The following is a 215279-nucleotide window of genomic DNA, read 5'->3' as shown; positions in this document are numbered from 1 at the left end:
CGGTAAATCGCTGCTGGACACCCGGCCGATTTTCCACAAAAGAGATGCAACGATCCTGACACAGGGGGATCCGGGGCCACGTGTTTTGCAGCTTCTTGGCGTTGGTGCTTCGAAAGGAACTGGACCGCCGGTTGACGGAGGCCGGCCACCACTTCGAGTGGGCCGAGATCAAGCAGGACCTTAAAGCCTTGCAACGGGTGACCATCGTTGAAAATGGACGGCGTCTATGTGTCAGGAGCCAAAGCAAAGGCGTCTGCGGCAAGATTTTCCAGGCCGTCGGGGTTGCCATGCCGCCGACCATACAGGAAGTCTGAACCGCGCCGGAAAGCTCAAAAGGTAGTGCCATGAGCATTTTTGCGTCTTTTATCCACTTGAAATAACACGAAATCGAAAAATCAACTGTCGAACTTCAGTAAAACAAACCGATACGTTGCCTCTTGGGGTATTGTCTATGCAAATTCAACCTTTCTAAAATGGGGTGTCATTTGAACCGGCATGCATGTGACCTTTCCCTTTCGGTTGTCCGTAGCGCCTGCGGTGAAGCTTGGTTCGTTCAGATGAGCGTCAACAGGTCCCGCAAATGGAACAGTATTTCTCCATCGACGTAGATGGCGCCTTCTTTAATTTCGAAATGGCTTTCGACGGTCTCTTCGGTCACCGCGAAGAAGGGGATGAAGTGGAATGCGATCATCATTTGGGAGAAGGTGTCCTCCGTGGATTGTTCGATTTCGATGGCGGACATGGGGATGCCATGTTCTATTTCCTGGCGACTGGACAGGCGGCGCGCATGGAACGTGGTGATTTTACGTAGGGCGGGATGGGTGGCCGAGAGAGTGCCCATGAGTTGGCTCTCTTGCAGCAGGGTTTCGGGGGACGACAGCTCGAAGTTGGGGGATGGGGGATAGTTTAGAAAGAGCCCCCCGGTCATTCGGCTTGCGATACCACATCAAAGCGCAAGGGGTCGATGGTGAGGGTGAGGCCCGCGGCGAAAAGCTGTTGGATGGATTCGATGGCCGCCGCAGAGAGCGCTTCGTCGCCCGGGGTTGCGTGATCCACCCATTGTTTTACCTGAAGCAGGCGCAGAAGGGTTTCGTAGGCACCTACATCCACATCCGCAATGGTCAGGCCGCACTGAAATCCGCCCAATTCCAGGTCCTTGGTGGTGATCGGGCCGGTGCTGATGGTCAACGTGTTGTCGAAACGAGTTTCATTGAAGGTGTGGTCGGTGGCGACCGCCAGCGCCTTGATGCTTTCCTGCGCCTTTTGGTCGCGGAAAAAGAGCTCCTCCATGGTGCATCGGCCGTCGCCGGTCCAGAAGCGGTCGTGGCGTTTGGTGTTGAGCGCTTCGAGGTGCAGACCCGACAGGCCGAGGGTCGCCGGTGCGCCGTTTTCGGTCAGGGTCAGGGCGAGGTGGCCGATTTGAACGTTGATGCCCAGCCGATCGCGACGGGCATTGATGGTGATGGCGCCGCTCCAGTCTTGCAGTTCCAGGTTGAGTTGCGGGTCGGTGGCTTCGCCTTGGGGGATGTGGATGGGGCCGGCATAGGGCATGCCTTTGAAAGTGGTACGGGTGGTGCCGTTGAAACCGACGGTCGTGGTGCTTTCGAGGACCGGCTGATGGGAGGGCAGGGCCGGCAGGGGGGCGCTGAGTTGCTCCGGCAGCGGCAGGTCGGCGGTGATGCGGCCCATTGCGATGGCGGTGCCGCCCGGTAAGGGTCCGTGCCGGACATCGGCCGTGCCGGCAAGGTGGATCCAGGCAGTCGGGGTTTCGGCATCGCCGGCGGCGGTCGCTTCAAGAAGCGGGGCGGGGTCTTGCAGCAGGGGCGCCAGCCACTCCGCGGCGGCGGGCCGGAAGGCGATTTCATAGTGCAGCTTCCCGCCGAAAAACCCGCGGTCATAGGTCAGGCGCTGGATTTGAATATTCTCTTCCGTCGCCAATCGGTGGGTGAGCGCTTCGATGTGCCGGCCGAAAGAGAGGCCGGTCAGGCCGGTGGCCGCAAGGTAGGCCGCTGCAAGGATCAGTACCACAACAATCGATTTTTTCATGGTGTCCTTTTTTGGCAAGGCGCCCGGAAAGGCGCCAAGGAACGCCGGACAACCGGAAATCCTGAATGAAATGAATAATGCGATGAACGATAAGTAGAAGCCCGTATCTTTTTCGGCGCGGAGTATGACCAATGGGGGGATGGCTTGTCAAGGACGGAGGTGTGCCGGTATGGGGATGGCGCTTCGGGAAGGTTCAGTGGATCGGGCTGCGTCCGACCGCAAAAGGTAGGGTGGAAAAGGGCGAGGATCGGTTTCGGTCAAGGCTGCGTTACGGATTTAAGGCACCCTGGGGTAGTTGAAACATCCTGATATCAATTGACAATTCTTGGGAAAGCGATTAGAAGTGACGAAAAACCGCAAAGGGGGCACCTATGCACGAGGACGCGATTTTCGAGAAGGCGCAGACCATTCGGCAGGATCTGGCGGCGTTGTTGCAGCAAGCCGTCAGCGACAGCATGACGGCATTGAAGATGCCGCTGGATGCGGAGGTCGAGCAGGAGATCCGCGAGCGGATCGCGGTGCTCATTTTCGACGAGATGGTCAACGACATGCCCATGGTGCCTTACCTGGCCGTATGGGAAGAGGGCAGCAACGCCATCGTCCACGCCTACATGAGCCCGAAAATCGAGGCGCTGGCCGGATACACCCCGGCCGAGCTTTTGCAAGTCGGTTTCATCAACATCGTGCGAGGGAACATCATCAGCTTCTTTCGCGAGTCGAGCACGGTGGAGGAACAGGTCAGCGGCATATCCGAAGCGCAGGAGAAGCGCGCCGCGGGGCTGTTGGAAAATCGTAATTGGGAAGGGTGCTACAAGATCGCCAAGAAGGATGGCGATATTGTCTGGGTGATTGATCGATCCACCATCACCCGCTTTCGCAACAGCGTCAGCGAAAATGTGATCTGCCTGTCCAACGGCATTCTGCTCGAGAGCACGGAGTTGCTCGAGCGCCGGGAAAGCGGGCGGCAGCCGCGCTGACCTTCGCTGCGCGCCCTTTCGCCACAACGGAACCCTCCATGAACCATCGTCTCTTCAAGTGGTTGCTCAACTTTTACCCGCCTTATTGGGCCACCGGCATCACCATCACGTCGGTGGCCCCCGATTTTCACCGGCTGTCCGTGCGAATGAAGATGCACTGGTACAACCGCAACATTGTGGGCACCCATTTCGGCGGGTCGCTCTATGCCATGGTCGATCCGTTCTACATGCTGATGCTGATCCGGATCCTGGGCGAGGACTATGTGGTTTGGGACAAGGCGGCCCACATCAAGTTCGTCAAGCCGGGCAAGGGGACGGTGACGGCCGACTTTCAAGTGGAACGGTCGACCATCGACACCATCAAGGCCCGCACGGCGGACGGGGAGAAGTATTTGCCCGATCTGCTGGTGTTGGTGCGGGACGAGGCCGGGGAAGTGGTGGCCAGGATCGCCAAGACGCTCTATGTGCGTCGCAAAGCACCCGTCGAGGTGGACGGGTGAACTGAGAAAGTTCATTTTCACACCTACACCATCTGCTCGATTTCCCGCAGCTGTTTCTCCAGCCGTTTGGCCGAAACGGGCTGGGCGGTTTTAATTTCCGGAGCGAAGACGGCGATGCGGAACTCTTCCAACAGCCAGACGAAATCCTCCACCGCTTGGCGTTTGGCGTTGCTGCTGTGGGGGCTGAGATCGGCGATCAGGGTCTGCAGGCGGTCTGCGAAGGGCGCCACCTGCCGCGCCTTGGTTTGGTCTTTTTCCAGGTCCAGGACCCCCCGGTCGGCCCGGATGGCAAGGGCCCGGATGTAGCGCGGCAGTTGGGCGAGGCGTTCGTCGTCGTAGAGCGTCAGCAGGTTCTCGGGCACCAGGGTGGTCAACCGTTGTCGCAGGTCATCGAGGAAGGCGTGCACGGCGGCGTTGCGCAGGTGGGTCTTGTCCAAATCGGCCAGGCGCATGCGCAGCTCGTGGTAGGCTTGCAGAATGGCCAGCAGGTGGTCCCGCTTGGTCCGGCCCCAGGCCGCCATACCGGTCTCGGCCAAGGCGGCCGCCATCTTGTCGAAGTCGGCGGCCTTGCGGATGTCGCGGGCCAATTGTTCATCGAGCACCTTGTGCAGCAGTTGCTCTTCCAGCACCGCCCGGCCGCCCAGGTAACGGCACAGGACGTGGCTTTCGTAGGGCAGGGCCAGGTTTTTGCGTAGAAATTTAAGTTCTCCTTTGAAGCGGTCCGCCAGCAGTGCCTTGACACCCTGTCGGTGAATGTGCCGGGCCTGCCGGCGGTCGGCATGGACGGTCAAATAGATCTCCTTGCCTCGGGCTTCCAGACAGGGATGGCCGATGTGCTGCCCCCTCCGGCCGGCGGGCAGGGGCACCGTTTCCGGCAGGTCACCGAAGTCCCAGGCTGTTATGGGCCCGCGTTCCCAGGCCCGCCGGGCCGCCGCGAAATTTTCGCTCGGGGCCGCATCGGTGCCGGCGCTCTTGAGCACGCCGGTGTCCCGTCCGGCACGTAAGACGCGGCCCCGGGGATCGGTGACGGCGATGCGCATGCGCAAGTGATCGGGCAGTTGCGCCTCGTTCCAGGTCGTTTCGGGAATCGTCACGCCCCACCGGCCGCGGATGAAGCGGCTCAGGGCCGCGGGCAGGCGGGTGCGCGGGTCGGCTGGCATATGTTCGACGATGGTTTGTACCGTTTCGTTGATGGGCACCAGTTTGCGCCGATGTTCCTTGGGCAAGGCTTTGATCAGGGCGGCGATCTTCTCGCCCAACAGGCCGGGCACCAGCCACTGGACCGTTTCATCGGCCACGGCGCCGGCGGCGGTCTCAGGCACCTGCAGGGTGACGCCGTCGTTTTCCTCGCCCGGCGCGAAACGGTATTGCAAAGCCAGGGCCAGGTCGCCGGCTGCCACCTGTTCGGGGAAGCGGGCCAACTGGTCGGCTTCCGGGGCGGTGTAGAGCAGCTCTTCGCGGCGAAAGCGCAAAAATTGGTCTTCGCCGGCCTGGTCGATCCTTTTCTTCAAACCGCGCAGATCGTACACCTGTCCCAGCCGCTCCCGGTATAGGTGCAGCAGCACCTGCTCGTCCACCAGCAGGTCCTTGCGCCGCAAACGATCCTGCATGGCCTCGATGTCGGAGATCAGTTGCTGGTTGTGTTGCATGAAGGGCAGGGGCTTGCGCAGGTCGCCCAGGACCAGGGCCTGGCGGATGAAAATTTCGGTTGCTTCTTCCGGGTCCACCGGCCCGTAAGGCTTGGGTCGCCGATCCACGATCAGACCGTAGAGACTGACCTGCTCGGTGGCCATCACCGCTTCCCGGCGCCGCTCCCAGCGGGGGTCAAGGTAGGTGTACTTGCACTGTTCGCGGCCCACGGGCTCGATCCAGGCCGGGTCGATGTTGCCCACGCAGCGGGCGAAAAGTCGGGAAGTCTCCACCATCTCGGCGGCCACAATCCACTGGCCGGGATTCTTGAACACGCCGGATCCGGGGAACACCATGGCCTGCCGTCCGTGCGCTGCCTGAAAAATCTGCTTCTCCTTCTTCAGGCCGATGTTGGAGAGAAACCCGCTCAGGACAGACTGGTGAATGGCGGCGTAGGCGCTGTGGCCCATGTCTCCCGGTTCGGGCGGCGGTGCGGCGGGGCGATCATCCGCGATGCCGTGCTCGGCCAGTTCGGCGACGATCTGCTGATGCACGTCGCGCCACTCGCGCATGCGGCGGAAGGAGATAAAATGTTCCCGGCAGTACTGCTTGACCGTCTGCCAGCTGGTGCGCCGGGCAACGATGGCGCCGTATTGGTGCCACAGGTTGAGCAGGGTGATGAAGTCCGAGGCGGGGTCGGCGAAGCGGGCGTGGGCTTGGTCGGCCTGGGCCTGCTTTTCCGCCGGCCGCTCACGGGGATCCTGGATGCTCAGGGCGGCGGCGATCACCGCCACCTCGGGCAGACAGCTCCTTTGGTGGGCTTCCAACAGCATGCAGGCCAGGCGGGGGTCCAGGGGCAGCCGCGCCATCACGCGCCCCTTGGCCGTCAGCGTGTAGCGCCGGCACCCTTCGCCGCCCTTGGCCGATTGGGCGATGGCGCCCAGCTCCAGCAGCAGGCTGTAGCCGTCCTGGATGCTTCTGGGGGCCGGTGGATCGATGAAGGGGAAAGCGGCCACATCGCCCAGCTTGAGGGCGGTCATGCGCAGGATCACCTCGGCCAGGTTGGCGCGCAGGATTTCCGGCGGAGTGAAGCGCGTGCGCTGCAGGTAGTCCGCTTCGCTGTAGAGCCGGATGCAGATGCCGTCGGCCACGCGGCCGCAGCGGCCCTGGCGCTGGTCGGCGCTGCTTTGGGAGATGGGCACCACCGGCAAGGTGTTGGTGCGCGAGCGCGGGGTGTACTGGCTGATGCGGGCCAGGCCGGTGTCGATCACGTAGTGGATGCCGGGTATGGTGATGGAGGTTTCGGCCACGTTGGTGGCCACCACGATCTTGCGGCCGCGGGCCGGTTGAAACACCCGCTGTTGGTCGGCGGCGGAGAGCCGGGCGAACAGCGGGATCACTTCGGTGCCGGGATAGTCCCGGCCCCGCAGCATTTCGCAGGTGTCGCGGATATCGGCCTCGGTGGGCATGAAGATCAGCACGTCCCCCCGGCGCCGCTCCTGCTGCAAACGATCCAGGGCGGCCACGGCCGCCTCCACGTATCCCGCCTCCTCGCCGTTGCCTTCCAAGGGATCGACGAAGCGGGTCTCCACGGGGTACATGCGGCCCGATACCTGGATCACCGGCGCGCCGTCAAAGGCTTGGGAGAACTTCTCCGTGTCGATGGTGGCCGAGGTGATGATCAGCTTCAAATCGCGCCGTTTGGCCGACAACTGCTTGAGCAGCCCAAGGATGAAGTCGATGTTCAGGCTGCGTTCGTGGGCCTCGTCCACGATGAGGGTGTCGTACTGGTTGAGGAAACGGTCCGACTGGGCCTCGGCCAGCAGGATGCCGTCGGTCATCACCTTGATGCGCGTCTGGTCGCCGGCGGTTTCCTGGAAGCGGATCTTGACCCCCACCGTCTGCCCCACCGGTTGGCCCAACTCCTCGGCCATGCGCCGGCCCACGGTCAGGGCGGCGATGCGCCGCGGCTGGGTCACGCCCACCAGGCCGTCCACGCCGCGGCCCGCCGCCAGGCACAGCTTGGGCAGCTGGGTGGTCTTGCCCGATCCGGTTTCACCGGCCACGATCACCACCGGGTGGGCCTGGATCGCCTCGATCAAGGCTGTCTGCATGGCGCTGATGGGCAGTTGGGGGTCCACGGTCAGCCGCAGGCGTTGGTCGCGCCGCTGACGACGCACGGCTGCCGAGCGCTTCAGGCGGTCCGCCAAACCTTGCAGCCGGGCGATGCTGCGCTGGGGGGGCTCCTTGGCCCGGCGCAGGCGCCCTAGTGCATGGCGGGCCGCTATGCGGTCCGCCGGCAAAGCCTCGGGCAGCAGGCGTTGGACCGCGGCCATCTGTTGCGATACCGCCGCGGCGGTGGATTCTGTCGTCGTTCGTTTTTCCATCGGTGTTCTGTTCAGTGCGCCGGCCCGCTGCGCTGCCGGTCGTCTCATGGCGACTTCATCGAACCAACATCCATATCATATCCCCTGTTCGATTTGAATCGCACGGCGGCAATGTGTTGACGTGCTCCCTTTCCCACGATACCTATGAATAGTTCATAGACGCGTGTTGGTGTCGCGGGATTTTCTTTCATTCACATATGTTGCGCAAAAGGGAGGCCCAGATGCGATTTGTCGTTATTGGCGGTGATGCCGCCGGGATGAGCGCCGCCAGCCGGGCGCGGCGCAGCGCGCCGGAGATGGAGATCACGGTGTTGGAACAGGGCGAGGATGTTTCCTACAGCGCCTGAGGCATGCCGTACAATATTTCCGATCCCCGGCGGGCGATCGACGATTTGGTGGTACGGCAAGCGGATGTGTTTCGCAAGAAGATGGATATCGCGCTGCTCACCCGGCACCGGGCGACGGGCATCGACCGTCAAGGGCGCAAGGTGGTCGGCGAGGGACCGCGGGGAAGTTTTGAAATCTCCTACGATGCATTGCTCATCGCCACCGGGGCGACGCCGGTCTCCCCTGAGCAGCCGGGCTTCGATCTGCCGGGGGTGTTGACGCTCAAGCGCTTGGAGGACGGCCGGCGCATCAAATCCTGGCTGGCGTCCCGTTCGGTGCGGGCCGCGGTGATCGTTGGCATGGGGTACATCGGCATGGAGATGGCCGAAGCGTTGCGGGCTTTGGATATCGAGGTGACCATGGTCAAACCGCGACCCGGTCTGCTGCCCTGGCTGGCGCCGGACTTGGCCGCGGCGGTGCAGGAGTGCTTGACCCACAATGCGGTCGCCGTCCGTACCCAATTTCAACTGGAAGGCATCAACGCGCAAAATGATCGGCTCCGGGTCACGGCGCAGGGCGGGGAGACCTTGGCGGCCGACCTGGTGCTGGTGGCCACGGGCGTCAGACCCAACAGCGACCTGGCGGCAAAAGCCGGTCTGGTCCTCGGCCCCTCCCGTTCCATTGCCATAGACGGTCGCACCCGCACTTCGGATCCCGCCATACGGGCAGCGGGCGACTGCGCCGACGCATTCCACGTTGTCACCGGCCAACGGGCATGGATTCCGCTGGCCCTGCGGGCCAATCGGGCCGGCTGGGCCGCGGCCGACGATGTGTGCGGCAAACCGGTGGATCTTCAGGGCGTGGTGGGCAGTGCGGTTTTCAAGGTGTTCGACCTGGCCGTCGCCCGCACGGGCCTGACCGCCGCCGAGGCGGCCGATGCCGGTTTCGAGCCGGCCGAGGTCACCATCCACACCAGCTCCCGGGCCCATGGCCATCCGGGGGCTTCGACGATCCATGTGCACCTCGTGGGTGACAAAAAGAGTGGTCGTTTATTAGGCGCCCAGATGGTGGGCCGGGAAGGGGTGGCCCAGCGGATCAATGCGGCCGCCGTGGCCCTGCATGCGCGGATGACCGTGGAACATTTCGGCCAGACCGATCTGGCTTACGCCCCGCCCTTCGGGCCCACATGGGATCCGTTGCTGGTGGCGGCCAATCAATTGATTAAGGCCCTATAGACAGCGCGCCCCCAAAAGCGCACACGATAAGGCAGCATGCAACCGGTGCTGTAGACAAACCAGAGGAAGTTTTACGAGGAGTTGCAGATGAAGAGCTTTCGCAAGGAGCTGTGGTTCGAAGTGCCCACCCGCCGGGCTTTTATCAACATAACGCCCCAGGTGGAGGAGTTTTTGGCCGAAAGCGGTGTTCAGGAAGGATTGATGCTGGTCAACGCCATGCACATCACCGCCAGCGTGTTCATCAACGACGACGAGAGCGGTTTGCATCACGACTATGAGCAATGGCTGGAAAAGCTGGCCCCCCACGCCCCGGTTGCCCAATATCGCCACAATGTGGGCGAAGACAATGCCGACGCCCACCTCAAACGGCAAATCATGGGCCGTGAGGTGGTGGTGGCGATAACAAAAGGCAAATTGGATTTTGGTACTTGGGAGCAGATATTTTACGGCGAGTTCGACGGCCGGCGCCGCAAACGGGTGTTGGTCAAAATCATCGGAGAATAATACAGCATGGCGCCGGCGGCTGTTTAGGGTTCGCGAAAAAATAACTTCCCATTTTAGGCGCCTGGATTTGGGTCGGATTGGTTTGATCAGCGGATGCAAAACCGGAGGCATCGCGAGCTATTCCGAGGATTATGAATCCGCTGATCGGGCCAAGACGACCTGAAGCAGGGATGCATAAAATGGGAAGTTATTTTTTCGCGAGCCCTTAATCCCTGGTTGCGAAGGTTGCCATGTATCGGTTTGTGTTTGGGGCTACGGTCCGGATGGCAAGCGGCAGTTTTTGATGGATTTTCCCTTAGTAAATTGGTATTACTATTTTTTTAGGGGCTTGGCCAACTTCTGAAGTGACCTTGGCCACTGCTTCAAACAGATCCGTTGTACTTGCTCATACCGTGCTGTTACTCGCGTTGCGACGGGAAAATGACTGAAGACACACCTCTTTACAGCAGCCGGATTTTTGAGATTTATTTTGACTATCTGCGGGTGGCCCACCCCAATGTCAATCTGCAGGAGATCCTTGAGCACGCCGGTATGACCACCGCGGAGGTGGCCGATACGGCCCACTGGTTCACCCAACACCAGGCGGACCGCTTTTACGAGATTGTCGCCGAGAAGACCGGCGACGAAGCCATCGCCCGCAATGCCGGCCGATTCAGTGCCTCCTCGGCGGGTTTGGCCCAGATCAATCAATATGTGATTGGGCTGCTCAACACCGAAACCGCCATGCTGGCCATCGCCAAGTACTTTCCGATGTTTACCCGGGGCGCCACGGTGGAGTCCCGGCGACTCGGGCCGGGCAAGGTGGAGATCATCTCCACACCCAAGCCCGATGTGGCCGAAAAGCCGTACCAGTGCGAAAATCGCCTGGGGACCATCGAGGCACTGCCCAAGCTTTTCACCAACCAACACGGCCGTATCGAGCACCCGGAATGCTACCACAAAGGGGATGGGGCCTGCCGCTACATCGTATCCTGGGAGACACCGCCGTCCCAAGCCGTTCGCCTGGTGCGCAACTACACCTTGCTAGGCTCTTTGCTGGTTGCGCCGCTGACCTATTTCCTGACCGGTACCGGTTTTTTTCTGCCGTTGTTGGTTGCCCTGATCGTTATCAACGGCGGCTTGGGTATCGCCTATGCGCACCTGAAGATGCGGGAGATGGAAAAGATCATCGAGGTCGGCAGCGTATCCGCCGAAGCCCGTATTCGCTCCGCCCACGTCAGTTATGACAACTCCCTGTTGGTGCAGGAGATCGGCCGGGCCACCGCCGCCATCTTCGATACCGAAGCCTTGATGCGCCAGTTGGCGGCCTTGATGGAACAACGGCTCGCCTTCGATCGAGGGTTGATCATGCTGGCCAACGATAAGGGCACAGAGTTGGTTTATGCCGCCGGGTACGGCTATTCCGAGATCGAGCGCAACTATTTGCGGCAGGCGGCTTTCCAGTTGGACAAACCGGATTCAAAGGGGTTTTTCGTCAGAAGCTTTTTGGACCGTCGCCACCTGACCATCACCGATGCCAACAAGATGGCCGACGCCCTTTCGCCACGCAGTCGCGAAATGGTCAAAAAGTTCAATGTACGCTCGTTGTTGTGCATCCCCATTCTCTACAAGGAGCGTCCCCTGGGTATCTTGGCGGTGGACAACGTGGCCACCAAGACACCATTGAAAAAGAGCGATATCAACTTGCTCGAGGGTATCGCATCCCAGATCGCCATCAGTATCAGCAATGCCCGCTCCTTCCAGAAGCTGCAGGAAAGCGAAAGCCGCTATCGCCAAACCCTGGAAAGCATTCAGGAGGGCTTTTTCGAGATCGATCCGGATTTCAAAATCATCTTGAGCAACCACGCTTTCGGCGAGTTGGCGGGACGATCCCAGGAGACGTTGATCGGCAGCGATTTCCGCGAACTGTTCGGTGCAACCGTGTCTCGGCAGTTGGAGGGGCTTATTGCGCAAATGCGCGATACCGGCGAGCCGGTTCGCTTCGCCCACCTGGAGCTCCGGGGCGACCGCAAAGTTCCGCTGCCCGTGGACCTGTCGGCCTCTCTGATGGTCGATACCAATGGGCATCCCCTGGGGTACCGCGGGTTCCTGCGGGATGCCACCGATCGGCTGAAGATGGAGTCGGAGCGCAAGGAGTTGGAAAACCGGTTGCTGCACGCCCAGAAAATGGAATCCATCGGCACCCTGGCCGGCGGCATCGCGCACAACTTCAACAACTGGCTGGCCGGGATACTAGGCAATATCACCTTAGTCCGCATGGAGGCGCAGCATCCGGACAAATTGGTCGAAAGGGCGATGAAAATCGAACAGATCGTCGCCAATGCGGCCAAAATGAACCGGCAATTGCTCAGTTACGCCCGCGGTGGCAACTACGAGGTGAAACCGACCAGCCTGAATGCGTTGATCCAGGAATCTTCCGAGCTGTTCGGCGCCACCCGCAAGGAGATCGAGGTCCATCTGGACCTGGCGCCCGATGTGGGCGCGGTGCGGGTGGATCGCAATCAGATCGAACAGGTGTTCTGGAACATGTACGTCAATGCCATCGATGCCATGCCCGATGGCGGTGGCCTGACCATCCGCACCCGCAAGGCGACACCGGCCCAGCTGCGGGGCCGCCCTTTCATGGTGACGCCGGGCGACCACGCGGTGGTGGCCTTCAGCGACAGCGGCAGCGGCATCGCTCCCGAGCACCTGGACAACATCTTCGAGCCTTTTTTCACCACCAAGAAAGGCAAAGGCACCGGCCTGGGCTTGGCCTCTTGCTACGGTATCGTCAAGGCCCACAAAGGGTTCATCGATGTGCGGTCCAGTAAGGGGGTGGGCACCACCTTCGAAATCTATTTGCCGTGCTTTGATGAAGCGGCGGAATCGCAACCCCTCCAAGAGGATCCCGTGTGCAAGGGCAAGGGGACCATTTTACTGGTCGACGATGAGCCCATGGTGCTGGAAACGAGCACGCAGTTGCTGCAAGGGTTGGGCTATGACGTGGTCAATGCCGCCAGCGGCGATGAGGCCCTGGCGCGGTTTGCCGATCGAGCGGCGACCATCGATCTGGCCATTATCGACATGATCATGCCGGGTATGAGTGGCGGCGAGCTGTTCGTGCGCCTCAAGTCCCTCAACCCTGCCATGAAAACTTTGCTCTGCAGCGGCTACAGCATGAACGACACCGCCCGCGAGATTATGGATAAAGGGTGTGACGGCTTTCTGCAGAAACCCTTTGCGCTGAGCAAGCTTTCCGAAACGATCCAGGAGATCCTCCACGCCGGGTGACCTACGCCGTGAAAACAATTTTGTACATCGAAGAAAAGCCCCATGTGCGGGAAAACGTGATTCGGCTGCTCAACGGCCCGGGGGATTTTTTCAAGGTGCTGACCGCGGCTTCGGTGGTGGAGGCCATTGACCTGATGGAACGCATCAAGGTCGACTTGGTGCTTGCCGGACGGCAGGTGACACCCAAAGAGGTCGATCTGTTGGACGTTCGCTTGCGCCAATGCGCGGATACCCGTCTGCTGGCCATGGCCGACCGCAAGTCCCATGTCGCCGGCTTGCTCAAAGCCTTCGAGTACAAGATGCAATTCGAGGTGCCGGTGGATATCGGGTTGCTACTGGAACGGCTGCTGTCGGAGTTCGGGTACGACACCGGCGGCCAGGTGCGGGGCATCAGCATTGAAGCCTTTCTGCAAATGATCGAACTGGACGGTAAAACTTGCACCGTCAAGGTGTTGTCCGGCGGACGCTGCGGCCATCTCTATTTTGTGTCGGGCGAGATGATCGATGCGCAACTGGACACACTGAATGGCAAAGAGGCTGCCTTTGCCGTTTTCGCCATGGATAACCCCCTGCTGACCATTGATTACCAGACCCCGTGCCGGGAAAAGGCCATCCATTCACCTTTGATGAGCCTTTTGCTGGAAAGCGGCCGGATCAAGGACGAGCAGGTGCCCAAGCTCGACGAGCGGCGGCGCTACAAGCGTTTTGCCTGCGCATTACCGGTGGAGTTTGTTTACAGCGATTGGTCTCACCAGGGTGTGATCACCAATATCAGTCTCAGCGGTGTCTTTTTGGAGACCAAGGGCCCTTTTACCGTGGGACATGAAGTGCACATCGCTTTTTTCAGTCAAAGCCTGAACAAGGGGTGTCGCATCGGAGGCTTCATCGTCCGCAGGGATCCCGCAGGGATCGGGGTCAAGTTCCAAGCCACCAGCATCAACCAGATGGCCGTCTTGCGCACTGTTATTCACGAGGTGGCCGGCACCTGATGCTGCGCGAGGCCGTAATTCCATCTAAAGTTTTCACCCTCTGAAGCCAATAATGTATTCGGCAGCGTACCGGGCATCACCGTGCCCGTTGTGCGGGATGCCGATCTGTTGGTTGAGGGGGCCATGGCATGGGATGTGTTGCCGTAGACGATTTGCGCCAGGGAATGGTGCTCAGTGAGGATGTGCGGGACATTCACAGCCGTCTGCTGCTTTCCCGGGGGCAGACGATCAACGAGAAGCATCTGCGCATCTTGAAGATCTGGGGCGTGTGCACGGTGAATGTGGTGGGTGCGTCGAAGGAGGCCATCGACGCGCCGGATTGGAACGATCCCGGCCGCCTAGCCGATGCGCGTCAAACGGTCGACGCACTGTTCAAGTTCGTGAATGCCGACCACAAGGCCCTCCGCATCGTGTATGAGGCGTCCGTGGCCCAGCGATGTAAAGATGGCGCTGCGCGTCCGGCTGCTGGCGGGTTCGCGGTCGGGGAAGGGATTGAGACGGACATCGACGTTGCGGCAATTCGCCGGCGCATCGCCGACCGCCGGTTGAAACTGCCCGATGCCCCGACCATCATCAGCGAGTTGAACGGTGTGATCGCGGATCCTTTCGCCACATCCAACGATGTTGCCAGGGTGGTGCACAAGAGTCCCACCCTGGCGGCGCTGTTGCTGCGGATCGTCAATTCAGCCTACTACGGTTTTCCTTCCCGTATCGACCGCATCACCCGGGCGGTCACCATCATCGGCACCAAGGAGATCAGCAACCTGGCATTGGGCATTTGCGTGATGCGCGCGTTCAAAGACATCCCTGCCGACATCATCGACATGCACGCCTTCATCCGTCACAGCTTGGCGTGTGGTCTCATCGCCCGCATGATCGCCGCGCAAATAAACCTGGCCGAAACGGAACAGGTCTCGGTGGCGGGCCTGTTGCACGATATCGGCAAGCTGGTGTTGTACAAATATTACCCCGCGGCCATGGCCGTTGCCCGGGGCCACGCCACCGCCACGGACGGTTCGGTTTACCAGAGCGAAAAGGCGCTCCTGGGGATGAATCACACCCAGCTGGCCCAACAACTACTGCAACATTGGCAGATTCCGGCGGTTTTGACCAATACCATCACCTGCCACCACAAGCCGTCGACGGCCCGGGACGTCACCAAGGCGGCCATCGTGCAGATGGCCGATTTGATCGCCAACGGGTTGGGGTTCGGTACCAGCGGCGAGCGCGCCATTCCCGTCTTCGACGAAACGGCCTGGGGCAAGCTAAACGTACCGGCACCCAACGTGAATCTGGTGATCCGGCAAGCCCTGCATCAAATGCGGGCGCTGGACATCGCCATTGTGTGAGGGGAACCGAAACCATGCCGGACCGGATTGCTTTCAGTGAACAAGAGTCCGCCCATGTGGGCGAAGGGCATGAGGTGAGTCGGCGCTTCATCCGCAATGCCATTGAAATGGCGCTCTCCTGCGGCGATTACCAAAAGGAGATCGACACCCGCTGCACACCGGCCAATGTGCTGGGCAAAACCATCAAGCGCGTTCGGTCCCTGGTGCGCTTCGAAGCCGCCGCCATCTATCTGGTGGACGAGCATACTTCCGACCTGCAATATGTTGCAGGTTGGCCCAAGCACCACAAGGCGGTGGTGGCCGACGAAATGGAATTCCTCATCGATAACGGGTTTGTCGCCTGGGCGCTGCGGGAGCGGCGGGGCATCACCATCTACTCCCGGGACGGCAGCCGTCAGATCCTGCTGCATGTGCTGGCCACCTACAACCGAATTCGCGGCCTGCTGGTGGGCATCTTTCCTGTCGATTTGCGCCACCTGCCCGAGGCGTCCCTGGAAATTCTTTCCATTGTGTTACGCAATGCGGCCAACGCGCTTGAGAGCCTGGAACTTTACGGCATGCTGGGGGACGAGAAACTGCGATTGGAAAGAATGGTCGAAGAGAAAACCGCCACCGTCATCGGCTATGAAAAGCAGTTGATGCAGCGTCAGAAAGCGGAAGCCATCGCCGTACTGGCCGGCGGCATCGCCCATCAATACAACAATGCCTTGACCGGATTGATAGGAAACCTGGATCTGCTGGAGATGGTCGGTGGCCAGGTGCCGGAATTGATGAAGCACATCGAGCGACTGCGGCCCATCGCCCAGCGCATGAGCGGGCTGACCAACCAGATGCTGGCCTATGCCCAGGGCGGCATGGCCCAGCCGTCGGTGGTGCCGGTGCGCAAGCTGATTCAGGACGTTGCTTCCGCCATTCGCCGCATCCTCAAGCCGACCACTCGCTTGCGGATCGAGCTGCCGGAGGATGAAAAACTGCTGGTGCGTGTTGATGTCACCCAGATGCAGATGGTGCTGCTGGCCGTGGTCGGCAATGCCGATGAAGCGCTGGAAGGCAGCGGTGAAATTGAAGTCATTGGGTGGCGGGCGACATCGAAGGAGAAGGTGCAGCGGCGCAACACCGATGGCTGCGAGATGGTTTGCATCCAGGTCAAGGACAACGGTGTCGGTATGGATGCGGAGACCTTGCAGCGCGTTTGCGAGCCTTTTTTCAGTACCAAGGCGGTGGGGCGCGGATTGGGAATGGCGGCCGCCCAGGGGGTGGTCAAGCACCATGGGGGATGGATGGAGATGGATTCGGCGTGCGGCCAGGGCACCCGTGTATGCATCTGCCTGCCGATCGCCCGAGGGGCGGTCTCGACGCAAATCATTTCATAGCCGCCTTGCCCCTCGTAATGCTATCCGGAATCTACGCTGGGCGGCGGTGCGATGTGCACGCCCGTTCGCTGGATGGCGTTGCCCGGGCGGCCCATCCCGGCTTGGGGCCGCGGCTTGAAGGTGCCGGGTGGACGGCGGGAAAAGGCATCCGGCCGCTGTGGGTCGTGATGCCCCTGTGCGCGCCCTATCCGCGACGGACGTTCTTGGCTTCGGGACCCCGGTCGCTTTCTTCCACTTCAAAATCCACCGGTTCTCCTTCGTTCAAGGTTTTGTATCCATCCATCTGGATGGATGAGAAATGGACAAAGATGTCGCGACCGTTCTCTTCGTTGATGAAGCCGTACCCCTTCTTGTTATTGAACCATTTTACGGTACCATTTGCCAAAGCGCTGTCCTCCTGTCCTGATACGTTCGTTTTCGCGTTGACGATGCTTCCACCCGATGGCATGCAAAATGTAACAGCTGTGTTTTTTTCTAAACAAAACAAAACGATCCCCGTAATTTTGGACTACAAAACAGCATAAGCGAAGGTGCGCGAACAGGTCAAGTAAAAATAATGGCTTGTTGACACGGCGTAACAGGTTTCGATTTCGATCCCGATCCCGATTTTTATTTCGATTTCCATAAGAGGTGTGAGCAGGAAGTACTTGCTATTGGAGCACCTCGGCTTGTTGTTTGATGCGCGTAAGGTAGGCTTGTACGGCGTCGTGCTCTTTTTTTATCCGCAGCGTCCGCTCTATTTTGGCCCGCACCTGATGGTAAGGGATGGGCCTGGCGACGCGGCGGTCGATCAACTCGATGAGGTGGTATCCCTCGTCGGTGCGCAGCGGTGCGCTGATCTGTCCCGGCGGCAAATCGGCAATGGCGCGGGCAAAGGCGGTGGGCATTTGATCGGCTGTCAGATACCCCAGATCACCGCCTCGCCCACGGCTGGGGCAGTCGGAATGGTCGAGCGCCAGGACGGCCAGCGGTGTGCCGCTGTCGATCCGCGCCGCCAACTGTTCGATATGCTGCAACGCGGCCGCATCGCGCGCATCATCCGCCGTACCGGAAAGGGCCACCATCAGATGCCGCAGACGGTAGGTGTCGGCACCGCCGAACCGCTCCTGGTGGTCGTCATAGTAGGCGCGTATTTCGGTTTCACTCACCCGGACCCCCTTCAGGGGTTCCTGTTGCAGCAGTAGTCGCACGGCCACCGCTTGTTGCAGCCGTTCCGTCATTTGGCGGCGGGTGATATCGGCCGCCGCCAGTGCACTCGCAAAGGATTGCTGCCCGCCCATGCGTTGCTGCAGTTCCATCAATGCGTCTTGTACCCACTGTTGTCGAACTACGATGTTGCGGGCTTGTGCTTCTTGTCGGAGCAACTCCCGGTCGATTAAGTCTTGGAGCACGGTGCGTCGCAGTTCACGGAGGGCGCCGGTGCCCAATGATGCTTGGCGCTGAGCCATTTCCAGTTGCAGCAGATGGAGTTCCTGCGTCAACATTTGCTCCGTGACGACCGCTTCATTGACCTTTGCCAGGGGTGCGGCGCTATCGGATTGGGCCAACGCCGCGGTGGCCGGAAAGAAGCCGTGCAACAACAGGAGCAGGGCAAAGAGGGCAGCGGGAGCGTACAATTTGGGATGAGAAGGCATGGGTTGGCAAACTCCTGGTGATTGGCCGTGGCACCGGGATCAATACCCCAGTGCTTGGTTGATCAACACGACGGTGGTTGGGGTGAGCATCGGTTGCCGGTGCAATATGGTGGTGATCCGACAGATGCGTTGGGGAACGTGGCAGTCGGTGCAGATGCCGGTTTCCGCGCAGGGTGTGGGCATGTTGAGGCTCTTGGCGCGCATGGGGCCGGCCTCTTCGCGCACCCTGCGCAGGGCGCTGTCCAGGTCGGCGGTCACCTTGTTCATGCCGGCGACGATGACAACCTTGCCGGGGCCGAATCCCATGGCACTGGTGCGGTTGCCCACGCCGTCCACGTTGACGATTTCCCCGCTGAGGGAGATGGCGTTGGCGCTGCAGAAAAAGCAGTCGCAATGCAGCTGGGATCGGCGAATGGCCAGGCTTTGTTCGGCTGCAAGGTCCTGTTGCCAGTGGTCGAAAACGGTTTTGCCTTCGGCCTTGAGCTGTTCCACCAGGCCGAGGCGGCGCACGGTTTCCGAACCGCCGAAACCGAAACTGGCGCAATCGGCGATCAAGGGCAGGATCAGGGTCCGCGCGGCTTCCAGATCGGGCACCCAGTGGGCATCAAAACCGTTTTTCTGCAATTTGTCCACGCAGCGGTGTCCCTTTTGGGACCAGAGCCACTCTTGAAAGGAAGGTTCCATGGTCATCTCCTTGGCATGGGGTCAGCCGTTGGCGAACCGGCAGGGCAGGCAGTCGCCGAGCAGTGTGTCCAGCTTGCCGCGCAGTACTTTGTAAGAAAAATAACGTTTGCCTAAAGCATAGTTACGCATTGTCATCTCTTCGCGGAAGGCTTCTTCGCGCAGTACTTTCTTGGCCAGCAGGAGCGCCGGCCGGTTGACATAGCCGTCGATTTCGATGACGGAAAAACCCTTGGGGCGGATATCGGTGGCGTAGATGGAGTAGTTGTTCACCAGAATGGGCTTGTTGTAATAGACGGCCTCCAGGAAGGCATTGCCGAAACCTTCGAAGTTGGAAGGGTAGGTGACCAGATCGGCATGGGGATAGATGTCGTCCAGGGTGTAAATCTTGCGCCCATCCGGCGTGCGGCCACGTTTGTCGCTGATGATATCGGAGACAAAGAGGGTGTCCACCCCCATGATGCGTGAATACTCCCAGACACGGCGTTCGTAGTCGAAACCTTCATCCCCGGAAGCGTGGGAGATGACCAGCTTGGCACTCGTTCCCATGCGGCGCACGAACTCGATGGCGTGTTCGATGCCTTTGCGTTTGACAACCCGTGTCGGCTGCAGGATCAACAGTTCATGTCGATTGAGTCCCAGGGCTTGCGGCACATCGGCGGCATAATCGTCCGGGGGGGCCGGTGGATGTTCGAAATCCATCACATTGGGGATGGTGACCGATGAAATGCCGGTCCGTAGGCTCAATTGGGTGGCCGCCACCGAGTTGATCACCACATGTTGAATGGACGGCAGGTTGGGGGGGAAGGCCATGGTGAGGTACTCCCCCACCGCATTGCGCATGAAATGTTGCCGTTCCCAATGAAAGTCGTGGTGATGGGCGATGGTTTTGATGCCCGTTTCGGCGATCAGTTCGGCAAGGGCAATCCCCAGGGGAAGGTTCAAGGGGATCGTCAAGCAGTTTTGCGTCACCAGCACGTCGATGGCGAAATGGTCGATGAAGCGATAGAGCTGGTCCTTCAGATGGCGTTTGATGCTGTGGATGCGGCGAGTGATCTCCCGTGACCGTTGATTGGTGCCGAAGCATGCGCCGTGGATGGCCTTGATGTCCGGGTGCTGGAAGTGGGCTTCATCGACTTGCCAACTGCGGCCGGGGTCGCGATCCAGTTCACCTGCAAAATAGAAGCAGGGCAATTGGTGCGATTCAAAGTGGCGTACCCATTTTTCGGCCTCCAGCGATACGCCGTCTGTGCCGGCCAACCGGGTGGAAATCACCCCCACATGGTGATCGCGTTCGCATTGTTTGCAGAAGGTCATTCTCAATTGTCCGGTGGGCGGCCGGTTCAGGACATCAGGTAGAACCCCAGGCTTGGATCCTCCGCCTCACCGGGGGCGAAGGCGGTGCCGACCAGGTTCTGCTTGACATTGCGCACGATGACCTTTTTCTCGAGGAAGGTACGCCGTTTGTCGTCCAGGTGAAATTCGACCCGCAATCGGTCCCCGATGTCGAACGGCCGTGCCACGTTGAGCTTGAGTTTGAGACCCGTGCTGGAAATGTCCACCACCCGCATGATGCCTTTGTCTTCGTCGCCGTTGCCGCGCAGATGGTAGTAGTTACCGGGCAGGTCGGTGGATTTGCGATATTGACGCCGTTTCTCCAGGGAGACGGTGAAATGGTGACCGCAACTGCAACGGGCCTTGACTGTGATCCGTTTGTCGGTGGCGGCGAACTTGGCCACGTTGGCCGTAGTGACGTTGCCGCATTGGGGGCACACAAACGTGGCTGTGTTGTTGCTGGTGATGAAAACTTTTTCGATCATGCCATCATTTCCCATGTGATGGACCGGCATTGCCGATCTGGCAATGAACGGTCGGTGAGGCGTCATGGGCATCGAGGGGTGCACGGCCGAGAATGCGAACAATATGGGGCCGGTAGGCCGATTCGTTGCCAAGGCGTTGGCCGCGTATACGCACGTACGCGAGCGCTGCGACCAATCCCGCCAAAGCGCCGATGGCCGCGGCCACCGACGAATTGCACAACCGCAATCCATCGGTGATCGTTTGGGCGACTACCGCGCCGCCCAGCATGCCCAAGATGGGGAAAATATACAGCAGAAAGGTGGCTTTAAGCAAGGACCCTGTTCGGATCATCAGCTGGATGCGGTCACCGACGCGTGCGCCGGCGGTGTTGAACACTTCGACCTCCTGGTTTTCGCCGGTTTCGGCGGTGCGACAACTGTCCCGTGAGGCACACGATTCACAGGCGCTGGAGCGCACGGTTTGCACCCAGACGGTGGTGGGGCGGTCCCCCTGTCGGATGACGATGCCTTGTTCGATGGCCATGGGGCATTCCTCGGCGGCGCTGTTGGTATCCGCCGACGCTCAGGCCGCGGCACCTGGCGTGAAGGGCGGCAACCTCACTGGCCGGCGGCGATTTGTTGGGGAGCCGGCGACTTCTCCCGCAGGTAACAGATCAGGCCGCATTGCAGGCAACGATCCGCCTCCGCCTTGGCCATTTCCGGTGTGTATCCCTGTTCCAGTTCGGCGCCTCGTGCCATCTGGTCCGCGTCCGCCAGGGGCATGATCCGGCGCAGGCGGACCGGCACATGTTCCACGGAGTGGACATTCTGCACCGGGGTGTCCGGGGCCACTACGTGCTCGGGCAGGTCCAGGGGCATGTCATAGAGGCGTCGGTGAATCGATGCCGCCGCCCTTCTTCCGGCGGCGATGGCCTTGATTGCGGCCGAGAAGTCGGTGAGGGCATCGCCCGGCGCCATCACACCGATCTCATGGTGAAAGGCCGGCTGTTTGTAGGGCGGAAAGGCTTCCCAGGCAATCGCGCCGCCACCGTCCACCGGCTCCGTTGAAGCGGTTGCGTCGGCCGTGTCGGGGACCGGCGTGTAGATCAGTTCGGGGATCCGTCCGGCGGCGAACACCACGTGGCGCGCATCGATGGTTTCGCGCGTGCCGCTGTCCAGGTCCGTCAGTTCCACCGCCTCCAGGTTGTCGCCCCTTCCCGTGAGCTTGCTGAGACCCACATTGATACGAATGTCGACTTGTTCCGGGTCGATGGCAGACAGATCAGCCTCGCGGCTGATCAAGGTGATGCGGGAGGCCCCCAGGGCCTTGCAGCGCTCAATCAACGCCGGTTGCAAGTGGGCGTTGCCGACGATGACGATGTGGCCGTCCAATTGGATCGGGGGATAGCCGGCGCCGTCACCGGCCTTGGCCACATCGATGAGCAGCCGGCATCCCGGCGCGGGGCTGGCCTCGCCCCGGCCTTGGGTGCGGGTCAGGCGACTGTCCCAACCGCCCACGGCAAGCAGGACCGCCTGGTATCCCTCGGCCAAAAGATCGGGGATGGTCGGATCGTCGCCGAGCTGCCGACCGGTGTGGGTCTTGACCCCCATGTCCAGAATGCCCTCGATATCCCAATCCAGAACGGACATGGGCAGGCGTTGCCGAGCGATGGCGCTGCGAAGCAGGCCGCCCAGTTGTTCGCCGGCTTCATAGACCGTGGTGTCGTGTCCCAAACGGGCGGCGAAAAAAGCGGCCGACATACCTTGCACGCCGCCGCCGATGACGGCCACCCGGCGGCCTGTGTCCGGCGCCTTGTAGGGTTGGATGTGGCGCCCGCCTTCCATTTCATGGTCGGCGGCGCAGCGCTTGAGGAAATTGATGGCCACCGGTTCGTCCACGTATTGCCGGCGGCACTCGTTTTCACAGGGACGCGGGCAGATGCGGCCGATGACGGTGGGAAACGGGTTGCGCTCTTTGATGATCTGCACGGCGCGGTCATGGTCGCCTTCGGCCACGGCGCCGATGTAACCACAGATGTTGATGCCGGCAGGGCAGGCCCGCTGGCAGGGGGTGGTGCACTCTTCCGTGGTGTACTCCTTGAGAATCCGGCGGGTGACCGACGAGAGGGTGATGATGTTTTTCGGGCAGACCCGTTCGCAGGTGCCGCATCCGGTGCAGCGCACTTCATCGACCACCGGCAACCCTTCGGGGCCCATGGTGATGGCGTCGAAGGGACAGGCGCGGGCGCAAGTGCCCAGTCCCAGGCAACCGATGGTGCACACCTTCATCCCGCCATTGAGCAGGGCGGCGGCCCGGCAGTCGTTCAGGCCGTCATAGAGAAACTTGGTATCGGCGTCGGCCACGCCGTAGGTACAGCCGGGCCGGGCGATGTCCGGTTCCTTGGCTTCGACGCTCACCCCCAGGATGGCGGCGATGGCTTCCGCCACTTCGGGGCCGGCCGCCACGCATGAGTTGGGCGCCGCTTTGCCGGCCACCACGGCCTCGGCGTTTGAGGAGCATCCCGGATAGCCGCAGCCGCCGCAGTTGGCGCCGGGCAGCGCCGCCTCGACGGCCAGGATCTTGGGATCCACATAAACATAGAAAATCTTGGAGGCAATGGCCAGACCGATGCCGACCGCCAGCCCCAATCCACCCATCAGCAGGATCGCAATACCCATATTGAATTCTCCCGGTTCAGCGGCGCCGCTTACATGATGGCGCCGAACTTACACTTATCGTAACAGGTCAGGCATTTAATGCATTTGTCTTTTTCGATGCGGGCCACCTCTTTTTTCTGCCAGACGATGGCATCCACCGGACATGCTTTGGCGCAAAGCCCGCACTTGGTGCACAGTTCGGGATCGATTTCGAACTCCAGCAGATCCACACACCGTTTGGCGGGGCAGCGTTTTTCGTAGATGTGGGCCTCGAACTCGTCGCGGAAATAGCGCAAGGTGGAGAGCACCGGGTTGGGACCGGTCTGCCCCAGGCCGCACAGGGCCGTTTCGCGAATGGTGTGCGAGAGGGCTTCCATGGTTTCGATGTCGCCCGGCTCACCGCGTCCCTGGCTGATCTTCTCCAGCAACTGCAGCAGGCGTCGCGTGCCCTCGCGGCAGGGTGTGCACTTGCCGCAGGATTCCTCCTGGATGAAGTCCATGAAAAACCGCGCCATGTCCACCATGCAGGTGTTCTCGTCCATGACGATGACGCCGCCCGAGCCCATGATGGCGCCCACCTTGCTGATCTCCTCGTAATCCACCGGCGTGTCGAGGTGCTGTTCGGGAATGCAGCCGCCCGAGGGCCCGCCCAGTTGCACCGCCTTGAACTTGCGTTTCTTGGGAATGCCGCCGCCGATATCGTAGATCAAGGTGCGCAACGGCGTGCCCATGGGGACTTCCACCAGGCCGATGTTGTTGACATCCCCGGACATGGCGAACACCTTGGTGCCCTTGCTGGTGGCGGTGCCCACCGAGGCGTACCAGTCGCCGCCGTGGAGCATGATCTGGGGCACATTGCACAAGGTTTCCACATTGTTCAGGATGGTCGGCTTTTCCCAAAGCCCCTTGTGGGCCGGAAAGGGCGGCCGGGGGCGCGGCATGCCGCGGCGGCCTTCGATGGAGCGCATCAAGGCGGTCTCTTCACCGCAGACGAAGGCGCCTGCGCCTTGGTAGATTTCGATGTCGAAGTCGAATCCCGAGCCCAGAATGTCTTGGCCCAGCAGGCCGTTCTCCTTGGCGCGGGCGATGGCGATCTGCAGTCGGGTGATGGCCAGCGGGTATTCGGTGCGGGCGTAGATGTAGCCTTTGCGGGCATCGATGGCCTTGGCCGCGATGATCATGCCTTCCAGCACGGCGTGGGGGTCCGCTTCCAGAATGCTGCGGTCCATGAACGCACCGGGGTCGCCTTCGTCGGCGTTGCACAGCACGTACTTGATGTCGCCTTCGCTTTTACGGGCGAAATCCCACTTGACCCCCGTGGGAAAACCGGCGCCGCCCCGGCCGCGCATTCCCGATTTGATCATCTCCTGCACGATCTGTTCGGCGTTCATTTCCAGTAGGGCCCGCGCAGCACCCAGATAGCCGTCGCGGGCGATGTAGTCTTCGATGGATTCGGGGTCGATGAGCCCCTTGTTGCGCAAGGCCCGCGGCATCTGGTGGGCAAAGAAAGGAATGTCGGTTTGCACCGCGATGGGCTTTTTGGTGGATGGATCCTTGTAAAGCAGTTTTTCGACGATCTTGCCGTCGATCAGGTGCTCCTGCACGATGCGCGGAATGTCGTCAAGGGCGATCTTCTGATAGAACACATCCCCGGGGTGCACCACCATCAGGGGGCCCATGGCGCAAAAACCGTTGCAACCGGTCTCCACCACCGTCACCTTGTCTTGAAGCTGCTTGGCGGCCAGTTCGCTGAGCAGCGCATCCTTGACCTTCAAGCTGCCGGTGGCGTGGCAGCCCGTTCCGCCGCAGATCAGCAGGTAGATTTTGTCCTTGAAGGCCAGCCGGTCCGCATGCCCGGCTTTGATGGATTTCAGATCCTCAACCGTAAATTTGGGCATCTTGTTAGCTCCTACACCATTACCAGGACCCGTCCAATCCCCTCATGCCGTTCATGTAGAGGCGGCCGCAGGCCACGAACAGGGAATATTCCGTTGACAGCAAAGCGATGTTGAAATCGCGGGCCAGCTTGATCACCTCTTCGGTCGGCTGTTTACCACGCACGATCACCACGGCCCCCACTTGCATCACGCGGGCCGTTTGCATGACGCGGGCCGTGGTTGCGCCGGTGAGCAAGGCGCACCCCTTGGCGGCCGCGGACAACACGTCCTCCATCAGTTCCGCCGCGCCACCTCCGGTGATCACGGTGTCGAGCTGGTCTTCGCCCACCACGACCGTCGCTTTGAGAATGGTTTTGAGTTCTTCGATTTTCATGGTTGTGTCCGGCAAGCCCGATATCGGGTTCGTTGTACTGCCAAAGGGGCTGCCATTTATGAGGTTGTTCGGTTGTCGCGCCGTGGTAGGAAGCGGGGCGCCGGCCTATTCATATCTCTCGACAATATCGATGATTTTATCGGAGGTTACATCCCCGTGGGTGTCCTGGCCGATCACCACCACCGGTGCCAAGCCGCAGGCACCGAGACAGCGTACGCCTTGCACGGAAAAGCGCCGGTCCTCGGTCGTGCCGCCGTCTTTGACATGGTACTTGTTTTCAATGCGGCTCATGACCTCCTTGATGCCTTTCACATAGCAGGCCGTGCCCAGGCACAATTTGATGGTGTGGCGCCCTTTGGGGGTCATGGAAAACAGGGCGTAGAAAGAGGCGACGCCGTAGACTTCGCTGCGGGGCAGGTTCATCCCCCGGCCGATGTAGTCGAGCAACGGCACGGGCAGGTAGCCCACCACGTCCTGGCACTCGCGCAACACGGTGATGATGGCGCCTGAAACGGATCGGTTGGTATCGATCACCTGGTTGATGCGCGACCACATGGCCTCGTCGATATCGGGGTGCTCCGGGTGTTCAAAGGTGCTCATACGGGTGCTCCTTGCGGTCTTGACCCGAGGTGTCGGGCGCCATTACCGTTCGCGTCGTGAAAGTATTCGCTGCGCCGCCGCGGGGGCGCAATTTGCCAAGGAGGGAACTTGTCATAATAGGGTGAAAATGTCAATTGACATCGTATCCATTCGAAAGGTGAAATGGTGCGCTTGCATCCGTCGGATCGTCGTCTTGACGCTGTCCGCCGGCTGGATTATAACCCTTGACACTTAAGTGGCGGCCCGCGGCGCCGCTGCCTGCTACGGCGGAGATCTTGCGGCAGGTGGCGCGCCGCTTGCGTTCACCGCTCAAACGATCAACGGAAAGTGTTGCACTATGACCGACAACCATGCGGACCACAACCGGCAGCAGGCCCTGGCCGCCGCCGACTTCATCGCAAAGCAAATCGGTAGCGCGCCTCGGGTGGCCATCCTCGCGGGTACCGGTTTGGGGGATATGATCGACCAATTGGAGGTGCAGGCGCAGATCGACTATCGGCAGATTCCCCATTTCCCCGCCGCCACCGTTCAATCCCATGCCGGGCGCTGGGTCGCCGGTAATCTGAACGGTCTGCCGGTGGCCGTGCTCCAGGGCCGCTTTCACATCTACGAAGGGCACACACCCAAGGCGGTCGCCTTCCCCGTGCGCGTGCTGCAGGCCCTGGGGGTGTCGACCTTGATCGTCACCAATGCGTCCGGAGGACTCAATCCTTATTATGCCACCGGCGACATCATGCTCATTCGGGACCACATCAATTTGACCGGCGCCAATCCCCTGGTGGGGGCGAACGAAGATCTTTGGGGACCACGTTTTCCCGACATGACCGCCGCCTATGCCCCGGATTTGCGGACCATGGCCATGGCCGAGGCGCGTGCGGCCGATATCGCCCTGCAACAGGGCGTTTACGTCGGTCTCAAGGGACCCTCCTTGGAAACCCCGGCCGAAATGCGCTTTTTGCGGGCCATCGGCGCCGATGCGGTGGGGTTGTCCACAGTGACCGAGGTCATCGCCGCAGTGCACGGCGGCATGCAGGTGATGGGCCTCTCCGCCATCACCAATATGTGCACCCCCGATCAGCCGGCACCCTCCGATGTGGACAGCATCATCGACGCGGCACGCGCCACGGCGCCGGTTCTGGGCCGCCTGATCGGCGCGGTTTTGACGCGCCTTGCCGATGGTGCCCTTGCGAGCGGGGCCGAAGATGTGCAGGGGGCCCCATGAGCCCAGCCGACCTGATTGTGCGCAACGGCACGGTCATCACCATGGATGACCGGGGAACGCGTATTGCCGACGGATACGTTGCGGTGAACGGCGGCCGCATCACCGCCTTGGGCCCCGTTGCCGAACTGGCCGACCGGCGCGCCGCCCGCGAAATCGACGCCCGCGGCGGATTGATCCTGCCGGGGTTGATCAACACCCACACCCACGCCGCCATGTCCCTGTTCCGGGGGTTGGCCGACGATCTGCCCCTGATGACCTGGCTCAATGACCACATCTTTCCGGCCGAAGCCAAGCTCGACGGCGCGATGGTGGGGCTCGGCACGCGCCTGGCCTGTGCCGAAATGATTCTTGCGGGCACCACCTGTTTCTGCGACATGTACCTGTTTGAATCGGCCGTGGCCGAAGCCGCCGGTGCCTGCGGCATGCGCGCGGTGGTCGGTGAGGTGCTCTACGATTTCGATTCACCCAACTACGGCCCCCTCGAACGGGGGTTCGCCTATGTGGCGGAGATGCTGGCGCGTTGGAAAGACGATCCTTTGATTCGCGTGGCCGTCGAGCCCCACTCGCCCTACCTGTGCGCGCCGGATCTGTTGCAGCGGGCCGCGCGACTGGCCGCCGACCACGATGCTCCGCTGGTGATTCATGTATCCGAGACCCGGGCGGAGGTGGAAACCATCCAGGGGCGGTACAACGCCACGCCGGTGGGGCACTTGGCCGCCCTGGGCGTTTTGGGTCCCAATGTGGTGGCCTGTCACGCCGTGGTGCTCACAGAAGATGACATCGACCTGCTGCGGCGGCACGACGTCAAGGTGGCCCACAACCCCGAAAGCAATATGAAATTGGCTTCGGGCGTGGCCCCCGTGCCGGACCTGCTGCGGGCGGGCATCTGCGTGGGCCTGGGCACCGACGGCTGTGCCAGCAACAACGATTTGGACCTGTTCAGCGAGATGGACACGGCCGCCAAGCTGCACAAGGTGCACCGCCTGGACCCGACGGTCATGGATGCCGCCACCGTGCTGCGCATGGCCACCTGCGATGCCGCCCGGACTCTGGGTCTGGAACGGCATATCGGCTCCCTTGAACCGGGCAAGGCGGCCGATCTGATTGTCATTGACACCGCAAAACCCCATTTGACCCCCATGTACGACCCGGTTTCCCACTTGGTTTACGCGGTCAACGGCGGCGATGTGCATCACAGTGTGATCAACGGTCAAGTGGTCATGGAAAACCGCACGCTGCAGACCATCGATCTGCAGGCGGTCTTGGAACAAGTGGCCGCTTTCAAACAGAATGCCTGATGTTGCCTGTTTATGCTCGAAACCCTGATTCATAACGGCGTGATTGTCACCGTCGACGACGCTTTCTCGGTATTGCCGCGCGGGGCGCTGGCCATCCGCGACGGCGGCATTGTCAATGTGTGGATGCCCGCTGCCGGAGAAACCCTGCCCCAGGCCAGGGAGACCATCGATGCCGGCGGCGCACTGGTGATGCCGGGACTGGTCAATGCCCACACTCATCTGCCCATGTCCCTGTTCCGGGGAATGGCCGATGACCTGGCCTTGCACCAGTGGCTGCAGGAACGCATTCTGCCGGCCGAGCAGGCCCATATCACGCCGAAATCGGTGGCCCTGGGGGCTGAACTCTCCTGCGCCGAAATGGTGTTGGGGGGTGTCACCACCTGCTGTGACGGCTATTTTCTGGTGGATCACTTCGCCGGAGCGGTGGCCCGTGTCGGCATGCGGGCCATTCTCGGCCAGGGGGTTATCGATTTCCCGGCACCGGGTGTGCCCGATCCGACTTTGAACGTAACGGCGGCCCGGGAGGTGGTGGGCCGCTGGCAATCGGGAACGCCCCTTGTGCAGCCCGCCATATTCTGCCACGCGCCTTACACCTGCTCCGCCGCAACTTTGCAGGCCGGCAAGGCGGCCGCGGACGAATTGGGCCTGCTGTTTCAGATTCACGTGGCCGAGACGCGGCAGGAGCGGGAGGATTGGATGGGGCGGCATGGGCAAAGCCCCATCGCCTATCTGGATGGGCTCGGAGTGCTCGACGGGCGCACCCTTCTGGTGCATGCGGTGTGGGCCGATGCGGCCGATGTGGCCATTGTCGCCCGCACCGGTGCCCGGGTGGTGCATTGCCCGCAAAGCAACATGAAGCTGGCCGGCGGCGTGGCGCCGGTGCCCGACTACCTGGCGGCGGGTGTCACCGTGGCCTTGGGCACCGACGGTTGCGCCAGCAACAATGACCTTTCCATGTGGGGCGAGATGGACAGCGCCGCCAAGCTGCACAAGGTGCACCGGGGCGATCCCACCGTGATGGATGCCGCCACGGTGGTGGGCATGGCCACCGTGCAGGGCGCCCGCGCCCTGGGACTGGACCACCTGATCGGCTCTTTGACCCCCGGCAAGCGAGCCGACCTGATCGTGCTGAAAACGGCGCAGCCCCATTTGACGCCCCTCTATCATCCGGCGTCCCATCTCGTGTACGCCGCACGGGCCGCGGATGTGAACCATGTCATGGTGGACGGCCGTTGGATCGTGCGCGATCAGCGGCTGCTGACCATTGACCTGGACGACCTGATGGATCGCGCGAACCGGTTCGCCCGCAAGATTGCGGTGTCGGCGCCGACATAAGCGCGACCGGCGGCTCTTTGGGAGGAAGCGATGCACACGCTGGACAAGCCATTACCGAAACTGCTCGAAGCGGCCCGCGGGGACCGGCCGGTGGATTTGCTGTTGCGCAATGCCCGGTTGATCAATGTCTTCAGCGGCAAGGTGGCGCCCATGGATATCGCCGTCGCCGATGGGTTCGTGGTGGGGTTCGGCCCCTACGTCGCCCGCACCGAGGTGGATCTGCAGGGGCGTTTCGTGGCGCCCGGTTTCATCGACGCCCATGTGCATATCGAGAGCGCCATGGTGGGGCCGACCCAGTTCGCCCGCGCCGTGCTGCCCCACGGCACCACCACCGTGGTGGCCGATCCCCACGAGATCGCCAATGTGCTGGGTGCCAAGGGGATTGCTTACATGCTGGCGGCCAGCGCCAGCCAGCCCCTCAACTTTCTGTTCACCCTGCCTTCCTGCGTGCCGGCAACGGCCATGGAGACCGCCGGTGCCCGTTTGGGGGTGGAGGCCCTCAAGCCTTTCATGGACCACCGACGGGTCGTCGCCCTGGCCGAGATGATGAATTTTCCGGGGGTGATCCATGCCGATCCCGAGGTGCTGGCCAAGATCGAGGCCATGCAAGCCTTCGGCAAGCCGCTGGACGGCCACGCGCCGGGGCTGAGCGGCCACGCGCTGCATGCCTATTTGGCTGCGGGCATCGCCAGCGACCACGAATGCACCACGGCCGATGAGGCGCGGGAAAAGTTGGCGGCCGGCATGCACATCATGATCCGCGAGGGCACCGGGGCGCGCAACCTGGACGACCTGCTGCCGGTGATCGACGCCGGCAACGCGCGGCGCATGATGTGGTGCACCGACGACCGCCACGCCCACGACCTGACCCGCCAGGGCGGCATCGACAGCATGGTGCGCCGGGCGGTGCGCGCCGGCCTGGACCCCGTCATCGCCATCCGGATGGCCACCCTCAACCCGGCCGAGTATTTCGGGCTCGGCAGCGTCGGCGCCGTGGGACCGGGCCGGCGGGCCGACCTTGTGATTATGAACGATCTGGACGATCCGGAGGTGCATCAGGTCTATTGCGGCGGCGTTTTGACGGCCCAGGAGGGGCGCATGGTCAATGCGGAAACCGGCGGCACCATGACTGCGCCGCCCTCACCCATGCGCGTGGCGGTGGAACGGCTCGATTTCAGTGTGGCGGCCCACGGCAAGCGCATCCGCGTCATCGAGGCCCTGCCCGATCAGATTGTGACGGGTGCCACCGAAGCCGCGGCGCTGATCCGCGATGGCCGCGTGGTGGCCGACACCGGGCGCGATGTGTTGAAAATCGCCGTGGTCGAGCGCCACCGGGGCACCGGCCGCACGGGGGTCGGTTTTATCAGCGGCTTCGGCCTCAAACGGGGGGCCTTGGCCTCCACCGTGGCTCACGACGCCCACAACATCGTGGTGGTCGGCGCCGACGACAAGTCCATGCTTGCGGCCGTGGGCGTCTTGGCCGACATGGGTGGCGGCCTGGTGGTGGTCGACGAAGAACGATGCCTGGCGCGCCTGGCGTTGCCCATCGCCGGGCTGATGTCCGACCAACCCATCGACCATGTCTGCTACGGTCTGGAGGAATTGCTGGCCGCCGCCCGCCGGTTGGGCGCCCGACTGCCCGATCCCTTCATGACCCTCAGTTTCATGGCCTTGCCGGTGATACCGGCGCTGAAAATCACCGATCACGGGCTGGTGGATGTGACAGCCTTCAAACGCGTACCGCTTTTTCCGGAGTAGGTGCACACAAATTATAAAAGGATTCCTTCTTCATGGCACCCATGGAAACCAAACCGATGCGGCCCATCCGGCTTGCGCAGGATGGTCGCACCGTCGAGGTCATCGACCAGCGGCAGTTGCCCCACCGGCTGGAAATGTTGTCCCTGGACACGGTCGCACAGGTCATCGAAGCGATTCAGCAGATGGTGGTGCGCGGTGCGCCGTTGATCGGCGTTACCGGTGCATACGGCGTGCTGGTGGCCCTGCGGACCACCGACGACGAAGCGGCCTTTCTGGAGGCCTGTGCGCAAATCAAGGCGGCCCGCCCCACGGCGGTCAATCTGGCCTGGGCGGTGGACCGGGTGGTGGCCTGCGCCATGGCCGCGCCGGCCGGCACGGCCCGGCAGGCTGCCGTGCTGCAGGAAGCAGGCCGGATCGCCGAGGAGGAGGTGGACAATTGTCGACGCATCGGTGAGCACGGCGCACGGATCATCGCCGATATCAGCCGCGCCAAGGGAGGGCAAACGGTGCACCTGCTGACCCACTGCAACGCCGGCTGGCTCGCTTGTGTGGAGTGGGGTACCGCCACGGCGCCGGTCTATGTGGCCCGGGAGATGGGAATCGATGTGCATGTCTGGGTCGACGAAACCCGCCCCCTCAATCAGGGGGCCCGCCTGACCGCCTGGGAACTGGGTCGGGCCGGCGTGCCCCATACCGTGATCACCGACAATGCCGGTGGTCATCTGATGCAGCGCGGCATGGTGGATCTGGTGGTGGTGGGCACCGACCGCACCACTTTTACCGGAGATGTGGCCAACAAAATCGGGACCTACCTCAAGGCACTGGCCGCCCGGGACAACGGCGTGCCCTTTTACGTGGCCCTGCCGTCTTCCACCTTCGATTGGCAGTTGCAGGACGGGCTTGCGGATATCCCCATCGAGGCGCGCCATGCCGATGAAGTACACTGGGTGCAGGGAGCGACACGGGATGGACCGGCACGGGTGCGGATCACGCCGGCCGACAGCCCGGCCGCCAATCCGGCCTTCGACGTGACGCCGGCCCGGCTGGTCACCGCCTTCATTACCGAACGGGGGGTGTGCAAGCCCGACCGGGCGGATATCGCGGCCCTTTTTCCCGAGAAGGTGCAAAACGATTGACAGCGGCAGAGGAAAGGGAAGGGCAGGGCATGACAATCTCATTGAGCGATTTCGAAAAACAGGTGATTGCGGCGATCCAAGGGGACATGGCGGTGACGGCCAGGCCCTATGAAGTGATCGCCCAAGGCCTCGGAGTGGACGAAGAGCGTTTGCTGGCGGTCTTGCGGGATCTGGTGCGCCGCGGCGTGATTCGACGCTTCGGCGCCACCTTGCGCCATCAGAAGTCCGGCTTTCGGGCCAACGCCATGGTGGCCTGGCGCGTGGACGAGGCCCACATCGACGAAGTGGGCCGCATCATGGCCGGCTTCCGGGCCGTCTCTCACTGTTATCGTCGGGACCCCACCGATCAATGGCCCTACAACCTCTACACCATGGTACACGGTAAAGACGAGGCCGCCTGTCGTCAGACCGCCCGAAAAATGGCCGCCAAGGCTGATGTCCACGACTTCGAACTTCTGTTCAGCCGGCGGGAACTGAAGAAGACCTCCATGCAGTACTTCAAATAAGGTGCTCGGTCGCAGTGAACAACGCCCCCCACGTGTTGTTGGTCAATCCGTGGATTCACGATTTCGCCGCCTATGACTTCTGGGCCAGGCCCTACGGGTTGCTGAGCCTGGGAGCCGTGCTGCGGGATCACGGGGTGCGAGTCTTCTTCGTGGATTGCCTGGACCGCCGGCATCCCGCCGCCAAGGGGGGCGATCCGCGCTCCCGGCACGGCCGCGGTCCCTATCTCAAGACCCCCATTGCCAAACCAGCGTTGCTGGCCCACATTCCGCGCACCTACAGCCGTTACGGCATTCGGCCCGAGTGGTTGCAGGCCGACCTGGCCGCCTTGGAGCCGCCGCCCGACCTGATTCTGGTCACCTCCATGATGACCTATTGGTATCCCGGTGTGTTCGAAACCATTGCCATGCTGCGCCGCTGCTTGCCCGGCGTGCCCCTGGTGCTCGGCGGCATCTACGCCCGCTTGTGCGCAGACCATGCCCGGGCCTTCAGCGGTGCCGATGCGGTGGTGACCGATACGGGCCGCACGCTGTGGACGCTTGTGCGGGAATACACCGGCTGGGATGTCACGCCCCGGTACGCCCCCGACGATTGGCTGGCGGCACCGCCGCCGGCCTTCGATCTGCAACGCCGGGTGACCTACATCCCTTTGCTGACCACACGGGGCTGCCCGTTTCGCTGCGCCTATTGTGCCTCCGGCTTTCTCGAACCGCGGATGCAACGACAACCCTACCGCAAGGTGGTCGCACAGATAGAGCAGTGGCACCGGCAGTACGGTGTGGTCGATTTCGCCTTTTACGACGATGCCCTGCTGGTGGATGCCGCGCACCACGCCTTACCGTTGCTGGAAGCCATCGTTCGCTCGGCCCTTTCCCTTCGCTTCCATACGCCCAACGCATTGCACATCCGGGCCATCGACGCCGAGACGGCGGCCTTGATGTTCCGGGCCGGTTTCCATTCCATTCGCCTGGGATTGGAAACGACGGCCTTCCATGATCGCGCGGACCTGGATGCGAAAGTGACGGAACAGGAGTTCCTGCAAGCGGTGGCCCACCTGAAACGAGCCGGTTTCCGGCCGGGCCATATCGGCGCTTATCTGCTGGTGGGACTGCCCGGCCAGACGCAGGCCGCGGTGGAACAGGCCATGGCGGTGGTCAAGGCCGCGGGGGTCGTCCCGGTTCCGGCCCACTACACCCCCATTCCCCACACCTCCCTGTGGCCGGCTGCCGTGGCCGCTTCGCCCTACGACCTGGCCGCCGATCCCCTGCTGACCAACAACGCCATCGCCCCCTGCAGCCGGCAGGGATTCTCCTGGGAGACGTTGACGCGATTGAAACGGCTCGCGGTGCCCTGCGGGCAGTTTTAAGTTTTAAGTGTTAAATTTTAAGCTAATGAATTCTGTCGGTTAGATGTGTGTGGGGGGCCAGGGCAATCCCCAGCTCGGGCTTTGTGGATAGCCGCAAAGGCCGGATCAGAAGAGGACCTGGATGTTTTTCAGGCGGGCCACCATGTCGTTCAATTGACGGCTGATATGCTTGGCAAAACGTTGGGCGTCAGGGGTCTGGTCTTCGTCGAAGGCGGCCGCGACACCGGCCACGCGCAGCTCTACCGGTATGCCGTCGACATCCAGCGGTTTGGCATGCAGCAGGCGCAACACCCGATCCAGCGCCTTTTTGGCGTGGGGCTGGTCGATGGTGGGCAGCAGGGCCATGATTCTGTTTTTGCCGATGCGGCCGATGTAGTCCACCTCGCGAAAGGTGGTGCTCAACAGCTCGAGGGCGGCTTCCATGATCATTTCGTTGGTCAGCACACCGTCCAGCAGCTTCATGGCGGGCTTGGCCGACACAAAGGCCAGGGAGACCGCCGAAAACCAGGCGCCGTAGCGTTTGGCGCGGGCGATCTCCTTCTCCATGATGAACATCACCTCGTCGGAGGAGAGAATGCCTTCGGCCATGGAAGTCTTTCCGGCCTGTTCGCGCAGCAACTGCTTCTGGCGGGAGATCTCCTCATTAATCTGGCTGAAATTGTTTTCTTCAATTTCCCCGGCGGCCACTTTGGCGCGAATGGTTTTCAAGATGCCCGCCAGCTCTTCGTCTTCTCCCACATGATGCTCCAGGGTCTGGAGAACCGTCAGCATGCGCGGTTTGGCTTCGGCCGAAGTGGATTGGCCCGATTGGGACTGCAGCCACTGTACGCGCATGTTGTCCAGGATCGATTCCATGCGTTCGTTGATCCGTTGCTCCATGCGGGTCAGTGCGTCGGCGTTGACATTCATCGTGCTCAGCTTCTGCAGGAGGGTGGACTCGATGTCGCCCATGACCCGCTTGAGGTGGCCCTCGCGGTCCGGGTCGTCTTCCGGCGCATCCTTGGCCATTTGGTTTCCCAAGTGCTCCACGTATTCCACCAGAATGTCCGAGAGCGCCGCCTCGTCGCCACCGCCTTGGCGGATTTGCGATGCCAGATAGATCAGTTCCGCGGCCTGACCCGGATTGCGTTTGATCTCCTCCACCAGGTCCTTGCCGTCCAGCCCGATGCTGTCGGAACTCTCCTCCAGGATGCGCGTGAGTTCTTCACTTTGCAGCTCGCTGCGCAACTCGCCGATCAGGTTCAAATATTCGGCCATGGGCATACCCTCGGCCAGCAACGTGCGCTTGATCTGGGGCAGCAGGCGCTTGAGCTCCGCCGCTTCGGGGATGATGCGGCGAATCAGGTGGGCCAGCCGCTGGGTGGTCACCTTGCCGGCCTGGTACTCATCCTTGACCAACTCCATCATCACCTGGTCGGCCAGTTGGTTGGCGGTTTGGGTGATGGCGGTTTCGTTGGCATAGGCGATCCCCAGCGCCTTTTGGGCCTGAATGCCCTCCAGCAGCTGCTTTTTCATCTCGAAGATCGCCTGGGCCAGGTCGGCGATGTTGGTTTCGCCCTCGCCCTGCAAATGCTTTTGCACCTCTTGCTGCATCATCTGCAGTTGATGCAGCAACATCGGTCCGGGGCCCGACGCGGTCTCGGCCGCCCCATCGGCAGCGGTACGCGACTTGGGGGCGTCATTGCCGGTGCGCGCGGTCGCGCCGCCGGCCGCGGGGCCTTTTGGGGGTGCCGCCGATTCTGATGCGGCGGGTGCTCCCCGGCCACGGGCCGCTGCAGCAATGGAAGGCATGGTGCCGTCCGGGTCTTGCTCGGGAAGTGGGCTGCCGGTCGCTGATTGCGCGCCCGCACCGCCGTCGCCCCGGCCTGAAGGCGTTGCAGCGGCAGGTTCGCCGCTCGCCGAAGCGTCCGGTGTGCCGTGCCCGCCGGCGTACGGCCCGTCCGGTGCGATGCCGCCCGTGCCCGGTTGCCCCGCCATTCCGCTGCCGCCGCCGGCGCCGATGCCGGTTGCTGCGGATGTTCCTTCGCCGCCGCCTGGCCCTCCGCCACCGCCTGTTCCGTCGCCGCCATCTCCGAGCGCCCCTTCGCCGCCACCACCGCCGCTTGCACCAGTAGTACCGCCGGCAGGGCCGCGTCCGGAGGGCGCCGTGCCGATCTCCGGCGCGCCATCGGTCGCGCCGTCCAGATCGGGGGAGACCTCGGTGCCGTATCCCGGCGGGTCCCATCCGAGATCCTGCTGGTTTTGCTGCGCGACCGCCGCCAGGTCGACTTCGATCAGCCGTTTGGAAAAGGCCCCCGGATTGGCCATCAGGTTGGTGATGTTCAAGGTTTTGGCGAACTCTTCGGACAGCACGCTTTCCAGCAAGGTCTCCATGAACCGTTTGCGGGTTTCCTGGTCATCGGCGTCCACCATGGGCGTCACTTTTTTCAGTGCTTCGCGGGACACCACCTGATCGTCTTCGGTCACCTTGCGAAAGATCACGTGGTTGACCTTGATGTTGAACACCCCCTTTTGATAGAGGCTGGTCTTCACCTCCTCCACATTGGCGATGGAGGCCAGGGAAGAGAAAAGCTCCGCGAAGATGTTCAATTCGCTTTCGGTGAGGCCCTTTTCGAAGGAGACCGACTGCAGGCCGCAGCGTTTGAAAAGGGCGGCCACCCGATGGACGTTGATCCGCGGATCGAGGGGTTCCTCGTCGATGAAAAAATTGCCCCGGTCGAGGATGTACACCAGTGGTGAGACTTCGTCCAAAAGACGCACGGCTGCTTTGTGCACATCCGTCACCGACTGCTTGATCACGGGGTGGCCGGGTTGATACATCAAGCTGCGGTTGAGCAATAGGGAGAAGACGCGACCGAACAGGGCCGACAAGTCTTTGAGCACTCGTTTTTCCATCAGATCGCCTTTTCTTCTTGGTTACCGTTGGCGGCCGACCGGCGCAGGTAGGTTTCCAGGGCATCGGCGAACAGGCGGCAGGTGGCGTACCGTCGTTCCTTGTCATAGGCCACCGCCTTGAGCACGATGGCGTCCAGATCGTCATCCACCCGCGGGTTGATTTGGGACGGCTTTTTGCTGAACAACCGGTCTTGCAAACGCAGCTTGATCTTCAGCAACTTGACCGCCGAATCGTAGGGCGGGTAGGGCAGACCGCCGCAGAGCATTTCCAGCATCATGACCCCCGTGGCGTACACATCGGCCCTTCCGTCCACCATGCCGCCGATGATCTGTTCCGGGGCCATGTAGGTGGGGGTGCCGACCAGGATGCGGTTGTCGCTGTCGGAACCGCCGTAGGAGCGGGCCACCCCGAAATCGGTGATGATCGGGCGTTGGGAGTGGCTCTCGATGAGGACGTTGCGCGGCTTGATGTCCCGGTGCACGATGCCCAGCCCATTGGCGTAATCCAGGGCGTCGAGCACCTTGAGGATGATTTTGATGGTGGTCTCCACCGGCAGCATGCGCTTGGAGGGGATCACGTGGCGACGCGCCTTGCGGATGTAATGGGCCAGGGCGTATCCTTTGATCAACTGCATGGTGAAGAAAAGAAACTCGTCGGTTTCGCCGATTTCGTAGACCGGAATGATGCACGGGTGCGACAGAAAGGCGGCAGCCTCCGCTTCCTGCTGAAACAGGGCGGCCACCCGGGGGGTCATCAGGGCCTTGGGCAGAATCTTGACCGCGATCTGCCGTCTGAGCGTGGTTTGGTATGCCACGAACACCACCGACATGGAACCGCTGTCCAGTTTTTTCAACAACCGCGAGGTGCCGACCGTCCGACCGATCAAATGGTCGAAATTCATGGTGCGAATGGAAGCCACGTTTCCGTCCTGTGCGGACCAAAGGTCCGGCGATATGTGTGCAGAGGGGCGATTGAACCATCTGGTTCGTCGACAACTCCCTAATACTACGGCAAAGTCGTCCGAGCGTCCAGGTTTTTTACGGGCCTTGGGCCGATCCTTTTGGAATTCGGTGCATTGGATGCGCAGCGGTTTCGGTGATCGCTCTTTCGGTGATCGCTCTTATTGATTCCCGAAACCGTTGAGCTGTCCACAGTCGGGGCATTGCCAGGTGATGTGGTTGCAGGACATGCCCCAGACATTCTCCTGCATGCAGCTTTGGCAGATTTCGAATCCGCAGCGGCAACGCCAGCAGAAGGGCTTTTGTTGACCGCAGCAGTGGCACTGTTGAATGGAGGGGCGACGCCAACGGCGTTTGCGCCGGTTTGCTCGGGTATCGGACATGGTCTCTTTATTGTCGTTCAATGCCATCTATGTTAGTAATGATATGCTTTTCCATGGATGAACCGGGTCAAGCGACCGAATTTAGAACAAGCCCGGTGGGGTGTCAACACCCGCCGCCGCCCGGACCTTACCGCACACACCAAAGCGAGTCCATAATGACCAGCAACAACGACCCGGACCGATCCCCCCTGTACCTGATCGACGGCAGCGCCTACATCCATCGTGCTTTTCATGCCGTGCGGGGCCTCACCAACAGCAAGGGCCTGCCCACCAATGCCGTTTTCGGGTATACCCGCATGCTCATTAAATTGATGCAGGAGCGATCGCCGCGTTACGTGGCGATCTTTTTCGACGCCAAGGGGCCCACCTTCCGCCATGCGATGTACGACGCATACAAGGCCAACCGTCCATCCATGCCGCAAGAGTTGGTCATGCAGCTGCCCTATATCAAGCAGGTGACCGAAGGGTTCAATATCCAAACCATCGAGTTGGAAGGCTACGAGGCCGACGACCTGATCGGCACATGCGTCCGCCTGGCCGCAGCGGCCGGGATGCCCGTGGTCATGGTGACCGGCGACAAGGATTTCATGCAACTGGTCAGCGACCAGGTGACCATCTGGGATCCCATGAAGGACGAGGTGATCGACAAGTCGACCATCCTGCGCACCCACCAATTGCAACCCGAACAACTGGTGGATGTGATGGGGCTTTCCGGCGACAGCAGCGACAATGTCCCCGGAGTGCCGGGCATCGGGCCCAAAACGGCCCTCACCCTGATTCAGCGTTTCGGCAGCATGCAGGCGCTGTATGAAGGGCTGGACGATTTGAAGTCGGCCAAACAGCGGGAAAAATTGTTGCAGCACAAAGAGCAGGCCTTTTTAAGCCGGCGCCTGGTGACCATCGACACCCACGCACCGATCGCTTTGGAACCGGACCGATTGATAGCGCGGCCCCCCGATGAAACCCGCTTGAGCGGGCTTTTTCAGGAGTTGGAGTTCCGCCAGTTGCAACACAGCTTTCAAAACAGCCGGAGCAAGGCCGAGACCGACTATCGGGGCATCTTGACCGAGGCGGACCTGGCATCGTTGGTGGAGCGGCTGGGCCGTTGCGACTGTTTCGCCATCGACACCGAGACCACCTCCCAGGACCCCATGGCCGCCGACCTGGTGGGGATCTCCATCGCGCCGGAACCCCACCACGCCGTGTACATCCCCTGCGGCCATCGCTATATGGGGGCACCCGCCCAACTGCCCCTGCACACGATCCGCAAGCACCTGCAACCCTTACTGGCGGACGAGACCATCGGCAAGGTGGGGCAAAACATCAAGTATGACTGGACGGTGCTGCGACGTCACGGGTTCACCCTGGCCGGCGTGCGCTTCGACACCATGCTGGGCTCCTATTTGCTCGATCCTTCCAAGCGGGCCCACAACCTGGACCAGATCGCCCTCGATTTCCTCGGTCACAAAACCATCACCTACGCGGAGGTGGCCGGCAAGGGCAAGGGGGCCGTGACTTTCGATCAGGTCACCCTGGAGCGGGCCGTGCCCTATGCCTGCGAGGATGCCGATATCACCCTGCGGGCCTATGAGGTCTTGCGCCCCCGGTTGGAAGCATTGGGGCTCATGCCCCTGCTCGAACAGGTGGAAATGCCCCTGGTGCCTGTTTTGATGGATATGGAAATGGCCGGCGTGCGGCTGGATCGCGAAAAGCTGCGCGAGCTGTCCAAATCTTTCACCCACCAGTTGCAGTTGTTGGAAGATGAGATATATGCATTGGCCGGCGAGCGCTTCAACATCCAGTCTTCCCAGCAACTGGGGCGCATTTTGTTCGAAAAACTGCAACTGCCGACCTTCAAAAAGACCAAGAAAAAAACCGGTTACTCCACCGATGTGGAGGTGTTGACACGGCTGGCCGAGCAGCATGAATTGCCGGCCCTGTTGCTGCGCCACCGCTCCGTGGCCAAGCTCAAGTCCACCTACGTGGATGCCCTGCTGGAGCAGGTGGACCCCGCCACCGGCCGTATTCACACCTCTTTCAACCAGACCGTGGCCGCCACCGGGCGGTTGAGCAGCTCCGATCCCAATTTGCAGAACATTCCCATCCGCACCGAGGAAGGGCGCATGATCCGCGCCGCCTTCACGGCCGCGCCGGGCCACTATTTGCTGGCGGCCGACTACTCCCAGATCGAGCTGCGCATTCTGGCACACTATGCCGATGACCCCATCTTGATCCAGTCCTTTACCGAAAACGAGGATATCCACGCCCGCACCGCCGGCGAGGTGTTTCACGTGGCCCTGGACCAGGTCTCGGCCGATTTGCGGCGCCAGGCCAAGGTGATCAACTTCGGCATCATATACGGCATGAGCGCCTACGGTCTTTCAAAAGAGTTGGGCATCAGCAGCAAAATGGCCCAGGCCTACATCGACCAATACTTCGCGCGTTACAGCGGCGTCAAAACATACATGGCGCAAACGGTGGCCCGGGCAAGAGAAACCCAGCGTATCGAAACCCTGCTGGGGCGCCTGCGCCTGCTGCCCGACATCAACAGCGCCAACCCGACCATCCGTCAGTTCGCCGAGCGCACCGCCATCAACACGCCCATTCAGGGCACGGCCGCTGATCTGATCAAGGTGGCCATGATCCGGGTGGCCGAATCCCTGGCGCGACAACAGCTGAAAAGCCGCATGCTGCTTTCTGTGCACGATGAAATCGTGTTCGAGGTACCGTCGGAAGAGTTGCAATCGGTGCGGGAGATGGTTACCGATATCATGGAGCATGTTTGGGACTTGAAAGTGCCGCTCAAAGTCAACGTGGCCTGGGGCCACAACTGGGCGGAGGCCCATTGAGCAGCGCTTGACCCATCGCTCATGTCACGTAACCAAAACGAAAGGGCTGTACATATGAAACCCATACGATGGTGGACGCTCGGCGTCCTGTTGGTGGCTGCGGTGATGTTCCTCGGCGGATGCGCGTTGCCGCGGGTGACCCTATTCGGTGATCGGGACGAACCGCTGAAGGAGTACGTGTTGGAGGGAACGGACAAGGGCAAGGTGCTGCTGCTCTCCATCGACGGCACCCTCTCCGACCGCTCCCAAGAGCGCCTGATGCGCAGTCGCCCCAGCACGGTGCAGCAGGTGGTCGCCTATCTGCGTCACGCCCAGAGGGACCCGGAAATCAAGGCGCTGCTGCTCAAGATCAACTCGCCGGGCGGCACGGTGACCGCGAGCGACATTCTCTACCACGAGATCGATGCCTACAAGCAACGCACGGGTGTGAAGGTCGTCGTGGCCATGATGAACGTGACCGCCTCCGGCGGCTATTACATCGCCCTGCCGGCCGACCACATCATGGCCCACCCGACCACCATCACCGGCTCCATCGGCGTGATCTTCATGCGTCCCGGGGTCAGCGGGCTGATGGAAAAAACCGGCTTGTCGGTGGCGGTGAGCAAATCGGGGGATCAGAAGGACATGGGATCGCCCTTCCGACCGGAAACGGAAACCGATGCCGCCCTGTTTCAGGAGTTGACCGATAAACTGGCGCAACGGTTTTTGGACCTGGTGGCGCGCCATCGCCACTTGACAGCGGCCCAAATGGAGCAGGTCGCCCGGGCCGGGGTGTATCTGGCGGATCAGGCCGAGGCGCTGGGGCTGGTGGATGAGATCGGGTATCTTGACGATGCCGTCGCCAAGGCCAAACAGATGGCCGGCTTGAGCACCGATGCGCGGGTGGTGGCCTATCGCCGCTCCAAAATCGAGGACGACACCCTCTACCACCCCGCCATACGCTATCAAGGGGGGGATCTGTCGTCCCTGCTGCCTTTCATGGCACCCCTGTCCGATACCGCAACCGCCGATTTTCATTACATCTGGCCCGCCGCCGCGGGGCGCTAGGGGCTATTTGCCGCCCTTTTCCTCCCGGTCGCTTTCGGCGGAAGCCCTTACGGTGCTGTCGATGGCGGTGTAGATGTTTTTAAAGGTTTCGGCGAAATTGGTGGGCCACAAACGGCCCACCTCGATGAACTTGACGGCGATCTCCTTGCTGGCTCGCAGGACCTGTTCTTGCATGCTGTCTTTGGCCATGGTCTTTTCTCCGGTGAATGTGCAATGATTATGGATTGTTATCAGTTGCCATGGGTGCTGTCAAGCGACAGCCGCCATCCTGGTGGGCAGTTTTAGGGCCCTGACGGGCCAGTTTTAAGTTTTAAGTGTTAAGTTTTAAGTTAATGAATTCTATCGATTTTATGGGTTGGAGGTAAACGAGCGGATGGGTTCTACCATGCATCGTGCCTTCCACCAACCCGTAGGGGCACGGCACGCCGTGCCCAATAGGATCCCATCCACCCATAGGGGCACGGCACGCCGTGCCCGATAAGGCCCGATCCGCACCCACCCGTCGGGGGTGGCACCGGCAACTGGTTGCCGGTGGCCGAAGGCCAGGAGGTTTTTCCCAAAATCGACGTCAACCGTACACCCATCGCCCTGTTTAACAGATACCGGGCGGCAGAGCTGAACTGCCAGGGCGGTCTTGTGCCCTGGTAACCGAACCAGCGGTAACCGGATTGTTTGTGCATGTGGCGTGAACGCAATCCGCCTTGCCGGTGGCGGGAGTGAGGCGCATGAGCTCTTGTTGCTACGCAGCACTGGCAACCAGTTGCCAGTGCCACCCGTCAGTTCTCCCACGGAGGCGGGTGGGCCGGGGGGGCCGGGTGCTGCAATGCGTGCAGGCGCATAGGGGCCGTTATGGGGTGGGGCGCAGGGCGTTCGGCCCGCACCTGTTTGAGCGCAGCGAGTTGTGCGGGCCGCCCGGAGCCCACCCCATTACGGCCCCTTGGCGCCAAAACGCGCAGCACCCGGCCTCCCCGGCCCACCCGCCGGCGGTCGTTCAACGCGCCAAACAGCCGCCATGGGTTTTCGAACAACGGAGCATACAACGCTGCATACAGCCCACTTCGGAATTCGAACAACGCGCCCTGCAAAGCGGCAATCAACGCATCCGGTGGTTGAAAGGCACAACCTTCAGAGATGAACCGATAAATGCACCGCGTTCCGTCAGCGTACCGGCGCCGTGGCGATGGATCCGCAATTGACACACTGCCCTAAATTCTCTATGTTCCAGGGCGCCTGATACACTGGCAAGGAGTCGTGAAACGCTCCCTTTTGCCCCATCAACGCCCCACAGGAGGTTCCGTAGCCGCATGGCCGATGCATCCCGACCCCCCGTTCCCTACGACATCAAAACGTCCGATGGGGTGCGACGCGAATTGTTGAGCCCCATCGATTATGCCTACAAGGATCGCCGCGAGATCAATATCACCATCCGGCAGCCGGAATTCACTTCGGTCTGCCCCATGACCGGTTTGCCCGATTACGGCACCATCACCATCCGGTACCGACCCGACCGAACCATCGTCGAGCTCAAATCCCTCAAGTACTATCTGTTGCAATACCGCAATGTGGGGATCTTTTACGAGCATGTGGTCAACCGTATTCTCGACGATCTGGCGGCGGTGCTGGCGCCGCAATGGATGGAGGTGCAAGGCACCTTCACCGCCCGGGGCGGGATCACCACCGAGGTGGTCGCCCAGTATGCGGGTGTTTCCGAATGACAAACAACCGGAGTGAACGGGGCATGCATCGATTCGCGCAGATGGGCATTGTGTGGCTGGCGGTTCTGCTGTTGGTCGCCTGTGCCAAGCCGCAATATGTATTGGAGGAAGAACGGCCCAGCCTGGGTGAGGTCAAGGTGCGCGATGGCGGTTCCCTGCGCCAAGTGGCCATGGCCGCACCGACGGCGCCACCGGGATCCTTCTTGCGCCAGACGAGCGATCTGCTGGCCGATCAGATCATGGCCACCTTTCAATCCCGGGGAAAAGGCATTCGATTGCTCACGGCGCGGGAAGACGATTTCACCGCACTGATGGTCCGCCCGGAGCTGCTGGCGGCGCCCCAGCGTTTCGATCTGGCCACCACCGCCCGACTGGCCGGCTACCAGCACTTGATGCAGTCCCAGGTGATGGACGCGCGGGTTTTCGAGCAACAGAAGGGCATCTGGTGGTTTCGCAAACCGCGCTACTACATGACCGTGGCCTTTTCGTTGGATGTGATCGATACCTTCACGGCGGCGAAGGTGCTCAGCCGGGTGGTGGAAGAGACCATCCGGATCGATGTAAACAGCTACGAAGCCTTTCGCAGCGGGTCACAAAGCCTCTTCGGGGCGATGGAAAAGAGCGTTCGAGGGATCGGCCGCCGGCTTGCCCGTGAGGCCATCGACACCATCCGCGACACCCATTGGAAGGCCGCTGTCATCGGCATCGATGACGGCATGGTCACCTTTGCCGTCGGCCGGACGGTCGGTGTGCGGCCGGGTGATCGTTGGGCCGTCTTCGAAGGGCGCCGCATCGTGACGGGTGCCGACGGGGCACGTTTCATTGTCCCCGGTTATCGACTGGGGACGGTCGAGGTGGTGGCGGTCGACGAGGCGCAAACGCGGGCGCGGTTACTCGATGATGCAGCCATTCAGGTGGGGGACTTCGCCGTTCCCCTTAAGTAGTGCCCATCGGGAAACGGTGTCTTGCGGTCCACCTCTGCGTTCATGCAATTTTGAAATCCGCGACGTCGCTGCAAGGGCACGGCATGCCGTGTTCCTACGCCTGCTGCGCCGCCACCAGCGCTTCATAATCGTCGATGTGGCGCTGTACCTCGTCGCGGGAGGCGATGTGCCGAATGGCTTGGCGAAACCAACTCGCCCGGGGCATGCCTTTGACAAACCAGGCCAATCGACTGCGTAACACCAGGCAGGCCCGGGGCTCGCCGGAATAGGTCATGGCCGCATCCACATAGCGCCGGATCGCATCGAAGCGGGCCGCAACAGGAACGGGGCCGATTTCGCGTCCCGCCAAACGTTCGATGATCTGATTGAAAATGAAGGGGTGGCCGATGGCCGCCCTGCCCACCATCACGGCGTCGCATCCTGTCCGGGACAGCATCCGCACCGCATCGTCGGCCGTTTGCACGTCGCCGTTGCCGATGACCGGTATATCGACGGCCGCCTTGACCCGCTCGATCAAGGTCCAGTCGGCGCGCCCCCCGAATCCCTGGCGTGCGGTACGCGGGTGCAGCGCCAGTGCATCCACACCGCAATCCTGTGCAATGCGGGCCAAGGCCAGGGCATCCGTGCCGGAGGGGTCCCAGCCGGTGCGCATTTTGATTGTCAATGGCACGTTGATCGCTTTGCGTACCGCCTTTAGCATGGCCGTGGCCCGTGGCAGGTCCCTCATCAAGGCCACTCCGGAACCGCTTTTGAGGATCTTTTTGACGGCACAGCCACAATTGATGTCCACAATCTCGGCACCGGCGGCGGCGACCCGCCGCGCCGCTTCGGCCACCATGGCCGGATCGCCGCCGAACAGTTGAACGCTCATAGGCTGTTCCGCGGGCACAGTGGTCAACAGTTGCCAGGTCTTGGCCCCGCCGTGCACCAGCCCGTTGGCACTGACCATTTCGGAATAGACCAGGGCGCAGCCGGCCGCCTTGGCCAGCAGCCGCATGGGCAGATCACTGATGCCGGCCAGGGGGGCGAAGATCGTTGGGTTGGCCAGTTGAATCGGGCCGATCCTCATGACGGACACTCCTTCGGACGCACCCGGTCCATGGCGGGGTTGGCGTAGCAAAACAGGCAGTTGTGCCGGCACGGGTGTTGGGCGTAGCTGCCGATGTCCCTGGCACGGCCGCAACCGCAACCGGCCTTCACCCGTTGGCCGGTATCGCGCGCCAGGCTGATGTCCGCACCGTTCAGGCGGGCCAGGTCGGCGTTGGGTATGCACGCCGCCCGGCGAACCGGCGTGCCTTCGGGCAAGGCCGCCAGCACCGCGTTCTCGCAGCACAAACAAAGGGCCATGGACAACGGCTCCAGGACGCCGGCCATGGCCAATATGCGATCCCGTTTGACGGTCAAGGGCGGATCGTACAAGGATAGGGCGGTTTTGGCCATGCGGCGTTCAACTTTGCGGTAGAGATCCACGAAACTGGTGATGCAGGTGCGGACGCCCAGCGCGGCGGCACTGCGGGCGATGGTTTCAAAGGCATCGCCGTTGTCGCGCCGCTTGCCGTCCGCTTTTCGGAAAAAACAGATGGGGTCGAAGCGCCACTGGACATGGTCCGGACCGAAGGTGTCGCACAACCGCGCCAACTGTTCCAGGCGTTGTGCCAGGGGCGGCACCGAAGGTTCCAACAAAGGGTGGGGCGAATTGATGGTGAAATTGAAAAAGAGATGGTAACCCCGGCGCGCCAAGGCGTCGCCGTGGCCTTCATCCAAAAACAGGGCGAAGTTTTTGGACCAGAACACAATGGTGTGCACCCGCTCGACCGTGGCCGGTACCGAAGCGGTAGAGCCGCCGTAAGGGTGGGGCACTTGAAACATGCCGCGTTCGATCTGCGCCATGAACCAGGGCATGTAGAAGGCCGGGATATCGGTGCGGCGTGAAGCCGAGAGCACAATGCGTTGCATCGCGGGAGGGGGCGGCTCAGGATTTCTTTTTTAAATCGTGCAGTGCGATCACATTGCTCCGGGGGCTGCCGTTCTGCGGAGGGGCGTTGTCCGCATCCGTGGATGGCGGTATCGCCGGCTTCTCGCTGGCAGTGGGTTCCGGGCTGACCACCCGTTCCAGGCGCAGCGGTTTACCGTCCATGGTGAACGTTTCACCATTGATGTAGACATCGCGCAGGATCCAAGTCACCACCTGCAGGGGCACCTGCAGCAACAACAGTTTGACGTGATACCAGTCCCGCTTGATATCAGGTTCGATCGCCTCCACCCGTGCGAAGGAAAGTGGTTTCTCATCTAAATATATCAGTACGATATCGTTAATGTCGGTCATTGCTTGGGGACCTCTTGGCGTCTCATGCAGTGCTTGCTGAATAGAGCGCATGATGGCATAATCGACTGGATTTGTAAAACCGTAAAAGCGACCGCAAGGGAGTGCGTCATGACTGCGTGGACCGGGACTCTCGGCAGGTGGAACACAAGATCCGTCCCATCTTCGAAAAGCTTAAAGCCGCCTATGCAGCGCAATAACACGTAATCCGCCTGCAAGGGCCCGTGCTTGCGTGTGCCCCTCGTCGCTCAACTCCCGATCCGCTGGTCGCCGAACCTTGCAACCGTGATTCTGGACCGGCGTGCAACACTGTTCGTATCCGGATCCGTGCCCTTTGCGCGAACACGCTTTTCCCCTTGACACGGTTTCGTTCCTTCTGATAAATGAATGAACGCTCATTCATTTATCCTTTTAAGCACCCTTGGGGTGGCCGGATCGCTTGGTGATCCTCAAAGTTCCGGTGAATTCACAGCAAATTGGTATTAGGAGGGCTCATGGTTAGAAAAATCAGACAGGCAGCGGTCATAGGATCCGGTGTCATGGGTGGCGGCATTGCCGCTCTGTTGGCCAGTGCCGGCATCAAAACACTTTTGCTGGACATTGTTCCACCGGACCTGAAGGACGAGGAGAAAAAAGATCCCAAGGCGCGCAACCGTATCGTCATGGCGGGTTTGGAAAACATCCGCAAGGCCAAACCGGCGGCGCTGATGCAGCGCAAGGATATCGATCTGATCAGCATCGGCAACATGGAGGACGATTTCGACAAGCTGGCGGGTTGCGACTGGATCGTCGAGGTGGTGGTGGAAAACCTCAAGATCAAGCAAGACCTGCTCAAACGGCTGGAAAAGGTGCGCAAGGCCGATGCCGTGATTTCGTCCAACACCTCCGGTATTCCCCTCAAGGCCATGAGCGAGGGGTTGAGCAAGGAATTCAAGCAGCATTTTCTGGGTACCCACTTTTTCAACCCGGTGCGCTACATGAAGTTGCTGGAAATCATCCCCGGCGAGGAGACCCTGCCCGAGGTGCTGCAGTTCATGGCCGAATTCGGCGAGCGCAAACTGGGCAAGGGTATCGTCTGGGCCAAGGATACCCCAAATTTCGTCGGCAACCGCATCGGCGCCCAGTCGTCGGCCCGCACCATGCAATTGGTGGTGGAGATGGGCATGACGGTGCCCGAGGTGGATGCGCTTTTCGGCCCCGCCATGGGCCGGCCCAAGACCGGCATGTTCAAGACCATCGACCTGGTGGGTCTGGACATCATGTCCCACGTGGCCAAGAACACCTACGATCTGGTCCAGGATGACGAGGCCCGCGAGAGCTTTGTGCTGCCCGATTTCATCGACAAGATGCTGGAAAAGAAGATGCTGGGCAACAAGACCAAGGGCGGCTTTTACAAAACCGATCTGACCCCCGAATGGAAGAAGATCCGCAAGGTCATCGACCTGAACTCCCTGGAGTACAACACCTACGACAAACCCTCCTTTCCCTGCCTGGAAGCCGCCGCCAAGGCCAAGACGCCCGAAGAGAAGATCCAGGCCATGGTCTTCGGTGACGACAAGGGGTCGCAATTTGTCTGGCGCGCCGTGGCCGAGAACCTGATTTATGCAGCCAATCGCATTCCCGAGATCGCCGACACCATCGTGGAAGTGGACAACGCCATGCGCTGGGGTTTCGGCCAGGAACGCGGTCCCTTCGAGGGGTGGGACCTGATGGGCGTGCAGAAGGTTGTGGACCGCATGGAAAAAGACGGCCTGCCGGTGCCGGAAAAGATCAAGAAGATGCTGGCCGGGGGCAACCAATCCTTTTACAAGGTGGAAGGCGGCAAGCGTTTCTTCTTCGATTTCGCATCCGCAAGCTACAAGCCCATCGAGACCAGCCCCACCATGATCTCCCTGGACGTGCTCAAGGCGGACAACAAAACGGTCCTCGGGAATTCGTCCGCCACTCTGGTGGACCTGGGCGACGGGGTTTTCTGCGCCGAGTTCCACACCAAAATGAATTCCCTCAACGACGAGATCGTCGAATTTCTGGAAAAGGCCCATGACTATGTGGACGCCAATGGTGTCGGCCTGGTCATCGGCAACCAGGCCGGCGGCATGCCCGGCGCATTTTCCGCCGGCGCGGACTTGCGGCAGGTGTACGAAGGGGCCCAGGCCGGCGCCTTCGCCGACATTGAGGCGGCCGTCAAGCGGCTCCAGGAGGCCATCCAGCTCAGCCGTTACAGCCACTACCCGGTGGTGGCGGCGCCTTTCGGCCTGGCCTTGGGTGGTGGTGCCGAGATTTGCCTGGGCGCCGACCGGATTGTGGCCCACGCCGACCTTTTCATCGGCTTGGTGGAGATCGGCGTCGGTCTGCTGCCCGGCGGCACCGGCTGCTCCGCCCTGTGGCGCAAGGTGCTGGAGAACGTTCCCGAGTCGGTGGGCGAAGTGGAGCTGACCAAGTTCTTCCTGCCCGTGTTCCAGGCCATCGCCATGGCCAAGGTGTCCATGTCGGCAGCCGAAGCCCGCGCCACCGGCTTTCTCGGTCCCAAGGACCGGATCATCTTCAACCGCGACCACCTGATCGGCGAAGCCAAGAAGGAAGTGCTGCGCATGGCCGACGACGGCTACACGCCGCCGTTCAAACGCCCCTTGCGGGTGTTCGGTGAAGCGGCCCAGGGCATGGTCCGGGCGGAATTGCTCAACATGCAGGCGGCCGGTTATGTCAGTGAATACGATGCCTACCTGGTCAAGCGCATCGCCACGGTCATCAGCGGTGGCCAGGCACGCACCGGCGCCTACATGAGCGAGGATGCCCTGCTGGCCATCGAGCGCGCGACCTTCGTGGATCTGTTGCGGCAGGAGAAGACCCTGGCCCGGATCGACCATATGCTCAAAACCGGCAAGCCGCTGCGCAACTAACCGTATCGATTGCAGCGAAGCCGAAAAGCGTCGTCAACAACCCAACATCTCTTTTGGAGGGACACTATGAAAGAAGCTTATATCGTCAGTTCGGTCCGGACGCCCGGTTGCAAGCGGGCCAAAGGGGCCCTTAAAGATACCTTGCCATTGGATCTGCTCTCCTTCATCCTGAAAGCATCGGTGGAGAAGATTCCCCAGCTCGATCCCCAGCAGATCGATGATGTCATGATCGGCTGTGCTTTCCCCGAGGCGGAGCAGGGCCTGAACATCGGCCGCAATGCCGCCAGGCTGGCCGGTTTCCCCGACAAGGTGTCCGGTGCCACGGTCAACCGGTTCTGCGCCTCGGGTCTGGAGGCCATCGCCCTGAGCGCCATGCGCATCCAGGCCGGATGGGCCGATGTGATCGTCGGCGGCGGCATCGAATCCATGACCTATGTGCCCATGGGCGGCAACCTGCCCCGGCCTTATCCCCAGGCGAACGAGGATGAGATCAAATTGTTCATCTCCATGGGCACCACGGCAGAGAATGTGGCCAATCGTTACAACGTGACCCGCGAGCAGCAGGACGAGTTCGCCTACCAGTCCCAGATGAAGGCGGCCCATGCCCAAAAGAACGGCCTGTTCACCGAAATCGTGCCCACGCCGGCCACCAAGTTCGTGCTCCAGGCCGACGGCACCTACAAGAAAGAGACCTTCTTGCAGGATTTCGATGACGGCGTGCGGGCCGAAACCACCGTCGAAGGGTTGGCCAAGCTGCGCCCGGCTTTCTCCCTGACCGGTTCGGTGACGGCCGGCAACTCTTCCCAGACCACCGACGGCGCCGCTGCCACGGTGCTCATGAGCGGTGAGATGGTCAAAGAGCTGGGTGTCAAACCCATTGCCAAGCTCAAGATGTACACCACCGTGGGCTGCCGCGCCGACGAGATGGGCGTGGGACCGCGTTACGCCATCCCCAAGTTGCTGGACATGGCCGGCATGACCATCGATGACATCGGTCTTTGGGAGATCAATGAAGCCTTCGCTTCCCAGGCGCTTTACAGCATCCGGGAAATCGGCCTGGAAAAATACATGGACCGCATCAACATCCACGGCGGCGCCATCGCCCTGGGTCATCCCCTGGGTTGCACCGGCGCCAAGCTGTGCGCCACCCTGATGGCCAACATGCAGGCCAAGGGCGTGAAGTACGGTGTGGAGTCCATGTGCATCGGCGGCGGCATGGGGGCCGCGGCCCTGTTCGAGTTGTGTGATTGATCCCTGACCGGCGCTGATGCCGGCCCACATTGAATGAAAGCGTTATAAAGCAAAGCCGCCGTAAGGCGGCTTTGCTTTTTTATGGTCAATGGTGCTAAATTGGCGATGGATACAGACCCGCGACAATCCTTGCCGAGGCGCTTGAAAGGAGCGTGTATGCGAAAAACGTTTTGGTTGTGGCCCCTGGTGGTTGTTCTGCTCCTCACGGCCTGTGCCGGGATCGCCAAACGGCAACGCCTGGACCGCTTCGATGATATGGAGCGCCTCTACCGAAGGGCGTTGCTCGATGGCGATTTCGCCGGTGCGCGCCGCTTGCTGGATCCGCAGGTGGCCGCCGAGCCCCTTGATCCGGAAAAGACCAAGCTGCTTAAAATCGTGGACTACAAGCCCACCCATGTGGATGTGACCGAGGACATGAACACCATCGTGCAGCAGGTGGCCCTCAAGTATTTCATGCTCGACACCAATCGGCTGCACACGGTCGATTATCAACAGACCTGGCACTATGACGAGGTTCACAAGGTATGGTTGCTGCAAACCGACTTGCCGCGGCTTATACCGTGAGTGTTTCGACCCGCAGTTCGACCCATCCCTCGGGCCAGGGCAGGGCGGTCCAGCGGTCACTTTGAACGGGCTTGCCGTTCCAGCGGACTGACATTGTGTCATCGGGTGGTGGGGTGGTCTGTTCCAGAAAAGCGGCCAGGCGTCCTCCTTTGATCCAAATACCACCGCGTAGGATCGCGGCCGCCAGTTCGCGGGCCACCAGATTGAACAGCTTCAAGGTGACGACCGTGAAACCGGCGCCGCCGCCTTGGCCGCCGCCGCTGCTGTAGGAAATGGCCGCACGGAAACTTGCCAGCACCCCCCCCTTGCGCAATGTCGCCCCGACCAGGCCGGGCATGGCCGCCGACAGGGCGATCACATCCCCGTCGTCCACGGTCAAACGTGTCACGTCGTCCACGGCGCGGGCATTGACGAAAATGGTTTGCACGCGTTGATCGAGGTATTTCTCGTCGATGCCCAGTTGGTCGCACAGCAATTTGACCAGGGGGATGCCGGTGCGGGTGGCGATCCCCACCCCTGCGCTGAAGAGCGGGGTGAAGCGGGCGGCGGTTTCGGCAGGCAATCGGAGGTCGAGGGTCGCGGCGGGTTCCATGGCAACTCCTTGCGGAACGAAGAAAAAAGGGGGCGCCGTCGGCCGGCGCCCCCTCGGTTAGCGTCTATAAGGTCGGCGCTTAGAAGTTGAACACCTGATCCAACTCTTCGTCCGTCACACCGAAGGTGACTTTGTGGGGTGTGAGGGGCTCGTTCTTGAAATAGTCGGGCAGACGATCATGGGCGGCGGTCAGGCCGGCCCGGGCATTGAAGGTGCGCTCCTGGGTGAGGATCTTCTTACCCAAGTCGGACACATCGTCGCCGGTCATGTCCAACCCGGTGAACCCGTTGATCAGATCGATCAGCGCCTGGAATGTCTCCGGCTGATCCAGGATGGCGAAGGCGATGAACAGGCACATCCCGGTGGCATCGATGGCCGTGGTGGCGATCTGCAGGTTGCGCGACAACTCCACCTGCCCCTGGGGTTTGAGCGGATCGACGCTGCCGCCCACCCCCAACACGTTGGCGGTCACGGCGTAGCCGGCGGTGTGGTCGGCCCCCATGGTGGAGGTGGCGTAGGTGACGCCGATACCCTGCACGGCCCTGGGGTCATATGCGGGCATGGATTGCCCCTTGACCACCGGCACCCGTTCGACACCGAACACCCTGCCGGTGACCGCCGCGCCGCTGCCCAGGATGCGCCCCAGGGGGGTGCCCTGGCCCACCTCTTTGATCAAGCGGATGGCCGCCGTGGCATCGCCGAATTGTGCCAGGCCGGCGTCCATGGCCACGGCGATGGTGGCCCCCATCTCGATGGTGTCCAGGCCGAAGTCGTCGTCCAGGCGGTCCAATTCGGCAATGGCATCCAGGTCGTCGATGCCGCAGTTGCCCCCATGGGCCCAAACGGTTTCATACTCCGGCTGTTTGGTCACGAAGCGGCCGTTCTTGTCGTAGAAGGTACCGGAACAGCGAATCACACAGCCGCGGTGGCAGCCGTGGGTGGCGGAGCCGTCGCCGCCGCGGCTGTTTTCCATTTCAGCCAGGGCTTCGCCGGAAATTTTGGCCGCCCCGTCGAATTGGCCCTGCTTGAAGTTGAAGGTGGGGTAGCCGCCGGCTTCGTTGATCACGTTGGTCAACACATTGGTGCCGTAGGCCGGCAGGCCCTGTCCGGTCACCGGATGCTGGCGCAAACCGGCCACGAAAGCTTTGTTGGCCGCCTTGAACTTTTCCGGATCCTTGGGCTCGCGCATCTTGGTGCCCGCGTCGTCGATGATGATGGCCTTGATCCCCTTGGCGCCCATCACCGCCCCCACGCCGCCGCGTCCGGCATGCCGTGTCGGCAGCCCTTCCATGTCGGTGAAGGCCACCGTGGCGGCGCCCAGTTTCATCTCACCGGCCTGGCCGATGGAGATGCAGCCGAACTTGTCGCCGTAGGTCCCCCTCAGCTTCTCGACGGTGTCGTAATTGCCCAACATCTTGAGATCGTCGGCCTTGTCGATGGACACGCCGTCCTTGTTGATGATCACTTTGTAAAGGGTGTCATCCTTGGGGCACCCCTCCAGGATGATGGCCGCATACCCTAAGCGGGCCAGCAGTTGGGAGGGTTGCCCGCCCGAGTTGGCCTCCTTGATGCCGCCGGTCAGCGGGCTTTTGCACCCCACCGATATCCGTCCCGACATGGCGGCGGCCGAGCCGCTCAGCAGGCCCGGTGCGATGACCAATTTGTTTTCGGCACTCAGCGCATGGCAGGTGGGGGGCACCTCCTGTGCCACGACGGTGGAGGTCATGGCCCGGCCTCCCAGCCCGGCATATGCCCCCAGCGATTCGGTCTTGAGCTCGGGTCCGTTGGCGCCACTCATGTTGATGCGAAGAATTTTGTCCATGCCGGCCTCCCACTGTTGATTTGCAATCGGTTTATGGTGTTCGCTCCAAGACGGGAAAATGTGGTTTCATGCGGGTCGGTATTGCAGCTTCACGGAAAAAGACAACTATACTAGTAACTATGCGTAATCCGTGGTGTTGTCAAGGAAAACCAAATTCCGACAATGGCCGTCGCGGCACCTTGGTTCGGCAGCTCGATGGGTCTTGAGGGTATGGAAGGTTCGGCAATGGTTAGAATGGATCGAAGGTTGGTATTGCCCTAACCAAAAGAAACCCCCGCTGCCCAAATGGGAGCGGGGGTTTATTCGATTGCGGCCGGCCTGTGGCCGTGTGGAAATGCAGGTCTACCCGTTGCGGCTTTGGAATGTCTTCATGAAATCGACCAAGGCTTGCACCGCTTCAACGGATGTGGCGTTGTAGATGGAGGCCCGGCAGCCGCCCACCGAGCGGTGGCCTTTGAGCCCGCCGAAACCGGCTTCGGTGGCTTCGGCCACGAACTTCTTTTCCAGTGCTTCGTCCGGTAGCCGGAAGGTGACATTCATCATCGAGCGGCTGTCCTTGTCGGCGGTGCCGTTGTAAAAATCGCTTTCGTCCATCAGGTTGTACAGCAGGTCGGCTTTCTGCTGGTTGCGTTGGGCCATTTTGTCCAGGCCGCCCACCGTTTCTTCCAACCATTTGAGCACCAGTTGCACCGTGTAGATGGCGAAACAGGGGGGTGTGTTGAACATGGAGTTCTTGTCGGCATGGGTGGTGTACTTGAGCATGGTGGGCAGGGTGGCGGGCGTCAAGGCCAGCATGTCGTCGCGCACCGCCACCAGGCAAACCCCGGCCGGTCCCATATTCTTCTGCGCGCCGGCGTAAAAGAGGCCGAAGCGGCCGGCATCGAAGGGCCGGGAGAAGATGTCCGAAGACATGTCGGCGATCAAGGGAACACCGCCGGTATCCGGAAATCGGGCCCATTGGGTGCCCTTGATGGTGTTGTTGGAGGTGATGTGGACATAGGTGGCGCCGGGGGTGAAGGCGATGTCCTTGGGAATATAGGCGAAGTTGCGATCCTCGGAGGATGCAGCCACCTTGATCGGCTTGCCCAGGATTTGTGCCTCTTTGATCGCCTTGGTGGACCATGTGCCGGTGTTGACGTAATCGGCGGTGCGGCCTTCGGCCAGAAAATTCATCGGGATCATGCAAAACTGCATGCTGGCGCCGCCCTGCAGAAAGAGCACCTTGTAGCGGTCGTCCAGGTGGAACAGTCGCTTGGTGCGCGCCACCGCGTCGTTGATCACATCGTCGAACCACTTGGAACGGTGGCTGATTTCGGTGATGGACATGCCGGATCCCTTGAAGTCCAGGAACTCCTGTTGAATCTCTTCCAGCACGGTTTGGGGCAAGGCGGCCGGTCCGGCGTTGAAGTTGAAGATGCGTTTAGGGGCCATGATGGGTTGTTCCTCCCTTGAAATGATGATTGGGGCTGATGGCTCAGCGAACTAAATGTACATGCGTTCGGGATTGACAAAACGCTATTTATCGTAAAATGTGTGCGCGAAGTCAATATCTACTTAAAGGATGGCGCCATGAAAATATATCCGTATCCCTCGCAGACTGCGGAAAAACGGTTGCAGCGGATTATCGACCGCAAATTGGGTCATGATCGCAAACAGTTGAATGCCGTGCAAAAAATCCTGGCGGATGTCCGCAAGAACGGGGACCAGGCCCTGATGACCTACACCCGCCAATTTGACGCCCCGGCGATGACCCCGGAGCGGATGGTGGTCACCCCGGAGGAGATGGCGGCCGCCCGAAGCCGCGTGGATCGCAAGTTCATGCGCGCCTTGAATCGGGCCGCCGATCAGATCGCCGCTTTCCACCGCAAGCAGTTGCCCCGCTCCTGGTTCGACACCCCGCGGCCGGGTACTTTCCTGGGTCAGATGGTGCATCCGGTGGATGCCGCCGGCGTCTACGTGCCCGGCGGGCGGGGCGGCGAAACGCCCTTGGTGACCTCGGTGCTGATGGGCGCCATTCCCGCCCGCATCGCCGGCGTGGAGCGGGTGGTCATGGTAACCCCGCCCAACCGGGACGGTGGTGTCAGCCCCTATCTGCTGGCGGCCGCCGCCAAGGCGGGCGTGGATACGGTTTACAAGGCCGGCAGCGCCTGGGCCATCGCGGCACTGGCCTACGGCACGGAGACCATCGGCAAGGTGGATGTGATCGTGGGGCCCGGCAACATTTACGTGACTTTGGCCAAAAAGTTGGTAACCGGGACCGTGCAGATCGATATCATCGCCGGTCCCAGCGAAGTGCTGGTGATCGCCGATGCCCACGCCGATCCGGAGCATGTGGCCGCCGACCTGCTCTCCCAGGCCGAGCACGATCCCCTGGCATCGGCCGTGTTGATCACCGATGACGCGCCCATGGCCGAAGCCGTGCGCGACGCATTGGTCCGTCAGGTGGTGCAACTGGCGCGGCGCGAGATCGCCGAACAATCCTTGAAAGCCTTCGGCGCCCTGGTGGTGGTCGAAGACTTGTCGACCGCCGTCGCACTGGCCAACCGCATCGCTCCCGAGCACCTCGAATTGCAGGTGCGGGATCCCTTCGCCCTGGTCGGCGATATTCGCCATGCCGGCGCGGTGTTCATGGGCACCCACACCCCCGAGGCGGTGGGTGACTACGTGGCCGGCCCCAACCATGTGCTGCCCACGGCCGGCACGGCGCGTTTCTCGTCGGCCCTGTCGGTCAACCATTTCCTGAAACAGACCAGTTTGCTTCACTACACGGCCGAAGCCTTCCGCAGGGAAGCCGCCGACATCATTCACCTGGCGCGTATCGAAGGCCTGGAGGGCCATGCCCGCTCGGTGGAGGTGCGTTTGGGCCGAACCCGCAAATAGGGCCGCGCCTATTGACCGCCGGGTATGGTCATTTCAAAATTGCGATGGCATCCGAGGCAGTACACGCTGGATGCCATGTGGGCCTTGTGGCACACCGTGCAGGCGATCTCTCCCAAATGGGATTGGTGCGGGTTGCGATCGGCGAAATCGGAGGGGGTGCTCCGCTCGACCAGCTTTTCCAGCGGCCCGTGGCACGCCAGGCATTGCTCGTTGGTCAGGGTCGTTTCGGCGGGCGGCAAGCGCCGGCCATGGCAATCGGCGCAACCGATTCCCGCGCGGGCGTGCAGATGATCCAGGAAGCCCGACCCCACCCATGTGAGCATGCCGGCACGCATCCATTGCATGTCTTCGGCGGTGGGGGCGCCCCGGTTGTCATCGGTCACGCCGGCCAGGCCGAAATGCTCGGCGGCGCGCCACGTGTGGCAGTGCTCGCAATCCAAATCGCCTTTGGGCGGCAGGTGGGCCGGGTGAAGGCGGGCGGAGAGCAAGTTGCGCGCGCTGCGCGATGCTCGGTCCGTGGGATGACAGTCCAGGCAGGCGCCGACCGTATCCCCAGAGATCTTCGGGTGGTCCTCGGCGAGCAATCCATCATAATCGGTGTGGCAACTGCCGCAGGTCATGGGCGCCGGCGTTGCCGTCGCGTGCCGCGGTTCGCTTTGTTCCCCGGCGCTGTTCATTACCCCTGCGGCGGCAAAAGCCATCAACGCCAGCACCCCTGCCGTTGCCCAATCACCGAAGCGAGAACCGCTAGACATGGCAGCCCTTCCTTTCGTCGGTACAGGGCACCGTCCCTCGCGACGGCACCCTGCGCAGCCATTGGTGACCGGCAAACAACTGCCGGGATATCTTGCGTCTACGCTTCGGTTTTGGCCTTGGCGCCGTTGGTGCCCGCCACCCGCCCGAAAGAGACGGCGTCCGGAATGGCGTTGCTGCCCAGGCGGTTGGACCCATGAACCCCGCCGGTCACCTCGCCCGCCGCGAAGAGCGACGGGATGGGGTTGCCGAAAATATCGATGACCCGGGCCCGGTCATCGATGCGGATGCCGCCCATGGTGTGGTGCACCGCCGGCCACTGGGCAAGGCCGTAGAAGGGGCCCTCGGCCAATGGGATCATCGCCTTGGTCATGGGTTTGTTGAAATCGGCGTCCTTGCCGCCGTCGATGTACTGGTTGTGTTTGGCAACGGTCTCCTGTAGCGCTGCGGCGGGGATATTGAGCTTGCCGGCCAGCTCGGCGATGGTGTCGGCTTTGATGAAGCGTCCCTTTTCAATGCCGGCCGCCACCTCTTCATTGGAGCCACCCATTTTCAGCACCATGGCCTCATTGAAAATGGACCAGGTGGGTTTGGCATCCGGTCCCAAATGGATCTGGGCAAAGGCGCAAACATCCCGGCGTTCCAACTCATTGACGAACCGTTTGCCCGCTTTGCTGACGTAAATAATGCCGTAGCCCGGGCCGTTGAAAGGATAAACCGCCGGGGTGTCCAGAATGCCCGTTTTCGGTTCGGCGAAGGGATAGAGCTGAATGAAGTTCATATGCAAGGTGTCGGCGCCCACCGCCTGGGCAAAACGGATCATTTCGCCTGTCGCCCCGGGCTGGTTGGTGCAGTTGAAGGATTCCACCATGCGCGGGTTGTGGGCCAGGCGCATCTTGATATCCCAGCTGAATCCGCCCGAGGCGAGGATGACGGCGCGATCGGCACGGATGTTCAACGTTCGGCGACCCCGCTTGACTTCCAGGCCCAATACAGGGCTTTGGGGGTAGGCGTCGCGACGCCAAATCCAAGTTACCTCCGAGTTCAGGGCAATGGCGGCACCCCGCTTTTCGGCGATGCGCCGCAGGGCATCCGTGAATTCGCGCCCCACACCGGCCACGCCCGTGTGGGTGCGATAGGCGCTGTGACCGCCGGCGCGCGTGACGGTGGGCCTGACACGGGCGCCCCCTTCGCTGATCATCCAATCCAGGGCAGGGGCCGCGCCTTTGGCGACGACCTGCACAAGGTCCGGCAGGTTATAGTAATCGCCCCCTTTGATGGTGTCTTCGGCGTGCAGTTCGGGGCTGTCGTCCCCCAAGTTCAGATTCTGGCGGTAATGAAACTGACTGTCCCAAGCGGCATAGACCCCACCGTTGATGATGGAGTTGCCCCCGTAAGTGGGCATTTTCTCCAGGATCACCGTTTTGGCCCCTGCGCCGGCTGCTTCGGCCGCTGCCGCCATGCCGGCGAAGCCGGAACCCACGATCACCACATCCCAGGTCTCATCCCATGAATCGGGTAGCTTTTTCGGGGCGGCTTCCGCCCGGCCCGGTGCCGCCATGTTCAGCGCCCATGAACCGGTCATGGCTGCCGCACCAAGGGCGACCGTGCCCTTGAGCATGGATCGACGGGTGATGGTGCCGATGCTCTTCTCTTGGGGTTCTTTTTGCTCTGCCATGCCATTACCTCCTTTTCGTTTTACGCCTCGGTTCGACGTGATACCGATACAGATCCCGATTTCCAATGGGCCAATCCCCCTGCCTGGGTTTTGTAGAAAACCGCCTTGCGTTTTGATGCGTCGGTATGGTTTTGTCGCCATCCGCGCCTGAGCGAGATGGCGTAACGGCGTTGGTGCCGGTCATGGCTAATTTTTTTCCTTGTCCCATCGCCGATGTTTGTCCGCAGGCACCTTGGGCGGCAAAGTGGATCGAAGCGGTGTCGAGCGGTTGCGCGAGGACGCAACTTCGTAACCGGTCGGACGAAGAACCGCCGCCACTGCGCTTAGTAGAGGCTCGACGCTGTTGCCCCCCTTGGCGATAAAGATGGGTTTCGCCAACCCCTGACGCATGATCGGCAGCGTTCTTTCTTCCAAATGGGTGTGGACGATGACCGGCAGCGCCGGACATTGCCGACGGATACGGATCAACAAAGTGTCTGGGTTGGTGTCTGGAAAATCCGGATCGATCACAAGCAGGGCCAGGTTGGCTTGGCGTTCGATCCAGAACAGTACCTGCCGTACGCTGTCCGCCGGTAGCACGATATAACCCGCCCGGGTCATTTCGCGCTGCAGCAACCGGCGCACATATGAATTGCGGTCGGCAACGACGCTGGTGGTCGAAGGGATCACGCCCGTGCTCTCCTTTATTTTGGGGTGGTCTCAGCAATCGCTTCACCGATTCCAGAGGACAATACGTTTCTGCTTTCGCCGGTAACGCTTCGCCGGGATTGCGCGGTCGGCGCTGGTCCGAATTTCAACAAGGTATATGAGCAATCCTTGTGCCACCGCTTTGTTGCGCATGGGTGGCGCTCAGCGACCGTCCCAGGAGAGCCACGGTCGTGGTTGCAGGGGAGGCGGCAAGAGAATGGATGGGGCTTAGCATCCATCGACTGTTGTCCGGATATTTTACAGCCTGTAAAACAGGATGGGTGTGGACCGGCAAGGTACGGTCAGGGAGGAGTCTCATGATAGGCATCGAAATCGATTTCTTCTTATTTATAGGAAGGTAGGCGTTGGTGGGTTCTTGATTGTCGATGCCGATCCCGATTTCGATTTCGATTGGGATTGGGATCGGTTTGTGCAGTCTATTGACAGCGCGGTGTTTTCCGTCCGAATCGTTTAGCAAACCAAGGTCGGATGGACAGAAACGGGGCTGTATGCTATTTTTCGATCATACGCGAAGGGCAATATGCAATACCGTGGACCAATATAGGAGTGTGACCCCATCGATGTTCGGCCGATTCGCTCAGCAACATACGCCGCCACCCCTCGACGACTTTCCTCTGAAAAGTTATACGGTCGCATTCTCCCTGGACCGCCTGATGCCGGGGGTGGACAATATCCGCCACGATGTGCTGATCAGCCCAATCTTCACCAATGCCACCCGTAAAATCGCGGCTCAACTGGTGGCGCGCCATGCCGGCATCGAAAAGCGAGGTCCAGAGTCGCCCCAAAGCAATTGGATCAAGGAGGTCGACGGATACAAACAACTGTTCCGGGAAGTGATGGGCGATGCGCTCAACAAGGCCAAAGCGCGGCGCGATCCCCAGATCGAATGCCTGGCACAGGCGGCGGTGGTCAAGATGCTGCTGGGGGAGATCCGTTTTCAGTTCGATCACCTTGTGGGGATGCTTAAAAAGTCCTCCCGCCAATCCGATCTGGTCACCCATAACGACTGGTCCGAATCCCCCAAGCAGAAGCACAGGCTGCAGTTGCTGCTCCAGGATCGCGAGATCATCATTCAGCGGGTCGGATTGGAAATTTGCGGATTCTGGGCCGAGGTGGAACGAAATGCCTTGCAGACCATGCGCGAGGCCATCTTCGGCCGGCGCGCCCCCTTTTTTGCCGATGTGATCGGCACCGCCATCCTGCATGCCTTGAACCCCGACAACGACTTCTTCACCCTGGCGGAGTACGATCTGGCCCTGGGGCGCCGCATCGAGGATCCCGATCGTTACGAGACGCTGCTTTTTTTCATTCGCCACCTGTTCTCCCAGCTCGACCGGCAGGGGCGGGCAGATGACGGCCCTGTGGTCGAACAGCGCGCGGCCAATACCCCTGCAGACCCTTCCGGGCCGGAGATCGAACGCCAAAAGGCCTACATGCGCCGGATCGATGGCTGGTTGTGCCATCTGGGCAACGTGGATTTGCTGCTCAACCGGGAGCGGACCCGGTCCGAATACCAGGCATTGAGAAAGCAGAAGGCGTCGGCCGAAGCCATCGACCGTGCCAAGCGGATGATGCAGCGCCAGCAACAAGCGCTGGCTTTTTTCTACGGCGCCTTTCGGAGCAAGGGGCTGATCAATCGAATTGCCGCTTCTTACGAGATGCAGCCGGAGTATCTGACCTACTGCCCGCCGCTGTCTCCTCAGCAGGTCATCCAGTACCTGATTTCACCCCGCGCCCGGCGTCAAGTCAAAAGTCGGCTCAAACGCATGGTCAATATCTACGGACGCACCTTCCCGCTGGCGCCGCTGGACAGAAAACTCAAGTCCATGGAGTATATCACCACCGCCAAACGCAAAAGGCACTTGGTGCGTTTTTTGAACGCCTTTACCCGTTATCACCGGGACGCCAGCAATTGCGACATCATCAAGGAGGCGATGGAGCGGGTTCACATCGCCGCCGATGAAAAGGTGGTCACCCTTTCGCGGGAGAACAACACCCTCTATGAGTTTTTGCTTCCCCATGAGCAGGCGGCCACCAAGGCGCCGATCATCAATCACGTGGTGATCAAGGCCGATGTACGCGGCTCAACCGATATCACTTCCCACATGAACGAGCGGGGCTTGAACCCGGCCTCCCATTTCGCCCTGAATTTTTTCGATCCCATCTCCGAGATTCTCTCGGAATACGATGCGACCAAGGTGTTCATCGAAGGGGATGCGGTCATCCTCTCCATCTTCGAGCGCGAAAACGCCCCCAGCGACTGGTACGCGGTGGCCCGCGCCTGTGGTATCGCCATCAATATGCTGATCATCATCCAGCGATACAACGAAAAAAACCGCAAAAACCAACTGCCCGTCCTGGAGCTGGGGGTGGGTATCAGCTATCTGGACAAGACCCCCACCTTTCTGTTCGACGGAAGCCACCGTATCATGATTTCGCCGGCCATCAACCAAGCCGATCGCCTCTCGAGTTGCTCCAAGATGGGGCGGCGGATGTTCACCGACAAGAAGAGCCCCTTCCGCCTGCGGGTGTTCCAGACCTTGTCCGATGAGGAGATGGCGGCCACCACCGACGACCTGTTCGTGCGCTACAACGTCAACGGTATTGAATTGAGTGCGGCCGGATTTGAAAAGTTGGGCCGGGAGATCGACTTGAAGCTGTTGCCGGCGGGCTTCGGCGAAATGCCGGATCACAAATCCAGCCTCTATGCGGGCAAATTTCCCACCAAAAGCGGGCGCTATCAGCGCCTGATCGTTCGTGAATCGCAGATCCCCGTCGTGGACCCGGCCACCATGCAAATCGTGCGGATCACCTCGCGCAAATACTATGAGGTCTGTACCCATCCCGGACTGTACAAATGGGTGCGCCAGGCGGCGACCTGACGCGAAGGGCTCGCCCGCGCGAGCCCTTGTCGGCAACGTTGGGCCGGGTCCGGTCAGTCGGCCGAGAAGGGGTTGATCACCAGCACCGGCACCCCCGCTGTTTTGATGACCCGATCGGCCACGGAACCGAACAGCACCCGGTCGAGACCCTTGCGGCCATGGGTGCCCATGATCACCATGTTGATCCGGTGCTCCTGAATGTAGCTGAGGATGGCGTCGGGCGGATCGCCCAGCACCACCTCCCGTTGGGTGCGCGGCAATCCACTGAAATGTTTTTCCACGAACTCGTCCATCTTTCGTCGGGCACCCTCCACCAACTCGGTTTCGAAAACCGTGATCGATGGCGGGGCGACGTAAATATCGGTGAAATACTGAAAAATACGCACAACGAAAAGAACGTGCACCTCGGCGTCGAATTTTTCGGCCATGGTGGCCACATAGGGGGTCAACTTTTCAGAATTTTCTGTCAGGTCCACAGGGAAAAGAATGCGTTCAATGGGTTTCATCTTCTTTCTCCTTTCGTTGTGGGTGCCGGGTTGCGCGCGACGAGAGGCCGTGCCGCCCCGGGCAAAATGCCATGTGCGTACAAATGCGCCGGCGGTCTTGCAAGGATCGACGCAACTCCATTATATCGCTCCTGACGCAGAGTGAAAGGAAAAAGGCGATCAACTTGCGGCGGACGTCGCCATGCGCTACATTGCAGCCAAAAAAACGACAGGGAGGTTCGACGCACGCATGCATTACGAAGGCACCATCATCCGCCCGCCCAGCGAGGCCAATTCCATTCTGTTGCAAGTGACCGTGGGGTGCTCGCGCAACAAGTGCACCTTCTGCGGCACTTACCGGGGCGAACGGTTCAAAATCAAGAAAGACGACATCATCATGCAGGACATCGCCTTTGCGGCCCGCTACTGCCGGCGGCAAAGGCGTCTCTTTTTATGCGACGGTGATGCGCTGATCATTCCCCAGAAACGACTGCTGGCCATCTTGCAGGCCATTGGCGAACAGTTGCCGTGGGTGACGCGGGTGGGCGCCTACGGCAACGCCAAGAGCATCGATATGAAGAGCGCCGAGGAGTTGGCGCAGCTGCGGGCCAACGGTCTGGGCATCCTCTATATGGGGCTGGAAAGCGGCGACGACACCACCCTCAAGGCCATCAACAAGGGCGCCACGGCCGAGCAGATGATCGCCATGGGCCGCAAAGCCAAGGCCGCCGGTATCAAGTTGTCCGTGACGGTGATTCTGGGCATCGCCGGCCGCGAGCGCTCCCGGGAGCACGCCGAGGCCACCGGCAAGGTGCTGTCGGCCATGGATCCGGACTACGTGGGCGCCCTGAGTCTGATGCTGGTGCCCAACACGCCGCTTTACGAGGACTATCGTGCCGGACGGTTCCCGTTGATCGGACCCGAGGAGATGCTGGCCGAACTGCGCACCCTGTTCGCCCACACCCACCTTTCCAAGGGGCTGTTCCACGCCAACCACGCTTCCAACTACCTGCCCATCCGGGCGCGCCTGCCCAAGGATCGGGAAGCGGTGCTGGGCCTCATCGACCAGGCGCTGGCCGGCAAGGTGCGGTTGCGGTCCGAGTGGCAGAGGGGGTTGTAACGGCCGGTCGCGCTATCATGGCGGTTTGTAGGCCCTCCATGGAACAAGGACGGTTGCCGGGATTCGCTCCGCCCCTTGCATCCGAGGACGATCCATTGTATCAAGCTGCCCGTTCGATGTGATCCGGTGGCGGGTCGGCCCATGGGCCGCCCATGACCCCAATTCGATTCAAGGAGAAGGAACACCATGGCCCCTCGTACACCCGACTCGGAAGCCAATATCGACCAGTGTTGCGTCAATGTCATTCGCACCTTGTCCATGGACGCCGTCCAGAAAGCCAATTCCGGCCATCCCGGCGCGCCCATGGGCTTGGCGCCGGCCGGCTACGTGCTCTGGACCCGTGTCATGAAGCACAATCCGCGCAATCCCGACTGGCCCGATCGGGACCGTTTCGTACTGTCCGGCGGCCATGCCTCCATGTTGCTGTACAGCCTGCTCTACCTGACCGGCTACGATCTTTCCCTGGACGATATCAAACAGTTCCGCCAGTGGGGCAGCCGGACCCCCGGTCATCCGGAATATGCCCACACCCCCGGTGTGGAAACCACCACCGGTCCGTTGGGGCAAGGCTTCGCCAACGCCGTGGGCATGGCCATGGCCGAACGTCACATGGCCGCGCGCTTCAACCAGCCCGATCATCCCGTCGTCGACCACTACACCTATGTGATGTGCGGTGACGGCGATTTGATGGAAGGCGTGGCCGCGGAAGCCGCCTCCCTGGCCGGCCACCTGGGGTTGGGGCGCCTGATCTGCATCTACGACGACAACGACATCTCCATCGAGGGCAGCACCGACATCGCCTTCACCGAGGATGTGGCGCAACGCTTCAGCGCTTACAACTGGCACGTGCTGACCGTGAGCGACGGCAACGACCTGGCGGCTATCGAGGAGGCCCTGCAGGCGGCCCGTGCCGAGACCGAACGGCCCTCCATGATCGTGCTGCGCACCCAGATTGCCTACGGCAGTCCCAACAAGCAAGGTTCGGCCGACGCCCACGGCGCACCCCTGGGTGTGGAGGAGGTTTGCCTGGCCAAGGATTTTCTGGGGTGCGATAAGGACCAGCACTTTTGCGTGCCCGCGGATGCCCTGGCCCATTGCCGCCAAACCGCCGAGCGCGGCCAGGCGGCCGAGGAACAGTGGCGCACATTGCACGCCGCCTATGCCAAGGCCCATCCCGAATTGGCCGACCAATGGGTCAATGCGGTCACCCACTTTTTGCCCCGCGATTGGGAAAAAGACCTGGTCGCCTTCGCTCCCTCCGACGGCGCCGTCGCCACCCGGGCCGCATCGGGCAAGGCGCTCAACGCCCTGGCCGAACGCATTCCGACATTGATGGGCGGCTCGGCCGACCTGGCGCCTTCCAACAACACCTTTCTCAAGGGCTTGCCGGAGTTCCAGAAGGGCAGTTACCACGGGCGCAACATTCGCTTCGGCGTGCGCGAACATGCCATGGGCGCCATTATGTCCGGCCTGTTCCTGCACGGCGGTATCCGGCCCTACGGCGGCACTTTTCTAGTGTTCGCCGACTATGTGCGGCCCGCCATCCGCGTAGCGGCCCTGATGGGGTTGCCTCTGATCTACGTCTTCACCCACGATTCCGTCGCCGTGGGCGAAGACGGCCCGACGCACCAGCCCGTGGAACATCTGGCCTCCCTGCGGGCCATTCCCAACCTGACCGTGCTGCGCCCCTGTGACGCCAACGAAACCGTGGATGCCTGGATTCAGGCCATCCGCAGCACCAACAGCCCCGTGGTGGTGGCCCTCAGCCGCCAGAACCTGCCCGTGCTGGAGCGTTCACAGACCAATGGGCAGTTGGTCCGCGGCGGCTATGTGCTCTCCGATTGTCAGGGGGCACCGGACATCCTGCTCATCGCCACCGGCGCCGAAGTGCACCTGGCGCTGGCGGCCCAGACGGAGCTGGCGCAAAAGAAGATCGCCGCCCGGGTGATCAACATGCCCAGTTGGGAGTTGTTCGAGAAAAACAGCGACACCTACAAAAACGAGGTGCTGCCGCCCGCCGTGACCGCCCGGCTGGCCATCGAGGCCGGCATCGAGATGGGCTGGCAGCGTTACGTGGGCGTTGCCGGCAAGGTGATCGGCATCAACACCTTCGGTGCCTCGGCGCCCGGTGCCACGGTGCTGGAAAAATACGGTTTCACCGTCGCGAATGTGGTGGCGCAGGCGGAGCAGCTGCTCAACGGATAGGTTCCGGTATGCGGTTGCAAGTGAAATTGTGCGACCCGCTTGGATGATGACAAGCCGGGGTGGCCGAAGGTTTCGAGCCGCCCCGGCTTTTCTATTGCAGCAGGTCCAGGATCGCCTGGGTGGTGTATTCGCCCACGTCGGCCAGGGCGTCCGTGGGCAGAAAGCGGTCGGCGTTGTTGGCGTAGAGGCAGGTCACGCCGGCCGGAAATTCCTCATCCGGCAAGTAGCAGACGTAACAGAGGGCGATTTTGGGCAACGGCCGGACGACGAAAGCGATGTCGCCGCCCACCTGGGCGGGCGCATCGCCGCCGTCCAGACGACGGTAGACGGCATCGCGCCGGTCCACCAGGCGGGGCACGGCAGGGACCAGGGGCTGCTGGGTGCGATTGACGAAGGCGCCGGCATAGGGCGCGCTGTCGGGCATCTCCTTGAAGGAGCGCCACGGTTCGGTACGGCAGGGATCGGCGACGGCGTGCAGTCCGTAAAGGGAGATGATGATGCCGCGCGGCCCCGATTCCAATGTGCCGTCCAAAAAGATGCCTTCCGCCGCCATACGGCACTCCGCCCCGAAGGCGCTGAAAACAAGGGCGTCCTTGTCCCGGCGGGCCGGCAGCGCCGCCGCCCGTTCGTCCAAATCGCCGGCGAAGAACCGCGCCAGATTGTTTTGTACGATTGTCGCGTAATTGCCTGCCATGCTTCGCATGCTCCTCTTCATCGCAAATTGACGCAGTGATGATGCCGGGCATCGATTAAACGGCTCCATTGCGCATCCGGGCGCCTCGGATGCGCAATTGCGGTAGCGTGCGTCCTATTCGCCCGTCGTTTCGCCGATGCGCTGTGCTGCCTCGCGCCCGCCGTTGGTTTGCAAGGCGGCCCGCAACGATGCCAGGACCGCTTTGACCACCGCGGTCTTGGGTTTGGGGGATAGCAGCTGAACCTCCAAAGTCTTGATGTCCAGCACCATCTCCTCCAGGGTGGTGTAGCCCGGTTTCAGCGCGGCCACCGTGGCGCGGACCTGGTCCAGTAAAGCCGCCACCGTTTCACGGTCCGCGGTGTCCAACACCGGGCCCTTGCCCAGCACCGCGCCGCCCGCCGCCGGTGCAGCGCCGCCCGCTGCCCGGGCCGCTTCCAGGCCTTCGGCGGTGATGCCGATGCCGCCGGATAACGTCCTGACCTCGGCCCAGCCCTTGCCGATCAGCTCTTCGGCCACCTTGCCCGCGTGCTGTTTGTCCATGCCGATGACACCGCCCACTGCGTGCATGGAAGCTTGGGCCCCCGGGTCGCCGCCCGTGGCGCGGTGCAGTTCAAGTAAGAAGGTCGTCAGTTCTTCATCTTCAATGGTCATATGGATCTTCCTGTTGTGTTTGTTGAGTTGATTGAGTTTGTTGAGTTTGTTGGGTTTGCTGAGTTTGTTGGGTTGAGCGGGGTTTTGTGCGTAACCGCATTCGGTTATGTGTCTTGATTGGTCATGGGTGGCGCTGATTGTCAATGGATTATTGTCGTCCCTCCCTTGAAGGATGCTGCGAATTCCAATACATATGAGGCCGCCTTCGCGTGTTTGGGATGGAGACCTTATGAATCAATGATCGGGGCGCTGCGGTTGGCACCCTGATGGTGGAGATGGATTGTTGATGGAACACTTTTTTGAAGTGACGGATATTCCTTCGGTGATGGCGCTGCGGGAGAGATTTGCGCCGGTGGCAACCGAGATGGTGGATCTGGAGGATGCCCTGCTGCGGGTGTTGGCCGAGGATTTCAGGGCCCCCGGCGACATTCCCGGTTTCGACCGCTCGACCATGGATGGCTATGCCGTGCGGGCCGACGGCACCTACGGTGCCGGTGAAGGCAGCCCGGCCTATCTCAATGTGGTCGGTTCGGTGGCCATGGGGCAAGTGCCGGATCACCGGGTGGGGCCGGGTGAAGCCTCCCGCATTGCCACCGGCGGCATGCTCCCCGAGGGGGCCGACAGTGTGATGATGGTGGAGCATGTGGGGGTGTTGGACGAGGGCACCATTGAAGTGTACCGCAGCGTGGCGCCGGGCCAGCACGTGGTGGCGCGGAACGAGGATGCCGCCGCAGGCCAAGTACTGCTGTCGGCGGGTCGTCGCTTGCGGCCCCAGGAGATCGGCCTGCTGGCCGCTTGCGGGGTGGGATCGGTGCGGGTGCATGCCATGCCGCGGGTGGGCATCATTTCCAGCGGCGACGAGGTGGTGCCGGTGGATCGGGAACCTCTGCCGGGACAGGTACGCGATGTGAACAGCCTCACCCTGGCCGGGATGGTGCGCCAAGCCGGGGGGCGGCCGCAACGCTACGGCATTGTGCCGGATCAGTACGACCGATTGTTGGACACCTGTCGCCGGGCATTGGCGGAAACCGACATGGTGCTGGTCTCGGGCGGCAGTTCGGTGGGCACCCGCGATTTGACCGTGCAGGTATTGGCGGCACTGCCCCGCTCGGCCATTCTGGTGCACGGCGTGTCCATCAGCCCGGGTAAGCCGACCATTTTGGCCCAATGCGGCGAAAAAGCGTTCTGGGGTTTGCCGGGCCACGTGACTTCGGCCATGGTGGTGTTTACTGTCCTGGTGCGTCCGTTCTTAGCGCGCATCGGCGGTTGTCGGAGCGACGACGATGTGCGGGTCAGGGCGCGACTGACGCGCAACGTGGCATCGGCCCAGGGGCGGGTCGATTTCGTGCGGGTGCGGCTCGTGCGGCGCGATGACACGCTTTGGGCCGAACCGGTGCTGGGCGCCTCGGGCCTGATCCGCACCATGGTGGCCGCCGACGGCCTGGTGGCGGTGGACCTCAACGATGAGGGCCTGGAAAAAGGCGCCGAGGTGGATGTGTTGATGATGCTTTCGTGAACCGCTGCGTAACTGCCCGCTGGTATCGAACCAGCCGGTGGTGGTTGCAAACAGGAGTGGGCGGCCGTTGAGACAGGAGGATGGTCGAAGGGTAGAGTGGTATAACAGAAGAAAGATAGAACAATAGAACGGTAGGCCTAAATTTTCCGGGCGCCGATGGCTAATGTTTCAACGTCCCTTGCGATGTGTAAGGAGTTTGATGTGTCCCCCAAACGCAATATATATCTGCAAATGAAGTCTTTGGCGGAAGCGCGGCGGATCGTGCTGGATGCCTTCGGCGACAACCCTTTGGGCACCGAAACGGTGGCCACGGCCGATGCGGTGGGGCGGGTATTGGCCGCGCCGGTGACCGCCAGGTTTTCCTCCCCCGGCTATCACGCCGCCGCCATGGACGGGATCGCCGTCAATGCCAAGCACACCTTCGGCGCCCATCCGGACCGGCCCAAACAGCTGGCCGTCGGCAGGGAGGCCTTCCCGGTCAACACCGGCCACCTGCTGCCGCCCGGCACCGATGCGGTGATCATGATCGAACACGTCCAGACCGTCGACGCCGAACACATACAGATCGAGGCGCCCGCCTATCCCTGGCAGCATGTGCGCAAAATGGGCGAAGACATCGTGGCCACGGAAATGCTTTTCGCCCGCCTGCAACCGATCACCCCCTATTGTGTCGGGGCGCTGCTGGCCGCCGGGCTTTTCGAGGTGCCGGTGCTGGCCCGCCCGCGGGTGGCGGTGATTCCCACCGGCGCCGAGCTGGTGGACTGGCAGCGACTGGGGCCGACGGAGGCGCCGGCGCCGGGGTGCATCATCGAATCCAACAGCTATCTGTTGGGGGCCCTTGTTCAGGCTGCCGGCGGCACTTTTCAACGCCACGATCCAGTGGGCGACGATGTGCAGCGAATCGGCGATGCCGTGGCCGTGGCCGTGGCCGAAGGCGCCCATATGGTGCTGCTGGTGGGCGGATCGTCGGCCGGCTCCGAAGATTTTGCCCGCGCCACCCTGGAAGCCCGTGGCGAAATCCTGGTCCACGGGGTGACCATGATGCCCGGCAAGCCCACCATCGCCGCCTCCCTGGCGGGCACGCCGGTGTTCGGCATGCCCGGCTACCCGGTTTCCACCATCATGGCCTTCGAGCAGTTGGTGCAGCCGCTGATGACGCGCATGCTGGGCCAGTTGCCCGAGCAGCGGCCCACCATGCAGGTGGTGCCCACCCGCAAAATGGCCTCCAAGCTGGGGGTCGAGGAGTTCGTGCGCGTCAAGATCGGGCAGGTGGGCGAGCGGCGCGTGGCCACGGCCCTGCCGCGGGGCGCCGGTCAGATCACCAGCATCACCGAGGCCGACGGCATCATCCGCATTCCTGCCAATTCAGAGGGGGTGGGCCCCGATGGCGCAGTGACCGCCGAACTGCTCAAGCCGGCGGCGGCCATCAGCAACACCATCGTGGTGGTGGGCAGCCACGACAACACCCTCGACCTGCTGGCCGACGAGTTGCGCGCCCAAAGCGCCCATTTGAGCCTTTCGTCCAGCCACGTGGGCAGCATGGGCGGATTGATGGCCGTCAAGCGGGGCGTGTGCCACATGGCCGGCACCCACCTGCTGGACGAGGCCACCGGCAGCTACAACCTGAGCTATATTCAGCGCTATTTACCCGATGTGCCGGTGCGCTTGGTCCACCTGGTGATGCGCGACCAGGGGTTGATCGTGCCGGCCGGCAATCCCAAGGGGATCAAGGGCATCGAGGACCTGGCCCGCGAGGAGGTGCGGTTCATCAACCGCCAGGGCGGTTCGGGGACCCGTATCCTGCTCGATTACCGCCTGAAGCAACTCGACATGGACCCCGCGACCATCGCCGGTTACGCCACCGAGGAGTTTACGCACATGGCCGTGGCGGCCGCGGTCCTCAGCGGCGCCGCCGATGTGGGGCTGGGTATTCATGCCGCGGCCCGGGCCCTGGGATTGGATTTCATTCCGGTGGTCACCGAGCAGTACGATCTGTTGGTCACCCAAGCCCATTTCGATACCCCGGCCGTACAGTCCCTACTGGCGGTGATCAACAGCTCGCGGTTCAAGCAACGGGTCGCTTCCCTGGGCGGGTATCACACCGAACGTACCGGCGAGCTTTTGTTGTGATCGATGCGTTTGGGGCGCTTTACTTGGCGCTTGATATTCATGTGGCATGGATAGTTTTAAGTTTTACGTGTTAAGTTTTAAGTTAATGAATTCTATGAATTTTATTTTGTCATGGGTATTGGGAGAGGGGTTTTCCACCGTAAAAGCGGCATCGCCCGGTGCTCGCACGGAGGCGGGTGGGCCGGGGGGCGAGTGATGCAATGGGGGCAGACGCTTAGGGTTCACGCATTAATGATTTCCCAAATGGATGGGAGAGCAGGGCCATGGCGTTCGAAGAGCGACCGTTCTACCGTTTGACCGATCACACCGCCGACTTGGGCATGGAGATCTTCGGTGACAATCCCACCGACCTCTTTGCCAATGCCGCCCGGGCCTTGTTCGCGGAGTTGTTGCCGGGCCTCGGCAGCGTGCCCCGGCGCCATGTGCACCACATCGAAGTGGAGGGCGCCGATCCGGCCGATTTGATGGTCAACTGGTTGCGGGAGCTACTTTATCTGTTCAACGGTGAGGGCCAAGTGCTCTGTCGCCTGGAGATTCGCGAATTGACGGAGACCGAGTTGCGGGCCGAAGTCGAGACCGGTGATTTTTTGCCGGAGCGACACAGCGTGGTCCAGGAGATCAAGGCGGTCACTTATCACCGGATTCAGGTGGCGCCGGAGGGCGACGGGTGGCGGGCGTTGGTGGTTTTCGATGTGTGAGCACCCGATCGGTCCGCGGGCGGAAGAGGGGGGCTTATGAAGATTCAGAGGATCGACGATCATCGCTGGCGGATCGAACGGTCCGGGCAGATGCGGGTGCCCGGCATCGTATATGCCACGGCCGCGATGCTGGACCAGTTGCAGCAGGAGGAAGCGCTGCAGCAGGTGGCCAACGTGGCGACCCTGCCGGGTATCGTGGAAGCGTCCCTGGCCATGCCCGACATCCACTGGGGATACGGTTTTCCCATCGGCGGGGTGGCGGCCTTTGACTGGCAAAACGGCGTGGTCTCGCCCGGCGGGGTGGGCTACGACATCAATTGCGGCGTGCGACTGGCGACCACCGGCCTGGTGTACGACGACATCCGCGACCGAGGCCGGGAGCTGGTGGAGGCGCTCTTCCGGCATGTGCCCTCGGGGGTGGGTTCCACGGGATCGGTCAAACTCGGACCCAAGGAAGAGAAGAAGGTGCTGGCCCGGGGCAGCCGCTGGGCCGTGCAGCAGGGGTTCGGCACAGATGACGACCTGCGGCACACCGAGGATGGCGGCTGCCTGCCGGGGGCCGACCCGGAGTTGATCAGTGCGCGGGCGCTGGAGCGGGGCAGCAGGCAACTGGGCACCCTGGGCAGCGGCAACCATTTCCTGGAGGTGGGGCTGGTGGAAGAGATCTACCAGCCCGCGGCGGCCGATGCTTTCGGTCTGCACGAAGGACAGGTGACCGTGCTGCTGCACAGCGGCTCACGGGGTTTGGGCTACCAGGTGTGCGACGACTTTCTGGCCGTGATGCGCAAACATGTCCAGACCCTGGGCATCCAACTGCCCGACCGGCAGTTGGCCTGTGCCTACATCCAGTCGGAAGCGGGGCAGCGCTATCTGGCGGCCATGGCCTGCGCGGCCAATTACGCCTACGCCAACCGGCAGATCCTGCTGCACCGCAGCCGGGAGGTGTTCGAGCAAACCCTGCGCATCAGCCCGCGGGCCCTGGACATGCGCCTGGTGTACGATGTGTGCCACAACATCGCCAAAAAGGAGCAGCACTTGGTGCAAGGCCGGCAGCAGTGGCTGTGCGTGCATCGCAAGGGGGCCACGCGGGCCTTCGGCCCCGGTCAACCCGCCGTCCCCGAGGATTACCGCGAGGTGGGACAGCCGATTTTGATCCCCGGCGACATGGGCACGGCCTCCTATGTGTTGGTGGGCACCCAGCGGGCCATGGAAGAGACGTTCGGTTCCACCTGCCACGGCGCCGGCCGCGTGCTCAGCCGCAAGGCGGCCCTCAAGCGCGCCAAGGGGCGCGCCATCCACCGCGAGTTGGAGGACAAGGGGGTGCTGGTGCGCTGGACCGGCCGGGGCACCCTGGCCGAGGAGATGCCCGAAGCTTACAAAGATGTCTCCATGGTGGTGGAGGTGGTCCATGCCGCCGGCATCGCCCGCAAGGTGGCCCGCCTGCGGCCGTTGCTGGTGGTCAAAGGGTGAAAGCGGAGGTGTTGCCCCCCTCGGAGGTATCTGGTAAATGGGCAGTGGCTGGATCCGTCGTGGCTGGATCCGCAGCGGCTGGACCAAGATATCGCCAACCGTCCGGCAACGGATCACCATAACGCTTTCCGCCGGCTTTGCGAGGGTTGCTGAAAGCCTTGTGCAACACCCATGTACATAAAAGGAGAGAGGATGCTCAATCCGGAAATCTTCCGCCAATACGATATTCGCGGCATTGCCGGCCAGGATATGACCGAGGAGGATGTGGTGCTGCTGGGGCAGGGCATCGGGACCTTCCTGAAGCAACAGGGCAAGCGGTATGTGGCCGTGGGCCGTGATTGCCGTCGAACCGCCGACGCGTACACCCGCCGCTTGGTGGAAGGCCTGCGCGTCACCGGTTGCCGGGTGGTGGACATCGGTATGTGCCCGACACCGGTGCTCTATTTCGCCATTCGGCATTTGAAGACCGAAGGCGGCGTGATGGTGACCGCCAGCCACAACCCACCCGAGTACAACGGTTTCAAAATCTGCAGCGGTGTGGATTCGGTGTTCGGCGATCAGATTCAGCAGATCCGGCGCATCATCGACGATCAGGCCTTTACCGAAGGCACGGCCGAGGTCGGGCGACATGCCATCCTGCCCGACTACATCGCCTATATACTGGACAATATTCAGTTGGTGCGCCCGCTGCGCGTGGGCCTGGACGCCGGCAACGGCACCGCCGGCCTGACCGCCGTGCCCATCCTGCAGGCCCTCGGCTGCGAACTGTACGGGCTTTACACGGACCCGGACGGTGACTTTCCCAACCACGAGGCCGATCCCACCGTGCCGGCCAACATGGCCGACCTGGTGGCCCTGGTGCGTGACAAGGGGCTGGACGTGGGCTTCGGTTTCGACGGCGACGCTGATCGCATCGGGGTGGTGGACGCCGACGGTCGCCTGGTCTACGGCGACGAATTGATGATTCTGTTCAGCCGTGAAATCCTCTCCCGCAAGCCGGGCGCCACCTTCATTTCGGAAGTGAAGTGCTCCCAGGTGATGTACGACGATATCGCCCTTCACGGCGGCAACGCCATCATGTGGAAGACCGGTCACTCCATGATCAAGCAGAAGATGAAAGAGGTCCGTGCCGAACTGGCCGGGGAGATGAGCGGCCACATCTTCTTCGCCGATCGCTACTTCGGCTACGACGACGCCGTCTATGCCGCCTGCCGCCTGCTGGAGATCCTGGCCGCCACCGGCCGAACCGTGGGCCGACTGCTGGCCGATGTGCCCGAAACCCACAACACCCCCGAAATCCGGATCGACTGTCCGGATGCGATCAAGTTCGATGTGGTGAACCGGGTGACCGAACATTTCCGACGCCGCGAGAAGGTGATCGACATCGACGGTGTGCGGGTGCTGTTCGACGGCGGGTGGGGCCTCGTGCGCGCCTCCAACACGCAGCCGGCGCTGGTGCTGCGTTTCGAAGCGCTGCGTCCCGAGCGGCTCGCCGAGATCCGCGACACCGTGGAAACGGTGTTGGCCGACATAAAGCAATCCTTTTGACACGGGTGCGCGGCACGCATACCCGAATCCCTAACGACCGCGGCCTCGATGGCCGGCTTCCCGATTGCGACGGGATGCCGGGCAGAGGGGGCGAAACCATGGCGCGCCCCTTATGAACCGAAAAGTATTCGTCACCCTCTTTTTCTCCATGTTCGCCACCATCACCGGCGTGGGGATCGTCGTTCCCCTGCTGCCGGTGTATGCTCACAATCTGGGCGCCACAGGCATTTACATCGGCCTGATCTTCGGCGCCTTTTCCATCTCACGCACCTTTTTTCTACCCTATTTCGGTCGGATGTCCGACCGCAAGGGGCGCCGTCCTTTCATCGTGATCGGACTGATTGCGTACACCCTGGCCTCCGTGGCCTTCATGTTCTCCACCAGCGTCAACCACCTGATCGTCGTGCGTTTCCTGCAAGGCATCGCCTCGGCCATGATCATGCCCGTGGTGCAGGCCTATGTGGGTGATATCACTCCGCCGGGCCGCGAAGGCACCATCATGGGGGTGTTCAACATGTCCATGTTCCTGGGCCTGAGCGCGGGTCCGATGGCCGGCGGATTGATCAATGACTACTGGAGCCTGCAGGCCACCTTCGGCTGCATGGGGGTGCTCTCCCTGGTGGGTTTGGTGCTCGCTGTCTGGCTGCTGCCCCCCACCCATGAAGAGATGGTGCTGCGCCGCCCGCGGCCGCCCCTGCTGTGGCGCGTACTGCTGACCGATCGGGCCATCGGCGGGCTGTTCGCCTTTCGTTTCGCCTACACCGCCGGCATCGGGGTGATTTGGAGCTTTTTACCCGTGCTGGCCGATGTGGAGTTGCAGCTCAGCAGTGCGCGCACCGGCTTTTTAGTGATGCTGGGCGTATTCATTTCCGGCCTGGTCCATCTGCCCATGGGCAAGCTGGCGGATCATTTCAATCGCCGGGTCATGGTGATCACCGGTGGAGTGTTGGTCGTTGCGGCCATGATGGCCTATCAGCGGGCCTTCAGTTTCCACTACCTGGTCCTGGTCAGCTCGCTGTTCGGCCTGGGAGGCGGCATCGCCATGCCGGCCCTGATGGCCATGGCGGTGAGCAAGGGGCAGTCCACTGCTTCGATGGGGTCGGTGATCGCCTTGTTGACCATGGCCCACAGCCTGGGCATGCTGGTCGGCGCATTGGGGGCGGGGGTGATGATGGATTGGTTCGATCTGCGGGTGGCATTTTTTCTGGGCGCCCTGCTGATGTTGCTCGGGGTCGTGGTTTTCGCGCTCTGCACCCGCGGAGGGGATGGAACGGACCCCGCGGAGCAACGCTATCTCGATCCGGTGGTTTGATCCGGCACCGCTGTTTTTTTTTCCGATTTCAATGCCCCCCACGAACAAAGGGGAAGGAGGCGTTCATGCAAACTATCACCCTGCAACCCATCGGCGTGATTCACACGCCCTTCGACACCCTGGAAGGCATGCCCATCCAACCCGCCGGCGCCGCCGAGGTGAAGGGGCGGGTGGAGGTGGAGGAGACCTATGCCGAAGGCCTCGCGGATGTCGACGGATTTTCCCACCTGATTTTGATCTACTTGTTCCACCACAGCCGGGGTTACCATTTGACGGTCACGCCCTTTCTGGACGACCGGCCCCGCGGCTTGTTCGCCACCCGCGCCCCCCGGCGTCCCAATCCCATCGGCCTGTCGGTGGTGGCCCTTGAAAGCCGGCAAGGCAATGTGCTGCACGTGCGCGGCATCGATGTGCTCAACGGCACGCCCTTGCTGGACATAAAGCCCTTTGTGCCGGCCTTCGATGCACCGACGGCAAGCGCCGTGGGCTGGTTGACCGGCAAGGCCGGCCACAGCGAGCGCGTCAAGGCGGACAGCCGTTTCCGGGAGGACACTACTCAGGTGAAGTAGGCGGATGCATGCAGGGCAGGCAGATCCTGAAGACGGCCCCCGTGCCCGGCGCCCCGTCCACCTGAATGTTGCCGCCCATCTTGTCGACGATTTGCTTGACCAGGGAGAGGCCCAGCCCCGTACCGCCTTCGCCGGCTTTGGTCGTGAAATAGGGTTCGAAGATGTGTCGGCGGGTTTCCGGATCGATGCCTTCCCCCGTATCGCTGATGGTCAGGCGGGCATAGGGTCGGCCTGCGGAAATCACGCACTCCGGCGCGCCGGCCGGTTCGTCCAGGGGATCACCGGTTTCCAGCGTCAGCGACAATGTGCCGCCCCGCGGCATGGCCTGGGCGGCATTGGCGCAAAGATTCATGATGATCTGATGGATGCGCACCGGATCGCCCAGCAAGGGGGGTACATCGGGATCGAGGTGGTGGCGCAGTTCGATCGATCTGGGAATGGCGGCCTGCACCAGGATCAGCGCTTCTTCCACCAATTTGGATATCCGGATCGGTTGCAGGGGCGCCTGCTCCTTTTTGGAGAAAGAGAGCACCTGGCGGCACAAGGCGCCGGCGCGTTCGCAGGCCTGGAGGATATTGGTCATGAAGCGTTGGATGCGGTCGTGTTCGGGAGCGGCCCTTTGCGCCAGTTCGGCGAATCCGGTGATGCCCGCAACGATGTTGTTGAAATCATGGGCGATGCCGCTGGCCAGGGTGCCGATGGCCTCCATCTTTTGGGATTGGAAAAGCTGCTGCTCGAGCTCCGTTTCGCGCTGGATGTTCTTCTTCTGACAGGAGAGGTGGGTCACCCGTCCCTTGGGATTGTACACGGGCGCGATACGGGTGACCGTGGTCACCATGGTGCCGTCCTGGCGTTGATTGGGACTGCGATGTTCGCCGGCCTCGGAGGGGGTGACGCTGAAACGCATGCGGCGGAAGATCAGCCGATCCTGTTCGTTGAAAAAGGGGTGTTCGAAGGTGGCGCCGATCATTGTCTCCCGATCATAGCCGCTCAAGTGTTCAAAGGCCGCGTTCACATAGACGATGTTGCCGTGGGCATCGGTCAGGACGATACCGTCCAGGGATTGGGCCACAACGGCCTCGAGATAGCGGCGTTCACGCTCCGCCGCCTTGGCTGCGGTGATGTCCACCAGGGAGATGATCGCTTGGAGGCTGGCGGCCATCCACCCGATGTGGGCCAGCACTTCCCGTATGTTGCCGCTCCTGTCCACCACTTGGCACCCGAAAGGCTGGGGTGCAGCGATTTCACCGGATTTGAGCAATTCGTGGTAGACCAACGCCATTTCGCGATAGGGTGCGGTGATGAACTGGGCGAAGGAGAGGTCCGGGCGGCACAAATCGGCCGCGGTAAAGCCGAACTGGGTTTCGACCATGGTGTTGATCATGGAGATGGTGCCGTCGGCTTCGACGATCAGGCCGGCCGTGCCTGTATGTTCGAACAGCATGGCACACTGCGGGTCGCTGCGGATATCCGTTTCGCATGTGGCGGATGGTGATGGGGCAGGGGGCTTGTCACCGGCGAGCTGTTCGGGAGCGTGTCGGGGGCGGTCTGCGGCGTTGCTGCGGTCCTTGTCCATGGCCATCCAGTGCCTTTGCTCATAACCTTTTGAGAATCCGGGGCTTCCGGCGATCTTACATCTTCTTATATCGGTTTTGGGGCCGCAAAGCTTGAATATTTATGCCGGTGCCGTTGCAGCGGCCCGTTATCACAGCTTTTCGGGCGTAAAGGCCACCACCTGGTCGATGGCATCGGCATCGCAGAAGAGCATCACGAGCCGGTCGAGTCCCATGGCATTGCCCGTCGCCGGGGGCATGTGTCGCAGATCCCGCAGAAAGGGTTCCGGCATGGGCAGTGTCGCCTTGCCGGCTCGCCGCCGTTCGGCGACGGCCGTCTCGAACCGTTGCCGCTGCTCCCGGGGATCGGTCAGCTCGCTGAAGGCGTTGCACAACTCCAATCCACCGATGTACAGTTCAAACCGTTCGGCCAGCTCGGGTTGACCCGCTTTGCGGCGTGCAAGGGCGCCCAACGCGGCCGGGTAGTCATACAGGATCACCGGTTGGGACCAGCCCAGCCGGGGTTCGATGGAGATGCCCATCAGCTCGTCGAACCGGTCCTCGGCCAAGGCCCGCTGCATATCCTCGCCCGCATGACGGCGAAACGCTTCGGCCACTGAAATTCGCGGCCAGGGCGGCGTCAAATCGATTTCACGGCCCTGGTAGATGAGCCGCGGGGGCAAGTTCAATGCGCGGGTGGCAAAAGTGATCAGATCCTCGCACTGGGTCATCATGTGGCGATAGTCCTGCCCGGCGGTGTACCATTCCAGCATGGTCAATTCCGGCAGATGGCGGCGGCCCCGTTCACCGGCCCGAAAACATTTGCAGATCTGAAAGATGCGCGGCCAACCGGCCGCCAACAGCCGTTTCATGCACAGCTCGGGCGATGCTTGCAAGAACCAGTCGCCGGCGGGCTGGGGATCAATATGGGGCTCCGGTGCCGGCGCGGGAATGCGCAGCGGCGTTTCCACCTCCAGGTAGTCTTGCAGCGCGAAGAAACGGCGCACGGCATCGATCACCTGCATCCGCCGGCGCAACCGCGCCTGACTGTCGACCAGTGGGCCGGGGGTCATGATCGGTGCCTGCTACGAGCGGTCAGGCCGCGGCCGGTTTGGGTTTGGTGAGGAACAGATCGGCCTGGTTGTCCTGCATGAAGATGTGATCGAACTGCTTGTGATCGGCGGCGTCATACCACTCGTAAGCCTGCGCTTTGCAGTCGGGGCACCCCTTGCGGGGCAGGTGGACGCCCAACATGGCCACGCGGCGGTCGGAAGTGGATTCGATGCGCAACGCCCCGGCGCAGGCATCGCAGACGCGGATGGTCTCCGCTTGCACCTCGTAGATCTGGTCCGTGTCGTAGAAGATGCGTCGCGACCTTTGATGGCAGTCCTCCCTCGCCCGCAACGCCTCGGCCACCATTTTGCGTTGGCGCCACGTCTTGAGCACCTTGGCACTGGTCTGTTCGATGGTGCGGGTGACGGCATCGGTCTGGCGGTACCGTTTGGGGTTGAAGTCTGGTTCGGTCAGGTGATCGTAGTCCAGACCGGCCATGGCCAGGATGATGCCCGTGTTGACATAGGGCAGGGCCCCCTCGATGGAGTAGCCCCCCTCCAGGACGGCGATGTCCGCCTTGAGCAGGCGGGTCAGCTCGGCGTAGCCCCGGGCGGAAAAGTTCATGTTGGTGATGGGGTCGGAATAATGGTTGTCCTGGCCGGCGGAATTGACGATCAGTTGCGGCTTGAAATCGTCCAGGATGGGCAGCACCACTTCCTTGATGGTGTACAGGAAGCCCTCGTCCGAAGTGTTGGGCGGCAACGGGATGTTGATGGTGGTGCCCACGGCGTTGGGGCCGCCCACTTCGCTGAGAAAACCGGAACCGGGATAGAGGGTGCGGCCGTCCTGGTGGATGGAGATGAACAGGGTGTCCGGATCGTGCCAGTAGATGTCCTGGGTGCCGTCGCCGTGGTGGCAGTCGGTGTCCACGATGGCCACCCGGTCGATGCCGTAGGCCCGGCGCAGGTACTCGATCATGATGGCTTCGATGTTCACGTTGCAGAAGCCGCGGCAGCCGTGCACCACCCGGTTGGCATGGTGTCCCGGCGGTCGCACCAGGGCGAAGCCGCGTTCCACCTTGCCGTCCATGACCGCCATGCCCACCGTCTTGGCGCCCCCGGCGCTGATGAAGTGGGACTCGGTCATCACCGCCCAGGGATCGGGCACGCAGAAATGGACCCGCTGCACATCCTTGATGGTCACCAGGTCCGGCTTGTATTCGAAGATGCCGTCGATATCCAGCAATCCCTCTTCGAACACCTGATCCTGGGTGTAAAGCAGCCGTTCCTCCCGCTCCGGATGGGTGGGACTGATTGCCCAATCGAAGGCCGGGAAGAAAACGAGGCCGGTTTTGTGTTTGGCGTGTAGCATAGATGGTTCCCCACTGGTTCCGATGATGCGGTTGTTTGGGGGTTGGTGTGCAAAAAACGCTATTTATGCATCAACAACGATAACCGTTTGTCACAGCGTTACAAGTCTTCCCGGCGCAACTTGCCGCCGATGGGGTCGTAACCCTGTATTAGTCCGGGTTTGACCTGCGCGCGCACGCGAATGTTCTTGCCGATGGTGGTGAAGCCGCGGATCATGTTGAACTGATAGGCATCCACGATCTCCAGTTCCAGGTGATCCGGATTGGCGCCGCGCCGCAGCGCCTTTTCGCGCAGCAGTTGCAGGGCCAGTTCGCGGGCATCCTCCAGGGTGAAGGCGGCGGGAATCTCGCTGTTGAACAGCTCGCCGGAGGCCACGGCCAGCTGGCAGGAGGTGTCGGCGAACAGCGTGATTTCGCTGGTGGTGCGGGCCAGGGCACAGCCGATGGCATTGGCCACTTCGCAATGGGGCACCACCGAGACACTGCCGTCGAACTGCTTCATCAGATATTCGGCGAACTGGGTGGCCGGGCCGCCCAGCACCATCAGGTGGCGCGGGCGGATTTCGCTGCCCTCCCACAATTCGTGAACGGTGTAGACCGGTTTGCTGTTGATGCGCTCCAGCATCTCATTGGCCGCATCCAGGATCTGGCGGCAGGCCTGTTCGACAATCCGTACCGCGGCCGTCTCCAACCCCACGCCCAGTTGCTGAGCGATGGGGGTCAGGCCGGCTTCGGCGCGCCCGAGATCGCCGCCTTGCATCAGGCCCAGGACGCGGAAGGCATCGGTGGGGGTGGGGACGGTGCCGCCATAAGCCATGGCGCGACCCGTCCGATCCGGACCGACCGTCAGCGCGCCTTCCTCCATACGCACCACGCTGTCGCCGCCCACGCCGATGGAATGGGTCTGCAGGGCGCGGATCAAGGTTTTGTAAGGACCGATCTCGATGCCCAGAGGCGCCAGCAGGGGAACGCCATCGATCAGCAGGGCCATGTCCGTGGTGGTGCCGCCGATGTCCAGAATCCATGTCGCGCCGCTGCTGGGTGCGGTGGTCAAGGCGCCCATGACGCTGGCCGAGGGGCCCGAGAGGATGGTCAAGGCCGGGTGGTCGAAGGAGGACTCGAAGTTCATGTTGCCGCCGTCCGGCTTGAGGATGCGCAACGGCACATTGAGCCCTTTTTTTGCCAGGGAGCCTTTTACCGCCTCGAAGAAGGCCTTGTGCACCGGAAAAACCGCGGCGTTGAGATAGGTGGTGTCGATACGGCGGGGGAAGTTGAGGTTGCCGGAGAACTGATGCCCCATGAACACCTGGTCGCAAAAAGGGGCCACGATGGCGGCCATGCGCTTTTCGTGATCGGGGTTGTGCACCGAAAACTTGGTCACCACCCCCATGTAGCGGATGCCTTCTTTTTTGAACTGCTCGGCCGCCTCCTGGATTTCACGCTCGTCCAGCGGGGCGATTTCGCGGCCGCGGTGGTCCATGGCACCCTTGACCACCCGGTAGTGTTCGTTGGGCGCGAAAAGGGCCGGATCGATGCCCGGTCCGCCGGCCACGATCATGCCGACGGGGGGCAGCTTGCGTTGCACCACCAGGTTGGCCGCCAGGGTGGTGCTCAGCACGATGCGACGGATTTTAGCGGGGTCGACGCCCTCGGTAACCGCATCCAGGCCCGCCAGTACCGTTTCGAACAGTTGGCTCTCGTCGGTGGGCACCTTGGCCTGTTTTTCCAGTCCCGCTTGACTTAACAGAACAACATCGGCGTGCGTTCCACCGACATCGAGTCCGATGATCATGTGTTCATCTCCGCAGCCTGGTGAAGGTTTCGGTCACTTGCAACCTTGCTTCAAACTATCTAAAAGGCTATGAAAAGTCAAATAGATCCATTGCTTGTTTCTTGTTGACGCCACCCCGTTCCATAGGCTATCAAAAGCGGTTTAAGCAGACACATCATCTGGATTCACCGCCGCCGGCCACCGTTTGTTGTCGGCACGGGTTTGGTGGTTCCGGCATCGGGGTGCAGATCATGATACAACTGATTCGCGGATTCAAAGATATCCTGCCCGGCGAAGCCGGCCTCTGGCAGCATGTCGAAGGCACGGCCGCGCGACTCTTCGCCACCTTCGGCTACGGCGAAATCCGCGTGCCCATCATGGAAAAGACCGAACTGTTCGCCCGCAGCATCGGCGAGGAGACCGACATCGTCGAAAAGGAGATGTACACCTTCGCCGACCGGGGCGGCGACACGCTCACGCTGCGGCCCGAAGCCACCGCCTCCATCGTGCGGGCCTATATCCAGCACAAAATGTACGCCGGCGATCCGGTGCACAAGCTCTACACCATCGGCCCCATGTTCCGGCGCGAACGGCCCCAGAAGGGGCGCTACCGGCAATTCTACCAGATCGACGCCGAGGTGTTCGGCATCGCCGGCCCCTATATCGACGCCCAGATGATCCACATGTTGCACCTGCTGTTCCAGCACCTGGCGGTGACCGACGTGCATACCCACCTCAACTCCCTGGGTTGCCCGGCCTGCCGGCCACGGTTTCGCGAAGCCCTGCTGGCCATGCTCGATGGCGTGACGGACCAGCTTTGCCCCGACTGCCGTCGCCGCAAAGACCGCAACCCCCTGCGCGTGCTCGACTGCAAAGTGCCGGCCTGTCGCGAGGCCGTCGCCGACGCCCCGGCCATCGTCGACTACCTGTGCGCCGATTGCCAGGCCCACTTCGCCACCGTCACCCGCGCCCTGGACCAACTGCAAGTACCCTATACCCTGGACAAACGGCTGGTGCGCGGTCTGGATTACTACACCCGCACCACCTTCGAACTGCAGACCGGCGTCCTGGGCGCCCAAAGCGCCGTGGCCGGCGGCGGCCGCTACGACGGACTGGTCGAAGCCTTGGGCGGACCGGCCACACCGGCCATCGGCTTTGCCGTCGGTTTCGATCGCCTGGTGGAGATCCTCTCCCGGCAGCACACCATGGCCGCAAGGCCGCCGGCGCTGTACATCGCCGCCCTGGGCGACGCCGCCAAGGAACAGGCCTTTCGCTGGGCCGCCGAGTTGCTCGAGGCCGGCATCCAGGTGGAGATGGAACACGGCGACAAAAGCCTCAAGGCCCAGATGAAACGGGCCGATCGTCTGGGCGCGGGCCACGTGCTGATCGTGGGCGAAGCCGAACTGGCCGCCGGTGTTCTCGTGCTGCGCGACATGCAGACCAAAGCCCAGCGCGAGCTGCCCGTGGCAGGTGTGACGGCGGCGCTGGGGGCCCTGCTGCAATCAGCGCGCAACAGCGGCGACGACGGGAACATTTCTTAAACCTTGAAATTCATGCGAAATTTATAGTTTTAAGTGTTACGTGTTAAGTTTTAAGTTAATGAATTATATCAATTTTATTGAGTTGAGGAGCGTTGGAGAGGGTTTTTCCACCGTAAAAGCGGCATCGCCCGTTCTCTCACGGAGGCGGATGGGCCGGGGGGCCGATTGACAGCAATTTCACAGCAATACCCCATGAGCCGCTGCACGCACATGCGCAAGCATTATCAGAACAAGGAGAAAGACATTGGCTGACCTTTTAGGCGACATGCGAAGAACCCACCACTGCAACCAGTTGGGAATCGATGACGTGGGGCAGGAAGTGGTGCTCATGGGCTGGGTCCAGCGCCGTCGCGACCACGGCGGCGTCATCTTCGTCGACCTGCGGGACCGTGAAGGCCTCACCCAGGTGGTCTTCAATCCCGACGTCAACCCCGGCGACCACGACAAGGCCCACACCCTGCGCTCCGAGTACGTCATCGGCGTACGCGGTCGGGTGACGCCCCGTCCCGAAGGGATGACCAACCCCAATCTGGTCACCGGCGCCGTCGAAGTGATGGTCTCCGAGCTGCGCATCTTCAACCCCGCCGGCACACCGCCCTTCATGATCGAGGAGAACATCGAGGTCTCCGAGCCCCTGCGGCTCAAGCACCGCCACCTCGACCTGCGCCGGCCGCGCCTGCAGCGCAACATCATCCTGCGCCACAAAGCCGCCGCCGCAGTACGCCAATACCTCAACGGCAACGGCTTCTTGGACATCGAAACCCCCGTTCTGACCCGCAGCACCCCCGAAGGGGCCCGCGACTACCTGGTGCCCAGCCGGGTCAACCCCGGCCAGTTCTACGCCTTGCCCCAGTCGCCCCAACTGTTCAAACAACTGCTGATGGTTTCCGGCTTCGAGCGCTACTACCAGATCGTGCGCTGCTTCCGCGACGAGGACCTGCGCGCCGACCGCCAGCCCGAATTCACCCAGATCGACATGGAACTCTCCTTCGTGGGCGAAGAGGACATCATGGCCCTGTGCGAAGGCTTGATGGACTATGTTTTCCAGGAAGTGCTCGGCCGCACAGTGCCCATCCCCTTTCCGCGGCTCACCTACAAAGATGCCCTGGACCGCTTCGGCCTGGACAAGCCCGACACCCGTTTCGGCCTGGAGCTCAAGGAGCTCTCCGACATCGTCAAGGATTCGGGATTCAAAGTGTTCGCCGACGTCGTGGCCAAGGGGGGGATCGTCAAGGCCCTCAACGCCAAAGGGTGCAGCAATTTCTCCCGCAAAGAGATCGACGACCTGACCCAGTTCGTGGCCGTCTATAAAGCCAAGGGCATGGCCTGGATCAAAGTGCGCGACAACGATTGGCAATCGCCCATCGCCAAGTTCTTCACCGACGACGAAAAAGCCCGCATGACCGAACGGCTCGACATGGCCCCCGGCGACCTGATCTTCTTCCTCGCCGACCAACCGGCCATCGCCAACGAAGCCCTCGGCCAACTGCGCAACCACCTGGGCCGGCGCCTCGACCTGATCCCCGCCGACACCTTCAACTTCACCTGGGTCACCCATTTCCCCATGTTCGAGTGGGACGACACCGAAAAGCGCTACCAGGCCCTGCACCACCCCTTCACCGCGCCCCTGGAAAGCGACTACGCCCTGCTGGACACCGACCCCACCGCCGTGCGCTCCCGGGCCTACGACCTGGTGCTCAACGGCTTCGAAATCGGCGGCGGCTCCATCCGCATCCACGACATGGACCTGCAATCCCGGGTTTTCAAAACCCTGGGTATGGACCCCGACACCTACCAAGGCAAGTTCGGCTTCCTGCTCGACGCCCTGCAATCCGGCGCACCCCCCCATGGCGGCCTGGCCTTCGGCTTCGACCGCCTGGTGATGCTCCTGTGCGACGAAACCTCCATCCGGGATGTCATCGCCTTCCCCAAAACCCAAAAAGCCGCCTGCCTGCTCACCGGCGCCCCCTCGGACGCCGCGCCGGCTCAATTGGACGAACTCAACCTGCGCATCAAGGCCACGGCTCAAGTGTGAGCGGCGACCCAAAATCAATCCGTCGGCCGGGGGCACCCCGAACAAGGATGCCCCCGGCCGACGGGAAATAGACCCAGAAACAAAAACCACCATCATAGCCCTTGACAATTACCAACGGCTTTTGTAAAAACCCATTTTTCAGTGAGGGGCGCTTTCAAAAGCCCCGACCACGATCCCTGATAGCTCAATCGGCAGAGCGGGTGGCTGTTAACCACTAGGTTGTAGGTTCAAGTCCTACTCAGGGAGCCAATCACGAATGCAACCTTTTTCCTAACCGGTTGCTTAACGAATAAAGCCCCGCATCCATGATGCGGGGCTTCGTTGTTATTGTGGCCATGATTTCATAAGGTTACGCCAACCCCGACACTCCCGGCTGCATTCTCGATTCTCCGCCAAACCGCCTGTTTCATGTCCCGCGCCGAACATTTAACCTGAAATTGGCCTTCGGACCCCGAAACGAACGCGGAATTCTCTGATTCTCCGTTTTTCAGAATTCCTTGGTTAACAGGCCGGTTGCACCAGGGCATACGTGGTTTGAGGTTGTGTGAAGTAGCTGCATAGCCACTGGCAGTTGTTACCCATCGAATGAGTCTATGTCACGACCTTGTGGATCCTTTCAATCCAATCCCTTGTGGCGTTTTACGTTAAGGGCCTTCCATTGGAGAAGCGGCTGGCTTTGGATGCATTCTTGAAGCGCTTTGTCACGCGTGAGGATCGATGCATCGATCTCCCCCTTTTCCAACAGCAAATCCAGAAATTCACGCTCTGGAGCATTGAAGGGCAGAATCGCTTTCAGCTTTTCTTGGCATTCCTTTACAAGCCGTTTCCCATATTCGGCAGGTGGACCCTGCTTTTCCATGAATCGCCTGTTCAACGTGGGAATGAGCAGCCTTGCCAACTCATCGGGATCAAATTCCACATCCGCGATTGAAACCGTTCTCCAGTCCTTGCGGTTCATCCCGCCATAGACGACGAAAGCGAGCCGGAGGCGTTCTCGGTCGATCCCTTTCATCGTGAAAATTCGGTGACAATCGAATAAATCCCGTGCCTGACCGCGTGCCAGCAGTGCTGTAAGCTTGCCGGCCGCCAGCTCATGCCGGTCAGGGAGAGTGATATTTCTAGCCTGGAAATTGCCGAGCGCATGGGAATCGGCAGTCTCAATATCCCATAGCGGCTGTCTGAACATGAAATTCAGATCTACTTCGAGATTGCCGCTCTGCCCGGTGTAGCTCTGATAGCTCAATCGCCACTTGCCGCCGGCATGTTCGGTCGGTACCCGTTTGGAGGTGAACCCCTCCCGGGAAAATACCGCCTGAGCCGCTTGTTCGACCTTGGGCCGGTCGGCCAGCATGGCATCTCGCTCCAGCGCCCCGACATAGTTGAGGTCGATGTCCACCGATAAACGGGGAAGATCGAAGACGAACAGGTTCAACGCGGTACCGCCCTTCAATACCCATTTGCCTTTCAGCATCGGGTGGCGGTTTAACTGGTCCAGAAGATTGAGCAGGTGGAGCACCTTTTCGACCATCTCCGCCCTGAAGCCCGTGGACGCGGCGATGGGCAATACTTCCGACGGTGAGAAAATCACAGCACCTCCTCCCAGGATCTGTTCAATATCTCCTCCGGGATCATCAGGTTCCAATCCCCGACCCACCGGCATCCGTCGCGCTTGCCGCGCACAAAATAGTGGGGTTGGCGGGGGCGCAGCCTTCGCAAAGGTTCTATGTGGACATCCTCAACCATCAATGCCTCTTTATGCTGCGCCAAAAAAAATCCTACCTTTGCGGCCGTGGTTGCATTTTCCAGTAAAAGGACATAGGCGATGATCTGATCCAGGTCGAAGAATTCAACCGACTCCAGGGAGCGCCATATCTCCTCCCAACTGCCGGTCAGGTCCGGCCGGTCCAGCACATCCACCAGGGTTCTCTCAAGGCTTGTGACCCGCAGGTCCACACCGGACCGGTTGCGTCGGATAACACCGAACATTGCTTCGTCCTTGGCCACCAGGGCCGGCGGCACGGGAGCACGTATGAAGTCATGACCCTGAAACGTCAACGGCATGGATTTGTTTGCCGACACATAGTGCAGCCGCATATAGATCGAGTAGGCCTTTCCGTGAAACGCCAGCGCCGTATGATAGGCAAGCACCGCATCCGGGGTTAGCTTGGCCGCCACCAGGTAAGGATCGACCGGGCTCGATGTCGGATCGGCGCCCGCTGGCACTGTCGCATACAGGCTCCGCCGGATCGGTATGATGCGCCCCTTTTTACGGTAGTAGGTCAACAGCGACCGGCGGGTGTTCGGATTGCCCGCCCCCCTTGCGGACAGGAAGCGGTCCAGCTCCTCCACGGTAAACACCGCATGCTGTTGCAGAAATTCATCCACTTTCATCGATTGATCCAATTTGACGTTAGGCCGATATCGCATCAATATAATTAGTCTTATCTATAAAAAAAGTCAAATATATTGAACTCGGATCTTTTAGATGATTTAACAATCGGGTGAAATAATGCTTAATAAATTACTACTAAAGCGTCTATTTGTCAAATTGATTGGGTCCATTGACAACCGGACTCATATTAAGCCGGAAAAAGGTGTCTGTACACTGGAAACAGGAAATCGCAGGCATTGCAGGCCGGGGTGGGAAAGGTGGGATTGTGGTCCCATCCCGGTCCAGCGGCGCCGAGATTTCTGGATAGCACTTTTCCCCTTCTTTCTGGCGCCTTGATCCATCATGCGGGATAATGATCAGAATTGATACCCAAGGGTCAACAGTGCGTAATGGAACCAGCTGAAGTTGTAGACATCATCTGAATCGGCGCCGCCTTCCAGCGTGCGGTAACCGGCGCCGACGCTCCAGTGATCGTTCAGGGCATAGCGCACTTTCAGGGATAGATCGAGGGCCCGGCCGGGACCGCCGGCCAGCCCTTCAAAGTCCAGTATGGCTGTCCAGCGCGGTGCAAAGGCCCATTGAGCAGAAAAGTTCAAAAGTGGTGCAAAGCCGAAATCGCTGTCGGAGGCGCTTATGCCGTTCTGCTCCAGTTCTATTTTCGCGTCGCGCACCAGGATCGTCGCACCCACCCGCATTTGCCACGCATCGGTGTTAAAAAAAAGATACCGATAGCCTGCCCGATAGGTGTTGAATTTGTATGTCCCCTTGGTCGAGGTCCCTGGAGCGAAAGTGCCGCCGGAAAAGGAAACCGATCGATCGAAACTGCCCTTGCCGTCGAACTGGAATGGCGCCACTATGAAACGCAACCCATGCCGCTGTCGAATGTTCCAGTCGAGGGTGATGCGGCCGGCAGGATAAGGCCCGCTGCCGGTCAGGTCCTTGAGCGAAAATTCAGTTCCGGTATCGCCGGGTATTCGCACATCGTTTCTGGTTTGCCACACAGGGCCGACTTCAAGCTCGAAGGCGAACCGGCGCCAATGGTTTGGTTCGGCCGCCGGAGCAGCGGCGGCGGCCGCAAGCGACAACAGACAGGCAAGGCAAAAGGCGGGAATCCTTGATAAGCTGAGCATGTTTTTTCTCCCTGAAGGGCTGTAACTGCTTGGACCAAAGGCAATGGGGCAATAGGTGTTGAAGAAAAACCGGGATGGGCAGAGTGTTGAGATTGCGACTTCCCAAAATCGATGGTCCGTAACGCACAGTTGTTACCCGGTTCGATTGTGGCAACGGACAGGGGCTTAAAGGGCGATGCCCTGTTCGCTTATTGAGTCGAAACCAGGATATTGCTTATCACCCATTTATTAAAAGGACAATGCCACATATGATCTGGGGGCGTGGTCACCACCGAGCTTCGCCGGTTTGTGGGCAAGGGAGGCAACCTTCAGCTGTTATTGGGGCCGAAGGTGAGGCTGTCTTCGCCGGAGTTGGAAAAGGCCCTGCGCTGGGTATAGCCTGGATATTCGTAGCGATATTCCAAGAAGGGCAGGCTTGTGATCGTGGTATGTAATCGCAATGTGCAACGATTTTTCATTTCGTCATCTTTGAAACCATTGTAGAGCACGAACAGCACCGCGAGACATCCTGCAATTATGGGTAGAATCCGGATTGTGGTCTCTTCGCAATCTCCTTTATTCTCAACGCTTCATTACTCCTGATTGGAAGAGGGGTATGAGATAAGCAACTAAGTATGTGATGTTCGGGATCGTGTTGCGCCAAAAGCCTGTCGCCACGGATAGAATACTGTCGATGATGAACCAGGTGAGCACGCCGAGCGTGACCCAAGTCCAGATGTACTTATGCGTAGCATCGGGAAGATGGTCCGACGCCTTGATTACGCCGATAAGGGTAAAACACCATCCGAGGGTGACCGGACCCAGGACGGCCAGCGAGAAGCGCAGGTGTGGGGTGAAGTCGGCCGGAATGTCAGGTCGAAGAAAGGTGAAGAGCGTTCTGACCGGCCAACTGGTGGCGTCGAGTGCGCCAAGCGTCAAAACAATCCCGAACCCGCCGACCGCCAGCGCCCACAGCATCATCCAGGTTCTCCAAATATCTTTCATCTTGAACCTCCTTTTAGGGGTTGATTCGACCTGTCTTTCCGAATATGATGCATTGTAAAGATCAGGAAATCAATTACCTCACAGGTAAAAACAATGCAGAGTTTGATAAGGCTACCAAAAAACGCATCCGTGGGGGATCTCCTCCGTTTTTGGCGTAACTTTAACAGGATGAGCCAATTGGATCTGGCGCTGGAGGTTGGTGTTTCCTCAAAACATTTAAGTTTTGTGGAAACAGGCAGGTCCCGGCCCAGCCGCAATCTGATCTTGAAAATAGCCCATTCGTTGAAACTGTCGCTCAGACACCGCAATGGATTTCTGAAGGCCGCAGGGTATGCTTCCGAGTTTGGTGAAGAACCGCTTAACGGCGAAAAGATGGAAATCATCCGACATGCCTTGTGGCGCATGCTCGAAAAGCATGAGCCATATCCGTCATTTGTATTGAATGCGGCGTATGATATCTTGATGACCAATTCCGGCTACAAGCAAATGATCAAATACCTTGCGGGGGAATATGCGCTGGAGAAATACCGGAATGTGTACCGCATGACCTTTGCCGAAGACGGGTTGAAGCCACACATCAAAGATTGGTCGGGGGTAGAGCAGTTTTTGCTTAATCGACTGTGGGATGAGGCCGCTGCGACTCAAAACATCGAATTGTTTGCATTATATAGTGAGGTCGCGCGGCAGAGGACTAGTGAAGCGCAAATCGAATGGCATGTTGATGACAATCTGCCGGTTATGAATTTGACCTTTGAAAAAGACGATATAAAGGCGAGCTTCTTCACTACGATCACTACATTGGGTACCCCGCTGGACATGACAACACAGGAACTCCGGATTGAGTCCCTTTTCCCTGCGGATGAAGATACAAAAAAGTTATTCTCTCAGAACGGTTGAATTGAACAAGGAGGCGACTGTTGCATTATTTGCAGCAGTTCAAGATAAGGGCGGGCGGTCGAGCGATCTGTCAGGAACCGGTTCGCATCCTGGCGGCGCGGCTCAGAGACAGGCGGCACCGACGCACCCCGGCGTACGGTAGGAGAATTGCGGCAGTGCGCCGAAAAGGCGCGTCCGATCCGACTGGAGAAGCAAAAACAGGACTGAAAGCAACGGGGGGTCAAGCGACGTGAGAAACGCAAGGCGTACTTGGAGAATCTGTCCAGCGATTTTCCCAAGGCCTGGTCCACGGTCAAAGAACCTGTCGGGCGCGGATCGGGGCGTGGTTATGACGAAGCCTGCCGCATACTCGTCGACATCGGCGAACCCTGTGACCTGTTTTTGACAATCTACGCCTCATCCGCCGGTCCGGCACTGCCGGTTTCTGAAGTGTGCCGTGCCAGTGCATCGTTTACCCGCTGGGCAATCCGATCAATCATGCGGGTGCCGATCTTGTTCAGCCCCTGGACCTGTTGCCGGTAATCATCCACAAGTTTTTCAAAAAAGGCCACCATCCGATCGATACGGTCTCGATTGGCTTTTATCTTTTCGGCCATGGCATCGCCGACGGCATCGGCGCTCTCCGCCAGCTTGTCCAGTTCGGGCTGGGACGGTTCGCTTGCCGGGGCTGAAGCTGCTTGCGTCGCCGGCGGTGTCTGGGAAACCATCGTCACCTCGCTCTGCTCGGCCCGAATCACCTGCCGCTGAAAGGACATGGAGGCCTCAAACCCGGCGATGGTATCCAGCCCTTTTATCTGATCGGCTTTGGCCAACATCGGTTTGAGATTACCATTGACGAAGTGATGCATCATCCGGTCGAGGGACTTTAAAGCCAGCTTGATGTCTCTGCGTTCATCTGCATTCAAATCCCCTTCAACGGCAAAGGTGATCTCACGCTCATAAGACCCGTAAGCCAAGCTTGTGCTTTGATGGGCATAGCCCGTCCCATCCATCGCGCTTTTTTCGTGACTGCCATACAGGGCAGCCATTTTGGCATCCAGGGAGATGGTGACTTTATCGCCTTCCGCCGTCACCAGCTTGAGATCCATGCGCTTTTCGGTGTTGACGGTCACGGCCTTTGTATTTTCGGTCATAACGGTCTTCAGGTTCTCCGGCAAACCACTGCCGGTATTGTACTGGGGGGTGTATTTTGAAATAGCTGTTGATTCCATACGATGCTCCTTCGATTCAATAATGCGGACCAGAGCGCCATCAGCAGGCCACAGCATGGATATCTATCGGGCTACGTCACGGCAAGGCGGTCCGCGGTCCTTTCATCTTCTAAATGGATATCGGCAAGAAGCGCGGTAAACTTTACCGTCGATGCAGGATGTCGCGAACCGGAGCTCAAGCAACGGATATTGTATGCATTTTAACCGGCAATGGTGTGGTTTCAATTGTCCACATGCGTGGGCTTACAATTCCATGGTTGCTGATTCGGGCATGCGCCCATCCGAGGTGCATGCCGCTGTATATCGCGCTGTCAAAGCCGGCTTGGCAAATCATGATGGGTCCCAAAGCGAACCCCACATCAGAGGGAAAAACCAATAATTCAATTGAAAGTGCTTTCCCAAAGAGCGGACCATCGATATACTCGAAAACAGTACGTCAATTGGGCGAACGGGCCGATCGCTTGCGCCGGTGCAATTCCTTTCTTGCAATCCTGACCGGCGCCGAAAGGGTGCAGGTCATAAACGGCCTGGCGTACAGTGTGGGCGACTCGGAAGTGAATCTTCAGTTCATGGAACAAGGGAGGACAAAATGACACAACCAATGACACGCCGGCTGGGCCGGACCGAGCGTTTTGTGACCACCCTGGGCCTGGGAGGACAGGCTTCCCTGCAATGGACCGCCGAGGGTATCGACCCCGTTGCCATCATCGAAAAGGCCTACAATGCGGGCATCAACTATATGGACACCTCCAATGTTTATGGGCCGAGCCAGCGCAATTACGGCCACGCCTTTCGGCGGATAGGGGTGTCGCCTGCAGCCGGCAATTACAACGAACGGGCGCGCGCCGATCTCTTTGTGGCCGGCAAGACCCACATCCGCACCGCTCGCTGCCCGGCGGGCGAGCGGTTTCCCACCGACTGGAGCGACGGCATGTCCGATGGGTTCGGTGTGGCCACCGCGGTCGATGACGTGCGCCGGGCGCTGAGTCTGATGTTCGGCGACGGCCAGGGGGGCTACCCTGAGGGGGCTTATCTCGACTGCATTCAGTTTCACAACATCAATACCATGGCAGAGATCGATATGCTTTTCGAAGGCGTTGACGATCCCGACCCGAATCGGCCCTGGATGGGCGCTTTGGCAGCGATGCTGGATTTGCGGGAGGGCACCGACCGCACCGGCTGCAACCCCGAAAAGGAGCGCCTGGTCCGGCATATCGGCATCAGTGGGCACTGGAACACCGCGGCCTTGATGTACGCCATTCAAAGGGATGAACGCCGCGTGATCGACACCCTGCTCGTTACCGTCAACCCCAGCGACGGAAAGTACATGGCGCACCGGCACAACGCGATTGCCACTGCCGCCGCCGCCGATATGGGCATCGTGGGCATGAAGGTCTTCGCCGATGCGGCCTACTATCACAAGGCGCCGGTTTTTTCGAGCACCATCGATGATGTCTACCACCAGGTGGGTTCCGCCGAGCTGCCCAGTGCGGACCTGATCCGTTATGCGCTCTCTGTCGATGGTGTCAGCACCCTGATCATCGGCATCGGCCGCATTGATGATGATCCGGCCAAATGCCAGCTGAGCGCCAATCTCGCGGCGGCGCAACTGAAGAGTCCTCTTGGCGCTGAGCAGATGGCCGCCATCGAAGCCCGCGTTACAGCGGCGGGCAAGGATGGGGCCAACGCCTATTTCCAGAGGCCGGCCGTGGGGTTGACCCCGCCGCGTCATGTAGGCGCCGAGGCGGACGCGTCGATGCCCGCCTTCGGCCGCAAGGCGGTGCGGGTGAGTTGGGACAGTGCCTACGCCGGCGATACTGCCATCGATCACTACGTGGTGCTGCGGGACAATCAGGAGGTGACCCGGATCACCCACCGCCCCCAGATCAGCCGGCAGCGGTTTTGCTATGACGATGTGCTGAAGGGTGAGCCGGCAACTGTGCCCCACGATTACGTCGTGCGGGTTGTCGACGAGGACGGCCGCACTGCCGACAGCCCGAGTGTGCGCACGGCCGCTTAACCTGGGCGTGGGAAACCCGGGAAATGGTAAAATGGCCCGTGGACATTGCATGCCGGCAAAACCGATCTTTGCGTCGGCTGCAACGTGGTTGATGGGGAAGTGCAACAGGGCGCGACCGCCTTGGCGAAAATAGAATTTCGCGGTTTCCACCCGGATGTTTTCGATGATGCTTTTGTGGGTATGTACAACACGCCTCATGACGTGGGGAAAAAGGGTTTAAGCGCTCCCTTGCCGCCACGGGCCGGTTCTTCACGTTTGTCGATGGACGATGATCTTGCCGGACGAAAGATATCGAAGGCCTTCCGGTGTGCTGATGGTGGCAGACAAAGACGAAGTTCCGTCTGAAGAGGCCGCGACCGAAGCAATGCCTTGCGCATCGATAGACGAAAGCAGCCGCTGGACGCGCTTTGGATCGGGGTGGAAAATTTCGAATTCAACAAGACGCAACCCGCGGTCGGCAAGCCGTGCGGCGGGGTGCACGCCTGACGGCCATTCAATAAGCGCCGGAGCTACGCCATCGAGCGGCACCAAACCATCCGGGGGAATGGTGATAAGCCAATTCAGGTCCCCGCGTTGCATGGGCGTGACGCTTCCCAGGGACTCTGAACTGCGCCCTGCCGCCGATCGGATATCCGCGGTGCGGGCGACCCAGGTGGACAGCGCGGGCAATGAGCTGTCGGAAAGATTATCCATACCAAACCAGCGCGGTCGATCAGGCGCAGGAAGCGATGGATCGATGGAAATTACTTCGAGGTAGAGCGCATCGCCGAGGGAAAGAAGAAGGTTGTGGGTTCCCATGGATGGATGGCTGCCGCCGGCTTGCGGGTCGACACCCAACGCTTCTTTTATGAAGGCGGCCCCGATCCCTAAAGACGGAGCGGTGATCACCAGATGATCGATACGGCAACCCGCCATACACCAACCTCCAAGGATTCATGAAACAAGACAGCAAATCATGGCCGACCGTTGACGGCCGGCCATGATGGTTGCAGTTACGGCATCTCGTTTTCTATTCCTTATATCCCAATTCCTTCGCATCGTCCTTGTAGCCCAGTTCCCAAAGGACGTTGCGGTAAATTTCGAGGAACTCTTTTCCCTCATCCGACTTCTGGGCTTCATCATAAACGACTTTGTGCCCCACAGCGCGTGCCTTGGCAAGGTCTTCGTCACTCCAGGTGGTTACGGTCACATTGGACAGCGCTTTCCATTTTTCACGTGCGATGATTTCATGGTTATACACCATGGCGGAAAGATAACGGATCCGGTCACGGGCGGCGAAGACGATGTCCTTATATTCCTGGGACAAAGCATTCCAGCTTTTGGGATTGACAACCAGCGGAAAATATTCGCAAGTACCGTTCTGCAGCGCGGGATCAATAACGTGGGTGACAACTTCATGGAACCCCATGCGCATGTTTTCATCCCAGAATGTCCACTCCGCCGCCTCGATGCTGCGTGTCTGCAGGGCGGTATAAATGTCGGGAGCGGAAAGGGAAACCGTGGTTGCCCCAAGCGCCCGATAATATTGACCGCCGATGCCGGACGCGCGAATTCTGAGCCCTTTGAGTTTGTCGATGGAATCAATGGGCACGACCGCCATCAACTGCTCATAGAGCGGGCTGACCATAGCGTGGCCCAGATAGGTCAATCGATGTTTTGCATAGAGCTTCTCAAACCAGGGTTCGATCTTCTCCACGAGGTAGGCGCCCTCGGCATAAGTGCTCAGAGGGGATCCCGGCTGCGTGGTGAAATTGAACAACGGATCCTTGCCGGGCCAGTAAGCACTGTATACCATGCCGGCGTTGGCCACGCCGTTGGCGAGGTTGTCGAAGGTTTCGAAAACCGGAAAAAGAACTCCGGCAGGATAAGCCGTTATAACAAAATTGCCTCCGGAAAGGATTTTCACCGTCTCCGCAAAAACCTCGGCGATACGCTGTTGCTCCGTTCCCGGCATGGCATGTGTCACCAGCCGCCAGTTGACCTTTTGTGCAAAAACCGTCTGCACCCCCATCATCATAAAAAATACCGTCATCACAACCACAAGTGCTCTTTTCATTGCGTTACCCCCTTTTTTTAAATGTTATTCGGAAACCTTACAAATTAAACAGGTATCTGGGCAGCCACAAAACGATGTCCGGAAATAGAAATATTATAACAACACAAGCGGCCTGCAGAAAAAGCAGGGGCACACAGGCCTTGTAAATCTCGACGATATCGATACTTGGCGGCGTACAACCCTTCAAATAGAAAAGACTGAACCCGAACGGTGGCGAAATATAGGCACTTTGGAGAATGACATTGACCACCAGGCCGATCCAGAGCGGATCGAAGCCCTGGGTAACCAGAATGGGCGCAATAATGGGCACGGCGAGAAAAATAACGGCGCCCGGTTCAAGAAACATGCCCATCAGAAAAATAAAAACGGCGGCAACAACAAACACCATATTCGGACCGCCGGGCATATTCATGGCGAAATCGGCGACCAGTGCATTGCCGCCAAGACCGGAGAAAACGGATCCGAAAGCGCTGGCGCCGATCATCATCCATCCGACCATGGCGGTAACGCTCAAGGTCTCATGGCAAGTATCGTAAACGATCCTCCAGGTTAAACGCCATTTGATCAAAGCCACAAAAAGCGCCCCACCGGCACCAAAAGCCGCCGCTTCCGTCGGGCTTGCCACTCCCAACAGAATAGTGCCGAGCACAATAACAATCAGCAGCGCGGGCAATAACACATTCTTCAAGGAGATGAATTTCTCTTTCCAGGTTGCACGCTCATCGGCAGGCAACGCAGGCGCAAAGTCGGGGTCGATCAGGCCACGGACAAAAACGTAGATAATATAGAAGGTGGCCAAAACAACCCCCGCGGAAATGCCGCCGGCAAAAAGACCGCCAATGGATACGCCGGTTACCACACCGTACAGAATCATGTTCGTGCTGGGAGGAATCAATTGCCCCAACGTGCCGCCGCCCAGAATCGCACTCAACGCCCCGCGGCGGTTGTAACCGTGCTTGAGCATCTGCGGCAGACCGATCAGCCCCAGACCGATAACCCCGGCGGCGACCACTCCCGAAACGGCCCCCAGAATGGCGCCCACCAGAATCGTCGCAATGGCCAGGCCGCCACGCAGTGGCCCGGACCATTTATAGAAGGTGTCATACAGGTCTTCCACGACATTGGTCTTTTGAAGAATGTAAGCCATGAAAATGAACAGGGGGATGGCGATAATGACAAAATTGTTCATGGTTCCCCAGGTTGCGGAAACCAGAATGTTCAGGGCGCCCGGGCCCCAAAGGTAATAGGAAAATACAATGGCAACGGCCGCCAGGGCAAAAGCGATGGGCACACCCGCCACCAGCAGCGGGATAAGCGCCAGAAACATATAAAGCGGTGACATCTATTCCGTCTCCTGCAGCGGATCGCTATCGTAGGAAATTTCCGATGTGCCCCTGATGTGGGCAACGATATCAATACAAGCCTGCACGGCAATCAGAAGACAGGATATGGGGATAATCCAACGAAACCACCATATAGGTGGATTGAATGGTGTCTGCAGGATGGACCGTTCGCCGATGAGCGTGGAGCGCCAGGCACTCGGCACACTGATATAGATAATGACAATCGCAACGAAAAGGACGACGGCTTCGGCAAAAACACCCTGAACCCTGCGCCACCGGGCGGACAAATAGTGGTTGATGATATCCACGGCAACATGTTTTTTCAGCATATGACAATATGCCGACCCAAGCATGAAGAAACCCCCGAACAAGAACAGGGACATTTCAAAGGTCCATATGGGAGGGGATCTGAAAAAATAAGATTTCAAAGCACTGTACACGATGATGGCAATGAGCGGCAGAATCAGAAGTGCAATCAGCCTTCCCAGTCGACCCATGGTTATCCTCGCTATGTTCTATGTATATTGCGATTCAGAATTTATGTTCCAATAACATTTTTAACAATGGTTCCGTCAACTCGTTTTTTAAAAATATTTGCGAAAACGTTCTCTCCTGTGTATCACTCAACTTCATGGATGCACACGAATTCGTGTTTATTTGGGATAAAGTTCATGGCCGACCACCTGCGGCGCAAGGCGCTGATTCAGTGATTAGGGCTCGCGAAACATGCGCGAGCCCTTAGTGAAGACCGGCATCTAGTATGATCAGTAAAAATGAGCGCGTGAAACCCATCATATGGTTGCGTTCGTGCTTGGATTACCTGCAGTGGGTTTTACTTTTGGATGAGATCGAAGGATGAATGTTTATGACAAGGCCGATATCAAGGTGTTGTTTGCCTTGACCCTGGTGCATTTCACCGGTGATTTTTACAGCTCCTTCACCAATCCGCTGTTTCCTCTGTTCGTTGAAAAATTGGGTTTGTCGTTAACCCAAATCGGGATTATTGCGGGGCTCAACCGGTTGCTGGCCTTTATTGTGCAACCGTCGGCGGGGTACCTGGCCGATCGTTATCAGTCCCGGGCGTTCATTTTTTGGGGCCTGCTGCTACCGGTGGTGTTCATCCCCCTGTCGGGTCTGGCACCGGGATTCTGGACCCTTTTGATTGTCATCGCTTTGGGTTCCATCGGCTCTTCCATGTTTCATCCCTCGGTGACCGGCATGGTGCCTTTGTATTCCGGAAGTAACAGCGGCTTCGCCATGTCGGTTTTCAACACCGGCGGCACGCTGGCTTTCGGCCTCGGGCCGTTGTTCATCACCTGGTATGCCGTTCGCTTCAGCCTTGCCGCGGTACCCCTGACCATGCTGATGGGGCTATGTGTCTGCATTTATCTCTTTTTCGTGGTTCCGATTCCCCAAAGCGAAGGATTTCGTCATCTGGGGTTTTTCAGATCCATCAAAGAGAGTCTGGGCAATGTCTGGAAAAGCGTGTTCCTGATCTGGTTGGTGATGGTGCTGCGGGCCATTACCGGCCAGTCTTTTTTGACTTTTATGCCGGTGCTGTATGTGCAAAAAGGGTTTTCATTGGTATCGGCCGGCGGCATATTCGCGCTTTTTACCGTGGCCGGAACGGTCAGTGGTCTGGGGGCCGGGCTTCTGTCCGATCGTATTGGTTATAAGCCGGTGTTTCTTTTTTTCCACTTTTTAATGACGCCGATGTTGCTGCTCTTTTTGCGCCTGGAAGGGCATTGGGTCTATCTGGGCGCCATACTGGCCGGTGGATCGGTTCTGGCCACCATGCCCATAGGTGTCGCCATGGCCCAGACCCTGGCGCCCAGAGGTCGGTCCATGGTGGCCAGTTTGATGATGGGATTGGCCTTCGGCCTGGGGGGGCTCGTATCGCCACTGGTGGGCCGATTGGCCGACCTTTACTCGATTTATGCCGTACTGAATGCCGCGGCATGGTTACCGCTGTTGACCCTGCCGCTGATTGTCGCATTTCCGCGGGTCAAGCAGGGCTGAACCGTGGCGATGATCGATCCATTACCCTCTCAGACTTGCCGACCCCCCTGAAAGCCGTCCCACCAAAACCATCTGTCATGGTAAGGGGATCCCCACTCAATAGAAGGAACGAAAGGAATAAAACATGGATCTTACACAGTTCTCGCTTGAAGGAAAAGTTGCCGTGGTCACCGGTGGAAGCCGGGGCATAGGGCGCGCCGCAGCTTTGGCCATGGCGGATGCGGGCGCCCACGTTGTGGTCAGCAGCCGCAAGATCGACGGCCTCGAACCGGTTGCGGCCGAGATATCGTCCAAGGGCGTAAAGGGACTGGCTATCGCGGCGCATGTCGGCAAAATGGAGGATGCCAAGGCACTGATTGATCAAGTGATGCAACAATTCGGCCGCCTTGATATCCTAGTCAATAATGCCGGCACCAATCCCTATTTCGGCAAGTTGATCGACCAGGACGAAACAACCTATGACATCACAATGAACGTCAATCTCAAAAGCATCTTTTTTTTGAGCCAGATGGCAGCGAAGATCATGAAGACCCGGGGCGGCGGATCGATCATCAACACATCCTCGATCGGCGGTATACGGGCAGGCGAGTTGGGCGTCTACTGCGTTAGCAAGGCGGCCGTTATTATGATGACCCAGGTGATGGCCAAGGAATGGGGGCAATACAATATCCGGGTCAACGCCATTGCCCCGGGAATCATTAAAACCCGTCTCAGTGAAGCCTTATGGAAAAATCCGGAAGTCAATGCCAAGGCAGTTGCACAAATTCCAATGCTCCGTCTCGGCGAGCCGCAAGAGTTGGCCGGCATCGTCGTATTCCTGGCATCCCGGGCAGGAAGCTACGTAACGGGCGAAACCATAGTTGTCGACGGCGGTCGGGTGCATGGTGAACCCGCCTGGCTGGAAAAGAAATAAGCAAATGTTGAAAATGTTGTGTGAGCCAGGTAAGCGTCCCGATGTAACCGGTGGTGGTTTGGCGAGAAGCCACGGTGGCGGGAAGATCGGTAAAGGGACTGCGCACAGCAGGTGTCCGGATAAAAGGCGATGAGGCCGGTTTCCAATTTCCCAATTGCTTCAATTGGTTGAAATCGGATCCGATGCTTTTGGAATCATTTTCACATTGTTCGGCCGGATGGGGGGGCACTGAACCGGAAATCTTCGGTCCCTGTCGCAACCCTTGGCAGCCATCTTTTTCTCCCGGCGGTTCAAGCGGCGGCTCCGCAGCGGCTGTGGCAGCGGGCATGGTACCGATGGCCGGCGGGGGCGACGGTGGCGGTAGTATCCGGATTCCGGCCGCGTATTGCGGCTTATTCGGTCTTAAGCCTTCACGCGGCAGAAATCCGAGCGGCCCTCGTCAAGCAAGGATATGGCAGGGGGCTGGGCAGGAAACCAGTAGAGTCGGCGCCACCACCCATCGATCACAGGATGTGAAAATGGAGGCTGTCGGTATTGGCCTGCCGGACCACCACACCCTCTTTTTCCAGTTTCTCCAGGTGCGCCAGCACGGTCCTTTCCGCCCGCGGCTGCAGGTCGTGGCCATGCATGCGGAAATCGGCTTCATCGTAGATCCGACGGGTGATGCCGGAGGGGGTGGAGAGGCCTTCCCGCAGGGCTTCCAGGACCCGTGCCTCCCGCATCAGGCGATGGGCGATGTACCACTCGATGCGCTCCTGGACGCCCTCGGTGATGACCGGGCCGTGGGCGGGGCAGATGGTGCGGATATCCATGGCGGCCAGGTTGCGGAGGGTGGTGAGGTAGTCGGCCATGTCGCCCTCGGGGGGGGAAATGATAGCGGTGCCGCAGCCCAGGATCGTGTCGCCTGAAAACAGAATCCCCTCCTGTGCAATGTAAAAACTGAGGTGGGCGGGCGAGTGGCCCGGTGTATGCAGCGCCTGCAGGGTGTAAGGCCCGGCTTTGATGGCTTCACCGCCCGCGAGCGCCTTGATCCGGGTGCCGTCGGCCAGGTGGAACACCGCGGGTTCGGCGGTGCCCCGGTGGCACAACAGATGGCCCCCGTGTTGCGCCAATAATCGGTCGATACCGCCATGATGGTCCGGGTGGGGATGGGTGACGGCGGCATATTGTATGGAGCGGATGCGGTTTGCCTGCAAACAGGCGTCCAGGGGGTTGCCCTTTTGGAAAATGGGGTCGATGAGCACGGCCTCGCCGTCGCCGCCGATCAGGTAACCGTTGGTGGAGTGGTGGGGCGGCAGGGTCAGGGTGCTCACGGTGGCTTGGTGGATCGAATGCATCGGCTTCATGGATCGGTCTTTCCCGGCCGCCACCGGCTGCGGGGTTGAAGCTGAAAGCGCAAGCGCAAACTCAACGCCAGGCGAACCGCGGCTGGTCAAAATGGGCCACGCGGGTTGGGTTGCCCAATATGGCCACCTCCCTGAACTGGTAAAGCAGGGCGGCGGTGGGCGAGGCGATCCAGCTGTTACCCACCGGCATGTAAAGGATCGGGTGCGGGTGGGCGGGCTGCTCCTCCAGTATCGGCGCATCGGGCCGCAGAAACTCCCGAATGGGAATCCGGTGGATGGACCGCACCTCCCCGGGGTCGGGTTGTAAATCCACTTCCGGTCCACCCCAGAACACGATGGGGGTCATAATGAAACCGGAGCGGGTGGTGAAATCATCCAAACGTCCCAGGATCCGATCCCGGGTCAAGGAGAGGCCGACCTCCTCCTGGAGTTCCCGCAAGGCGGTCTCCTCAGGGGTTTCATCCGGCTCCGATCGCCCGCCGGGCAGGGCCCATTGGCCGGCATGGTGTTTGAGAAGGGCGGAGCGCCGGGTCAAAATGATGGCGGCATCCGTCGCATGGACGCGGCAAGCGGATATCTCCGCCTCATATGAACTCTGGTCAACGCCCACCACCGTAATCGCCACCGCTGCCTGCCGCAGGCGGTGTTGGTCGTGGTTCCGGTGGGCAAACGCCTGCAGTCGGCACTGGATTTGCCGGCGCAGCCGGTCGTCGCATTTGAGCCGGCACCCTGATGTCATATCAACTGGCTCCATGCGACTACCCTAACACAAAAAGGCTCGAAAAAAAGATACGGTTGACCTTTTTCCCATTCAACGGTTAGGATTTTTTCAACAACCGGTTGGGATTTTTTCAACAACGCCGGAATGGAGAAGCCATCATGGAAAAGAAAATGCGGATCATGACCGAAAGGCCGCTGAATGCGGAAACACCGATTCCGTCACTGCGTTCCTGGATCACCGCCAATGCCGTCTTCTTTGATCGCAATCAAAGCGAAATCCCGTCAGACAAAATTTCCCTTGAGGAATGGCGCCTTGGAATCGATGGTGAAGTAGAGCAGCCGATTGAAATTACTTTTGATCAGATCCTGCGAATGCCCAAAGCGATCGTTTCCAACACCCTCGAGTGTTCCGGCAACGGGCGCTCACTGCTCGCGGAAAAAGCTTCGGGAAATCCCTGGACCATCGGCGGCGTGGGCAACGCCGTGTTCGGCGGCGTATGGCTCAAAGACATACTGGACATGGCGCAACCCGGCCGCAAAACGAAGCACGTGGCCTTCGAGGGGCTCGACAAGCCACTCGGGTCGGCCGGAGTGAAATTCATTCGCAGCATTCCTTTTGAAAAAGCCATGTCCTCAAGCCTGCTGGTCTATGAAATGAACGGTGAGCCGTTGCCTTTAAAGCACGGATACCCACTCAGAGCGTTGGCGCTTGGTTGGACCGGTGCCAATTGCGTCAAGTGGCTGCAGCGGATCACGCTGCTGGATCGGCCTTACGAAGGCTTTTTCATGGACAAGGTCTATCGTGTCTATCAAAAAGGAGATGCCCCTGAATCCGGGAATGTTGTCACTGCTCTCAAGCTCAAGTCCATCATCACCCAACCTTTACCGGACGAGACCTTGCCGGCGGGGCCGGTCACGATTCTGGGCGCGGCCTACGGCGGCGAAGACGGCATCGGGGCGGTTGATGTCTCCGTGGACGGCGGGCGCAACTGGAAGCCGGCCGAGTTCATCGGTCCTCACGAACCATTTGCATGGCGGCAATGGCAATTCGTCTGGCACGTCGTAAAAGAGGGGGCTTATAGGATCATGGCCCGCGCCACCGATGGCAAGGGACGGCAGCAACCCATGAATGCTTTCTGGAATGTGCTGGGATATGGCAACAACGGGGTACAGGAACACGCCATCAACGTCCAGATCGGTTCTTCCGGGGCCAGCGCCGCCTTTTGATCGACACTTTTTTCTTCTCTGATCGCCGCGGTTCGCCACCCCCCGGCGGCAGGCGCGTTTTGTCTTCCGACGCGACCCACACGAACCGTGATGAAGAACTTCCCCTGTTGGCGGGGACCCGGTAGCGGCGCACATGAAAACCGCCTTGCACCAAGAGCTGTTCGTATTTTTTGCTCGGGTCCGCAGACCACACGGCCAGGCATCCATTTTTGACAAGCGCGCGGCGACACGCTTGAATGCCCGCGCTACCGTACAAGCGGTGGTTGTCCGCGGTGGTCATGGCGTCGGGACCGTTGTCGATATCGATCAAGATCGCATCGAAGCGGGCGCTGCAACGGGTGATGATATCCACGATATCGCCGCGTTCGAGATCGACGCGGGGATCCTCCAAAGGGTGGTCGTTGAGGACACCGAGATGGGCACGGTTCCATTCGACCACGGCGTCAACCAGTTCGCCCACCACCACCCGGCCGTCAGGGCCGAGCATATCGAGGGTCTGGCGCAAGGTGTAGCCCATTCCCAGGCCGCCGATCAGGACTTTGGGTGCTTTGAAGGCAGATAGATGCCGGCAGCCCAGCCGCGCAAGTGCAAGCTCCGACTCTTTTTGACGGCTGTCCATCAGATCCTGACCGTTGAGCATCATGAAAAAGTCACGGTCATGCTGGTAGAGGACCATTTCGCTGCCGTCCGGCGCCCGGGTTTCGGCGATTTTCAATCTTGGCTTCATACAAACATCCTGTCCGGTGGCTGTGCCGGTGTAGCAAAGCGCATATGGGCTGGCGTTTTAACGTTTTATGCTCCGGACATCAAGGTCGAAACATCGCTTGCTGGTCGTGGGGGCCAACTTTTCACGACGATTGACGCGGCGTCGCGAGAGCAGGGGCGGCAAGCACCGTGACGATGTGGGGCAAAATGACGGGCCTGGACTGCGTCTCATTGTAGAAAAAATCTTGCAGGGTCTTGCGGACGTTTTCCCGGGGGTGGCAGCCGTTTTTCTTCAGCGCCCGCTTCAAATTCCGCTTTGCCTCTTCCATCAGGGTTCCGGAGGTGTCCATCTGCAAAAAGCCCTGGCTGAACAGCCGAACTTCGCCGGCCAGTTTGCGCTGCTTGTCGATGGGCACATAACACAAGACAAACCCGTTCTGTGACAGGCGCTCCCGGTCCTGCACCACCCGATCGCCGATTTCGCCCACCAGGGAGCCATCGACCCAAACATCCTTGATCCCCACCGGTTCTTCCAGCCATGCGGTTTGGCCGTCGCTGACCCATGTCGCTCCGTTTTCCAGGATAAAAACCGACTTCGACGCCAGGCCGCTGATTCCCGCCAGACGGGAGTGCAGGTGCAGGTGGCGGGTTTCACCATGTACGGGGATCAAAAAGCGCGGGCGGACGGCGTCCATCATGATGCGCATATCTTCGCGGCTGCCGTGACCGGAAACGTGCACCGTCGCCATCGCACCGTAAATCACATTCGCGCCGCGGCCAAAAAGGTGGTTGAGCATCCGGCCCACATGTTCTTCGTTGCCCTCGATGGCGCCGCCGGACATGATAATGGTGTCTCCGGCATGCACGTGCACGTCCCGGTGTTCACCCTTGGCCATGCGATTGAGCGCGGACTTCGGCTCGCCCTGGGAGCCGGTCGATAAAATCACGAGATCGCCTTCCGGCACCTTGGCCTTGATATCCACCAGCATCCCCTCGGGAATCTTCAGGTGTCCCAGTTCCCGGGCCAGTTCTACATTTTGTATGAGGCTGCGCCCGGTCAAGGCCAGCTTGCGGTGATGTTTTGCAGCCAGGTGGACGATTTCCTGGAAGCGTGCCAGCACGGAAGAGAAAGTGGCGATGATGATGCGGCCGCCGCGGGCTTCGGCAAACAGGATATCCAGTGCGGATGTCACGAGCTGTTCGGTGGGCGTGCGGCCCGGCCGGTCGGCATTGGTGCTGTCCGCCAGCAATGCAAGCACACCCTTGGGCGTCAACTCCCGCAGCCGTTTTAAATCGGTGGTGCGGCCGCCCGCCGGCGTTTCATCCAGCTTATAATCCCCGGTATGCACCACGGCCCCCACGGGCGTGTCGATGACCAGTCCCACGGAAGCCGGGATGGAGTGCGCCACTGCAAAGGGACTTACTTGAAACGGACCGATATGGATCGTTTCTTTGTCGTCGATCTTTTGCAATGTTGCCTTTTTACCCAGGCCGGCCTCATCGAGCTGGCGTCGTACCATGCCCAAAGTCAAATCCGTGCCGTACACAGGGGCCATCACCTCCTTGAGCAGGTAGGGGAGGCCGCCGATATGGTCCATGTGGCCGTGGGTCAGTACGATGCCGCGCAACTTATCTTTGTTTTTAACAATGTAATCGAAATCGGGCAGCACGAGATCGATGCCGTACATGTCATTTTCAGGGAACTTGATCCCACAATCGACAATGATCATGTTCCGGCCGTATTCCAGGACGGTCATGTTCTTGCCGATTTCGCCAAGACCGCCAATGGGTATGATTTTCAATCGTTTGTTCATAATAATGTTTTTCTTATTTCTCCTTTTGTCCTACTGATAACGGCAATCGACGACGTTGCGTTGATTGCTGCTGAATCCGGGGATGAGCACTCCCGTACCCATTGATCTTCGCGTACGGGAGTAAAAGTATACGGCCTATGCCAACCATCCCGGTGGCCGGGGGCGGTTCAAAGCAAGTGTGTGCGTAAAAGACAGGCAGTTGATGTGGATTGTTCCTGGGCTTTCGGTACCAAGGCAGGATGTCTGTGACGGACGATCACGCAGCTTCGATTAACGGTAACTCATAACACGATAATAATCACAAATCAATATGCGATATTGCGAATGTTCGGCAAACCGCCCCGATCCATACCTTAAAACACTTAAAACTTTAAACTGCCCGCAAGGGCTTTTGCCAGTGTTGCGCAGCAACAAGCGGTCATGCGCATCACACCCGCCATCGGCAAGGCGGATAGCCGTGATCTCGTGCGGGTATACCCTTCGCCCTGCTATTTTTTGCGTTCTTATAATCCATTGTTATAATGAAGCGGCCTGGGTGTCGCCGGATCACATCGAAAAGGGGTGATGCCCATTTCATTTCCAGAATGGTGCTGCAATGGATTCAATTACGCAAATCGCACTGGGCGCTGCAATCGGGGAAGCCGTCTTGGGCCGCCGCATCGGCAATCGCGCCGCTTTGTGGGGCGGGCTCTGCGGGCTGTTTCCGGATCTGGATGTGCTCATTCCCTTCGGGGGCGCCGTGGAAAACTTCACCTATCATCGCGGCTTCAGCCATTCGATTTTCGTACTGACCGCCCTCACCCCCGTTTTGGTTTGGTTTATCCTCAAAATACATCCGGGCACGCGTGAATACCGCACACGCTGGGGGGTGCTGGTCTTTCTGGCATTGATCACCCACATCCTGCTGGATGGCCTGACGGTGTACGGCACCCAGATCCTGTGGCCCTTGCCCACCCCACCGGTCATGTGGTCCACGCTGTTCATCATCGACCCGGTTTATTCGATCCCGCTGATCGGCGGTGTATTGGCCGCGGTCATCATGTCCCGCAAGCGTGGCCGGGGCCATCGATTCAACACCGTTTGCCTGGCCTTGAGCACCGTTTACCTGGTCTGGAGCATTGGCGCCAAGGTGTATGTCAACGATACCGTTAAACACGAATTGGCGCGGCAAAACATTGCATATCAAAACGTGCTCACCGTGCCGACGCCGTTCAACACGGTGTTGTGGCGGGTGCTCGTGATGGATGATCAGGGTTACTACGAAGGTTTTTATTCTCTGTTGGATCAACAGCGGAACATCCGGTTCATTCATTATCCGCGCAATGAACAACTGCTGGACGGTCTCGCCGAACATTGGCCGGTGCAACGGCTGCGGTGGTTCACCCACGGCTTTTATGCAGTTCAACAACGCGACGACGCCATCGTTTTATCTGATTTGCGAATGGGGCTGGAACCCTACTATGTCTTTCAATTCAAGGTCGCCGAGATGGGAAACCCGCACCCTGTCCCCACCCCGGGCCAACCCATCAGGGGCAACCGGGGCGCAGAGCGTTTGCCCTGGGTCTGGCAGCGGATCTGGAATCCATAGGAAATGGTTAGTGGCTGCATATAAACCAACCCAACAGGAGGTGCCGCATGGGCATTGAAGTAGGCGGGATTTTCGGTCTGATTCTTTTGGTCGCCTGCGTATGGGCCATTGTTCAAATTTTTCAAAGCAGCGCTTCGACGGGCGCGAAGGTGTTTTGGACCGTCCTGGTGCTCATCCTGCCGTTGATCGGATTGATCCTCTGGCTCCTTGCGGGGCCGCGTTCTTCAAAACGGTGAGCTGACGCATCATCCGAGCTGGGCGGAATTTCGCTGTAAAGGGGGATCCGTTTCGGTTTGGGTACCTGAACCTCACCCACCTGTTTGAGGATTACCAATGCAAGCACCGCATCGCCTGAGTGCCGAGAAGGTGCTCGAGCACCATGAAACATCCTTCCAGCAGGGCCTGTCGACGTCCGCGGCAACGCGGCTGCTGGGCGTGTACGGCCCAAACGAACTGATCGAAAAGGGGAAAAAAAAGCCCTGGCGGATTCTGTTGGCCCAGGTGAAGGAGGTCATGATTCTGATCCTGCTGGCTGCCGTGGTTGTTTCGGCGGTGTTGCAGGAATACATCGATGCCATCGTGATTCTCGTCATTGTGGTGCTCAATACGGTTTTGGGGTTCTGGCAGGAGTTCAAGGCCGAAAACGCCATGGCGGCCCTCAAAAAAATGACGGTGCCCCATGTGCGGGTGCGGCGCGACGGCGCAGAGCAACAGATTTCGGCCAAGGACCTGGTCCCGGGCGACATCCTGCTCATCGAAGCCGGGAACATTGTGCCCGCGGATGCCCGGCTGATCTCAGCCGCGAATCTCAAAGTCCAGGAAGCGGCCCTGACCGGCGAATCCGAATCGGTGGACAAAGATACCGGCGCGCTGCCGGACGGCGATCTTGCCCTGGCCGATCGGAAGAACATGACTTACCGGGGCACGGTGGTAACCTACGGACGAGGGGAGGCCGTGGTCACCGGTACCGGCATGCAGACCGAATTGGGCAAAATCGCCACCCTGCTTCAGGACGTGGAGGATGAGCAAACGCCGCTGCAACGGCGCTTGGCGAAGCTGGGCAGATCCTTGGCCATGGCCGCCGGGCTGTTGATCGTCATCGTTGCCGGCATGATCTATCTGCAGGGCGCGGGCGTAAAGGAAATGTTCATGACGGCCATCAGCATGGCGGTGGCGGCCATCCCCGAAGGCCTGCCGGCGGTCGTCACCATTGCCCTGGCTCTGGGCGCACAGCAGATGTTGAAGAAAAAAGCGTTGATCCGGCGACTGCCGGCCGTGGAAACCCTGGGCGGGGTGACCGTGATCTGTTCCGACAAAACCGGCACCCTGACACAGAATAAAATGACGGTCTCGGATGTGGTGCTGCCGGATCGCCGCTATTCCCTTGCCGAAGTGGCGGCCGAACACGGCGCTGATGCCGATCTCGGTCTGCTGTTGCTGACCGGGACGCTGTGCAACGATGCTGTCATCGACGAAAACACGCCCAACGGCACCCTCGGCGATCCCACCGAAGGCGCGCTGGTGCTTGCGGCCCAACAGGCGGGGCTGGTGCAGCGCGATCTGCAAACCCTGCTGCCGCGTGTGCGTGAACTGCCTTTCGATTCCGAGCGTAAACGCATGTCCACCGTTCACGCCCTGTCGCCGCCTTCCCAGGGGACGACTTTGCACCCTGTTCTCGCCGCCGCCGTACAGCAGGGGCAGGCCGATCACCTGGTGCTGACCAAAGGGGCGACCGATGGTTTGATCGAGGTGTGCGGTCGCATCCTTATAAATGGCGCCATTCAACCCCTCAGCGAAAAGAAAAAGGCGGCGCTTTCAGCCGAAAACGCCGCGATGGCAAAAAGCGGCATTCGGGTGCTGGGTCTGGCCTATCGGTTGATGACTGTCGCGGAGCTGGACCAACCGGCGCACTATGAGCAGGATCTGGTCTTTCTGGGTATGGCGTGCATGCTCGATCCGGTGCGTCCCGAAGCCATAGAGTCCGTTCGGCTGTGCAAGCAGGCCGGGATTCGTCCGGTTATGATCACCGGCGATCATCCCCTGACGGCTGTCGCCATCGCCAAAACGTTGGGGCTGACCACCTCAGATACGGTGCTGACCGGGCAGGACCTCGACAAGATGACCATCGACGCACTCAGTGCCCGAATCAAGGCGGTTTCCGTCTTTGCGCGCGTCTCGCCCAAGCATAAAATGGCCATCATCGACGCGCTGCAGGCCCAGCATGAGGTCGTCGCGATGACGGGCGACGGCGTCAACGATGCACCGGCGCTGAAATCCGCCGACATTGGTGTGGCCATGGGGATTACGGGTACCGACGTCAGCAAAGAATCCTCCGATATGGTCCTGCTGGATGATAATTTTGCCACCATCGTCGCCGCCGTCAAAGAAGGTCGCCGCATATACGATAACATCCGCAAATTTGTCAGGTACATCCTCACCGGCAATACTGGTGAGATCGTTGTCATGCTCACCGGGCCGCTGGTCGGCATGCCGCTGCCGCTGCTGCCGATTCAAATTTTATGGATCAATCTGGTGACCGATGGCGTGCCGGCCGTTGCTTTGGGTTTCGAAGATGCCGAGCACGATGTGATGAACCGGCCGCCCTACGATCCGCAGGAAGGCATTTTCGCCCGCGGGCTGGGATTACAGATTCTCGTCATGGGATTCATTATCGGGCTGATGTCGGTAGGGACCGGGTACTGGTTCTGGGATGGCGGTGCCGGTTCGAACGCCTGGCAGACCATGGTGTTCACCATGCTGACCTTCTGTCAGATGGCCTATGCGCTGTGTGTGCGCAGGCGAACGCAATCGCTGTTTACGAAATCCTGGCTCGGCAACCCGATGCTGTTGCTGGCCATCGGCATCACACTGACCCTGCAGTTGATTCTTATTTATGTCCCGTTTTTCAACATCGTGTTTCGCACCACGCCGCTGCGGCCGGCGGAACTGGGTGTCTGCGCCGTCGGCGCCCTGGTGATTATATTGATTGCGGAATCGAGAAAACTGTTTCTGCGTCACAAACAGCATTGAAGCCGGCGCATCATTCCGTCGACAGCGGCAGGTGGCATCTTGCGTCACTGAGCATCATCGACGGTCCCCTCCTTTGCAGCTCTCATCAACGGCAACCCGCCCCGGATGCCTCGTTCAGGGGCGCTGGCGCCTGTTTGCCAAAGGGCCATATATGACCTTTGGGTAAATGTGACCACCAAATCCAGGCATGATCGGATCGGGCCCGCCGGTGTTGCTGTTTCCGGTTCCCCCACTAATTCAGCACGATGCGACTGAAATGCAGAATAAAAATGGCATGGTATGAAGCTTGCTCTTTAAAACTGCAGATAAAAACCCGCCGGGTCGCCGTCCTGCAACTGTCTTGCCGGCACCCCGCAGGTCATGCCCGCAATCAAAGAAACGTGCGGGAAATCGTCGGTTAACGGTCTATGCCTTTTGTTGAGAGGTTACCGCAATGATTGTCTTTAGAATGACCATGAACACAATCCCGGAGAAGCGGTTGGAAATACAGCAAACCCTTCTTTCGATGATCGAACCGACGGTAAAGAAGGCGGGTTGCCTAAGTTTCGGCGTGTTTTGCGACATTGAGAACGCAAACCGTTTCAGCCTGCTGGGGGAGTGGAAAACCCGTCAATACCTGAACCGTCATCTGTCATCTCAAGAGTTCGGCGTCTTGTTGGGTACAAAAGCGCTGTTATGCGAACCTTTGGAAATACAGATTTACACGGTTTCACATTTAGAAGGAATGACGGCTATCAAGAAAATCAGGAACAAAGCAGGTTCAGCGGCGGTACCCAACGCCGACAGCAGGAGGTAAGTCATGACGGAATGGAATCAACCCTCCGGGGGGTCCGTACCAACCTTGGAAGAGGTAGTGGAGAAAATTCGGCAGCAGCTGAATCGCTTCAAGGGCAGAATGGGTCTGATTCTCCCGGCCGTTGTGGTGGTCGTTGCCCTTTGGAGCGCATGGTTCACCGTTCAACCCGAGGAGACCGGCATTGTGCAACGCTTCGGCAAGGTCATGCGCACGGCCGGCCCGGGGCTGCATTTCAAGCTGCCGTACCGCATCGAAAAGGTTCGCCTGGTGCCGACGGCGCGCGTGCTCAAGGAAGAGTTCGGTTTTCGAACGGTGTCCGCCGTTCCCGGTGAAAAGACCCGTTACGATACGCGCGGTACTTACAAAGACGAATCGCTGATGCTGACCGGTGACTTGAACGTGATCGATGTCCAGTGGATCGTCCAGTACCGAATAGAAGACCCTATTCTTTACCTGTTTAAGGTGCGCGACACATTGAAAACAATTCGCGACACCACCGAGGCGGTCATGCGCCAAGCGGTGGGCAACCGTCTGGGCAGCGAAGTGCTGACCACCGGGCGGGTGGCGGTGGCCAGTGGAGCAAAGATCGAGATCCAGAAAATCCTGACGGCCTATGAAACCGGTGTGCGCCTGGTGACCGTGGAACTTCAGGACGTCACTCCGCCGGACGCGGTAAAGCCGGCCTTCAATGAAGTCAATGAGTCCCGGCAGGACAAAGAGCGCACCATCAATATCGCCCAGGAACAGGCCAACCGGGAAATCCCCAAAGCCCGGGGCGTGGCCGTGCAAAGCATCAGTGAGGCCGAAGGCTATGCCCTGGAACGTGTAAACCGGGCCCAAGGCGAGGCCACCCGCTTCGAGGCCATTTTGGGACAGTATCAGCAGGCGCCCCTGGTCACCCGCCGCCGACTTTACCTTGAGGTCATGACCGGTTTTCTGGCGGACATGAAGGGGCTTTATATCGTGGATAAGGACCAGAAGGCCATGGTGCCGTGGCTCCCACTGGATTCCGGCACGCAACCAGCGGCACAAGGGAGGCAACCATGAAGTATACCGGCAAAGCAATCGGCATCGTAATCGCGGTGGTGGTCGTCATCCTGCTCTATGGTGCTCTGTACACGCTGGAGGAGGGCCGGCAGGCGATTGTCGTGCAATTCGGCCGACCGGTCGGCGAAACGATCACCGAGGCGGGCCTGCACATGAAACTGCCCTTTTTGCAAGAGGTCCGGCGATTCGAAAAGCGCCTGCTGGTCTGGGATGGCGATCCGAACCAGATTCCCACCAAGGGACGTGAGTTCATCTGGGTGGATACCACCGCCCGCTGGCGAATATCCGACGCAAGGAAATTTCTGGAGAACGTGGCCAACGAGGCGGGGGCCCAGTCGCGTCTGAACGACATTCTCGATTCGGTGGTGCGCGACCAGGTGTCCAGCAGCGAGCTCGTGGAGCTCGTCCGCAGTGCTTCGTGGAAATTGCCTGAGGGAGAAGTATTGGATGAGGTCCCAAAAGAACGCGAAGAAGAGTTGAAGAGGGAGATCGCCCGCGGCAGGGAGGAGATCACGCGCACCATCCTGGCTGAAGCACAGAAGATCATTCCGCAATACGGCATCGAGTTGGTGGACGTGCGCATCAAGCGTCTCGATTATGTGGAAAGCGTTCGCGAAAAGGTCTATGAGCGCATGATCTCCGAGCGCAAACGCATTGCCGCAAAGTTTCGCTCCGAAGGCGAAGGCCGTAGCGCTGAAATTCTTGGGACCATGGAAAAAGAACTGCGCCGAATCCGCTCGACCGCCTACCGCCGGGTGCAGGAGGTTCAAGGGCAGGGCGATGCCGATGCCACCGGCATTTACGGCCGTGCTTATGATAAAGATCCAGAATTCTATGCTTTTTTGCGCACCCTTGAAAGCTACAAGGACAAGGTCAATCCGAACGCCGTTTTGATCCTGACCACGGACAGCGATATTTATCGATACATCAAAAACGCGAATCCAATTATGGATGGACAACAGTCAGGAAAGTAGAACCGGCCACCATGGACAATAAAGAACCACACAAAAATTTGGCGGATAAGCTGCGTTCCTTTTTCAACCTCGACAATCCTCCGCAAAAGCAGACAGGATTGCCGGCCAAAAAGCGGTTTAACCTCTGGTATTTCGTATTGGCCATGATTCTATTTACTTATCTGCAGCCGGTGCTGTTTTCTGCTAAAACGGAAACGATTTCCTACAGCCAGTTCAAGCAGTATGTCGACCAGGGCGTCGCGGGAGAATTGATCATCGGACCGGAAAGTATCAAGGGCACGCTGGCAGGAACCCCCAAACGAGCGTTTACCACCGTCCGGGTCCATGATCCGGAATTGGTGGGGCAGCTCGATGAGGGCCTGATAAATTATTCCGGAAGGAATGAAAACAGATTCCTGGGCAGCCTCATCTCCTGGATTCTGCCGCTTGGCATTATGTTCCTGATATGGCGGTTCGCCATGAAAAAGATGGGCGCGGGCATGGGCGTCATGTCTTTTTCCAAGAGCAAGGCCAAGATTTTCGCGCAAAGCGACACCAAGGTCTCTTTCGCCGATGTGGCCGGCATCGATGAGGCCAGGGAAGAGCTCGAGGAGGTGGTCGAATTTCTGAAAACGCCGGAAAAATTTCAGAAATTGGGAGGCAGAATCCCCAAAGGGGTGTTGCTGGTCGGTCCGCCGGGCACCGGCAAGACCCTGCTGGCGCGTGCCGTGGCCGGGGAGGCCAAAGTGCCGTTCTTTTCCATCAGCGGGTCCGAATTCGTGGAGATGTTCGTCGGCGTCGGAGCGGCCCGTGTGCGTGATCTGTTTTCACAGGCCGCGGCGCAAGCGCCGTGTATCATCTTCATCGATGAGCTGGACGCTCTGGGCAAGGCACGGGGCATGAACGTGATGGGCGGGCATGACGAACGGGAACAAACTTTGAACCAGCTCCTGGTGGAGATGGACGGTTTTGAAACCAATAAAGGGGTTATTATCATGGCCGCCACCAACCGGCCTGAAATTCTGGACCCGGCCCTGATGCGGCCGGGGCGTCTGGACCGGCAGGTCCTGGTGGATCGACCGGATATCAACGGGAGGGAGGCGATCCTCAAGATCCATTCGCGGCACGTGGCGCTGGGGCCCGAAGTCGATCTGCGCCGGATCGCCGGCCGCACACCGGGCTTCGTGGGCGCGGATTTGGCCAACATCATCAATGAAGCCGCGCTGTTGGCGGCCCGCAACGATAAGGACGCCGTGGCGCCCAGTGATTTCGACGAAGCCATCGATCGTGTGGTCGCCGGTCTCCAGAAGAAAAACCGGGTGATGAATGCGCGGGAGAAAGAAATCGTCGCCTTCCATGAATCCGGGCATGCGATTGTGGCCGAGTCGGTGGAACATGCCGATCCGGTGCATAAAATTTCGATCATTCCCCGTGGGATCGCCGCTCTCGGATACACCCAACAGCAGCCAACGGAGGACCGCTATTTGTTGACCCGCTCTGAGCTGAACGATCGCCTGGCCGTTCTATTGGGCGGCCGGGTGGCGGAAGAACTGGTGTTCAATGAAATCTCCACCGGGGCACAGAACGATCTGCAGCGGGCCTCGGACATCGCCCGCGCCATGGTCACGGAGTACGGCATGAGTGACCTGCTGGGTCTGGTGAGCTATGAGCGTCCGCGTCAGGCCATGTTCCTTCCGGACAGCTTTTCCCAGGGCAAAAACTACAGTGAAGCCAAGGCTTCGCAAATCGACGACGAAGTCACGCGCTTTGTCCATGAAGCACATCAGCGCGTGCGTAAGATCCTCGCGGAGCGGCGGACCGTCTTGAATAATTTGGCCCGGCTGCTTTCTGAAAAGGAGAGTGTGCAGGGCGATGAGCTCCGACGGATGCTATCGGATGCTGCACCTGCAATGGCATCCTAGCGCGCCCTTGGCGTGGCGTACCCTCTTGCCGGGCACCTCGGGTTCAGAGAGGAAGAGGATACAAAAATGGACACCAGATGGATGGCCATCGCAATCCTGGCCGTCCTTGGCGTGCGGAGCACCCTGATGGACAGTGGAAACAATTGATGGCAGCCCTGTTTTCTGTTATTTTTTTGGAGTCCTGCATTCTTGTCGGCCAGCATGGGATCCATTAATGGTAAAGAGCTTTCTGGATATTCACAACAGTATCTTAGGGGCCATGCGCGAGCCCTTGATCGTGCTCGACCGTGATTTGCATGTCGTAATGGCCAACCCATCCTTTTACCGGACATTCAAGGTCAAGCCTACGCAGACCGAGGGCGCGCTGATATACGACCTGGGCAACCGGCAATGGGACATCCCCGAACTCCGAAAATTGCTGGAGGAAATCCTGCCTCAAAATACCGGTTTTTACGATTTCGAGGTGACGCATGACTTTCAAAGCATCGGGTACAAGATCATGCGTTTGAATGCCAGGCGGATCAATGCGGAAGGGGTCCAAAACCATTTGATTCTGTTGGCTATCGAGGATGTGACCGAGCGCGAGTATTACAAAAGGCACCTCGAGGAGTTGGTTGAAGAACGAACGGCCGAGATAAAAAAGCTCAAGGAGCAGCTCGAAGCCGAAAGAGCCTATCTTCAGGAAGAAATCAAACTGGTTTACAACCATGAGGACATCATCGGGAACAGCGATGCTATCAATTACGTGTTTTATAAGGTGGAGCAAATCGCAGGCACCGATACAAACGTGCTGATACTCGGCGAAACCGGAACCGGCAAGGAATTGGTGGCGCGCGCCATTCACGGTGCAAGCCTGCGCAAGGCGCGTGCCCTGGTCAAGATGAATTGCGCCGCACTGCCTGCCAATCTGATCGAAAGTGAACTCTTCGGTCATGAAAAAGGCGCCTTCACCGGCGCGCAGTCCAGGCGCCTGGGACGCTTCGAAGTCGCCGACGGCGCGACCCTGTTCTTGGACGAGATCGGCGAACTGCCCCTCGAACTGCAGCCCAAGCTGCTTCGGGTGATCGAGGACGGGGAGTTTGAACGGCTGGGCAGCTCGGAAACCCGAAAAGTGAATGTCCGCATCATTGCCGCCACCAATCGCGATCTGCATGCGGAGGTTCAAAAAGGCGCTTTCCGGGAGGACCTGTGGTACCGGTTGAACATTTTCCCGATCACCATGCCGCCCTTGCGCGACCGCCTGGAGGACATCCCGCTGCTGGTCAACTTTTATATCGACCGGATTGCAAGGAGATTGGGCAAGGTCATCCAGGTGGTGCCGGCGGGCGTCATGGACGCGCTGGGGCACTATCACTGGCCCGGCAATGTGCGCGAGCTGGAAAATGTCCTCGAACGGGCGGTGATCAACTCCTCGGGCCCCAAGCTGCGGTTGGTGGACGAATTGAAAAGACTCCGTCAGGATACCCCCAGGACCGACCAAACCCTGGCACATGTCGAACGCAACTACATCAAGCGTGTGCTGGAGCAGACCGGATGGAAGGTGAGCGGTAAAAACAGCGCGGCTGAAATCCTGGGTCTGGACCGCAGTACATTGCGCGCCCGCATGCGAAAACTCGATATCCGCAAGCCTTGAAGCTTCCTTTTGATTTTTAACCGCCATTATCGCCGGAACTGAACTGCATGCAAGGCGGTACAATGGGTCATATATACGAAAAGAGGACACAATGGGCGACAAAGGAAAAAAGGACAAAGACAAGCGCAAGGAGCAGAAAAAGAGCAGGCAAGCTTCGGTGGAGGAAAAACGCAGGCAAAAAAGCGATAAATCGGCTGTCCCGGGGATTCATGACAAATAACGACACTGCCGGAAAGGACGGACCCGGCGTCACGCCGGCGGCCGAATCGACAGGCGCGGCCGGTTGCCTGCAGGCAAGAACGAAGCCTTGACACTGACGATCGATCTTTCTACCATGTCGGGATAATTACAACAAATAACACGATATGTCGTCGTTGAAGGCAGCCTATGCGATCTAATGCGTTTCCCATCGTGGGCATCGGCGCTTCGGCCGGAGGCCTGGAGGCCCTGGAGCTGTTCCTGCGCCACGTTCCGGATGGAAGTGGCATGGCCTTTGTTATCGTTCAACATCTGGACCCGAACCACAAAGGCATCCTGGTGGAACTGCTCCAGCGGACAACGACCATGCCCGTGGTCCAGATCAAGGATCGCCAGCAAATCGCGGCGGACTGCGTCTATGTCATCCCGCCCAACAAAGACCTGTCGATCCTGCACGGCGTGCTGCACTTGCTGGAACCGGCCGCCCCCCGGGGGTTGCGTCTGCCCATCGATTTTTTCTTTCGCTCCCTGGCGGATGATTGCGGCTCCCGGAGCATCGGTGTCATCCTGTCGGGCATGGGATCCGACGGCACCCTGGGACTCAGGGCCATCAAGGAGAAGGCCGGGGTGGTCCTTGTGCAGACGCCGGCTTCGGCCAAGTTCGACGGCATGCCGCGTAGCGCTATCGCCGCCGGATTGGCCGACGTGGTCGCCCCGGCGGAGGAGTTGCCGGTTCGCATCGCCACCTATTTGAAACGCGCGCCCCTTGACGACAAGAGCGATTCGCGCCTGGCGTCCAAAACCCAGAGTGCCCTCGAAAAAATCTATATCCTGCTGCGTACCCAGACCGGCCATGATTTTTCCCTCTACAAGAAGAGTACCATCTACCGTCGCGTCGAGCGGCGCATGGGATTGCACCAGATTGACAAGATCGCCCTTTATGTGCGGTATCTGCGCGAAAATCCCCAAGAGGTCGAGCTGCTCTTCAAGGAGCTGCTGATCGGTGTGACCAGTTTTTTCCGCGATCCGCCGGCATGGGCGCAGCTCAAGGCGCAGTACCTGCCGGGCCTGCTGGCCGCCCATGCCGACGGCGCTGCGCTGCGCGCATGGGTGTGCGGCTGTTCCACGGGCGAAGAGGCTTATTCCCTGGCCATGGTTTTCAAGGAGGTCCTGGCGCAGGCCAAACCGGCCGGCAACGTTTCGCTCCAGATCTTCGCCACGGACCTGGATCGGGACGCCATCGACAAAGCGCGCGCGGGCATCTACCCGGCCAATATTGCCGCGGATGTCTCCGACGAGCGGCTGCAACGGTTTTTTGTCCGGGACGACTTGGGGTACCGGGTGATCAAGGAGATTCGCGAAATGGTGATCTTCGCTCCCCAGAACGTGATCATGGACCCGCCCTTCACCAAGATGGATCTGCTGATCTGCCGCAACTTGCTGATCTACCTGGACCAGGAGATGCAAAAGAAACTCATGCCGCTGTTTCACTACAGCCTGAACGCCGACGGTATCCTGTTCCTGGGAAGCGCGGAGACCATCGGGGCCTTTACCACGCTGTTCGCCCCGCTGGACGGCAAAAACCGTTTTTACCGGCGCCTGGACACGCCGCAGTGGGCGGAGCCGATCGACTTTCCAGCCGCCTTTACGCCCCACCCGCCGTCGTCGGCCGACGATCCGGCCCCGGCCCGCAAGCCGGGCGCCAACCTGCAGTCCCTGGCGGAGCTGTATTTGTTGCAGCACCACTGCCCGGCGGCGGTGCTGACCAACGACAAGGGGGACATCCTCTTTATCAGCGGACGCACGGGCAAGTATTTGGAGCCGGCGGCGGGCAGGGCCAACTGGAACGTTTTCGCCATGGCGCGCGAGGGGTTGCGCTACGTGCTCAACACGGCCTGGCGCAAGGCGCTGCAGCAAAACGCCGCGGTTGTGCTCAAGGGCGTGCAAGTGGACAGCAATGGCGGGTTGCAGATCGCGGACGTCACCGTTGAGGCCATCACGGCGCCCGCTGCACTGAAAGGGATGATGATGGTCGTCTTTGAGCAGACGCACACACCCCCCGAGGCCGAATCCGCGCCCGATTCCGCGCGGGCCGATGGCCGCGGCGCGGATCTGACGGACCTGGAGCGCGAATTGCAGCAGGCCCGCGATGAGATTCAAACCTGCCGGGAAGAGAGGCGCACTTCCCAGGAAGAGCTCAAATCCACCAACGAGGAGTTGCAGTCCACTAACGAAGAGTTGCAAAGCACCAACGAAGAGTTGACCACCTCCAAGGAAGAGATGCAGTCCCTCAACGAGGAGCTTCAAACCATTAACCACGAACTGCAGGCCAAGGTGGACGAGCTGTCCCAGGCCAACAACGACATGAAGAACCTGCTCAACAGCACCGACATCGCCACCCTCTTTCTGGACGATGCGCTCACGGTGCGCCGCTTCACCGACCGGACCACCCAGATCATCAAGCTGATCCCCGGCGACGCGGGGCGGCCGATCACCGACGTCGTCACCGACCTGGACTATCCGCAGATGACGGCGGACGCGAAGGAGGTGTTGCGGACCCTGGTGTTCACCGAAAAGCAGGTCGCCACCCATGACGGGCGCTGGTTTTTGGTGCGCATCATGCCTTATCGAACCATGGATAACCGCATTGACGGGGTGGTCATCACCTTTTCCAACATCACCGAGGCCAAGGCGTTGGAGGCCCGGTTGCGCCAAGCCTTGGCCGAGAACGAAAAGCGCGACGGAAAGGGAAACGCATGAAAAGGGACGAACCCAGCGCCCTGGATGGCGCCGAACTGAGGCGTCGGGCCGAGGACCGCCTGCGGGAACGCGGCCTGCCGGGTGCGGCAGACCGGCGGCAGACGGCGGATTTGCAGCGGCTCGTGCACGAACTGCAGGTTCACCAGATCGAGCTGGAGATGCAGAACGAAGAGCTGCATGCGTCCCGGGCCGAGATGGAGGCCTTGCTGGAGCGCTACACCGATCTTTACGATTTTGCGCCGGTGGGCTACCTGACCCTGAACCGCGAGGGTGCGATCCAACAGATCAATTTGACCGGGGCCCGCCTTCTGGGTTTGGAGCGCAGCAGGCTGATAGGAAGGCGCTTGGGCCTTTTCGTGGCCGAACCGGACCGGGCGCGCCTCAACACTTTTGTGGAGAACGCATTTGTCGGCCAGGCCGAATCCTCAGTCGATTTGACCCTCGGGCCGGAAGAAGGGCGTGGGCCGGTGAATGTCTTGATGACCGCCGCCGGTTCCCACGACGGGCAGGAGTGCCGCGCCATGATGGTGGATATCACCGAGCGCCGGCAGGCGGCCGAAAAGTTGGCCCACGCCTATGAAGAGGTCGAGACGCGTGTCGTCCAACGCACTCGGGATCTGATCGCGTCCAACAAGGCCCTGGAGCTGGAGGTTCTGCGTAGAAATACGGTGGAAGAGTCGCTGCGCTTAAAAACAGCCGAGTTGAAAGACAAGGCCACCCGTCTCGAGGAATCCAACATCGCTCTTAAAGTGCTGCTCAAGCAGCGGGAAGCGGACAAGGAGGAGCTGGAGCATAAAGTGCTGTTGAACCTCAACCAACTGGTCATGCCCTACCTGGAAAAGATCAAACGGCGCAAGCTGGACGCCAGACTCAAAGCCTACATCGCCGTTCTGGAGTCGAACCTGAAGGAGATCGTGTCGCCCTTTTCGAGCAACTTGGCCAGCCGGTTTTTGCGGTTCTCGCACACCGAACTGGAGGTGGCCAACCTCATTCGCCAGGGCCACAGCACCAAGGCCATCGCGGAAATGATGAATCTGGCGGAAAGCACCATCGATTTTCACCGTAACAACATCCGGGCCAAACTCGGCATCAAAAACAAGAAGATCAATCTGAAAACCTTCCTTTCCACCATCGAATAGTATCGGGTTTATCCCGGTATTATCCCCGTAATCATCCCGCCTTGTGTCTGTTCGCAAATGTAGTAATATTGATCATGATGAGACGATGCGGAGTCGAGCCTCTGTTGCCTTCCTGTTCAGTATGCGCTGCCGCGGATTCTAAATCTTCACCAATAGCCCCTTGAAAAACGCACTGCATTTTCAGCAACCCCTTTTCGGTCGGGGGAGACGCACATATTCCGATGACAGGCATCCGTTGCTGCCGTCAGACGCAATCAACCCTAACAGAGCCACCAGCCGTGGATAGTCATGAGCGAGAAAAAGCTCACAGCGCGGTTCAAGGCAACAAACAATAGATTGCCGCAATCATGCAGCAATCAAGAAGGAGGCGTGTATGCGACATTTGAATCCGGCCCTCATGGGCGGCGTTTTGCTGCTAGCCGCAGCGCTCACGGGTTGTGCAAGCGGCCCTTCATTCCATCAGAGTGCCGAGGAATCCAAGTCGGCGATCCGCGCCGCCGAGGTGGCCGGATCGATGGAAAGTCCCACCGCTGGGTATCATTTACATCTGGCCAAGGAGCAACTGGCGCGTGCCGAGGCGCTGGCCGCAGCCGGCGAAAAGGAACGGGCCGCTTCCATGCTGACACGGGCCGAAGCCGATGCTGAACTGGCGATCGCGCTCTCACACGAGCAGGATGAGAGGGCGGATGCTGCCGAGGCGATCGAGCGGGTGCGCAAATTTAGGGAAGATAACCAATTGCCCCGCTTGTCCATAGACTAGAAAGGAGCGACCCATGAAAATGACAAAATATCTGATGCTCGTTGCCTGCGCGGGATTTCTCGCCGGTTGTGCTGCCACCGTCCCTATGGAACTAACCAAGGCCCGCCAAGCCTACCAGTATGCAAACGCGGGTCCTGCGGCGCAACTGGTTCCGGCGGAGCTGTACAAGGCCGAGCAGGCCCTCGACCGTGCGGAGGCGTCCTTCTTGAAAGATCCCGATTCGTTTCAGACCAAAGACCTTGCATATGTGGCCGAGCGCAAGGCCATGATGGCGGATGCACTCGCCTCCATCGCTTCCCAGAAAAGGGATGCCGCACAGGCGAACAGGGATTACCAGTCGTCCCAGAGCGAGATTATTGCGAAGACGAAAGAGGACTTGTCCAGGACACAAACGGAAAAGAGGCAGGCGGCAACCGCGGCTGAGGCAGCCACCCTTGCAGTGCGGCAACAGGCCCGGCTCGACACCCAACAGCGATCGGCCGATCGGGCAGCCTTAGATGCGGCCGCCAAATTCGAGGCCGAGCAACAGGCCCGGCGCGAAGCTGAACAGCGGACGGCTGTTGCCCAGGCACAACTGGCAAAGGTCGCCATGCTGAAGGAAGAGGCCCGCGGTCTCGTCATCACCCTGTCGGGAAGCGTCGTCTTTGCTTCGGACCAAGCGACGATCCTGCCGGCGGCGCAGTCCCGCCTGAACCAGGTCGCCGAGGCCCTTATGTCGACCGACAAAAACCGTATGCTGATCGTGGAGGGCCATACGGACGCTCAGGGTTCTGCCGCCTACAACATGGATTTGTCCCAGCGGCGGGCGGAATCGGTGCGCGCTTACCTCATCTCGCGTGGATATCCGGCCCAATTCATAGCGTCCCGAGGCATCGGAGAGGTGCGACCCATCGCCGACAATGCGAGCCCCGAAGGCCGATCCAACAATCGGCGTGTGGAGATCATTGTGCAGCCAGGAACCAACCAGTGAGTTCGTAGGGAATCAACCGGATTGCGCTCGCGTCGCATCCGGGCCGGGGAACAACGGTGCGTATTCACTTCCCGGCCACTCTAAACGCAGAAGAAGAAACAGCGGCCGCATTGTTATGAGAGCCGAAAACAGGCCATCAAGGGGAATAACAAATGGATAAAACCAAAACATCCTTGGCGAATGGTATTCTCTTGGCGGTAGCACTGCTGCTGGGTGCATCGAACGCCCTGGCAGGACCCTACGGTGAAATCGTCGTCTTCGGTGACAGCCTGTCGGACAATGGCAATTACGTGCTGTATGACGGCCAGCCTGCGCCTGATCCGGCATTGTACTGGGAAGGCCGTTTTTCCAACGGACGGGTGTGGGTCGAATATTTGACCGACCCGACCCACTTTGACACCAATTTGAGCGGCCGAGCCTATGGTGGCGCCGAAACCTCCGGATCGCTGCCGCCGGGACTGATCGAACAGGTGCGGTTGTATATCCTCCTGGCGGCGGGTGCTTCGCTTTCGCCGACAAACCTTTATGTCGTCTGGATCGGCGGCAACGATTTTCTCAACGGGGATGGAGATTATCAAATCGCGGTCGACAATATCAACGTCGCCGTGACGGAATTGGTCGACAATGGGGCTATGTCGATACTGATTCTGAATTTACCCGATCTGGGCAGCATACCGTCCACGTTGGGTTCAAACGAAGCAGAGCCGGCCACTGCATTTACCGTCAACTTCAATGCGGCACTGGCAAACATGATCGACACATTCAGTACCGCGCACCCGGGCATAGGCATCTATGAATTTGACGTTGAGGCGTTGTTCTTGGAAGTACGCAACAACCCGACCGCCTTCGGCTTCACTAACGTGACCGACCCGGCACCCAATTTCGCAGTCGAGAATGATTTCGATGGCGAAGGCTCCCTTTTTTGGGATGATGTGCACCCGACAACCCATATGCACGCCCTGATTGCAGACCATGTATATGACGACTTAAGCGCGCAACTGCCGGCCGATACAGCCGACGTACCTGCGCAAAAGAATGAGAACGCCTCATGCTTTATACGGGCCGTGGTTTGGAAGTAATGCGTTATCCCTGTCGGACAGGATATCGTCGCTGCCCGCAGCCCATGGCCTGTGACAGCAATTCATGATCCGGCATCATCGTAGCTCATGCACCACCTGAAAAGGAGGAAAACAACATGCAACTGGACATAGCGCCACAGCCCGTAATCGCATTGATCGCGGGGGTCCTGATTCTCGTGGTTCCCAGACTTCTGAATTATATTGTTGCCGTCTATCTCATCATATTCGGCATTCTCGGACTGGTTCGATGATCGGCCAGTGGCGACTTGCGTTGGCCGTTTTCCATTAATGCCGCAAATTATCGGCTGTTGCCAATCCTGTCGATGAACAAAGGGGGTCGAAATGAAAAAACTTAAAATCGTAAGTACGTTGGTTTTTCTATTTGTCATCGTCGCGTGCGCCGGACCTCAAACAAGAACTCAAAAAGGGGGTGTTTACGGGGCTGCCGGCGGTGCTGCCGCGGGTGCGGTTATCGGCCAGCTGATTGGCCGGGATACGCAAAGCACGCTTTGGGGCGCAGCGATCGGTGCAGCCGTCGGTGGTCTGGGAGGCGCCGGAGTGGGCAGAATGATGGACAACCAGGAAAGTGAAATGCGCGGGGTCCTGGCCGGTTCCGAAGCTGCCGCCATACGCCGGGAAGGCAACCTGCTTGCGGTGACCTTTAAAGGCGATGTGACTTTTGACACCAACGCCACAGCGGTCAAGCCCGGCCTTTATGCCGAGATCGACCGCGTTGCCGATGTCCTCACCCGCTATCCGGAAACCCTGATCAGGGTTGAGGGGCACACGGACAGTGTCGGGGCGGATGCCTACAACATGGACCTCTCCGTCAGACGCGCGGATGCCGTCGGCAATCTCCTGGTGCAAAGAGGAGTGAGCATGGGCCGCATTCAAACCGTCGGCTTTGGCGAAACAATGCCGGTGGCCACGAACGCCACCGAAGCGGGCCGCCAGCTCAACCGCAGAGTCGAATTGAAGATTGTGCCGCAAACGCAATAGCCCTCCTTCGATACAATAGTATGGGGATTAACCCCATATTTACCCAATAACAGTCAAATATTGCATCGATGGGGAACATGGTAACATTACAGTGAAGATATACGTCATTTCAATGCCCGTCTTTTCGACCTGGCAACATAAGGATGCTGAAAAGATGGGGGATCGACTCACTCAATCAGGCGCACCCCAAAAGCGTTCAGGGGCGTCGGAAAGGAGCATGTCATGCTTTGGACACTATTCGTGATTCTATTGGTTCTCTGGGCCCTGGGATTGCTGACCGGCTACACGATGGGCGGCGTCCTTCACGTCCTGCTGGTGATTGCCATCATCGTGATGCTGGTGCAGGTCCTTCAGGGCCGGAAACGCATTTAACCGTCACAGGGAGAAGCAAGTGCGCATATCGTCATCCGTCACCATCTGTTCCAATAAAGCCCTGTGCGCATGCGCCGCCGTCATCTGCTTGATGCTGGTTTTTCCATATCCCGCCAATGGGGGTGCGGAAAGCGCCGCGTACAGGGGCGCGGATGCATTCCTGACCGGTTTCATCGCCTCCGTCCTCGAACGGGAGCTGCAATGGGACAGAAACAGCTATTCGCTGCAGGTGGTCGACGCAGTGGCAACGATTACCCTGTTTGAAGCGGATCCACAGCGAAAGGCGGCCGCCGGCGATCAACTGCGCACCATCGACGGGCTGCTGGGCGTATCGATTGTGGTCAAGCCATCCAGCGCCGATCAAGGGGGCGGGCTGCGTCGTTGGATGGGCCTCACCGGCGATGGTAAGATATTTCCCACCGGCGACCTGTTCCGGCCGCTTATCGCCGACCCCAAGCAGCCCCAATTTTTTGCCGGCTTTTACCGCTTCGAGTCCTTGGGGGTGGGATACACCATGGCCTCCGTGGGCTTTGGAGAGACCTTCGGTTTGTACCGCTTCTTCGGCAGCCGCGAGGGCGACGGCTTGCAACTGAGCCTGGCCGCCGCACTGTTCGCCAAGTTCAACATGAGCACGCCTTCCTATGATTTGATCAACGCCGATTACACCATCGGTCTTGCCACCACCTACCGGCGCGGCGACCATTCCCTGCGCTCGCGCATTTATCATGAGAGCTCGCACCTGGGGGATGAATTGCTTCAAAGCGTGAATCCTCCCGATCGGGTGAATTTGAGCTATGAGGCGGTGGAACTCATCTATTCCCGGGAATGGCGCGGGCTTAGGGTGTACGGCGGGGGCGAGTACCTGGTGCACAAGACGCCGGAAGATCTCAAGCCGCTTATGGCCCACTGGGGGCTCGAATTTCGCGGGCGTCAGCCCATTTTGTGGAACGGCAGACCGGTTGCCGGCGTCGACATGAAGAGTTCGGAAGAGAATGACTGGCCCATCGATACCAATGTGAGGGCCGGTCTCGAGTTTGGGCGGCCCAATCCCGGGCAGCGGCGCTTGCGCCTGCTTGTCGAGTGGTACAATGGGTACGATCCCCACGGACAGTTTTACAAGAACAGAATCATGTACTACGGCCTGGGGGTCTCCCTGGGATTTTGAAAGCGCTTTTTGAACCCGGTCGTGCCGCGGGCCGTGCCATGGGCGTGGCTGATAGCCTGTGCGCGGGACGGATGTCGATAATATGGGGTTGAAACCCATTTTTACCCCATATTTATCCAATCTTGCTTATGCCTGACGATATGCTAATTTTATACGTAACGATACTGTGCGGTTTGATGCCGACACCCCCTCTGATTTTTCGCTGACGCGGTTTTCACTGCTCCAGAAGTTGATTCCAAATACGCCTGCAAGTGTTCCGGATGGAACTGTTTTTCCCTTCAGGCCGTACCGTCCGCATTGGTAATGAATGACAACTATTCATACGCAGGAGGAGAAGAAATGAGCGCACTCAAAATTGCGGCCGTCATATTGATCGTTGCCGGCATATTGGGATTGGCCTATGGCGGTTTCACCTACACCCGGGGCACCCATGAGGCCAAGTTGGGACCGCTGGAGCTGTCGGTCAAAGACAAAGAGCGGGTCAATGTTCCCGTTTGGGCCGGCGTGGGGGCGATCGTGATCGGCGGTGTACTTTTGGTCGTCGGCGGCAAAAGAAGTTGAGCAGGCTGTCATGGACGGCGGAACCCATCGCGAAAGGAAATGATCAATGGCGCCTGCAAGGATTCTGGTTGTGGATGACAACGATGCCATTCGAAGCGTTGTCTCCAGAATGCTGTCCGGGCTCGGTTACGAAGTGGCATCGGCCGACAACGGCGAGAGTGGATTGAACGTTTTTTTGAAGCACAACTTCGATATCGTGTTGTCCGATTATGAGATGCCCGGGATGGATGGCGTCGCGCTGGCGTGTCGCATCAAGCAATACAGCCCCGGCGTGGCGGTGGTCATCATGACGGGCAGCGGAAAAGAGGACATGATTATCGGGAAAATCAGCGCGGTGGACGTGGTGATCGCAAAGCCGTTTTCCATGGATGAGTTGGACGGAACGCTTCGAAACCTCCACGGCAAAGTGTTTCGCGCATACCCCTAAGGTAGCAGACAGGTGACGTAATGAATCAAACTGGAAAAAGCGCAAGGTCCAGAACGGATTTCATCGCCTCGACCGGTATCGGAACGGAGCTTGCGGACTTCCTCGAGGGGTTCGTCCAATGTCCGGAGCGATATCTTGCCATGACGGTTGAAGAGCGCCGCAAAATCGAAGAGCGGATGGATGCCATCCTGTCCTCGTTCGGTTCTTGACGGGCGCATTGCTCGACCCCGGGCGGCACGGTTCACTATCGGATGAAGCAGGCGGTCGGTATTGACGGTCGCTGCTCTTCGCCGCGATGCAACGCTGCCGGCGGCTTAATCGGTCGGGGGCAATGAACCCGGAAATGAGAAACGTTATGAAAAAAGTTTTGATCGTCAGCGGTGTGGTTCTTCTGCTTTTCATCGCCCTGTTTACATGGTGGATCGCCAGCCGTCCCGAGCGTGGCGAAACCGGATCGATCAGCACCAGATTCCGCTGGATCGGCCCGAACGATACCATCGTGGTAGACGGTTTCAACGATCCCAAAGTGCAGGGCGTCGCCTGTCACATCGCCAGGGCGCAAACCGGAGGGGTGAAAGGCGGTATGGGCCTGGCGGAGGATACGAGTGATGCCGGTATCGCCTGTCGCCAGGTCGGGCCGATCACGTTCACGGGCGAATTAAAGGACGGCGAGAAGGTGTTTGACGAACATCGCAGCGTTTTGTTCAAGACGCTTCAAGTGGTGCGTTTCTTCGATCGCGAGCGCAATGTGCTGGTTTACGTCTCCTACAGCGACCGGGTGATCGAAGGCAGTCCGAAAAGCAGCATCAGCACGGTGCCGATCATGGGTTGGCCCGCGCCATAGCAAAGAAGGGAGGGATCGATGATGAATATACTGCTGATCAATCCGGCATACCCCAACACCTTCTGGAGTTTCAAATACGCTCTGAAATTCATCGGGAAGAAGGCGGCCTATCCGCCTCTGGGGTTGCTCACGGTGGCCGCCATGCTGCCCGAAGAATTCCAAACACGGCTGGTCGATGTCAATGTGGACGATCTCCAAGAGGATGATCTCGCGTGGGCGCACATGGCCTTCATCGGGGGGATGGCCATTCAGCGGACTTCGGCCATAAGCATCATCGACCGTTGCCGGGCAAGGGGGCTGAAGGTAGTTGCGGGCGGCCCGCTGTTTACGGCGGAACCGGAAACGTTCGCCGAGGTGGATCACCTGGTGCTCGACGAGGCCGAACGCACGCTGCCGCCTTTTCTCGCGGACCTGAAAATGGGCACGCTCAAACGCATCTACCGGGCTTCGGGTTTCTGCGACCTGGATCAGACCCCGATTCCCGACTGGCGCCTGGTGCGCATGAAAAAGTATGCCTCCATGAGCATCCAGTTTTCCAGGGGATGTCCGTTCAACTGCGATTTCTGCAACGTGACCACGCTTTTCGGCCATCGGGTGCGCATGAAGACGCCCCGGCAGGTGCTCGCGGAGTTGGACAGCCTCTATGGCGCCGGCTGGCGCGGCAGCATCTTCTTTGTGGACGACAACTTCATCGGCAACCGCGGCTATCTGAAGTCGCAGTTGCTGCCCGCGCTGATCGAATGGCGCAAGAACAAAAAGGGGTGCGTGTTTTTCACCGAAGCCTCGATCAATTTGGCGGACGACCCCGTGCTGTTGGACCTGATGGTGCGTGCCGGGTTCGACCTGGTGTTTATCGGTATCGAGTCGCCCGATGAGCACAGTCTTGCGGAATGCAAAAAAAACCAAAACAAGGACCGGGACCTGCTTCAAAGCGTCCGTAAGATCCAGCAGGCCGGCTTGCAGGTGTCGGGCGGCTTTATCGTCGGTTTCGATTGCGACACGCCGTCCATATTCCAGCGCCAAATCGATTTCATCCAGCAGAGCGGGATCGTGACCGCCATGGTGGGTATGCTCCAGGCCCCGCCGGGAACCCGCCTGTTCGAGCGCTTGCGGCAGGAGAACCGGGTGCTGGGCCCCATGACCGGCGACAATGTCGATGCCACCACCAACATCGTTCCGGCGATGGGGTTCGACACCTTGATCGAAGGGTATCGGTCGATCATGGCCCATATCTATTCTCCCCGGCATTACTACAAGCGGGTGAGAACGCTGCTGCGGGAGTTCGGATCGCCGCATGCCAGGACGCCTTTGGATCTCCAGCGCTGTCTGGCCTTTTTCCGAACGTGCCTTCGCTTGGGCATCTTGGGCAAGGAGCGCCTGCAGTATTGGTATTTACTGTTCTGGACCTTGATCCGCAAACCCAGGCAGTTACCCTTGGCCATCACCTTGTCCATTTACGGCCACCACTTCAGAAGGATTTGCGAAATGAATGTCTTCGATATCGGAGGACGGCAATGAAAAGCTTATTAATGAACGCGCACGACGCCCATCGGGGCTTTCAGTTGGCTTCCGGCCGCATGGCGAAATTCACGATCAAGGCGCGCACGAAAAGGGCGCCAAAAGTCAGCGCCCAAAGGTTGAATAGACCCGTCAATCGGTCCGCCGCAGCCGGGCAGCAAAAAGGTACCGGGGCCATCGGACGCCAACAAGTGGAGGCATTGGCCGGTGGTATTGCCCATCAGTTCAACAACAATCTTTTTGTGATCACCGCCAATCTTGAACTGCTCGAAATGAAGGGGCACCGGGATGCAAACAGCGCGCAACACATCCAAGCATTGAAAGGCGCGGCCCAGCGGATGACGGAGATGACGCGGCAGTTGCTGGACTACGCCAGGGGTCGCAAATATCAGCCCAGGCCCATTTCGTTGAGCGACATGGTGCGGGCCCGTCTGCCCCATATCCAACGCGTGCTTGGTGCGTCGGTGCCTGTGGAGGCCGATTTGGGTGCCGCGGTTTGGAAAACCAATGCCGATCCGACCCAGATGCAAACGGTGCTGGAGGCCCTCTTGACCAACGCGGCGGAGGCGCTCAACGACACGGGACGGATCAGAATCGTCTGTAATAACAAAATGCTGCCGGAAAAACAGACACGACGACGTCCGGGGTTGAAACCCGGCGCATACGTCAACATGGAGATCCAGGACGATGGCGTGGGCATGGATGAAAAGACCCTCCGGCGGGTCTTTGAACCCTTCTTTACGACCAAGTTTGTCGGCCGCGGGCTCGGGCTGGCAGCGGCCTACGGCATTGTGAAAAATCATGATGGATGGATCGGCGTGGAATCCAAACTCGGTAAGGGAACGATCGTGCGGATTCACCTGCCGGCGATTCAGGCGGCGGATGAACAAAGCGTCTTCGGGATCGGTGATCGTTACCCGACGTGCACGTGCCCCTCCTCTTCCAAACACCCTGTGTCATGCAGATGCTTCGGTTGATTGCATTCGTCCCGACCATCGGAAAGGAGACACCATGGCAACGAAATACATCACCCCGGAAATCGACCAGTTGATGGCGGAAGCCGATGCGCTGGTGCATCAAATCAACGCCAACATTCTTGAGGAGCTTGAAGAAACGCACCGGATTCAGTTCGAACGGCACGTTCAACAGTTGCAATCAATCAAGTCCACGGTCAAAGAAAAGGTCGAAAAAAAAGCCGTTTCGGAGGGCGGCCAATATGGTGAGGGCATCCACGAAGCGATCGTGGACATCGTGAAGGCCATGAAAAGCCTGGCCGGATATCTATCGTGAAACGAACCAACCCAAGGGAGGCAAGACCATGAAATCGAGCATGAAAGACGAAGCGCAGGGAAAATGGCACAAGGTCAAGGGAAAGATCAAGGAAGTCGCCGGAAAAGTGACCAACAATCCGGATTTGGCGTCCGAAGGCAAGGCGGAGGGCAACGCCGGCAAGGTTCAGGAAAAGGTCGGCGAGGTCAAGAAGGTCTTTGATAAGTAGGTTGGATGGCGCCGCCCAAGATGGATCGCTTGTCGCTAACCGCTTGAGGTGCGCCCAAAAAAAGGAGTGCGGACCATGAACACGAACAAGAGAATTTTTCAATATCTTGTGATTTTGCTGCTGGTTGTGGGTTTGGCGGCATGCGCGTCGACCGCTAAGCAGTCCGGTACCGGTGAGTATGTTGACGACACTGTTATTACGACCAAGGTGAAATCCTTGCTCGCCGCCGATGATTTTCTCAGGTCATTCGAAATCAGCGTGGAAACCTTCAAGGGTACCGTTCAACTGAGCGGTTTCGTGAATAGCCAAGATGCCGTCAACAGAGCAGGAGAGATTGCCCGAAGTGTGCAGGGGGTCGGTGCCGTGAAGAACGATCTTATCGTGAAGTGATCATCGTCACAGCTTTCGGAAAATGCAGCACATCCAGAGCAGGAAAGGAGACCCGTCATGCCGTTAAGCAATCTGATCATCGTTCTGGTGGTCGTTGGCGTGGTGCTTTGGCTGATCAACAGCTACATTCCGATGCAGGCGACCGTGAAGAAAATACTGAACGTTGTGGTGATCATTGCGGTGATTATCTGGCTGTTGAGTGTTTTCGGGGTCATCGGGAACATTTCCACCATTCGCATCGGGCGTTGATCAGAGGCTAATGCACCTATCGAGAAAATGACGTGCAAAGAAAAAGTAATAGGTCGCCGTCCGGTTCCAAGACCGGACGGCAGACCTGCCGCCCGCTATTGGATAACCTCTCTCGGACCATTCAATAGATTCAGTTGCCCTGTGGGGCATTGCCCCGACCATTTCCATCGTCCACTTGATTGATGTCAAACAGGAACAGGAGATACGCTATGAAAGAAATCATTGAAGCTATTGCGCGCGCCTTGGTCGATCAACCGGAAGTCGTTTTCGTCAATGAAGTGGGAGGAACGCACACATCCATCCTGGAACTCAAGGTGGCCAAGCAGGACATCGGTAAGATCATCGGCAAGCAGGGGCGAACCGCCGGAGCGATTCGGACCATATTGAATGCGGTGGCCGCCAAGGAGAAACGGCACACGGTGCTGGAAATCGTCGAGTAACAACCGACTTCAGCAGGCGTGATGCGCCGGCAGGGACCCACGGGGGCCCCTTGCCGGCAAGATCGGATGCAAGTGGGGGGTCTGAAAGGAGAGGGTATGGCAACGCTCTGGAAACAAGGCGTGATGGAAAGCATTGCGAGCGGGGACGTTTTGCCGGGCGACTGCCGGATTGTGTGGTGCCATGCAGCGTGATCTGCCTGCAATGGATAGCCGTGGTTGGGTCACCAAGGCCAAGGCGAGCATCCATGATGCCTTCATGCAGTTGTGGGCGCGCTTCTTCCGCCTGAAGACCGAGTGCGCCGTCACGGTCGAGGACCCGCCGTTGCGGTCGGAATTGTTCAACCGCGACCAGATGAACCGGCATGCCAAGGCGATGGCGGAAACGCACCGGCTGCATTCGGGACGCCACGCGTCGCGCCTGCTGGCCCGCCTGGAGGAGAATGCCTGCGTCTTGATCGATTCCCGTCACCTGCTGACGGAAGCCGTCACGGCCGGACATCGGATCGTCCCGGGCGGCGAGTGGCTGCTCGACAACTTCTATTTGATCGAGGAGCAGATTCGAACCGCTCGGCGACACCTGCCCAAGGGATACAGCCAGGAACTGCCGAGCTTGCTCAATGGCGCGATGGCCGGCTTTCCGCGGGTGTACGCCATTGCGCTGGAGATCATCGCCCACGGCGATGGGCGCACGGATGCGGAAAACCTCAGCGGCTTCGTCGCCGCCTACCAGAGCAAGAGCGTCCTGACACTGGGTGAACTGTGGGCCATTCCCATCATGCTGCGCCTTGCCCTGATTGAAAATATCCGACGTGTCGTCGTCCGGATCGCTGCCGGCCGGAAGGCACGCAATCATGCGATCCATTGGGCCGACCAAATGACCGCCGTTGCCGGCAAAGACCCCGGGAACCTGATTTTGGCGGTGGCGGACATGGCGCGGTCGCAGCAGACCCTGACGAGTTCTTTCGTCGCGGAGTATGCGCGTCTTCTGCAAGGTCGGGGGCCTTCCCTTTCCCTGCCGCTGACCTGGCTGGAACAGCAGTTGGCCGTGGTCGGCCTGACCATCGAGCAGTCGGTGCACGCGGAGAACCAACAGCAGGCGGCCGACCAGGTCTCGATGAGCAACGCCATCGGCACGCTGCGTTTTCTGGCGGCGATGGATTGGCGCGAGTTTGTCGAGACGATGAGTGTGGTGGAGCAGACCCTGCGCGAGGACCCCGGCGACGTTTACGACAAGATGGATTTCGCCACCCGCGACCGCTACCGCCATGTCGTGGAAAAGATCGCCAAGAAGAGTCCGCACTCGGAGAACGAAGTGGCGCGCCGGGCGATCCGCATGGCCCGGGAGTGCGCGGCGCGCAAGGGCGTCGGTGATCGCGCGGCGCATGTCGGCTTCTACCTGGTTAATGAAGGCTTGGCGCAGCTCGAGAAAGCGGCGACCGCGCGCACCTCGGCGGCCGATGTCTTTCGCCGTAGCGGCCGCCGCTACCCGCTGACGCTGTATGGCGGCGCCATATTGCTGCTGACGGCGATATTCACCGGGTCGCTCGTGGCCAAGGCGTTTGCCGGTGGATTGCACGGTTGGGCCCTTGGTCTGGTTGGGCTGCTCTTGGTGCTGTGCACCAGTCAATTGGCGATCGCCCTGGTGAACTGGCTGGCGACATTGCTGACGACGCCACGGCCGTTGCCGCGCATGGACTTCTCCCAAGGCATTCCGTCGGAGCTGCGCACCCTGGTGGTCGTCCCGACGATGCTGGCCGACGTTCGGGGCGTCGAAATGTTGTCCGAGGCGCTGGAAGTGCGCTTTCTGGCCAATCGGGACGACCATCTGCATTTCGGATTGTTGACCGATTTCAGCGACGCGCCCGAGGAAACGTTGCCTGAGGACGATCTGCTGCTGGCATCGGCGCGCCGGCACATCGAAGCGCTCAATGCCAAGTACCGCAATGCGAAGGGCGATCATTTTTTCCTGTTTCATCGCCCGCGCCGCTGGAATCCGGTGGACCGGATCTGGATGGGGTACGAGCGCAAACGGGGCAAGCTCACGGATTTGAACCGGCTTTTGCGCGACGGGGCGGCGGATGGCGCGGCGGATCGATTTGCCCTCGTCGTCGGTGACACGCGATTCCTGTCGAACGTCAAATATGTGATCACCCTGGATACCGATACCCAACTGGCGCGCGATACGGCATGGCACTTCGTGGGCGCCATGGCGCATCCGCTCAATCGGGCACGCTACGACGAAAGCCGGCAGCGGGTGGTTGCGGGATACGGCATTCTTCAGCCACGCGTGGCGGTGAGCCTGTCCGGCACCGACCGGTCCCGCTATGCGTACATGTGCGCCATCGAGCCCGGCATCGATCCGTACACACGCACGGTTTCCGATGTCTACCAGGACCTGTTCGGCGAAGGCTCGTTCATCGGCAAGGGCATCTATGACGTGGATGCCTTCGAACGGGCCATGAACGGCCGTTTTCCGGAGAACCGGATTCTCAGTCACGATCTGCTCGAGGGGTGCTACGCCAGGGCCGGGTTGCTGAGCGATGTGCAGTTGTACGAGGAGTACCCGTCGCGCTACAGCACGGATGTGAGCCGACGGCACCGGTGGATTCGCGGCGACTGGCAGATCGCTCGCTGGCTGTTGCCGGATATCCCCGTACCCGATCCGCGCCGCAGGCGCAATCCGCTTTCGTTGTTGTCGCGCTGGAAGATTTTCGACAACCTGCGGCGCAGTTTGATGGCCGCGGCGTTGACGCTGCTGCTGCTGCTGGGCTGGACCGCGTTGGCGGCGCCCTGGTTCTGGACCCTGACGGTGATCGGCATTGTCCTGGGCCCCGCCTTGCTGTCCTCGGTTTTGACCGGCTTGCAAAAAACCGACGACGTGACCCTTCGGCAGCACGTATCCGCCGCCATGCAGGCAGCCCGCCGGCACGTGGTTCAGCCGGTCTTCACCCTCGTCTGCTTGCCCTATGAAGGCTTCTTCAGCCTGGATGCAGTTGTGCGCGTCATCTGGCGGATGCTGATCAGCCACAAAAGACTGCTGCAATGGCATCTGGCCGAGGATGCGGAGCGCCAGGGCCGCGCAGGCCTGGCCGACGCCTGGCGCACCATGTGGTTTGCCCCCACTTTGGCCGCCGCCGCGACGGTCTTCCTGGTCCTTTACCGGCCGGCAGCGCTCTGGGTGGCGGGGCCCCTGTTGGTCCTCTGGTGTACCTCTCCGGTGATTGCATGGTGGATCAGCCAACCCCAGCTGTTGCGTCGCGAAAGCCTCACAACGGACCAGATGCGCTTTCTGCGCAGGCTGTCCCGGAAAACATGGGCTTTTTTCGAGACCTTCGTGGGCGAAGAAGACCATTGGTTGCCGCCGGATAATTTTCAGGAGCATCCCGTGGCGGTCGTCGCCCACCGCACATCGCCGACCAACATGGGCCTTGCCCTGTTGGCCAATCTGGCGGCCTACGATTTCGGGTATATTGCGGCCGGGCAACTGCTCGACCGCACCGACAAAGCGCTGCGCACCATGGCGTCCCTGGAACGCCACCGGGGGCACTTTTACAACTGGTACGACACCCGAACCCTGGAACCCCTGGCGCCCCGATACATTTCGTCGGTGGACAGCGGCAACCTGGCCGGCCACTTGTTGACCTTGCAACCCGGACTGTCCGCCCTGGCCGAACACAAGATCCCGGGGACCCGCCTGTTCGAGGGTTTGCGCGACACCTTCGATATTGTCGCGGATGCCGCGGCCGGTGTGCCGGAAGGCCACGACGCGGCCCGGCTCATGGCGCTGGAACAGGACCTGGCCGCCGCGACGCAGGACCCGCCCGCCACGCTGACGGCGCTGCGCCGGTGCCTCGATCGGTTGGCGGTTTCCGCCGAGGAATGGGTCGCCGATCTGGAAACGCGCGCCGTGGACCTTGAAAGCCCCTTGGGGGGGTGGGCCCGCGCTTTTGCCGGACAATGTGCGGGCGCCCGCGCCGAACTGATGACGCTTGCCCCGTGGACGGACATTCTGATTGCCGGAGACGGGCCCGGTGATTTACCCGCTCTCGACGAAATCCCCACGCTGTCCGAGCTGGCGCTCCTGGAAGAAACAATCCGGCCGACCATCGCCCGGCAGTTCAGCGGCACGGGATCCTCCGGGGGACAGGCATGGACGAAAAACCTGCAGCGCCGCATTGCCGAAGGCAGCCGCAACGCCCAAGCAAGGCTTGCAACCATCAAAGGGCTTGCCCGGCAATGTGAACTGCTCGCCCGGATGGAATATGATTTTCTGTATGACGAGAAGCGTCACCTGCTGGTAATCGGCTACAATGCCGCCGAACACCGGCAGGATGCCGGTTTTTACGATCTGCTGGCTTCCGAGGCGCGGTTCGCATGTTTTGTGGCGATCGCCCAGGGGCAGTTGCCGCAAGAGAGCTGGTTCGCCCTGGGACGGTTGTTGACCCTCGCCGAAGGCGAACCGATCCTGCTGTCCTGGAGCGGCTCGATGTTCGAGTACCTGATGCCGCTGCTGGTGATGCCGACTTACGAGCGCACCTTGCTCGACCAGACCTGCCGGGCGGCGGTGGCCCGGCAGATCGCCTATGGCAAGAAACGCGGTGTGCCATGGGGCATTTCGGAGTCCGGCTACAATGCCATCGATGTGCATCGCAACTACCAGTACCGCGCCTTCGGCGTGCCCGGCCTGGGGCTCAAGCGCGGGCTGGCCGAGGATCTGGTGATTGCGCCCTATGCGTCGGCCCTGGCCCTGATGGTGGCGCCCGAGCAGGCGTGCCTGAACCTGGAGCGGCTTGCCGCCGACGGCCTCGAGACCCGTTACGGCTTCTATGAAGCCATCGATCACACGCCGTCGCGGCTGCCAAGTGGAAAAACCAGCGTCGTGGTGCGCTCGTTCATGGCCCATCACCAGGGGATGAGCCTGCTGTCCCTGGCCCACTTGCTGCTGGACCGGCCGATGCAAAAGCGGTTCGAATCGGTGCCCATGTTCCAGGCCACCCGGCTGCTGCTCCAGGAGCGTATTCCCAAGGCGGTGGCATCCTATGCCCATACCACCGAAATTGCAGAGCACCAAACACCTGCCGGCGCATCGGAGGTGCCGATGCGCCTTTTTGCGAGCCCCGACACGCCCAACCCCCAGGTGCAGTTGCTTTCCAACGGCCGCTACCATGTGATGATCACCAATGCCGGTGGCGGCTACAGCCGCTGGAAGGACCTGGCGGTCACCCGTTGGCGCGAGGACCGCACTTTGGACCATTGGGGCACGTTCTGTTACATCCGTGACGTGTCCAGCAGGGCCTTCTGGTCGACCACCCATCAGCCGACCCTCAAGCGTGCCAAGCGGTTTGAGGCGATTTTTTCCGAAGGCCGGGCCGAGTTCCGGGCCGGCAACCGCGACTATGACACCCATACCGAGATCTCCGTTTCCATAGAGGATGACATCGAACTGCGCCGGGTGCGCATCACCAATCGCAGCCGATCACGCCGCAAGATCGACGTAGCGAGTTATGCGGAGGTGGTTCTGGCGCCACAGGCCGCGGATGCCCAGCATCCGGCCTTCAGCAATCTGTTTGTGCAGACTGAGATCGTCCCCCGGCAGCAGGCGATCCTGTGCACGCGCCGTCCCCGTTCCCAAGGCGAGCAGACCCCCTGGATGCTGCACTTGATGGCCGTGCACGGGGCCCGCAGCGGCATGGTTTCCTATGAAACGGATCGCATGCGGTTCATCGGGCGCGGCAACACCGTTGCCGCACCGCAGGCCATGCGCGGGGCCGGCGGATTCTTTACGGGGGCGCTTTCGGGCAGCGAGGGTTCGGTGCTCGACCCCATTGTGGCCATCCAATGCAGGGTGACCCTCGAACCCCAGGCCTCGGTCACCATCAACATCGTCTCCGGCATCGCGGAATCCCGCGAAGGTGCTCTGCGCCTGGTGGAAAAATACCAGGACCCGCGCCTGGCCGACCGCGTCTTCGATCTGGCCTGGACCCACGGCCAGGTGCTGTTGCGTCAGTTGAATGCATCCCAGGCCGATGCCCAGCTCTATGGGACCCTGGCCGGTTCGATCCTTTATGCCGATGGCGCCCTCAGAGCCGACCCGAAGGTGCTCGCCCGCAACCGTCGGGGGCAGTCCGGGCTCTGGGGGTATGCCATCTCCGGCGATTTGCCGATCGTTCTGCTGCGGATTGAGGACGGGGCCAACATCGAACTGGTGCGCCAAATGGTCCAGGCCCATGCCTTCTGGCGTCTGAAGGGATTGGCGGTGGATCTGATGATCTGGTACGAAGATCACGCCGGTTACCGCCAACTGCTGCACGACGAGATCATGGGGATTATCGCCGCGAGTACCGAAACAAACGTGCTGGATCGCCCCGGGGGCATTTTTGTCAGGGCCGTGGAGCAGATCGCGGAGGAGGACCAAATCCTGATCCAATCGGCCGCCCGTGCCATCATCAGTGACCGCCGGGGGACGCTGGCGGAGCAGCTCAGCCGGCGCCATTTGGGTGAGGCTTCGACGCCCCTGCTCGTCCCGACCCGCAGCCATCGCTCCGCGCCCACGGCGGTGGCGCCTTTGCCTCGCCACGATCTGCGGTTTTTCAACGGGTTGGGCGGTTTTACCCCGGATGGGCGCGAATATGTCATTACCACCGCCCAAGGGCGGGTGACACCGGCGTCCTGGGTGAACGTTCTGGCCAACCCGCACTTCGGCACGGTCGTCTCGGAGAGCGGCTCGGCTTATACCTGGAGCGAGAATGCCCACGAATTCCGTCTGACCCCCTGGGCCAACGATCCGATCGGAGATGCGTGCGGAGAGGCGTTTTACCTCAGGGATGAAGAACGGGGCCACTTCTGGTCGCCAACGCCGCTGCCCCGCCGCGGCGCCACGCCCTACGTCACCCGGCACGGATTCGGCTACAGCGTTTTCGAACACACCGAGCGCGGTATCCACTCAGAGTTGTGGGTTTACGTGGCCCTGGATGCCGCCGTCAAATACATGGTGCTCAAAGTGCGCAACATCTCGGGCCGCTCGCGCAAGATTTCCGCGACGGGGTACGCGGAATGGGTGCTTGGCGATCTGCGTGCGAATGCGGGCATGCACGTCATCACCGAACGCGATCCCCACAGCGGCGCACTGTTTGCGCGCAACCGCTTTAACACGGCGTTTCGGGACCGGGTGGCGTTCTTTGCCGTCGGTGATACCAACTGCACCGTCACCGGCGATCGGACTGAATTTCTGGGGCGCAACGGGTCGCTGCGGCGTCCGGCCGCGATGATGCGCACGCGCCTTTCCGGCAAGGTGGGGGCCGCCTTGGATCCGTGCGCCGCGATTCAAGTGGGCTTTGATTTGGCTGACGGGCAGGAGCGAGAGGTGGTCTTCAGGCTCGGCGTGGGGCGTGACGCCGACGATGCCCGCCGGCTGGTCAAACACCATGGCGGATCGGCCGCCGCGCAGGCCGCCCTCGATGCGGTCTGGCAGCACTGGGCGCACACCCTGGGCGCGGTCAGCGTAGAAACGCCCGATCCCTCCGTGAATGCGCTGGTCAACGGCTGGTTGCTGTACCAAACCCTGGCGTGCCGGATCTGGGCGCGCAGCGCCACCTATCAATCCGGGGGGGCTTTCGGTTTCCGGGATCAGTTGCAGGACGTGATGGCCCTGGTCCACGCCCGACCGCATATCGTGCGCGAGCACCTGCTTCTGTGCGCGGCCCGCCAATTTCCGGAGGGAGATGTGCAGCACTGGTGGCATCCGCCGACCGGCCGCGGGGTGCGCACACGCTGCTCGGACGATTACCTCTGGCTGCCGCTGGCGACCTGTCGCTATGTTCAGGCCACCGGGGACACCGGCGTCCTGGACGTGCCCATCCCCTTTCTCCAGGGCCGCCCGCTAAAAGAGGACGAAGAGTCCTATTACGATCTTCCCGATCCGTCCAAAGAGACGGCCAGCCTCTACCAACATTGTGTCCGCGCCATCCTCAACGGCCTCCGTTTCGGCGTGCACGGCCTGCCGCTCATCGGTTCCGGCGACTGGAACGACGGTATGAACCTGGTGGGCGAACATGGCCGCGGGGAAAGCGTGTGGTTGGGCTTTTTCCTGCATGAGGTGCTGACACGCTTCAGCGAGGTCGCCCGCATCCATGGCGACGCCGCTTTCGCCGACCGCTGCCTCGGCGAGGCGGCGGTGCAGCGCCACAACATCGATACCCACGGCTGGGACGGCGCCTGGTATCGCAGGGCCTACTTCGACGATGGCACGCCGCTTGGATCGGCGGAGAACCCGGAATGCCGGATCGATTCCATTGCCCAGAGCTGGTCCGTTCTTTCGGGTGCCGGCAACGCCGAGCGCGCGCGGCAGGCGATGACGTCGCTGGATACGCACCTGGTGCGCCGCGCACACGGACTGGTCCAGTTGCTGGACCCACCTTTCGACACATCGGCGCTGAATCCCGGCTACATCAAAGGATACGTGCCCGGCGTGCGTGAAAACGGCGGACAGTACACCCACGCGGCCATCTGGGCGGCCATGGCCTTCGCCCGCCTGGGGGACAGCCGCCGCGCCTGGGCGCTCTTTGATATGATCAATCCGATAAACCATGCCCGCTCGAGCGGAGAAACCGACATCTATAAAGTCGAACCCTACGTGGTTGCCGCCGACGTCTACGCGGTGCCGCCGCACACCGGCCGCGGCGGCTGGACATGGTACACGGGCTCGGCCGCCTGGATGTACCGGCTGATCGTGGAATCCTTACTGGGGCTCGAACTTAAAGTGGACAAACTGCGCTTTACGCCGTGTTTGCCCGTCGATTGGAAGGAGTTCAAGCTGCACTACCGCTACCGGGAAACCATTTACCACATCACGGTCCGGCAAATTTCCAGCGCCGAAAAGGCCATGCGCGTGAGCGTCGATGGCATCGAGCAGCGCGATCGGAGTATTTCTTTGGTCGACGACCGCAAGGAACACTGGGCCGAGGTGAGCATACCGGTTGGGAGCCATGAAGAATGAGCAAAAAATCCACCAATCTAAAAAAAGGAGATGAACGAATGGACACGCCGCAATTGTATATGCTGCCGAAGCTTGCCTATGGCTACGATGAGCTTGCACCGACGATATCCGAAACCTTGTTGCGTCTGCATCACGAAAAACACCACGCATCCTATGTGAATGGCGCCAACGCCATTATCGAGAAGATGGGTAAGGCCAGTACGGAGAATGCCGGATTCGACACGAAGGCGACCTTCAAGGAACTCTCGTTCCACATCGGCGGCCACGTGCTGCATTCGCTGTTCTGGGGGAATTTAGCGCCGCAAGGCAAGGGCGGGGGCGAAAGGCCTTCAGGCGCCATCGCGAAAATACTCATCGAGGCGTTCGGCGCCATCGACCGCTTCAAAAAACTCTTTTCACAGGCTGCGGTAAGCACCGAAGGATCGGGTTGGGCGGCGCTCACCTACTGTAAGGCTACGAACAGGCCCATCATCATGCAAGTTGAGAAGCACAACAACCATATCTACCCGATGTTCGGAATATTGATGGTTCTGGATGTCTGGGAACACGCGTATTATCTGGACTACCAGAACGACAGGGGCAAATTCGTCGAGGCGTTCTGGAATATAGTCAACTGGGCCGAGGTAAACAGGCGGCTCGAGGATGCCATGAAAGGTTGATTTTCCGTTTCGATGCAATGGCCGCAAATTACCGGCCATTGCACCTATTCGGTGCCCTTTCTGATAATGGTCGATGCGCACGACCACGGGGTGGTGGGTCGCGTCGGCCGGGTCGATCGGTACGGATCTGGGCCAAACGCAAGCGCAGCCCCGTAGCAAGTGGGCGGGATTTTCGGTCTGATTCTTTTGTTCGCCTGCGTATGGGTGATTGTTCAAATTTTTCAAAGCAGCGCTTCGACGGGCGCGAAGGTGTTTTGGACCGTCCTGGTGCTCATCCTGCCGTTGATCGGATTGATCCTCTGGCTCATTGCGGGGCCGCGTTCTGCAAAACGGTGAGCTGAGGCATCATCTGCTTTGGGTGCGTTTCGCCTTTATCGGTCGTCTTTGCTTTTCACCTTTCGGAGGCAGTCAACTGCGGAGGCCGACATGGTCGAATACAATGGTGCCATGATGCAGTATTTCCACTGGTATACCGCTCCCGATGGCAAGTTGTGGGGGCAATTGGCCGAAAACGCGGCAACGCTTGCAGATGCGGGATTCACGGCCGTCTGGCTGCCGCCCGCCTGTAAAGGGGCGGGTGGTGCAGACGATGTGGGCTACGGCGTTTATGACCTCTTTGATTTGGGGGAGTTCGACCAGAAAGGATCGGTGGGCACCAAATACGGCACTCGCGACGCCTATTTAGAGGCCATCGCGGTGGCTCGGCGCGCCGGGCTGCAGGTCTATGCCGATGTGGTGTTCAACCACAAACTGGGGGCCGACCATGCCGAGGAGGTCCGTGCCACGCCCTACAATCCGCAAAACCGACATGAACCGGTGGGCGATCTGCAGACGATCAAAGCCTGGACCCATTTCACCTTTCCCGGACGCCGGGGGCGGTATTCCGAACTGCAGTGGCACTGGTGGCATTTCAATGCGGTGGATTACAATGCGCTGGATGAGCGCACGGATGCCATTTATCTGATCGAGAACAAACGTTTTGACGACAGTGTGGATCTGGAAAAAGGCAACTTCGATTATTTAATGGGCTGCAATCTCGACATCGACAATCCCGATGTACAGAAGGAACTTTACTACTGGGGAGAGTGGTTCCTCGACACGACCGGGGTGGACGGTTTCCGCTTCGATGCGGTCAAGCATGTGCGCTCAAGTTTTTTCCTGGATTGGCTGAAACATCTGCGGACCCACAGCGGGCGCGACCTCTTTGCGGTCGGCGAGTACTGGTCCGGTGAAAGTGAGGCCCTGGAGCACTTCTTGAAAGTGACCGAGGGCCATATAATGCTGTTCGATGTCCCCTTGCACTACCATTTTGCAGCGGCTTCCCAACAGGGCGCACAGTATGACATGAGAACCATCTTTGACGACACCCTGGTAAGAGAGCTGCCCGATCTGGCGGTCACCCTGGTGAGCAACCACGACACCCAGCCGCTGCAATCGCTGGAATCGGTTGTGGAAGCCTGGTTCAAACCCTTGGCCTACGCCCTGATCCTGCTGCGCAAAGACGGCTACCCTTGTGTTTTCAGCGCCGATTATTACGGGGCACACTATACGGGTACGGGCAAGGACGGCCAAGGTCATGAGATTTGGATGGACAGCCACCAGTGGTTGATCGACAAGTTTCTGTCGGCCCGCAGAAGCCATGCCTATGGCGAACAGTATGACTATTTCGATCATTCGAATTGCGTCGGCTGGACCCGCATCGGGGATGAGCACCATCCCGGGGGCATGGCCGTGGTCATCAGCAATGCCGCCGAGGGCCGCAAACATATGCAAACCGCAGCGCCGGAGACCACCTACATTGATTTGACGGGGCATATCCGCGATTCGGTGTTGACCGACGGCGATGGCTGGGCGGAATTTCGCTGTAAAGGGGGATCCGTTTCGGTTTGGGTACCTGAACCTCACCCACCTGTTTGAGGATGGCCAATGCAAGCACCGCAGCGCTTGAGTGCAGAGAAAGTACTACAAGCATCAAGAGTTGTTCGTACCGGTCCTCAGGGCCGAGCATATCGAGCGTGTATCGAAGGAAAAGGGTTTGCATCGGATTGTGTGCGCTTAGGGCGCGCGAAAAACAATCGCGTCGCTGGATCGGAATCGGGTCTGAGGCTGTTTGCAACCCCTTCTAATACGGGAGACCGCAATGGGACACTTCAGTGAATATGGCCAATATGACGCCGTCGGCCTGGCGGAACTGGTGCGGCAAGGCGAGGTGCCGGCAAGCGAAATTTGCGAGGAGGCGATTCGGCGCATCGAACAGGTCAACCCGCAACTAAATGCCGTGGTGACGCCGATGTTCGACATCGGACGTAAAACGGCAGGACATGCTTTGCCCAAAGGGCCGTTTGCCGGTGTGCCGTTCCTTTTGAAGGACTTGTTGTCTGCTTTTGCCGGCGTGCCGATGAGCAGTGGTGCGAAGGCCTACAAAAATTTCATTCCGGATTACGACAGTGAAATGGTCACACGGTACAAGCACGCCGGCCTTGTGTTCCTGGGCAAGACCAACACGCCCGAGTTCGGGGTGATGGGCGTCACGGAACCGGAGGTCTTCGGCCCGTGTCGCAATCCCTGGCAAACCTCTGTTACACCCGGCGGTTCCAGCGGCGGTGCGGCGGCGGCCGTGGCGTCCGGCATGGTGCCCATGGCAGGCGGGGGCGACGGCGGTGGCAGCATCCGGATTCCGGCCGCCTACTGCGGCTTGTTCGGCTTTAAGCCATCGCGGGGCAGAAATCCGAGCGGTCCCCGTCGCGGCAGGCTATGGCAAGGCGCCGTGCAGGAGCATGTGCTTACCCGCACCGTTCGCGACAGCGCCGCCGCGTTGGACGTCACCCAAGGGCCCGACAGGGGGGCGCCTTACACGATTTGTCCGCCTTCGAGACCGTATCTGCAGGAAGTCGGTACGCCTGCCGGGAACCTGCGCATCGGATTCAGCGTGACCTCCCCGGTCGGCAAAACGGTTCATCCGGAATGCGCCAAGGCCGTTCATGACACCGCCGAATTGCTCGAGGCGCTGGGCCATCGGGTTGAAGAGGGCCTGCCGAACGTCGATGGCAAAGCCCTGGCCAGGTCCTACCTGATTATGAACTTGGGCGAAGTCGCGGCCGATCTTGAGGAAATGCATCAGATTCTGGGACGAAAACCGACTGCCGCGGATGTCGAACCGACCACCTGCACCATGGGTGTTCTGGGCCGGGTGGTTTCGGCGGGAGAATTCGTCGCGGCAATGCGTTGCTGGGACCAAGCCGCCCGGCAAATGGGTATCTATTTCGAACAATATGATGTTTACATGACGCCGACCACCGCCTACCCGCCGGCCATGATAGGGGAGGTGCAGCCGTCGCCTTCCGAGAAAAGGTTGATGAAATGGGTCAATGCGCTGGAGCTTGGCCGCATACTGAAAGCCACCGGCATTGTCCATCAAATGGCCGAAAAAATGCTCGAGAGGACACCCTTTACGCAATTGGCCAATCTCAGCGGATTGCCGGCCATGTCCGTACCTTTGCACTGGACACCGGAGGGGCTTCCCTGCGGGGTACAGTTCGTTGCCGGATTCGGGCGTGAGGACCTGTTGTTCCGACTGGCGGGGCAACTGGAAATCGCGCGGCCATGGCGCGACAAGAAGCCGATGGTCTGGGCGCAATAGTATAAGGATGCGCGAAAAAAAAAGAACTTTCCACCGTGCAGATCGGCATCACCCTGGTGGACATCCTGATCGGCGCCGCCAGCGGTGCGACCATCGCCCACCGGTTGCAGGAACATTTTGCCGCCGTGGCCTATTTGGCGCCCTACAGTGGCCCGCTCGGCTTGGGGGTGGTGGTTCTGGCGGTCACTTTTTTGACCCTGATCCTGGGAAAACTGGTGCCCAAGCAACTGGCGGTCGGCAGTCCGGAACGCCTCTCCCGCATGACCGCTCCGGTCATGGCCCTGTTGCTGCGGCTGGCCATGCCGGCTGTTTATCTGCTCAGCGGCACCACCCGCCTGGTGGTGCGCCTTCTGGGGGTTCACCCCTCCCCGGAACCCGGCGCCACCGAAGAGGATATCCGGGGAATGATCAAGGAGGCGGCACTGGCCGGTGAAGTGGAGCTGGCGGAAAAATTTCTTTTAGAGCGGATTTTCCGATGAAAAAACAGGTGCCGAAATCCGGTCAGGCACTCAATTGCGCGATGGTGTCGCCGGTTGCGGTGCTTGCGTATCCCGGGACGGCATCGATTTCTCTTCTCAGGGGGGCGGACTGTAGAACATCCAGCAGCACTTTGATCGTGGGGTGTTCGGTCATGTCGTCGGGGATCACCAGATCGCAGCGGGTGGTGGCCAGGGGTACAAAATCGATTTCGAAAACTTCCGCGATGACCCGGAAGCCAAGGGCTGCGTCCGCAGCGTTGCAGACAATCCGGTGGGCACCTTCGCCATGGGACATCACTTCATCTTCATATCCGCGGATGGCTTCGGCGTCGATGCCGGCGCGCTCCAACTGGGTGTCCAGCAGTACTCTCAATGCCGCGCCCGCCTCACGGTTGACCAGGCGCACCATGGGTTGCGCCAGATCGATCACGTTGTGAATGTTCAGGGGATTGCCCTTGGCCACCATCAGCCCTTCCTCCATGATAGAGAATCCCATCACATGAAAAGGAACACCCGCCAGCTTCTTGCGGGCTGTCACCACGTTCGCTTCCTGCGTGCCCGCATTGTGCAGATGGGTGCCGGCCACATGTGTATAACCCTCGGCCAACATGTTCAACGCGCGATGACTGGAGGCGAAGCCGCAGTGAACGCGTGACGCGGGTGCCCGACGACCGACATGTGCGGCGAGGATTTCAAAGGCGGGATCGCACCCCATTAGAAGAATCGATTTGTTCAGGTTTTCCGGCGTCGTAAGAAGGCGGGCGCTTTTTCCGTCCGGACGCAACAACCCGTCCGCCGAGCGCAGGCCGAAAGGGATGGATGCCGCACCTTGCAACGCTATTCCGACCAACCTATCGCGCACCCGCCCCAGCGCCAGTCGCGGTGAAGCGGCGTCCACACCGTTGATGACGTGCACAGGCATGTTGTCGGGCGGGTCCTGCTCGACGAAGAGGTCCTCCACCCGGCAACCGAACAGGCGCGCGAGCCGCAGGGCGATGGCCGTGTTCGGGAGGTACCGACCGGATTCGATATCGTACACGGCTTGGCGGCGGATATCGAGTTGAAGCGCGAGTTCTTCCTGGGACCACCCCTTTTTGAGTCGAAACGCCTTGACCATGGATTTGATGCCGGTATGCTTTGCAGGTTGTTTGCGACCCATTGCCCACCTCCGAATGAATTGGTCCGCCCCGGGGAATTCTGGAAAATCCGCTTGACAGAATTTCATATCATATGACAACTAAAGACGTCAAATGACGTTTAAGGCATAATTTTGCTGTTTGTTCATTCAAGGTCAAAGGAGATGGCGGATGAAAGTTGTGAAACGAAGATCGGTTCTGTTTGCAATGATGTTGATGCTGACCTTGGGCGGGGTTGGATTTGCCGTGGAAGACGGTATCGCCGGTCAAGGGGAGGTGGTCGTTTTTGCCGCCGCATCCACCACCAATGCCATTACGGAAATCGGCGACCTGTTCGCGGCGGCGGGGTTGGGGCATATCACGACCTCATTTGCATCTTCTTCCACACTGGCCAAACAGATTGCCGGCGGCGCGCCCGCCGATGTCTTTCTTTCGGCCAACGTGAAATGGATGGATTTCCTTGAAGAAAAAGAGATCATTGACAAAGCGTCGCGATTCGATCTTCTGGGCAACCGCATCGTGCTGATCGCGCCTCTGCAAAGTGCGATGCAGAAGGTCGATGTCCGGCAAGGGCTGGATCTGGCCGCTTTGCTGGGCGGAGACGGCCGTTTTTCCATGGGCGATCCCGCGCATGTGCCGGCCGGGATTTACGGAAAAACCGCCATGGAACACCTGGGATTGTGGGGTCAGGTCAAAGATCGCCTGGCGCCGATGAAAGATGTGCGCGCGGCCCTGGTCATGGTGGAGCGGGCCGAAGCGCCTATGGGACTGGTGTATGCCACCGACGCGGCCATCTCCAAAAAGGTAAGGATTGTCGGGATGTTTCCGGTGGAGAGCCATCCGTCGATCATCTATCCGGTGGCGGCGGTGGCGGGCGGCAAGGCCGATGCGGCGGCCAGGTTCCTGGATTTCCTGAAAACAGCGGAAGCCCGGGCCGTTTTTGAAAACTACGGATTCGAAGTCAGGTAATGCGGCTCTGGCAACTGACCGAGGTCGAGGTCGAAGCCCTGCGGCTGAGCCTCTGGGTTTCCGGGTGGTCCGTGGCCGTCAGTTTGCCGGTCGGCATCCTGGTCGCATGGGTGCTGGCGCGCCTGCGCTTTCCAGGCAAGAACCTTCTGGACGGCTTGGTGCACCTGCCCCTGGTCCTGCCGCCGGTGGTCACCGGATACTTGCTGTTGGTGCTGCTGGGACGCAACGGTCCGATCGGGGCGGCCCTGTATGATTACCTGGGCGTCGTATTGGCGTTCAACTGGAAGGGCGCCGTGCTGGCAGCGGCGGTGATGTCGTTTCCCCTGCTGGTGAGAGCCGTGCGGCTCTCCCTGGAGGGTGTGGACCAGGGATTGGAAGCGGCCGCGCGTACCTTGGGCGCTGGACCGCTGCGGGTTTTTTTCACGGTCACCCTGCCGTTGATGGTGCCGGGTATCATCACCGGGCTGATTCTCGCCTTTGCGCGCAGCCTGGGTGAATTCGGCGCCACCATCACCTTTGTGTCCAACATCCGGGGACAGACCCAGACCCTGCCCCTGGCCCTTTATACTTTTACACAGGTGCCCGACGGAGAGATCGGCGCCATGCGGCTTTGCATCCTTTCAGTACTGATCGCCATGGCGGCGCTGGTGTGTTCGGAAATACTGGCGCGCCGTTTTGCCGCCCGCATGAAAGGTTGAGCTGTTGTGGAGATAAATGTCACGCGCAGGCAAGGCGGCTTCCTGGTGGATGCGACCTTTGGAGGGCCTGCATCCGGCGTTACGGCATTGTTCGGACCGTCCGGCGCCGGCAAGACATCGCTCATCAACATGGTAGCGGGCCTGGTGCGTCCCGATGCGGGCCGCATCAGCGTCAACGGCCTTTGCTTGTTCGATGTGGAACGGCGCATCAACCTGCCGCCGGAGAAACGCCGCATCGGTTATGTCTTTCAAGACGGCCGCCTGCTGCCGCACCTTTCGGTGCGCGCCAACTTGACCTACGGCATGCACCGAACGCCGGCGGAGCGCCGTTTCGTGACCTTTGACGCGGTGGTCGAACTGCTCGGCATCGGCCATCTGCTCGGCCGCCGGCCGGCCAGGCTCTCCGGGGGAGAAAAACAGCGCGTGGCCATCGGACGGGCGCTGTTGACCAGCCCGGCCATGTTGCTGATGGACGAGCCGCTGGCTTCCCTGGACGCCTCTCGCAAATCCGAAGTCCTGCCATTCATTGCGCAGCTTTCCCGCGCATACGCCATCCCCATTCTCTATGTCAGCCACATGATGGATGAGATTCTGAATCTGGCCGACCACTTGGTCATCATGGACAGCGGTCGTGTGGTCGCCTCCGGAGAGCTGCAAGAGCTGTTCTCCAAGCCGGAGTTGCAGGCCCACATCGGAAAAGAAAATTTTGGCTCGGTGATTTCCACCGTGGTGGAGGAACCCTTGGACGCCTCTGGGCTCACATCGCTGCGCTTCGGTGAACATGTGCTCAAAGTGGCGGCGGTGCCGGCAGGGCGGGGTGCCCCGATGCGCGTACGAATTTCCGCCCGCCATGTGGCCGTGGCCCGCCAAGCACCCGCCTTGACCAGTTTCCAGAACATCTTTTCCGGCAAAGTCGTGCAAATTGGTTATGGCGGCGAATCCCATGTGGATCTGCTTTTGGATATCGGCTGTCTGCTATGGGCCCGCATTACCCGGAAATCCTTTTTGGACTTGGGGCTGCAAGAAGGGCAAGCGGTCTTCGCGTTGATCAAAAGCGTGGCCGTCAAAACGATTGCCCTGGAAACGCCGCCATCCCGTTTTTGTCGAGGGTCGCGTTAAGGGGTGCCCACTCCTTCTTGAACAGCACGTCGGTCGATCCCTTGAATTCCAGGGTGCATGGTTTGGCTTCTTCCGAATCCAGCGTGCGGTTTTTCACATCCAGTTGGTCGCCGATTTTTCCTTTCATGTCGTTGGCTACGCCTCTATCCTTGGGTAAGGTTTTGAAAAATTGGTGTATATGAAGTAATTGGCAAGGTGACAACGCGGCTTGACAGGCGGAGTTGTTTTCGTAATGGTATGCCGATGGACGGCTCGCCGTTCCAAAGGCGTTGGATCGGATCGGCCGGCGGGATCGGAACGGGGGGCGCAACCGGAGCACGGATGCGGTGAAACAGCACCATCCAGGACGCATGTGATCGTGCGATGAATCTCAACCAGGCCTTCGTCACCTATCGTCGTTTGCGGGATGAGCCCTTGTGGCGCCTTTTGGCCGCCGACAACGGTCCGGTTGCCATCGCCCTGCTGCAGAACAACCTGATGGAGGGCAATCGAAAGCTTGCGGCCTCCATTCTGTACGAGCGGCTGGAGCGGGATTTGGAGCAGTTGCGGGCGCGCGGCGAGGCCCTGCCCCAGACGGCCCGGGCCTATGTGGCCGACTGGCTGGCCAAGGGGTGGTTGATCCGCCGATTCCCGGCCGGCGCCACCGAGGAGGAGTACGAGCTGTCCGCTGCCGCGGCCAAAGCCATTCACTTGATCGGCGGTTTGGTGGAGCCGCGCTCGGCGGTGACGGGCAGTCGGCTGGCCACCGTCATCCATCAATTGGGGCGCCTCGTCGAGGAGACCGATGCCGATCCGGAAAGCCGCATGACCCATCTGCTGGCGGAGCGGGAGCGGATCGACGCATCCATTGCGGCCTTGCGCAAGGGGCGATTCAAGGTCTTGGAGGAGGACGAGGCGCTGGAGCGGGTGCGGGACATCATCGCCCTGTCCGGGGAATTGATCGCCGATTTCCATAGCGTGCGGGACGATTTCGAGCATCTGAACCGCGATTTGCGCGAGCGGATCATGGATGACAGCGGCAGCCGCGGCGATGTGCTGGAAAAGCTGTTCGCCGGAATCGACGTGATCGCCGAGAGCGAGTCCGGGCGCACCTTCCATGCCTTTTGGCGTTTGTTGACCGACCCGGAACAGAATGCCGCCTTGGAAGCGGCCATCGAGGAATTGTTCGGTCGGGATTTCAGCAACCGGCTGGAGGTCGCTGAACGGCGTTTCCTGCTGCGCCTGATCCAGAACCTGTTGGCCCAGGGCGGTACGGTGCACGAGGTGTTGCAGCAATTCGCCCGCAGCCTGAAACAGTTTGTGCAGAGCCGCGAATATATGGAACAACGACGGATCAACCGACTGATATCGGAGGCGCAGCAGCACGCCCTGGCCCTCAAGAATGAGGTCAAGGCCGGCGAAAAAATGAACTTCCATTTGCAGTTGACCAGCAGCCGGATTCGTTCGCTTTCGCAATGGAATCTGATGGATCCTTCCGAAAACACGGTGGAAAGCGGCATGGCCGCCGGCGACGCGGCGCAGATCGGCCTGGATGCCGTGGCGGCCTGGGTGATGCAGTCGGAAATCGATTTCCGGGGGCTGGCCGACAATATCCGCGCCTGCCTGGCGCAGCGGTCCCAGGTGTGCATCGGCGAGGTGTTGCGTGCCTTTCCCGCCGCGCAAGGGCTCGGCAGCGTGGTGGGGTACCTGGCCTTGGGCAGTCGCCATGGCCGGGTGATGGGCCGACGCAGCGAAACCGTTGCCTGGACGGGCGAGGACATGCAGCAGCGCAGTGCTCGAATTCCGTTGATCTATTTTCTCAAGGAGCAGGTCCATGAACTCGCCTGATCCATCGGCCCGCACGGCCGACGGCGCGCCCGCGAATGAGGGCGTGGTGCAAGAGCAAACCGAAGGCGGGCTCTACCAGGGCGACTTGGGACAATTGCCCTTGGAGACGCGGCGCGTTTTGGTGCAGTTGCTGGCGGGTCCCTATCTGGACGGGCGGCGCCACACCCGCCTGTGGCCTGTATTGGTGCGGGACGAAACGATCCTCCGCAGCCGCCTCCACGACCTTTTTCTGGAACTGGTGATCGATACGGACCAACAGGTGGCCTTCACGCGCCAGGCCGATGCGGGCGACCTGGAAACGCCGATTTTGCTGCGGCGCACGCCGCTGACCTTCATTGATTCCGTGGTGCTGCTCTTTTTGCGCCAGCGTCTGACCCAGGCCGATGTGCGGGGCGAGCGGGCGGTGGTGGACGCCGCCGAGATCCTCGAACATGCGGCCCCCTTTGAGCGGGCGGTGAGCACCGATCATGCGGGATTTGCCAAGAAGATCCGCGCATCCGTGGAGAAAATGAAAAAGAACAGCATGCTGCAGAAGGTCAGGGGGGACGTGGAGCGCTTCGAGATTTCCCCCACCTTGAAACTGCTTTTCTCGGCCGAGCAGATTGTGGCCCTCACGGCACAATATCAAGCACTGGCCGGTGACTTGGACGTGCACATCGCCGCCGAGCCGCAGGCGGAGGAGGACACGGAAGAATGAACGCCGCCGCCGAGCAGAGGGAGCTCTTTCCGAGCCATGCGCAGTTTCGCATTGCAAGGTTACAGGTGTTCAACTGGGGGACCTTCGACGGGTTGCATGACATACCGATCGCGGAACGGGGCTTTCTCTTCGTGGGCCGTTCGGGTTCGGGCAAGACGACGCTGCTGGATGCCGTCTCGGCGTTGCTCATTCCGCCGCGCTGGATCGATTTCAATGCCGCCGCGCGGGATGCGACCCACAAGGGCCGTGATCGCAACTGGGCCACCTACATCCGCGGCGCCTGGTCCGAACAGCAAGACGAGGCCACCGGGGAAATCGCCGCCCGCTATCTGCGCACCGGCACCACCTGGTCCGCCCTGGCCCTGACCTTTCGGGGGATGGAGGGGCGCACGGTGGTGCTGGTGGGCCTGTTCTGGCTGCGCGGCCGGAGCACCGGCGCCGCCGATGTGCGGCGGCATTTCATTATTTTCGAGCGCCCTTTCGATCTGGCGGAACTCGAGGCATTCAATCTCGATCTGCGCCGTTTGAAGCATGAGCTGGCCGACGGGAACTATTTCGCCACCTTCAACCCCTATTGCGAGCGGTTCCGCCGCCTGTTGCACATCGAGAGCGAGCTGGCCCTGCGCTTGCTGCACAAGACCCAATCGGCCAAGAGCCTGGGGGATTTGAACGCCTTTTTGCGCGATTTCATGCTCGACACCCCCGAGACCTTCGATGTGGCCCGGACCCTGGTTGCCGAATTCGCCGAACTGAACGAGGCCCATCAGGCCGTGGTGACGGCCCGCCGGCAGGTGCAGACGCTGGCGCCGGCCCGCGATAAGCACCAACGGCTGCTGCGGGTGCGAGCGCAGCACGAGGACTTGGATCTTTTACGTTCAGGCATCGATGTCTACCGGGACCGGTTGCGCGTGCAACTGCTCGAAGCGCGCATCGAGGATCTCGGGGTGCGGGTCGAAGGTTTGAACGACGAGGCGCGACGGCGCGAAGCGTCGGCGGCGCAACATCAACGGACGTTGCAGGAGTTGGAGGAGCAACACGGCCGGCTGGGCGGGGATCGCATCGAACGGTTGGAAGCCGAGAAAAAAGAGCGCGAAGCGGATCGGTCGCGGCGATCGGCCAAACAGGCCCAGGCGCGCATGGCTTGCGACCGCCTGGCATGGGAACCGGCCGATGGACCCATGGCCTTTGCCGAATTGCGGGGCCGGGCGCGGCAGGAACTCGAGGCCCGTGGGCAGCAAGCCCGGGATGCCCGGGACCGGCGGGACCATTTGACCGTGGCCGTTGATGCCCTTGAAAAGGAGTTCAAGGAGACGGCCGGGGAGGTCGCCTCCCTCGAGCGCCAACCCTCCAACATTCCGGCGCGGATGCTCGATTTACGCCGCCGGATCGCCAAGCAGGCGGGCCTTGATGCGGCGGCGCTGCCGTTTGTCGGTGAGCTGATCGAAGTGTTGCCGCGGGAAGCCCGGTGGCGCGGGGCCATCGAGCGTGTGCTGCATGGGTTCGCTCTCTCCATGCTGGTCGACGAACGCCACTACGGCGCGGTTTCCGGCGTGGTCAACGGGATGCACCTGGGGCAGCGGCTGGTTTACTACCGCGTGGCGGGCGTCAATCCGGCGGCTGCTCTGACCGTCTCCATCCAGTCCCTGGCCGGTAAGCTGCAGTTGAAGGAGGGGTCGTATCAGAAGTGGCTCAGGGGCGAACTCAATCACCGATTCAATTACATTTGCGTCGATTCGGTGGCCGGTTTCAAGAAGCACGAGCGGGCCTTGACACCTGAAGGGCTGGTGCGCCATGGCAAAACACGTCATGAGAAGGATGATCGGCGCTCCATCGACGACCGGCGCCACTGGGTGCTCGGCTTCGACAATCACGCAAAGCTGGCGCTCTACAAACAGCAGGCGCAAGCCTTGGCCGAGCGGATCGCCGCCGGGCGCCGGGACCTGGACGCATTGCAGGCGGAGGAAGAGCGGCGCGCCGAACGGGCACTGCACTGCCAGACCTTGGTCAACCTGCAGTGGGAAGAGTTGGACACCACGCCGCTGATCGATCGCATCGCCGCCCTGGAAACACAGTTGGATGAGATTCGCCGCGGCAACCAGGCCTTGCAGGAGATCGCCGTCCGTATGACGGCGGCCCGACGGCAACGCGATCAGGCACAGAACCGCGTGCAGGAGATCAAGGTCGACATCCGGGAGGTGGAAAAGGAGATCCGCGCAAGGCAAACGGCGCTGGACGAGATGCACCGAACCGCCGCGGCCCAAACCCTGGCCGCCGGCCAACAGGAAGCGCTCGCGGATCGCTTCGAGGCCCTCGGGCGGGCGGCCGCCCTGGACAACCTGGACGCTTTGACCCACCAGGTGGAACGCCGGATCAACGAGGAGCTCAAAGCATTGAGCAGCGAGCTTCATCAACTGGAACGGGGGATCGAGAGCTGTTTCGCCGACTTCATCTCCCAATGGGCGGCCGAATCGGAGGGACTGGATGCCAAATTGGCCGCCGCGGAGGATTTTCTGGCCAAGTTGCGGCGCTTGGAGATCGATGGCCTGCCGCGCCATGAAAGACGGTTTTTCGATCTGCTCAAAGATCAAAGCCACCAGAATCTCGCCGCCTTGAACACCCATTTGCGGCAGGCGCGCAATGAGATCCGTGAGCGCATGGAGCTGGTCAATGAAGGACTGCGTCACGCCCGGTTCAACCGGGGCACTTACCTGCGGATCGATGTCGCCGACCGCCATCTGCCGACGGTTCAGGAGTTCAAGCGCGAGATTCACGATGCCTTGCGCCACGCCTGGACCGAAGACCGCGAAACGGCCGAGCGCCGCTTCGCGGCCCTGCGGCGCCTGGTGGATCGTTTGGCGGACCAGGATCCCCAGCAGCGGCGCTGGCGCGACGAGGTGCTGGATGTGCGGTTGCATGTGGAGTTCATCGCGCGGGAACTGGATGGGCAGGGCAACGAGGTCGAGGTGTACCGCAGCGGGGCAGGCAAGTCCGGCGGTCAGCGGCAGAAGCTGGCCACCACCTGTCTGGCGGCGGCCTTGCGCTATCAACTGGGCGGCAGGGAACAAAGCTTGCCCGCCTGCGCGCCGGTTGTTCTGGACGAGGCCTTCGACAAGGCCGATAACGAATTCACGGCCCTGGCCATGAACATCTTCACCCGCTTCGGCTTCCAGATGATTGTCGCCACGCCGCTGAAATCGGTCATGACCCTGGAGCCGTTCATCGGCGGCGCCTGCTTTGTGGACATCAACGAGCGGCAGCGCTCCGGGGTGCTGCTGATCGAATATGACGACCAACGACAGCGTCTGAATCTACCGGAGCAAGTGCGTGACGACACCATCGCTGCGATTTCCTGAATCGGTGCGCCAACAGCTGCGCAAGCGCTTCGCCGCCCGGCGGGGACAATGGCTCGGCGGCGGCGACGCTTGGCCCATGGTCATCGCCCTGGGCAATCCCAGCGAAAACGATGCGGCCTGCCAGATCGATCATCTGCGGGCCTGGATCGACGCGTGGCGGCAACATCTTCACAGCGGTACCCTGGAGTGGCGCGAACGCCGCTGGCGCGATTTGGGCACCCAGCGCCTGCCCGCGCGGCTGGTTTTGGCCGCCCCCGATGAAGTGGCGGCCTGGTTGGGCGAAACCGACCGTTGGCGTTCGGCCCGCGAGCGCTTTCAGCGTCTTTGCCGGACCTGGCCCGCGTTGTATGATCTGCTGCCGCGCCATTACAACATGCTCGCCGATTACCCGGACGCGGATTTTGAGCGCCTGGTATCCTTGCTGGACGGGTTGAGCGCCCACCCGCGGTCCTTTCTCTATCCCCGCCAATTGCCCATTGCCGGGCTGGACAGCAAGTGGCTGGAACAGCGCCGCGGCCTGGTGACGGAACTTGCGGCGGCGCTCCACGGCGTGGATCCAAAGGGAAAGGATCTCTACGCGGTGTGCGGTTTGCGCCCAATGCCGGACATGGTCCGCATGCGGCTGCTCGATCCGGCGCTGCGCCAACGCCTGGGCGGACTTGGCGACATCTCGGCGCCCGTTGAACAGCTGGCCGAGCTGGCGTTGCCGCTGCGATGGGTTTTCATCGTCGAAAATCTGCAGACCGGTCTTGCCTTTGAAGATTTGCCGGATACGGTGGTGATCATGGGCCTGGGGTACGGGATCGACCGCATCGCCCGATTCCAATGGCTTGAACGCAGCCGCTGCTATTACTGGGGCGACATCGACACCCACGGCTTTGCTATTCTGCATCGCGCCCGTTCGCACTTGCCGCAGCTCGCGTCGTTGCTCATGGATCAGCAAACGCTGCTCGCGCACAAGTCATTGTGGGTCGAAGAGAAACAGCCGCACGGCGCCGACCGCCTGCCCCGTCTGACGGATGACGAGCAGGCGCTGTACCGGGGGTTGAAAGAGAACCGGTGGGGATTCAAGGTGCGTCTGGAACAGGAGAGAATCGCTTGGCCCCGGGCCTGGGAATGTATTCGACGCTGCATAGGGCTCGCGCAAAATTAACTTCGCATTTCAGGCGCCCGGTACGGTCCGTTGGCTGAAACGTAAATGGAGCGGAACTGCAAGAAGTACGGTTGAAAGGGGACAGCGTTATGGAAGCCGATTTCAAGTTGTATTTGCAGGCAACGGAGATGATCGATTTCAATCACCCGGCGGTGGCGGCCTTTGCGCAGAAAGAGATGCGCGGGGCCGGGACCCCCGTGGAACAGGCGGTGCAACTCTATTATGCGGTCAGGGATCAGATCCGCTACGATCCCTACAGCATCGATCTCAGCGTGGACGGATTGCGGGCGAGCACCACGCTGCAAAACCGCCGGGGCTGGTGCGTGCCCAAGGCCGCTTTGCTGGCGGCCTGCTGCCGTCGGGTGGGCATACCGGCCAAACTGGGCTACGCCGACGTGAAAAACCACCTTTCCACCACCCGGATGCGCGAGCGCATGAAAACGGATGTTTTCATCTGGCACGGCTACACATCCCTTTTCCTGGAAGGCAAGTGGGTCAAGGCGACGCCGGCTTTCAATATTGAATTGTGCCGGCGGTTCAATCTGAAGCCCCTGGCCTTCGACGGTCGGGGCGATTCGATCTATCACCCCTTCGACCTGCTGGGCAACAAGCACATGGAATACCTGCGCGAGCGCGGCGAATTCGACGATATTCCCCTGGCGCAAATCATCCGGGATTTCGAGCAGACCTATGCCGGCGCCGAGGGATTGAGCGATTTCGATTTCGAAAAGGATGTCCATCGGGAAAAGCCGTTGCCGGGCTGATGGAGTGCGGATTCGTTTTTTCGTGAACCCTTGGTCGTGGAAGTCGGTGAGAATGGGGTTGCGGCCGCACCAGGTGGAAACGGCCGCAACCCCGGCTGCTCCGGTTCCGATATCAAAACAATCGCTTCGCTATTTGCGGGCATGAAAAGAGACCCCCTGCGTACCGAACGCCAGCGCGTCGGAAGGGTCGGCCACGCCCACGAACAGGTCGGGATACTTGCGATCGATCACGACATCCGAAAAACCGGCGTCCTGAACCGAGCGGATCAGATCTGCATCCTGCAGACCACCGGCGATTCACCCGGTCCACAACGAGATGTCCTGCAACGCTTCCTGCGGGATCGGACGCCCGACGATGATGTCGCCGACGAACAGGCGCCCGCCGGGTTTAAGAACCCGGAACCACTCGCGCAAAGTTGCGGTTTTGTCCAGGGTCAAGTTCAGCACCCCGTTGCTGATCACCACATCGGCGAAGCCGTCCGGCAAAGGCAGCGATTCGATATAGCCTTTGTTGAACTCAATGTTGCCCGCACCGGCCCGTGCGGCGCCGGTACGCGCCTTCTCAAGCATCTCCGGCGTCATATCGAACCCGTGCACCCGGCCGGAGCGCCCGACCATGCGCGAGGCGATCAGCGCGTCCAACCCCGCGCCGGAGCCCGCATCCACCACCGTGTCCCCCGGCATGATCGGTCCGACGATGAACGGATTGCCGGTTCCCGAAAACGAAGCGATGTTGTCTTCGGGCAAACCGGTATAGTGGGTTTCGGTGTACCCGAGCCGGGTTAGCGCCGCCCGTCCGGTATGAAAGTGGTATCCTTTGTGCGGTTCAAGGGCGACATTGGCATATTCTTTCCTGATTTCCGAATGAAGTTCATCCGGCGTTATATTGGGCGTGTATTGCTCTACGCTCATAATATACCCCCCTATCTGTTTGGATTGTATGCATTTCGTTTCAGTCTATAAACAATGAGATTAATCGCGCATCGGGAGGTGTCAAGAAAACCGTTTGAAGCTGTTTTTTACGTTTTTCTAAATAATTACAGATTTTTGGGTATTTCATCAATGGGATTCGCGCAGCCACTTGCCGTCGATAATCTTTTCACTGTCCTTTCGTTGCTTGTCACATTCCACAGCTTATATTGTTTGTTAAAACGTTTCCTCAGGTTGTCGCCAAGCAGGTCGAAAACCGGGTCAGGAGCTACAACGGTACATTTTTGCACGGAAAAGGATCTGATTCGCATTCCATGGACAATAAAGGCAACAGCTCATCGAGCGGCAAAACGGATCAGCGTAAGCACCCCCGGATTGCCTTGGCACTTCCAATCACCATCATTGGGTTCAATGCAACGGCACGGGTGGTGGATTTCAGCCTCGGTGGTTTTCATATCGCAACGGATAACACCGAGCAGTTCAAGCAAGGACAGCAGATTCGCATCGCCGTTCGGTTTCCGGATGAGGCGGCCATCAGCTTCATCAAGGCATCGATCGCGCACATCGGACAGAAAGGGCTGGGCTGCCGTCTGATCGATGTGGATCCGGCCATCTACCGAATGTTGGAGAGTAATTTCGATTTTTACCGATCAACGATGCCGATCGAATGAGCGCCGGCGGTCAGGAGACCTGCAGAACGATCTTGCCGAAATGGCCCGAGGCTTCCATTTCCGCATGGGCGTCGGCGGCGGCGGCCAGGGGCAGCGCGCGGTGAATCAGGGGGCGGCAGTCGCCTTGGGCGATATGGGGTAGCACGCGCTCGGTAAATACCGTCACGATGGCGGTTTTGCGCTCTTTCGGCAGGGCGCGCAGCACCGATCCGATGATTCGTTGCCGTTTGACCATCATTATCCCCAGGTTGATTTGGCCCGTGGCGCCTCCCATGAGGCCGATCACCACCAGCCGTCCCTGCACGGCCAATGCCGCTTGGTTCTTGGCCAGATAGTCGGCGCCGATGTGATCCAGAATGACGTCGGCGCCCGCGCCGCCCGTGAAATCGCGCACCACCTCGGCAAAATTTTCGTTGCGGTAGTCGATTACCCGGTCGGCGCCCAGCGCTTTGACCCGCGCGATTTTGCCCGGGGAGGCGGTGACCAGGATGCGACAGTGGCTGAGCAGGGCGCGGCAAATCTGGATGGCGGCCGTGTTGACGCCACCGCCGCCGCCGTGGAGCAGCACGGTGTCGCCGTCGCTAAGGCCGCCGATCAGAAACAGGTTCAGAAATGCGGTGATGTAAACCTCCGGAATGGCGGCCGCGGTTTCCAGATCCATCGCCTCGGGAACGGCCATCAGATGGCCGGCGTCGGCCAGGGCGTACTCGGCATAACCACCGCCGGTCAATAGGGCCATCACCCGATCGCCCGGGCGCCAGTGTGTCACCCCCGGACCGACACGGTCCACCACGCCGGCCGCTTCCAGGCCCAGGATCTCCGATGCGCCGGGCGGCGGCGGATAGTTGCCCCGGCGTTGCACCGTGTCGGCCCTGTTGACCGATGTGGCCGCCACTTTGATGCGCACTTCGCCCTCGCCCGGCTCGGGCCGGGTCGCCTCGCCGAGCCGCATCACCTCGGGACCGCCGAAGCCGTCCAGTAGGATCGCTTTCATGATTCACCTCCGCTGCACGGCAACAACCGTGTGTTAGGGTCCGTCCAGGGTGGCCATCGCCTGGATTGCAAAGCCACCGCTTTCCTTCTATGCTTTAACTTGCCTTTTTGCAAATTCAGGGTATGAAGGATCACGGATCGGGGTCGCTTTCGATGCACTTGGCAGCCGGCCGCAACATCAACCGCTGGGGAGACAGCACCATTGGGCATGCCAACGGGAGCACAACCAGCAGGGAGTGAGATCGACGGGCCGGGTCCGATCAATACATTGACCGGTCCGGCGGCCGCCCTGGGGGCCTTCGGCATCTGGGCGCTCTTTCCGGTCTACTTCAGACAGTTCGGCAACATTGTCACACCTCTGGAAATTCTGATGCACCGCATGTTGTGGGCGGCCCTGTTTCTGGTGCTCATCGTTCTGGTCACCCGGCGCGTCGACCGCGTGCGGGCCTTGTTCAAGCGGCCCCGCGCCATCTTGGCGCTGGTGGGCAGCGCGGTGGCCGTCAGCTTCAATTGGGGCACCTTCATCTACGCCGTCGGCCAGGGGCAGATTCTGCAAAGCAGTTTGGGCTACTATATCAATCCACTCTTCAATGTCTTTCTGGGGTACTGCTTTCTCGGCGAGCGGTTGCACCCCATGCAGCGCCTGGCGGTCGGGGTGGCCGCCGCCGGCGTGTTGATCTCCCTGGTCGGCTATGGCCGCGTGCCCTGGCTCGCGTTGATTCTGGCGTGCAGTTTCGGCCTTTACGGGTTGATCCGCAAGCAGGTGGAGATCGACAGTATCACCGGGCTGATGGTGGAGACCTTGCTGCTGTTGCCCTTGGCCGTTGGCTGGCTGCTGACAATGCATCTGCGCGGTCAGTCGATGTTCGGCCAGGCCGGTTTGCGCATCGACCTGCTGCTCATCGGGGCGGGGTTGGCCACCATCGTGCCGTTGATTCTGTTCGCCGTGGCCGCGCGGCGGCTGCGGCTGGCCACCCTGGGCATTCTGCAGTACATCACCCCCACCGGCCATTTTCTGGTCGGCGTGCTGCTCTACGGAGAACCTTTCGCCGCCGCCGATGCGGTTACCTTCGGCTGCATTTGGGTCGGACTCGCCCTCTATACCGCCGATATGTGGGTGCACCATCGCAAGCATCTGGCCTTGAAATAGGGTTCGTCCGATGGCGGAAGCCCCTATTTTACGATAGCGATACCGATACCGATTTCGATTTCGATGGGAAGCAGTGGAAGGATGGGGTTTGATGCGCTGACGAAGGAAGCGCATCGTTTCAAATATCGTCATCTTTACTTAGGGTTCGCGAAACAATAACTTCTCATTTTATACATCCCTGCTTCAGGCCGTCTTGGCCCGATCAGCGGATTCAAAATCCTCGGAATAGCTCGCTATGCCTCCGGTTTTGAATCCGCTGATCAAAACCATTCGACCCGAATTCGGATGCCTGAAATGCGAATTTATTGTTTCGCGAGCCCTTAGGGAGGGACTTGCAGGGTGTTGGGATACAACACCCTGCAAGCAAGAGAGGAAGATGATGAAAAAGTCAGGCTTCACATGGTATGTTAGTTGTCCCACAGGCAAAGTCAAGGTGTTGGTGCAAATAATTTCGCCGAGGGCGGGCACACCTTTGGGGTGTCCCACCGGTGATCGGCCGGCGGCATGGGCGGCCACCGTTCAAGGCAGCAGTATCGCGGCACCCATGGTGCGACCGGCCTCCAGGTCGCCATGGGCGCGGGCGGCCTCGGCCAGGGGATAGCGTCGGCGGATATCGATTTTGACCGCCCCTTGGCGCACCACCTCGAACAGGTCTTGGGCATGGGCCAGCAGTTCTTCCCTTTTATGGGTGTAGGCCAGCAGGGTGGGCCGCGTTAAAAACAAGGAACCATGGGTGGCCAGCAAGCCGATGTCCAAGGGGGGCACCTTGCCCGATGCCTGGCCGAAGGAGACCATGGTGCCCAAGGGGCGCAGACACTTCAGCGAATCAAAGAAGGTGTCGCGGCCGACCCCGTCGTAAACCACGTCCACCCCCTCGCCGTTGGTGATGGTCTTGACCCGTTCGACAAAGTTCTCCTTGCGGTACAATATGGGGTGTTCGCAACCCAATGCGGTCGCCAGGGCGGCTTTTTCTTCCGAGCCGAAGGTGCCGATCACCGTGGCGCCCAAATGGCGCGCCCATTGGCAGACGATGCTGCCGACACCGCCGGCGGCGGCATGCACCAGGATCGTGTGCCCCTGTTGCACCCCGAAGCAGCCGTGCAGCAGATAGCGGGCCGTCATGCCTTTGAGCATCATGGCGGCGGCCTGCTCGAAGGCGATCTCTTGGGGCAGGGGTACCAGCCGGTCCGCCGGCACCAGGCGATGGGTGGCATAGGCGCCCGGCGGACCACTGGCACAGACCGCACGGTCGCCGGGGAGCCAGTCGGTGACGCCGTCACCCACCGCTTCCACCGTGCCGGCCCCCTCCATGCCGAGTACCGCGGGCAGGCCGGGCAGGGGATACAATCCGGTGCGATGGTAAATGTCGATGAAGTTCAAACCAATGGCGGCGTGCTTGATAAGCACCTGGCCCGCACCCGGCCGGCCGGGGTCGACATCTTCCCACCGCATCACTTCCGGTCCGCCGGTCGTGTGGATGCGAATCGCTTTTCCCATTTGTGCACCTCCTTTTATCGGGTGTAATTGACGCTGTTTTTGGCGACGGCCATTTACCGGAGGCGGCGTAAACCCTGCCGTCCGTTTCATGTGCCGGTGTAAAGTTGTCTTCGCCGGCTCAGGGATCGGTGTGCCCGGCGGCCCGCATGTAAAAGCGGTTCCATGCCGGGCTGATGACCAGCTCATTGATGCACACATGGCGCGGTTGTTGGGCCACCCAGGCGATGGCGGCGCCCAGGTCCTCCGGCTTGAGCATTCGGGCGAGGTCTTGGGCCGTCGGGGGCACGGGCCTTTGCGCCATGATGGGCGTGTCCACCTCGCCGGGGCAGATCGCGCAGGCGCGGATGCCGTTGACGCACTCTTCCATGTTGATGGTTTCGGTCAGAGTCACCACGGCGTGTTTGGCGGCGTTGTAGGCGGGGCCCACCAGGGCCGAGGTGCGCACCCCCGCCCAGGAGGACACGTTGATCACCAGACCGTCCTTCCGGGCGCGCATGTGGTTGAGGACCGCCCGGGTGCAGTAAAAAAGCCCGTTGAGATTGATGCGGATCACGCTGTCGAAATCGGCGGCGGTTTGATCTTGCCAGCGGCGCCGCTTGGTGTTGATGCCGGCGTTGTTGACCAGGATGTCGATGGCGCCGTGGTGGGCGACGATGGCGTCGGCCGCGCGATCCACGGCGTCGGCGTCGGTGACGTCCAAGGGGGCGGTGTGGGCCGCCCCACCGTTTTGGTGAATTTCGGCGGCCGCTTCTTCCAGCAGCCCGGCGCGGCGACCCGACAGGATCACGGTGGCGCCCCCGGCGGCCAAGACTTGCGCCCCGGCCAGGCCGATGCCGGTGCCGGCGCCTGTGACCCAGACAATCTTTCCTTGCAGCATGGTGTGGTTCCCTTCATTGAGTGGTGAGAAACTGAGCGGTCAAATGTCGGTTACTGCCCAAGCATCCGTTCCCCTTCGCCGAAGGCGGGGGAATAGACCGTGACCCGATCCGATGCATCCAGCCGGATGGTCGCGTGGGGATACATGGAATACCAAATGCCCAGGCGGTTGCCTTCGGCATCCAGAATCCAGGCGCCTTGTCCCGTCGAATAGGTGCCCCAATCCTCGGGCATCCAAATGAAAGGGATCATTTGGGCGAACCGCTCCGAACCGGGGGCCACCGGTTCCCAGAAACGGAGCACCGGCGTGTAGCGGGGGTCGATGCCGATGAAGGCATAAGGCATGGCGCCGCGGCCATCGAAAAAGTAGCGATAGGTTTCCGGGACGGCACCTGTTCGAAACATATCGGTCACGAGCGGGTCATGTTGCAAACGGCCGTAGGCGCTTGTGCAACCTTGCACCAGCAGTAGCCCCATTAAAAGAACAAGGGTTCTTTTTACTTTGCGAAAACCTGTTGTGCGGTGCCTGGGCAGGAACATGCCGTTACCCTCCGGCGTTTGGGGTGTACTTGAATATAATAGGAGAATCCGGCAGGTTGTCAATTAGACCCGCCGGGCGGTCACCTTCAAATTGACAGGATCGGGAATCACCGCTAATCTGAAGCGCGGATGGAACATGGTACGCCGACCCTTGGGTTTCGCAACGTCGCGGGAGAGGCCGCGCAGGCGGAAAGGGGCGGTGCTTGTGCCTTTTGCAGATGATCAACCCGCTACCGACCTGGACCGCCCTGATGCCCAATTGCAAATCGGTTTCGTCACTCCCGGCAACGGCCATCCGGCGATGCCGTGGTCACGTGCCGCGTTGGCTGCTGTTGTGGCTGATAGGGGCCTTCATGGTGTCGGTCGGTGGTGCGGCCGTCGCGGCGACCGACCAAGGGATCGCCCTTGACCCGACCCCCATCCAGGCCGCCGCCGAATTCCATTTGCCGCCTTTCAGTATCGTTGATGAGCAGGGCCGCGCCGATGGGTTTTCCGTCGAGCTGCTGCGGGCCGCCCTGGCCGCCATGAGCCGGGAAGTGGTCTTTCGCACGGGCACTTGGGCCGAGGTGCGCGGATGGTTGGCGCAGGGCGAGGTCCTGGCCCTGCCGGTGGTGGGCCGCACCCCGGAGCGGGAGGCCCTGTACGATTTCACCTTTCCCTACATGTCCATGCATGGCGCCATCGTGGTGCGCCGGGGGAGCGAGGGCATTCGCGCCATGGAGGATTTGCGCGGCCGCCGGGTCGCCGTCATGCGCGGCGACAACGCCGAGGAGTTCTTGCGGCGCGAGCCTCGCGAAATCGACATCCAGCTGACCGATACCTTCGAAGAGGCGCTGCGTCAACTCTCGGAGGGGCTGCACGACGCGGTGGTGATTCAGCGATTGGTGGCCCTGCGCCTGATTCGCGAAATCGGCATGACCAACTTGGAGGTCATCAACCAACCCATCGAGGGGTTTCGACAGGATTTCTGCTTCGCGGTGCGGGCCGGCGACCGGCGGACCCTGGCGCTGCTCAACGAGGGGTTGGCCCTGGTGATGGCCGACAGTACCTTCAACCAGTTGCACGCCAAATGGCTCGGTGCCTTGGAATTGCCCACCCACCGGCGCATCGTCATCGGCGGCGATCACAACTACCCGCCCTATGAATTTCTGGATGAGAAGGGGCAACCGGCCGGCTACAACGTGGATCTGACCAGGGCCATCGCCCGCGAGGTGGGGTTGGAAGTCGAGATCCGCCTGGGACCCTGGTCCGAAATCCGGGAGGGTTTGGCGCGGGGCGAGATCGATGCGTTGCAGGGGCTGCTTTACTCGCCTGAGCGGGATCGAACCTTCGATTTCACGGCGCCCCACATCGTCAATCACTATGTGGGTGTGACCCGCACCAACGGCATGTCGCCGCCGGAGTCGGCAAACGAACTGCGGGACTGCCGCATCATCGTGCAAAAGGGCGACATCATGCACGACTTCGCGGTGCAGAACGGCCTCGAAGCGCGGCTCACCCTGGTCGATGCCCAGGAGGATGCCTTGCGCGAGGTGGCCATGGGGCGCCAGGAGTGCGCCCTGGTCTCCCGTTTGACCGCCCATTACTACATCAAGGCCCACGGCTGGCAAAATTTGAACGTCGGCCGCAAGCCGCTGCTGTCGGCCGCTTATTGCTACGCCGTTCCCAGCGGGCAAAAGGCGCTGTTGGCCGAGTTGGGTGAAGGGCTCAAAGCCCTGGAGCAGACCGGCGAGTACCGTTGGATCTACAACAAATGGATGGGGGTGTATGAAGCGCCGCCGCCCGGATGGGGTGTGGCGCTGCGGCGGATTGCAGTGGTTGTCGGCCCCCTGGTGGGACTGCTGCTGGTGTTTGCCTTGTGGTCCTGGTCCTTGCGGCGGCAGGTGGCCCTCAAGACGGCGGCCTTGCAAGAGAGTGGCGACCGGTTTCAATATGTGTTCGAAGCGGCCAATGTGGGTAAATCCATCACCTTGCCCACGGGTGAGATGACGCCCAACAAGGCCTTTGCCGATTTTCTAGGGTATGCGGTGGACGAGGTGCGGGACAAACGCTGGCAAGCGTTCACCCCGGCCGAGGACATCGCGCCCACCGAGGCGATCATCGCTTCCCTGGTGGAGGGCCGTGAAAACAAGGCGCGTTTTGAAAAACGGTATGTGCACAAGAGCGGCGCCCTGTTGTGGGCGGATGTCAGTTCGGTGGTGCGGCGGGATGAAGAAGGCAAGGCCCTCTATCTAGTGACCACCGTCGTGGACATCACGGAGCGCAAGCGCGCGGAGGAGGCCCTGCACCATAGCGAAGAGTTTCAACGCGCCATGGTGGTCTGCTCGCCCGTGGCCCTCTACACTATCGATATGGAAGGCCGGGTGACGGACTGGAACAGCTCGGCCGGGCGCATCTTCGGTTGGTCAGCGGAGGAGGTCCTCGGCAAACCGCTGCCCGTCGTGCCGCAGGACAAACGGGCCGAGTTCGAGGCGTTGCTGGGGAGAGTCAAGAACGGAGACGAAATCCACGGCCAGGAGTTGATCCGCGTACGCAAGGACGGAGAACGAATTCCCGTCAGCCTTTCGGTGGCCCCCCTGCGCAACGACCGGGGGGAGATCGTCGGCATCATGGGAGCCGCCGAGGATCTGAGCGAGCGCAAGCGCAGCGAGGGCGAGCGGGAAAAGCTCCAGGCGCAACTGATGCAGGCCCAGCGCATGGAATCGGTGGGCCGGTTGGCGGGCGGCGTGGCCCACGACTACAACAACATGCTCAGCGTGATCATCGGTTACGCGGAGCTGGCCATGGACAAGGTGCCGCCGGAAAGCGCCCTGCGCCAGGATCTGGACGAAATTTTCGCCGCCGCGCGGCGTTCCGCCGACATCACGCGCCAACTGTTGGCCTTTGCGCGCCGGCAGACCATCAAGCCGGAGGTGCTGGATCTGAATACGGTCGTGGAGCGAATCCTGCGCATGCTGCGCCGCCTCATCGGCGAGGACATCGATCTGGCCTGGCAGCCGGCGGACGGGTTGTGGCCGGTCCACATGGATCCCGCCCAGCTGGATCAAATTCTGGCCAACCTTTGCGTCAATGCGCGGGACGCCATCGACGGCGTCGGTAAAATCACCATCGAAACCCGCAACATAGTCTTGGACGCGGCATACTGCGCGGATCACCCCGAAGCCGCGGTGGGTGATTTTGTGTTGCTTGCGATCAGCGATGACGGCTGCGGTATGGATGCCGAGACCTTGGCGTCGGTGTTCGAGCCTTTTTTCACCACCAAGGGTATCGGCGAAGGCACCGGATTGGGGCTGGCCACCGTTTACGGCATCGTTCGGCAGCACAACGGTTTCATCAATGTCTACAGCGAGTCCGGCAAGGGCACCACCTTTCGGATCTATCTGCCGCGGCATGGCGCTGCGATCAAACGCCCCGGCGAGGAACCCGCGGTGGTGGAGCTGCCCCGCGGCGGCGGCGAAACGGTGATGATCGTCGAGGACGAGACCGCCATACTGAAATTGACGAAAACCATCCTCGAACGCTTGCATTACAAAGTGCTGGCCGCGGCCGGTCCCGACGAGGCCATCTCGCTGGCCGCCGCCCATCAGGGGACGATTCAATTGCTGATCACCGATGTGGTGATGCCGGAGATGAACGGTCGCGATCTGGCCCGGCGGTTGCAATCGCTCAATCCCGACCTGAAGGTGCTCTTCATGTCCGGCTACACGGCCGACGTGATCGCCCACCGGGGCATGTTGGAAGCGGGCGTTCATTTCATCGCCAAACCCTTTTCCAACCGCTCCCTGGCGGTCAAGGTGCGCGAGGCCTTGGGCACCGAATAGCAGCCCTCGCTGTGATGATGCCGGGGCGCGGTGTTTTGCGTCGCCTTCCTTTCAGATCTGTTTGACCCCACCACATACACCTTTTGATGGGCGCAAGCGGCCCTATTGTCCTTTCGGACAGATACAGCGGGTGGCGGGCCCGATCCGATAGACTTGACAATTTTCGGCGATTCCGTCTGCCCATTTTTGTCAATTCCGTCCGGCGTCTTGGCTCGTGACCCCATGCGGGTTGTGCGTATCAGTCATGATATCGGGAGGTTGAATGTGGTTCCCATGGGTTGCTTGGAGAGAATCCTGTAGGGGCATGCTATTTGCATCGATTTGATGCGTGATCCAGCAGTCTGTCAAATGGCTTCAGCAATCGTCCGAATCACCAACCCGGCTTCCGTCAATAGCCGGGCCATCAGTGGGCGTGTGCCGATATTCGCCTTCAAAGGGGTATGCCGATGGCCTTTGGCCGTCTTCGGCCGGTCGGTGCGCTTCGGGTGCGTACAGGGGTGGAAGATGCAACTATTTGTGGATGAGATGTCAGTGAAACGGCGCAAAGAACCCAGGGATGCACTCATGCCGGCCGCCGCCGAGGGGCTCAATCGTATCGATTTGCATCCGATCACCCTCTCTTTCCATGGCGATCTGGAAGATCGGTTCCGTCAGAGCTATTGGACCAACTCCTTGCGCTCGGTGCGTTTTTCCCTCTTGGCGGGCATCGTCATGTATGCCGTCTTCGGGATCCTCGATCTTTTGCTGATCCCCGAAATGACGGGCACCCTCTGGACCGTCCGGTTCCTCATCGTTTGTCCTTTCCTGGCTGCCATGATCGGCTTTTCCTATTTCGCGGCTTTTAAGCGCTATTTTCAGTTCGCCATGGCCGCGGCCATGGCGGTGGCCGGCTCCGGCATCATTTACATGGTGGCAATATTGCCGCCGCCGGTCAACCAGACCTACTACGCCGGGCTGATTCTCGTGCTGATTTGGGGCTACACCTTCACCCGGGTGCGGTTCATATGGGCTACTTCCGCAGGCTGGTTGTTGGTAGCACTCTATGAACTTGTGGCCCACCAGGTGATCGAAGCGCCCTTCACGGTACTGGTGAACAACAGCTTTTTCTTCATCAGCTCCAATCTGGTGGGCATGTTCGCCTGCTACTTCATCGAGATGTACACCCGGCGGGATTTCTTTTTGGCCTTCCAGCTGGAGAAGGAGCAGGAGAAGGTCAAGACGGTCAATCGACGCCTGGAAAAGATCGTGGCCAAACGCACCTCGCAACTGGTGGAGAAGAACAAGGCCTTGAGCGAGGAGATCGAAGAGCGCAAGCGGGCCGAGCAAGAGCGCGAGGAGCTGGCGACCAAGTTTCGCGAAGCCCAGAAGATGGAGGCCATCGGCCGCTTGGCCGGCGGCGTGGCCCACGACTTCAACAATCTGCTCATGGGCATTCAGGGCAACAATTCGCTGATGTTGCTCAATACGACCCCCAGCCATCCCTTCTATGAGAAGCTGAAGAACACGGAAGCCTACGTGATCCGCGGTTCCGAACTGACCAAGCAGCTGCTGGGATTCGCCCAGCGCGGCAAGTACCAGGTGCATGCCACCCACCTCAACGAATTGATCGCGGAAAGCGCCAATCTGTTCGGTCGTACCCACAAGGAGGTGACCATCCACCTGGCCTTGGACCCCGAGCTGTGGGTGGTCGACATCGACCGCGGCCAGATCGAACAAGTGTTGTTCAACCTGTTGCTGAACGCTTGGCAGGCCATGCCCGGCGGCGGCACACTGACCATCACGACGCGCAACATGGTGGTCGATGAGCAGCGCGTGAAGGGGTGCAGCGCCCGGTCGGGCCAATATGCCGTTGTCCAGGTGGCGGACCAGGGGGTTGGTATGGACGCGGCCACCATGCAAAGAATCTTCGATCCCTTTTTCACCACCAAGGAAGTGGGCCGGGGGACGGGTATGGGGCTGGCCTCCGCCTATGGCATTCTCCAGAACCACAACGGCTTTTTTGAGGTGCAAAGCCGGGTCGGTAAGGGAAGTCGCCTCTCGTTTTTCCTACCCGCCTCAAACGGCGTGCCCGCGGTGGAGGCGCCGGAAATTCAGCGTACGGTCCGGGGCAAGGGGCGGATCCTGGTGGTGGATGATGAGGACATGATCACCGAAGTGGCCGCCGAGATGCTGACCAGCATCGGCTATCAGGTGCACACGGCAAGCTGCGGTCAGGAGGCGATCGCCTTTTACGAGGCCGCGGAGACCTATCCAGATCTTGTCATTCTGGACCTGATCATGCCGGGCATGAGCGGCTATGCCACCTATGACCGGCTCAAGCAGATCCACCCGGGACTCAAAGTGGTTCTCTCCAGCGGATACAGTATGCCCGATGAGGCCAACACCATCATCCAGCAGGGCAACAGCATGTTCATTCAGAAGCCATACAATCTCAACGATCTGTCGCAGCTGGTGGGCAAGATGTTGGCAGCGGGCCGCGCAACGGCTGCGGAGGCGGCCATGACCGCCGTAGGTTGATGGCGGGATGGGGGGTTGGTCGCGTCGTTGACACCGGAAAGGAAGAAGCACTCATGGGAGAACTGAATCCGACTTTCGTAAAATGTTTCAAAGAGCTGGAAGCGGGCCATCTTGCTCTGCGGCACAAGCTCAACAAGCTGACGCTCAAGGGCGACGCGCTGGAAGAGAAACTGGCCCGGGAACTGACGCTGTTCGAGAATTGGCGGATCGCGTTGATGGATCCTTTGGGGCGCATTGCCGAAAGCTTCCACAATGGCGATGCCGAGCCGCATCGGGCTTTCGTGCGATCCTCCCGCTATTTCGAGGCGGTTCAGGAAGCGCCCTTTTATTGGCAGATCATCAACAAGCCCAACGGTTATGCGGGTGACGCCCAGATGATGTCCTTCATCTACCGCAATCAGTTCGAGGGCAAGACCCCTTTCGGCATGCTGCTGCACAAACATGCGGTCTCCACCAAGGCTTGCCAGGCGGTGCGCAACCGCAAGTTGTTCCTGACCCAGGAGATCACCAAACTCAACGGCGGCAAGGTGCTCAGCCTGGCGGCCGGCCCGGCCCAGGAAATTCGCGAACTGCTTGACGTCTACACAGAGGATCCCTATCATTTCCTTGCCCTCGATCACGACATGGACACCCTGAAAGCCTATGACATTTCGGATCGCGAGCCCCGTTTCAAATACGCCTTGGCCAATGCTTTCCAGATCATCTCAGGCAATTACATGGCGGCCCGCCCCCGGCGCCTGATGGTCAACTTCTGTTCGCCGCGCAAGGATTTCCGCGGCTTGCGGTTCGCCCTGAGCCCGTTGAAGTACGAAATGTCCTATCTGAAAAAAGAGAGCTTCGATCTGATCTACAGTTCGGGTCTGTACGATTACATCAAGACCTTTCCCCTGGACGACAGCAAAGGCACCGTCGCCCTGACCCGCAATCTGTTCGAACTGCTCAGGCCCGGCGGTTCGCTGGTGGTGGGCAATTTCACATTCGGCAATCCCGTGGACCTTAAGTTTGTGATGGAATATGTGTACCATTGGTTTCTGTTTTACCGCGACGAGCAGGATATGCTGGAGTTCGCGCGGGCCATCCCGGAAGAACAAATCGAAGATATCCAGGTGTTCAAGGAGTCTCTCGGTATCAATTATTTTCTGAAGATCACCAAAAAGGCCGCCTGAGCGGCCAATCCCGCCTAGGCGCCCAATGGGCGCCCACCCGGTACAGCGACAACCACCTGCCCAACCCGCCGTTCCGGTCGCGTTGCCACCCCAGGGTGTCTGCGACCGTGCGACCGCTTTGGCCGCGAAATACACCGCGAGCGCACCTCCCCAAATATCCACTGAATCGACGCCCCCATGCGATGATCCATCGCACGCACTCTTGATGCGTGAGCCCCAAGGGCAAGGGCCGACGAGAGGACCCCAAACAAGTTGTGCAAAATGCGCCAAAAAGGCTTGACAAAATTTTAGCGATAGGTAAAGTAGGGATCGCTTTAAATGTTAGAAGATACGAATAAGGAATGAATTTTAAAAAAAAGAAATAATAATAAACAATTCTGAGAGGGTTTAAATGTTCAACCGCCATCGCCGCCGTAAACGCGCCATGGCAGCCGGATGTGACGGCTGCACCGATTTTTCCCTTCAACAGCCCATGGGGCCGGCCTGCCATTGCCGCGTGCTGGCCGATATCGGCACCGGCTGCCGGTGCCGTATCCGGCGCCATCGGTCCCAAGGTGCGATCCGGCAACGACTCCTCGACCTGGGTTTCGTGCCCAACGCCGAAGTGGAAGTGGTGCGTTGCGCCACCTTGGGCGATCCCTTGCAGATGCGCCTGGGGGACTACTCCGTCACCCTGCGTAAGCGGGAAGCCGATTTGATCGAGGTCCAGGAGGGGTAGGCGGGCATATCCATGAAAAGCAGCGGCCAAAACGTCACCGTAGGCCTGGCCGGTCAGCAGAATGCCGGCAAATCGACGGTTTTCAACATGCTCACCGGGGCCAACCAGCACATCGCCAACTATCCCGGCGTCACCATCGATAAAAAGGTGGGCAGCTACCGCAACCGCCAGGGGCGGGTGGCGGTGGTGGACCTGCCCGGCACTTACAGCCTCACCTCCTATTCGCTGGAGGAGCGGGTGGCCCGGGACTTTTTGCTGCGGGAAAAGCCCGACGCCATTGTCAACGTCATCGACGCATCCAGTTTGCGGCGCGGGCTGTACTTCACTTTCCAAGTATTGGAGATGGGGTTCCCGGTGGTGATGGCCCTGAACATGGTGGACGTGGCCGAGGCCCGTGGCCGTGCAGTGGACGCCGCGCAGTTGGGACGACTGCTGGGGGTGGCCGTAGTGCCCACCGTGGCACGTAAAAAGCGCGGCAAGGCGGAGCTGCGGCAGGCCATCCGGCAGATTGCGGGGGTCCGGCAGGGTCTGTCCGGGGCGGCGGAAGGAGGCTTTCGCGTCGATTACGATGTCCTGGAGCCGGCCATCGCCACCCTGTCGGACCGTCTGGCGACCTCTAAGACACTGGTTGCCATGGCGCCTGCGCGTTGGTTGGCGATCAAATTGCTGGAAGGCGATGTCGGCACCCGCACGCTTGTCAGGACCCACCATGTCGCAGCAGAAGCCGTGTTGGCCGAAACGGATGTGGCGACCGAAGCATTCGAGGCGGCCCATGCCATTTCCACCGGCGACCACATCGTCTCCTGTCGTGACCGGGCGGCCGCCGATCTGGCCGACCGATGCCAGCAAGCGACCTTGCCGGGAGCGGTGCACCTTTCGGAAAAGATCGACCGGGTGTTGTTGCACCGGGCCCTGGCGCCGCTCTTTCTGGTGGCCACGGTCTACCTGATCTATGAGTTGTCCATCGTCCAGGGCTACAAGCTGACCACCTTGACCTGGCCGGCCTTGGCCTGGCTGCGCGCCACCGTGGCCGGCCTGCTGCCGGACCCCGGCCTGCTGCACGACACCCTGATTCGATCCCTGGCCCTTTGGATGGTGGACAGCGTCAACACCCTGCTCAACTACGTGCCGGTATTTCTGATCCTGTTCGTACTGATCGCCATTCTCGAAGATTCGGGCTACATGGCCCGCATCGCCTTCATCCTCGACCGGGTGTTCCAGAGCTTCGGCCTGCACGGGCAGTCCACCTTGCCCTTCATCCTGGGTGGTGTTTTCACCGGCGGGTGTGCCGTGCCGGGCATCATGGCCACCAAGGGCATCCCCGACGAACGCTCTCGGCTGGCCACCATCCTCACCGTGCCCTACATGAACTGCCTGGCCAAGATTCCGCTCTACACCCTGCTGGTGAGCATCTACTTCACGGCCCACAAATCCTATGTCATGCTGTTCATCTCCACCATCACCATCATCATGGCCATGATCGTGGCCAAGTTGTTGACCATCACCATTCTGGCGGGCCGTGAAACCGCTCCCTTTGTCATGGAGATGCCCAACTACCATTTGCCCACGCCCGTCGGCGTGCTGCGCCGGGCGCTGGACCGCACTTGGTCTTACATCAAGAAAGTAGGCACCATCGTTGTGGCTGTGGCCGTATGCGTCTACGTGCTGCTGCAGTACCCTGGGCTGCCCCAAGAGCGGCTGGATCATTTCGACGCCGCGATGCAACGCGCCGTGAGCAATTTCCAGGAAGGCATCCAGGATACGGCTTATGCCGATCTGCTGCAGGGGCCGCGCATCCTGGAACTGCTCAATGTCGCCTCGGCCTACCGCGAGGCCAAACTGGCCGCCACCAACCAGGCGGCTTCCGCCGCAGTGGACGCGCGCTTCGAAGCGCGTCACGCGGATTTATACCCCCTGTTGCGCCCCCGGGATGCCGAAGCAAGGTCCGTCAACCGTGCTTTGCGCACCTTGGCCGGCGAACGCAGCACCCTGCGCACCCGGATTCGGGAAGAGACCATCGTGCACAGCTATTTCGGCACCATCGGCCGGTCCCTGGAACCGGTGACCCGCTTCGCCGGGTTCGATTGGAAGATCAACGTGGCCCTGATCAGCTCCTTTGCCGCGCGCGAGTCCAGCGTGGCCACCCTGGGCGTGCTGTTTCAGGAAGGCGTGGACGAAAACATCACGCTGGAAGAGCGCATGGGTCGCGAAGGCGCGGCCGACGGCCGGACGTCGCTGCATGCATTGGCCCTGATCATCTTCTTCGTGCTCTACCCGCCCTGCCTGGCCACCACCATCACGGTGAAGGTGCAGACCGGCTCCTACAAATGGATGCTTTTTTCCATCGTGTTCCCGACGATCTTCGGCCTCGCCGTGGCCGGCGGAGTGTTCACCGTCGGCCGCCTGTTGGATCTGAGCGGGATCCAGGCCATGGCCGCTTTTTACCTGCTGGCCCTGCTGACGGCCGTGGGGCTCGCATTCGTCAGAGATCCCGCCTGGGCCCGGCAGGGGGCCGCGATCATCGAAAAGAAGGGAGCATGATACCAATGATTTGGGAATACCTCATCCTTGGCCTCATTGTCGGCTGGGCGGTTTTCTACCTCTGGCGCACCTTTTTCCGCAAAGGCGGGTGTGCCTGCGGCTCCTGCCCGAGCGCCAAAAGCGCGGACTGTCCGACCCGCGGCACCCCGGATCTGTGCACTCTGACGGATGTCGCCGAACCAATGACCGATCACCCATCCACGGCAACTTCGGCACCTCGATCGAATGACAGCGATGAAATACCCCGACGCAATGACCCGTAAACCACATCACCTTATTTAATTCAATCAATGGAGGAATGTTCATGAAAACCAGAGGATATCTGTTTGTCTGTGTTCTTTTGACCGGTATCGCGGCCTTTGCGGCGCCCGCCGCGGCCCACACGCCGCTGTTCTCCTGTTTCGACAACGGCGACGGCACAATCTTTTGTGAAGGTGGCTTTTCCGACGGCAGCAGCGCCGCCGGTACGCCCATCCTCGTCAAGGACGGATCCGGCGCAGTGCTTTTGAAAACCGAGCTGACACGCAACAGCGAAGTTGAACTCGAGAAACCGGCCGGCGCCTACACCGTCGTTTTCGACGGCGGGGACGGCCATCAGATCGAAATTTCCGGCAGCCAGATCTTCGAATAGTAAACCGGATATGGACTTAGAGCAGTAAACAAATTGATCCCATCGCATAAGAAAACAGGAGACTTCCATGAAGCGTTTTTGGTTGATTGCAGTTGTTTTGACCCTGTTGGTCGGCTCCCCGGCGCTGGCCCATTATCAGTTGCTTTACACCCCCCTGACCGCTTTGGAGCGCGGCGGCGAGATGCTCCTGAAGCTGGTGTTCACCCATCCCTTTGAAGGCGGCCACACCATGGACATGGCACCGGTGCAGGAATTTTATGTGGTGCATCAACGCGGCGAAGAGGGCGAGCCCCGCAAAACCGATTTGAAGGAGCATCTCAAGCAGATCACCTGGACGAGCCAGGGGCATGCGGGCAAAGCATACGAAGCCAGGCTGCCGGCTCGCATCGTTCGTTCCATGGGCGATTATGTGTTCGTGCTGGTGCCCGGTCCCTATTACGAGCCTGCGGATGAAGAATATATTCAGCAATTCACCAAGTTGATGCTCAATGTGGGTGGGGTTCCCGGCAATTGGCACCAACCGTTGGGTCTGCCCGCCGAAATCGTGCCCTTGGACAAACCTTACGCCAACTGGACCGGCGGTATCTTCCGCGGCGTGGTGATGGCCGACGGCAAACCGGTGCCCAATGCGGAGTTGGAAATCGAATACCTGAACTACACCCCTGACATGGAGAAGAACGCCTTTGCCGGCAAGCCTAAGATCGAGGCGCCCCACCCGGCTTTCGAAACCATCGGCATCCGCGCCAATAATCGTGGTGAATTCGCCATCGGCCTGCCCAAGGCCGGCTGGTGGGGTATCGCCGCCCTGGGTGTGGGCGAATCGGAATTTGACGGCAAACCGGTGGCCCGGGAAGCAGTGCTATGGGTCCAAGTGACCGACCTCCCATAGCGCGACCCGATGATATCCAAATGTCGAATGGCACATGGGGATCCATCCGGCACTGTAAGCAGCAGGATGCCTTTATGCGCCATTCGATGTTGGGAAAAGGTGTACGGATCGCATCTTGATGCGGGAAACGAATGGGCTGAAACAATAGAAAAATAGAAATCAAAAAGTAATCCTGACGTTCTTTGGTCCTCATGGGGACGCAAAGAAAGTGCGGGCGTAACAGCGAACGCGGCAGCGGCGTGTCCTGTTACGCTTTTTTTTTGATGACCGCTTTGAATTGCGCCTGATCGGAAGTTCCGGAGGGTTCGGACCGCTATGGAGGTAAAGACCGGATGATGTCGGGAACCATAACGCATAACAGCGCGGGCCGGAAGCTCGACCCCGGTGGTATTTGGCGCGCCGCGTCAGCCATGGCTTTGGCCCTGCTGTTGACCTTCGGGGGCGGGCAATCGGTATCGGCCGAGGGGCCCGTGACGCGGATTATCGATGCGGAGGCCGCCGTTTTGCAGCAGGGCCGCGCGTCCCAAGGCCGCATCGATGCAATGGCCGAGGAGACGGATCAGCTGGTGCATGAATATCGCGACATGGAGCGGCATCATGAACAAGTGACCATATACAACGATCACCTGTCCCAAATGATTGCTTCCCAGGTATCGGAGCTGGCTTCCCTGGAGCGGCAGATCGGCCGGATCGAGGTGACCCAGCGGGAGATCGTGCCTTTGATGCTGCGGATGCTGGCGGCCCTGGAAGGGTTTGTGGCGGCGGACATTCCGTTTCTGGTCGAGGAACGCAGCGCCCGCTTGGCGGGTCTGCGCGCCCTGATGCATCGGGCCGACGTGGATCTTCCGGAAAAGTTCCGCCAGCTGATGCTGGCCTACCAGACCGAAGCCGACTACGGGCGCTCCATCGAAGCCTACCAGGGAGAACTGCTGTTGGACGGGCACTCCCGCAGCGTCGAGTTCCTGCGCCTGGGCCGTCTGGTGCTGGCCTATCAGACCCTGGATCGCCGCGAGAGCGGATTCTGGGACGCCCACCGGCGGCAGTGGACGGCTCTGGCGGCCGACTACAACCTCTCCGTCCGTCAGGGGATCCGTATGGCCCAGCGCCAGGCGGCGCCGGATTTGATCCAGGTGCCCGTGTTTGTAGCGGAGGTTTTGCCATGATGCGTGCCATCCGGTTCCCCTTTGGATTGCTGATTTTGCTTCTGCTTTTGCTGATGCCGATAGGCCCCGGCGGCATGGCATTGGCCGCCAGTGACCTGGATCGGTTCCTGCAAACCATTCAGGAGCGGGCCGTGGAAGAGCAGCGCCGCAACGCGGAACGGGAACAGGCCTTCCGCGCCGACCTGGACGGCGCTCGCCGGCAGGTCCGGGAGATGCGGCAGCGGCTGGAGGCGGCTCAGGATCGGCAGGAACGCCTCCTGGCCGATTTCGAGACCAACGAACTGGCCTTGATGGCGCTGGAGGCGACGTTGCGCGAACGCCAGGGCGATCTGGGGGAGATGTTCGGCGTGGTGCGCCAGAGCGCCGGGGACGTATACGCCCAGTTTCTCGGCTCGCTGGCCATGGCCGACCAACCGGAGGCCCTCGACTTCGTGCACCGGTTGAGCAATAGCCGCGGACTGCCGGACATCGAGGAGCTGGAGCGCTTCTGGATGTTGATGCTTGAGGAGATGGTGGCGACCGGCCGGGCGGCACCGTTCACGGGTGAAGTGGTGGCGCCGGACGGCCTGCGCCGGGAAGCCGTGATCATGCGCGTGGGGGCTTTTAACGTCATTGCCGACGGCCGTTACCTGACCCACGTGGAGGGGCGCAACCAGTTTCTGGAGCTGCCGCGCCAACCCCGGAATCGTTATCTGCGGCAGGCCCGGGCCCTGGCCGAGGCGCCGCCGGGGGAGGTGCGGCCCTTTGCTCTGGATCCCTCCAGGGGCGCCATCCTGGCCCAGCTGGTCCAATCGCCTTCCCTGGTCGAGCGGGTCATGCAAGGGCGCGAGATCGGCCTGGTGATTCTCCTGCTGGGGCTCTTGGGGATCGGTCTGTTCGCGGTGCGCTTTACTTTGCTCACCCTGGTCGGACGCCGGGTGCAGCGGCAGCTGCGGACCGATCGGGCCATGGCGGACAATCCGCTGGGCAGGATTCTGGGATTGTACGACCGGAATCACCAGGTGGATCCAGAAACCCTCGAAATCCGGATGGACGAAGCGATTTTGCGGGAAGTGCCGCGCCTGGAACGGGGTTTGACCTTCATCAAGATCCTGGCGGCCGTGGCGCCTTTGCTGGGCCTTCTAGGCACGGTGGTGGGGATGATCAACACCTTCCAATCCATCACGCTCTTCGGCACGGGAGACCCGCAGCTCATGGCCGGGGGCATCTCCCAGGCCTTGGTGACCACGGCCTTGGGGTTGACCGTGGCCATCCCCTTGCTGCTGCTGCACAGCATTGCCGCCGCCAAAAGCCGAGGTCTGGTGAACATCATGGAAGAGCAGGGCGCCGGGCTGCTGGCCGAGCACATGCAGCGGCAGCGCGCGGGCGGTTGCGATGGCTGAGCCCCTCTTCGCCCTGCGCCGCTTTTTCGATGCCGGCGGACCGATCCTGGGGGTCATCTTCCTGGTGGCCGTGGTGCTCTGGATGCTGATCATCGAGCGCTACTGGTACCACTGGCGGCTCTTTCCAAGGGAGTTGGCCGCCCTGCATGGGCGCTGGCGTCTGGCGCCCTGTCCGGACCGGCGGCTGGCGGAAAAGATGCGCTTCAAGGATCTGTCGGTGTTGCGCCAGCGGCTGACCGCTTCGCTGCCCCTGATTCGCACCTTGATCGCCGTCTGCCCGTTGCTGGGGTTGCTGGGCACCGTCACGGGGATGATTCATGTGTTCGAAACCATGGGTTTCAGCGGCACGGGCAACCCCCGGGCCATGGCCGCCGGGGTCTCCATGGCCACCATTCCCACCATGTCCGGTCTGGTGGTGGCCCTTTCGGGATTCCTGTTCAGCATCCGTCTGCAGCGCGGCTGTGAATCGCGGGCGGCCCTGGCCGCCGACACCCTGACCCGGGAAGTGTGCATGGGGTGTGCTCTGGACGGGGCCGCAGCCCTGGAAACAGCAGGCAACAAGGAGACGCACAATGCGCTACCGACGCCGTCAGCGTGAGGAAGAAACGGCCCGGATCGATATGACCTCCATGATGGATGTGGTGTTTATCATGCTGATTTTCTTCATTGTCACCACCTCTTTCGTCAAGGAGGCCGGCATCGAGGTCAACCGGCCCGCGGCCACCACCGCCCAGCGCCAGGAACGCGGCAACATCATGATCGCCGTATCGGACGGCGGGGCGATCTGGATCGACGGCCGCCAGGTGGACCTGCGGGCCGTGCGGGCCAATGTGGAGCGTTTGCGGGCCGAAAACCCGGAAGGGGCCGTGGTGATCCAGGCCGACGCGGCATCACGGACCGGCATTCTGGTCCAGGTGATGGACCAGGTGCGCCTGGCCGGTGTTCTCAATGTCGCCATCGCCGCCGACAGCTTGCGATAGGTCGTGTCCAATGGACAATCGGTGTCCGGTATGCCTTTAACAACCTACCCAGGTTCCCAATCATCGCCATGACATATACCCAAGCCCGATTCAAAGCGATATCGTTTGCCAACTCCCCTGCCCGCTACGGCCTCGCCCTGATCCTGGCCCTTTTATCCGCCATGGGGCTGTTCTTGCTAATGGACGGGCTGATCGGTCGCGGCCGGTTCGACCTGGGGGGGATAAGAACCCAGCCATTGCCCCAATTCATCCGGGCCGATTCGCCGCCGGAGGCGGTCCGGGAGCGGGAACGCGAAAAGCCCACGCCTCCCGAACCGCCCGAGCAGTTGCCGCCGATGGAGGCCATGGCCAATCCCGTGAACGCCCCGCCGGACATTCCCCGAATCGATCCGCCGCCCCTGGCGGTGCAGCCCGATCTGGCCCTGGCCGGCGTACCCGTTGCGTTGCCGCCCGCCATCAGCACTCCGTCCGGTGATCCCGGGCTGATGCGCTACACCGGACCGCTCACCCCGGTGCACCAGGTGATGCCCCGCTATCCCCACCGGGCGCGCATGGAGGGCGTCACCGGCTGGGTGCGGCTGGAGTTCGTCATCCAGACGGATGGCGGTGTGCGCGACATCCGGGTGGTGGCGGCCGAACCGAGGCGTGGCATCTTCGACCTGGAGGCGGTGCGCGCATTGAGCCGCTGGCGCTTTCAACCCCAGACCCGGGACGGCGAGGCAGTGCCGGCCCTGGCCACCATCACCATCGCATTCAACCTGGAGGGAGAATCATGAACCTTTGCTTCGCGCAATCGTTGCGGGATCGGGCGCAGGCAGGCCCTTATGCCCGCCGGCGCCCCACCCGACCCGCATCATCCCCGCGGCGCGGTCCCGGACCGTATCGGTTCGTCCTCCTGGCATGGCTCTGCCTACTGGCGCCGGTTCTGGCTCCAGCCGATACCTTTACGGTCTCCGAAGGCGCGCACAAGCAGCTCACCGCCGTCCGGGAACGGCTGAACGCAGGCCAATGGGTCGAGGCCGAAACCCTTCTGGACCAGTGCATCACCGCCTTCAGCCGGGAGCCGTATGCCCTGGCCGTCGCCTGGCAGATGCGGGGCTATCTTTACGGTGAAACCGAGCGACCCGCGCAGGCTTTGGCTGCTTTCGAACAGGCCCTGACCCTTGATGCCCTCGATCCCGCGTTGCAACAGCAGATTCATTACAACAGCGCCCAATTGCTGCTGGTACTCCAACGGCCCGCGGAAGCGGTGCGGCGCATCGAAACCTGGATGGCCGCCATCGCCGATCCCACACCTGATCAGCGTGTGCGGGTAGCCTGGATTTACTTCGGCGCCGAGCGTTACAAAACCGCCGCCGGCCATCTGGAAAGCGCCATTGCTGCCGCCGCAACCCCCGAAACCAGCTGGTATGAACTGATGGTAGCGACCCTGCACCATGCCGGCGACTACAACGGCACGGTGCGCTGGCTGCCGCGGCTCATCGAGCGTAACCCCCGCGAAAGCCGCTACTGGCTGCAGCTTGCCGGCGCCTATTTGCAGCTGGGCAAGGAGCGGCAGGCCGCCGCGGTGCTCTCCGCCGCTTACCACAATCAGCTGTTCCAGGAACCTGTTGAAATTGTTCGGCTGGCCCGGTTTTACTGCCAGGCCGGTGTTCCCCACAATGGCGCCGGAGTGCTCGAACAGGCCCTGGATGCCGCCCGGCTGCCCGCCAATGCCGACCACCAGCAACTGCTGGCCGATGCATGGCTCCAGGCCCGGGAAACCCGGCGCGCCGTCCGGGTCTTGACACACAAGGCCCGCAACGGCGGCGGATGCCAAATCCGCCTGCGCCTAGGGCGGCTGCTGATGCAATTGGGAGAGTGGGGCGAGGCCCGAGAGCATCTCGATTACGTAATTCGCGCGGGATGTGAAGGGCGGCAGGGCGCCGAACCGTTGCTGCTGCTCGGCATGGCCGCCTATCAGGAGGGGCGCCTGGAAACGGCGCGCGCAGCCTTTCTGGAGGCACGCAATCGTCCGTCCCTGCGCAAACAGGCGGAAAGCTGGCTAACTATGATCGAACAAGCCCTTTCCCGGAGATGCAATGTTCCCGGGAAATGCGGTTGAGCAGGGATTTCTAAAAAGGTCTGCAAGGGGCCACAAGCAAAAGCCTTGGTCGTGGCGAAGCACATTCCCAGTGGTTTTCAATCGTCCCGGACCATCTCCTCGGAGCGGCGGTGGCGCGGACCCTTCACATTCCAGGCAGCAGAGTGAGAAAATTGTTGAATGCAACCTTGTGCGCCTTTTCCGCGTCCAGCGCATCCAGAAGCGCGTAATATTTTGTAATGTTGCCGTTGTAGCTTGCAAAATGGCCGATACTGTCGGATCCGATCATGAAGCGATCGGTATAATCATCTATCAGGGTCAGCCACTCAGGACGGATTTTCTGGGATGTGTCTTGGTCCATGATGTAGTTCTCGAATACCAGCCAGGACAGATCGATGAACAGATTGGCATGCTTGGTCAGCATTTCGCGCAGCAAGCCGGTGTAGGCGATTTGATCCAGATCCAGGTAGCGCGAGAGTCCGGCATGGGCCCAGATGATGATGGTTTTGGGATGCCTGGCCAGGGCCTGCTGCACTTCGTGGACATAAATCGGGCGGTCCAACCGGTTGCGGGCCGTGGCGTTGTTGTGCAGACTGACGGGCAGGTTCTTTTGTGCCGCCAGTTCGTACACCGCATCCAGGGCGGGATGGTTGGCCCGGGCGGTTTCACCGTAAGTCAGGTTGGTAAGGTCATCCCGGTGGCCGAACACCTCGCCGATGCCTTGCCACAGCCCCGGATATTCCTCCAGCATGCGTTCGATGTGAAGCACGGAATGCTTGTCCGTGGCGTTGAAACCGCAGATGAAGGGGTGAAACCGGGCGCGCACGGCTTGCGGCAATTCCAGGCAGCGGCGGGCGATCACGAAGTCCGTGGCCGAGTACCAGTAGGTGCGGGCGTTATCGTCCAGGTAGTACCTGGGCTCCTCGGGTTCGGACTTGTCCCATTTTTTGGTCAAAGGCATGCCCGAGAACATGATGTGCGCCACGCCCGCCGTGTCCATGGCTTGCAGCAAGGCGGTCATGCCTTCGGTTTTTTGGAGAAAGTCCACATAGTGAAAATGGCTGTCGGTCACCTTGTACTTGATGTCCGGCGACTGCGTTGCATCGGTCTTGGCCAGCAGCGCCATCGGGTTCAAGGTGCTTTGAAGGCCATAGGCCAAAGCCCCGGCAGTCGAAATTTTCAAAAAGGTTCTGCGATTCAAATGCCCCTCCCGTTTGTCTATTTGCAATATTCCGCTTCCCAATGGACACTAAATATATCGGCTTGAACGCCGAAAAGCTGAGCTCTTGGGTGCTTTTTTTTCGGCGGTTTTACAGGCGGTCATTTTGTACTTGACACGATAGTACTGAAACAAATAGTAAGATTCCGTATTAAAAAACAACCAACGCCGAAAGGTGCCCCCAATGCCAAGTCAGACGAGAATTGACGGAATCGAAGCCTATGCCCGGCGGATCAAAGGGATTGACATGCAAGCGCTGCGCGAAGGGCTCGCGATCGCGCAGTTGCACCGCCAGGTGGAGCAGGCGATGGACAGTTATTTGGCGGCTGCGACCCTGAGCGCCCGGCAAATCGAGATCATGGAGTCCCTTTACCACCACCCGGAGGGCGTCATGACGCCGGCGGATCTGGCCGAGGAGGTCCATTTGACCCGGTCGTCCATGACCGGCCTGCTGGACGCCCTGGAAAGGCGCGGCTACGCGCAACGCGATCCCCACCCCGGGGATCGGCGCAAACTGGCCGTTTCGTTGACATCCCGGGGCCGTGAATTTCTCAAGGGGCTGTTGACCGGGCGCTATCGCAAGCTCGACCGTATCATGGGCAGTTTGACCTCGAATGAACGGGCCGTTTTGTTGCGAGCCTACCGCAAGGTGCTCGACGTTGTGCACGGCGACCTGGCAGGGGCGCGCCCATGAAACCCATGGTGTGTGCCGCGGTGCCGTGGGGCCGTCTTTGGTGCGCGCTGGTCGCCCTGGCTGCCGGGTTGGCGCTGTTGGCCGGTTGCGCAACCGATTTCGACGGATTGCGCCGGGAGCATGTGGAAACCTTCCCCGGTCAACTCGCTTCCAGAACCGCGGCGGAACTGCCGGACGGACTTCCCGTGGGCCTGGATGACTGCATCCGGATCGCGCTGGCCAACAATCTCGATGCCCAGGCGGCTCGCATCGACCGGCGGTTGGCGATGCTGGATCGCAAGATCGCCTTCAGCCATTTTCTGCCGCACATCGATCTTCAGGTGACCCATTATGCGTCGGACCGGCAGCAGGCCCTCGGGGTGGGCGGCCAGTACACCCCCATGTCCGACCAGGCGGTGACGTCGGCGGTGCTGGGCGCCCAGCAGGCCATTTTCGCGCCCCAGGCCTGGTTTCTCTACAGCGCCTATCTCAAAGGGGAAGCGATCAGCGGCTTGGTGGCCGAACGCACCCGGGATTTGATTCGGCTGCAGGTCACCATCTTGTACTTTGCCGCGCTTTCCCGGGACCAATCGCGAACGGCCATCGAAGCCGCCCTGCAGCAGGCCCAAGGATTGCTGGGTCAGACGGCGGCGTTGGCCCGGGAAGGGTTGGCCACCCCCGGGCGGGTCGCCCGTGCCCGGACCTTGGTGCAGGCGCAGCAAACCCGCCTGGCGGAAAATGTGCGCAACCGGGCCGAGACCCGGGCCGTCTTGCTGGAGGTCATGGGGTTGTCGCCCCTGGCGCAAATCGAACTGAAACCGGAAACCCCCATCACCCTCGCCGAGGCGCCGCTGGTCGATCAGATTTTGGACGCCCTGTTGCTGCGGCCCGAAATGCACATCGCCGACCGCACCATCGCCATCCGCAAGGACGAGGTGCGAACGGCCATTGCCCGGTTTTTGCCCCTGGTGGGAGGGTTCGCCGAACTGAGCCACAGCAGCGATAGCTTTCTGCGCTACAGTGAGCTGTGGACCTTCGGCGTGACGGGGGTGCTTTCGGTGTTCGACGGTTTCGCCAATCTGCATGCCTACCGGGCGGCCAAGGAGCGTCGGGAACAAGCCTTCCTGGCCCGCGAGCAGGCCTGCCTGCAGATCATGTTGGAGGTGATCCAGGCCCGTTCGCGTCATGACCAGGCCCTGGACAACCGGCAGCTGGCCCGACAGGAGCTGGCCGCCGCCACCCTTGTGTTGAGCGAAACCGAGGCCCTTTGGCGGGAAGGCTTGCTGACCCCGGCGGAACGGCTCGATGCGGTGGCGCATCATGCCGTGGCCGCGTCCAATGCCTTGGTCAGTGATTTTCAGGTTCAGGTAACGGCCGCCACGCTGCGCGATGTGATGGGAATATCCGGAAAAGGACAGGACCATGAAGAGATCGAATAAAACGGTGATTGTCGCCGGCCTGGTGATGGCGACCTTGGCGGCGGGGATACTTGCCTATTTCTCCTATGGTCGCGGCGCCACGCCCCGTGCCACCGCCGCCGAGGCGGTGCAACCCTTGCCGGTGGTCCTCACGCCGGTGCGGCAAATGGTTTTCGAGGAGCGGATCGTCGTGTCGGGGAATGTGACGGCCAAACACAGCGCCTTGGTGTCCGCCCGCATCAGCGGCGTGCTGGATGCCGTTTATGTCGACCGGGGCGATGCGGTGGAATCGGGCCAACCGCTGTTTCAAACCGACGCGGAGCGCTTGCGCCGGGCCGTGGAAACCGCCGAACAACAGGTGAACGTGGCGGCCGCCACCGTGACGGCGCGCTCGGCCACCGTGGCGCGCATCACGGCCGACCTGGCCAAGGTGCAATTGGACTACGCGCGCTACCGGCGTTTGTACGAACAGGATCGTGCCGTCACCAAGAGTGCTTTCGAGGCGCAGCAATCGCACTTCGATCAGGTGCGGGCCGCACTCGCCGAGGCCGAGGCCGGACTGGTCCTGGCCCGCGCCCGGGCGCGCCAGGCCGACAGCCATCTGGCCATCGCCCGCAAGGATTTGGCCGATGCCCTGGTCACGGCGCCCATCGCCGGCCGGGTCAGCGAACGGCGGCTCGAACCGGGGGAGATGGCCGCCGCCGGCGCCGTCGTTTTGCGCATCGAGGATGTTTCCGTGGTGGAGCTGTGTGCGTTTCTTCCGGAGAATCACTTTGCGCGGGTGGCGGAAGGCCGCACCATCCTTCGGGCCCGGTCCGGGGGCATCGATATCGGCGAAGCGGTCATCACCACCAAAAGCCCCACCATTCATTCCACGTTGCGCACCTTCGAGATCAAGGCCCTGTTGAAAGATCCGCCATACGGCGTGGTGCCCGGGGCGCGGGTGGACATGACCATTGTGCTGCAGACTCAATCCGCACCAGGGGTGCCGCGGGAAGCGGTGCTGCGCAGGGGGCCGGGGCAGGCGGTTTTCACCGTGCGCGACGGGCAAGCCCACCTGCTGGCGGTTGAAACCGGACCGGCCGCGGACGGCTGGATCGCCGTGCGCGGCGAAGGGCTGGCGCCGGACACGCCCATCGTTCACATGGGCCAGGAGCGGCTCAATCCGGGCACCGCCGTCGTTGTAGTGGCGGAAGAGGAGGCCGCGCAGTAATGTTTCTTGCCGATGCCGCCATCCGGCGTCCTGTGGCCATGGGATGCCTGATCATCGCCCTGACGCTGCTGGGGTTGAACGCATCCCGCAAAATGGGGGTGGAGTTCATGCCCCGCATGGATGCGCCCTTCATCACCATTGTCACCATCTATCCGGGTTCCTCGCCTGAAGAGATCGAGACCGATATCGCCCGCCGGATCGAAGACGCCGTGGTTTCTCTGGACGGCTTGAAGCATGTCAACACCGTCAGCATGGAAAACGTCTGCCAGACCCTGCTGGAATTCGAAATGGGCGTCGATGTGGACATCGCCGCCATCGATGTGCGGGAGCAGATCGATCTGGTGCGGTCCCTTTTTCCTCAGGATGTGGAAGACCCCATCATCCAAAAATTCAATGTCAACGCCATGCCCGTGATTACGCTGGCGCTGACCGGCGATGCGCCCCTGGACGCCCTTTTCGACTTCGCCGACAACGATCTCAAGGACCGGCTGACCACCATCGTCGGCGTGGCGGCGGTGGAGTTGGTGGGCGGTGCGCCCCGGCAAGTGCAGGTCTTGCTGGACCGCGATGCGCTCCAGTCCCGGGGATTGATGGCCCTGGATGTGCACGAGGCGATCCGCGGCGGGGTGCGCACCATTCCCAGCGGGCGCGTTCAGGAACGCGGCACCGAGTACAACGTGAAGTTCGATGCCGACTTCACCGCCATTCGGGAAATCCTTGATTTGGAGATCGCCAACAAGGAGGGTATGCGCTGCCGCATCGGAGATGTGGCCCGGGTGGCCATGACCACTCCCGAACTGCGCGAGGCGGCGGCAGTGGACGGTCGTCCGGCCGTCTCCATCCGGGTGGTGAAAAAATCGGATGCCAATACGGTGGAGGTGACCCGCCGCGTACGGCAGGTGGTGGATGGGCTCCAGGGACAACTGCCCGGGGGCATGGAGCTGGTCTGGGTGACCGACGAGGGCCGCTTCATCGAAGCCTCCGTGCAAAGCGCCTGGTATAACGTGGCGGCCGGCGTTCTGCTCACCGGCGGCATTCTCTTTGTCTTTCTCTACAATCTGCGGGCGCTGCTGGTGGTGAGCATCACCATGCCCCTGACCATTGTCATCGGCCTCTTTTTCATGCAGATGGCCGGTTTCACTCTCAACACGGCCACGCTCATCGCCATCGGCATGTCCGTGGGCGTCCTGGTGGCCAACTCCATCGTGGTGCTCGAAGGCATTTTCCAGCGGCTTGCCGAGGGACAGCCGCCCAAGGCGGCCGCCGCCCTGGGCGCCAAGGAACGCTTCATCGCGGTGTTGGCCAGCGCCGGCACCAACACGGTGGTGCTTTTCCCGCTGGCGGTCTTGGACGGCATGATCAGCATGTTCATCACGCCCCTGGCGCTGACCATGATCATCATGACCCTGGTGTCGCTCTTCATCTCGTTCACCTTGACGCCCATGCTCTGCTCTTTGCTGCTCAAACAACGCACCGAGATGCGCATCGGCCTCTTGTCGCGCCTGTCGTCGGGCTGGAACCGGGGCCTGGCCGCGGCCGTCGAGCGCTATCGGCGCCTGCTCACAGGGTTGGACCGCCACCGCGGTCGGGCCCTGGTGGTGGTGCTGGGCATCGTCGTCCTGTTGGTCCATGCGTTGAGCCTGGCGCCGCGCATCGGCTTCGACCTCTTTCAGGGCATCGATCGCGGTGAAGTGATCGTCAAACTGGAGTATCCCACGCGTTACGACCTGGACCAGACCTGGCGGCGTGTCCGACAGGTGGAAGACCGCCTGTCCGATCTGCCCGGACTGCGCCACCGCATGGTCACGGTGGGCAAGGTGGAAGGCATTCTCGGTCAATCGTCCGAGGGTGTTTACCTCGCTCAACTGCTGCTCAAGTTTCCCGAACGGGATATGCGCACCGTCACGGTGGACGAACTGATCGCCCGGATCCGTGCGCGCCTGACGGACTATCCGGAGGCGATCATCACCGTGGCCAAGCCCGCCACCGTCGGCGGCGGGCTGGAAGTGCCCGTGGAAATGGAGATCGCCGGACCGTCGCTGGAGACCCTGGACCGGATGGTCCTGCGGACCCGGGATTTGGCCGCGGCCATCGACGGACTCAAGGACATCGACACCACGGCGCGGGAAGGCAAACCGGAGATCCGCATCCGTCCCAACCGGCCGGTGCTGTCCGACCGCGCCATGCCCGCCGCCGCCCTGGGCACGGCGCTGCGGGCCAATCTGGAAGGGCTCACCGCCGGCACCTACAAGCAGGACGCGCGCAACTACGATATCGTCGTGCGCATGGAACCCCGGCAAGGCAAGGACCAGGTGCACCATTTTCAGTTTCCCGGCGCTCCGGGCCAACCCGTGCTGCTGGAAACCCTGGCCGAACTGTCCGAAGAGCGGGCGCCGGTGAAGATCATCCGCAAGAACAAACAGCGGGTCGCCAAACTCACCGCCGGCCTGGAAAGACAACTGCCGCTGGGTTCGGCGGTGGATCGCATATCTACCGCCATCCGGGATCGCGGCGACTTTCCGCCCGGCTACACGCACACCTTCGTGGGCGATTACGAAGTGCTGGCCGAATCCCGCGCCGATCTGGGCGAAGCCGCCATCATCGCCATCATCCTGGTCATATTGACCCTGGCCGCCATTCTGGAATCCTTCAAACAGCCCGTACTGATCCTGGTCACCCTGCCCCTGGCCCTGATCGGCGCCATGTGGGCGCTCGCCTTTGCCGGCTTGAGCATGGACATCTTCGTTCTGCTCGGATTCGTGATGATGGCCGGCATCGTCGTCAACAACGCCATCCTGATCATGGATCAGTTCAACGTACGGGTGGCCGAGGGGCGCGACCGCCGCGACGCCATGATCACCGCCGCCTGCGAGCGGTTCCGCCCGATCCTCATGACCACCGCCGCCGCGGTCCTGGGCATGCTCCCCCTGGCCGTTGCCACGGGCATCGGCGCCGAAATGCGCAACGGCATCGGTGTGGCCTCGGTGGGCGGCATCCTGGTTTCGGGCCTGCTGACCATGATCCTGATGCCGGTGCTTTACGGTCTTTGCACCCGGCGCAAGCAGTCGTGAATTTTCTCCCGGCCAATCAAACCGGCCAGGGCCTTTATGCCCATGATGAAGGGCGCGCGCTAATCATTCCGGATGAACTTGTTTTTTTCAGAGCCATCGGCAATGGTGTCGGCGATTCTCCTGTAGTTGGGTGTTTTGCCTGTTGACAAAGCGCGGGACGTCACCTATGAAATGATGTATCGTTGATCATACAGGTGCTCGATAGAGCTTGATAGGGAATCCCGTGAGATACGGGAACGGGCCCGCCGCTGTGATCGGGGACGAAAGCCGCAGTTTGCCACTGTTCGCCGGTAGAGGGATGGGAAGGCGCGGCCGGTAGGATGATCCGAAAGTCAGAAGACCTGCCTGTATGTATTCGGTTGCCCCCGCGGAACGGGGCGCCACGACCGATCTTGCGGAAAACAGGGCATCCCCGGATCGATACAACTTATCGGTGCGGGGATTTTTTTATTCCCGTACAGCGAGCCTTGTGCAGGAGCAAAAAGAGCCCATGCATATTTCCGAAGGTTATCTATCGGCCACCGTATTGGTTTCGGGGGGCGCCCTGGCGGCCGCGGGAACCGCCATCGGCCTGAAAAAGCTGGATTACGACCGCATTGCCGAGGCCGGGATGCTCACCGCGGTCTTCTTCACGGCCTCCCTGGTTCACGTGCCCATCGGTCCCGCCAGCGCCCACCTTATCATGAACGGCATGATCGGCCTGCTGCTGGGGTGGGCCGCCTTTCCGGCGGCCCTGACCGCCCTGATCCTGCAGGCGGTCTTCTTCCAGTTCGGCGGCATCACCACACTCGGGGTCAATACATTGAGCATCGCGGTGCCCGCCGTTGTCGTTCACTATGTCTGCGGTCCCTGGATCCACCGACGGGGATGGATTGCCCTGGCCGCCGCCTTCGCGGCCGGCGCGGGTGCAGTCGTTCTGGCCGCCCTGATCATGGCCGCAAGCCTGGTCTTCACCGGCGAGCAGTTCATGACCGTGGCGGCGGCAGCGGTGGCCATGCATCTGCCCATCATGGCCATCGAGGGGGTGATCACGCTTTTTTGCGTGGGGTTTTTGAAAGCGGTCAAACCGGAAATGCTGCCGATTCCGTAGACCCACGGCAGGCCTGCCGGTGCGCCGGGTCCTTGCGAACAGGGCGTTTGGTAAGTAGCGCCTGTTGATGTCCGCATCAGCATTTGGCTCAGTATTTTGCGGTCTCCCCGGGCGCGCTGCAGGCCATGGATGTCCTGTGTCAAAGCAGTACTACAGAATTGCGCTGCTCATTTGGTTCGCCCATGCCATCGCGCGGACGGAGGCGTTTGCCAGGGAGGTCGTGTCGATGGTCAGTTCATTGCTCAGGGCGGCAATTTGTCCGCTGTCGGCATGTTCCATGGCACTCAATAGCTTTAGATAACGGTGGTAAACGGAGTCAGGCTCCAGGTAACCGGCTTTGAGTTCCAGAGGCAGGGGCAGGTGCTTGAGAAGCGTCTCGACCGATACTTCCAGCATCGGCTCGATCAACGACAGCAGGCCGAACAGAAACATGGTGTCGGCCCCCTCGATTGAAATCTGTTGCTCCTCGCACAGCTCCGCCAGCAGGCGCGCACGTACCAAGGCCATGGCATAGAGTTCGGGCGTTTTCGCGCCTATCAAATCGGACAAAATGACCATGCGCAGCCAGTTTTTGATGCGCTTTTGGCCCAAGAGCAATATCGCATGGCGTACGGAGGTGATCTTGATGGAAAATCCGAACGCCGCCGTGTTCAAGAAACGCAACAGCCGATAGGTGATGCTGGGGTCTGAACAGACTGCCTTTTCGAGGGTCTCCGTGGTGGCGGACGTGTCTTCGACAATTTTCAGAATACGGAATTTGGACGCCTGGGTGGAGTTGATCTTGCGGCCCGTCAGGATTTCCGGTCTGGCGAAATAGAAGCCTTGGTACAGGCTGAATCCCAGGGCTTTCAACTCTGGCAAGATGGCCTGATGGTCCACCTTTTCCGCGAGTTTTACGGCCCTGTAGGGGGCGAGTCTTTCACAAATGACTTTCAGTTCACTGCTGGATTTGTGCAGCAGGTCCACCTTGACGATATCGGCCAGCTCCAGGACCTCTTTGAAGCCGGATTGTCCCTCATAGTCGTCAAGAGCGATCAGATAGCCTTCCTGTTTGTAACCGATCAAAGCATGGATCAGCTTGTCCGAGGGGACCGTGTTTTCCAGAACTTCGATCACGGTCACCGCCGGTGGCAGGCCACTGGGCGCTCCCATGAGCAGTGCGCTGTCCGTAAAATTGATACATACTTTCTTGGTCTGATCCGAATCCTCCTGGGTGCGGATGAACCCGCAGGTCGAGACGACGAAGGTGGCCAGGTCGCCATCGACAATAGTTGCCTTGTCGCTTTCAGGGGTGTTTCGAAAAAGCAATTCATAGCCCCAGATTTTCCCTCGCTCGTGGAAAATCGGTTGCCGCGCAACAAAAAAGGGTTGATAGATGGATCTTTTGTCTGTTGAGGCCATTGGATCAATCCTTCGGAATCCGCCTTTCGCGATAATGCCGCTCGGTGCATGGGTTTTTTGGGTGGATCGTTTGGTGCGCGTCGTCAATCAGAATCGTTTCAACCCCTTCATATTCCTTTAGGGTTCCGAAAACCGAACTTCGTTCCCGATTGGGGAATCCATAATTCACTATGCATATATCGGTGTGATGGGGTTCATACTTTAGGCCTGGATAAGACAATGCCATCATAAAGTACAGAGTGGAAAATCCGCTTGACAATGTTTAGCAGCGGGGATATTAGAAAATTAAAACAAATAACGGAATATGAAATTTCAAGAGGCAATTAAAATTTTGACCTGTGTTCCTGCCAACGCGACGATGCAGTCGTTCCGGTCGTAACAGGACGCAAACGCAACCTGGGAGTTTGGCACCATGGGAATCGAAAAAAAGGATTTGATCAATGCGCTCAATGTCAGTGTCAAGGATCTGCAGCAAGGCCTCGATCTGCATTGCTGCTTGGTGACGTCCATCCTGGAAGGGCGCGTGGATGAGCGCAACCTGCTGCCTTTGCTGGAAATGTGCCCAAAAAGACCGCGGGAATTGAAATTGGAAAAGGCGGTGAGGGAAGCCATCGAAGAGATCGAGGAGAGCCGCAAGGCATTCAAGTCCAAACGGCTCGAGGTGCTGCGCAAGCGGTTGACCCAGGTGCTGGTCGAAGGCGATTGATGGCGATACCGTTCGTACACAAATGGAGGAAAGCAGATATGCACCATCCAACGACCGTGACCACCGACAGTGTCACCGGTACCGTGCGCCGGGTGGCGATAGGTCACTTGCCAAAAAAGCCGCTGCGGTATTGGCAAGTGGACCATTTCTTCAAATGCCCGCTGGCCGGCATGTGCCTCAGCCCCGCGGAGCAGAAGCAGGTGGCGAAAAAAGCCGGACTGTCCGACAAAAGGAGCACGCCTTTTGAAATTCACGAGGCGCTGGTCGCCAGTTCCGAGAGCGAAAACCGGCTTTCCCGGCGCGTCGACGCATTGTTGCAACGCAAGTATGGCAAGACCTCAGGCCATTTGCACCATCTGGATGACCGCGCCTTTTTGGAGCGTTTCCGGCAAGATTTCGCATCCGGTGATTACCTTGGTTCCGTGTGGGCCGCTGCCACCCACCCGGCGCTGTCGGCAACCGTCCGCCGGTCGGTGTTCGGCGATGTTCATATGAGCATGCACTGGAGCGCGGATCAGCGTTCGCTGGTGCTGCAGCGCCTGCAACGGAAAGAGGCGGAGCTGGCGGCGATGGCCGACGGGGCGCGGGATGCGGCCCGGCAAAACAGAGCGCTGCAATCCGAGAAGGCGGCATTGCAACGGGACTTGGAGCGACGAACGGCGGAGTTGGCGGCTGCCCGGAATGTGCCGCCCCCCAGGGCTGCGCCGCCGGTCGCAAAGGCGTGCGGGCTCGACGATGCATTGGCCGCGAAAAACCGGCAATTGAAACAGAAGCTTGCCGCCATGGGAGAAAGCCTTGTCCGGCAAAAGGAGGCGGTCGCATCATTGACACAGGAAAAGCAGTCCTTGCAGGAGGCGTTGTCACAGCAGAAGGCGCTCAACGCGCACTTCCGGGCCGAGACCCGCGAGGTGATGGCGTCGCTGAGCGGCATGCACCGGTGCGATGCCGATTGTCCCGCATTCGACCTGTGCCGCAAGCGCGTCCTGATCGTCGGCGGCATCACGCGCATGGCATCCCTTTATAAAGAGATGATCGAGGGCAGCGGCGGTGTTTTCGAGTATCATGACGGCTATATGAAAAACGGTGTCAGGCAGTTGGAATCCAGGCTCAAGCGGGCTGATGTGGTGCTCTGTCCGGTGAGTTGCAACAGCCATGCGGCCTGCTCCATTGTCAAAAACCTTGCCAAGAAGCACAACAAAACCGTCCATATGTTGGCCAATTCCAGCTTGAGTGCTGTTTCCCAGGTGATCCGGGGCGGCGAAAGCCAAAAGGCGGCCATTCATTGATCCACCGAAGGTCCCCCAAGGAGAAGAAGTCCATGAATCCCTATTTTCAAATCGAATTCAAGAAACACAACAATACCTTGCATGTCGATCCCCGGGGCGATTTCGACGGCAATTCCGCCTGGGAGCTTATCCACCTGCTGCACGCCCAGTATGACGATGTGCGCGAGGTGGTGATCGAAACCCGCCATCTGCGGGAGATGTGCCCCTTCGGTTGCCGAATGTTCCAATGCCAGTTGAAGTTGACGCGGGTGCCGGCCGACCGTCTTGTTTTTCAGGGGGAGAAGGGGCGGGCCATCGCGCCCGTCGAGAGCCGGGTGGTGGTTGGCGCAACCAAGGGCGGATGCGGGTGCAGCGGCGATTGCGCCAATTGCCCCTGCTCCGCCGAAAAGGGAGTCAAGGCGGACACCGGCGGGCGGTTGCCCCGATCATGAGGGGCAAGAGAATCAACACCGCCCTGCCGGATCGTTGTCTGTCGACCTTTACTCCCGTACCAGGTAGAAGAAAAAGGGAGGAAAACCTTTCGGTTCGCCGAAACCGATGACCGTTTGGTCGTCCAATTTGCGGAAATAGTCCATGATGGGCCGCTGATTGTAGATCAGGGTGGCGGACACTTTGCCCCTGAACTTGACTTCACGCAGACGCGCCATGCCCCATCCGTCCCAGGAGTAGACCGTGCCGTCCGGCTTCCGCGCCAACAAGGGATCGACATCTTCGGTCGAGGTGAACCGCTTACCGTACCAGTTGATGGGGTCCGGGCTGTTGCCGCCATCGAACTTGCCGCCTTTCCAAGTGCCGATCATGAAATCGATGTCTACAGGTTCCAGTGCGTCATAGAGGGGCAGGATTTGATCCGTGGTATACGCCTCCCTACTGTCGATCATTGCAAACAGCTCGGTTGCCGCTTCAGCGGGCGCGCCGGTCTGTTCGCTGGATGCCGGGGCCGCGGCCATGGCCGCGGGAGGCGCAATGGCCATAACGCCGATGACCGTTAAAGCCGCAACGCAGAACAACCACAACGCAATAGCAACACTTTTGAAATGCATGGGCAGACTCCTTTCTTGTTCTTTCCCTGGGGGTGTCGGATCAGTTCCGGGCCGTTCGGCAGCCGGTACTCGAACAATATCTCAGAGTGCCCTATTTTTGTCAATAAATTGAAAATGTAAAATAAAGAAACAAAACCGCATGGTGTTCAAGTTGCGGTGGGCAAGGTCGTCCGGCGGGTTGCTTCCCAGGCCGGGTAGAGCCTCTATTATGCATCCCTGCTTCCGGCCGTCTTGCCCCGAAGAGCGGATTAATAATCCTCGGAATCGCTCGCTATACCCCCGGTTTTGAATCCGCTGATCAAACCCATCCGACCCGCATCCGGGCGCCTGAAATGCGAATTTGTGCTTTCGCGAGTCCTTAGGCCGCGCGCATCGCATACAGAATGCCGACCAGTCCGATGGCCGCCAGTATGTAAACAGGCGTTTTGGGCATGACGCCCTGCCTTTCCATGGCCCGGCCGAACATGAAGAAGACCAGGGGATGCACCAGGAAGGGCATGGAGAAGATGAACGGAATCAGGGCCGAGGCTTCGGGGCCGAACATGCCACCTTGGGTGGCGGCAAACAGACCGAAATGGGAGATGCCGGAGGAGACCGCCATCGCCGTAAAGCCTAGTGGCATGCCGGCCAGGCTCATCAAGATGAAACCGCCGAATACGGCGCAAAGCTGCCATCCGAAGGAAAACTGCATCAAGCCCTTTACTTCCCGGGCATCAATGTTGTCCGCCCTGCTCATGGACCTGAGGGACACAATGGTCAGCACAATGCCGCCCAGCACAATGAACAAGGACGGCCACAAGATCAACGCCCCTTGCTGGGCGCTCATGGCCAGGATCGAGAAGACGAAGATGTGGCCGAAAAAGGGCACATTGATCATGATGGGCGCTCTGTAGGCCGCGGTGTCACCCAGATCGCCGGCCGTGCAGGCCCCCGTCAGTCCGGAGTGGGAAAGTGCTCCGGCCATGCCGGGCGCCAGGTTGCGGGCGTGGTCGGTTCTGCCGAAAAGCATGAGCAGCGCGATCCCGCCGAACATCCAGAAAACCTGGCCGAAAAAGCCGTAGGCCAGCACCGCGTTCATTCCGGTGATGGCGAATGCGTCGTTGATCCGGGAGCCGCCGATCATGAAGTTGGCCGCCAATACAACGGGAATGCCGGCAAACAACAGGGCGCGGATGGTCGGCCCGAATCGCCAGCGATACATCAAGGCGCCCAAGCCGGCGGAAAGGATCATGGCGAAAAAGATTTGCGGCAGGGCGATAAACGGCCTGATCCACAAGGCGATGCCATAGGATGCCAGCAGGATGCCGAGAATGGCGATGACTTCGGCGAGCCCCATTTTGATGTAGCGCCGCTTGTTGGCCACTTTGGCCTTGTAGTCGATCATGATCACCGCACCCACCAAGCCAAGGTAAGCGATCACCGGGTAGAAGCGGCTCAGGTCGCTGAAGCTCAACCCCAGAATGAGACGGTACAGGGCTTCGATGCCGATCAGCAGGAAAAAGGAACGAATAATGAAAATCAATTGCGTTCTGCCGGTGCCCAAAACCGTCTCCTCGGTGGAGGGCACCACCATGTCGTCCGGATCGAGCTTGATGTTCCCGACAATTTTGCGCAGTTCCTGACCACCCACGAAAAAGGATACCGTCAGGGCGACAATGGTGGTTCGGCTCACAAGGTCGATGAGCGAAAATTGCGGCAACCCCGGGCTGGAGACGCCACTGGCCACCAGGACATACCCCATGGTCAACCCGAACAGCACAATGATCAGAATGGGGGAATAACGTGTCCCGGCGACGGCGGTGCGGGCCACCAGCACCATCGGGATGAGCAGAAACAGCGAGAGCAGAAACTGGTTCAGAATCTGCAGATTGGCAATCTGGTCCACAACAACGGCGACATCCATGGTTCGACCTCTTACAATCAATGGATTCCAGGAGACTTGCGGCAAACAACAAAGGCAACAGGTGGCTTTTTTGTGCCTGCCCTCGACAAAATGAGACGATATAATCCACAGGGCAATGCTTTGTCAAAACCGTTTCAAGTCCATGGGATGTCTGTGCCACGGCCGTTCAGCCCCAAGGGCCCCGCCCGGCAAATGCCGCCTGTATTGAACCGCCGGGCGCCTTTGCGGCACCGGGTACGGCGAATAAAGGCTTTACGCCGGGAAAGCATCGGGGCTATCATGTTGACCGAAGGCAAAGCCATGCATTGCAATGATCACTCGGCCATACCGACAGCCAAGGAGGGTTCCATGTCCCAGGAAGCAAAATCGATGCAATCCTTGATGCAGGAATCGCGCACCTTTCCCCCACCGAAGGAAATCCGGGCCAGGGCGCACATCAACAGCACCGAGCAGTATCAGCAAATGTGGGAAGCCTCCATCGGCCAACCGGAAGCGTTCTGGCTGGAACAGGCCCGGATGCTTTCCTGGTTCAAGCCGCCCACCAAAAGCCTGACCTATACATGGGACACCCGGCGCCGCATCATCGAGCACTCCTGGTTCGGCGACGGCGAGCTGAATGTCTCCTTCAACTGCCTCGACAGGCATCTGGGAACACCCATCGCCGAGAAGACCGCCATCCTGTGGCAAGGAGAAGACGATGCCGATGTGCGCCGGATCAGCTACGCGGCGCTGCACCAGGAGGTTTGCAAGTTCGCCAATGTATTGAAATCCAAGGGGGTGCGAAAGGGCGACCGGGTGGCCATCTACATGCCCATGGTGCCCGAATTGGCCGTTGCCATGCTGGCCTGCACGCGCATCGGCGCCATTCATTCGATCATCTTCGGCGGCTTCAGCGCCGAGGCGATCATCAACCGGGTCAATGATTCCGACTGCAAACTGCTGATCACCGCCAACATCGCCCGCCGCGCCGGCAAGCGCATCGGCCTCAAGCAGATCGCCGACGAAGCACTGCAAAAGACCCCCACCATCACCGGCGTCATCGTGGTGAAGGTCGACGATGAACCCTGTAACATGCAACCGGGGCGGGATTACTGGTACCACGAAGAGCTGGCCGGGGCCGCCGATACCTGCGAACCCGAAAGGATGAACGCCGACGATCCGCTCTTCATCCTGTACACCTCCGGCTCCACCGGCAAACCCAAAGGAGTGGTGCATGCCACGGGCGGATACCTGCTGCATGTGGCGCTGAGCCACAAGTTGATCTTCAATATCCATGACGACGACATGTACTGGTGCACCGCCGACATCGGCTGGGTCACCGGTCACAGCTATATCGTATACGGCCCGTTGACCAACGGCGCCACCTCCATCATGTTCGAAGGCGTGCCGACCTATCCCGATGCCGGCCGTTTCTGGCAGATCTGCGACAAATTCGGCGTCACCGTCTTTTACACCGCTCCCACGGCCATCCGCGCCCTGATGCGTTTGGGCGACGAGTGGCCCGCCAAATACAAAATGGACGCGCTGCGCGTTCTGGGCACCGTCGGCGAACCGATCAATCCCGAGGCGTGGGTCTGGTACTACGAGCAGGTGGGCCGCAAGCGTTGTCCCATCGTCGACACCTGGTGGCAAACGGAGACCGGCGGCTTCATGGTCAGCGCCATGCCCGGCGCCCACACCCTCAAGCCCGGCAGCGCCAACCGGCCCTTTTTCGGTGTGGATCCCGTTGTCTTGCGCGACGACGGCTCTCCATGCAATCCCAATGAGGGCGGCAAGCTGTGCGTCCGCAAACCGTGGCCCGGCATGATGCGCACCACCTGGGGCGATCACGACCGCTTCATCGACACCTATTTCGCGATGTTCCCCGACATGTACTTCACCAGCGACGCCTGCCGCGTGGATGCAGACGGCGACTACTGGCTGATGGGGCGCATCGATGACGTGGTGAACGTCTCCGGGCATCGCATCGGCACCGCCGAAGTGGAAAGCGCGCTGGTCAGCCACGCCGACGTGGCCGAAGCCGCCGTGGTGCCCATCCCCCATGACGTCAAGGGGCAGGCGCTCTACGCCTATGTCACCCTCAAAGAAGGGGTGGCGGAGAGCGACGATCTTAAAAAGGCGCTTGTCCGGCACGTGCGCAAGGAGATCGGCCCCATCGCCGCCCCCGAGGGCATCCAGTTCGCCCCCGGCCTGCCCAAGACCCGTTCGGGCAAGATCATGCGCCGCATCCTGCGCAAAATTGCCGAAGGCGACACCGGCAACCTGGGAGACGTCACCACCCTGGCCGAACCGGCCGTGGTGGATGAGTTGATAAAGGGGCGCCTCTCGGCCGACTGAAAACCCGGCGGCATCCCCTGTTGTGATCGTCTCATACTTGACAAGGCGCAACCGGTCATGGTTCCCGAACCGTCCGGTTGCGCCTCAATTCTTGGGGCTTGTCAAGACGAAGCGGCAATCATCGGAGTGGGCAGGCGGCCGAAAATCTGTTGATCCGGATGGTGGTTCCGGGCGATATAGGCTAAAAAATGGCCGCCATGGCTTTCGATGGAATCGGTATGGCAATGGGTACAGTTCGGAAGGCTCGGCTTTACCCGGTAAAGGATGCACTTCATGCGCACCGAAAAACGTACGCGCAAAGTCACACGGATCGTCGACGATGAGTACCTGCTGCGCTCAAAGAACGTGCTGACCCGCGTATTTCTTCTTATCGCCATCTTGTCGGCCGCCGGCTTGGTGGCCACCTTTTTCTTGTATGAAAGAAAGTTGGGCAGCGTTATCATCATTGCGGCTTTGTCGATAACGATCGGCACCGCAATGTTTCTATTGTGGCAGGGGAAGATCAAGTCGGCCGGTCTATGCACCGTTGCGGGTGTGTGGGGTGTGTTTGCCTGCCTCGTCTTCATGGGGGGCGGACTGGGCAACATCAACGCCTTGTTTTTTGTTTCCCTGACGGTCGTGGCCGGCTTGCTTTTGGGAGAACGGGTCGCCTTGCTGGTTGCCGGGGCGGGTGTCGCCATGGGTTTCGGATTGGCAATGCTCGAGATGTTCGGCCGTCTGCCCGAGGCCTATTTCATGGGATCTCCGCTGAGCAATTGGGCGCAATTGGTGTTTGCCCTGATTCTGACAACCAGCACGCTGAACCTTGCCCTCCGTGAACGCAGCACCGCCCTGAGCGCGGCACAGCAGCAGCTTGCGGACCGCATCGAGGCCGATAAGGCGCTGCATGCAAGCCAGGAGCAGTATGACAAACTGCTTGCCACAATCCCTGATCTGGTCGTGCGTACGGACAGCCAAGGTGCCATCCAATTTTTCAATGAAATGGTTGTCAAGGTGAGCGGGTATGAACACGCGGACCTGGTCGGAAAAAACATGATCTCTTTCATCGCGCCACGGGACCAGGAAGAGGCCTTTCACAACACCCTGTTGATGATCGAGCGGCCCCTTGGCCCCAAGACCTACCACCTGCTGATGAAAAGTGGCGAGGAGCGGGTTTTTGAAGTCAACGGAGATGTTCTGCGGTCGGAGGCGGGTGAGCCGTACAGCTTCGTCTACGTCCTGCGTGACATCACCGAGCGCATGCAGATGGAGAACGAAAGCAAAACATTGCGCGAACGCTTGTACCGTGCGGAAAAGATGGAGGCGTTGGGTACCCTGGCCGGTGGCGTCGCCCACGACTTGAACAATATCCTGGGCGTCATGGTCGGCTATTCGGAGCTGCTGGCGCAGAAGCTGCCCACGGACAGCAACGAGCGGCGCCATGCGGAGAACATCCTGAGCGCCAGCCTCCGGGGCGCGGCCATCATCCAGGACCTGCTGACCCTTGCCAGAAGAGGCGTCAGCGTTGCGCAGGTGGTGTGCCTGAACAAGGTGATCGGCGATTACTTGCAAACACCTGAATTCGAGGCCCTGAAAGCGCGTTTCCCGGAGGTCCGCATTGCGGCCGAACTGGATGATGAACTTTTGCCTATCAAAGGCTCGCCCGTTCATTTGGCCAAAGCGATCATGAATCTGGTGACCAATGCCGCCGAATCCATCGGCCGCCAGGGAACGGTGACCGTTCGAACGCAGAGCCGCTACCTGGATGAACCCGTCCGCGGATACGACCAAATTGAAAGCGGCGACTACGCGGTGGTAACGGTTTCCGACACGGGCTGCGGCATATCCCCGGCGGACTTGGGCCAGATTTTCGAGCCCTTCTACACGAAGAAGGTAATGGGCAGAAGCGGCACCGGCTTGGGGCTTGCGGTGGTCTGGGGAACCGTCAAGGATCACAGGGGCTACATCGACGCGCGCAGCAAGGAAGGCGAAGGCAGCACCATCACCCTCTATTTTCCCGTGACAAGGGACGCCCCCGCGCAAACCGTTACCGCTGCCTCACCGGCGTCCTACAAAGGCAGGGGGGAGTCCATCCTGGTGGTCGATGATGTCAAAGAGCAGCGCGAGGTGGCCGCCGGTCTATTAACGAGCATCGGGTACACGGTGTCCACGGTTCCCGGAGGCGAGGATGCGGTTGCGCACCTCCAGAAGAACAAGGCGGACCTTGTGCTGCTGGACATGATCATGGCGCCCGGCATCGACGGCATGGAAACCTATCGCCGCATTCTCGAAATCAATCCCGTTCAGAAGGCGATCATCGTCAGCGGGTTTTCGGAAACCGAGGATGTGCGCAAGACCTTGCAAATGGGCGCCGGCGTGTTCGTTCGCAAACCCTACACCCTGGAGAAGATCGGACTTGCCGTCCGGGCGGAACTGGACCGAACATCCCGTTGACCCATACTGTTTTGGCTGTTGACATGGGTCGAACGGTTGTGGTAATTCCCCCATTTTATAAATTAGAGAACTCAAAATAAGTGCGATAATCCTTACGTCTTTCGGGGTTCGTAAGAACCGCCGAAATAAGTGAAGGCGCAACCGACGACGTTACCCAGCGTCCGGTTGCGCCTTTTTTTGTGCCGCGTGTCACCGCGGCGTGAACCGATTTCATTACAAGGAGGTAAGCATTATGTTCCGATTTTCATTGAGAAAGCCAGGTATTGTGTTGGCTGCCCTGGCGATGGCCGTGTGCTTGGGCATGGGCGTGGCCAAGGCCTGCGACGACGATGCCTATCCGCCGGCGGCCAAGACGCTGGCGCCGATCACCGTCCTTCAGAAGGGTGAAACGCGCTCCATCTATTTGACCGATGTTTACGATCATCACGGCGGGGTGTGCGCCGGCGCCACCCTGGCGTTTCGGGCCGTCCAGCATGGCATGGACCTGCTATTCGGACAGCAGACCCCCGACCTCGACGACGTGGTGATCCTCACCCTGGCGCCCGGCGGACCCATGGACCTGCTGGACCTGATCGTCAGGGGCACCGGTCCGGGCAGCCGCACCTGGCCGCCGCCCGGAATCGCCGGCGGCACCGACAAGTTCGTGTTTCAGTTCATGCGCAAATCCACCATGCAGATGGTGACCCTGCGGCTCAACACAGAGTTGTGGCCTGAAGATTGGTTCATCCTGCGGGCGAAAACCAAGGAGGGCACGATAAGCGAGGCGGAAAGCGCCAAACGCAGTCGGGACCGCCAAGGCATGCTGGATAATTTCACCCGGTTGAAGGCTGCGGAACTGTTCGGCGAGGCGGAAGTGGCTCACTTTGTCGCCTGGGGGGCCATCGTGCCGGGGGAGATCGATCGGCACATCCGCGACATGCGGCGCCAGGCCCGGGCGGGGGATAGCGGCGAACTGTGAAACGACGGCGTTCGCGGCCCCGGCGGCGACGGCCGCGAACGCCGATATGCCATTTTGGTCCCGCCATCTATGGAATCCAACGAGGTGATGACAATGTTTCGACGGTTGTTGTTAGCGGCTGCGGTCATGATGTTTTGCCCGGCGGTGGTTCCCACTGCCGCCGCCAATGGAGAAGAGGCGTTGCAGGCGGGTGAGGTGGTGGTGACGGCCACCATGACGGAGAAGACCATCGTCGATGCGCCCGGCGCCGTGCAGGTGATCAGCGCCCGGGAGATGCGCGAAATGAATGCCTTGACGGTGGCCGACGCCCTGGAGAGCGCCGCCGGGCTGGTGGTTTCGCGGGAGTCCGGACGGGTCCGGGTGCCCGCCATTCGGGGGGGGCGCAGCAAGCACACCCTGGTGCTGCTGGACGGCCGGCGGTTGGCCTTCGGGTTCAACGACATGATCGATCTGCGGCAGATTCCGGCCCATATGGTGGAGCGCATCGAGGTGGTGCGCGGTCCGGCATCGGCCCTGTTCGGCAGCGACGCTCTTGGCGGCGTGGTCAACATCATCACGCGGCGCGCGCCCGAAGCGACCACCGCCGAACTCACCGGGCAGTATGGCGTCAACCGCTTCGGCGACGCCCAGAGTTTCACCGGCGGCGCCTTGGTAGGCGGGTCCCTGGATCGGTTGCGCCTGCTGGCGGCGGCCGAATCGGGACACACGCAAGGGTGGGACCAGGACGGGATGCTGCCCGACGACGGCTTCAGGCAGCGGCCGCGCTTCGCCGCCGGCCGCGTCGCCTTTGACTTCACCGACCGCCAATCCCTGTCCGGCGGGATGGAGTACAACGACAACGTGTACACCGGCGATCAGTTCTACGAGAACCTGGCTCGTGAACGACGGTTCCAGGAGGAGCGCCGGGGCTACCACCTGCAGTACGATTTGCGGCTGAAACCCATGCATCAACTGCTGCTGCGGGTCAACCGCTCCGAATACCGGAATGAGATGGGCTTCAACCCCTTTGCCGAATCGGGCCGCCGGCAAACCGAGCAGTACATCAACCAGGCCGAAGCGCGTTATTCCGGCCTGCTGTGGCATCGTCACCTGTTGACCATCGGGGGCGAGCTGCGTCGGGACGGCCTGGACGACACCCAGATGGGGTTGCGCACGGACGCGTCGGTGGACAACAGCAGTGTGTTCGCGCAAAACGAATTTCACCTGCTCGATCCCCTATACGTGGTGTTGGGCCTGCGCTACGACAACCACTCGGGCTTCGGGGACCGATGGACGCCTCGCGCATCCGCCATCTACAGCCTCACCGACGCCCTGCGCCTCAAGGGTGCTTACGCACACGGCTTCCGGGCGCCATCGCTGACGGAACTGAACGTCACCTCTTTCCGCCGCCGGGGGCGCGATGTGTATGCCGCCAATCCGGACCTGGAAGCGGAATCTTCCATCACCTACGAGCTCGGCATCGAACTGACCCAAGCCCGATATTACGGCAGGATGACCGGCTTTCAGACGGAGGTGGACAACCTGATCGAAACCGTCTTTGATCGCTCCGAGGGCAGCGGCCAGAACCGCAGGGATTTTTACCAGTACCGCAACATCGCCGAAGCCACCCTCAAGGGCATCGAAGCGGAGGCCGGCGTCCGCCTGCCCCTGGGCCTCACCCTGGACGGCAATTTCACCTGGCTGGACGTGGAAAACCGCTCCGGCAGCGAGAACATCGGCGCCCAGCCCGAATACAAATACTTCATCAAGCTGGGATTTCACCATCCGGAGATGCGCCTGCGGGCCAACCTGCGCATGAGCGGCATCGGCCGGATCACTTACGCCGACGGCGAACGCTACTCCTACCCCCTGTTCGGGGCCTACGTCGCCAAAGGGCTCGGCCGGCATCTGGAGCTGTTCGCGGGGGTGGAGAACATCCTCGACAAGCGCATCGTCCGGGACGGCGTCACCCTGATCGCGCCCACCACTTTCCATGCCGGGGTCTCGATTCGCATGTAGCGCATCACCGGCCGCCAAGCGCGGTATCGGCCGGTCACCTGAAACCATCCACATCAAGGAGTGTGTCCATGAAACGAAGCACCCATCCCTTTGCAACCTTGGCCGCCATGTGCGCTCATATCCTGGTGATCGCGGCGCTGGTGGCCTTCGGCACCGTTGTCCGCGAATCGGCCGCCGCGCCGCAGCAAGTGCCCGCGCGGGCGGATGTGATCATCTTGGGAGATCGCGTCGCCGATGTGGCCTATCACCTGGGTGTCGTGCCGGTGGCCATGTCGGTGCGCTGCTCCCTCTGGCCCTTGTGTGATCAACTCAAGAACCGTGTACAGGTTCTGGGGTGTCCCAACTGTGTCGCCAGGGGCGAAGGCGAGGCCATCATCGAAGCCGCCCGGCGCAACGGACTCAAACGGATTCTGGTAGAAAAGCATCCCCGCTACTGCGAGTACCGGCCCGACCTCAAGCCGGAGAACCTGGGGACGATACTGGCGGACAAGGGATTGGAAATCGCCTATGTCGATTTCTCCAATGGGCTTGAAAGCGCCATCCGCCAAGCCGCCGAATTGCTGGATCGCCGCGCCGAGGCCGAAGCGCTGATCGAAACCTACAATACCAAGCGGGCCACCGTGCAAAACAGTCTCAAGGCCCGAAACCCCGGCAAGAGCGTGATTATCATCAACGGCACCTACCAGGAATCCACCGGGCGCGCCATGCTGCGGATCGAAGCGCCCGGGGGGTATGCCGATGTCTTCTTGCTTGAAAGGATCGGCGCAAAGAATGTCGGGCACCATTTCCGGATCGACGGCAGCAAGCCGGCCAAAGGCCACTTCGCCGTCCCCCGTCGCAAAACCGGGCCTGTGTTGGACCCCCTGGTCGAAGCGGCCCCGGATGTCATCGTGATGACCGGCAACGCCTTTGCGGTGCAAAAGGCCCTGGCCGAAGCCGTCCGGCAAATGCCGGCCCTGGCGGAAGTGCCGGCGTTGAAAAACCACCGCCTGTTCAGCCTGCCGGCCTATGTCGATGCCGGCGTGATCGAATACCCGGACGTGCTGCGCACCTGGGCGGATGCACTCGGCGCCTGGGAGCACACTTCGGACAGCGTTCAATAGCGGTCAAGCGCAAATCCACGCAGCAGGGGTGGTTACACCCCGATCCGCGATAACGGTAAACCCTATCGCGATTCAATTTCAACCAGGAATGCCCTACGATCTTCGTTAGCAGCGCGGACGAAGGCAGTGAAGGCGTAACCCATCATGGGGTTGCGCCTTTTTGCATCTCGGACGGCGTGATGGAAAACCGGCCGCCATGCTCACAGGGTGGGCATGGTCACTCAATGCCATCTGAAAAGGAAAGGAATCGAAACATGTACCGTACGCCCCACGCGCAGTTTTCCAACAAAACCATGCACCCCGCCTCCCGTCCGGCAGCCGTGCGCCGCACCGCTCTCGGCGCGGCGATGATGGTATTGTCGGTCTGGCTCCTGTCGATCGCCATCATGATCAGCGCCGACGCCGCCACGGCCTGGGCCCGAACCGGCGGCGCCGAGCAGAGGCATTTCCAGGTGCCGGCCGGTGACATGGCCGAAGCCCTGCATCTCGTTGCCCGACAAGCGGGCATTGTCCTCGTTTTCGATCCCGCGCTGGTGGCCGGGCGGCTGAGTCCTGCGTTGCAGGGCAGCTACGCCGTCGACGACGCCCTGGAGCGCCTGCTGGCCGGACACGATCTTGCCGTGACCGTGGCCGGTCAAGACCCCTACACCCTGCGCATCGGCAGCCGCGGAACCCGCCGCCCGGACGACAGGGCGACGGTGTCCGATGTCACGGTGACCGGCACAAGCATGGCACTGGCGGTGAACAAATATCCGGGATCGGTCACCGTGCTCGGCGAAGAGGAGTTGCGCGGCACCAGCACCGTCATCGAAGCCCTTGCGGATGTGCCGGGGGTCTCCACCGGCGGCGACAGCGGCCGCGGCATGGGGCAGCAGTTCAACATCCGCGGTTTCGGCTACCAATCCGAGGACCGGGTCATCATTTTGCAGGACGGCGTTCGTCGGTCGCCGGCGCTCTACTCCAACCAGGTCTCCTCCTTCCGTTCCGACAACGACCTGCTCAAAAGCGTGGAAATCGTGAAGGGGGCCTCGTCGGTCCACCACGGCGGCGGCGCCATCGGCGGCGTGGTGGCCATGACCACCAAGGATGCCCATGATTTCCTGGCACCGGGGCGACACCTCGGGGTCGCCGCGAAAATGCGCTACGAAACCAACAACTATCGCGAAGGCTATGTGGCCGGCGCGGTGGCACCGGCCGACGGACCTTACGAGTTCCTGTTGTACGGCAAACTCGGCCGCCACGGCGACAAGGCGCTGGCCCGCAAATATCAAACGGCCGACGGCGGGTACACGGACACGGTGGACAACAAGGAGGATCTGCGCGTAATTTTCACCAAAGGGGCCCTGCACCTGGGCGGCGGTTCGCGCATCGCGCTCTCCTATTACGATTTTCACCAGGATGCGGAGGTGACCTGGCAATCCTTGTACCACCCCGGTTACAGCACCGTCACCGGACCGGTGATCGGCACCCTGACCCAGCGCGATCTCGTGGCCACCTACAGCCTGAACCCCTACGGCTCCCGCTGGGTCAACCTGCAGGCCACGGCCTACAAAGGCTGGTCCAGTTACGACCGGGGCTGGGTATACGAGGACACCGGCGGCGTCCAACAGAAACTGGACTACGAAAACGAGGACGATCGTTGGGGTTTCCGCTTGCACAATCAAATGATCTTCGATGCCCTCGCGGCCCGCAACCGTCTGCTGCTCGGTTTCGACCACGAAAACAGGGAAGAAGACGCCTCCTACGTACGCAACGGCGTGGCGACGGTGTTCGGGTCCATGCCCAATACCTACAAGGACACCGGTCTTTTCGTACATCTCGAATCGGCTTTTTTCAACGAAGGATTGATCGTCCAGGCCGGCGGCCGCTACGACACTTTCGACCGGCGGGTCAAGGCCAACGCGGGAAAATACACCGATGAGCACTTCTCGCCGCGCATCGGTTTAGCGGTGCGTTTGTTCGAAGGGTTGCACTTGCTGGGCAACTACTCCGAATCGTTCCGCGCCCCGACGCCCCACGAAACCTCCTCGGAGGGCCCCCTCAACCGCCACTACTGGTACCTGCCCAATCCCGACCTGAAACCGGAAATCGCCCGCGAGTACGAAGCCGGACTATCCTATGCCAAGAACGGGCTGCTCGCCAACCGGGACCGGTTGATGTTCAAGGCGATGTATTTCAATGGCAAGATCAAGGACATGATCGCCTTCAAGGCCGCTCTCGACGGGCCTGACTCGCCCGAGGGAACCCCCTACGGCACCTACCGCAATGTCGACAGCGTCTCCCGGGACGGGTACGAGATGACCGCCATGTACGACGCTCCACGCTGGGGCGCGCGGCTCAGCTACTCCCATCTGGACCAGGTCGACGACGCCACCAAGGAGAAAACCCCCCAGGGCTTCGCGGACAAAGCCACTCTGGGCGCCTATGTCCGTCCGCTGCACACCTTGCGGGTGGGGGCCTCCGTCACCCACTGGTTCAAGCCCGACCAGAACCCCGAGACCGTCGTCAGCGGCGGCACCACCTACTGGCGCGTGCGGGAGAGCTTCACCCAGGCCAATGTCGCCGCCACATGGACGCCGGAGGTCAAGGGTCTGTCCCTTTTCGGTCGCGCTCCCGAACTGACCCTGGGTATCAACAACCTGTTCGATGATGCCTACATCAACGCCCGCGACGTGGAAACCACGACCCGCGTGGGCAAGGGGCGCAATTTCTATCTGAGTGTCGCCACCCGGTTTTAATCGGCCGGGCTGACGGCCACACAGCTGTTTTTGTGCCGTTGAGGCAACTTTCGCAGGCAGTTGATCGGCACAGGGAGGCCGTCTGATCGTCTCTGCCACTGCGCACATCCATTGCAGTGCGCGCAGTGGCTGGGACCATAAAGGCCGTCAAAACGCGCCATCATCTTTCCGGTACAGCGGCCGTACTGTTTTTGACGATGCTCGGGCGTGCGATGATCCGTGAAATCTCTTCCCGCACAGGGTTGCGGTTTTCCCGGCGGCGGCGGCAGTTGATGCGTCCGTAGCCGGCGTCCGCGTTCGATGCTGTCGCCGCCACGTTGAAAAGGGTCTTTAGTGACTCATGAAAGGGTTGCATAAGCTTCTCCTGCGGACACCGGCGGGTGGGGCGGTGATGGCATCCGCGCGGCGCTCGGCGCGGGGTTGATGCCGAAGCGGATGACAAGGGTTCCGGGGAATTGGTCCTGGTTGTTGCGGTCTGCGAACTGCGCAATTTGCGGGTCCGATGCAGCTTTCCAGGCAAAGCCGCCGCAACGCAAACCGAGAGGCCCGGTCCAGACATTGTAATTCCGCAGCACACAGCTGGCTTGTCGCAAGCAGCCGGTGCAAGGTCTCCACAGAGAGGGAGACGCTCAAACGAACAGGTGTGCCGGTATTCGTCCCTTTGCTCCGGTTGTTCAATTCTGTGGTTTCGAATGAAGAACTCATCGTTATTGCTCCTTAATCGCATAGCAGCAGATGGCTGGTGCATTGCATCTATCACCATTATGAAGAAACCGCTGTCGCGTGCTTCGGACGTCACTTCTCGTGCCCGGCACCGGAAACGCGCATGACGTGCAGGGTGTCTATGGTTAGTTTATTAAAACAAAGATAAAGGCTACAAAATTAATACGAAATTTAAAATTATGTTGTCAAGTCATTTGTTTGATATCTGAAGCGCTCGTATCCAAATAATGAGGAATTTTTGCGGTCAAACGTCAAAATGGCTTGACAAGCAACTCGGGATATGAAATTCAGTACTCGTTCGAATTTAGAAAATTAAAACTTTACAAGTAATTTCAAAATTGGCGTCTTGCGGTCTTCGGCTTACAGCAGGGTCGAAGAAAGTGAGGGCGTAACACGAAGCGCGTCAGCCGCTTCCTGTTGCGCCCTTTTTTTTATTTGTACAGCAGGCACCGCCGGTCCCGCGCCCGGTGCGCAGCATGTGGAAAGGTTTGCCCATGAAAATGATCACCGTTGCCGGAACACCTTCGTCCGGCAAAACCGCCGTCATCTCCCACTTGGCCCGGCGGCTGCTGGCCGAGGGGGTGCGGGTGGCGGCGGCCAAGTTCGATGCCCTGGCCACCGGGGATGATCGGCACTATGCCCGCCGGGTGGGCATCCCCGCCATCAAGGGCCTCGGCGATTACGTCTGCCCGGACCACTACTATGTCTCCAACCTGGAAGAGGTGTACGCCTGGGGCTTGGCGCAGTCGGCCGATGTGCTGTTCGTGGAAACGGCCGGGCTCTGCTTCCGCTGCGCGCCCCATGTCGAGGCGGTGCCCGCCGTCACGGTGATCGACAACCTGGGCGGGATGGACGCTCCCGGCAAGATGGGGCCGGCATTGAGCCTGGCGGACCTGGTGGTGGTGACCAAGGGCGACATGGTCTCCCAGGCCGAAAAGGAGGTGTTCGCTTACAACGTCCGGCAGGCGAACCCTACGGCGGCCATCATCCATTTCAACGGGCTGACCGGCACGGGGGTCGTGCTGCTCAAGCGGATCGTGGCGGGTTGGCCGCCCGTGACGGAACCGGTTCACCGGCGGCTGCGCTATTCCATGCCGGCCGCCATCTGCTCCTACTGCACCGGGGAGGTCCGCGTCGGGCAACCCTACCAATCAGGGAATGTCAAGAAGATCGCCATCGCGCCGCAGGGCGGGTCCGTTCGAACCACCGCCGCGTGCCGCGCCGCTGAGAAAGGATGCTGCCATGCACCAGATGTCGATGAGCACTGATGCCGCTGAAAGGGGGCCGGCGCCGCAGGCCGCAACGGCGCGACCGGTTGCTGCCCTGACCGTGCTGGCGGGCACTTGCAAGGACGGCAAGCCGGAGAGGGTCGCCGAACTGACCATCCGGGCCGGAGAGTGTCTTGCCGTGGTGGGCCCCACCGGGTCAGGCAAGAGCGAGTTGCTGGCGGATATCGAACAGCTTGCCCGGGGCGATACCATCAGCGGCCGGCGCATTTTGATCAACCGGGCGGCGCCGGGGGACACCCTGAACGGCGGCGGCCTGGTCGCCCGGCTGTCCCAAAGAACCGGTTTCATCATGGACGGCACCGTGGCGACCTTTCTCCGGCGTCACGCAGAGAGCAAACAACGCGCGACCGATGGGCTGGTGGAGGCGGTGCTGGCCGTTGCCAACACCCTGTGCGGTGAGCCGATTCGGCCGGAAGCCGACTTGCCCACCCTGAGCGGGGGACAGTCACGGGCGCTGATGATTGCCGATATCGCCGCTATTTCCGATGCGCCCATCGTGCTGATCGACGAGATCGAGAATGCCGGTATCCATAAATTCGAGGCGTTGAACGTGCTCAGCGCAAGCAATAAACCGATCCTCATCGCCACCCACGATCCGGTCCTGACCCTCATGACCCAGCAACGGGTGGTGATGCAAAATGGCGCAATGACCCAACTGCATGTCACCTCCGCCGACGAGATTCGCTGCCTGGCCGGTTTGCGGCGCATCGATGCGACCCTCGCGGCTTGCCGCGAAACCTTGCGCGGCGGACGAACCCTTACCAACGGAGATTGGATTCCATGACACTCTTGCACCTGTCCCTGCCGCCCAACATCGCACGGCAGGCCGGCGACGACATCCGGGCCCGCTTTGCCGATGTCATCGTCCGCGAACCGCAAACCCACGAGGAGATGTCCGATTTCTACAATGCCCGCTTCGGCGAAGCGCAAGCCACTGCCGATCTGACCGTCACCGCCTACCCGGGCGCCCTGACCCGTGCCCTCACGCACCGCAACCAACTGGCCGCTTTGCCGGCGGACCTGCCGCCCATGCGCCCGGAGCTGGCCAAGGCGGGGCTTTTGGAGTCCCATCCGTTTTTCAAGGTGATCGGGGTGGTGCCCTTGCTGCTGATACACCACCGCGACGTGGACCCGCCGCCGGTCGGGTGGGCCGATCTTTGCCGGGCGGATTTGGCCGGCGCGGTGGTCATTCCGCCCCACAGCACGCCGGCGCCGGCGCTCTGCAAATATTGGATGACCCGGTTGTGCGGGGAGGAGGGGCGGCGGGCCGCCGGACAGGTGGATCCGCAGCTGTTTCCCCAGGACATCAACAAGGCGGTGGACGAGGGGCGCTACAAGGCCGGCATGGTTTTTCCCGCCTTCGCGCGCACGTTCCGCAACGGCATGGCCCGGGCGGTCTGGCCCGAGGAGGGCGCCCTGGCCGTGCCGTTGATCGCCTTCGTGAAGCGGGGCGCCGGCCCGGATGCCGTTGCGGTCCTGCGTCATTTGCTGGCCCTGCCGTTTCAGGAGATGCTGGCGGTCCAGGGCCTCTTCGCCCCGGTACTGGGCAGTGCGCCGCTGTTCGACGAGATGAAGGCCAATGGGGGGCGGCTGCTGTGGATGGGCTGGGAGGATTACGCGTCCCTGGGAGCGCACTAATACATAATACGAGGATACGCCATGCCGAAACGTCACCTTTGGATTGTTGCGTTTGTTCTCATTGTTCTGATCCTTGCGCCGCCGGCCGCGCCGGCCGCCGACGCGCCGCCGGTAGCGTTGGACGACATCGTCGTCTCGGCCCGTGGGGTCGAGAGCCGGATTTCCGACAC

The 215279-nt window shown here is 60.5% G+C and carries 177 protein-coding genes, 1 tRNA gene, 2 pseudogenes and 1 riboswitch (1 of these 181 only partly in view); of the genes and pseudogenes, 121 read left to right on the top strand and 59 right to left on the bottom strand.

Features of this window, described 5'->3' with window-relative positions; genetic code table 11:
* Positions 1–314 (top strand): annotated as a pseudogene (locus tag MRX98_RS05030) (IS1634 family transposase); the annotation flags it as partial.
* A 239-nt stretch (positions 315–553) separates the two neighbouring features.
* Here MRX98_RS05030 and MRX98_RS05025 read toward each other — a convergent pair.
* Together MRX98_RS05025 and MRX98_RS05020 are read right to left on the bottom strand one after the other, a co-directional pair.
* Positions 554–928 carry a hypothetical protein gene (locus tag MRX98_RS05025; protein ID WP_246903580.1) on the bottom strand — a complete coding sequence of 125 codons (375 nt, stop codon included), beginning with the start codon at positions 926–928 and terminating at the stop codon, positions 554–556.
* A complete protein-coding gene (locus MRX98_RS05020; protein ID WP_246903579.1) occupies positions 925–2046 on the bottom strand; it encodes a DUF945 family protein in 1122 nt (373 codons plus the stop codon). The genes MRX98_RS05025 and MRX98_RS05020 overlap by 4 nt, the downstream gene beginning before the upstream one ends.
* 371 nt (positions 2047–2417) lie before the next feature.
* Between MRX98_RS05020 and MRX98_RS05015 the strand changes: the two genes are divergently transcribed.
* Both MRX98_RS05015 and MRX98_RS05010 read left to right on the top strand, forming a co-directional pair.
* Positions 2418–3023, top strand: a complete 606-nt coding sequence (locus MRX98_RS05015; protein WP_246903577.1) for a PAS domain-containing protein — start codon at positions 2418–2420, stop codon at positions 3021–3023.
* Between the two features lie 38 nt (positions 3024–3061).
* A complete protein-coding gene (locus MRX98_RS05010) occupies positions 3062–3523 on the top strand; it encodes a DUF4442 domain-containing protein (RefSeq protein WP_246903575.1) in 462 nt (153 codons plus the stop codon).
* Between the two features lie 23 nt (positions 3524–3546).
* Here the strand turns inward: MRX98_RS05010 and hrpA are convergent, their stop codons facing one another.
* Positions 3547–7587, bottom strand: coding sequence for an ATP-dependent RNA helicase HrpA (hrpA, locus tag MRX98_RS05005; RefSeq protein WP_246903574.1), 4041 nt, complete (start codon positions 7585–7587; stop codon positions 3547–3549).
* 173 nt (positions 7588–7760) lie between these two features.
* Here hrpA and MRX98_RS21980 point away from each other — a divergent pair, with 173 nt between their 5' ends.
* The 7 genes from MRX98_RS21980 to MRX98_RS04975 all read left to right on the top strand — a co-directional run bounded on the left by MRX98_RS21980 (position 7761) and on the right by MRX98_RS04975 (position 16589).
* Positions 7761–7886: an NAD(P)-binding protein gene (locus MRX98_RS21980; protein WP_281432194.1), complete on the top strand. Its 126-nt coding sequence runs from the start codon at positions 7761–7763 to the stop codon at positions 7884–7886.
* A 3-nt stretch (positions 7887–7889) separates the two neighbouring features.
* Positions 7890–9101, top strand: coding sequence for an FAD-dependent oxidoreductase (locus MRX98_RS05000; RefSeq protein WP_281432193.1), 1212 nt, complete (start codon positions 7890–7892; stop codon positions 9099–9101).
* An 87-nt stretch (positions 9102–9188) separates the two neighbouring features.
* The gene (locus MRX98_RS04995) at positions 9189–9605 is read left to right on the top strand and encodes a secondary thiamine-phosphate synthase enzyme YjbQ (protein ID WP_246903572.1); all 417 of its coding nucleotides are present in this window, start codon (positions 9189–9191) and stop codon (positions 9603–9605) included.
* Between the two features lie 420 nt (positions 9606–10025).
* The gene (locus MRX98_RS04990; RefSeq protein WP_246903570.1) at positions 10026–12878 is read left to right on the top strand and encodes a response regulator; all 2853 of its coding nucleotides are present in this window, start codon (positions 10026–10028) and stop codon (positions 12876–12878) included.
* An 8-nt stretch (positions 12879–12886) separates the two neighbouring features.
* Complete coding sequence (locus MRX98_RS04985) at positions 12887–13867, top strand: PilZ domain-containing protein (protein ID WP_246903567.1); 981 nt, start codon at positions 12887–12889, stop codon at positions 13865–13867.
* A gap of 128 nt (positions 13868–13995) precedes the next feature.
* A complete protein-coding gene (locus MRX98_RS04980) occupies positions 13996–15216 on the top strand; it encodes an HDOD domain-containing protein (RefSeq protein ID WP_246903565.1) in 1221 nt (406 codons plus the stop codon).
* A 14-nt stretch (positions 15217–15230) separates the two neighbouring features.
* Positions 15231–16589, top strand: coding sequence for a sensor histidine kinase (locus MRX98_RS04975; protein WP_246903561.1), 1359 nt, complete (start codon positions 15231–15233; stop codon positions 16587–16589).
* Between the two features lie 184 nt (positions 16590–16773).
* On the opposite strand, the gene MRX98_RS04970 is transcribed toward MRX98_RS04975, so the two are convergent.
* The 10 genes from MRX98_RS04970 to MRX98_RS04925 all read right to left on the bottom strand — a co-directional run bounded on the left by MRX98_RS04970 (position 16774) and on the right by MRX98_RS04925 (position 26232).
* Entirely contained in the window at positions 16774–16974 is a 201-nt protein-coding gene (locus MRX98_RS04970) for a cold-shock protein (protein WP_246903558.1), read from the bottom strand.
* 265 nt (positions 16975–17239) lie between these two features.
* Entirely contained in the window at positions 17240–18223 is a 984-nt protein-coding gene (locus tag MRX98_RS04965; protein ID WP_246903556.1) for a peptidylprolyl isomerase, read from the bottom strand.
* Positions 18224–18262: 39 nt separating this feature from the next.
* A complete protein-coding gene (locus MRX98_RS04960; protein WP_246903554.1) occupies positions 18263–18907 on the bottom strand; it encodes a lactate utilization protein in 645 nt (214 codons plus the stop codon).
* 21 nt (positions 18908–18928) lie between these two features.
* Complete coding sequence (locus MRX98_RS04955; RefSeq protein ID WP_246903552.1) at positions 18929–20221, bottom strand: glycosyltransferase family 4 protein; 1293 nt, start codon at positions 20219–20221, stop codon at positions 18929–18931.
* Positions 20222–20247: 26 nt separating this feature from the next.
* Positions 20248–20724, bottom strand: coding sequence for a PilZ domain-containing protein (locus tag MRX98_RS04950; RefSeq protein ID WP_246903550.1), 477 nt, complete (start codon positions 20722–20724; stop codon positions 20248–20250).
* Between the two features lie 4 nt (positions 20725–20728).
* Positions 20729–21247, bottom strand: a complete 519-nt coding sequence (locus MRX98_RS04945; RefSeq protein ID WP_246903546.1) for a SoxR reducing system RseC family protein — start codon at positions 21245–21247, stop codon at positions 20729–20731.
* Positions 21248–21321: 74 nt separating this feature from the next.
* On the bottom strand, positions 21322–23382 hold the full coding sequence (locus MRX98_RS04940) for a (Fe-S)-binding protein (protein WP_246903543.1): 2061 nt from the start codon (positions 23380–23382) through the stop codon (positions 21322–21324).
* 29 nt (positions 23383–23411) lie between these two features.
* The gene (nuoF, locus tag MRX98_RS04935; protein WP_246903541.1) at positions 23412–25259 is read right to left on the bottom strand and encodes an NADH-quinone oxidoreductase subunit NuoF; all 1848 of its coding nucleotides are present in this window, start codon (positions 25257–25259) and stop codon (positions 23412–23414) included.
* 19 nt (positions 25260–25278) lie between these two features.
* Positions 25279–25632, bottom strand: a complete 354-nt coding sequence (locus tag MRX98_RS04930) for a DRTGG domain-containing protein (protein ID WP_246903538.1) — start codon at positions 25630–25632, stop codon at positions 25279–25281.
* A 105-nt stretch (positions 25633–25737) separates the two neighbouring features.
* Complete coding sequence (locus MRX98_RS04925; protein ID WP_246903535.1) at positions 25738–26232, bottom strand: NADH-quinone oxidoreductase subunit NuoE family protein; 495 nt, start codon at positions 26230–26232, stop codon at positions 25738–25740.
* A 337-nt stretch (positions 26233–26569) separates the two neighbouring features.
* On the opposite strand from MRX98_RS04925, the gene MRX98_RS04920 reads away from it, so the two are divergent.
* From MRX98_RS04920 to MRX98_RS04890, 7 genes are read left to right on the top strand one after another with little or no spacing between them, the layout of a single operon-like run.
* Positions 26570–27454: a purine-nucleoside phosphorylase gene (locus tag MRX98_RS04920; RefSeq protein WP_246903533.1), complete on the top strand. Its 885-nt coding sequence runs from the start codon at positions 26570–26572 to the stop codon at positions 27452–27454.
* A complete protein-coding gene (locus tag MRX98_RS04915; protein WP_246903530.1) occupies positions 27451–28752 on the top strand; it encodes an amidohydrolase in 1302 nt (433 codons plus the stop codon). Before MRX98_RS04920 ends, MRX98_RS04915 begins: the two co-directional genes overlap by 4 nt.
* Before the next feature lie 12 nt (positions 28753–28764).
* Positions 28765–30087: an amidohydrolase family protein gene (locus MRX98_RS04910; RefSeq protein WP_246903528.1), complete on the top strand. Its 1323-nt coding sequence runs from the start codon at positions 28765–28767 to the stop codon at positions 30085–30087.
* 30 nt (positions 30088–30117) lie between these two features.
* The gene (gene ade, locus MRX98_RS04905) at positions 30118–31845 is read left to right on the top strand and encodes an adenine deaminase (RefSeq protein ID WP_246903526.1); all 1728 of its coding nucleotides are present in this window, start codon (positions 30118–30120) and stop codon (positions 31843–31845) included.
* Between the two features lie 32 nt (positions 31846–31877).
* Positions 31878–32981, top strand: a complete 1104-nt coding sequence (gene mtnA, locus MRX98_RS04900; protein ID WP_425523866.1) for an S-methyl-5-thioribose-1-phosphate isomerase — start codon at positions 31878–31880, stop codon at positions 32979–32981.
* 29 nt (positions 32982–33010) lie between these two features.
* A complete protein-coding gene (gene ahbB, locus MRX98_RS04895; RefSeq protein WP_246903524.1) occupies positions 33011–33487 on the top strand; it encodes a siroheme decarboxylase subunit beta in 477 nt (158 codons plus the stop codon).
* Positions 33488–33501: 14 nt separating this feature from the next.
* Positions 33502–34851 (top strand): B12-binding domain-containing radical SAM protein, encoded by a 1350-nt coding sequence (locus tag MRX98_RS04890; RefSeq protein ID WP_246903523.1) that lies wholly within the window; start codon positions 33502–33504, stop codon positions 34849–34851.
* Positions 34852–34956: 105 nt separating this feature from the next.
* On the opposite strand, the gene MRX98_RS04885 is transcribed toward MRX98_RS04890, so the two are convergent.
* The 3 genes from MRX98_RS04885 to MRX98_RS04875 form a co-directional block, all read right to left on the bottom strand.
* Positions 34957–37746, bottom strand: a complete 2790-nt coding sequence (locus MRX98_RS04885) for a GGDEF domain-containing protein (RefSeq protein ID WP_246903521.1) — start codon at positions 37744–37746, stop codon at positions 34957–34959.
* Positions 37746–38666, bottom strand: coding sequence for a serine/threonine protein kinase (locus tag MRX98_RS04880; RefSeq protein ID WP_246903519.1), 921 nt, complete (start codon positions 38664–38666; stop codon positions 37746–37748). Before MRX98_RS04880 ends, MRX98_RS04885 begins: the two co-directional genes overlap by 1 nt.
* A gap of 201 nt (positions 38667–38867) precedes the next feature.
* Positions 38868–39089, bottom strand: a complete 222-nt coding sequence (locus MRX98_RS04875) for a hypothetical protein (RefSeq protein WP_246903517.1) — start codon at positions 39087–39089, stop codon at positions 38868–38870.
* A 155-nt stretch (positions 39090–39244) separates the two neighbouring features.
* Between MRX98_RS04875 and polA the strand changes: the two genes are divergently transcribed.
* Together polA and sppA are read left to right on the top strand one after the other, a co-directional pair.
* Entirely contained in the window at positions 39245–41938 is a 2694-nt protein-coding gene (polA, locus tag MRX98_RS04870) for a DNA polymerase I (protein ID WP_246903515.1), read from the top strand.
* A gap of 54 nt (positions 41939–41992) precedes the next feature.
* Positions 41993–42985 (top strand): signal peptide peptidase SppA, encoded by a 993-nt coding sequence (gene sppA, locus MRX98_RS04865; protein WP_246903514.1) that lies wholly within the window; start codon positions 41993–41995, stop codon positions 42983–42985.
* Between the two features lie 3 nt (positions 42986–42988).
* Here the strand turns inward: sppA and MRX98_RS04860 are convergent, their stop codons facing one another.
* Entirely contained in the window at positions 42989–43174 is a 186-nt protein-coding gene (locus MRX98_RS04860; protein WP_246903512.1) for a conjugal transfer protein TraB, read from the bottom strand.
* Between the two features lie 1115 nt (positions 43175–44289).
* On the opposite strand from MRX98_RS04860, the gene queF reads away from it, so the two are divergent.
* On the top strand, positions 44290–44700 hold the full coding sequence (gene queF / locus MRX98_RS04855) for a preQ(1) synthase (RefSeq protein WP_246903510.1): 411 nt from the start codon (positions 44290–44292) through the stop codon (positions 44698–44700).
* A gap of 23 nt (positions 44701–44723) precedes the next feature.
* Positions 44724–45644, top strand: a complete 921-nt coding sequence (locus MRX98_RS04850) for a hypothetical protein (protein ID WP_246903507.1) — start codon at positions 44724–44726, stop codon at positions 45642–45644.
* Between the two features lie 94 nt (positions 45645–45738).
* Here the strand turns inward: MRX98_RS04850 and dusB are convergent, their stop codons facing one another.
* The 3 genes from dusB to MRX98_RS04835 are packed head-to-tail and all read right to left on the bottom strand — an operon-like array spanning position 45739 to position 47970.
* A complete protein-coding gene (gene dusB / locus MRX98_RS04845) occupies positions 45739–46713 on the bottom strand; it encodes a tRNA dihydrouridine synthase DusB (protein ID WP_246903504.1) in 975 nt (324 codons plus the stop codon).
* Positions 46710–47600, bottom strand: coding sequence for a DUF1848 family protein (locus tag MRX98_RS04840; protein WP_246903501.1), 891 nt, complete (start codon positions 47598–47600; stop codon positions 46710–46712). Before MRX98_RS04840 ends, dusB begins: the two co-directional genes overlap by 4 nt.
* Before the next feature lie 16 nt (positions 47601–47616).
* Positions 47617–47970: a hypothetical protein gene (locus MRX98_RS04835; RefSeq protein ID WP_246903498.1), complete on the bottom strand. Its 354-nt coding sequence runs from the start codon at positions 47968–47970 to the stop codon at positions 47617–47619.
* A 491-nt stretch (positions 47971–48461) separates the two neighbouring features.
* On the opposite strand from MRX98_RS04835, the gene MRX98_RS04830 reads away from it, so the two are divergent.
* The 3 genes from MRX98_RS04830 (at position 48462) to MRX98_RS04820 (ending at position 52682) form a co-directional block, all read left to right on the top strand.
* Positions 48462–50867 carry a 3-hydroxyacyl-CoA dehydrogenase/enoyl-CoA hydratase family protein gene (locus tag MRX98_RS04830; RefSeq protein WP_246903495.1) on the top strand — a complete coding sequence of 802 codons (2406 nt, stop codon included), beginning with the start codon at positions 48462–48464 and terminating at the stop codon, positions 50865–50867.
* A gap of 66 nt (positions 50868–50933) precedes the next feature.
* The gene (locus tag MRX98_RS04825; RefSeq protein ID WP_246903493.1) at positions 50934–52118 is read left to right on the top strand and encodes a thiolase family protein; all 1185 of its coding nucleotides are present in this window, start codon (positions 50934–50936) and stop codon (positions 52116–52118) included.
* Between the two features lie 156 nt (positions 52119–52274).
* Positions 52275–52682, top strand: a complete 408-nt coding sequence (locus tag MRX98_RS04820; RefSeq protein ID WP_246903491.1) for a hypothetical protein — start codon at positions 52275–52277, stop codon at positions 52680–52682.
* On the opposite strand, the gene MRX98_RS04815 is transcribed toward MRX98_RS04820, so the two are convergent.
* The 3 genes from MRX98_RS04815 to serC all read right to left on the bottom strand — a co-directional run bounded on the left by MRX98_RS04815 (position 52672) and on the right by serC (position 56527).
* Complete coding sequence (locus MRX98_RS04815; protein ID WP_246903489.1) at positions 52672–53274, bottom strand: hypothetical protein; 603 nt, start codon at positions 53272–53274, stop codon at positions 52672–52674. The genes MRX98_RS04820 and MRX98_RS04815 overlap by 11 nt on opposite strands.
* Positions 53275–53353: 79 nt before the next feature.
* On the bottom strand, positions 53354–55096 hold the full coding sequence (locus tag MRX98_RS04810) for an aldehyde ferredoxin oxidoreductase family protein (RefSeq protein WP_246903487.1): 1743 nt from the start codon (positions 55094–55096) through the stop codon (positions 53354–53356).
* Between the two features lie 342 nt (positions 55097–55438).
* Positions 55439–56527, bottom strand: a complete 1089-nt coding sequence (gene serC / locus MRX98_RS04805; protein WP_246903485.1) for a 3-phosphoserine/phosphohydroxythreonine transaminase — start codon at positions 56525–56527, stop codon at positions 55439–55441.
* 138 nt (positions 56528–56665) lie between these two features.
* Here serC and hisD point away from each other — a divergent pair, with 138 nt between their 5' ends.
* On the top strand, positions 56666–57976 hold the full coding sequence (gene hisD, locus MRX98_RS04800; protein WP_246903482.1) for a histidinol dehydrogenase: 1311 nt from the start codon (positions 56666–56668) through the stop codon (positions 57974–57976).
* 8 nt (positions 57977–57984) lie between these two features.
* On the opposite strand, the gene MRX98_RS04795 is transcribed toward hisD, so the two are convergent.
* From MRX98_RS04795 to MRX98_RS04785, 3 genes are all read right to left on the bottom strand, one after another.
* Positions 57985–58731: a cytochrome c3 family protein gene (locus MRX98_RS04795; RefSeq protein WP_246903479.1), complete on the bottom strand. Its 747-nt coding sequence runs from the start codon at positions 58729–58731 to the stop codon at positions 57985–57987.
* A gap of 98 nt (positions 58732–58829) precedes the next feature.
* A complete protein-coding gene (locus tag MRX98_RS04790; protein ID WP_246903475.1) occupies positions 58830–60407 on the bottom strand; it encodes a flavocytochrome c in 1578 nt (525 codons plus the stop codon).
* Between the two features lie 186 nt (positions 60408–60593).
* Complete coding sequence (locus MRX98_RS04785; protein ID WP_246903473.1) at positions 60594–61076, bottom strand: response regulator; 483 nt, start codon at positions 61074–61076, stop codon at positions 60594–60596.
* 599 nt (positions 61077–61675) lie between these two features.
* Between MRX98_RS04785 and MRX98_RS04780 the strand changes: the two genes are divergently transcribed.
* Complete coding sequence (locus tag MRX98_RS04780; RefSeq protein WP_246903470.1) at positions 61676–63997, top strand: nucleotidyl cyclase domain-containing protein; 2322 nt, start codon at positions 61676–61678, stop codon at positions 63995–63997.
* Between the two features lie 53 nt (positions 63998–64050).
* Here the strand turns inward: MRX98_RS04780 and MRX98_RS04775 are convergent, their stop codons facing one another.
* On the bottom strand, positions 64051–64503 hold the full coding sequence (locus MRX98_RS04775) for a universal stress protein (protein WP_246903467.1): 453 nt from the start codon (positions 64501–64503) through the stop codon (positions 64051–64053).
* A 229-nt stretch (positions 64504–64732) separates the two neighbouring features.
* Here MRX98_RS04775 and MRX98_RS04770 point away from each other — a divergent pair, with 229 nt between their 5' ends.
* Both MRX98_RS04770 and tkt read left to right on the top strand, forming a co-directional pair.
* Positions 64733–65602 (top strand): radical SAM protein, encoded by an 870-nt coding sequence (locus MRX98_RS04770; RefSeq protein ID WP_246903465.1) that lies wholly within the window; start codon positions 64733–64735, stop codon positions 65600–65602.
* A 186-nt stretch (positions 65603–65788) separates the two neighbouring features.
* Positions 65789–67807: a transketolase gene (tkt, locus tag MRX98_RS04765; RefSeq protein WP_246903463.1), complete on the top strand. Its 2019-nt coding sequence runs from the start codon at positions 65789–65791 to the stop codon at positions 67805–67807.
* Positions 67808–67898: 91 nt separating this feature from the next.
* Here tkt and MRX98_RS04760 read toward each other — a convergent pair whose 3' ends face one another.
* Both MRX98_RS04760 and MRX98_RS04755 read right to left on the bottom strand, forming a co-directional pair.
* The gene (locus tag MRX98_RS04760) at positions 67899–68501 is read right to left on the bottom strand and encodes a DUF3786 domain-containing protein (RefSeq protein WP_246903461.1); all 603 of its coding nucleotides are present in this window, start codon (positions 68499–68501) and stop codon (positions 67899–67901) included.
* 114 nt (positions 68502–68615) lie between these two features.
* On the bottom strand, positions 68616–69152 hold the full coding sequence (locus MRX98_RS04755) for a hypothetical protein (RefSeq protein WP_246903458.1): 537 nt from the start codon (positions 69150–69152) through the stop codon (positions 68616–68618).
* A gap of 286 nt (positions 69153–69438) precedes the next feature.
* Here MRX98_RS04755 and MRX98_RS04750 point away from each other — a divergent pair, with 286 nt between their 5' ends.
* From MRX98_RS04750 to tsaA, 7 genes are all read left to right on the top strand, one after another.
* Positions 69439–70668 (top strand): molybdopterin molybdotransferase MoeA, encoded by a 1230-nt coding sequence (locus MRX98_RS04750; RefSeq protein WP_246903455.1) that lies wholly within the window; start codon positions 69439–69441, stop codon positions 70666–70668.
* 201 nt (positions 70669–70869) lie between these two features.
* Complete coding sequence (locus tag MRX98_RS04745; RefSeq protein ID WP_246903453.1) at positions 70870–72798, top strand: molybdopterin biosynthesis protein; 1929 nt, start codon at positions 70870–70872, stop codon at positions 72796–72798.
* Positions 72799–73061: 263 nt separating this feature from the next.
* Positions 73062–73496 carry an archease gene (locus MRX98_RS04740; RefSeq protein ID WP_246903451.1) on the top strand — a complete coding sequence of 145 codons (435 nt, stop codon included), beginning with the start codon at positions 73062–73064 and terminating at the stop codon, positions 73494–73496.
* A gap of 36 nt (positions 73497–73532) precedes the next feature.
* Positions 73533–74966 (top strand): RtcB family protein, encoded by a 1434-nt coding sequence (locus MRX98_RS04735; RefSeq protein WP_246903449.1) that lies wholly within the window; start codon positions 73533–73535, stop codon positions 74964–74966.
* A gap of 192 nt (positions 74967–75158) precedes the next feature.
* Entirely contained in the window at positions 75159–76514 is a 1356-nt protein-coding gene (locus MRX98_RS04730) for a phosphomannomutase/phosphoglucomutase (protein WP_246903448.1), read from the top strand.
* Between the two features lie 112 nt (positions 76515–76626).
* Positions 76627–77826 (top strand): MFS transporter, encoded by a 1200-nt coding sequence (locus MRX98_RS04725; protein ID WP_246903447.1) that lies wholly within the window; start codon positions 76627–76629, stop codon positions 77824–77826.
* 65 nt (positions 77827–77891) lie between these two features.
* Entirely contained in the window at positions 77892–78395 is a 504-nt protein-coding gene (tsaA, locus tag MRX98_RS04720; protein ID WP_246903446.1) for a tRNA (N6-threonylcarbamoyladenosine(37)-N6)-methyltransferase TrmO, read from the top strand.
* On the opposite strand, the gene MRX98_RS04715 is transcribed toward tsaA, so the two are convergent.
* From MRX98_RS04715 to MRX98_RS04700, 4 genes are all read right to left on the bottom strand, one after another.
* A complete protein-coding gene (locus MRX98_RS04715; RefSeq protein WP_246903445.1) occupies positions 78379–79977 on the bottom strand; it encodes a PAS domain-containing sensor histidine kinase in 1599 nt (532 codons plus the stop codon). The genes tsaA and MRX98_RS04715 overlap by 17 nt on opposite strands.
* A 123-nt stretch (positions 79978–80100) precedes the next feature.
* A complete protein-coding gene (epmA, locus tag MRX98_RS04710; RefSeq protein ID WP_246903444.1) occupies positions 80101–81021 on the bottom strand; it encodes an EF-P lysine aminoacylase EpmA in 921 nt (306 codons plus the stop codon).
* Positions 81022–81043: 22 nt separating this feature from the next.
* A complete protein-coding gene (locus MRX98_RS04705; protein ID WP_246903443.1) occupies positions 81044–82372 on the bottom strand; it encodes a histone deacetylase family protein in 1329 nt (442 codons plus the stop codon).
* Between the two features lie 98 nt (positions 82373–82470).
* Positions 82471–84162, bottom strand: a complete 1692-nt coding sequence (locus MRX98_RS04700; protein ID WP_246903442.1) for a hydantoinase/oxoprolinase family protein — start codon at positions 84160–84162, stop codon at positions 82471–82473.
* Positions 84163–84392: 230 nt separating this feature from the next.
* Here MRX98_RS04700 and hisS point away from each other — a divergent pair, with 230 nt between their 5' ends.
* The 3 genes from hisS (at position 84393) to MRX98_RS04685 (ending at position 87966) form a co-directional block, all read left to right on the top strand.
* Complete coding sequence (gene hisS / locus MRX98_RS04695; protein ID WP_246903441.1) at positions 84393–85682, top strand: histidine--tRNA ligase; 1290 nt, start codon at positions 84393–84395, stop codon at positions 85680–85682.
* A 244-nt stretch (positions 85683–85926) separates the two neighbouring features.
* Complete coding sequence (gene aspS / locus MRX98_RS04690) at positions 85927–87717, top strand: aspartate--tRNA ligase (RefSeq protein ID WP_246903438.1); 1791 nt, start codon at positions 85927–85929, stop codon at positions 87715–87717.
* 173 nt (positions 87718–87890) lie between these two features.
* Positions 87891–87966: transfer RNA gene (locus tag MRX98_RS04685), tRNA-Asn, on the top strand.
* 367 nt (positions 87967–88333) lie between these two features.
* On the opposite strand, the gene MRX98_RS04680 is transcribed toward MRX98_RS04685, so the two are convergent.
* The 5 genes from MRX98_RS04680 to MRX98_RS04660 form a co-directional block, all read right to left on the bottom strand.
* On the bottom strand, positions 88334–89359 hold the full coding sequence (locus MRX98_RS04680) for a nucleotidyl transferase AbiEii/AbiGii toxin family protein (protein ID WP_246903436.1): 1026 nt from the start codon (positions 89357–89359) through the stop codon (positions 88334–88336).
* Complete coding sequence (locus MRX98_RS04675; RefSeq protein ID WP_246903434.1) at positions 89302–90108, bottom strand: type IV toxin-antitoxin system AbiEi family antitoxin domain-containing protein; 807 nt, start codon at positions 90106–90108, stop codon at positions 89302–89304. The genes MRX98_RS04680 and MRX98_RS04675 overlap by 58 nt, the downstream gene beginning before the upstream one ends.
* A gap of 357 nt (positions 90109–90465) precedes the next feature.
* Positions 90466–91239: a DUF481 domain-containing protein gene (locus tag MRX98_RS04670; protein WP_246903432.1), complete on the bottom strand. Its 774-nt coding sequence runs from the start codon at positions 91237–91239 to the stop codon at positions 90466–90468.
* A 308-nt stretch (positions 91240–91547) separates the two neighbouring features.
* Entirely contained in the window at positions 91548–91736 is a 189-nt protein-coding gene (locus tag MRX98_RS04665) for a hypothetical protein (RefSeq protein ID WP_246903429.1), read from the bottom strand.
* 64 nt (positions 91737–91800) lie between these two features.
* Positions 91801–92223, bottom strand: a complete 423-nt coding sequence (locus MRX98_RS04660; RefSeq protein ID WP_246903426.1) for a hypothetical protein — start codon at positions 92221–92223, stop codon at positions 91801–91803.
* Positions 92224–92391: 168 nt separating this feature from the next.
* Here MRX98_RS04660 and MRX98_RS04655 point away from each other — a divergent pair, with 168 nt between their 5' ends.
* Positions 92392–93120, top strand: coding sequence for a helix-turn-helix transcriptional regulator (locus MRX98_RS04655; protein WP_246903600.1), 729 nt, complete (start codon positions 92392–92394; stop codon positions 93118–93120).
* A gap of 389 nt (positions 93121–93509) precedes the next feature.
* Here MRX98_RS04655 and MRX98_RS04650 read toward each other — a convergent pair whose 3' ends face one another.
* Entirely contained in the window at positions 93510–94388 is an 879-nt protein-coding gene (locus tag MRX98_RS04650; protein WP_246903423.1) for a hypothetical protein, read from the bottom strand.
* A gap of 233 nt (positions 94389–94621) precedes the next feature.
* Between MRX98_RS04650 and MRX98_RS04645 the strand changes: the two genes are divergently transcribed.
* Positions 94622–94924, top strand: a complete 303-nt coding sequence (locus MRX98_RS04645) for a hypothetical protein (RefSeq protein WP_246903421.1) — start codon at positions 94622–94624, stop codon at positions 94922–94924.
* A complete protein-coding gene (locus tag MRX98_RS04640; RefSeq protein ID WP_246903418.1) occupies positions 94921–96351 on the top strand; it encodes an aldo/keto reductase in 1431 nt (476 codons plus the stop codon). The genes MRX98_RS04645 and MRX98_RS04640 overlap by 4 nt, the downstream gene beginning before the upstream one ends.
* Before the next feature lie 249 nt (positions 96352–96600).
* On the opposite strand, the gene MRX98_RS04635 is transcribed toward MRX98_RS04640, so the two are convergent.
* From MRX98_RS04635 to MRX98_RS04620, 4 genes are all read right to left on the bottom strand, one after another.
* Positions 96601–97266, bottom strand: coding sequence for a VOC family protein (locus tag MRX98_RS04635; RefSeq protein ID WP_246903415.1), 666 nt, complete (start codon positions 97264–97266; stop codon positions 96601–96603).
* A 94-nt stretch (positions 97267–97360) separates the two neighbouring features.
* On the bottom strand, positions 97361–98407 hold the full coding sequence (dctP, locus tag MRX98_RS04630) for a TRAP transporter substrate-binding protein DctP (protein WP_246903412.1): 1047 nt from the start codon (positions 98405–98407) through the stop codon (positions 97361–97363).
* 37 nt (positions 98408–98444) lie between these two features.
* Entirely contained in the window at positions 98445–99734 is a 1290-nt protein-coding gene (locus MRX98_RS04625) for a TRAP transporter large permease (protein WP_281432201.1), read from the bottom strand.
* A gap of 15 nt (positions 99735–99749) precedes the next feature.
* Entirely contained in the window at positions 99750–100247 is a 498-nt protein-coding gene (locus tag MRX98_RS04620) for a TRAP transporter small permease subunit (RefSeq protein WP_246903406.1), read from the bottom strand.
* A 358-nt stretch (positions 100248–100605) separates the two neighbouring features.
* Here MRX98_RS04620 and MRX98_RS04615 point away from each other — a divergent pair, with 358 nt between their 5' ends.
* The 3 genes and pseudogenes from MRX98_RS04615 to MRX98_RS04605 all read left to right on the top strand — a co-directional run.
* Positions 100606–101769, top strand: a complete 1164-nt coding sequence (locus tag MRX98_RS04615; RefSeq protein ID WP_246903402.1) for an MFS transporter — start codon at positions 100606–100608, stop codon at positions 101767–101769.
* 124 nt (positions 101770–101893) lie between these two features.
* Complete coding sequence (locus MRX98_RS04610) at positions 101894–102682, top strand: glucose 1-dehydrogenase (protein ID WP_246903399.1); 789 nt, start codon at positions 101894–101896, stop codon at positions 102680–102682.
* 182 nt (positions 102683–102864) lie between these two features.
* A pseudogene (locus MRX98_RS04605) lies at positions 102865–103134 on the top strand (amidase family protein); the annotation flags it as partial.
* 51 nt (positions 103135–103185) lie between these two features.
* Here MRX98_RS04605 and MRX98_RS04600 read toward each other — a convergent pair.
* Together MRX98_RS04600 and MRX98_RS04595 are read right to left on the bottom strand one after the other, a co-directional pair.
* Positions 103186–104028, bottom strand: coding sequence for an MBL fold metallo-hydrolase (locus MRX98_RS04600; RefSeq protein ID WP_246903396.1), 843 nt, complete (start codon positions 104026–104028; stop codon positions 103186–103188).
* A gap of 61 nt (positions 104029–104089) precedes the next feature.
* The gene (locus MRX98_RS04595) at positions 104090–104767 is read right to left on the bottom strand and encodes an NUDIX hydrolase (protein ID WP_246903394.1); all 678 of its coding nucleotides are present in this window, start codon (positions 104765–104767) and stop codon (positions 104090–104092) included.
* Between the two features lie 140 nt (positions 104768–104907).
* Between MRX98_RS04595 and MRX98_RS04590 the strand changes: the two genes are divergently transcribed.
* Positions 104908–105975 (top strand): sulfite oxidase, encoded by a 1068-nt coding sequence (locus MRX98_RS04590; protein ID WP_246903392.1) that lies wholly within the window; start codon positions 104908–104910, stop codon positions 105973–105975.
* Here MRX98_RS04590 and MRX98_RS04585 read toward each other — a convergent pair.
* Together MRX98_RS04585 and MRX98_RS04580 are read right to left on the bottom strand one after the other, a co-directional pair.
* Positions 105932–106702, bottom strand: a complete 771-nt coding sequence (locus MRX98_RS04585) for a spermidine synthase (protein WP_246903391.1) — start codon at positions 106700–106702, stop codon at positions 105932–105934. The genes MRX98_RS04590 and MRX98_RS04585 overlap by 44 nt on opposite strands.
* A gap of 121 nt (positions 106703–106823) precedes the next feature.
* Complete coding sequence (locus MRX98_RS04580) at positions 106824–108494, bottom strand: ribonuclease J (protein WP_246903389.1); 1671 nt, start codon at positions 108492–108494, stop codon at positions 106824–106826.
* Between the two features lie 595 nt (positions 108495–109089).
* Between MRX98_RS04580 and MRX98_RS04575 the strand changes: the two genes are divergently transcribed.
* From MRX98_RS04575 to MRX98_RS04415, 35 genes are all read left to right on the top strand, one after another.
* Positions 109090–110082, top strand: coding sequence for a metal-dependent hydrolase (locus tag MRX98_RS04575; protein ID WP_246903388.1), 993 nt, complete (start codon positions 109090–109092; stop codon positions 110080–110082).
* 47 nt (positions 110083–110129) lie between these two features.
* On the top strand, positions 110130–110318 hold the full coding sequence (locus MRX98_RS04570) for a PLDc N-terminal domain-containing protein (protein WP_246903386.1): 189 nt from the start codon (positions 110130–110132) through the stop codon (positions 110316–110318).
* Between the two features lie 97 nt (positions 110319–110415).
* Positions 110416–113112: a cation-translocating P-type ATPase gene (locus MRX98_RS04565; RefSeq protein WP_246903385.1), complete on the top strand. Its 2697-nt coding sequence runs from the start codon at positions 110416–110418 to the stop codon at positions 113110–113112.
* A 433-nt stretch (positions 113113–113545) separates the two neighbouring features.
* Positions 113546–113908, top strand: a complete 363-nt coding sequence (locus tag MRX98_RS04560) for a putative quinol monooxygenase (RefSeq protein WP_281432192.1) — start codon at positions 113546–113548, stop codon at positions 113906–113908.
* Between the two features lie 3 nt (positions 113909–113911).
* Positions 113912–114955 (top strand): FtsH protease activity modulator HflK, encoded by a 1044-nt coding sequence (gene hflK / locus MRX98_RS04555; RefSeq protein ID WP_246903381.1) that lies wholly within the window; start codon positions 113912–113914, stop codon positions 114953–114955.
* Positions 114952–115929, top strand: coding sequence for a protease modulator HflC (gene hflC / locus MRX98_RS04550; RefSeq protein ID WP_246903379.1), 978 nt, complete (start codon positions 114952–114954; stop codon positions 115927–115929). The genes hflK and hflC overlap by 4 nt, the downstream gene beginning before the upstream one ends.
* Positions 115930–115967: 38 nt before the next feature.
* A complete protein-coding gene (ftsH, locus tag MRX98_RS04545; protein ID WP_246903376.1) occupies positions 115968–117830 on the top strand; it encodes an ATP-dependent zinc metalloprotease FtsH in 1863 nt (620 codons plus the stop codon).
* 214 nt (positions 117831–118044) lie between these two features.
* The gene (locus MRX98_RS04540; protein ID WP_246903373.1) at positions 118045–119463 is read left to right on the top strand and encodes a sigma-54 interaction domain-containing protein; all 1419 of its coding nucleotides are present in this window, start codon (positions 118045–118047) and stop codon (positions 119461–119463) included.
* A gap of 91 nt (positions 119464–119554) precedes the next feature.
* On the top strand, positions 119555–119683 hold the full coding sequence (locus MRX98_RS21975; protein ID WP_281432191.1) for a hypothetical protein: 129 nt from the start codon (positions 119555–119557) through the stop codon (positions 119681–119683).
* A gap of 167 nt (positions 119684–119850) precedes the next feature.
* Positions 119851–122421, top strand: a complete 2571-nt coding sequence (locus MRX98_RS04535; protein WP_246903370.1) for a chemotaxis protein CheB — start codon at positions 119851–119853, stop codon at positions 122419–122421.
* The gene (locus MRX98_RS04530) at positions 122418–123560 is read left to right on the top strand and encodes a LuxR family transcriptional regulator (RefSeq protein ID WP_246903367.1); all 1143 of its coding nucleotides are present in this window, start codon (positions 122418–122420) and stop codon (positions 123558–123560) included. Before MRX98_RS04535 ends, MRX98_RS04530 begins: the two co-directional genes overlap by 4 nt.
* A 373-nt stretch (positions 123561–123933) precedes the next feature.
* Entirely contained in the window at positions 123934–124320 is a 387-nt protein-coding gene (locus MRX98_RS04525) for a DUF4398 domain-containing protein (protein WP_246903364.1), read from the top strand.
* 13 nt (positions 124321–124333) lie between these two features.
* A complete protein-coding gene (locus MRX98_RS04520; protein WP_246903362.1) occupies positions 124334–125290 on the top strand; it encodes an OmpA family protein in 957 nt (318 codons plus the stop codon).
* A 152-nt stretch (positions 125291–125442) separates the two neighbouring features.
* Positions 125443–126369 (top strand): SGNH/GDSL hydrolase family protein, encoded by a 927-nt coding sequence (locus MRX98_RS04515; RefSeq protein WP_246903360.1) that lies wholly within the window; start codon positions 125443–125445, stop codon positions 126367–126369.
* Positions 126370–126485: 116 nt separating this feature from the next.
* Complete coding sequence (locus MRX98_RS21970) at positions 126486–126620, top strand: DUF3096 domain-containing protein (protein WP_281432190.1); 135 nt, start codon at positions 126486–126488, stop codon at positions 126618–126620.
* A gap of 91 nt (positions 126621–126711) precedes the next feature.
* A complete protein-coding gene (locus MRX98_RS04510) occupies positions 126712–127368 on the top strand; it encodes a YiaD family glycine zipper/OmpA-like lipoprotein (protein WP_246903358.1) in 657 nt (218 codons plus the stop codon).
* A 222-nt stretch (positions 127369–127590) separates the two neighbouring features.
* Entirely contained in the window at positions 127591–127740 is a 150-nt protein-coding gene (locus MRX98_RS04505; protein ID WP_246903356.1) for a lmo0937 family membrane protein, read from the top strand.
* Positions 127741–127759: 19 nt separating this feature from the next.
* Positions 127760–128905, top strand: a complete 1146-nt coding sequence (locus MRX98_RS04500) for a DUF1207 domain-containing protein (protein WP_246903354.1) — start codon at positions 127760–127762, stop codon at positions 128903–128905.
* Between the two features lie 339 nt (positions 128906–129244).
* Positions 129245–129466 carry a hypothetical protein gene (locus tag MRX98_RS04495; RefSeq protein ID WP_246903352.1) on the top strand — a complete coding sequence of 74 codons (222 nt, stop codon included), beginning with the start codon at positions 129245–129247 and terminating at the stop codon, positions 129464–129466.
* Between the two features lie 46 nt (positions 129467–129512).
* The gene (locus MRX98_RS04490; protein ID WP_246903350.1) at positions 129513–129893 is read left to right on the top strand and encodes a response regulator; all 381 of its coding nucleotides are present in this window, start codon (positions 129513–129515) and stop codon (positions 129891–129893) included.
* Positions 129894–129913: 20 nt separating this feature from the next.
* Positions 129914–130102 carry a hypothetical protein gene (locus MRX98_RS04485; protein ID WP_246903348.1) on the top strand — a complete coding sequence of 63 codons (189 nt, stop codon included), beginning with the start codon at positions 129914–129916 and terminating at the stop codon, positions 130100–130102.
* Between the two features lie 122 nt (positions 130103–130224).
* Positions 130225–130737: a CreA family protein gene (locus tag MRX98_RS04480; RefSeq protein WP_246903346.1), complete on the top strand. Its 513-nt coding sequence runs from the start codon at positions 130225–130227 to the stop codon at positions 130735–130737.
* Between the two features lie 18 nt (positions 130738–130755).
* Entirely contained in the window at positions 130756–132255 is a 1500-nt protein-coding gene (locus MRX98_RS04475; protein WP_246903344.1) for a B12-binding domain-containing radical SAM protein, read from the top strand.
* Positions 132252–133232: a sensor histidine kinase gene (locus tag MRX98_RS04470; protein WP_343217728.1), complete on the top strand. Its 981-nt coding sequence runs from the start codon at positions 132252–132254 to the stop codon at positions 133230–133232. Before MRX98_RS04475 ends, MRX98_RS04470 begins: the two co-directional genes overlap by 4 nt.
* A 34-nt stretch (positions 133233–133266) precedes the next feature.
* Positions 133267–133545, top strand: coding sequence for a hypothetical protein (locus tag MRX98_RS04465; RefSeq protein WP_246903342.1), 279 nt, complete (start codon positions 133267–133269; stop codon positions 133543–133545).
* Positions 133546–133585: 40 nt separating this feature from the next.
* Complete coding sequence (locus tag MRX98_RS04460) at positions 133586–133753, top strand: CsbD family protein (RefSeq protein WP_246903340.1); 168 nt, start codon at positions 133586–133588, stop codon at positions 133751–133753.
* Positions 133754–133828: 75 nt separating this feature from the next.
* Positions 133829–134143, top strand: coding sequence for a BON domain-containing protein (locus tag MRX98_RS04455; protein WP_246903338.1), 315 nt, complete (start codon positions 133829–133831; stop codon positions 134141–134143).
* A 57-nt stretch (positions 134144–134200) separates the two neighbouring features.
* Positions 134201–134392: a Thivi_2564 family membrane protein gene (locus MRX98_RS04450; RefSeq protein WP_246903336.1), complete on the top strand. Its 192-nt coding sequence runs from the start codon at positions 134201–134203 to the stop codon at positions 134390–134392.
* 209 nt (positions 134393–134601) lie between these two features.
* The gene (locus MRX98_RS04445) at positions 134602–134832 is read left to right on the top strand and encodes a KH domain-containing protein (protein WP_246903334.1); all 231 of its coding nucleotides are present in this window, start codon (positions 134602–134604) and stop codon (positions 134830–134832) included.
* A gap of 181 nt (positions 134833–135013) precedes the next feature.
* Positions 135014–143827: a glycoside hydrolase family 94 protein gene (locus tag MRX98_RS04440; RefSeq protein WP_246903332.1), complete on the top strand. Its 8814-nt coding sequence runs from the start codon at positions 135014–135016 to the stop codon at positions 143825–143827.
* Entirely contained in the window at positions 143824–144486 is a 663-nt protein-coding gene (locus MRX98_RS04435) for a superoxide dismutase (protein ID WP_246903331.1), read from the top strand. The genes MRX98_RS04440 and MRX98_RS04435 overlap by 4 nt, the downstream gene beginning before the upstream one ends.
* A 159-nt stretch (positions 144487–144645) precedes the next feature.
* Positions 144646–144822: a PLDc N-terminal domain-containing protein gene (locus tag MRX98_RS22240; protein WP_425523865.1), complete on the top strand. Its 177-nt coding sequence runs from the start codon at positions 144646–144648 to the stop codon at positions 144820–144822.
* 90 nt (positions 144823–144912) lie between these two features.
* The gene (locus MRX98_RS04425) at positions 144913–146403 is read left to right on the top strand and encodes an alpha-amylase (RefSeq protein ID WP_246903329.1); all 1491 of its coding nucleotides are present in this window, start codon (positions 144913–144915) and stop codon (positions 146401–146403) included.
* A 223-nt stretch (positions 146404–146626) separates the two neighbouring features.
* Positions 146627–148126, top strand: a complete 1500-nt coding sequence (locus tag MRX98_RS04420; protein WP_246903327.1) for an amidase — start codon at positions 146627–146629, stop codon at positions 148124–148126.
* Between the two features lie 35 nt (positions 148127–148161).
* Complete coding sequence (locus MRX98_RS04415) at positions 148162–148605, top strand: CNNM domain-containing protein (protein WP_246903325.1); 444 nt, start codon at positions 148162–148164, stop codon at positions 148603–148605.
* A gap of 22 nt (positions 148606–148627) precedes the next feature.
* Here MRX98_RS04415 and MRX98_RS04410 read toward each other — a convergent pair whose 3' ends face one another.
* Positions 148628–149764 carry a substrate-binding domain-containing protein gene (locus tag MRX98_RS04410; RefSeq protein WP_246903323.1) on the bottom strand — a complete coding sequence of 379 codons (1137 nt, stop codon included), beginning with the start codon at positions 149762–149764 and terminating at the stop codon, positions 148628–148630.
* Between the two features lie 148 nt (positions 149765–149912).
* On the opposite strand from MRX98_RS04410, the gene modA reads away from it, so the two are divergent.
* From modA to modC, 3 genes are read left to right on the top strand one after another with little or no spacing between them, the layout of a single operon-like run.
* A complete protein-coding gene (gene modA, locus MRX98_RS04405; RefSeq protein WP_246903320.1) occupies positions 149913–150710 on the top strand; it encodes a molybdate ABC transporter substrate-binding protein in 798 nt (265 codons plus the stop codon).
* Positions 150710–151408: a molybdate ABC transporter permease subunit gene (gene modB, locus MRX98_RS04400; RefSeq protein ID WP_246903318.1), complete on the top strand. Its 699-nt coding sequence runs from the start codon at positions 150710–150712 to the stop codon at positions 151406–151408. Before modA ends, modB begins: the two co-directional genes overlap by 1 nt.
* A gap of 6 nt (positions 151409–151414) precedes the next feature.
* The gene (gene modC / locus MRX98_RS04395; RefSeq protein ID WP_246903315.1) at positions 151415–152527 is read left to right on the top strand and encodes a molybdenum ABC transporter ATP-binding protein; all 1113 of its coding nucleotides are present in this window, start codon (positions 151415–151417) and stop codon (positions 152525–152527) included.
* On the opposite strand, the gene MRX98_RS22150 is transcribed toward modC, so the two are convergent.
* Positions 152472–152729: an HSGNPxU motif (seleno)protein TsoX gene (locus tag MRX98_RS22150; RefSeq protein ID WP_425523867.1), complete on the bottom strand. Its 258-nt coding sequence runs from the start codon at positions 152727–152729 to the stop codon at positions 152472–152474. The genes modC and MRX98_RS22150 overlap by 56 nt on opposite strands.
* Before the next feature lie 161 nt (positions 152730–152890).
* Between MRX98_RS22150 and MRX98_RS04390 the strand changes: the two genes are divergently transcribed.
* From MRX98_RS04390 to MRX98_RS04370, 5 genes are all read left to right on the top strand, one after another.
* Positions 152891–154354, top strand: a complete 1464-nt coding sequence (locus MRX98_RS04390; RefSeq protein ID WP_246903313.1) for a DUF3375 domain-containing protein — start codon at positions 152891–152893, stop codon at positions 154352–154354.
* A complete protein-coding gene (locus MRX98_RS04385) occupies positions 154341–155051 on the top strand; it encodes a DUF4194 domain-containing protein (RefSeq protein WP_246903312.1) in 711 nt (236 codons plus the stop codon). The genes MRX98_RS04390 and MRX98_RS04385 overlap by 14 nt, the downstream gene beginning before the upstream one ends.
* Positions 155048–158404 carry an ATP-binding protein gene (locus MRX98_RS04380; protein WP_246903309.1) on the top strand — a complete coding sequence of 1119 codons (3357 nt, stop codon included), beginning with the start codon at positions 155048–155050 and terminating at the stop codon, positions 158402–158404. Before MRX98_RS04385 ends, MRX98_RS04380 begins: the two co-directional genes overlap by 4 nt.
* On the top strand, positions 158376–159557 hold the full coding sequence (locus MRX98_RS04375) for a Wadjet anti-phage system protein JetD domain-containing protein (RefSeq protein ID WP_246903306.1): 1182 nt from the start codon (positions 158376–158378) through the stop codon (positions 159555–159557). Before MRX98_RS04380 ends, MRX98_RS04375 begins: the two co-directional genes overlap by 29 nt.
* A gap of 89 nt (positions 159558–159646) precedes the next feature.
* A complete protein-coding gene (locus MRX98_RS04370; protein ID WP_246903303.1) occupies positions 159647–160321 on the top strand; it encodes a transglutaminase-like domain-containing protein in 675 nt (224 codons plus the stop codon).
* Positions 160322–160618: 297 nt separating this feature from the next.
* Here MRX98_RS04370 and MRX98_RS04365 read toward each other — a convergent pair whose 3' ends face one another.
* The gene (locus MRX98_RS04365) at positions 160619–161233 is read right to left on the bottom strand and encodes a methyltransferase domain-containing protein (RefSeq protein WP_246903300.1); all 615 of its coding nucleotides are present in this window, start codon (positions 161231–161233) and stop codon (positions 160619–160621) included.
* 332 nt (positions 161234–161565) lie between these two features.
* Here MRX98_RS04365 and MRX98_RS04360 point away from each other — a divergent pair, with 332 nt between their 5' ends.
* Complete coding sequence (locus MRX98_RS04360) at positions 161566–161922, top strand: PilZ domain-containing protein (RefSeq protein WP_246903298.1); 357 nt, start codon at positions 161566–161568, stop codon at positions 161920–161922.
* Between the two features lie 10 nt (positions 161923–161932).
* Here MRX98_RS04360 and MRX98_RS04355 read toward each other — a convergent pair whose 3' ends face one another.
* Complete coding sequence (locus MRX98_RS04355; protein ID WP_246903296.1) at positions 161933–162916, bottom strand: NAD(P)H-quinone oxidoreductase; 984 nt, start codon at positions 162914–162916, stop codon at positions 161933–161935.
* A gap of 207 nt (positions 162917–163123) precedes the next feature.
* Between MRX98_RS04355 and rarD the strand changes: the two genes are divergently transcribed.
* Positions 163124–164065, top strand: coding sequence for an EamA family transporter RarD (rarD, locus tag MRX98_RS04350; RefSeq protein WP_246903595.1), 942 nt, complete (start codon positions 163124–163126; stop codon positions 164063–164065).
* Between the two features lie 519 nt (positions 164066–164584).
* On the opposite strand, the gene MRX98_RS04345 is transcribed toward rarD, so the two are convergent.
* From MRX98_RS04345 to MRX98_RS04335, 3 genes are all read right to left on the bottom strand, one after another.
* Positions 164585–165562 (bottom strand): quinone oxidoreductase family protein, encoded by a 978-nt coding sequence (locus tag MRX98_RS04345; RefSeq protein WP_246903294.1) that lies wholly within the window; start codon positions 165560–165562, stop codon positions 164585–164587.
* A gap of 118 nt (positions 165563–165680) precedes the next feature.
* Positions 165681–166439, bottom strand: coding sequence for an SDR family oxidoreductase (locus MRX98_RS04340; protein ID WP_246903292.1), 759 nt, complete (start codon positions 166437–166439; stop codon positions 165681–165683).
* Positions 166440–166489: 50 nt separating this feature from the next.
* Positions 166490–166900: a hypothetical protein gene (locus MRX98_RS04335; protein ID WP_246903291.1), complete on the bottom strand. Its 411-nt coding sequence runs from the start codon at positions 166898–166900 to the stop codon at positions 166490–166492.
* Between the two features lie 281 nt (positions 166901–167181).
* On the opposite strand from MRX98_RS04335, the gene MRX98_RS04330 reads away from it, so the two are divergent.
* From MRX98_RS04330 to MRX98_RS04265, 13 genes are all read left to right on the top strand, one after another.
* Positions 167182–170799: a transporter substrate-binding domain-containing protein gene (locus tag MRX98_RS04330; protein ID WP_246903290.1), complete on the top strand. Its 3618-nt coding sequence runs from the start codon at positions 167182–167184 to the stop codon at positions 170797–170799.
* Positions 170800–171303: 504 nt separating this feature from the next.
* Positions 171304–173316: a response regulator gene (locus MRX98_RS21965; RefSeq protein WP_281432189.1), complete on the top strand. Its 2013-nt coding sequence runs from the start codon at positions 171304–171306 to the stop codon at positions 173314–173316.
* A 53-nt stretch (positions 173317–173369) separates the two neighbouring features.
* Entirely contained in the window at positions 173370–174482 is a 1113-nt protein-coding gene (locus tag MRX98_RS04315; protein WP_246903289.1) for a hypothetical protein, read from the top strand.
* A gap of 391 nt (positions 174483–174873) precedes the next feature.
* Positions 174874–175200, top strand: a complete 327-nt coding sequence (locus MRX98_RS04310; protein WP_246903288.1) for a FeoA family protein — start codon at positions 174874–174876, stop codon at positions 175198–175200.
* 12 nt (positions 175201–175212) lie between these two features.
* Positions 175213–177741, top strand: coding sequence for a ferrous iron transport protein B (gene feoB, locus MRX98_RS04305; RefSeq protein WP_246903286.1), 2529 nt, complete (start codon positions 175213–175215; stop codon positions 177739–177741).
* A 304-nt stretch (positions 177742–178045) separates the two neighbouring features.
* Positions 178046–178372, top strand: a complete 327-nt coding sequence (locus MRX98_RS04300; protein ID WP_246903285.1) for a hypothetical protein — start codon at positions 178046–178048, stop codon at positions 178370–178372.
* A 67-nt stretch (positions 178373–178439) separates the two neighbouring features.
* A complete protein-coding gene (locus MRX98_RS04295) occupies positions 178440–179261 on the top strand; it encodes a DUF4198 domain-containing protein (protein ID WP_246903284.1) in 822 nt (273 codons plus the stop codon).
* 332 nt (positions 179262–179593) lie between these two features.
* Positions 179594–180424 (top strand): DUF3450 domain-containing protein, encoded by an 831-nt coding sequence (locus tag MRX98_RS04290; protein ID WP_246903283.1) that lies wholly within the window; start codon positions 179594–179596, stop codon positions 180422–180424.
* Positions 180421–181806, top strand: a complete 1386-nt coding sequence (locus MRX98_RS04285; RefSeq protein ID WP_246903281.1) for a MotA/TolQ/ExbB proton channel family protein — start codon at positions 180421–180423, stop codon at positions 181804–181806. Before MRX98_RS04290 ends, MRX98_RS04285 begins: the two co-directional genes overlap by 4 nt.
* Entirely contained in the window at positions 181799–182404 is a 606-nt protein-coding gene (locus tag MRX98_RS04280; protein WP_246903280.1) for a MotA/TolQ/ExbB proton channel family protein, read from the top strand. Before MRX98_RS04285 ends, MRX98_RS04280 begins: the two co-directional genes overlap by 8 nt.
* Positions 182379–182786: an ExbD/TolR family protein gene (locus tag MRX98_RS04275; RefSeq protein ID WP_246903279.1), complete on the top strand. Its 408-nt coding sequence runs from the start codon at positions 182379–182381 to the stop codon at positions 182784–182786. The genes MRX98_RS04280 and MRX98_RS04275 overlap by 26 nt, the downstream gene beginning before the upstream one ends.
* A gap of 68 nt (positions 182787–182854) precedes the next feature.
* Positions 182855–183562, top strand: a complete 708-nt coding sequence (locus tag MRX98_RS04270; RefSeq protein ID WP_246903277.1) for an energy transducer TonB — start codon at positions 182855–182857, stop codon at positions 183560–183562.
* On the top strand, positions 183559–184890 hold the full coding sequence (locus tag MRX98_RS04265) for a tetratricopeptide repeat protein (protein ID WP_246903276.1): 1332 nt from the start codon (positions 183559–183561) through the stop codon (positions 184888–184890). The genes MRX98_RS04270 and MRX98_RS04265 overlap by 4 nt, the downstream gene beginning before the upstream one ends.
* 124 nt (positions 184891–185014) lie before the next feature.
* Here the strand turns inward: MRX98_RS04265 and MRX98_RS04260 are convergent, their stop codons facing one another.
* Entirely contained in the window at positions 185015–186070 is a 1056-nt protein-coding gene (locus MRX98_RS04260; protein ID WP_246903273.1) for an amidohydrolase family protein, read from the bottom strand.
* Between the two features lie 202 nt (positions 186071–186272).
* Here MRX98_RS04260 and MRX98_RS04255 point away from each other — a divergent pair, with 202 nt between their 5' ends.
* From MRX98_RS04255 to cbiM, 5 genes are all read left to right on the top strand, one after another.
* A complete protein-coding gene (locus MRX98_RS04255; protein ID WP_246903271.1) occupies positions 186273–186782 on the top strand; it encodes a MarR family winged helix-turn-helix transcriptional regulator in 510 nt (169 codons plus the stop codon).
* Positions 186779–188200 carry a TolC family protein gene (locus tag MRX98_RS04250; protein ID WP_246903269.1) on the top strand — a complete coding sequence of 474 codons (1422 nt, stop codon included), beginning with the start codon at positions 186779–186781 and terminating at the stop codon, positions 188198–188200. Before MRX98_RS04255 ends, MRX98_RS04250 begins: the two co-directional genes overlap by 4 nt.
* Positions 188184–189392 carry an efflux RND transporter periplasmic adaptor subunit gene (locus tag MRX98_RS04245; protein ID WP_246903268.1) on the top strand — a complete coding sequence of 403 codons (1209 nt, stop codon included), beginning with the start codon at positions 188184–188186 and terminating at the stop codon, positions 189390–189392. The genes MRX98_RS04250 and MRX98_RS04245 overlap by 17 nt, the downstream gene beginning before the upstream one ends.
* On the top strand, positions 189392–192463 hold the full coding sequence (locus MRX98_RS04240; protein WP_246903266.1) for an efflux RND transporter permease subunit: 3072 nt from the start codon (positions 189392–189394) through the stop codon (positions 192461–192463). Before MRX98_RS04245 ends, MRX98_RS04240 begins: the two co-directional genes overlap by 1 nt.
* Before the next feature lie 175 nt (positions 192464–192638).
* A riboswitch (cobalamin riboswitch) is annotated at positions 192639–192826 on the top strand.
* A gap of 127 nt (positions 192827–192953) precedes the next feature.
* Positions 192954–193553 carry a cobalt transporter CbiM gene (cbiM, locus tag MRX98_RS04235; protein ID WP_246903264.1) on the top strand — a complete coding sequence of 200 codons (600 nt, stop codon included), beginning with the start codon at positions 192954–192956 and terminating at the stop codon, positions 193551–193553.
* A 150-nt stretch (positions 193554–193703) separates the two neighbouring features.
* On the opposite strand, the gene MRX98_RS04230 is transcribed toward cbiM, so the two are convergent.
* Positions 193704–195041 (bottom strand): EAL and HDOD domain-containing protein, encoded by a 1338-nt coding sequence (locus tag MRX98_RS04230; RefSeq protein WP_246903263.1) that lies wholly within the window; start codon positions 195039–195041, stop codon positions 193704–193706.
* 325 nt (positions 195042–195366) lie between these two features.
* On the opposite strand from MRX98_RS04230, the gene MRX98_RS04225 reads away from it, so the two are divergent.
* From MRX98_RS04225 to MRX98_RS04215, 3 genes are read left to right on the top strand one after another with little or no spacing between them, the layout of a single operon-like run.
* Positions 195367–195660 carry a hypothetical protein gene (locus MRX98_RS04225; protein WP_246903262.1) on the top strand — a complete coding sequence of 98 codons (294 nt, stop codon included), beginning with the start codon at positions 195367–195369 and terminating at the stop codon, positions 195658–195660.
* A gap of 38 nt (positions 195661–195698) precedes the next feature.
* Entirely contained in the window at positions 195699–196946 is a 1248-nt protein-coding gene (locus tag MRX98_RS04220) for a DUF2325 domain-containing protein (protein ID WP_246903261.1), read from the top strand.
* 32 nt (positions 196947–196978) lie between these two features.
* Positions 196979–197377, top strand: a complete 399-nt coding sequence (locus MRX98_RS04215; protein ID WP_246903260.1) for a hypothetical protein — start codon at positions 196979–196981, stop codon at positions 197375–197377.
* A gap of 48 nt (positions 197378–197425) precedes the next feature.
* On the opposite strand, the gene MRX98_RS04210 is transcribed toward MRX98_RS04215, so the two are convergent.
* Both MRX98_RS04210 and MRX98_RS04205 read right to left on the bottom strand, forming a co-directional pair.
* The gene (locus MRX98_RS04210) at positions 197426–197989 is read right to left on the bottom strand and encodes a DUF4334 domain-containing protein (RefSeq protein ID WP_246903259.1); all 564 of its coding nucleotides are present in this window, start codon (positions 197987–197989) and stop codon (positions 197426–197428) included.
* Positions 197990–198347: 358 nt separating this feature from the next.
* The gene (locus MRX98_RS04205) at positions 198348–199892 is read right to left on the bottom strand and encodes a hypothetical protein (RefSeq protein WP_246903258.1); all 1545 of its coding nucleotides are present in this window, start codon (positions 199890–199892) and stop codon (positions 198348–198350) included.
* Positions 199893–200240: 348 nt separating this feature from the next.
* Here MRX98_RS04205 and acs point away from each other — a divergent pair, with 348 nt between their 5' ends.
* The 6 genes from acs (at position 200241) to MRX98_RS04175 (ending at position 211459) form a co-directional block, all read left to right on the top strand.
* The gene (acs, locus tag MRX98_RS04200) at positions 200241–202229 is read left to right on the top strand and encodes an acetate--CoA ligase (RefSeq protein ID WP_246903257.1); all 1989 of its coding nucleotides are present in this window, start codon (positions 200241–200243) and stop codon (positions 202227–202229) included.
* 273 nt (positions 202230–202502) lie between these two features.
* On the top strand, positions 202503–204662 hold the full coding sequence (locus MRX98_RS04195; protein WP_246903256.1) for an ATP-binding protein: 2160 nt from the start codon (positions 202503–202505) through the stop codon (positions 204660–204662).
* A gap of 232 nt (positions 204663–204894) precedes the next feature.
* Positions 204895–205620 (top strand): hypothetical protein, encoded by a 726-nt coding sequence (locus MRX98_RS04190; RefSeq protein WP_246903255.1) that lies wholly within the window; start codon positions 204895–204897, stop codon positions 205618–205620.
* A 93-nt stretch (positions 205621–205713) separates the two neighbouring features.
* A complete protein-coding gene (locus tag MRX98_RS04185) occupies positions 205714–207618 on the top strand; it encodes a TonB-dependent receptor plug domain-containing protein (RefSeq protein WP_246903254.1) in 1905 nt (634 codons plus the stop codon).
* 68 nt (positions 207619–207686) lie between these two features.
* A complete protein-coding gene (locus tag MRX98_RS04180; RefSeq protein WP_246903252.1) occupies positions 207687–208721 on the top strand; it encodes an ABC transporter substrate-binding protein in 1035 nt (344 codons plus the stop codon).
* Between the two features lie 254 nt (positions 208722–208975).
* Positions 208976–211459, top strand: coding sequence for a TonB-dependent receptor (locus MRX98_RS04175; protein WP_246903251.1), 2484 nt, complete (start codon positions 208976–208978; stop codon positions 211457–211459).
* Positions 211460–211619: 160 nt separating this feature from the next.
* Here the strand turns inward: MRX98_RS04175 and MRX98_RS04170 are convergent, their stop codons facing one another.
* On the bottom strand, positions 211620–211814 hold the full coding sequence (locus MRX98_RS04170) for a hypothetical protein (protein ID WP_246903250.1): 195 nt from the start codon (positions 211812–211814) through the stop codon (positions 211620–211622).
* Between the two features lie 862 nt (positions 211815–212676).
* Here MRX98_RS04170 and MRX98_RS04165 point away from each other — a divergent pair.
* The 4 genes in view from MRX98_RS04165 to MRX98_RS04150 are tightly spaced (at most 21 nt apart) and all read left to right on the top strand, a layout consistent with a single transcriptional unit that may run on beyond the window.
* Positions 212677–213450, top strand: a complete 774-nt coding sequence (locus tag MRX98_RS04165; RefSeq protein ID WP_246903248.1) for a GTP-binding protein — start codon at positions 212677–212679, stop codon at positions 213448–213450.
* Positions 213425–214255: an ATP-binding cassette domain-containing protein gene (locus MRX98_RS04160; protein ID WP_246903247.1), complete on the top strand. Its 831-nt coding sequence runs from the start codon at positions 213425–213427 to the stop codon at positions 214253–214255. Before MRX98_RS04165 ends, MRX98_RS04160 begins: the two co-directional genes overlap by 26 nt.
* Positions 214252–215109 carry an ABC transporter substrate-binding protein gene (locus MRX98_RS04155; protein ID WP_246903245.1) on the top strand — a complete coding sequence of 286 codons (858 nt, stop codon included), beginning with the start codon at positions 214252–214254 and terminating at the stop codon, positions 215107–215109. The genes MRX98_RS04160 and MRX98_RS04155 overlap by 4 nt, the downstream gene beginning before the upstream one ends.
* A gap of 21 nt (positions 215110–215130) precedes the next feature.
* On the top strand, positions 215131–215279 hold the 5' portion of the coding sequence (locus MRX98_RS04150) for a TonB-dependent receptor (protein WP_246903244.1). It continues 1912 nt past the right edge of the window; the window shows 149 of its 2061 coding nt (coding positions 1–149); its start codon is at positions 215131–215133; its stop codon lies off the right edge, out of view.

The sequence above is a fragment of the Desulfatitalea alkaliphila genome (assembly GCF_022968795.1).
Classification (GTDB): domain Bacteria; phylum Desulfobacterota; class Desulfobacteria; order Desulfobacterales; family Desulfosarcinaceae; genus Desulfatitalea; species Desulfatitalea alkaliphila.
This window is presented reverse-complemented; position numbering and strand designations above follow the sequence as displayed.

Bases quoted from the DNA above. Each gene is read 5' to 3' on its own strand.
- MRX98_RS04825 (WP_246903493.1), top strand. From the start codon at position 50,934: ATGAAAGAAGCTTATATCGTCAGTTCGGTCCGGACGCCCGGTTGCAAG.
- MRX98_RS04675 (WP_246903434.1), bottom strand. From the start codon at position 90,108: ATGAAAGTGGATGAATTTCTGCAACAGCATGCGGTGTTTACCGTGGAG.
- MRX98_RS04995 (WP_246903572.1), top strand. From the start codon at position 9,189: ATGAAGAGCTTTCGCAAGGAGCTGTGGTTCGAAGTGCCCACCCGCCGG.
- modB (WP_246903318.1), top strand. From the start codon at position 150,710: ATGCGGCTCTGGCAACTGACCGAGGTCGAGGTCGAAGCCCTGCGGCTG.
- MRX98_RS04960 (WP_246903554.1), bottom strand. From the start codon at position 18,907: ATGGAACCTTCCTTTCAAGAGTGGCTCTGGTCCCAAAAGGGACACCGC.
- MRX98_RS04195 (WP_246903256.1), top strand. From the start codon at position 202,503: ATGCGCACCGAAAAACGTACGCGCAAAGTCACACGGATCGTCGACGAT.
- MRX98_RS04775 (WP_246903467.1), bottom strand. From the start codon at position 64,503: ATGAAACCCATTGAACGCATTCTTTTCCCTGTGGACCTGACAGAAAAT.
- MRX98_RS04915 (WP_246903530.1), top strand. From the start codon at position 27,451: ATGAGCCCAGCCGACCTGATTGTGCGCAACGGCACGGTCATCACCATG.
- MRX98_RS04670 (WP_246903432.1), bottom strand. From the start codon at position 91,239: ATGCTCAGCTTATCAAGGATTCCCGCCTTTTGCCTTGCCTGTCTGTTG.
- MRX98_RS04225 (WP_246903262.1), top strand. From the start codon at position 195,367: ATGGGAATCGAAAAAAAGGATTTGATCAATGCGCTCAATGTCAGTGTC.
- hisS (WP_246903441.1), top strand. From the start codon at position 84,393: ATGATACAACTGATTCGCGGATTCAAAGATATCCTGCCCGGCGAAGCC.
- MRX98_RS04850 (WP_246903507.1), top strand. From the start codon at position 44,724: ATGCATCGATTCGCGCAGATGGGCATTGTGTGGCTGGCGGTTCTGCTG.
- MRX98_RS04155 (WP_246903245.1), top strand. From the start codon at position 214,252: ATGACACTCTTGCACCTGTCCCTGCCGCCCAACATCGCACGGCAGGCC.
- MRX98_RS04910 (WP_246903528.1), top strand. From the start codon at position 28,765: ATGCTCGAAACCCTGATTCATAACGGCGTGATTGTCACCGTCGACGAC.
- MRX98_RS04270 (WP_246903277.1), top strand. From the start codon at position 182,855: ATGACATATACCCAAGCCCGATTCAAAGCGATATCGTTTGCCAACTCC.
- MRX98_RS04830 (WP_246903495.1), top strand. From the start codon at position 48,462: ATGGTTAGAAAAATCAGACAGGCAGCGGTCATAGGATCCGGTGTCATG.
- MRX98_RS04635 (WP_246903415.1), bottom strand. From the start codon at position 97,266: ATGGCGGGTTGCCGTATCGATCATCTGGTGATCACCGCTCCGTCTTTA.
- queF (WP_246903510.1), top strand. From the start codon at position 44,290: ATGGCCGATGCATCCCGACCCCCCGTTCCCTACGACATCAAAACGTCC.
- hflC (WP_246903379.1), top strand. From the start codon at position 114,952: ATGAAGTATACCGGCAAAGCAATCGGCATCGTAATCGCGGTGGTGGTC.
- MRX98_RS04885 (WP_246903521.1), bottom strand. From the start codon at position 37,746: ATGGAAAAACGAGTGCTCAAAGACTTGTCGGCCCTGTTCGGTCGCGTC.
- MRX98_RS04205 (WP_246903258.1), bottom strand. From the start codon at position 199,892: ATGGATGTCGCCGTTGTTGTGGACCAGATTGCCAATCTGCAGATTCTG.
- MRX98_RS04940 (WP_246903543.1), bottom strand. From the start codon at position 23,382: ATGGGTATTGCGATCCTGCTGATGGGTGGATTGGGGCTGGCGGTCGGC.
- MRX98_RS04265 (WP_246903276.1), top strand. From the start codon at position 183,559: ATGAACCTTTGCTTCGCGCAATCGTTGCGGGATCGGGCGCAGGCAGGC.
- MRX98_RS04390 (WP_246903313.1), top strand. From the start codon at position 152,891: ATGAATCTCAACCAGGCCTTCGTCACCTATCGTCGTTTGCGGGATGAG.
- MRX98_RS04410 (WP_246903323.1), bottom strand. From the start codon at position 149,764: ATGGGTCGCAAACAACCTGCAAAGCATACCGGCATCAAATCCATGGTC.
- MRX98_RS04470 (WP_343217728.1), top strand. From the start codon at position 132,252: ATGAAAAGCTTATTAATGAACGCGCACGACGCCCATCGGGGCTTTCAG.
- MRX98_RS04165 (WP_246903248.1), top strand. From the start codon at position 212,677: ATGAAAATGATCACCGTTGCCGGAACACCTTCGTCCGGCAAAACCGCC.
- MRX98_RS04560 (WP_281432192.1), top strand. From the start codon at position 113,546: ATGATTGTCTTTAGAATGACCATGAACACAATCCCGGAGAAGCGGTTG.
- MRX98_RS04455 (WP_246903338.1), top strand. From the start codon at position 133,829: ATGAACACGAACAAGAGAATTTTTCAATATCTTGTGATTTTGCTGCTG.
- MRX98_RS04815 (WP_246903489.1), bottom strand. From the start codon at position 53,274: ATGGAACCCGCCGCGACCCTCGACCTCCGATTGCCTGCCGAAACCGCC.
- MRX98_RS21965 (WP_281432189.1), top strand. From the start codon at position 171,304: ATGCAACTATTTGTGGATGAGATGTCAGTGAAACGGCGCAAAGAACCC.
- MRX98_RS04175 (WP_246903251.1), top strand. From the start codon at position 208,976: ATGTACCGTACGCCCCACGCGCAGTTTTCCAACAAAACCATGCACCCC.
- hflK (WP_246903381.1), top strand. From the start codon at position 113,912: ATGACGGAATGGAATCAACCCTCCGGGGGGTCCGTACCAACCTTGGAA.
- mtnA (WP_425523866.1), top strand. From the start codon at position 31,878: ATGGCACCCATGGAAACCAAACCGATGCGGCCCATCCGGCTTGCGCAG.
- tsaA (WP_246903446.1), top strand. From the start codon at position 77,892: ATGCAAACTATCACCCTGCAACCCATCGGCGTGATTCACACGCCCTTC.
- MRX98_RS04840 (WP_246903501.1), bottom strand. From the start codon at position 47,600: ATGCAACGCATTGTGCTCTCGGCTTCACGCCGCACCGATATCCCGGCC.
- MRX98_RS04295 (WP_246903284.1), top strand. From the start codon at position 178,440: ATGAAGCGTTTTTGGTTGATTGCAGTTGTTTTGACCCTGTTGGTCGGC.
- MRX98_RS05010 (WP_246903575.1), top strand. From the start codon at position 3,062: ATGAACCATCGTCTCTTCAAGTGGTTGCTCAACTTTTACCCGCCTTAT.
- MRX98_RS04480 (WP_246903346.1), top strand. From the start codon at position 130,225: ATGAACCCGGAAATGAGAAACGTTATGAAAAAAGTTTTGATCGTCAGC.
- MRX98_RS04245 (WP_246903268.1), top strand. From the start codon at position 188,184: ATGAAGAGATCGAATAAAACGGTGATTGTCGCCGGCCTGGTGATGGCG.
- rarD (WP_246903595.1), top strand. From the start codon at position 163,124: ATGCCAACGGGAGCACAACCAGCAGGGAGTGAGATCGACGGGCCGGGT.
- feoB (WP_246903286.1), top strand. From the start codon at position 175,213: ATGAAAAGCAGCGGCCAAAACGTCACCGTAGGCCTGGCCGGTCAGCAG.
- MRX98_RS04255 (WP_246903271.1), top strand. From the start codon at position 186,273: ATGCCAAGTCAGACGAGAATTGACGGAATCGAAGCCTATGCCCGGCGG.
- ahbB (WP_246903524.1), top strand. From the start codon at position 33,011: ATGACAATCTCATTGAGCGATTTCGAAAAACAGGTGATTGCGGCGATC.
- MRX98_RS05015 (WP_246903577.1), top strand. From the start codon at position 2,418: ATGCACGAGGACGCGATTTTCGAGAAGGCGCAGACCATTCGGCAGGAT.
- MRX98_RS04600 (WP_246903396.1), bottom strand. From the start codon at position 104,028: ATGAAGCCGATGCATTCGATCCACCAAGCCACCGTGAGCACCCTGACC.
- MRX98_RS04860 (WP_246903512.1), bottom strand. From the start codon at position 43,174: ATGGCCAAAGACAGCATGCAAGAACAGGTCCTGCGAGCCAGCAAGGAG.
- ade (WP_246903526.1), top strand. From the start codon at position 30,118: ATGCACACGCTGGACAAGCCATTACCGAAACTGCTCGAAGCGGCCCGC.
- MRX98_RS04445 (WP_246903334.1), top strand. From the start codon at position 134,602: ATGAAAGAAATCATTGAAGCTATTGCGCGCGCCTTGGTCGATCAACCG.
- MRX98_RS04425 (WP_246903329.1), top strand. From the start codon at position 144,913: ATGGTCGAATACAATGGTGCCATGATGCAGTATTTCCACTGGTATACC.
- MRX98_RS04955 (WP_246903552.1), bottom strand. From the start codon at position 20,221: ATGACCTTCTGCAAACAATGCGAACGCGATCACCATGTGGGGGTGATT.
- MRX98_RS04735 (WP_246903449.1), top strand. From the start codon at position 73,533: ATGAAGATTCAGAGGATCGACGATCATCGCTGGCGGATCGAACGGTCC.
- MRX98_RS04495 (WP_246903352.1), top strand. From the start codon at position 129,245: ATGAGCGCACTCAAAATTGCGGCCGTCATATTGATCGTTGCCGGCATA.
- MRX98_RS04520 (WP_246903362.1), top strand. From the start codon at position 124,334: ATGAAAATGACAAAATATCTGATGCTCGTTGCCTGCGCGGGATTTCTC.
- serC (WP_246903485.1), bottom strand. From the start codon at position 56,527: ATGGCCCCTAAACGCATCTTCAACTTCAACGCCGGACCGGCCGCCTTG.
- MRX98_RS04380 (WP_246903309.1), top strand. From the start codon at position 155,048: ATGAACGCCGCCGCCGAGCAGAGGGAGCTCTTTCCGAGCCATGCGCAG.
- MRX98_RS04310 (WP_246903288.1), top strand. From the start codon at position 174,874: ATGTTCAACCGCCATCGCCGCCGTAAACGCGCCATGGCAGCCGGATGT.
- MRX98_RS04515 (WP_246903360.1), top strand. From the start codon at position 125,443: ATGGATAAAACCAAAACATCCTTGGCGAATGGTATTCTCTTGGCGGTA.
- MRX98_RS04460 (WP_246903340.1), top strand. From the start codon at position 133,586: ATGAAAGACGAAGCGCAGGGAAAATGGCACAAGGTCAAGGGAAAGATC.
- MRX98_RS04385 (WP_246903312.1), top strand. From the start codon at position 154,341: ATGAACTCGCCTGATCCATCGGCCCGCACGGCCGACGGCGCGCCCGCG.
- MRX98_RS04645 (WP_246903421.1), top strand. From the start codon at position 94,622: ATGCCGCTGTATATCGCGCTGTCAAAGCCGGCTTGGCAAATCATGATG.
- MRX98_RS04610 (WP_246903399.1), top strand. From the start codon at position 101,894: ATGGATCTTACACAGTTCTCGCTTGAAGGAAAAGTTGCCGTGGTCACC.
- MRX98_RS04795 (WP_246903479.1), bottom strand. From the start codon at position 58,731: ATGTCTAGCGGTTCTCGCTTCGGTGATTGGGCAACGGCAGGGGTGCTG.
- MRX98_RS04525 (WP_246903364.1), top strand. From the start codon at position 123,934: ATGCGACATTTGAATCCGGCCCTCATGGGCGGCGTTTTGCTGCTAGCC.
- MRX98_RS04220 (WP_246903261.1), top strand. From the start codon at position 195,699: ATGCACCATCCAACGACCGTGACCACCGACAGTGTCACCGGTACCGTG.
- MRX98_RS04365 (WP_246903300.1), bottom strand. From the start codon at position 161,233: ATGAGCGTAGAGCAATACACGCCCAATATAACGCCGGATGAACTTCAT.
- MRX98_RS04440 (WP_246903332.1), top strand. From the start codon at position 135,014: ATGCAGCGTGATCTGCCTGCAATGGATAGCCGTGGTTGGGTCACCAAG.
- nuoF (WP_246903541.1), bottom strand. From the start codon at position 25,259: ATGCCCAAATTTACGGTTGAGGATCTGAAATCCATCAAAGCCGGGCAT.
- MRX98_RS04655 (WP_246903600.1), top strand. From the start codon at position 92,392: ATGAGCCAATTGGATCTGGCGCTGGAGGTTGGTGTTTCCTCAAAACAT.
- MRX98_RS04475 (WP_246903344.1), top strand. From the start codon at position 130,756: ATGATGAATATACTGCTGATCAATCCGGCATACCCCAACACCTTCTGG.
- cbiM (WP_246903264.1), top strand. From the start codon at position 192,954: ATGCATATTTCCGAAGGTTATCTATCGGCCACCGTATTGGTTTCGGGG.
- MRX98_RS04750 (WP_246903455.1), top strand. From the start codon at position 69,439: ATGGAACACTTTTTTGAAGTGACGGATATTCCTTCGGTGATGGCGCTG.
- MRX98_RS04290 (WP_246903283.1), top strand. From the start codon at position 179,594: ATGATGTCGGGAACCATAACGCATAACAGCGCGGGCCGGAAGCTCGAC.
- MRX98_RS04210 (WP_246903259.1), bottom strand. From the start codon at position 197,989: ATGCATTTCAAAAGTGTTGCTATTGCGTTGTGGTTGTTCTGCGTTGCG.
- MRX98_RS04275 (WP_246903279.1), top strand. From the start codon at position 182,379: ATGCGCTACCGACGCCGTCAGCGTGAGGAAGAAACGGCCCGGATCGAT.
- MRX98_RS04980 (WP_246903565.1), top strand. From the start codon at position 13,996: ATGGGATGTGTTGCCGTAGACGATTTGCGCCAGGGAATGGTGCTCAGT.
- MRX98_RS04565 (WP_246903385.1), top strand. From the start codon at position 110,416: ATGCAAGCACCGCATCGCCTGAGTGCCGAGAAGGTGCTCGAGCACCAT.
- MRX98_RS21980 (WP_281432194.1), top strand. From the start codon at position 7,761: ATGCGATTTGTCGTTATTGGCGGTGATGCCGCCGGGATGAGCGCCGCC.
- MRX98_RS04585 (WP_246903391.1), bottom strand. From the start codon at position 106,702: ATGAAGCCAAGATTGAAAATCGCCGAAACCCGGGCGCCGGACGGCAGC.
- MRX98_RS04485 (WP_246903348.1), top strand. From the start codon at position 129,914: ATGAATCAAACTGGAAAAAGCGCAAGGTCCAGAACGGATTTCATCGCC.
- MRX98_RS04725 (WP_246903447.1), top strand. From the start codon at position 76,627: ATGAACCGAAAAGTATTCGTCACCCTCTTTTTCTCCATGTTCGCCACC.
- MRX98_RS04975 (WP_246903561.1), top strand. From the start codon at position 15,231: ATGCCGGACCGGATTGCTTTCAGTGAACAAGAGTCCGCCCATGTGGGC.
- dctP (WP_246903412.1), bottom strand. From the start codon at position 98,407: ATGAAAAGAGCACTTGTGGTTGTGATGACGGTATTTTTTATGATGATG.
- hrpA (WP_246903574.1), bottom strand. From the start codon at position 7,587: ATGAGACGACCGGCAGCGCAGCGGGCCGGCGCACTGAACAGAACACCG.
- MRX98_RS04715 (WP_246903445.1), bottom strand. From the start codon at position 79,977: ATGGCCATGGACAAGGACCGCAGCAACGCCGCAGACCGCCCCCGACAC.
- MRX98_RS04590 (WP_246903392.1), top strand. From the start codon at position 104,908: ATGGAAAAGAAAATGCGGATCATGACCGAAAGGCCGCTGAATGCGGAA.
- MRX98_RS04770 (WP_246903465.1), top strand. From the start codon at position 64,733: ATGCATTACGAAGGCACCATCATCCGCCCGCCCAGCGAGGCCAATTCC.
- polA (WP_246903515.1), top strand. From the start codon at position 39,245: ATGACCAGCAACAACGACCCGGACCGATCCCCCCTGTACCTGATCGAC.
- MRX98_RS04355 (WP_246903296.1), bottom strand. From the start codon at position 162,916: ATGAAAGCGATCCTACTGGACGGCTTCGGCGGTCCCGAGGTGATGCGG.
- MRX98_RS04930 (WP_246903538.1), bottom strand. From the start codon at position 25,632: ATGAAAATCGAAGAACTCAAAACCATTCTCAAAGCGACGGTCGTGGTG.
- MRX98_RS04510 (WP_246903358.1), top strand. From the start codon at position 126,712: ATGAAAAAACTTAAAATCGTAAGTACGTTGGTTTTTCTATTTGTCATC.
- MRX98_RS21970 (WP_281432190.1), top strand. From the start codon at position 126,486: ATGCAACTGGACATAGCGCCACAGCCCGTAATCGCATTGATCGCGGGG.
- MRX98_RS04835 (WP_246903498.1), bottom strand. From the start codon at position 47,970: ATGACCGACATTAACGATATCGTACTGATATATTTAGATGAGAAACCA.
- MRX98_RS04240 (WP_246903266.1), top strand. From the start codon at position 189,392: ATGTTTCTTGCCGATGCCGCCATCCGGCGTCCTGTGGCCATGGGATGC.
- MRX98_RS04575 (WP_246903388.1), top strand. From the start codon at position 109,090: ATGGATTCAATTACGCAAATCGCACTGGGCGCTGCAATCGGGGAAGCC.
- MRX98_RS04625 (WP_281432201.1), bottom strand. From the start codon at position 99,734: ATGTTTCTGGCGCTTATCCCGCTGCTGGTGGCGGGTGTGCCCATCGCT.
- MRX98_RS04180 (WP_246903252.1), top strand. From the start codon at position 207,687: ATGAAACGAAGCACCCATCCCTTTGCAACCTTGGCCGCCATGTGCGCT.
- MRX98_RS04435 (WP_246903331.1), top strand. From the start codon at position 143,824: ATGAGCAAAAAATCCACCAATCTAAAAAAAGGAGATGAACGAATGGAC.
- MRX98_RS04250 (WP_246903269.1), top strand. From the start codon at position 186,779: ATGAAACCCATGGTGTGTGCCGCGGTGCCGTGGGGCCGTCTTTGGTGC.
- dusB (WP_246903504.1), bottom strand. From the start codon at position 46,713: ATGAGGATCGGCCCGATTCAACTGGCCAACCCAACGATCTTCGCCCCC.
- MRX98_RS05020 (WP_246903579.1), bottom strand. From the start codon at position 2,046: ATGAAAAAATCGATTGTTGTGGTACTGATCCTTGCAGCGGCCTACCTT.
- hisD (WP_246903482.1), top strand. From the start codon at position 56,666: ATGAAAATATATCCGTATCCCTCGCAGACTGCGGAAAAACGGTTGCAG.
- acs (WP_246903257.1), top strand. From the start codon at position 200,241: ATGTCCCAGGAAGCAAAATCGATGCAATCCTTGATGCAGGAATCGCGC.
- MRX98_RS04740 (WP_246903451.1), top strand. From the start codon at position 73,062: ATGGCGTTCGAAGAGCGACCGTTCTACCGTTTGACCGATCACACCGCC.
- MRX98_RS04925 (WP_246903535.1), bottom strand. From the start codon at position 26,232: ATGAGCACCTTTGAACACCCGGAGCACCCCGATATCGACGAGGCCATG.
- MRX98_RS04530 (WP_246903367.1), top strand. From the start codon at position 122,418: ATGAAAAGGGACGAACCCAGCGCCCTGGATGGCGCCGAACTGAGGCGT.
- MRX98_RS04615 (WP_246903402.1), top strand. From the start codon at position 100,606: ATGAATGTTTATGACAAGGCCGATATCAAGGTGTTGTTTGCCTTGACC.
- MRX98_RS04810 (WP_246903487.1), bottom strand. From the start codon at position 55,096: ATGGACAAAATTCTTCGCATCAACATGAGTGGCGCCAACGGACCCGAG.
- MRX98_RS04465 (WP_246903342.1), top strand. From the start codon at position 133,267: ATGGCAACGAAATACATCACCCCGGAAATCGACCAGTTGATGGCGGAA.
- tkt (WP_246903463.1), top strand. From the start codon at position 65,789: ATGGCCCCTCGTACACCCGACTCGGAAGCCAATATCGACCAGTGTTGC.
- MRX98_RS04650 (WP_246903423.1), bottom strand. From the start codon at position 94,388: ATGCTGTGGCCTGCTGATGGCGCTCTGGTCCGCATTATTGAATCGAAG.
- epmA (WP_246903444.1), bottom strand. From the start codon at position 81,021: ATGACCCCCGGCCCACTGGTCGACAGTCAGGCGCGGTTGCGCCGGCGG.
- sppA (WP_246903514.1), top strand. From the start codon at position 41,993: ATGAAACCCATACGATGGTGGACGCTCGGCGTCCTGTTGGTGGCTGCG.
- MRX98_RS04280 (WP_246903280.1), top strand. From the start codon at position 181,799: ATGGCTGAGCCCCTCTTCGCCCTGCGCCGCTTTTTCGATGCCGGCGGA.
- MRX98_RS04595 (WP_246903394.1), bottom strand. From the start codon at position 104,767: ATGACATCAGGGTGCCGGCTCAAATGCGACGACCGGCTGCGCCGGCAA.
- MRX98_RS05025 (WP_246903580.1), bottom strand. From the start codon at position 928: ATGACCGGGGGGCTCTTTCTAAACTATCCCCCATCCCCCAACTTCGAG.
- modA (WP_246903320.1), top strand. From the start codon at position 149,913: ATGAAAGTTGTGAAACGAAGATCGGTTCTGTTTGCAATGATGTTGATG.
- MRX98_RS04160 (WP_246903247.1), top strand. From the start codon at position 213,425: ATGCACCAGATGTCGATGAGCACTGATGCCGCTGAAAGGGGGCCGGCG.
- MRX98_RS04660 (WP_246903426.1), bottom strand. From the start codon at position 92,223: ATGAAAGATATTTGGAGAACCTGGATGATGCTGTGGGCGCTGGCGGTC.
- MRX98_RS04965 (WP_246903556.1), bottom strand. From the start codon at position 18,223: ATGCCTTCTCATCCCAAATTGTACGCTCCCGCTGCCCTCTTTGCCCTG.
- MRX98_RS04420 (WP_246903327.1), top strand. From the start codon at position 146,627: ATGGGACACTTCAGTGAATATGGCCAATATGACGCCGTCGGCCTGGCG.
- MRX98_RS04705 (WP_246903443.1), bottom strand. From the start codon at position 82,372: ATGCTACACGCCAAACACAAAACCGGCCTCGTTTTCTTCCCGGCCTTC.
- MRX98_RS04490 (WP_246903350.1), top strand. From the start codon at position 129,513: ATGGCGCCTGCAAGGATTCTGGTTGTGGATGACAACGATGCCATTCGA.
- MRX98_RS04990 (WP_246903570.1), top strand. From the start codon at position 10,026: ATGACTGAAGACACACCTCTTTACAGCAGCCGGATTTTTGAGATTTAT.
- MRX98_RS04945 (WP_246903546.1), bottom strand. From the start codon at position 21,247: ATGGCCATCGAACAAGGCATCGTCATCCGACAGGGGGACCGCCCCACC.
- MRX98_RS04450 (WP_246903336.1), top strand. From the start codon at position 134,201: ATGCCGTTAAGCAATCTGATCATCGTTCTGGTGGTCGTTGGCGTGGTG.
- MRX98_RS04920 (WP_246903533.1), top strand. From the start codon at position 26,570: ATGACCGACAACCATGCGGACCACAACCGGCAGCAGGCCCTGGCCGCC.
- MRX98_RS04620 (WP_246903406.1), bottom strand. From the start codon at position 100,247: ATGGGTCGACTGGGAAGGCTGATTGCACTTCTGATTCTGCCGCTCATT.
- MRX98_RS04950 (WP_246903550.1), bottom strand. From the start codon at position 20,724: ATGATCGAAAAAGTTTTCATCACCAGCAACAACACAGCCACGTTTGTG.
- MRX98_RS04875 (WP_246903517.1), bottom strand. From the start codon at position 39,089: ATGTCCGATACCCGAGCAAACCGGCGCAAACGCCGTTGGCGTCGCCCC.
- MRX98_RS04215 (WP_246903260.1), top strand. From the start codon at position 196,979: ATGAATCCCTATTTTCAAATCGAATTCAAGAAACACAACAATACCTTG.
- MRX98_RS04345 (WP_246903294.1), bottom strand. From the start codon at position 165,562: ATGGGAAAAGCGATTCGCATCCACACGACCGGCGGACCGGAAGTGATG.
- MRX98_RS04360 (WP_246903298.1), top strand. From the start codon at position 161,566: ATGGACAATAAAGGCAACAGCTCATCGAGCGGCAAAACGGATCAGCGT.
- MRX98_RS04535 (WP_246903370.1), top strand. From the start codon at position 119,851: ATGCGATCTAATGCGTTTCCCATCGTGGGCATCGGCGCTTCGGCCGGA.
- MRX98_RS04505 (WP_246903356.1), top strand. From the start codon at position 127,591: ATGCTTTGGACACTATTCGTGATTCTATTGGTTCTCTGGGCCCTGGGA.
- MRX98_RS04170 (WP_246903250.1), bottom strand. From the start codon at position 211,814: ATGCAACCCTTTCATGAGTCACTAAAGACCCTTTTCAACGTGGCGGCG.
- MRX98_RS04790 (WP_246903475.1), bottom strand. From the start codon at position 60,407: ATGGCAGAGCAAAAAGAACCCCAAGAGAAGAGCATCGGCACCATCACC.
- MRX98_RS04640 (WP_246903418.1), top strand. From the start codon at position 94,921: ATGACACAACCAATGACACGCCGGCTGGGCCGGACCGAGCGTTTTGTG.
- MRX98_RS04540 (WP_246903373.1), top strand. From the start codon at position 118,045: ATGGTAAAGAGCTTTCTGGATATTCACAACAGTATCTTAGGGGCCATG.
- MRX98_RS04700 (WP_246903442.1), bottom strand. From the start codon at position 84,162: ATGATCATCGGACTCGATGTCGGTGGAACGCACGCCGATGTTGTTCTG.
- MRX98_RS04780 (WP_246903470.1), top strand. From the start codon at position 61,676: ATGTTCGGCCGATTCGCTCAGCAACATACGCCGCCACCCCTCGACGAC.
- MRX98_RS04190 (WP_246903255.1), top strand. From the start codon at position 204,895: ATGTTCCGATTTTCATTGAGAAAGCCAGGTATTGTGTTGGCTGCCCTG.
- MRX98_RS21975 (WP_281432191.1), top strand. From the start codon at position 119,555: ATGGGCGACAAAGGAAAAAAGGACAAAGACAAGCGCAAGGAGCAGAAA.
- MRX98_RS04300 (WP_246903285.1), top strand. From the start codon at position 178,046: ATGAAAACCAGAGGATATCTGTTTGTCTGTGTTCTTTTGACCGGTATC.
- MRX98_RS04370 (WP_246903303.1), top strand. From the start codon at position 159,647: ATGGAAGCCGATTTCAAGTTGTATTTGCAGGCAACGGAGATGATCGAT.
- MRX98_RS04755 (WP_246903458.1), bottom strand. From the start codon at position 69,152: ATGACCATTGAAGATGAAGAACTGACGACCTTCTTACTTGAACTGCAC.
- MRX98_RS04315 (WP_246903289.1), top strand. From the start codon at position 173,370: ATGGGAGAACTGAATCCGACTTTCGTAAAATGTTTCAAAGAGCTGGAA.
- MRX98_RS04185 (WP_246903254.1), top strand. From the start codon at position 205,714: ATGTTTCGACGGTTGTTGTTAGCGGCTGCGGTCATGATGTTTTGCCCG.
- MRX98_RS04730 (WP_246903448.1), top strand. From the start codon at position 75,159: ATGCTCAATCCGGAAATCTTCCGCCAATACGATATTCGCGGCATTGCC.
- MRX98_RS04820 (WP_246903491.1), top strand. From the start codon at position 52,275: ATGCGAAAAACGTTTTGGTTGTGGCCCCTGGTGGTTGTTCTGCTCCTC.
- MRX98_RS04760 (WP_246903461.1), bottom strand. From the start codon at position 68,501: ATGGCAGGCAATTACGCGACAATCGTACAAAACAATCTGGCGCGGTTC.
- MRX98_RS04570 (WP_246903386.1), top strand. From the start codon at position 110,130: ATGGGCATTGAAGTAGGCGGGATTTTCGGTCTGATTCTTTTGGTCGCC.
- MRX98_RS05000 (WP_281432193.1), top strand. From the start codon at position 7,890: ATGCCGTACAATATTTCCGATCCCCGGCGGGCGATCGACGATTTGGTG.
- MRX98_RS04285 (WP_246903281.1), top strand. From the start codon at position 180,421: ATGATGCGTGCCATCCGGTTCCCCTTTGGATTGCTGATTTTGCTTCTG.
- MRX98_RS04580 (WP_246903389.1), bottom strand. From the start codon at position 108,494: ATGAACAAACGATTGAAAATCATACCCATTGGCGGTCTTGGCGAAATC.
- MRX98_RS04340 (WP_246903292.1), bottom strand. From the start codon at position 166,439: ATGCTGCAAGGAAAGATTGTCTGGGTCACAGGCGCCGGCACCGGCATC.